This window comes from Streptomyces sp. NPDC028711, from assembly GCF_055565415.1.
The window spans coordinates 166,547-396,215 of sequence record NZ_JBVHUJ010000002.1 but is presented as its reverse complement, the minus strand read 5'-3'; the positions used below and the strand labels follow the sequence as shown (position 1 = coordinate 396,215).

Annotated in this window: 189 protein-coding genes and 2 pseudogenes (2 of these 191 cut by a window edge); 88 read left to right on the top strand and 103 right to left on the bottom strand. The window is 73.3% G+C overall.

The annotated features are described in order from the left end of the window. The 10 genes from ACZ4VK_RS07570 to ACZ4VK_RS07525 form a co-directional block, all read left to right on the top strand. On the top strand, positions 1-2,154 hold the 3' portion of the coding sequence (locus ACZ4VK_RS07570) for a DUF6603 domain-containing protein (protein WP_468349541.1). It extends 513 nt beyond the left edge of the window; 2,154 of the gene's 2,667 nt are visible here — the last part of the coding sequence; the start codon falls outside the window, past its left edge; the stop codon is at positions 2,152-2,154. Further along, positions 2,151-5,684: a serine/threonine-protein kinase gene (locus ACZ4VK_RS07565; protein ID WP_468349538.1), complete on the top strand. Its 3,534-nt coding sequence runs from the start codon at positions 2,151-2,153 to the stop codon at positions 5,682-5,684. The genes ACZ4VK_RS07570 and ACZ4VK_RS07565 overlap by 4 nt, the downstream gene beginning before the upstream one ends. Before the next feature lie 12 nt (positions 5,685-5,696). Then, a complete protein-coding gene (locus ACZ4VK_RS07560; RefSeq protein ID WP_468349536.1) occupies positions 5,697-10,331 on the top strand; it encodes a hypothetical protein in 4,635 nt (1,544 codons plus the stop codon). A gap of 2 nt (positions 10,332-10,333) precedes the next feature. Further along, positions 10,334-12,058 carry a hypothetical protein gene (locus ACZ4VK_RS07555; protein WP_468349534.1) on the top strand — a complete coding sequence of 575 codons (1,725 nt, stop codon included), beginning with the start codon at positions 10,334-10,336 and terminating at the stop codon, positions 12,056-12,058. Further along, entirely contained in the window at positions 12,055-13,179 is a 1,125-nt protein-coding gene (locus ACZ4VK_RS07550) for a WD40 repeat domain-containing protein (RefSeq protein ID WP_468349532.1), read from the top strand. The genes ACZ4VK_RS07555 and ACZ4VK_RS07550 overlap by 4 nt, the downstream gene beginning before the upstream one ends. A gap of 47 nt (positions 13,180-13,226) precedes the next feature. Further along, positions 13,227-14,591 (top strand): Ig-like domain-containing protein, encoded by a 1,365-nt coding sequence (locus tag ACZ4VK_RS07545; protein ID WP_468349530.1) that lies wholly within the window; start codon positions 13,227-13,229, stop codon positions 14,589-14,591. A gap of 160 nt (positions 14,592-14,751) precedes the next feature. Beyond that, positions 14,752-15,570, top strand: a complete 819-nt coding sequence (locus ACZ4VK_RS07540) for an SDR family NAD(P)-dependent oxidoreductase (RefSeq protein ID WP_468349528.1) — start codon at positions 14,752-14,754, stop codon at positions 15,568-15,570. A 345-nt stretch (positions 15,571-15,915) separates the two neighbouring features. After that, positions 15,916-17,604 (top strand): GMC oxidoreductase, encoded by a 1,689-nt coding sequence (locus tag ACZ4VK_RS07535; RefSeq protein ID WP_468349526.1) that lies wholly within the window; start codon positions 15,916-15,918, stop codon positions 17,602-17,604. Next, complete coding sequence (locus ACZ4VK_RS07530; protein ID WP_468349524.1) at positions 17,601-19,148, top strand: patatin-like phospholipase family protein; 1,548 nt, start codon at positions 17,601-17,603, stop codon at positions 19,146-19,148. Before ACZ4VK_RS07535 ends, ACZ4VK_RS07530 begins: the two co-directional genes overlap by 4 nt. Before the next feature lie 16 nt (positions 19,149-19,164). After that, entirely contained in the window at positions 19,165-21,003 is a 1,839-nt protein-coding gene (locus tag ACZ4VK_RS07525; RefSeq protein ID WP_468349522.1) for a hypothetical protein, read from the top strand. 254 nt (positions 21,004-21,257) lie between these two features. Here the strand turns inward: ACZ4VK_RS07525 and ACZ4VK_RS07520 are convergent, their stop codons facing one another. Then, positions 21,258-21,884: a class I SAM-dependent methyltransferase gene (locus tag ACZ4VK_RS07520; RefSeq protein WP_468349520.1), complete on the bottom strand. Its 627-nt coding sequence runs from the start codon at positions 21,882-21,884 to the stop codon at positions 21,258-21,260. A gap of 179 nt (positions 21,885-22,063) precedes the next feature. Beyond that, positions 22,064-22,660 carry a DUF2867 domain-containing protein gene (locus tag ACZ4VK_RS07515; protein WP_468349518.1) on the bottom strand — a complete coding sequence of 199 codons (597 nt, stop codon included), beginning with the start codon at positions 22,658-22,660 and terminating at the stop codon, positions 22,064-22,066. Positions 22,661-22,754: 94 nt separating this feature from the next. Here ACZ4VK_RS07515 and ACZ4VK_RS07510 point away from each other — a divergent pair, with 94 nt between their 5' ends. Next, positions 22,755-23,321 (top strand): TetR family transcriptional regulator, encoded by a 567-nt coding sequence (locus tag ACZ4VK_RS07510; RefSeq protein WP_468349516.1) that lies wholly within the window; start codon positions 22,755-22,757, stop codon positions 23,319-23,321. Positions 23,322-23,479: 158 nt separating this feature from the next. On the opposite strand, the gene ACZ4VK_RS07505 is transcribed toward ACZ4VK_RS07510, so the two are convergent. The 3 genes from ACZ4VK_RS07505 to ACZ4VK_RS07495 form a co-directional block, all read right to left on the bottom strand. Next, on the bottom strand, positions 23,480-24,190 hold the full coding sequence (locus ACZ4VK_RS07505; protein WP_468349514.1) for an SGNH/GDSL hydrolase family protein: 711 nt from the start codon (positions 24,188-24,190) through the stop codon (positions 23,480-23,482). Further along, positions 24,187-24,657: a cupin domain-containing protein gene (locus ACZ4VK_RS07500; protein WP_468349512.1), complete on the bottom strand. Its 471-nt coding sequence runs from the start codon at positions 24,655-24,657 to the stop codon at positions 24,187-24,189. The genes ACZ4VK_RS07505 and ACZ4VK_RS07500 overlap by 4 nt, the downstream gene beginning before the upstream one ends. Before the next feature lie 82 nt (positions 24,658-24,739). Beyond that, positions 24,740-25,576 carry an AraC family transcriptional regulator gene (locus ACZ4VK_RS07495; protein ID WP_468350791.1) on the bottom strand — a complete coding sequence of 279 codons (837 nt, stop codon included), beginning with the start codon at positions 25,574-25,576 and terminating at the stop codon, positions 24,740-24,742. A gap of 291 nt (positions 25,577-25,867) precedes the next feature. On the opposite strand from ACZ4VK_RS07495, the gene ACZ4VK_RS07490 reads away from it, so the two are divergent. Beyond that, on the top strand, positions 25,868-27,235 hold the full coding sequence (locus ACZ4VK_RS07490) for an MFS transporter (RefSeq protein ID WP_468349510.1): 1,368 nt from the start codon (positions 25,868-25,870) through the stop codon (positions 27,233-27,235). A gap of 79 nt (positions 27,236-27,314) precedes the next feature. Here the strand turns inward: ACZ4VK_RS07490 and ACZ4VK_RS07485 are convergent, their stop codons facing one another. The 6 genes from ACZ4VK_RS07485 to ACZ4VK_RS07460 form a co-directional block, all read right to left on the bottom strand. After that, positions 27,315-29,207 carry a helix-turn-helix domain-containing protein gene (locus ACZ4VK_RS07485; RefSeq protein ID WP_468349508.1) on the bottom strand — a complete coding sequence of 631 codons (1,893 nt, stop codon included), beginning with the start codon at positions 29,205-29,207 and terminating at the stop codon, positions 27,315-27,317. Positions 29,208-29,272: 65 nt separating this feature from the next. Beyond that, positions 29,273-30,139, bottom strand: coding sequence for a 3-hydroxybutyrate dehydrogenase (locus ACZ4VK_RS07480; RefSeq protein ID WP_468349506.1), 867 nt, complete (start codon positions 30,137-30,139; stop codon positions 29,273-29,275). 55 nt (positions 30,140-30,194) lie between these two features. Further along, positions 30,195-30,677: an NUDIX hydrolase gene (locus tag ACZ4VK_RS07475; protein ID WP_468349504.1), complete on the bottom strand. Its 483-nt coding sequence runs from the start codon at positions 30,675-30,677 to the stop codon at positions 30,195-30,197. Positions 30,678-30,760: 83 nt separating this feature from the next. Beyond that, positions 30,761-32,359, bottom strand: a complete 1,599-nt coding sequence (lnt, locus tag ACZ4VK_RS07470; RefSeq protein WP_468349502.1) for an apolipoprotein N-acyltransferase — start codon at positions 32,357-32,359, stop codon at positions 30,761-30,763. A 132-nt stretch (positions 32,360-32,491) separates the two neighbouring features. Next, on the bottom strand, positions 32,492-33,058 hold the full coding sequence (locus ACZ4VK_RS07465; RefSeq protein ID WP_468349500.1) for a hypothetical protein: 567 nt from the start codon (positions 33,056-33,058) through the stop codon (positions 32,492-32,494). Between the two features lie 104 nt (positions 33,059-33,162). Beyond that, positions 33,163-33,954 carry a glutamate racemase gene (locus ACZ4VK_RS07460; protein ID WP_468349497.1) on the bottom strand — a complete coding sequence of 264 codons (792 nt, stop codon included), beginning with the start codon at positions 33,952-33,954 and terminating at the stop codon, positions 33,163-33,165. A gap of 58 nt (positions 33,955-34,012) precedes the next feature. Between ACZ4VK_RS07460 and ACZ4VK_RS07455 the strand changes: the two genes are divergently transcribed. The 9 genes from ACZ4VK_RS07455 (at position 34,013) to ACZ4VK_RS07415 (ending at position 47,091) form a co-directional block, all read left to right on the top strand. Then, positions 34,013-35,359, top strand: a complete 1,347-nt coding sequence (locus tag ACZ4VK_RS07455; protein ID WP_468349495.1) for a glycosyltransferase — start codon at positions 34,013-34,015, stop codon at positions 35,357-35,359. A gap of 365 nt (positions 35,360-35,724) precedes the next feature. Continuing rightward, positions 35,725-35,976, top strand: coding sequence for a hypothetical protein (locus tag ACZ4VK_RS07450; protein WP_468349493.1), 252 nt, complete (start codon positions 35,725-35,727; stop codon positions 35,974-35,976). A 132-nt stretch (positions 35,977-36,108) separates the two neighbouring features. Next, complete coding sequence (locus tag ACZ4VK_RS07445) at positions 36,109-36,915, top strand: biotin/lipoyl-containing protein (protein WP_468349491.1); 807 nt, start codon at positions 36,109-36,111, stop codon at positions 36,913-36,915. Beyond that, positions 36,900-39,182 (top strand): NHLP family bacteriocin export ABC transporter peptidase/permease/ATPase subunit, encoded by a 2,283-nt coding sequence (locus ACZ4VK_RS07440; protein WP_468350789.1) that lies wholly within the window; start codon positions 36,900-36,902, stop codon positions 39,180-39,182. Before ACZ4VK_RS07445 ends, ACZ4VK_RS07440 begins: the two co-directional genes overlap by 16 nt. 1 nt (position 39,183) lies before the next feature. Next, entirely contained in the window at positions 39,184-42,114 is a 2,931-nt protein-coding gene (locus ACZ4VK_RS07435; RefSeq protein ID WP_468349488.1) for an NHLP bacteriocin export ABC transporter permease/ATPase subunit, read from the top strand. A 270-nt stretch (positions 42,115-42,384) separates the two neighbouring features. Continuing rightward, positions 42,385-42,879 carry a DUF6643 family protein gene (locus tag ACZ4VK_RS07430; protein ID WP_468349486.1) on the top strand — a complete coding sequence of 165 codons (495 nt, stop codon included), beginning with the start codon at positions 42,385-42,387 and terminating at the stop codon, positions 42,877-42,879. Between the two features lie 53 nt (positions 42,880-42,932). Next, a complete protein-coding gene (locus ACZ4VK_RS07425) occupies positions 42,933-43,757 on the top strand; it encodes an MOSC domain-containing protein (protein ID WP_468349485.1) in 825 nt (274 codons plus the stop codon). Between the two features lie 141 nt (positions 43,758-43,898). Then, positions 43,899-44,495: an Rv1733c family protein gene (locus ACZ4VK_RS07420; protein ID WP_468349483.1), complete on the top strand. Its 597-nt coding sequence runs from the start codon at positions 43,899-43,901 to the stop codon at positions 44,493-44,495. 187 nt (positions 44,496-44,682) lie between these two features. Then, on the top strand, positions 44,683-47,091 hold the full coding sequence (locus ACZ4VK_RS07415) for a right-handed parallel beta-helix repeat-containing protein (RefSeq protein ID WP_468349481.1): 2,409 nt from the start codon (positions 44,683-44,685) through the stop codon (positions 47,089-47,091). Here the strand turns inward: ACZ4VK_RS07415 and ACZ4VK_RS07410 are convergent. Then, on the bottom strand, positions 47,061-49,451 hold the full coding sequence (locus tag ACZ4VK_RS07410; protein WP_468349479.1) for a hypothetical protein: 2,391 nt from the start codon (positions 49,449-49,451) through the stop codon (positions 47,061-47,063). The two genes, ACZ4VK_RS07415 and ACZ4VK_RS07410, sit on opposite strands and share 31 nt — an antisense overlap. A gap of 134 nt (positions 49,452-49,585) precedes the next feature. On the opposite strand from ACZ4VK_RS07410, the gene ACZ4VK_RS07405 reads away from it, so the two are divergent. From ACZ4VK_RS07405 to ACZ4VK_RS07395, 3 genes are all read left to right on the top strand, one after another. Next, complete coding sequence (locus ACZ4VK_RS07405; RefSeq protein WP_468349477.1) at positions 49,586-50,413, top strand: DeoR/GlpR family DNA-binding transcription regulator; 828 nt, start codon at positions 49,586-49,588, stop codon at positions 50,411-50,413. Next, a complete protein-coding gene (locus ACZ4VK_RS07400; RefSeq protein ID WP_468349474.1) occupies positions 50,410-50,862 on the top strand; it encodes an SRPBCC family protein in 453 nt (150 codons plus the stop codon). Before ACZ4VK_RS07405 ends, ACZ4VK_RS07400 begins: the two co-directional genes overlap by 4 nt. Before the next feature lie 129 nt (positions 50,863-50,991). Continuing rightward, a complete protein-coding gene (locus ACZ4VK_RS07395) occupies positions 50,992-51,492 on the top strand; it encodes an SRPBCC family protein (RefSeq protein WP_468349472.1) in 501 nt (166 codons plus the stop codon). Here ACZ4VK_RS07395 and cds1 read toward each other — a convergent pair. Then, positions 51,452-52,594, bottom strand: coding sequence for an L-cysteine desulfhydrase Cds1 (gene cds1, locus ACZ4VK_RS07390; protein ID WP_468349470.1), 1,143 nt, complete (start codon positions 52,592-52,594; stop codon positions 51,452-51,454). The genes ACZ4VK_RS07395 and cds1 overlap by 41 nt on opposite strands. 174 nt (positions 52,595-52,768) lie before the next feature. Between cds1 and ACZ4VK_RS07385 the strand changes: the two genes are divergently transcribed. Both ACZ4VK_RS07385 and ACZ4VK_RS07380 read left to right on the top strand, forming a co-directional pair. Beyond that, on the top strand, positions 52,769-53,092 hold the full coding sequence (locus ACZ4VK_RS07385) for a hypothetical protein (RefSeq protein WP_468349468.1): 324 nt from the start codon (positions 52,769-52,771) through the stop codon (positions 53,090-53,092). A 312-nt stretch (positions 53,093-53,404) separates the two neighbouring features. Then, positions 53,405-54,031, top strand: coding sequence for an ATP-binding protein (locus ACZ4VK_RS07380; RefSeq protein ID WP_468349466.1), 627 nt, complete (start codon positions 53,405-53,407; stop codon positions 54,029-54,031). 28 nt (positions 54,032-54,059) lie between these two features. Here ACZ4VK_RS07380 and ACZ4VK_RS07375 read toward each other — a convergent pair whose 3' ends face one another. Further along, positions 54,060-54,365 (bottom strand): SHOCT domain-containing protein, encoded by a 306-nt coding sequence (locus ACZ4VK_RS07375; RefSeq protein WP_468349464.1) that lies wholly within the window; start codon positions 54,363-54,365, stop codon positions 54,060-54,062. A gap of 153 nt (positions 54,366-54,518) precedes the next feature. On the opposite strand from ACZ4VK_RS07375, the gene ACZ4VK_RS07370 reads away from it, so the two are divergent. Both ACZ4VK_RS07370 and ACZ4VK_RS07365 read left to right on the top strand, forming a co-directional pair. Then, positions 54,519-55,112 (top strand): TetR/AcrR family transcriptional regulator, encoded by a 594-nt coding sequence (locus tag ACZ4VK_RS07370; RefSeq protein ID WP_468349462.1) that lies wholly within the window; start codon positions 54,519-54,521, stop codon positions 55,110-55,112. A 39-nt stretch (positions 55,113-55,151) separates the two neighbouring features. Continuing rightward, entirely contained in the window at positions 55,152-55,736 is a 585-nt protein-coding gene (locus tag ACZ4VK_RS07365; RefSeq protein WP_468349460.1) for a DUF4865 family protein, read from the top strand. 74 nt (positions 55,737-55,810) lie between these two features. Here the strand turns inward: ACZ4VK_RS07365 and ACZ4VK_RS07360 are convergent, their stop codons facing one another. Continuing rightward, positions 55,811-56,581 carry an SAM-dependent methyltransferase gene (locus tag ACZ4VK_RS07360; RefSeq protein ID WP_468349458.1) on the bottom strand — a complete coding sequence of 257 codons (771 nt, stop codon included), beginning with the start codon at positions 56,579-56,581 and terminating at the stop codon, positions 55,811-55,813. Positions 56,582-56,708: 127 nt separating this feature from the next. On the opposite strand from ACZ4VK_RS07360, the gene ACZ4VK_RS07355 reads away from it, so the two are divergent. Continuing rightward, a complete protein-coding gene (locus tag ACZ4VK_RS07355) occupies positions 56,709-57,176 on the top strand; it encodes an SRPBCC family protein (RefSeq protein WP_468349456.1) in 468 nt (155 codons plus the stop codon). Positions 57,177-57,259: 83 nt separating this feature from the next. Here the strand turns inward: ACZ4VK_RS07355 and ACZ4VK_RS07350 are convergent, their stop codons facing one another. Further along, positions 57,260-58,486, bottom strand: coding sequence for an ROK family protein (locus ACZ4VK_RS07350; RefSeq protein ID WP_468349454.1), 1,227 nt, complete (start codon positions 58,484-58,486; stop codon positions 57,260-57,262). Positions 58,487-58,601: 115 nt separating this feature from the next. On the opposite strand from ACZ4VK_RS07350, the gene ACZ4VK_RS07345 reads away from it, so the two are divergent. Both ACZ4VK_RS07345 and ACZ4VK_RS07340 read left to right on the top strand, forming a co-directional pair. After that, positions 58,602-59,831, top strand: a complete 1,230-nt coding sequence (locus ACZ4VK_RS07345) for an MFS transporter (protein ID WP_468349452.1) — start codon at positions 58,602-58,604, stop codon at positions 59,829-59,831. Between the two features lie 85 nt (positions 59,832-59,916). Then, positions 59,917-60,657, top strand: a complete 741-nt coding sequence (locus tag ACZ4VK_RS07340; protein WP_468350787.1) for a maleylpyruvate isomerase family mycothiol-dependent enzyme — start codon at positions 59,917-59,919, stop codon at positions 60,655-60,657. Between the two features lie 51 nt (positions 60,658-60,708). Here ACZ4VK_RS07340 and ACZ4VK_RS07335 read toward each other — a convergent pair whose 3' ends face one another. The 3 genes from ACZ4VK_RS07335 to ACZ4VK_RS07325 all read right to left on the bottom strand — a co-directional run bounded on the left by ACZ4VK_RS07335 (position 60,709) and on the right by ACZ4VK_RS07325 (position 63,563). After that, positions 60,709-61,374: a response regulator transcription factor gene (locus ACZ4VK_RS07335; protein ID WP_468349450.1), complete on the bottom strand. Its 666-nt coding sequence runs from the start codon at positions 61,372-61,374 to the stop codon at positions 60,709-60,711. 68 nt (positions 61,375-61,442) lie between these two features. Beyond that, positions 61,443-62,735: a sensor histidine kinase gene (locus tag ACZ4VK_RS07330; RefSeq protein WP_468349447.1), complete on the bottom strand. Its 1,293-nt coding sequence runs from the start codon at positions 62,733-62,735 to the stop codon at positions 61,443-61,445. A gap of 132 nt (positions 62,736-62,867) precedes the next feature. Next, positions 62,868-63,563 carry a TetR/AcrR family transcriptional regulator gene (locus ACZ4VK_RS07325; protein ID WP_468349445.1) on the bottom strand — a complete coding sequence of 232 codons (696 nt, stop codon included), beginning with the start codon at positions 63,561-63,563 and terminating at the stop codon, positions 62,868-62,870. A 151-nt stretch (positions 63,564-63,714) separates the two neighbouring features. On the opposite strand from ACZ4VK_RS07325, the gene ACZ4VK_RS07320 reads away from it, so the two are divergent. Beyond that, on the top strand, positions 63,715-64,212 hold the full coding sequence (locus ACZ4VK_RS07320) for a nitroreductase family deazaflavin-dependent oxidoreductase (protein ID WP_468349443.1): 498 nt from the start codon (positions 63,715-63,717) through the stop codon (positions 64,210-64,212). 55 nt (positions 64,213-64,267) lie between these two features. Here ACZ4VK_RS07320 and ACZ4VK_RS07315 read toward each other — a convergent pair whose 3' ends face one another. After that, a complete protein-coding gene (locus tag ACZ4VK_RS07315; RefSeq protein WP_468350785.1) occupies positions 64,268-65,701 on the bottom strand; it encodes a geranylgeranyl reductase family protein in 1,434 nt (477 codons plus the stop codon). A gap of 317 nt (positions 65,702-66,018) precedes the next feature. Between ACZ4VK_RS07315 and ACZ4VK_RS07310 the strand changes: the two genes are divergently transcribed. Both ACZ4VK_RS07310 and ACZ4VK_RS07305 read left to right on the top strand, forming a co-directional pair. Continuing rightward, positions 66,019-67,383 carry a M20/M25/M40 family metallo-hydrolase gene (locus ACZ4VK_RS07310; protein ID WP_468349441.1) on the top strand — a complete coding sequence of 455 codons (1,365 nt, stop codon included), beginning with the start codon at positions 66,019-66,021 and terminating at the stop codon, positions 67,381-67,383. An 87-nt stretch (positions 67,384-67,470) separates the two neighbouring features. Next, complete coding sequence (locus ACZ4VK_RS07305; protein WP_468349439.1) at positions 67,471-68,154, top strand: MBL fold metallo-hydrolase; 684 nt, start codon at positions 67,471-67,473, stop codon at positions 68,152-68,154. 32 nt (positions 68,155-68,186) lie between these two features. On the opposite strand, the gene ACZ4VK_RS07300 is transcribed toward ACZ4VK_RS07305, so the two are convergent. Then, the gene (locus ACZ4VK_RS07300) at positions 68,187-69,224 is read right to left on the bottom strand and encodes an NUDIX hydrolase (protein ID WP_468349436.1); all 1,038 of its coding nucleotides are present in this window, start codon (positions 69,222-69,224) and stop codon (positions 68,187-68,189) included. A gap of 137 nt (positions 69,225-69,361) precedes the next feature. Here ACZ4VK_RS07300 and ACZ4VK_RS07295 point away from each other — a divergent pair, with 137 nt between their 5' ends. The 3 genes from ACZ4VK_RS07295 (at position 69,362) to ACZ4VK_RS07285 (ending at position 71,096) form a co-directional block, all read left to right on the top strand. Further along, entirely contained in the window at positions 69,362-69,544 is a 183-nt protein-coding gene (locus tag ACZ4VK_RS07295; RefSeq protein ID WP_468349434.1) for a hypothetical protein, read from the top strand. Between the two features lie 126 nt (positions 69,545-69,670). After that, positions 69,671-70,525 (top strand): DMT family transporter, encoded by an 855-nt coding sequence (locus ACZ4VK_RS07290; protein WP_468349432.1) that lies wholly within the window; start codon positions 69,671-69,673, stop codon positions 70,523-70,525. A 121-nt stretch (positions 70,526-70,646) separates the two neighbouring features. After that, positions 70,647-71,096 carry a DUF6234 family protein gene (locus ACZ4VK_RS07285; RefSeq protein ID WP_468349430.1) on the top strand — a complete coding sequence of 150 codons (450 nt, stop codon included), beginning with the start codon at positions 70,647-70,649 and terminating at the stop codon, positions 71,094-71,096. Between the two features lie 56 nt (positions 71,097-71,152). Here ACZ4VK_RS07285 and ACZ4VK_RS07280 read toward each other — a convergent pair whose 3' ends face one another. The 5 genes from ACZ4VK_RS07280 to ACZ4VK_RS07260 all read right to left on the bottom strand — a co-directional run bounded on the left by ACZ4VK_RS07280 (position 71,153) and on the right by ACZ4VK_RS07260 (position 77,407). Then, positions 71,153-72,025, bottom strand: a complete 873-nt coding sequence (locus tag ACZ4VK_RS07280) for an ABC transporter permease (RefSeq protein ID WP_468349428.1) — start codon at positions 72,023-72,025, stop codon at positions 71,153-71,155. Continuing rightward, entirely contained in the window at positions 72,022-73,134 is a 1,113-nt protein-coding gene (locus ACZ4VK_RS07275) for an ABC transporter ATP-binding protein (RefSeq protein ID WP_468349426.1), read from the bottom strand. The genes ACZ4VK_RS07280 and ACZ4VK_RS07275 overlap by 4 nt, the downstream gene beginning before the upstream one ends. A 137-nt stretch (positions 73,135-73,271) precedes the next feature. Continuing rightward, complete coding sequence (locus ACZ4VK_RS07270) at positions 73,272-73,427, bottom strand: VenA family class IV lanthipeptide (protein ID WP_468349424.1); 156 nt, start codon at positions 73,425-73,427, stop codon at positions 73,272-73,274. A gap of 42 nt (positions 73,428-73,469) precedes the next feature. Continuing rightward, positions 73,470-76,208, bottom strand: coding sequence for a class IV lanthionine synthetase LanL (gene lanL, locus ACZ4VK_RS07265; protein WP_468349422.1), 2,739 nt, complete (start codon positions 76,206-76,208; stop codon positions 73,470-73,472). Positions 76,209-76,423: 215 nt separating this feature from the next. Continuing rightward, positions 76,424-77,407: an ROK family protein gene (locus ACZ4VK_RS07260; RefSeq protein WP_468349420.1), complete on the bottom strand. Its 984-nt coding sequence runs from the start codon at positions 77,405-77,407 to the stop codon at positions 76,424-76,426. A 156-nt stretch (positions 77,408-77,563) separates the two neighbouring features. Between ACZ4VK_RS07260 and ACZ4VK_RS07255 the strand changes: the two genes are divergently transcribed. Beyond that, positions 77,564-78,598, top strand: coding sequence for a LacI family DNA-binding transcriptional regulator (locus ACZ4VK_RS07255; protein ID WP_468349418.1), 1,035 nt, complete (start codon positions 77,564-77,566; stop codon positions 78,596-78,598). A 104-nt stretch (positions 78,599-78,702) separates the two neighbouring features. Here ACZ4VK_RS07255 and ACZ4VK_RS07250 read toward each other — a convergent pair whose 3' ends face one another. The 5 genes from ACZ4VK_RS07250 to ACZ4VK_RS07230 form a co-directional block, all read right to left on the bottom strand. Next, the gene (locus ACZ4VK_RS07250) at positions 78,703-79,992 is read right to left on the bottom strand and encodes a DUF6986 family protein (RefSeq protein ID WP_468349416.1); all 1,290 of its coding nucleotides are present in this window, start codon (positions 79,990-79,992) and stop codon (positions 78,703-78,705) included. A gap of 153 nt (positions 79,993-80,145) precedes the next feature. Further along, positions 80,146-81,108: an electron transfer flavoprotein subunit alpha/FixB family protein gene (locus tag ACZ4VK_RS07245; protein WP_468349414.1), complete on the bottom strand. Its 963-nt coding sequence runs from the start codon at positions 81,106-81,108 to the stop codon at positions 80,146-80,148. A 133-nt stretch (positions 81,109-81,241) separates the two neighbouring features. Beyond that, on the bottom strand, positions 81,242-82,027 hold the full coding sequence (locus ACZ4VK_RS07240) for an electron transfer flavoprotein subunit beta/FixA family protein (RefSeq protein WP_468349412.1): 786 nt from the start codon (positions 82,025-82,027) through the stop codon (positions 81,242-81,244). 199 nt (positions 82,028-82,226) lie between these two features. After that, positions 82,227-82,751, bottom strand: a complete 525-nt coding sequence (locus ACZ4VK_RS07235) for a flavin reductase family protein (protein WP_468349410.1) — start codon at positions 82,749-82,751, stop codon at positions 82,227-82,229. A gap of 197 nt (positions 82,752-82,948) precedes the next feature. Further along, positions 82,949-83,260: a TlpA family protein disulfide reductase gene (locus ACZ4VK_RS07230; RefSeq protein WP_468349408.1), complete on the bottom strand. Its 312-nt coding sequence runs from the start codon at positions 83,258-83,260 to the stop codon at positions 82,949-82,951. Between the two features lie 244 nt (positions 83,261-83,504). On the opposite strand from ACZ4VK_RS07230, the gene ACZ4VK_RS07225 reads away from it, so the two are divergent. Beyond that, the gene (locus ACZ4VK_RS07225) at positions 83,505-84,227 is read left to right on the top strand and encodes a lysophospholipid acyltransferase family protein (RefSeq protein WP_468349406.1); all 723 of its coding nucleotides are present in this window, start codon (positions 83,505-83,507) and stop codon (positions 84,225-84,227) included. Positions 84,228-84,305: 78 nt separating this feature from the next. Here the strand turns inward: ACZ4VK_RS07225 and ACZ4VK_RS07220 are convergent, their stop codons facing one another. From ACZ4VK_RS07220 to ACZ4VK_RS07195, 6 genes are all read right to left on the bottom strand, one after another. Next, entirely contained in the window at positions 84,306-84,998 is a 693-nt protein-coding gene (locus ACZ4VK_RS07220) for a B3/B4 domain-containing protein (protein ID WP_468349404.1), read from the bottom strand. 26 nt (positions 84,999-85,024) lie between these two features. Beyond that, on the bottom strand, positions 85,025-85,630 hold the full coding sequence (locus ACZ4VK_RS07215; RefSeq protein ID WP_468349402.1) for a transglutaminase-like domain-containing protein: 606 nt from the start codon (positions 85,628-85,630) through the stop codon (positions 85,025-85,027). 74 nt (positions 85,631-85,704) lie between these two features. After that, positions 85,705-86,784 (bottom strand): threonine aldolase family protein, encoded by a 1,080-nt coding sequence (locus tag ACZ4VK_RS07210; RefSeq protein WP_468350783.1) that lies wholly within the window; start codon positions 86,782-86,784, stop codon positions 85,705-85,707. Next, complete coding sequence (locus ACZ4VK_RS07205) at positions 86,781-87,542, bottom strand: SDR family NAD(P)-dependent oxidoreductase (protein WP_468349400.1); 762 nt, start codon at positions 87,540-87,542, stop codon at positions 86,781-86,783. The genes ACZ4VK_RS07210 and ACZ4VK_RS07205 overlap by 4 nt, the downstream gene beginning before the upstream one ends. 35 nt (positions 87,543-87,577) lie before the next feature. Continuing rightward, a complete protein-coding gene (locus tag ACZ4VK_RS07200) occupies positions 87,578-88,984 on the bottom strand; it encodes a DUF6421 family protein (protein WP_468349398.1) in 1,407 nt (468 codons plus the stop codon). A 156-nt stretch (positions 88,985-89,140) separates the two neighbouring features. Further along, on the bottom strand, positions 89,141-89,692 hold the full coding sequence (locus ACZ4VK_RS07195) for a GNAT family N-acetyltransferase (RefSeq protein ID WP_468349396.1): 552 nt from the start codon (positions 89,690-89,692) through the stop codon (positions 89,141-89,143). A gap of 182 nt (positions 89,693-89,874) precedes the next feature. On the opposite strand from ACZ4VK_RS07195, the gene ACZ4VK_RS07190 reads away from it, so the two are divergent. From ACZ4VK_RS07190 to ACZ4VK_RS07175, 4 genes are all read left to right on the top strand, one after another. Next, complete coding sequence (locus ACZ4VK_RS07190) at positions 89,875-90,435, top strand: DUF5134 domain-containing protein (protein WP_468349394.1); 561 nt, start codon at positions 89,875-89,877, stop codon at positions 90,433-90,435. Positions 90,436-90,540: 105 nt separating this feature from the next. Further along, positions 90,541-91,476 carry a M56 family metallopeptidase gene (locus ACZ4VK_RS07185; RefSeq protein ID WP_468349392.1) on the top strand — a complete coding sequence of 312 codons (936 nt, stop codon included), beginning with the start codon at positions 90,541-90,543 and terminating at the stop codon, positions 91,474-91,476. Positions 91,477-91,575: 99 nt separating this feature from the next. Continuing rightward, positions 91,576-92,259, top strand: coding sequence for a phosphatase PAP2 family protein (locus ACZ4VK_RS07180; protein ID WP_468349390.1), 684 nt, complete (start codon positions 91,576-91,578; stop codon positions 92,257-92,259). Between the two features lie 129 nt (positions 92,260-92,388). Then, on the top strand, positions 92,389-93,054 hold the full coding sequence (locus tag ACZ4VK_RS07175; protein ID WP_468349389.1) for a TetR/AcrR family transcriptional regulator: 666 nt from the start codon (positions 92,389-92,391) through the stop codon (positions 93,052-93,054). On the opposite strand, the gene ACZ4VK_RS07170 is transcribed toward ACZ4VK_RS07175, so the two are convergent. Next, positions 93,033-94,568: an LVIVD repeat-containing protein gene (locus ACZ4VK_RS07170; RefSeq protein ID WP_468349387.1), complete on the bottom strand. Its 1,536-nt coding sequence runs from the start codon at positions 94,566-94,568 to the stop codon at positions 93,033-93,035. The genes ACZ4VK_RS07175 and ACZ4VK_RS07170 overlap by 22 nt on opposite strands. Before the next feature lie 183 nt (positions 94,569-94,751). Between ACZ4VK_RS07170 and ACZ4VK_RS07165 the strand changes: the two genes are divergently transcribed. Further along, complete coding sequence (locus ACZ4VK_RS07165) at positions 94,752-95,396, top strand: DUF305 domain-containing protein (protein ID WP_468350781.1); 645 nt, start codon at positions 94,752-94,754, stop codon at positions 95,394-95,396. A 22-nt stretch (positions 95,397-95,418) separates the two neighbouring features. Here the strand turns inward: ACZ4VK_RS07165 and ACZ4VK_RS07160 are convergent, their stop codons facing one another. Further along, positions 95,419-95,778, bottom strand: a complete 360-nt coding sequence (locus ACZ4VK_RS07160) for an ArsR/SmtB family transcription factor (RefSeq protein WP_468349385.1) — start codon at positions 95,776-95,778, stop codon at positions 95,419-95,421. 125 nt (positions 95,779-95,903) lie between these two features. Between ACZ4VK_RS07160 and ACZ4VK_RS07155 the strand changes: the two genes are divergently transcribed. Next, complete coding sequence (locus tag ACZ4VK_RS07155) at positions 95,904-96,989, top strand: NADH:flavin oxidoreductase/NADH oxidase (RefSeq protein ID WP_468349383.1); 1,086 nt, start codon at positions 95,904-95,906, stop codon at positions 96,987-96,989. A gap of 104 nt (positions 96,990-97,093) precedes the next feature. Continuing rightward, entirely contained in the window at positions 97,094-98,176 is a 1,083-nt protein-coding gene (locus ACZ4VK_RS07150; RefSeq protein WP_468349381.1) for a WD40/YVTN/BNR-like repeat-containing protein, read from the top strand. A gap of 58 nt (positions 98,177-98,234) precedes the next feature. On the opposite strand, the gene ACZ4VK_RS07145 is transcribed toward ACZ4VK_RS07150, so the two are convergent. Beyond that, positions 98,235-98,912, bottom strand: a complete 678-nt coding sequence (locus tag ACZ4VK_RS07145; protein ID WP_468349379.1) for a uracil-DNA glycosylase — start codon at positions 98,910-98,912, stop codon at positions 98,235-98,237. Positions 98,913-99,064: 152 nt separating this feature from the next. On the opposite strand from ACZ4VK_RS07145, the gene ACZ4VK_RS07140 reads away from it, so the two are divergent. Then, entirely contained in the window at positions 99,065-100,069 is a 1,005-nt protein-coding gene (locus ACZ4VK_RS07140) for an N-acetylglucosamine kinase (protein WP_468349377.1), read from the top strand. A 156-nt stretch (positions 100,070-100,225) separates the two neighbouring features. Continuing rightward, complete coding sequence (locus tag ACZ4VK_RS07135; protein ID WP_468349375.1) at positions 100,226-101,140, top strand: sirohydrochlorin chelatase; 915 nt, start codon at positions 100,226-100,228, stop codon at positions 101,138-101,140. A gap of 95 nt (positions 101,141-101,235) precedes the next feature. On the opposite strand, the gene ACZ4VK_RS07130 is transcribed toward ACZ4VK_RS07135, so the two are convergent. From ACZ4VK_RS07130 to ACZ4VK_RS07075, 12 genes and pseudogenes are all read right to left on the bottom strand, one after another. Continuing rightward, complete coding sequence (locus ACZ4VK_RS07130; RefSeq protein ID WP_468349373.1) at positions 101,236-102,291, bottom strand: lactonase family protein; 1,056 nt, start codon at positions 102,289-102,291, stop codon at positions 101,236-101,238. A 169-nt stretch (positions 102,292-102,460) separates the two neighbouring features. Next, a complete protein-coding gene (locus ACZ4VK_RS07125; RefSeq protein ID WP_468349371.1) occupies positions 102,461-104,020 on the bottom strand; it encodes an FUSC family protein in 1,560 nt (519 codons plus the stop codon). A gap of 320 nt (positions 104,021-104,340) precedes the next feature. Next, positions 104,341-105,111, bottom strand: coding sequence for a hypothetical protein (locus ACZ4VK_RS07120; protein WP_468349369.1), 771 nt, complete (start codon positions 105,109-105,111; stop codon positions 104,341-104,343). Then, positions 105,095-106,348 carry a hypothetical protein gene (locus tag ACZ4VK_RS07115; RefSeq protein WP_468349367.1) on the bottom strand — a complete coding sequence of 418 codons (1,254 nt, stop codon included), beginning with the start codon at positions 106,346-106,348 and terminating at the stop codon, positions 105,095-105,097. Before ACZ4VK_RS07115 ends, ACZ4VK_RS07120 begins: the two co-directional genes overlap by 17 nt. Before the next feature lie 92 nt (positions 106,349-106,440). After that, positions 106,441-107,025 (bottom strand): DinB family protein, encoded by a 585-nt coding sequence (locus ACZ4VK_RS07110; RefSeq protein WP_468349365.1) that lies wholly within the window; start codon positions 107,023-107,025, stop codon positions 106,441-106,443. A 68-nt stretch (positions 107,026-107,093) separates the two neighbouring features. Next, positions 107,094-107,834 (bottom strand): class I SAM-dependent DNA methyltransferase, encoded by a 741-nt coding sequence (locus ACZ4VK_RS07105; RefSeq protein ID WP_468349363.1) that lies wholly within the window; start codon positions 107,832-107,834, stop codon positions 107,094-107,096. 137 nt (positions 107,835-107,971) lie between these two features. Then, the gene (locus ACZ4VK_RS07100; RefSeq protein WP_468349361.1) at positions 107,972-108,238 is read right to left on the bottom strand and encodes a hypothetical protein; all 267 of its coding nucleotides are present in this window, start codon (positions 108,236-108,238) and stop codon (positions 107,972-107,974) included. A gap of 244 nt (positions 108,239-108,482) precedes the next feature. Further along, positions 108,483-110,561 carry a trypsin-like serine protease gene (locus ACZ4VK_RS07095; protein WP_468349359.1) on the bottom strand — a complete coding sequence of 693 codons (2,079 nt, stop codon included), beginning with the start codon at positions 110,559-110,561 and terminating at the stop codon, positions 108,483-108,485. Between the two features lie 218 nt (positions 110,562-110,779). Continuing rightward, complete coding sequence (locus tag ACZ4VK_RS07090; protein WP_468349357.1) at positions 110,780-111,457, bottom strand: hypothetical protein; 678 nt, start codon at positions 111,455-111,457, stop codon at positions 110,780-110,782. 11 nt (positions 111,458-111,468) lie between these two features. Next, positions 111,469-115,509 carry a polymorphic toxin-type HINT domain-containing protein gene (locus tag ACZ4VK_RS07085; protein ID WP_468349355.1) on the bottom strand — a complete coding sequence of 1,347 codons (4,041 nt, stop codon included), beginning with the start codon at positions 115,507-115,509 and terminating at the stop codon, positions 111,469-111,471. Positions 115,510-116,075: 566 nt separating this feature from the next. Then, positions 116,076-116,658, bottom strand: a pseudogene (locus tag ACZ4VK_RS07080) (IS5 family transposase); the annotation flags it as partial. A 37-nt stretch (positions 116,659-116,695) separates the two neighbouring features. Next, a complete protein-coding gene (locus ACZ4VK_RS07075) occupies positions 116,696-121,084 on the bottom strand; it encodes a HEAT repeat domain-containing protein (protein WP_468350779.1) in 4,389 nt (1,462 codons plus the stop codon). A gap of 369 nt (positions 121,085-121,453) precedes the next feature. Between ACZ4VK_RS07075 and ACZ4VK_RS07070 the strand changes: the two genes are divergently transcribed. Together ACZ4VK_RS07070 and ACZ4VK_RS07065 are read left to right on the top strand one after the other, a co-directional pair. Then, the gene (locus tag ACZ4VK_RS07070; protein WP_468349354.1) at positions 121,454-123,001 is read left to right on the top strand and encodes a FadD3 family acyl-CoA ligase; all 1,548 of its coding nucleotides are present in this window, start codon (positions 121,454-121,456) and stop codon (positions 122,999-123,001) included. Between the two features lie 13 nt (positions 123,002-123,014). Beyond that, positions 123,015-124,640 carry a flavin-containing monooxygenase gene (locus tag ACZ4VK_RS07065; RefSeq protein WP_468349352.1) on the top strand — a complete coding sequence of 542 codons (1,626 nt, stop codon included), beginning with the start codon at positions 123,015-123,017 and terminating at the stop codon, positions 124,638-124,640. A gap of 104 nt (positions 124,641-124,744) precedes the next feature. On the opposite strand, the gene ACZ4VK_RS07060 is transcribed toward ACZ4VK_RS07065, so the two are convergent. The 9 genes from ACZ4VK_RS07060 to hsaA (ACZ4VK_RS07020) all read right to left on the bottom strand — a co-directional run bounded on the left by ACZ4VK_RS07060 (position 124,745) and on the right by hsaA (ACZ4VK_RS07020) (position 133,913). Then, positions 124,745-125,704, bottom strand: a complete 960-nt coding sequence (locus ACZ4VK_RS07060; RefSeq protein WP_468349351.1) for an alpha/beta hydrolase — start codon at positions 125,702-125,704, stop codon at positions 124,745-124,747. A gap of 29 nt (positions 125,705-125,733) precedes the next feature. Continuing rightward, positions 125,734-126,498, bottom strand: coding sequence for a glucose 1-dehydrogenase (locus tag ACZ4VK_RS07055; RefSeq protein ID WP_468349349.1), 765 nt, complete (start codon positions 126,496-126,498; stop codon positions 125,734-125,736). Beyond that, positions 126,498-127,280 (bottom strand): glucose 1-dehydrogenase, encoded by a 783-nt coding sequence (locus ACZ4VK_RS07050; protein WP_468349347.1) that lies wholly within the window; start codon positions 127,278-127,280, stop codon positions 126,498-126,500. The genes ACZ4VK_RS07055 and ACZ4VK_RS07050 overlap by 1 nt, the downstream gene beginning before the upstream one ends. Then, entirely contained in the window at positions 127,277-128,956 is a 1,680-nt protein-coding gene (locus tag ACZ4VK_RS07045; protein WP_468349344.1) for an FAD-dependent oxidoreductase, read from the bottom strand. The genes ACZ4VK_RS07050 and ACZ4VK_RS07045 overlap by 4 nt, the downstream gene beginning before the upstream one ends. Before the next feature lie 154 nt (positions 128,957-129,110). Next, complete coding sequence (locus ACZ4VK_RS07040) at positions 129,111-129,599, bottom strand: flavin reductase family protein (RefSeq protein WP_468349341.1); 489 nt, start codon at positions 129,597-129,599, stop codon at positions 129,111-129,113. After that, the gene (locus ACZ4VK_RS07035; protein ID WP_468349339.1) at positions 129,587-130,480 is read right to left on the bottom strand and encodes a VOC family protein; all 894 of its coding nucleotides are present in this window, start codon (positions 130,478-130,480) and stop codon (positions 129,587-129,589) included. Before ACZ4VK_RS07035 ends, ACZ4VK_RS07040 begins: the two co-directional genes overlap by 13 nt. A gap of 40 nt (positions 130,481-130,520) precedes the next feature. Then, positions 130,521-131,390, bottom strand: coding sequence for a 4,5:9,10-diseco-3-hydroxy-5,9,17-trioxoandrosta-1(10),2-diene-4-oate hydrolase (gene hsaD, locus ACZ4VK_RS07030; RefSeq protein WP_468349337.1), 870 nt, complete (start codon positions 131,388-131,390; stop codon positions 130,521-130,523). Between the two features lie 15 nt (positions 131,391-131,405). After that, a complete protein-coding gene (gene hsaA / locus ACZ4VK_RS07025; RefSeq protein WP_468349335.1) occupies positions 131,406-132,572 on the bottom strand; it encodes a 3-hydroxy-9,10-secoandrosta-1,3,5(10)-triene-9,17-dione monooxygenase oxygenase subunit in 1,167 nt (388 codons plus the stop codon). Between the two features lie 132 nt (positions 132,573-132,704). Beyond that, positions 132,705-133,913 carry a 3-hydroxy-9,10-secoandrosta-1,3,5(10)-triene-9,17-dione monooxygenase oxygenase subunit gene (gene hsaA / locus ACZ4VK_RS07020; protein ID WP_468349333.1) on the bottom strand — a complete coding sequence of 403 codons (1,209 nt, stop codon included), beginning with the start codon at positions 133,911-133,913 and terminating at the stop codon, positions 132,705-132,707. Between the two features lie 185 nt (positions 133,914-134,098). On the opposite strand from hsaA (ACZ4VK_RS07020), the gene ACZ4VK_RS07015 reads away from it, so the two are divergent. After that, positions 134,099-134,971: an IclR family transcriptional regulator gene (locus ACZ4VK_RS07015; RefSeq protein WP_468349331.1), complete on the top strand. Its 873-nt coding sequence runs from the start codon at positions 134,099-134,101 to the stop codon at positions 134,969-134,971. On the opposite strand, the gene ACZ4VK_RS07010 is transcribed toward ACZ4VK_RS07015, so the two are convergent. The 9 genes from ACZ4VK_RS07010 to ACZ4VK_RS06970 form a co-directional block, all read right to left on the bottom strand. Continuing rightward, positions 134,955-135,137 carry an SRPBCC family protein gene (locus ACZ4VK_RS07010; protein WP_468349329.1) on the bottom strand — a complete coding sequence of 61 codons (183 nt, stop codon included), beginning with the start codon at positions 135,135-135,137 and terminating at the stop codon, positions 134,955-134,957. The two genes, ACZ4VK_RS07015 and ACZ4VK_RS07010, sit on opposite strands and share 17 nt — an antisense overlap. A gap of 102 nt (positions 135,138-135,239) precedes the next feature. Continuing rightward, the gene (locus tag ACZ4VK_RS07005) at positions 135,240-136,310 is read right to left on the bottom strand and encodes a 2Fe-2S iron-sulfur cluster-binding protein (RefSeq protein ID WP_468349328.1); all 1,071 of its coding nucleotides are present in this window, start codon (positions 136,308-136,310) and stop codon (positions 135,240-135,242) included. Continuing rightward, positions 136,303-136,545 carry a hypothetical protein gene (locus ACZ4VK_RS07000; RefSeq protein ID WP_468349326.1) on the bottom strand — a complete coding sequence of 81 codons (243 nt, stop codon included), beginning with the start codon at positions 136,543-136,545 and terminating at the stop codon, positions 136,303-136,305. The genes ACZ4VK_RS07005 and ACZ4VK_RS07000 overlap by 8 nt, the downstream gene beginning before the upstream one ends. A 1-nt stretch (position 136,546) precedes the next feature. Then, positions 136,547-137,761, bottom strand: a complete 1,215-nt coding sequence (locus ACZ4VK_RS06995) for a Rieske 2Fe-2S domain-containing protein (protein WP_468349324.1) — start codon at positions 137,759-137,761, stop codon at positions 136,547-136,549. 26 nt (positions 137,762-137,787) lie between these two features. Continuing rightward, positions 137,788-138,810, bottom strand: a complete 1,023-nt coding sequence (gene dmpG, locus ACZ4VK_RS06990; protein WP_468349322.1) for a 4-hydroxy-2-oxovalerate aldolase — start codon at positions 138,808-138,810, stop codon at positions 137,788-137,790. Between the two features lie 12 nt (positions 138,811-138,822). Continuing rightward, positions 138,823-139,734, bottom strand: a complete 912-nt coding sequence (locus tag ACZ4VK_RS06985) for an acetaldehyde dehydrogenase (acetylating) (RefSeq protein ID WP_468349320.1) — start codon at positions 139,732-139,734, stop codon at positions 138,823-138,825. A 7-nt stretch (positions 139,735-139,741) separates the two neighbouring features. After that, a complete protein-coding gene (locus ACZ4VK_RS06980; RefSeq protein ID WP_468349318.1) occupies positions 139,742-140,524 on the bottom strand; it encodes a 2-keto-4-pentenoate hydratase in 783 nt (260 codons plus the stop codon). Between the two features lie 614 nt (positions 140,525-141,138). Then, complete coding sequence (locus ACZ4VK_RS06975; protein WP_468349316.1) at positions 141,139-142,050, bottom strand: SDR family oxidoreductase; 912 nt, start codon at positions 142,048-142,050, stop codon at positions 141,139-141,141. Next, positions 142,047-142,847 carry an SDR family oxidoreductase gene (locus ACZ4VK_RS06970; RefSeq protein WP_468349314.1) on the bottom strand — a complete coding sequence of 267 codons (801 nt, stop codon included), beginning with the start codon at positions 142,845-142,847 and terminating at the stop codon, positions 142,047-142,049. Before ACZ4VK_RS06970 ends, ACZ4VK_RS06975 begins: the two co-directional genes overlap by 4 nt. A gap of 78 nt (positions 142,848-142,925) precedes the next feature. Here ACZ4VK_RS06970 and ACZ4VK_RS06965 point away from each other — a divergent pair, with 78 nt between their 5' ends. The 5 genes from ACZ4VK_RS06965 (at position 142,926) to ACZ4VK_RS06945 (ending at position 147,540) form a co-directional block, all read left to right on the top strand. Next, positions 142,926-143,714 carry an enoyl-CoA hydratase family protein gene (locus ACZ4VK_RS06965; RefSeq protein WP_468349312.1) on the top strand — a complete coding sequence of 263 codons (789 nt, stop codon included), beginning with the start codon at positions 142,926-142,928 and terminating at the stop codon, positions 143,712-143,714. 14 nt (positions 143,715-143,728) lie between these two features. Next, positions 143,729-144,577 carry a CoA transferase subunit A gene (locus ACZ4VK_RS06960; protein ID WP_468350777.1) on the top strand — a complete coding sequence of 283 codons (849 nt, stop codon included), beginning with the start codon at positions 143,729-143,731 and terminating at the stop codon, positions 144,575-144,577. Next, entirely contained in the window at positions 144,574-145,344 is a 771-nt protein-coding gene (locus tag ACZ4VK_RS06955) for a CoA-transferase subunit beta (RefSeq protein ID WP_468349310.1), read from the top strand. The genes ACZ4VK_RS06960 and ACZ4VK_RS06955 overlap by 4 nt, the downstream gene beginning before the upstream one ends. Then, positions 145,341-146,459, top strand: coding sequence for an NAD(P)H-dependent flavin oxidoreductase (locus tag ACZ4VK_RS06950; protein ID WP_468349308.1), 1,119 nt, complete (start codon positions 145,341-145,343; stop codon positions 146,457-146,459). The genes ACZ4VK_RS06955 and ACZ4VK_RS06950 overlap by 4 nt, the downstream gene beginning before the upstream one ends. 151 nt (positions 146,460-146,610) lie before the next feature. Then, on the top strand, positions 146,611-147,540 hold the full coding sequence (locus ACZ4VK_RS06945; protein WP_468349306.1) for a tyrosine-protein phosphatase: 930 nt from the start codon (positions 146,611-146,613) through the stop codon (positions 147,538-147,540). Between the two features lie 92 nt (positions 147,541-147,632). Here ACZ4VK_RS06945 and ACZ4VK_RS06940 read toward each other — a convergent pair whose 3' ends face one another. The 4 genes from ACZ4VK_RS06940 to ACZ4VK_RS06925 are packed head-to-tail and all read right to left on the bottom strand — an operon-like array spanning position 147,633 to position 151,369. Continuing rightward, positions 147,633-148,790 carry an acetyl-CoA C-acetyltransferase gene (locus ACZ4VK_RS06940; RefSeq protein WP_468349304.1) on the bottom strand — a complete coding sequence of 386 codons (1,158 nt, stop codon included), beginning with the start codon at positions 148,788-148,790 and terminating at the stop codon, positions 147,633-147,635. A gap of 28 nt (positions 148,791-148,818) precedes the next feature. Next, positions 148,819-149,418 (bottom strand): TetR/AcrR family transcriptional regulator, encoded by a 600-nt coding sequence (locus tag ACZ4VK_RS06935; protein WP_468349302.1) that lies wholly within the window; start codon positions 149,416-149,418, stop codon positions 148,819-148,821. Further along, positions 149,415-150,206 carry an SDR family oxidoreductase gene (locus ACZ4VK_RS06930; RefSeq protein WP_468349300.1) on the bottom strand — a complete coding sequence of 264 codons (792 nt, stop codon included), beginning with the start codon at positions 150,204-150,206 and terminating at the stop codon, positions 149,415-149,417. Before ACZ4VK_RS06930 ends, ACZ4VK_RS06935 begins: the two co-directional genes overlap by 4 nt. After that, positions 150,203-151,369, bottom strand: a complete 1,167-nt coding sequence (locus ACZ4VK_RS06925) for an acyl-CoA dehydrogenase family protein (RefSeq protein WP_468349298.1) — start codon at positions 151,367-151,369, stop codon at positions 150,203-150,205. Before ACZ4VK_RS06925 ends, ACZ4VK_RS06930 begins: the two co-directional genes overlap by 4 nt. A 45-nt stretch (positions 151,370-151,414) precedes the next feature. On the opposite strand from ACZ4VK_RS06925, the gene ACZ4VK_RS06920 reads away from it, so the two are divergent. From ACZ4VK_RS06920 to ACZ4VK_RS06905, 4 genes are read left to right on the top strand one after another with little or no spacing between them, the layout of a single operon-like run. Then, positions 151,415-152,305, top strand: coding sequence for an enoyl-CoA hydratase (locus ACZ4VK_RS06920; protein WP_468349296.1), 891 nt, complete (start codon positions 151,415-151,417; stop codon positions 152,303-152,305). Beyond that, positions 152,305-153,474: an acyl-CoA dehydrogenase family protein gene (locus ACZ4VK_RS06915; RefSeq protein WP_468349294.1), complete on the top strand. Its 1,170-nt coding sequence runs from the start codon at positions 152,305-152,307 to the stop codon at positions 153,472-153,474. The genes ACZ4VK_RS06920 and ACZ4VK_RS06915 overlap by 1 nt, the downstream gene beginning before the upstream one ends. Further along, a complete protein-coding gene (locus tag ACZ4VK_RS06910) occupies positions 153,474-154,463 on the top strand; it encodes an acyl-CoA dehydrogenase family protein (RefSeq protein ID WP_468350776.1) in 990 nt (329 codons plus the stop codon). Before ACZ4VK_RS06915 ends, ACZ4VK_RS06910 begins: the two co-directional genes overlap by 1 nt. Before the next feature lie 52 nt (positions 154,464-154,515). Then, positions 154,516-155,589, top strand: coding sequence for an acyl-CoA dehydrogenase family protein (locus tag ACZ4VK_RS06905; protein ID WP_468349292.1), 1,074 nt, complete (start codon positions 154,516-154,518; stop codon positions 155,587-155,589). 2 nt (positions 155,590-155,591) lie between these two features. Here ACZ4VK_RS06905 and ACZ4VK_RS06900 read toward each other — a convergent pair whose 3' ends face one another. Further along, entirely contained in the window at positions 155,592-156,254 is a 663-nt protein-coding gene (locus ACZ4VK_RS06900; protein WP_468349290.1) for a TetR/AcrR family transcriptional regulator, read from the bottom strand. Between the two features lie 62 nt (positions 156,255-156,316). Here ACZ4VK_RS06900 and ACZ4VK_RS06895 point away from each other — a divergent pair, with 62 nt between their 5' ends. Beyond that, positions 156,317-156,943, top strand: a complete 627-nt coding sequence (locus ACZ4VK_RS06895) for a class I SAM-dependent methyltransferase (protein ID WP_468349288.1) — start codon at positions 156,317-156,319, stop codon at positions 156,941-156,943. Between the two features lie 70 nt (positions 156,944-157,013). Then, the gene (locus ACZ4VK_RS06890) at positions 157,014-158,399 is read left to right on the top strand and encodes a M20/M25/M40 family metallo-hydrolase (RefSeq protein ID WP_468349286.1); all 1,386 of its coding nucleotides are present in this window, start codon (positions 157,014-157,016) and stop codon (positions 158,397-158,399) included. Between the two features lie 9 nt (positions 158,400-158,408). Here ACZ4VK_RS06890 and ACZ4VK_RS06885 read toward each other — a convergent pair whose 3' ends face one another. The 8 genes and pseudogenes from ACZ4VK_RS06885 to ACZ4VK_RS06850 form a co-directional block, all read right to left on the bottom strand. Next, on the bottom strand, positions 158,409-159,731 hold the full coding sequence (locus tag ACZ4VK_RS06885; RefSeq protein ID WP_468349284.1) for a preATP grasp domain-containing protein: 1,323 nt from the start codon (positions 159,729-159,731) through the stop codon (positions 158,409-158,411). 171 nt (positions 159,732-159,902) lie between these two features. Continuing rightward, a complete protein-coding gene (locus tag ACZ4VK_RS06880; RefSeq protein WP_468349282.1) occupies positions 159,903-161,450 on the bottom strand; it encodes a PP2C family protein-serine/threonine phosphatase in 1,548 nt (515 codons plus the stop codon). 53 nt (positions 161,451-161,503) lie between these two features. Further along, positions 161,504-162,985: an aminotransferase class I/II-fold pyridoxal phosphate-dependent enzyme gene (locus ACZ4VK_RS06875; protein WP_468349280.1), complete on the bottom strand. Its 1,482-nt coding sequence runs from the start codon at positions 162,983-162,985 to the stop codon at positions 161,504-161,506. Positions 162,986-163,178: 193 nt separating this feature from the next. Continuing rightward, the gene (locus ACZ4VK_RS06870; RefSeq protein ID WP_468350774.1) at positions 163,179-163,973 is read right to left on the bottom strand and encodes a metallophosphoesterase family protein; all 795 of its coding nucleotides are present in this window, start codon (positions 163,971-163,973) and stop codon (positions 163,179-163,181) included. 71 nt (positions 163,974-164,044) lie between these two features. Then, positions 164,045-164,296 carry a BON domain-containing protein gene (locus ACZ4VK_RS06865; protein ID WP_468349278.1) on the bottom strand — a complete coding sequence of 84 codons (252 nt, stop codon included), beginning with the start codon at positions 164,294-164,296 and terminating at the stop codon, positions 164,045-164,047. A 159-nt stretch (positions 164,297-164,455) separates the two neighbouring features. After that, positions 164,456-165,859 (bottom strand): FAD-dependent oxidoreductase, encoded by a 1,404-nt coding sequence (locus ACZ4VK_RS06860; RefSeq protein ID WP_468349276.1) that lies wholly within the window; start codon positions 165,857-165,859, stop codon positions 164,456-164,458. A gap of 22 nt (positions 165,860-165,881) precedes the next feature. Then, on the bottom strand, positions 165,882-166,565 hold the full coding sequence (locus ACZ4VK_RS06855) for an HAD family hydrolase (protein WP_468349274.1): 684 nt from the start codon (positions 166,563-166,565) through the stop codon (positions 165,882-165,884). 271 nt (positions 166,566-166,836) lie between these two features. Further along, a pseudogene (locus ACZ4VK_RS06850) lies at positions 166,837-167,298 on the bottom strand (SRPBCC family protein); the annotation flags it as partial. 228 nt (positions 167,299-167,526) lie between these two features. On the opposite strand from ACZ4VK_RS06850, the gene ACZ4VK_RS06845 reads away from it, so the two are divergent. The 5 genes from ACZ4VK_RS06845 to ACZ4VK_RS06825 all read left to right on the top strand — a co-directional run bounded on the left by ACZ4VK_RS06845 (position 167,527) and on the right by ACZ4VK_RS06825 (position 171,124). After that, positions 167,527-168,249, top strand: coding sequence for a HemK2/MTQ2 family protein methyltransferase (locus ACZ4VK_RS06845; protein WP_468349272.1), 723 nt, complete (start codon positions 167,527-167,529; stop codon positions 168,247-168,249). A gap of 64 nt (positions 168,250-168,313) precedes the next feature. Beyond that, entirely contained in the window at positions 168,314-168,745 is a 432-nt protein-coding gene (locus ACZ4VK_RS06840; protein ID WP_468349270.1) for a CDGSH iron-sulfur domain-containing protein, read from the top strand. Then, a complete protein-coding gene (locus tag ACZ4VK_RS06835; RefSeq protein ID WP_468349268.1) occupies positions 168,742-169,782 on the top strand; it encodes an iron-containing redox enzyme family protein in 1,041 nt (346 codons plus the stop codon). The genes ACZ4VK_RS06840 and ACZ4VK_RS06835 overlap by 4 nt, the downstream gene beginning before the upstream one ends. A gap of 97 nt (positions 169,783-169,879) precedes the next feature. Next, complete coding sequence (locus ACZ4VK_RS06830; protein WP_468349266.1) at positions 169,880-170,359, top strand: Lrp/AsnC family transcriptional regulator; 480 nt, start codon at positions 169,880-169,882, stop codon at positions 170,357-170,359. 138 nt (positions 170,360-170,497) lie between these two features. Then, on the top strand, positions 170,498-171,124 hold the full coding sequence (locus ACZ4VK_RS06825) for a DinB family protein (RefSeq protein WP_468349264.1): 627 nt from the start codon (positions 170,498-170,500) through the stop codon (positions 171,122-171,124). Position 171,125: 1 nt separating this feature from the next. Here the strand turns inward: ACZ4VK_RS06825 and ACZ4VK_RS06820 are convergent, their stop codons facing one another. After that, complete coding sequence (locus ACZ4VK_RS06820) at positions 171,126-173,186, bottom strand: SpoIIE family protein phosphatase (RefSeq protein ID WP_468349262.1); 2,061 nt, start codon at positions 173,184-173,186, stop codon at positions 171,126-171,128. Between the two features lie 321 nt (positions 173,187-173,507). Between ACZ4VK_RS06820 and ACZ4VK_RS06815 the strand changes: the two genes are divergently transcribed. Both ACZ4VK_RS06815 and ACZ4VK_RS06810 read left to right on the top strand, forming a co-directional pair. Then, entirely contained in the window at positions 173,508-174,971 is a 1,464-nt protein-coding gene (locus ACZ4VK_RS06815; protein ID WP_468349260.1) for a hypothetical protein, read from the top strand. After that, a complete protein-coding gene (locus ACZ4VK_RS06810) occupies positions 174,968-176,839 on the top strand; it encodes a serine/threonine-protein kinase (RefSeq protein WP_468349258.1) in 1,872 nt (623 codons plus the stop codon). The genes ACZ4VK_RS06815 and ACZ4VK_RS06810 overlap by 4 nt, the downstream gene beginning before the upstream one ends. Here the strand turns inward: ACZ4VK_RS06810 and ACZ4VK_RS06805 are convergent. After that, positions 176,821-179,955, bottom strand: coding sequence for a helix-turn-helix transcriptional regulator (locus tag ACZ4VK_RS06805; protein WP_468349256.1), 3,135 nt, complete (start codon positions 179,953-179,955; stop codon positions 176,821-176,823). The genes ACZ4VK_RS06810 and ACZ4VK_RS06805 overlap by 19 nt on opposite strands. 52 nt (positions 179,956-180,007) lie before the next feature. Beyond that, positions 180,008-181,279, bottom strand: a complete 1,272-nt coding sequence (locus tag ACZ4VK_RS06800; protein ID WP_468349255.1) for a Tm-1-like ATP-binding domain-containing protein — start codon at positions 181,277-181,279, stop codon at positions 180,008-180,010. A 625-nt stretch (positions 181,280-181,904) separates the two neighbouring features. Between ACZ4VK_RS06800 and ACZ4VK_RS06795 the strand changes: the two genes are divergently transcribed. The 6 genes from ACZ4VK_RS06795 to ACZ4VK_RS06770 all read left to right on the top strand — a co-directional run bounded on the left by ACZ4VK_RS06795 (position 181,905) and on the right by ACZ4VK_RS06770 (position 192,827). Beyond that, positions 181,905-183,698 (top strand): FAD-dependent monooxygenase, encoded by a 1,794-nt coding sequence (locus tag ACZ4VK_RS06795; RefSeq protein WP_468349253.1) that lies wholly within the window; start codon positions 181,905-181,907, stop codon positions 183,696-183,698. 62 nt (positions 183,699-183,760) lie between these two features. Next, positions 183,761-185,281 (top strand): flavin monoamine oxidase family protein, encoded by a 1,521-nt coding sequence (locus ACZ4VK_RS06790; RefSeq protein ID WP_468349251.1) that lies wholly within the window; start codon positions 183,761-183,763, stop codon positions 185,279-185,281. Then, positions 185,278-188,574 (top strand): ferritin-like domain-containing protein, encoded by a 3,297-nt coding sequence (locus ACZ4VK_RS06785; protein ID WP_468349249.1) that lies wholly within the window; start codon positions 185,278-185,280, stop codon positions 188,572-188,574. Before ACZ4VK_RS06790 ends, ACZ4VK_RS06785 begins: the two co-directional genes overlap by 4 nt. A gap of 3 nt (positions 188,575-188,577) precedes the next feature. Continuing rightward, positions 188,578-190,227, top strand: coding sequence for an FAD-dependent monooxygenase (locus ACZ4VK_RS06780; RefSeq protein ID WP_468349248.1), 1,650 nt, complete (start codon positions 188,578-188,580; stop codon positions 190,225-190,227). Positions 190,228-190,247: 20 nt separating this feature from the next. Continuing rightward, positions 190,248-191,516, top strand: a complete 1,269-nt coding sequence (locus ACZ4VK_RS06775) for a cytochrome P450 (protein WP_468349246.1) — start codon at positions 190,248-190,250, stop codon at positions 191,514-191,516. 177 nt (positions 191,517-191,693) lie between these two features. After that, positions 191,694-192,827, top strand: coding sequence for an ABC transporter substrate-binding protein (locus ACZ4VK_RS06770; RefSeq protein ID WP_468349244.1), 1,134 nt, complete (start codon positions 191,694-191,696; stop codon positions 192,825-192,827). A 10-nt stretch (positions 192,828-192,837) separates the two neighbouring features. Here ACZ4VK_RS06770 and ACZ4VK_RS06765 read toward each other — a convergent pair whose 3' ends face one another. Then, positions 192,838-194,106 (bottom strand): serine hydrolase domain-containing protein, encoded by a 1,269-nt coding sequence (locus ACZ4VK_RS06765; protein ID WP_468349242.1) that lies wholly within the window; start codon positions 194,104-194,106, stop codon positions 192,838-192,840. Between the two features lie 76 nt (positions 194,107-194,182). Then, positions 194,183-195,079, bottom strand: coding sequence for an alpha/beta hydrolase (locus ACZ4VK_RS06760; RefSeq protein WP_468349240.1), 897 nt, complete (start codon positions 195,077-195,079; stop codon positions 194,183-194,185). A gap of 118 nt (positions 195,080-195,197) precedes the next feature. On the opposite strand from ACZ4VK_RS06760, the gene ACZ4VK_RS06755 reads away from it, so the two are divergent. Further along, a complete protein-coding gene (locus tag ACZ4VK_RS06755) occupies positions 195,198-196,232 on the top strand; it encodes a PucR family transcriptional regulator (protein ID WP_468349238.1) in 1,035 nt (344 codons plus the stop codon). Between the two features lie 28 nt (positions 196,233-196,260). Here the strand turns inward: ACZ4VK_RS06755 and ACZ4VK_RS06750 are convergent, their stop codons facing one another. Both ACZ4VK_RS06750 and ACZ4VK_RS06745 read right to left on the bottom strand, forming a co-directional pair. Further along, the gene (locus ACZ4VK_RS06750) at positions 196,261-196,857 is read right to left on the bottom strand and encodes an isochorismatase family protein (protein ID WP_468349236.1); all 597 of its coding nucleotides are present in this window, start codon (positions 196,855-196,857) and stop codon (positions 196,261-196,263) included. A 143-nt stretch (positions 196,858-197,000) separates the two neighbouring features. After that, entirely contained in the window at positions 197,001-197,642 is a 642-nt protein-coding gene (locus tag ACZ4VK_RS06745; protein ID WP_468349234.1) for a TetR/AcrR family transcriptional regulator, read from the bottom strand. An 87-nt stretch (positions 197,643-197,729) separates the two neighbouring features. On the opposite strand from ACZ4VK_RS06745, the gene ACZ4VK_RS06740 reads away from it, so the two are divergent. Then, positions 197,730-198,137, top strand: a complete 408-nt coding sequence (locus ACZ4VK_RS06740; protein WP_468349232.1) for a nuclear transport factor 2 family protein — start codon at positions 197,730-197,732, stop codon at positions 198,135-198,137. After that, a complete protein-coding gene (locus ACZ4VK_RS06735; RefSeq protein WP_468349230.1) occupies positions 198,134-198,607 on the top strand; it encodes an anthrone oxygenase family protein in 474 nt (157 codons plus the stop codon). The genes ACZ4VK_RS06740 and ACZ4VK_RS06735 overlap by 4 nt, the downstream gene beginning before the upstream one ends. Before the next feature lie 38 nt (positions 198,608-198,645). Here the strand turns inward: ACZ4VK_RS06735 and ACZ4VK_RS06730 are convergent, their stop codons facing one another. The 3 genes from ACZ4VK_RS06730 to ACZ4VK_RS06720 form a co-directional block, all read right to left on the bottom strand. Then, positions 198,646-199,161 (bottom strand): PadR family transcriptional regulator, encoded by a 516-nt coding sequence (locus tag ACZ4VK_RS06730; RefSeq protein WP_468349228.1) that lies wholly within the window; start codon positions 199,159-199,161, stop codon positions 198,646-198,648. A gap of 63 nt (positions 199,162-199,224) precedes the next feature. Beyond that, a complete protein-coding gene (locus ACZ4VK_RS06725; RefSeq protein ID WP_468349226.1) occupies positions 199,225-201,699 on the bottom strand; it encodes an ABC transporter permease in 2,475 nt (824 codons plus the stop codon). Continuing rightward, the gene (locus ACZ4VK_RS06720) at positions 201,696-202,391 is read right to left on the bottom strand and encodes an ABC transporter ATP-binding protein (protein WP_468349225.1); all 696 of its coding nucleotides are present in this window, start codon (positions 202,389-202,391) and stop codon (positions 201,696-201,698) included. Before ACZ4VK_RS06720 ends, ACZ4VK_RS06725 begins: the two co-directional genes overlap by 4 nt. Before the next feature lie 225 nt (positions 202,392-202,616). On the opposite strand from ACZ4VK_RS06720, the gene ACZ4VK_RS06715 reads away from it, so the two are divergent. Both ACZ4VK_RS06715 and ACZ4VK_RS06710 read left to right on the top strand, forming a co-directional pair. Continuing rightward, complete coding sequence (locus tag ACZ4VK_RS06715) at positions 202,617-203,942, top strand: sensor histidine kinase (RefSeq protein ID WP_468349223.1); 1,326 nt, start codon at positions 202,617-202,619, stop codon at positions 203,940-203,942. Then, positions 203,939-204,730 carry a response regulator gene (locus tag ACZ4VK_RS06710; RefSeq protein WP_468349221.1) on the top strand — a complete coding sequence of 264 codons (792 nt, stop codon included), beginning with the start codon at positions 203,939-203,941 and terminating at the stop codon, positions 204,728-204,730. The genes ACZ4VK_RS06715 and ACZ4VK_RS06710 overlap by 4 nt, the downstream gene beginning before the upstream one ends. On the opposite strand, the gene ACZ4VK_RS06705 is transcribed toward ACZ4VK_RS06710, so the two are convergent. Together ACZ4VK_RS06705 and ACZ4VK_RS06700 are read right to left on the bottom strand one after the other, a co-directional pair. Further along, positions 204,670-205,131: an STAS domain-containing protein gene (locus tag ACZ4VK_RS06705; RefSeq protein WP_468349219.1), complete on the bottom strand. Its 462-nt coding sequence runs from the start codon at positions 205,129-205,131 to the stop codon at positions 204,670-204,672. The two genes, ACZ4VK_RS06710 and ACZ4VK_RS06705, sit on opposite strands and share 61 nt — an antisense overlap. Positions 205,132-205,255: 124 nt before the next feature. Then, the gene (locus ACZ4VK_RS06700; RefSeq protein WP_468349217.1) at positions 205,256-206,053 is read right to left on the bottom strand and encodes an SGNH/GDSL hydrolase family protein; all 798 of its coding nucleotides are present in this window, start codon (positions 206,051-206,053) and stop codon (positions 205,256-205,258) included. A gap of 128 nt (positions 206,054-206,181) precedes the next feature. Between ACZ4VK_RS06700 and ACZ4VK_RS06695 the strand changes: the two genes are divergently transcribed. Continuing rightward, on the top strand, positions 206,182-206,607 hold the full coding sequence (locus ACZ4VK_RS06695; protein WP_468349215.1) for a nuclear transport factor 2 family protein: 426 nt from the start codon (positions 206,182-206,184) through the stop codon (positions 206,605-206,607). A 66-nt stretch (positions 206,608-206,673) separates the two neighbouring features. On the opposite strand, the gene ACZ4VK_RS06690 is transcribed toward ACZ4VK_RS06695, so the two are convergent. Then, a complete protein-coding gene (locus ACZ4VK_RS06690; protein WP_468349213.1) occupies positions 206,674-208,086 on the bottom strand; it encodes an aminopeptidase P family protein in 1,413 nt (470 codons plus the stop codon). 148 nt (positions 208,087-208,234) lie between these two features. Between ACZ4VK_RS06690 and ACZ4VK_RS06685 the strand changes: the two genes are divergently transcribed. Continuing rightward, positions 208,235-209,218, top strand: a complete 984-nt coding sequence (locus ACZ4VK_RS06685) for a TrmB family transcriptional regulator (RefSeq protein WP_468349211.1) — start codon at positions 208,235-208,237, stop codon at positions 209,216-209,218. Here the strand turns inward: ACZ4VK_RS06685 and ACZ4VK_RS06680 are convergent. From ACZ4VK_RS06680 to ACZ4VK_RS06665, 4 genes are read right to left on the bottom strand one after another with little or no spacing between them, the layout of a single operon-like run. Continuing rightward, positions 209,166-211,319, bottom strand: a complete 2,154-nt coding sequence (locus ACZ4VK_RS06680; RefSeq protein WP_468350773.1) for a prolyl oligopeptidase family serine peptidase — start codon at positions 211,317-211,319, stop codon at positions 209,166-209,168. The two genes, ACZ4VK_RS06685 and ACZ4VK_RS06680, sit on opposite strands and share 53 nt — an antisense overlap. 40 nt (positions 211,320-211,359) lie before the next feature. Continuing rightward, a complete protein-coding gene (locus ACZ4VK_RS06675) occupies positions 211,360-213,426 on the bottom strand; it encodes an iron ABC transporter permease (RefSeq protein WP_468349210.1) in 2,067 nt (688 codons plus the stop codon). Between the two features lie 4 nt (positions 213,427-213,430). Beyond that, positions 213,431-214,408, bottom strand: a complete 978-nt coding sequence (locus tag ACZ4VK_RS06670) for an iron-siderophore ABC transporter substrate-binding protein (protein WP_468349208.1) — start codon at positions 214,406-214,408, stop codon at positions 213,431-213,433. Continuing rightward, positions 214,405-215,265 carry an ABC transporter ATP-binding protein gene (locus ACZ4VK_RS06665; protein WP_468349206.1) on the bottom strand — a complete coding sequence of 287 codons (861 nt, stop codon included), beginning with the start codon at positions 215,263-215,265 and terminating at the stop codon, positions 214,405-214,407. The genes ACZ4VK_RS06670 and ACZ4VK_RS06665 overlap by 4 nt, the downstream gene beginning before the upstream one ends. A 152-nt stretch (positions 215,266-215,417) precedes the next feature. Between ACZ4VK_RS06665 and ACZ4VK_RS06660 the strand changes: the two genes are divergently transcribed. Beyond that, positions 215,418-216,542 (top strand): NAD(P)-binding domain-containing protein, encoded by a 1,125-nt coding sequence (locus ACZ4VK_RS06660; protein ID WP_468350772.1) that lies wholly within the window; start codon positions 215,418-215,420, stop codon positions 216,540-216,542. Between the two features lie 54 nt (positions 216,543-216,596). Here the strand turns inward: ACZ4VK_RS06660 and mltG are convergent, their stop codons facing one another. Further along, positions 216,597-217,520 carry an endolytic transglycosylase MltG gene (gene mltG, locus ACZ4VK_RS06655; protein ID WP_468349204.1) on the bottom strand — a complete coding sequence of 308 codons (924 nt, stop codon included), beginning with the start codon at positions 217,518-217,520 and terminating at the stop codon, positions 216,597-216,599. Positions 217,521-217,829: 309 nt separating this feature from the next. Continuing rightward, positions 217,830-219,698, bottom strand: a complete 1,869-nt coding sequence (locus ACZ4VK_RS06650) for an ABC transporter ATP-binding protein (protein WP_468349202.1) — start codon at positions 219,696-219,698, stop codon at positions 217,830-217,832. A gap of 89 nt (positions 219,699-219,787) precedes the next feature. On the opposite strand from ACZ4VK_RS06650, the gene ACZ4VK_RS06645 reads away from it, so the two are divergent. From ACZ4VK_RS06645 to ACZ4VK_RS06635, 3 genes are all read left to right on the top strand, one after another. After that, on the top strand, positions 219,788-220,249 hold the full coding sequence (locus ACZ4VK_RS06645; RefSeq protein WP_468349200.1) for a MarR family winged helix-turn-helix transcriptional regulator: 462 nt from the start codon (positions 219,788-219,790) through the stop codon (positions 220,247-220,249). 39 nt (positions 220,250-220,288) lie between these two features. Further along, the gene (locus ACZ4VK_RS06640) at positions 220,289-223,213 is read left to right on the top strand and encodes an FAD-binding and (Fe-S)-binding domain-containing protein (RefSeq protein ID WP_468349198.1); all 2,925 of its coding nucleotides are present in this window, start codon (positions 220,289-220,291) and stop codon (positions 223,211-223,213) included. Positions 223,214-223,367: 154 nt separating this feature from the next. Beyond that, positions 223,368-224,804, top strand: a complete 1,437-nt coding sequence (locus tag ACZ4VK_RS06635) for a Gfo/Idh/MocA family protein (protein ID WP_468349196.1) — start codon at positions 223,368-223,370, stop codon at positions 224,802-224,804. A gap of 46 nt (positions 224,805-224,850) precedes the next feature. Here the strand turns inward: ACZ4VK_RS06635 and ACZ4VK_RS06630 are convergent, their stop codons facing one another. Next, the gene (locus tag ACZ4VK_RS06630) at positions 224,851-226,458 is read right to left on the bottom strand and encodes a peptide-N4-asparagine amidase (protein WP_468349194.1); all 1,608 of its coding nucleotides are present in this window, start codon (positions 226,456-226,458) and stop codon (positions 224,851-224,853) included. 203 nt (positions 226,459-226,661) lie between these two features. On the opposite strand from ACZ4VK_RS06630, the gene ACZ4VK_RS06625 reads away from it, so the two are divergent. Both ACZ4VK_RS06625 and ACZ4VK_RS06620 read left to right on the top strand, forming a co-directional pair. After that, entirely contained in the window at positions 226,662-228,509 is a 1,848-nt protein-coding gene (locus ACZ4VK_RS06625; protein ID WP_468349192.1) for an ABC transporter transmembrane domain-containing protein, read from the top strand. Beyond that, a protein-coding gene (locus tag ACZ4VK_RS06620) for an ABC transporter ATP-binding protein (protein WP_468349190.1) crosses the window boundary here: on the top strand, positions 228,506-229,669 show its 5' portion. 618 nt of this gene lie beyond the right edge of the window; only the first 1,164 of its 1,782 coding nucleotides appear in the window; the start codon lies at positions 228,506-228,508; the stop codon falls past the right edge of the window. Before ACZ4VK_RS06625 ends, ACZ4VK_RS06620 begins: the two co-directional genes overlap by 4 nt.

The window sequence follows — 229,669 nt, the reverse complement described above, 5'->3', positions numbered from 1 at the left end:
CCCGGTGGCCTCGCCCTCAGGGGCCGTCTGGGTGCCACGCTCGGCAAGGGCGGACTGCGCCTGGACGGGGGCGGTAGCGGCAGGGGGATCGCGATCCCCCTGAGCGGGACGCCGTCCGGGCTGCGGGCACCCTCCCTGTACGTGTCCGCCCAGGGCGGCGGACTGCGGCTCGACACGTCCTTCCGGGCGTCGCTGCTCGGTTTCGCGGACGCGGCGGTGGACGGAGCGGGCCTTGAGGTCCGCCCGTCCGGGGCGGGGTACACGGCGTCCCCGGTGCCGCCGAAGGGCCTCGGGCTCACCCTCGCCGTCGGCCCGGCCAAGGGCAGCGGGTTCCTCGCCGAACACGACGGCCAGTACCGGGGGGCGCTGTCGCTCAGCCTCGGCGTCATCGAGGTGCGGGCCTTCGGGATCCTGGACACCCGTCCGGTGTCCGTCCTGGTGGCGATGAGCGCCGAGTTCACCCCGGCCATCGAACTGGGCCTCGCCTTCACGCTGAACGCCGTCGGTGGTCTGCTCGGCATCGGCCGTGCCCTCGACCGGGCGGGCCTCGCGGAGGCCGTCCAGTCCGGTCATCTGGACGACCTGCTCTTCCCCGCGGACGCGGCCGCAGCGGCGCCGCGCATCCTGGCCTCGCTGGGAGCGGTCTTCCCCGCCCGCGCGGGAAGCACGGTCGTGGGCCCGATGTTCCGGCTCGGCTGGGGCCGCCCGGTCTCCTTCCTCACCGCGGACGTCGGGGTGGTCCTGGAGCTGCCCAGCGGTGTCGTGGGGATCCTCGGCCGACTGAGGGTCGCTCTGCCCGCCCCGCAGGCTCCGGTCCTCGATCTGCGGGCCTCGGTCGCGGGTGTCGTCGACGCCGCGAACGGGCTGGTCGAGATCAATGCCAGCCTGGCGGGCTCCCGACTGCTGACCTCCTCGATCGACGGCGGTCTCGCGCTGCGCGCCAAGAGCGGGCAGGACGCGACCTTCATCCTGAGCGCCGGTGGCTTCCACCCCCGGTTCACCCCGCCGGCGGGGTTCCCGACGCCGAAGCGCCTCACGATCCCCATCGCGGACAACCCGCTGCTGCGGATCGTCTTCACCGGCTACTTCGCCCTCACCCCCGGCACCGTCCAGGCGGGCGCCGAGCTCTCCGCCGTCATCGGTTCCCGCAGCACCGGTGTGTCCGGGCGGCTCTCCTTCGACGCCCTGGTGCGCTGGGAGCCGAGTTTCGGCGTGATGCTCGACCTCGGCGGCTCCTTCGCGCTGCGCTTCGCCGGGGAGACCCTGTGCTCGGTCGGGCTGCGGGTCCACGTGGAGGGGCCGACGCCCTGCTGGAACGTCGCCGGCCGGGCCAGCGTGTCCTTCCTCTTCTTCGACGTCAGCTTCCCGTTCAACGAACGCTGGAACTGCACCGGCGAGGCCAAGGCCCCGCCGCCCCCGGACGTGTGCCGGCTCCTTGAGCAGGCGGTGAAGGACCCCCGGAGCTGGGAGCCCGTCCTGCCGGAGGGGGCTCGTACGATGGTGTCGCTGCGTTCCGACGACGCCGGGGGAAGGCTGCTGCACCCGCTCGGCCGACTCCGCTTCAGCCAGCGGACGGTTCCGCTGGACACGCCGGTGGTCCGGTTCGGACCGGGCCGGCTCCCGGTGGCGACCACGTTCGGCGTGACGGTCGGCTTCTCCGCCGGGGCGGGCGTCGTGAAGCCCGTCGAGGAGGACTTCGCCCGGGCCGACTTCTTCGATCTCACCGACGACGAGAAGCTCACCCAGCCCGCCTTCGAGCGGCTGCGCTCGGGCAGCGAGTTCATCCCTCCCGCGTCCTCGGCGACCGCCCCCCGCTATTCGGTGCCGGTGGAGTACGAGACCAAGTGGCTCGGCGGCACCGTCCTCACCCCGGGTGCGCGCTGGGTGATCAGCGATGCCGCCTTGACGGCCGCACTGCCCTTGGGGGCGGTCGGCCGCAGCCTCGTACACGAACTGCGCAGCCGGTACGTGGCTCCGCCGATCACGTCGGTCCTGAAGGAACGGGCGTACGCGATCGTGGACACCGGCACTCTCAAGGAAGCCGGCGGGTTCCTCCGGACGACCACCTTCACCGATGCCACCGCCCAGCTGAAGACCGTGTCGGGCCGGTCCGCGCTGCACCAGGTCGTGCCCGCACACGAGGTGAGGCCATGACCACGTACACCTTCGCGTCCTGGGAGCGGGCCGGAGCCTCCGCTTCGCTGGCCGACCCCGACACCCTGGTCAACACGCTCCCGGTACGGGGCTCGCTCGCGGCCGACGCTTCGGTGAACGGCCGTCCCTCGCAGCCGGTTCCGGTCCCGCCACTGCGGCTGTACGGGCCGGGCGACGTGCGGGCGGTCGATCCCAAGGAGATCGTGCGGGTGTTCCCGCTGCCCGGCACACCGGACGCGGAGACCACCAAGTTCCCCATGCTGGAGTTCGAACGGGCCGAACTGCCCTGGCTGTTCACCCCGCTGGCGCCGGGACCGACGGGCGCCCTGCGGCCCTGGCTCTCCCTGGTCTGCGTACCGTTCGCGGCGGGCCGGCCGCAGCGGGAGCCCGGTGTCGCGCTGCCCGTGCTCCGCGTCGACGGGACCGAACTGCCCGATCCGGCCTCCCTGCACCTGTGGGCCCACGCCCAGACCCTCCCGGGCCACGAGACCGACCCCCGCCGGTCGGTCGCCCGGCTGCTCGCTCCTCGCCGGCTGCTGCCGCACACCGGCTACACCGCCTGTCTGGTCCCTTCCTTCGAGGTGGGACGCCTGGCCGGGCTCGGCAAGGACGTCGCCGGCGGGAATCTCGCACCCGCCTGGAATTCCGGGGCCCGCTGCGAACTGCCCGTCTACTTCTCCTGGACGTTCTCCACCGGCGAGGGCGGCGACTTCGAGACGCTGGCCGACCGGCTCCGGGCCCGCCCGCTGCCTCCGAACGCCGGCCGGCGACCGCTCGACGTGAGCCGGCCCGGGCTCTTCGCGACCGGCCCCGGGCCGGTCGTCCAGGAGGTGGAGAGCGCGCTGCGCGATCCGAACGCCCCGGCGCGCGACCCGTGGCCGGTCGGCGCCGCGAGCGCCACGTGGCAGCAGCGGCTCGCGAAGGCGCTGGTACCACTGGGGGACGGCACGGGTGACGAGGACCCCGACGTCCTGCCGCCGCTGTACGGCGGTTTCCACGCACTGCGGAAGGGGGCGGTCCCGGCATCGTCGGGCTGGGTCGACATCCTGAACCTCGACCCGCGTTGGCGGGTGGCCGCCGGACTCGGTGCCCGGGCCGTGCAGGCCGACCAGGAGCGGCTCATGGCCTCGGCGTGGCGCCAGCTCGCCGACGTACGGGCCGCCAACCGGCTGCTTGACCTGGCTCGGTTCGCCCGGCTGGTCGGCGGCCGGCTGCATCTGCGGCACGTACGGCCGCTCTCCGCCGACGAGGTCCTGCGCCTGGCCACTCCCCTGCAGAGCCGTCTCGCGCTGACCGCGGACACCACCCTGTGGTCGTCGATCCGGGCGAGTCTGCTGCCGAACGCCATGACCACCGTGGAGTTCCACCGCGCGGTGCGCCCGATGGGCGTGCTCAGCCGGCGGATTGGCCTCATCGCCGGGCGGGCGGCGAACGATCCGCAGCCGCCGTTCGCCACCGTGCTCGCCTCCGTCGCCGCTTCCCCCACCGGCCTGGCGGTGCCCCGGCGGGATCCGGACGGCGCGGTGGCTTTCACCGTCGCACCTGAGCGCGTCGTGGCCACGGAGCGGCTCGCCGCGGTACGCAAGGCGTTCGCGCCCGAGGACGGGGCACCGGACGCCTGGCGGCAGGTGGCGACCGAGGCGGCCCGGCGCTCCGTGCAGCGCACGGTCACCACCGAGCAGCTCGCCGCGACCCGCCCGCTCGCCGCGGTCTCGCTCAACCGTGCCTTCCGGCTCTCGGCGCTGCCCGAGGTCGCGGTCCCCGAGGACTTCCTGGCGCTGTCGAAGGTCACCCCGCACGGCGACCTGGTCTTCCCCAGCGGCCGGAGCGGTCCGGCCGGACTGGGGTTGTTCTCCGACGCGTCCGCCGCCCTCCCGGCACCGGGCCGGTTCATCGGTGCGTTCGACGGGCTCTGGGACGGGGAGGGGGCCGGCGATCCCGCGGGGCACTGGCGAGGGCAGTGCGTCGGCAGCTGGGACATGGGCGCCGGGCGGTCAGGCGCCTGGAAGGGCGCCTACGAAGGCACCTGGAGCAACAACGCCGGGCAGGACGGCGGCGACCCCACGTGGATCGCCCTGTACACCGGCACCTGGGAGTCCGGCACGGAGCACGGCACCTGGCGCGGCGTGTGCACCGGCACCTGGAGCCCGGAGAACATCAGCTCCGACGGCGTCTTCACCGGCACCTGGCAGTCCGCCGACCACCACGGCACGTTCCGGGGCGGCTGCCCGGGCAGCTGGGACTGGTGCGACGCCGACCCGACCACCGAGCTCTGGTGGGCGGACTGCTCCGGCGAGCTCCGGGTGACCGGCGAGGGACCCGGCCCCGAACAGGAACCGTGGACGGCCGACGGCCTCCAACGCCTCGTCGACACGTGGCACACCACCGGCAGCCTCGGCCTCGGCGTCTTCACGCACCCGGGCCCGCTGGCGAAGCAGAGCGATCTGCTGCCCGCCCCGGCCGTGCTCGACACCCGCCCCGAGGACGTCAAGGACATGGTGGTCCAGGCGCACGACCGGGGGCTCGGGCCCTCGCACGCGCCGCCGGTCCCGCCACGGGATCCGTTCCCGGCCCTGCAGGCCCAGCAGAAGATCGTGGATCTGACGGACCCCGCCGTCACCGTCCCCGCCGTCGTCGACACCCTCGTCGAGCGGCCCGTGGGCACCGATCCGGACGTTCCGGTGCAATGGGCGCCGGCCTTCGGCGACCCCATGTGGCCGCCGCTGTCGGCGCAGTCCAACGAGTGGATGTTCGCCGGTCTCCAGCACATTCCGGCCGACACGGCGGTGCTCGCCCTCACCAACGCCTCCTTCGTCGCCGCGTACATGGTCGGCGCCAACCACGAGTTCGCGCGCGAACTGCGCTGGCGCGAGTACCCGACCGACCAGCGCGGCACGTACTTCGCGTCGTTCTGGGGGTGGGCGACGGATCTGCCGCCGCTGCACACGTGGCAGCGCGACCTGACGCTCGGGGCCCATCTGACCGCTCCGCCCGACCGGGTCGTGCTGGTGCTGCGCAGCGCCCTGCTGCGCCGCTACCCCGGTGCGATCATCTACGCGGCTCCGCTGATCGGCACCGAACCGAACGAGGCCGCGGCCCGCCATCCGCTCTTCCGTGGCGGCCTGGATCCCGACACGGCCATGATCGGCTTCGACCTCACCAAGACCGAACTCCTCGCCTCGCCCTGGTGCTTCGTGATCGCGGAGCAGCCGACAGAGCCCCGGTTCGGGCTCGACGACCCCCCGGACAACGCACTCACCGACCCTCCGTCGCCGGGGGTCTGGGGCCGCCCCTACGCCCCACCGCCCAACACCCCCAGCACGGCGGACGACTGGAACAACCTCGACTGGAGTCATCTGTTCGACTCCAAGGACGCCTTTCTGGCCGCGACCCATGCCCCGGGCCACCTGCGGACCAACGTCGCCCACGACGGTCTCGTCTGGGGCACGAGCGCCGCCGGTACCGCCCGCCAGTGCTTCCAGCAGCCCGTCAGGGTCGTCCTGCCGGCCGCACGACTCCTGTCCCCCTGAGGAGAACGACACATGACCGATCTCGGCGCACTGCGCCGGGCCGTGGCCGAGGCCGAGGAGCACCGTGCGCTCCTCGGCTCCCGGGCCACCGCCACCGACCGGCAGGCCGCCTTCACCCGCCTCGGCACGGCCCGGGGCTCCCTGGACGAGGGCGTGCGCACCTTCGCCGGGAGGGGGTTCGCCCCCCTGCTCGCCGGCCTGGATCCCGAAGTGCCCCTGGTGCTCCTGCCCGTACGGCTGGAGACCCGGGTGCGGAGGGACGGCGCCCAGGACAAGCTTCTCGTGCGGATCTTCCCCGACGACATCCATGTCGAGTCGCACGAGCCGCACCCCACCGCGGGCGAGGTGCAGCAGGGCCGCCGCTACTGGCGGACGGTGTGGCGGGCCGGCCGCAGCGACAACGCGGACGGGGACCGGGCACGGCTGCTCCTCGCCGCCTGGGGACAGCTGGCCGGCGCCGTCGGCGCGCAGCGGGCGCGCTGGCTCGTGCGTCTGCTCACCCCCGTCTCGGACACCCGGCCTCCGTCACCGCTGCCCGACTCCGCTCCGGATCCGGAGCCGTCCTGGCCGGAGGTCCCGGTCCGCGGGCGGGGCTGGAACCGTGCGGCGACCGCCTCGACCCTGCCGGACCTCTTCGTCGTCCGGGCGTACCAGGGCGAGGTGGTGGTCGGCGAGCAGGAGGGCAAGCCGGTCCCGGACGTCGTGCAGGTCGGGCCCGACCCGGACGCGACGCCCGAGGAGGGCGAACCTCACCTCGACCCGGAGCTGCGCTGGCTGACGAAGTTCTGCGAGGCCGAGAAGAAGGGGCTCGCCGTCACCGTGCTGCTGAACCGGGACGGTTACGAGCCGTCCCGGGATCCGTTGCTGACCCGGGTCGTCGCGTTCGGTGTGTCCGGCTCCCTCGACCCCGAGGCCTCAGCGGGGCGGCTCACCCAGTTGCTGGCCGGCCGGGACGGGGACGGCGAGGCGGCGTTCGTGCGGCAGGGCACGGCGACCAACAACACCCGGGACGAGGCCGGTTCCGCGCCGCCGCCCCCGGACGTGGACCGGCTGCTCGGCGCCTCCGGCCCTGCCGCGACGCCCGACGCGTGGGCGAACTGCTCCCGTCTCGCGGCCGCGTTCGGCCTTCCGGTGTCCGCGCTCACGGCCCTGCCCGGGGCCGACGAGCCGGAGCAGGCCGACGCGCGCGCCCTGCAGATGGCCCTGTGGAGCGCCACCGGCGACTTCTACCTCGACGAGCTCCTGGAGAAGGACCGGGGAGGTACGGAGCTCACGGTCGACCGGTCCTGGCTACGCCGCCACTACTACGAGAACGTACGGGCCCGCGGGCCGCTCCCCGTGCTGCGGGTCGGCAGACAGCCGTACGGAGTGCTGCCGGTCACCGCCACCGCGCGCTGGCAGCCGGACGGACACGAGCCGTCGGGCCTGAAGGGGCTGCACCGCGTCCTCGGCGTGCTGCGCCCGTTCTGGGAGGTGGGCGTCGACTCCCTGCCCCGGGTCGGCGGCCCCGACCAGCCCGGGGAGACCCTCACCCTGCCCAAGCCGGAACGTGACGTGCTGCGCGCCCTCGGGATGGCGCCGGTGTCGCGGACGGTGTCGGTGCGTTCCGTCCAGGGCGGGCTCCTGGCCTGCTTCAAGGACGTCTCGCTCAGCCTGAGCGGCATCAGCTTCGGCGGCACCGGGTACTGCGTGGGCGACACCCCGGAGGACCGGCACTCCCAGGCGCTCAACGCCGCGCTGGGCATCGGCTACCGGCCGAGGATCAGCCACCAGATCAACGGCGCGGCCACCCGGCTGTGGCTGCCGTACGTCCGTCCGGCGAAGCTGCCCGAAGGAACCGACCCGGCGGACGACCTGATCGGCTTCCTCAACGCCGTCGTCGAGCGTTTCGAGCTGCTCAAGCTCACGGTCCGCAAGGAGGAGGCGCGCACCCTCCTGGAGGCGCTGCTGCGGCACACCGCGAACCTGGAGTACGGACGGGCCGCCTCCGGAGTCCGCGACCCGGACGCGATCTGGCCGCGGCTTCGGTTCGCCGATGCCCTGCTCAACCCCGCGCGCGAGCTGAACACCCTCACCAGCGCCAAGCTGCTCGCCCGGCCCTTCACCCTGGGCAAGATCATGGCGCTGTCCGCGCCCACGACCGTCGCGGACGGCGGGACCGATCGCGGCTCGACCGTGTATCGGACCATCCTCGACGCTCGTGCCTCCATGGCCGGACAGGTCTTCGAGGCGGCGACCCGGCGCAACGGCGTCCTCGGCCTGCTGGGCACGGAGCGGCCCTGGAGCGTGCGCCTGGCGGAGATCGACGCCGCCCTGCAGTACCTGGCCGGCCGGGTGAAGACCTGGCAGGGCCGACAAGAGGATCCCTTCGCCGCCATGGAGCGGCTGCTCGGCGAGTGCCTCGATCTGGTCTCCCACCGGCTCGACGCCTGGATCGGATCCCTCGCCACCGCCCGCCTGCACGCGCTACGCCTGCCGGGCCGCCGCCCGACCGGGGTGCAGCTGGGCGCGTACGGCTGGGTGGAGGACCTGACTCCCGTCAGCGTGCCGCGCAGCCGGGGCTGGGTGCTCGCGCCCTCGCTGCCGCAGGCCGCCACCGCGGCCGTCCTGCACAGCGGCAATCTGTCGCACCCCGGCGATGCCGGTGCCTTCGCGGTCGACCTGTCCTCCCGACGGATGCGGGTGGCCATGACCGTCCTCGACGGTGTCGCCCAGGGTCAGCCGCTGGGGGCCCTGCTCGGCTACCGGCTCGAACGGCGGCTGCACGACGAACGGGAACTGTCGGACGCGCCATTGGAGTTGGATCGGTTCATCGCTCCGCTGCGGGCCAAGTGGTCTGTGCAGAGCGTCCAGCACCCGGCCGCGGGAGCGCAGGAGTTCATCGGTGCCCACGACGTCACGGACGGCGCACGTCTGGCCGGGGTGTCCGCGAACCAGGTCGTCACGCATCTGCGGGCGAACGCGGGCGGCCCGCCGATGACCGCCGACGAGGAAGGAGCCGTACGGCGCCACCTGGCCGCGCTCAGCGAGGACCTCGACGCCGTCGGGGACCTGCTGCTCGCCGAGAGCGTCCACCAGCTGACCCAGGGCAATCCGGACCGCGCCGGTGCCACGCTGGACTCCCTCGCCGCGGGCGGGCAGGCGCCACCACGGCCCCAGGTGCTCGACACGCCGCGGCGCGGCGTCCCGGTGAACCACCGGGTCCTCGTCGTCGTCCCGGAGGGCTCGCCCCGCGCGGCGGGCTGGGACGGTACCCAGCAGACGACACGGCCGAGGGCCGAGGCCGAACCCCTGCTCGACACCTGGGCCGGCCACCAACTCGGGGCCACCCCCCGGATCAAGCTGCGCGCCGAGTGGCTGCGGCCCGGCCAGGAAGCCGGAACGGGCACAGGCACGGTCACCGAGCACACGTGGCCGCTCATCCGGCACTGCGCCCTCGACGTGGTGGCGCTCGCCGCGGCGGGCCGGCTCCGGACCGTCCTGGAGCGGGCGCTCCAGCCCCAGCAGCCGTCGAGCGTGCCCGACGACGCCGTCCCCGTCCTGCTCCCCGGCCAGGCCTCGGGCTGGACCCGTACCACCGTGGACATCACGCAGGTGGAGGTGCTCGGTGCGGCGGTCGCGGCCGTGCTCGCGGCGGCCCGGCCCGGCACCACGGCTGACCTGGCAGCCGCGGACAATCCGCCGCCGCCGACCACGGACCCGGAGTTCTCGGACCGCGCGCAGAAGGCCCTCACGGGTCTGCGGGCGGCGGTGGACGCGGCGGACCTGGAGAACCTCGCCGCCTACGGGGTGACCGGGCCGCCGGCCGGACCGGCCGACGAGCGGGCCGACCAGCTGGTCGCCGCCCTGCGCGAGGCGAAGGAGCGGATCCGGCTCGCCGAGCAGCGGACCGCGGAGGGCGGACCGGGGGCCGCGGCCGAGGTCCTGGAGACGGTGTTCGGACCCGGGTTCCGGGCCGTGGGCCGGTCGGCCGCGCCCGCCACCGGTGCGCTGGACGCCTCGTTCGGCCCCGGACTCGACCGCGGCGGCGAGGACCGGCTGGTGCCGGGCGACTGGGCGGAACTGATGGGCACGGTGCGACCCGGCACCGGCGCCCTGGCGGATCTGCTGCTGCACACCGGTGCCGCGGCGACGGGTACCGGCTACGCCCTGCGGATCGGACAGGTGCCCTTCACCCCGGGCGACCGGTGGGTGGGTGCCCTGCGCCAACCCACCGACGAGGACGAGCCGGCCACCGGCCTGCTGGTGCACGGCCCGGCGAAGCCGCTCGGAACGGGCAAGGCCGCCGTGCTCGTCGTCGACGCGTGGGCGGAGCTGATCCCCACTCAGCAGCACACGGCGGGCGTCACGTTCCACTACGACGCCCCCGGTGCGCGGGCTCCGCAGGCGGTGCTGGTCGCGGTGCCGCCGGTGGTCGGGGCGCCCTGGACTCCGGACGTGCTGGCCGCCACCGTCCACGAGGCGTTCGACCTGGCGAAGCTGCGGCTCGTGGACCTGGACGCGCTGGGCTGGCTGGGGCGTTACCTGCCGGCCGCGTATCTGCCCGAGGGGGCGATCGCGACACAGCCCTCGGTACACCTGCTCGACATCATGAAACGGCCGGACCTGGCCGACGTGATGAAGCAGCTGATCAAGAAGGAGTCCTGACGATGTTCGACGTCATGGCCTTCAACCAGTACCACCGCCTGGAGCCGGTGGTCCGGCCGAGCGGCACCGGCGGGCAGCTCGACGAGTCGCTGGCCGCCCGGGTGGCCGACCCGCTGTTCATGCTCGCCCGGCAGTGGCAGCTGGCGGAGTTCGCGGGCGAGGACGGCGGCTCGCCGGTGTGGTGCGAGATCACCACCGAGAGCACTCCGCTCGACGCGTTCCGACCGACGGGTACCGGGGCGGACGTCCCCCTGGCGAAGGGCGTACCGCTGGAGTTCCTCGCGGAGGCAGGAGGCGCGCCCGGCGAGGCCGTGAAGGCGCTGCCCCTGCGGGCCTCCGCCCGGGCCGGTCGGCGCTTCCTCGACACGCTGCGCACCCAGAGCCTGTCGGACGGCGTCCTGGAGCAGATCGACGCCGAAGTGCTGGCGAAGGCACCGCTGCCCGGGCCGCCGGCGCAGCCGGAGAAGGATCCGCTCCGACGCGACCCGGGCGGGCGGGCCCTACGCGAGGTGCTCGCGGGCCGCGTACCCGACGGGGTCGCGCTCGCCGGTCACTTGGACGGCGGTTGGCGGCCTCCGGGGCTCTCCGGGACGCAGCAGTCCGCGTTCGACAGGGCGGCGGAGCTCTGGCTGGAATGGTTCGCCGAGCGGTACGGGCCACCGGCGCCGTCGAGTTGGGCCCGGGAGCGGCTCGAGCACCGGTTCGCCGTTACGGCCGAGCCGGGCGGCCGGACGGTGACGCTGACAGCCCCCGAGTTCACCGGGGGCGCCGCCGACGCGTACCACTTCGACCTCGACGCCGGTACGACGCCGCTGCCCGCGCCGACCGGTGGCACGGCCAAGGGTGTACTCCCCACCCGGGTCACGTATCCGGGCATGCCGGCGGACCGCTGGTGGGAGTTCGAGGACGCGCGGGTCAATCTGCCCGCCGTCGGGGCGGGGGCGCCGGACCTGGCCCGGCTCCTCGTCGTCGAGTTCGCCAACATCTACGGCAACGACCACTGGATGATCCCGCTCGAACTGGCCACGAGCGCGCTCCACCGGATCGCCGCGCTCACGGTCGTCGACACCTTCGAGGAGACCACGGTGGTCGGACCGGCGGAGCACGACGCCTGGTCCGTGTTCCGGCTGACGAACGCCCAGGACGGCAAGCCCGGGCCGCCGCTGCTGCCGCTGCTGCCGACCGCCTCGGCTCGGCTGGAGGGCGCGCCTGTCGAGGAAGTGTTGTTCGCCCGCGACGAGATGGCCAACCTGGGGTTCGCGATCGAACGCGTCGTGCAGAGTGCCACCGGCAGACCACGGGTACGCGCCGACGAACCACCGGACGCGGACCCGCAGGTGCCACCGACCGACCCGGCGGCGCTCGCCTACCGGCTCCTCACCCCCGTACCGGCGCACTGGATCCCGCTCGTACCGGTGCCCCTTGAGGCGGGATCGGCCGCCGTCTGCCTGCGCCGCGGGCAGATTCCCCGCTTCACGGCGAACGGCGATCGGCTCCCCCAGGTCAAGGCGGTCGGCCAGATCCTGGAACCGGAGGTGAAGCGGGTGTCGTTCCGCGACGAGGAGATCCCCCGGTCGGGAGTGACCGTCACCCGCGTGCCGGTGGTGGCACGCGGAGAGGACGGCCGGGTCCTCCAGTGGGTGGGCCGCCGTGTGCGCGCCGGGCGGGGCGAGGCCTCCAGCGCCCTCGCGTTCGACGGAGCCGTACCACCGAAGGAGCGGCGGTGAACGCGGGGCGGGGCAGCCCGCTCCCCCGGCTGGGACGGATCCGCGCCGAGGACGCCGGAACCGAAGGACACCTGACCGCGCGCTTCGGGACCGGGGCGTCGGGGATCGACGGGCCCAGGATCGAGGGATCCCGGATCGAAGGGTCCCGGATCGAGGGGTCCGGGTTCGACATCCGCACGGACGTAACAGTGATCGCCCTCACCGCCGACGACGCGGAGATCGTCGGCACGGACGCGTACGGGCAGATGTTCCGCTGGGACCGGTTGACCGGGCGGCAACTGGCCGGTCCGTTCGGCCTGCACGACAAGCGCACCATCTGGGGAATGGTGCTGACGCCCGATGACCAGGAGGTCGTCACCGGGGGCGCCGACGGCGAGCTGGGGCGCTGGAAACGGCCGACCGGCGCGCCTCTCACCGCCCGCTTCACCGCCCACGCGGCACCGATCCTCGGCCTCGCCCGCACTCACGACGGCGACGAACTGGTCACCGCTTCCCGGGACGGCACGGTCCGCCGGTGGGAGCGGACGACCTGGAGCCCGCGCGGCGAACCGCTGCGCGGACACTTCGGCGCGGTGCGTGCGCTGGCCCTCACCCCCGATGACGAGGTGATTGTCACGGCCGGCCAGGACGGCACCGTACGGCGCTGGAACCGTACCGTCGGCACACCGCTCGGCGAGCCGCTGCGAGGCCACGACGGTCCGGTGCAGGCACTTGCCATCCACCCCGACGGGCGGGAGTTCGCCTCCGGCGGCCTGGACGGCAGGGTGCGCCGATGGGACCGCGGTGCGGACCGGCCCGTCGGGGCGCCGCTCACGGCGGGGGCGCCGGTGCGGTGCGTGCTGCTCACGGAGGACGGCGAGATCACGGCGGCCTGCTCGAACGGCACCCTGCACCGCTGGGACCGCACCGGACAGCGCATCGGTGCGGTCCTGCCCGCGCACGCGACCGTCATCTGGTCCATGACGACGACAAGGGACGAGACCGAGCTCCTGACGGGCGGCTGGGACCGGCGGCTGCAGCGGTGGGAAAGGGTCACCGGCGTGCCGCTGCGGCCCGCCCGCGCACTGACCCGGATCGAGACCGTGCCACGCCTGGAGATCCAGGGCACCACACCGTTCTGAGCCGCTTTCCGATGCCCCGCCCCGTCCGCCCCTTCTCGGGAGAGCCGATGCCGTCCATCACCATCGACACCTCACAGCTGACGTTCCCCTTCGTCGCGGTCTTCCGGGACGGGTCCGAAGCCGGAGCCGGAGCCGGAGCCGGAGCCGGAGCCTGGGAGGGCCTCGTCGACGGGGCCGCCGTACCGCCGCCGGAGGTGGCGCTGCCCGCAGGCACGGACTACCGGCTGCGTCTGGGCGACGCCACGACGGCCGCCGTCACCTTCGACGTACGCGAGGACGGCACCCTCGACTTCGCACCCGAGCACGACGCCTTCCTCGCCGGCCGCGGCGGGCACCACCTCACCGTGCGAGGCGTGCCGGTCACCATCGACGCCAGGGCCCTGGACCACCCGCTCACGCCGGAGCTGCCGGGCGCCGTTCCGCTGTCCTCGGACCGCGTCCACGAGTTGCTCCTGCTGCCGTCCGCGACCTACCGGCTGCTGGTCGAGGCCGGCACCTCCGTCGGCGCCCTCGCCTTCTCCGTCACGCCCGAGGGACAGGTCCGGCTCGCCCTGAAGGCCGCAGAAGCCGGTGTCGCCGAGGCCATCGGAAGCACCCTCACGATCCAGGGACGCACCGTCACCATCGACGGCCGGTCCCTCTCCCACGGCCTGCTGCCGGTCGGCGTGCCCGACGCGGGCACGGGCTCCTTCATGTCCCCGGACACCGTGCACCGGCTCACGCTGCTCCCTTCCGCCGGGTACACCTTCCACACCGCACCCGGTCTGGCCGCCGACTTCTCGTACACCGTCCGCGCCGATGGGAACGTCGACTACGACTCGTCCTGCGACACGTTCCTGACGGGGCGCGGCACGCGCACCCTCGTCGTGGGCGGGTTCCCCGTGGCGCTGGGCGCCGCCGACGCGGACAGCGACCTCGTCGGCCTCGCGGACCTCGACGGCCCGCCCCGTCACGCCCGCGAACTGACCGCCGTCCTCGCTCCCGCGAGCGGCTACCAGCCACGGACCGCGCACGGCGTGTGCAGCGGCTTCCGGGTCACCCGCGACGGCACCCTGGTCGTCTCCCCGCCCCACACCCGCTCGTACTCCTCGCCCCCGAAGGACTCCCCCGCGACCGCGACCGACGGATACGCGGTCCTCACGGTCCGCATCGCCCGGGCGGTCCCCGGCGGGCCCGCGCCCGGGGGCAGGGTCACCTTCACCGCGGACGGGGTGTCCCTCGGCATGGTCCTCGTGGACGAGCTGGGCCTGGCGACGCTGCGCACACCGACCCCGCCGACGGGCGATCAGGAGATCGTCGTCGCCTACGAAGGGGACGACGCGCACCGCCCGAGCACGACGACGCTGCACGTCCGTGGCGGCACGCACACCCTGAGGACCGCCGGGGCAGAACGGGGCGACTCCGGCCCGTAGTTCTTGCCGCTGCCGTCGGGCAGCGGACGCTTCGTCAACGTGAGTGCCGGCGACGTCAGCCGCTCGGCGGTGGTTCGCCGGCCGGCCCGGCCCCGGAGGGGCGCGCGCCTAAGATCACCGGGACGGGGACGGCGGACGAGACGTGGGAGAGGCGGCGGACATGGCGGACGAGCGCGTGTACCTGGTGACCGGGGGCGGAACGGGGATCGGGGCCGCGACCGCGCGATCGTTGGCCCGGGCGGGACACAAGGTGGCGGTGTCCGGGCGCCGCCCCGAGCCGCTGCGGCTGATCGCCGAGGAGATCGGCGCCCTGCCCGTACCGTCGGACATCGGGGACCCCGCAGCCGTGGCCTCGCTCGTCGAGACGGTGGTCGGCACGTACGGGCGGCTCGACGGTCTGGTGCTCAACGCCGGCATCGGGCGGGGCGGCGGGGTGGGCGAGGTGACCCTGGAGGACTGGGACGAGGTCATGCGGACCAACCTCACCGGTCCGTTCCTGCTGCTGCGCGCCGCGCTCCCGCATCTGCTCGACGCCCGCGGCGCGGTGGTCGCGGTGGCCTCGGTGTCCGCCCTGCGCAACGGCGTGGGGAACGCCGCCTACGCCACCTCCAAAGCGGCGCTGCTCCAGCTGTGCCGCTCGCTCGCGGTCGACTACGGGGGCGTGGGGCTGCGCGCCAACACCGTGTGCCCGAGCTGGGTGCGCACCGACATGGCTGACCGCCGAATGAACCGGTTCGCCGACGAGGCGGGCCTGGACGGGAACGGTCTGGAAGCGGCGTACGAGGAGGTGACCCGGGTCCTGCCCGCCGGGCGGCCCGGTGAGCCGCACGAGGTCGCGGAGGCCATCGCCTGGCTGCTGTCGCCCGCCGCCTCGTTCGTGAACGGCGCGACGCTCACCGTCGACGGCGGCGCGACCGCACTCGACCCGGGCACCCTCGGCTTCGAGTTCCGGCTGGAGCCACGCGCCCCGCGGGCCTGACCGCCGTCGCCGCGAGCGCGCCGGCACGCTCGGGAGCGAGCCACCGGGCCTCGGCGCAGATCCAGCAGACGCCGCTGACCAGCACTCTTCCCAGACCCATGAAAGGGTCCGCGGTGAGTGACGGCCCTCCCCACCTCCAGGGAATCCCCTCCACCTGGGGTGGGCAGCCGAGGGCTCCGTCCCCACCGCGTCGGCGCACGAACACCCCGACCGGTGATGACCGACGCTTCGACATGCGCTGCACCACACGCGGGTGAACCATGGAGAGAGGTCGCGCGTGCGGCAGCCGCAGACGAGGGAGAAGTCAGGCCGCTGTTCCGGCTCCGATCTCCAGAGGTGGCGAGCGTGGACGTTTTCGATGCCGTCGTCGTCGGTTCGGGTTTCGGCGGGTCCGTCACCGCGTTTCGTCTGGCCGAGGCCGACCTGAGCGTGTGCGTCCTCGAGAGAGGGAAGCCGTTCCCGCCCGGGTCCTTTCCCCGCAGCCCCCACGAGGCGGCCAAGAACTTCTGGGACCCTGATTCCCGGTTGTACGGGATGTACGACATGTGGAGCTTCTCGAAGATGGACGCGCTCGTGTCCAGTGGTCTTGGCGGGGGGTCCTTGATCTACGCGAACGTGCTGATCCGCAAGCCGGAGAGCTGGTTCGTGCACGAGTCGTTCGACGGCGGCTACGAGAACTGGCCCGTCACCTATGAGGACCTCGATCCGCACTACCTCTCCGTCGAGACCACGCTGGGCGCGCGGAAATACCCCTTCGACGTGGAGCCCTACCGGAGCACACCCAAGACCCTCGCCATGCGCCAGGCGGCCGAGCGGCTGGGTCTTCCGTGGGAACTTCCGCTGCTGGCCGTCTCCTTCGGGGACCCCCCGGTGCCCGGCGCCCCTCTCGACGGCGGCGAGGACAATCTGCACCACAGCCCGCGTTATGCGTGCAGGCTCGTCGGCGAATGCGATCTGGGCTGCAACTTCGGCAGCAAGAACAGCATGGACTTCACCTACCTCAGCGCCGCGGACCGGCTCGGGGCTGACATCCGGACCCTCTGCGAGGTCCGCTCGTTCGAACCGGTACGAGAGGGCTTCCAGGTCTCGTACATCGAGCACCGCGCGGCCGGGGACGAGGAGCCGTCGGCTCCTCCCGTACGGCGGACCGTCAGGGCCAGGCGGCTGGTCCTCTCCGCCGGCACGCTCGGCACGACGTATCTGCTGTTGCGGAACCGCAGCGCCTTCCCGGCGCTCAGCCCGGCTCTTGGTACGCATTTCTCCGGGAACGGGGACTTCCTCGGGCTGGTGTTCAAAGCCAGGGACGGGCGTCAGGACCGGCCGGGGGAGACGGAGCCGCGCCTGCTGGAGCCGAGCTTCGGACCGGTCATCACGAGTGCGATGCGGGTGGACCGGAAGGGAAGCGGAGCCAGGGACCGGGGGTTCTACATCGAGGACGCCGGATACCCGGAGTTCCTCAACTGGCTCGTCGAGCACAACGTCCTCACCATGTCCAACCGCGTCGGAAGGTTCCTGCTGCGCCGCGGCTGGTCGCAGCTGACCGGTACCGCACGCAGCCGTGTGGGACGACAGCTCGGTGACGCCATGGGCAAGGGGCTGTTCACCGCGACGTCCCTCCCGCTGCTCGGCATGGGAAGGGACGTCCCCAACGGCCGGATGTTCCTCCGGGACGGGCATCTGGACCTCGACTGGAAACTGGCCGCGTCCGATCAGTACTTCGACCAGATGAACGCGACCATGGAGCGCGTGTCGCGCAGTCTCGGCGGACGCTACGCGGCGAATCCCCTGTGGTTGCTCAACCGCCTCATCACCGTGCACCCCGTGGGCGGCGCTCCGATGGGGCACACCGCCAGGGAAGGCGTGGTGGACTCCTTCGGCCGCGTGTACGGCTACCCGGGACTGTCGATCGCCGACGGCTCGGTGCTGCCCGGCCCCGTCGGCCCGAACCCCTCGCTCACCATCGCGGCGCTGGCCGACCGGTCGGCGATCCGCATCCTCGAGGACCACCGGCAGAACTCTGAGAGCCCCTCATGACGACCGGACAGGGCACCACGCCCCGCGGCGGACCCCCGCGCAGGTCTCTCCTCCTCGCCGGCGGCGGGCTGAAGGTGGCCTACCAGGCCGGCGTCCTCCAGGTCCTGCTCGACGAGGCCGAGTTGACGTTCGACCACGCCGACGGCGCCAGTGGGGGCGTGTTCAACCTCGCGATGTACTGCCAGGGGATGTCCGGGCGCGAGATCGCGGACAACTGGCGCACGCTCTCTCCGCTGAAGGGCGTCACCCCGAACTGGCGCGAGCTGAGGAAGGGGCCCTACGCCCGTTCCCTCTTCACCCTGGACGGCTACCGGCGTCGCGTCTTCCCGGACTGGGGTCTTGACTGGGAGCGGATACGGGCCACCGACCGTGAAGCCACCTTCAACCTCTACAACTTCAGCACCAACGAACTGGAGCCGGTGACCGCCGACCGCATGGACGAGGACCGGTTCTGTGCCGGGGTGGCGCTGCCCATGTGGTTCCCTCCGGTCGTCATCGACGGACAGACGTACATCGACCCGGTCTATCTGACCGACGCGAACGTCGAGGAGGCGATCCGGCGGGGCTGCGACGAACTGTGGATCATCTGGACGGTCAGCCGAAGGCACCGCTGGCGCAACGGCTTCGTGGCCAACTACTTCCACATCATCGAGACGACGGCCAACGGCGGGCTGCACCACTGGCTGCGCCGGATCGAGGCCAGCAACGCCGCCATCCGCAACGGGGAGGAGGGAGAGTTCGGGCGCCCGATCGAGGTCCGGCTGCTGAGCGGCGAAGTCCCCTTGAACTACCTCATCAACTTCAGCAGGGACCGTTTCGCCCAGGCCGTGGAGCTCGGAGTCCAGCATGCGCGCCGCTGGTGCACGGACCAGGGGATCTCCTGGAAGCCCGGAGTACCTTCCGGCCGGCCCGACGACCCGACCCGCATGCGCTTCACCGAACGCATGGTCGGCCGTGTCGTCTTCGGGGAGGACGACGCCCGGCAGGCGGCCTCGTCGGCGGGCGGCGCCGCCGCTGACATCGCCCTGCACCTGACCGTCGACATCAGGGGAATGGACCGCTTCCTCTCCGGTCCCGAGCACGAGGCCGAGTTGCGCGGCGAGATCCTCTGCCAGGAGCTGGGCGGGCGACTTCCGGTCGAGCGCGGAACCTTCCACCTGTTCGTGGAGCACTCCGACCCGCAGCACCTGCGGATGCGCTACCGCCTGTTCTTCAGCGACCGGGCCGGTCACCGGCTCACCCTCAGCGGGTACAAGGATGTCAGCGAGGACTCCCGTCAGGGGATCTGGAAGGACACGTCCGTCCTCCACACGCACATATTCCGTGGTCACGTCGACGCGGACGAGGAGTCCGGAGCCCAGACGGTGGCCGCGGGAAGCGTGCACATCCGCCCCGTCGACTTCTTGCAGCAACTCACCACCTTCCGGGTCGAGGCGCCGACGCTGCACGGCAGGGTGACCACCCTGGGACGGTTCGGGCAGTTCTTCCTCGGCAAGCTGTGGGACGTGTACGCGCAGAACGTCCTGCCCTGGTCCCCGCTGTGACCGAGGAGGAGCCGAAGTGGACTTCCAAGAGCTGCGCAGACACGCGGCTGAGCTCCGATTCACTCCGCAGGAGCCGGTGCGATGGCTCGCGCCGAAGGAGCTGGCGCGTACGGCGGTCAAGGTCTGCCTGGCCGCCGTCTTCGCCGGCTACTCGGACAAGCGAGAGATCCAGGGCGCGCTGGAGGCCGGTCTCCTGCGGGCGCCGTTGGCGGATCCCGGCGCCGAGGAGATCTGGATCGATTTCGTCGCGGACCTCGGCGACGGATTCGAGGCGACGGCCTCGGTGGCGTCCGCCCTGGGGGCGGACCGACTCGCCTTCGACGGGCCCGGCTCGCTCCCCCGTGGCTCGCTGCTCGTCCTCGGCGGGGACCAGGTGTACCCGGTGGCGTCGGCGACCGCCTACGAGGACCGGATGAAAGGGCCCTACCGCGCGGCGCTCCCGTCGGCGCCGGACGAGCCGCTCATGGTCGCGCTGCCGGGCAACCACGACTGGTACGACGGACTCACCGCGTTCCTGCGGATGTTCGCCCAGGAAAGCGTGATCGGCGGCTGGCAGACCCGGCAGACCCGGAGCTACTTCGCCGTGGAACTGCCGCAGCACTGGTGGCTCGTCGGGCTGGACAGCCAGCTCGGCACCTACTTCGACGATCCCCAGCGGCGCTACTTCGAGACCCACCTCTCGCCGCGGCTGCGTCCGGGTGACGGCGTCATCGTCTGCTCGGCCGAGCCCACCTGGGTGAGGAGCGACGAGAGGCCCGACGCCTTCAACCCCCTGCACTGGTTCGACCGCAACATCGTGCGGTCCCGCTTCGACCGGACGACCCGGAAGCACGAGGAGACGGGCGCCTCGATCCGGTTGTGGCTGACCGGCGACAAGCACCACTACGCCCGCTACGCGGAGCGGCTGCCCGGTGACGGGGCCGGGGCCGACGACGCTCTGCCCCCGGACCCCCGGCGGCGCCAGATGGTGACGTGCGGCCTGGGCGGCGCGTACCTCTCGTCCACCCACAGGCTCCCGAAGGCCCTGCCCCTGCCGCCGGTCACCTCACGCATGCAGAAGAAGGATCATCCGCCGACGGCGTTCGCCCTCGCCCAGCACACGTACCCGGACGCGGCGGAGTCCCGCTCGCTCACCCGCGCGATCGCCAAGCCCTGGTCGCGGTACTGGCTCCCGCGGCGCAACCCCGGATTCGCCGTCCTGGCCGGGGCGGTACAGATGGTGCTCGTCCTGCTCGCGAGCGGCGCGTTCGCGCTGGCCGAGGGCCGACACGATCCCGTCGGGGCCCTGCGGAGCGCCGGCGCCGACGACCTGCTCGGCCTGCTCTGCACGAGTGCCGGCCTCTTCGTCCTGCCCTTCGTGATCGGCTGGTGGAGGGGGCTGCTGCGCGAACGGCGCCCCAGGGCGCCGTCCGGTCCGGTCGTGGCCGTGTTGTTCCAGACGGCGGTCGCCGTCGCGGCCCTGACCGTCAGCGCCGCCATCGCCCGGTCGATCCCGTCCTCCTGGAACGGCCTCGCGTTCCTGGCGATCCTGCTGGTCGTCGCCGCCGTGATGGGCGCTTCCCTCGGCTCCCAGCTCTTCGCCCTGTGGGTGCTGTGGACGAACCGGGGCCTGGTCGCCGAATGGCAGATGTCCGGGCAGTCCATCGACGACCACAAGGGCTTCCTCCGGATGCACCTCGCGCGGGACGGCACACTCACCCTCTACCCGCTGGCACTCGACGGGACCTGCCGCAACTGGGAGCTGAAGGAGGTCGCGGACGACGAGGGCGTGTGGAAGCGTCCGGTGCCCAAGCCGACTCCGACCGTGCGGCTCATCGAGGATCCCGTCGTGATCGCGCGGCACGGTCGGGAGTGACGGCGCAATCGGCGTACCCGTGTGTCGGCATCCCCGTCGGTCGGCGTACCCGTCGGTCGGGCTGGTCCGGCGTGCGGGTCGCGGTGGCCGGCGCTTGTCTGGAGGAGTCTCGTGCCACCCCATGAGACGTACGCGACCGGCAGGCGCCACGACATGCAGCCCCAGTTCCGGCGCGGGGGCGCGGTTGCAGACGATCACGTCATGAGATCACTCGGGCACCTGCCCGGGCCGGACTGTCGTACGAAGGCGCGGACTCACGTGGCGGGGCGGCAGTGCACACTGACGGCGTAGCCGCAGCTTTGATCGTAGGGATCGCCGCTCCAGGTGGCGTAGCGGTTCCGCAGGGTCAGTCCGGCCTGGGTGCACCACTGGTCGAACTCTGTCAGGGTCACCGTCGGTTCCGGCAGCGGCAGGTGCGCTGCGTCCAGTCCCATGCCCGTGACCAGCAGACCGCCGGGGCGCAGTGTGGCGGCCAGCTGCCGGACGACCACGGGCTCGGTGCCGGGGGCCAGCAGCGGGATGACGTTTCCGGCGGCGAGCGCCAGGTCGAATCCCTGATCCAGGCCGAGGGTGTCCAGGCGGGCCAGGTCACCGAGGAGCCATTCCTGCGTGGGGGCGTCCCGGCGGGCCACGGCGAGCATCGAGGGGTCGACGTCCACGCCGGTGCAGTGGTGGCCCAGCTCCGCGAGTCGGATGGCGATCCGACCGGTGCCGCAGCCTGCGTCGAGCACCCGGGCGGCGGGCTTCAGCAAGGCGTTGCAGAAGGTGGCCTCGCCGTGGATGTCGTGGCCTGATGCGGCGAGCTGCGCGAAACGCTGAGCGTAGTCCTCTCCGGCTTGTCCGCCGGTCAGTTCTGCCCAACGGTCGCGTTGCCCAGTCATGTTCCCCGTGCCTTTCCGGTCAGCCTCGCCCAGCGAGCAGGAGCGAAGGCGGTGGCATCACCCTACGTGCGGCCGTAGGTGGGCCCCTCGCGGGGTGACCGGGCCGTCACCCTCGAACAGTACGCCGACCCGCTGCCGCCCATGCGCACCTTCCCAGCTGCGGGGCGGCGGGAGGGGCGTCAGCGCGCCGTGTTCTCTCGCCACTCCCGGCCGATCGATCGCATCAAGGCCGGGTAGACCCCCAGGTACCGGAAGGGCTTGATGCCGAGCATGTACAGCGAGCCGAGGCGGCCGTTGGGCTTCACCAGGACGGCCATCTGGCCGCGGTAACCGCCGTTCCCGTCGGAGACCCAGCCGATGTGCATCACCCCGTGCATGGTCTTGTTGGCGTACTCGGCGGCCCACTCGTCGTGTGTCTGGAAGACCGATGTGAAGGGCGCCCCGCTGAGGTCGGGCCCCTGCGGCCCCTTGCGCAGGTCGTCCGGCAGCCGGTCGCGCAGCGTCGCCACCCGGCCGCCGACGCCCGAGTCCGGCTTGTCCCAACCGAGCAGCGCGCCGAGTTTCCAGCGCACCGAGAAAAGGAATCGGCCCACGGGGTTGCCGCCGTCCGGACCGTCCTTGCCATCCGCCATCTGCCGGACCAGGAGGTGCAGGTCGTCCGGGCCGCCCGGCGTCGGCAGTGCCCACAGATCCTCGAGCCGGAAGTCGCCGGCGATCTCGTGGATCCGCCAGGGGCGGGACGTGTGGTCGGTTGCGGGAAGGCGCAGATCGCTCATGGCAAATCCCTGTCTATACGGTGACGTATAGATCGAGCATAGACCCGTCCATACGGCTCCGTATACTTGGCCGGGACATGTGAGGGAGACACGGATGGGCACGATCCGCACACCGCGGGACAAGTGGATCGAGGAAGGCCTGCGTGCGCTTGCCGCCGGCGGCCTTGAAGCTGTCCGGGTCGAGGTCCTCGCCCAGTCGCTCGGCGTCAGCAAGGGCGGTTTCTACGGTTACTTCGGGAACCGTGCCAGCCTGCTGGAGGAAATGCTCGACGCCTGGGAACGCGGGGTCACCGAGGACGTCATCGAGCGGATCGAACGCGACGGGGGCGACGCCCGCGAGCGGCTCGGGCGCCTCTTCGACTTCGTGGGGTCGGGCGAAACGCCCGTGACCAGCGCCGGGGTCGAACTCGCGATCCGCGACTGGGCCCGGCGCGACGAGGCCGTCGCGCGCCGCCTCCGGCGGGTCGACAACCGGCGCATGGACTATCTGCGCGAGCTCTACGGGGCCTTCTGCCCCGACGAGGGCGATGTCGAGGCCCGCTGCCTGATCACCTTCTCACTGCGCATCGGCGACCACCTCATCGCAGCCGACAACGGCCCACGCAGCCGCACGGAAGTCCTCGCCGCGGTGAGGAACCGGCTGTTGGCCGAGAGGCCCTAGGGGGTGTCTTGCCGATCAGGCCGGGCTCGCGACGCCTGGCACCGCACCTCGCCGCGTTGTCGTCGGTCGACAACGCTCCGCGTTGCCTCCCTCCTCCGCCTTGCGAGGCACGGCACCAGACGCCGCTCCCTGATCCGGCCTGACCGACAAGACACCCCCTAGGTCAGCAGACCGGCGTCGATGACCTCGGCGACAAGGGTGGCGCCGCGGCTGTTCTGGTGGATGTGGTCGGTCGTGAGCACGAGACCTCGGCGCCGCGAGATCGCGTCGAGGCTGCGGCGCAGCACCGCGTGCTGGACGAGGACGCCGACGACTGCTGCGGGCGTCACCTCCCGGTAGGGGATCGGCGGCGGGTCCGCTTGCCGCAGTTCCTCGATCTGGCGTTCGTGGAGCGGAAGGTAGGCCACCTCGTTGGTGGCGGCGACCTCGGCGATCATCCGGCTGTACGCCTGCGACGCCTGTGCCGCTACTCCGTCGAGTTGTTGGCCGAGGACCGGGAGCGACAGCAGACCGATCGTCGCGTCGGTCTCCGTTCGCAGCCGTGCGACGACGGCTCCGAGGCACTGTTGGAACCAGCCGGCTGAGGGGCGCTCGGGGAGTTGTTTACGCTTCATGGCCTGCTCGATGGGGTAGCCGGCGAGGCTCGCTCGGGCGTCGTTGGTTCCGATCAACACGGTGATCACATCGGGTGGGTCCGTGACGACGGCATCGAGGCGCTGCAAGAGGTTGTGGGCGAAGTCGCCGTTGGCGCCGAAGCGGGCGAGCCGCACGTCACCGGGAGGGCGGCGGCGTCCGAGAAGATCCAGGTAGTCGACGCTGAACTGCGCGCGGGTGAGGCTGTCGCCGAGGCACGCGATGCGTGTCGTCACGGCGCTTCCTCCGGCCCGGTCGTGCCGACACGTTCGGTCGGGCGGGGGTCGGTCCGAGGACGGTGGTCGGTGCCGAGGCCCGCGGTGATGGACAGGATGGACGTCGGCCCCTCCATGTCGACCACGTGCCATACCCCGGCCGGGTTGATGGTGGCCTCGCCCGGCCCGAGCAGAACGCGGTCGAGAACCCCGTCCACGTCGCGGGTGACCGTCACCGACCCGCTGAGGCAAACGACCAGTTCGTCGCCCGCGGGGTGGCTCTCCCAATGGTCGCCGAGGCCGTCGCCGTCGAAGATCATCACCATCCGGCCCTCGGCGCCATCTGCCGCGACCGCGGCGCTGTAGGCCTGGAGCGCCTCCGGCTCCCAGGCGAAGCCCTCGACGGGTTTCGCTCTCGATCCCAGTCCGAGGTGCACGGGGGTGGTCCGCAGGTCCACGGCGTTGCGTTCGTGGTTGACGAGTCTCATGCCGACGATCGTCCACGACAGCGCTCGGGCGGTCTTGAAGGAAAGGGAAGAGAAGCCGACGCGACGGGCAGACGGTCGGCGGCTACCCGGCTCCGAGGAGGACTTCGCCGCGACGCCAGGCCGTCGGCGATCGGCCCGTGAACTCACGCCAGTCCCGAACGAGATGGGCCTGGTCGGCGTAGCCGGAGACGGTCGCCACATCGGCCCACGGGAGCGGGTCGTGCGCCGTCGCCAGTTCGTGCGCGTGCTCGAAGCGCAGGACTCGGGCGAAGGTCTTCGGCGACAGGCCCACCTCACCGCGAAACCGCTCGGTGAGGTACCGACGGCTCCAGCCGAGTTCCGCGGCGACCGCACCCACCTGGACGCAACCCCGCGCGGCGACGAGGCGGCGCCACGCCTCGGCCACCTCGGGGCGTACCCGGCGCACGTGGTCGCCGCCGGCGCCGCGGCCGACAGCTCGGAGGAGCAATTCGTCCAGCGCGGCGAACCGCGCCGCCCATGTCGTCGCCGATCGGACCCGGTCGACCAGCTCGACGGCAAGCGCTCCGAGAAGCTCGTCGAGTGAGACCAGTCGGTGGGCGAGCTCGGCGGCGGGCGTGCCGTAGATGGCCCGGGCCCCGAGCGGTGTCAGCGATACCTGCACACCTTGCTGGCGCCCGTCGTGGTGGATCGCGACGGACCGGCACATCAGACCGCCGGCCACGGTGCTGAATCGGGCGACCGGTGACCCGTCGTCAACGCCCGCCGCCACCTCCAACGGATCTGACAGGCTGATCACCGCGGTGAGCGCGCGGCTCGGCGGGCCGCAATGCACCCCCGCCGGGAGCCCGCGGAGGTCGAAACCGACATACGAGTCGACGTACTGCCGTAAGGCGAGCGCCGGACGTGCACCGATCCCGGTGGCCGTGTGATGCTCCATTTTCGTCAGTGTACGAGCCGCCCAGCTCAGCAAGATCACCATCCAAGGGCTGATCACCGCCGTTCGCGGCTGGCGACACGGTTCTTACCATCACCCCGAACCAGGGCAGCACAGACAGCCTCTCTCTTCGCCTCTCCGGGCCCTTGGGAAGGCCCACGAGAAGCCCTCATGGCGACTGAGCGCACTTGGTCCTCCCGAACTATGGTGTCCCACCACATACGCCCCTGACCTGCGCCTTCCTACGGTATGGCGACACCGAAACGTCCCCGTACCCGCCTGGAAGTGGTGCACATGGCCGCCGCAACTCCCTCCCCGACGCCACCCAACTCCCTCAAGAGGATCGTCGCCGCCAGTCTCATCGGGACGACCATCGAGTGGTATGACTTCTTCCTGTATGGGTCCGCCGCGGCGCTCGTGTTCAACAAGTTGTTCTTTCCCGAGTCCGATCCGCTGGTCGGGACGCTGCTCTCCTTCCTGACGTACGCGGTCGGCTTCGCGGCGCGGCCCCTCGGGGCGCTCGTGTTCGGGCACTACGGGGACCGGCTCGGGCGGAAGAAGCTGCTGGTGCTCAGCCTGCTGCTGATGGGCGGGGCGACGTTCGCCATCGGGCTGTTGCCGACGCACGCCACCGTCGGGTCCGCCGCCCCGGTGCTGCTGACCGTGCTGCGGCTCGTGCAGGGCTTCGCGCTCGGTGGTGAGTGGGGCGGCGCCGTGCTGCTCGTGTCCGAGCACGGGGACGCCAAGCGGCGTGGTTTCTGGGCCTCGTGGCCGCAGACGGGGGCGCCGGCCGGGCAGTTGCTCGCGACCGGTGTGCTCTCCGCGCTGACCGCTCTGCTCTCGGACGCCGCCTTCGTGTCCTGGGGCTGGCGCATTCCCTTCCTGCTCTCCGGTGTCCTGGTGATCGTCGGTCTCTGGATCCGGCTCTCGGTCGACGAGTCGCCCGTCTTCAAGGCGGCCCTCGCCGCCGCCGAGGAGCGCAAGGCGGTCGCCGGGCAGGTCGAGAAGATGCCGCTGGTCGCCGTGTTGAGGCACCACTGGCGTGACGTGCTGATCGCCATGGGCGCCCGCATGGCGGAGAACATCTCGTACTACGTGATCACCGCGTTCATCCTCGTGTACGCGACCACCGAGGTCGGCCTCTCCAAGCAGACCGCCCTGAACGCCGTCCTCATCGGCTCCGCCGTCCACTTCGCGGTGATCCCCCTCTGGGGCGCGCTCTCCGACCGGCTCGGCCGCCGGCCGGTCTATCTGATCGGCGCGGTCGGTGTCGGGGCCTGGATGTTCCCGTTCTTCTCCCTCATCGACCGGGGTTCCTTCGGCAGCCTGCTGCTCGCGGTGACCGTCGGCCTGGTCCTGCACGGGGCGATGTACGCGCCGCAGGCCGCCTTCTTCTCCGAGATGTTCGCGACCCGGATGCGCTACTCCGGTGCCTCCATCGGCGCCCAGTTCTCCTCGGTGGCCGCCGGCGCCCCCGCCCCGCTCATCGCGACCGCGCTCCTCGCCGACTACGGCACCTCGACCCCGATCGCCCTGTACGTGATCGCGGCCGCGCTGCTCACCGTCGTCGCCCTCGCCTGTGCCCGGGAGACCCGCGACCGCGACCTCGGGGACATCGAGGAGCGGACCCCCTCGGACTCCCGCGTACGCGCCGACGTCTGATCGGCGGGCCCGGCGCCGAACCGCCCTGTGCCCCGCTCCTTCCCGAGCGGGGCACAGGGCTTTCGCGCATCCACCCTGTCTACGTCCCCGTGACCGCGTCCGCGAGCGCGTGCAGGCGCAGCGCCAGCTGGATCTCCAGGGCGCGGGACGGGGACTGCCAGTCGGGGCCGAGGAGCCGGCCGACCCGTTCCAGGCGCTGGGCCACCGTGTTCACATGGACGTGGAGTTCGTCCTTGGTACGGGCCGGGCTCATGCCGCTCGCGAAGTAGGCGTCCAGGGTGCGGACGAGGTCGGTGCCGCGGCGCCGGTCGTAGGCGACGACCTGGCCGATCGTCCGGTCGACGAAGCCGTCGATGTCCCGGCCGTCGGCGAGCAGGAGGCCGAGGAAGCCGAGGTCCTCGGCGGCCGCGCCCTGGCCCGTGCGGTGCAGCAGGACGAGCGCGTCGAGACAGCGGCGGGCCTCCTCGTACGCCACGGCCACCTGGTCCGGCCGGTCGAGCGGCGCCCGTACAGGGGCGGAGGCGCCGACGGTGACCGGTTCGCGGAGCGTGCCGCCGAGGCTCCGCGCGGTCTGCCGGGCGAGGTCGGTGGCGCTCTCGCGAGGGCCGAGCGGCAGCAGCAGCACCGTACCGCCGTCGCGGGCCGAGGCGAGCCCGTGGCGGGTCGCGGCCAGGTGGGTGGCCGCCGACCACAGGCGCTGGCGGTCGGCGCCCTCGCGGCCGCCGGCGTCGGGGTCGGCCGCGCCGCAGGGCCGGTCGATCCGGGCGGCGAGCACGACGTGCGGGGCTTCGCTGTCGGTACGGAGGCGGGCGGCGCGCTCCTTGAGCAGGCGGCGGTCCCGGTCGGGGGCGTCGAGGAGGTCGTCGAGGAGTTCGCCGCGTACCCGCTGCTCGGCCTCGCCCGCGGAGCGGCGGGCGAGCAGCAGCAGGGAGGTGACCAGGGCGGCACGCTCCAGGGTGCGCTGGTCGACCGGGTCGAGCTCGGGCTGCCCGTGGAGCACGAGGGCGCCCAGGGTCTCGCCGCCGGCGGAGACGGCGGCCACCCAGTCGTCGCCCTCACGGACCGCGTGGCCCCCGGCGCGGCGGGCGGTTCCCGCGCCCTCCTCGCTGAACTCGACGGTCCCGCCCAGGACTTCGGAGACGGCGCGGGTCACGTCCTGGACTCCGCCGCCGTGCAGGACCAGTTCGGAGAGCCGGTCGTGGACCTCGGAGGCCCGTTCGATGACGGCGCTGTGCTCGCGGATGATGTCGTTGGCGCGTTCCAGCTCGGCGAGGGCGGAGCGGGTCTCGGCGAGGAGGTTGGCGGTGTCGATGGCCACGGCGGCGTGCGCGGCGAAGGAGCCGAGCAGCGCGACCTGTTCGCGTTCGAAGACCCTGGCCCTGCGGTCGGCGGCGAAGAGGACGCCGATGACCTGGCTGCCGAGGCTGAGCGGGACGCCGAGGATGGCGACGAGGCCCTCGTCCCGTACCGCGGCGTCGATGGTCCGGGTGTGCTGGAAGCGCGGGTCCTCGAAGTAGTCGTCGGTGACGTACGGGCGGGCCGTCTGGGCGACGAGGCCGCCGAGGCCCTCGCCCATGCCCAGTCTGACCTGCTGGAAGCGCGCGGAGACCGAGCCCTCGGTGACCCGCATGTAGGTGTCTCCGGCGGCCGGGTCGTTGAGGCTCAGATAGGCGACCTCGGTGCCGAGGAGGGAGCGGGCGCGCTGGACGATGGCCCGAAGGACCGCGTCGAGGTCGCGGAGTCCCGCGAGGTCGTGGGCGGTGGCGAAGAGCGCGGACAGCTCCGCCTCGCGGCGCCGCCGCCCCTCCAGCTCGGCCCTGACGCGCAGGGCGAGCTGCTTGGCCTCTTCGAGTTCGGCCAGCGCCTCGGGGCCCGCGCCGCTCGCACGGGCGAGCAGCACGGGCCGGTCGTAGGCCTCCGTACCGGCTCCTCGGGCGAGGAGTTCCAGGTAGGAGACGTGTTCGTGGGACATGGACACAGGGATACCTGCCGAACGTGTGGTCGCACCACCCCTGTGGACGGTCTTCGGCGGAACGTTCAGTGCGCCGTCCATCCGCCGTCGAGGGTGAGGGACGTGCCGGTGATGAAGGAGGCGTGCGGGGTGCAGAGATAGAGGACGGCCTCGGCGACCTCGTCCGGTTCGATGAGCCGCTTGAGCGCCGAGTCCTTCAGGAGGACCTCGGAGAGGACCCGTTCCGGGGGGATGCCGTGGGCCGCGGCCTGGTCCGCGATCTGCCGTTCGACGAGCGGGGTGCGCACATAGCCGGGATTGACGCAGTTGGAGGTGACCCCGTGCGGGGCGCCTTCGAGGGCAGCCGTTTTGGAGAGGCCCTCGAGACCGTGCTTGGCGGCCACGTACGCCGACTTGAAGGCGGAGGCGCGCAGCCCGTGGACGGAGGAGAGGTTGACGATGCGTCCCCAGCCCTGGGCGTACATGTGCGGCAGGGCGCCCCGGATGAGCCGGAAGGGCGCTTCCAGCATCACGGTGAGGACCGTGTGGAAGACGTCCGGCGGGAACTCCTCGATGGGGCGGACGAGCTGGAGTCCGGCGTTGTTGACGAGGATGTCGGCGCCCGCGGCGGCGGCCTCGGCGGCGTCCAGGTCGGTGAGGTCGAGCAGCCGGGGTTCGAGGGTTCCGGGGAGCGCGGCGGCCTCCTCGGCCAGGGTCTCCAGGCCCTCGGCGGCCCGGTCGACGGCTCTGACCCGGGCCCCCGACGCGGCGAGCCGCAGCGCGCAGGCGCGTCCGATGCCGCCGGCCGCGCCGGTGACGAGCGCGGTGCGGCCGGTGAGGTCGAGGACGACGGCACGGGGCGTGGGTGCGGTGGCGAGGGAACCGGTACCCGACGTGACGGCGACGGAACCGGTGTCCGACGCGGCACCGTGGGCGGTGATGGGGGCGCTCATGCTCCGCACCCTACGAAGGGGTCCCTCCCCCACCGATGTGTGCCGGGCCCATAGTTCAGCTGGATGCTGTGGTGCGGAACCATGTGGGTTCGTCGGCCAGGGCCTTCTCGATCCGCAGGTACGAGAAACGCTTCATCTCCGGCAGGTCGTCCACGTCGAACCAGCGGACCTCGGTGGACTCGTCGTCGTTGACCCGCGCCTCGCCGCCCACCGCGCGGCAGCGGAAGGACACGTCCATGAACTGGCACTCGTCGCCGTTGGGATAGACGACGGGCTTGCGGAGGGTCTCGACGAGGACCACCCGCTCGACCTCGCAGCGCACCGCGGTCTCCTCGTACACCTCGCGCACGGCGCAGTCGGCGGGCTGCTCGCCGGGTTCGATGATGCCGCCGATGACCGCCCACCGTCCGTTGTCGGCGCGCCGGCCGAGCAGCACCCGGCCCTGGTCGTCGAAGACGACGGCGCTCACTCCGGGGAGGAAGAGGAGCTGGTGGCCGGCCTTCTCGCGCAGGGACCGGATGAAGTCAGGGGTAGCCATGGATCCGACCCTAGATCATCCCCTGAGGGTGGCCGGATCCTGCCCCGTACGGGACCTGACCCGCGCGGGTGGGGCCGGTCGGATCACTCCGCCGGGGTACGGCGGGCCCGTACGGAGCGGAAGGCCGCCCAGCCGAGACCAGCCGCCCCGAGCGCCACGAGCAGGGCCTCCGGCAGGGTGCCCATCCGGGTCGCCGGGGTCAGCGAGGAGCGCAGCGGCACCTTCTCGACCAGGACGTCCGGGGTGAACATCTTCGTCTGCGAGACGATCTCGCCGTCGGGGCGGATGACCGCGCTGACGCCGCTGGTGACGGGCACGACCACCGACCTGCTGTGCTCGACGGCACGCACGCGGGACATCGCGAGCTGCTGGTAGGTCATCTCGCTGCGGCCGAAGGTGGCGTTGTTGCTGGGGACGGAGATGAGCTGGGCGCCCTCGGTGACGGTGTCGCGCACGGCCCAGTCGAAGGCCGCCTCGTAGCAGGTGGCAAGACCCACCTTGGTGCCGGCCAGGTCGAAGACGCCGACCTTCGTACCGGCACCGAAGTCCCGGCTCACCCGGTCGACGTTGCTGTTGAAGAGGCGGACGACGGACCGCATCGGGATGTACTCGCCGAACGGCTGGACGTGCCGCTTGTCGTACGTGGCGACCGGACCGCGCTCCGGGTCCCACTCGATGAGGGTGTTGCGGAGCTTGCCGGTCGGGGGGGTGACGACCGCGCCGATCACGGTCGGTGCGCCGATCGCCCGGACCGCTCCGTCGATGACCTCGGCCGCGTCGGCGTTGGCGTACGGGTCGATGTCCGAGGAGTTCTCCGGCCAGAGGACGAAGTCGGGCTGCGGCGCGCGGCCGGCCCGGACGTCGGCGGCGAGCTCGCGGGTGCGGTCGACGTGGTTGTCGAGCACGGCCCGGCGCTGGGCGTTGAAGTCGAGGCCGAGGCGGGGCACGTTGCCCTGGACGGCGGCGACGGTGGCGGTGCCGTCCTCGGCGGAGTCGTCGACGAGGGGCAGGGCCGCGAGGGCGCCGGTGACCGGGACGAGCAGGGAGAGCACGGCGACGGCGAGCGGGCCGCGGGGGACGGTACCGGTGGCGCGGTAGGTCCTGACCTGGCGGTACGCCTCGTACAGGCCGAAACCGCAGAGAGCGACGGCGAAGCCCAGCACCGGTGTGCCGCCGACGGCGGCGAGCGGCAGGAAGACACCGTCCGCCTGACCGAAGGCGATCTTGCCCCAGGGGAAGCCGCCGAAGGGCACGCGCGCGCGTGCCCCTTCCCCGATGATCCACACCGCGGCGGCGAGGACCGGCCACCAGGGGAGCCGGGAGACGGCCGCGATGCCGAGTCCGGCGGCGGCCACGAAGAGCGCCTCCAGTGCGGCGAGGGCGAGCCAGGGACCGGGGCCGACCTCCTCGCCGGTCCAGATGAGGAGCGGCAGCAGGAAGCCGAGTCCCGCGAGGTATCCGAGGCCGAAGCCGGCCCGGAGGCGGCGGCCCCGAAGGGTCCAGCCGAGCAGGGCGAAGGCGGGCAGCGCGAGCCACCACAGGGGGCGTGGCGGGAAGCTCAGATAGAGCAGGAACCCGGACAGCAGAGCCGTCCCGGGCCGTACGAACCGCCGCAGCCGGGAAGCCGGAGTGGAGGCGGTGTCGGTTCCGGACGGGTCGACGGGGGTGATGGTGGCGCTCACCTTGCGGAGTCTACGGGTCGTACCTGTCGGCCAGGAGGGCGGTGGGGCCGGGCACGTGCCCGGCGCGGGCGCCGGTGACCTGCCGGACGCCACGACGCGGAAGCGGCCCCGTGTTCTTCCCAACCCTCGGGCTCAGGCGCCCGTCGGCGTGGGCGGTCCCGGCGGGGCGGGGTGCCGGAGGTGGTCGCGGATGACGCGGACCGCGGACTCGGCGTCGTCGACGGTGACCGTGAACGTACGGCCGTCGCCGAGGCGCAGGACCAGGCCCTCGCCGCGCCTGACGACCACGGCCGTGCCCTTCTCGGGACGCCAGCGGTAACCCCAGCCGCCCCAGTGGCGGGGGGTGACGCTCGGCGCGAAGTCGGCGCCGACGATGTGGGAGAGGAGGATGCGGCGGCGCGGCACGCCGATGTGGCCGCAGCGGACCTCCATGGCGCGGTCGTCGACCTTGACGGCCACGTGGACGAAGGCGAGCGTGCCGAAGAGGACGAGCAGTCCGGCGGCGACACAGCCGATCACGGCCATCAGGAGGGCGGGGACACCGGAGGTCCAGGGCGATTCGACGGCGAGGGTGATGCCGAGGGCCATGAAGGCGGCGCCGGCGAGCGCCGCCAGCCACTGGAATCGGTTGGTGGCACGGCCGGTCCAGACGGCGGGTGTCCGCTCGTCGGCATGCGTGTTCCGGGCGTGGTCCCTCATACAGGGAAGACTACCCAGGATCGGCCTTGACAGCGCGCCGGAGCGAGGTCGTCCGCACACGCTCGGTGAGCGAACGCCGTTGGACGTAGATCGTCCGCCTCCGCTCAGTGAGCGGGGGCCGCCGCTGCCAGGATCCGGCCGGCGGCGTAGCCGAGGGCGGTGGCGGGGAGCGGCCCCGGGCGTCCGCTGAGGAGGACGGAGAGGCTTCCGGTGGGGGCCGCGCCGGGGGCGGGCTCCGCGCCGACGCGGCGCAGCGCCTGTGCGGCGACGGCGTCCGCGGAGCCGTGGAAGACGAGCGGGGGCAGTCCGGCCCTCCGCGCTTCGAGGGCGGCGAGGATGCGCTCCTCGACGAGCTCGTAGTGGGTGCAGCCGAGGACGACGGCGCGGACGTCCCGGGGGGTGAGCGCGGCGGCCGCGGCGACGGCCCGGTCCACGGCCTCCGGGTCGGCGTGCTCGACGGCGTCCGCGAGGCCGGGGCAGGGCACCTCGGTGACGTCGGCGCCGTCGGCGAAGTCGCGGATGAGACCGCGCTGGTAGGGGCTGCCGGTGGTGGCGGGCGTGGCCCAGATGGCGACCTTGCCGCCGCCCGCGGCGGCGGGCTTGATCGCGGGCACGGTGCCGATGACGGGGATGTCCGGTTCGAGGGCGGCGCGCAGGGTGGGCAGGGCGTGCACGCTGGCGGTGTTGCACGCCACGATCAGGGCCTGAGGGCGGTGCTCGGCGGCGGCGAGCGCGACGGCCAGGGCGCGCTCCGTGAGGTTCTCGGGGGTGCGCGGGCCCCACGGCATGCCGTCGGGGTCGTTGGAGAGGAGCAGATCGGCGTCCGGCCGGAGGCGGCGCACGGCGGCCGCCGCCGGGAGGAGGCCGATTCCTGAGTCCATGAGCGCGATCTTCACCCGGTCACCCTAGCCGATGAGCCTTACGGCCCCCGCGTTCTGGGGCAGACTGCCGCGAATGAGCACCCTCGCCTGGTTCGCGCTCGGTTCCGCTGTCGTCTGGGGTTGGCTGCTGCTCGGCCAGGGGTTCTTCTGGCGCACGGACCAACGGCTGCCATCGGCCGCGCGCGACCAGCTGCCTCCGGTCGCGGACCCCGCGCGCGCGAAGCCCGTCCGGGACCACGCACACGTGGAGCCCGTCCATGACCCCGCGCGCGCGAAGCCCGTCCGTGACCACGCGCGCGCGGAGCCGGTCCGTGACCACGCACACGTGGAGCCCGTCCATGACTCCGCGCGCGTGGAGCCGGATCCGTGGCCGCGGGTGGTCGTCGTCGTGCCGGCGCGGGACGAGGCCGGTGTGCTGCCGCTGAGCCTGCCGTCGCTGCTCGCGCAGGACTATCCGGGCCACGCCGAGGTGATCCTCGTGGACGACGGGAGTACGGACGGCACGGGGACGCTCGCCGCACAGCTGGCCGCCCGGTGCGGAGGGCTGCCGCTGACGGTGGTGTCGCCGGGCGAGCCGGAGCCCGGCTGGACGGGGAAGCTGTGGGCCCTGCGGCACGGCATGGCGCTGGCACGCGCGCGTGGACCCGAGTTCCTGCTCCTGACGGACGCGGACATCGCCCATGAGCCGGACAGTCTGCGTCTGCTCGTCTCGGCGGCGGTGGGGAACGGTCTGGACCTGGTGTCGCAAATGGCCCGGCTCCGGGTCGCGAGCCCCTGGGAGCGCCTGGTCGTGCCGGCGTTCGTCTACTTCTTCGCGCAGCTCTATCCCTTCCGCTGGATCAACCGGGCGCGGCCGCTGGCGACGGCCGCCGCGGGCGGCTGTGTGCTGCTGCGGACGGAGACGGCGGTGGCGGCGGACGTCCCGGACGCGATCCGGCAGGCGGTGATCGACGACGTGTCGCTGGCGCGGGCGGTGCGGCGGGCCGGTGGGCGTATCTGGCTGGGCCTCGCGGAGCGGGTCGACAGCGTGCGCCCGTATCCGGGGCTCGGCGAGCTGTGGCGGATGGTCGCGCGCAGCGCGTACGCGCAGTTGCGGCACAGTCCGTCGCTGCTCGTGGGGACCGTGGCGGGCCTCGTCCTCGTCTACCTGGTGCCGCCGGTGGCCCTGGTGGCGGGTGTGGCGGGCGGTGACGCGGTGGCGGCCTGGGCGGGGGGCGCGGCCTGGGCGGTGATGGCGGGGACGTACGTGCCGATGCTCCGTTACTACCGGCAGCCGCTGTGGCTCGCTCCGCTGCTGCCCTTCACCGCGTTCCTCTATCTCCTGATGACGGTGGACTCGGCGGTACGGCACCACCGGGGCGCCGGTGCGGCCTGGAAGGGCCGGACGTACGCGCGCCCCGAGGCGGCGCGGGACAGATGAGCCCGCGCCGGAGCCGGCGACCGGTCCCTCACCTCCCCTCGCCTACCGGAAACCTGCACAACGTGTGCGTGTGGAGGAGCGGCGTCTTCACCGTTTCCCGACACCCCCGCGCCCCGGGGCGTCCGGACGGCACCCTTCTGTCCGTATAAGTGCCCCGCGCGCGACGGGTGGGCCGAATCTGTTACTCGAATCCGAGGAGAAGATGTCGGCATTCGGTGAAATTGAATGCACGACCGCTTCCAGAGGTGCAGAAACACCCGCGCCGAAGCGTCAACCGAATTGGTCCGGTCAGCCGTTCGCGTGGTTGGATCAAGCCCGCTGCGGCCGCAGAAGACGGATTCCCCCCAGAACGAAGGGTGCGCATCATGCGTCACGACCTTGAGACCGTAGAGATCTCCGACGCCGACCTCGACGCCGTTTCCGGCGGTCTCGTCACCGTCTCCGGCGGCCTCGCCGGCGCGCTGACCGGCGACGTCACCAACCTCCTCGGCACCGTCGGCTCCCTCCAGACGGTCCAGGGCGTCGAGGGCCTCGCGGCCGGCGTCCCCGGCCTGGCCTCCGGCATCACCGGCGTCTCGGTGAACACCGCGGGCATCACCGGCCTCGCCGGTATCTGAGCCCAAAACGGTCTGTGAACCCCGGAACCGACCCGGTTCCGGGGTTTACGGCCGCCCTTGATCCACCCCATGTCCCGCACCCCGGAACCCGGCCGCGGGATATGCGTCAGAATGCAGTCGAAGGAATAGTCCGTGCAGTTCCGCCGCAATGCGCTTTCCAAGCTGCAATCGCCCGAAGAACTCGACGTGCCCGTGCGATTCGCACGCCCCCAGGGGCGTCTCGTGCTCGCCGTCACCCTCGTCGTCATGGCCGCCGCGGGCTTCTGGGCCCTCACCGGCACGGTGACGTCCAAGCTGAACGCCCCCGGTCTCCTGACCCACGCCGACGGCAGCTACCTGCTCCAGAGCCCCGTCGCCGGACAGGTCACCGAGGTCCTCGCCGAGGAGGGCCGGCCCGTCGCCGCCGGAGCGCCTCTGCTGACCGTCCGCACGGACCGGGGCGACCGGCCCGTCCGCGCCGTCGCGGGCGGCCGCGTCACCACGCTGTACGCCAGGCTGGGTTCGGTCGTCACCACCGGCGCCGACGTCGCGACCGTCGAGCGCGTGACCGACCCGGACGCGCCCCTGGTGGCCGTCCTCTATCTGACGGGCGACACCGCCGCCACGGTCCGCGCGGGCTCCCGGGTCGACCTCGCCGTCCAGTCCGTCCCGCGCGACCGGTTCGGCGTGCTCCGGGGCCGGGTCACGGCCGTGGGCCGCACTCCCCAGTCGGAGGCGCAGCTCGGCTCCTTCCTCGGTGACGCGGGACTCGCCGCGCGGTTCTCCCGGCAGGGCGATCCGGTCGCGGTGCTCGTGACCCTCGACCGCTCGGCCGCCACCGCCTCCGGATACGCCTGGTCGTCCACGGACGGGCCCCCGCACGCTCCCGCCTCCGGCACGCCCGTCACCGGCGCCGTGCACCTCGCCGCACAGCGCCCCGTCGACTGGCTGCTCCCGTGAGCGCGTCACGCGCGGCCACCCGGGCGCGCTCCGGCGGCAGGGCGCGGACCTCCGACCGCAGGCTCCCGCCCGCGGGCGGGCCCCGGCGCCGTACGCCCGTCACCAAGGGCCGAAGGCCGCGGACCGTCCGTACCCCCACGGTGCTCCAGATGGAGGCGGTCGAGTGCGGCGCCGCCGCACTCGCCATGGTCCTCGGCCACCACGGCCGCTTCATCCCCCTCGAAGAGCTCCGCATCGCCTGCGGCGTCTCCCGCGACGGGTCGCGGGCCGGCAACCTCCTGAAGGCGGCCCGGAGTTACGGACTGCAGGCCAAGGGCATGCAGATGGACGTGGCCGCCCTCGCCGAGGTCGCCGCACCGGCCGTCCTCTTCTGGGAGTTCAACCACTACGTCGTCTACGAGGGCACGGGCCGCCGCTTCGGCCGCCCCGGTGTGTACGTCAACGACCCGGGCAGCGGCCGCCGGTTCGTCCCCATGGACCAGTTCGACACCAGCTTCACCGGCATCGTGCTCACCTTCGAGCCGGGCCCCGGCTTCCGCCGCGGCGGCAGCCGGCCGGGCGTCCTCTCCGCCCTGCCCGCCCGGCTCCGCGGCACCTCCGGCACCATGGCCGCGGCGGTCGTCGCCAGCCTCCTCCTGGTGGCCGTCGGCGCGTGGGTGCCGGCGCTGAGCCGTACGTACATCGACATGTTCCTCATCGGGAACCAGACGTCGCTGCTCGGCGTGGTCTTCGCGGCGATGGCGACCACCCTCGTCCTCACCGCGACCCTCACCGCACTCCAGCAGGCCAATCTGCTGCGCGGGCGCATCATCGCCTCCACCCTGGGCAGCGCCCGCTTCCTGCGGCACCTGCTCCGGCTGCCGCTCGCCTTCTACGCCCAGCGGAGCCCCGCCGACCTCGTCCAGCGCCTGCAGTCCAACGACGCCGTCGCCGAGACGCTCGCCCGCGACCTGGCGGCGGCGGCCGTCGACGCCGTGGTCGTCCTGCTCTACGCGGTGCTCCTCTGGACGTACGACCCGCAACTCACCGTCGTCGGCGTGCTGATCGCCCTGCTCAACGTCCTCGCCCTGCGCGTCGTCATCCACCTGCGGGCCACCGGCACGCAGAAGCTGCGCGCCGAGAGCGCCCGGCTGACCAACACCTCGTACAGCGGACTCCAGCTCATCGAGACGATGAAGGCCACGGGCGGCGAGGACGGCTTCTTCCGGCGCTGGGCCGGACAGCACGCCACCACCCTCGACGTGCAGCAGCGGCTCGGCGTGCCCAGTGCCTGGCTGGCGGTCGTCGCGCCGACGCTCGCCGCGCTGAACAGCGCGCTGATCCTCACGATCGGCGGGCTGCGGGCCGTGGAGGGGCACCTCACCGTCGGGCTGCTCGTCGCCTTCCAGGCCCTCGTGACCGGCTTCACGGCCCCGATCACCCGGCTCAACGGCGTGGCGGGCCGCATCCAGGACTTCGCCGCCGACGTCGCCCGGCTCAGGGACGTCGAGGACTTCCCCGTCGACCCGGTCCACACCCGGCGCGTCCCGCACGCCCCCACCCGCCGCCTCACGGGACACGTCGAACTCGAGGGCGTCACCTTCGGGTACAGCCCCCTCGACGCCCCGCTGCTCAAGGACTTCTCCCTCACCGTCGGCCCCGGGCAGCAGGTGGCTCTGGTCGGCGGCTCCGGCAGCGGCAAGTCCACCGTCTCGCGGCTGATGTCCGGCCTCTACACACCGTGGGAGGGCGCGATCCGCATCGACGGGATGCGTCTCGAGGACATCCCGCGCAGCGCGCTCGCGGCCTCCGTCTCCTTCGTGGACCAGGACGTCTTCCTCTTCGAGGGCACCGTCCGCGACAACGTGGCGCTCTGGGACCCCTCCGTCCCGGACGAGGCCGTCGTCGCCGCCCTGCGGGACGCCGCCGTGTACGACGTGGTCGCCCGCCGGCCGGGCGGCATCCGCAGCCGCGTCGAGCAGGACGGCCGCAACTTCTCCGGCGGCCAGCGCCAGCGCCTGGAGATCGCCCGCGCACTCGTGCGCCGCCCCAGCGTCCTGATCCTCGACGAGGTGACCAGCGCCCTCGACGCGGCGACCGAGGAGATCGTCATCGACAACCTGCGGCGGCGCGGCTGCGCCTGCGTGGTCATCGCCCACCGGCTGAGCACCATCCGCGACAGCGACGAGATCGTCGTGCTCGACCGGGGGACGGTCGTGGAACGCGGTCGTCACGAGCAGCTCGTCGCGGCGCGGGGCGCGTACGCCGGCCTGGTCGAGGAGCACTGAGGTGACCTTTCCCCATCCGCCCGCCGACCTCTCCGGCGTACGGCACGGCGGCGGCGCGCAGGACCCGGTCGTCGCGGCCCTCGGCGCCCTCGGCACCCCGGTCGACTGCGCGGGCCTGAGCAGCGTCGTCCTCGAAGGTCCGCACGTCCTCTGGCTCGTCGTCGACGGCGCTCTGGACCTCTTCGCGGTCGACGCGGCGCGGCTCGGCCCCTGGCACTTCCTGGGCCGCCTGGAGACGGGCACGCTGCTCCTCGGCCCGGTCGAGGGACCCGCGCACACGCTGATCGGCCGGCCCGCGCAGGGCTGCCTGCTGCGCCGCGTCGAGCTCCGCGAACTGCCGTACCCCGTAGGGCAGTCGTACGCCGAGCAGGGATACGGGGAGCAGGGGTACGGCGGCCGGTGGTACGAGGGCCAGTGGTACGAGGACCGGAGCGCGTACGGCATGGGTACCGAGGCCCCGCCCAGTCCCCTGGAGCACGCCTTCGCGCTCGGCGTCGGGCGCGGGCTGCGCGTCCTGTACCAGGCGGCCTCGGACGGCGGCCCCGGCGACGCTCCGGGCGCGGCCGACGACGACGTCCTCTGGATGCGGATCGCCCCCGGCAGCATCGCGTACGGAGCCGCGTACGAGACGCATCACGGCTCCGGTTCCGGCACGCTGCTCGTCGACCCGGCCACCTGGCAGGGCATGGTCGACCAGCAGTACCGGCTCCTCCACGCCCTTGACGGCTGGATCGAGCAGCTCGAACGCGACCACGAGGACCGGGCGGCTGCCGGGATCGAGGCGGGCAGGGCCGCCAGCACCCGGGCGGACCACACGCTGCTCGCGTCCATCGGCCGTGCGGGCGCAGGCCCGGCGCGGGGCCGGGCCGACGACGACGCGACCTATGCCGTGTGCCGGGCGGTCGCCGACGAGGCGCGCATCACCCTCGCGGAACCGGCCGATATGGCGGGCGCCGACCCCGGGCATTCCGACCCGGTCGAACGCATCGCGCTCGCCTCCCGGATCCGCACCCGCGGCGTCCGGCTCGGTGAGCGGTGGTGGCGTGAGGACAGCGGGCCCCTGGTGGGCCACCGGGCGGACGGGACACCGGTCGCCCTGCTGTGGCGGCGCGGCCGGTACGTGGCGTTCGACCCCGCCACCGGGGAACGGGAGCGCGTCGACCGGGCGGGCGCCGCGGAGTTCGCGCCGCGCGCCGTCATGTTCTACCGCCCGCTGCCCGACCGGCCGCTCGGCCTGCTGCCGCTGCTCCGGTTCAGCGTGCGGGGCACCCGGGCGGAGCTCCGCGCCCTCCTCGGCGGCGGGCTCGTCGCGGTCGTCCTCGGGGCCCTCGTGCCCGTCGCCACCGGCAAGGTGCTCGGCACGTACGTCCCGGCCGCCGAGACCGGACTCATCGTCCAGACCGGTCTCGCGATCATCGCGACCAGCGTCGTCTCGGCCGCGTTCATGCTGCTTCAGAACACCGCGATCCTCCGGATGGAGGGCCGGATCGAGGCCACCCTCCAGCCGGCCGTCTGGGACCGTCTCCTCCGCCTGCCGACGACGTTCTTCGCCGGCCGCTCCACCGGCGAACTGGCCGGTGCCGCCATGGGCATCAGCGCCATCCGCCGCGTCCTGTCCGGCATCGGCCCGGTGGTCGTGCAGGCGGGCACCGTCGGCACGGTCAACCTGGTGCTGCTTCTTGTCTACAGCGTGCCCCTGGCCCTCGTCGCGCTCGCCCTGCTGCTCGGGACGGCCGCGGTCTTCCTGGGCCTCGGGCTCTGGCAACTGCGGTACCAGCGCCGGCTGGTCCGGATCGGCAACAAGCTCGACAACCAGGCCTTCCAGACCCTGCGCGGTCTGCCGAAGCTGCGGGTCGCGGCGGCCGAGAGCTTCGCGTACGCGGCCTGGGCCGGGGAGTTCGCCCGCACCCGCGAGCTGCACCGCCGCGTGGGACGCATCAAGAACGTCCTCACGGTCCTCGGCGCGGTCTGCCTGCCGCTGTGCACGCTCGTCATGTTCGCGCTCCTGGCGGGACCGGCCCGCGGCACCCTGTCCGCGAGCGAGTTCCTCACCTTCAGCACCGCCGTCACCATGATGCTGTCCTCGGTCACGCAGCTGACCGGCGCGCTCCTCTCGGCCGCGGCCGTGCAGCCCATGTTCGAGCAGATCAGGCCGCTGCTCCGGGAGACACCCGAGGTCCGCGGCTCCAGTGTGAGGCCCGGCGAGCTGACCGGGGCCATCGAGGCCGAGAACCTGTCCTACCGCTACACCGAGGACGGCCCGCTGGTCCTCGACGGGGTCGACCTCCGGGTGCGGCCGGGCGAGTTCGTCGCGATCGTCGGGGCCAGCGGCTGCGGCAAGTCCACGCTCCTGCGGCTGCTCATCGGTTTCGACCGGCCGGTCTCGGGCACCGTGCGGTACGACGGGCAGGACCTCGCCGCCCTCGACCAGGCGGCGGTGCGCCGCCAGTGCGGCGTCGTGCTGCAGAACGCCCAGCCGTTCTCCGGCTCCGTCCTCGACTGCATCCGCGGCGCCGGGTCGTATCCGCTGGAGGACGCCTGGGCCGCCGCGGCGATGGCGGGTCTGGCCGAGGACATCAAGGCCATGCCCATGGGCATGCACACGATGCTGTCCGACGGCGGGGGAAGCGTCTCGGGCGGCCAGCGCCAGCGGCTGATGATCGCCCAGGCCCTCATCCGCCGGCCCCGCGTCCTCTTCTTCGACGAGGCGACCAGCGCCCTGGACAACGAGGCGCAGCGGACCGTCATCGAGTCGACCCGCGCCCTGAACGCGACCCGCGTCGTGATCGCCCACCGGCTGTCCACGATCATGGACGCGGACCGGGTGATCGCCCTGGCGGACGGACGCGTCGTCCAGGAGGGCACCCCCGCGGAACTCCTCGCCGACACGAACGGACTCTTCCACGAGCTCGTCCGGCGGCAACTCGGCTGATGCCGAGACCCGTTTCGCCGGGCACACTTCGGCGTATCGGTCCGAGGCTCCGGGGCGACCTTCGATTACTGATGGTAATTCATCGATAATTCTGCGTTTCAGGCGCTCAAGATCCAACGTCGAGGGTGCGTCCCGCCGCCGAAAAGCCCCCGCTGTTAACGCAGACTTTGACGTTGTTTTGGCAGGTCAGGCCGACAAAAACAGCGTAAATCGGATGACCCGAAGATGGGGGCTCCCCAACCAGCACATCGTGGGCTTAACTTATGTTCCATGACCTCCCCCCGCTCCACCTATGGAGGCGGTTACCACACCGCGCCGTCCTTCCCGGACACCCCGATCTACGACTCCCTGGTCGCGGAGCGGGGCACGCCTCAGATCGCCCCGATCCGAGTGCCAGCCGCCTACGACACCGGCAGCAGCTTCCCCGTGAGCGGCTCCTACCTGCCGGCGCTCCCCGCGGCACTGCCCGCCCTCCCGGCGGCGCCCACCCCGCAGCCCTCCTACGGCAACGGCTACGGATACCCGCAGCCCGCGCAGCAGATGGCCCCCGTGCCCCTGCAGCACGCCCCCGCGCCGTACATCCCGCAGCAGCAGGCGGCCCCGCGCGGCTACCAGGGCGGTCCCTACGGGCAGCCGCCCCGTCCCGCGCCCGCGGGGTACGAGGCGATGCGTCCGGCGGCACCCCGGCCGGCCCCCGCGCCGGTCCCCGCCCCCGCGCCGTACGACGACCCGTACAACCGTCCCTACCAGGGTGGGGGTTACTGACCGGCCCTGGCACCGGGGGGCGTCGGGTCCGGAGCGGCTGGCAGGATGACGGCATGCCGACTCCTGTACTCCGCTCCGTCCACGTCCACCCGGTGAAGGCCATGCGCGCGCTGGCTCCCACGGAGGCCGAGGTCCAGCCCTGGGGGCTGGCCGGGGACCGCCGCTGGGCCGTCGTCGACGCGACGCGGAAGGTCGTGACCCAACGCCGTCACCCCCGGATGGCGTTGGCCACGGCGGAGCCGCTGCCGGGCGGCGGGATCACCCTGTCCGCGCCCGGCCACCCGTCGCTGACGGTCGAGGTGCCGCACCCCTCGTCCACCGTCACCGTGGAGATCTTCGACAAGCCCGTGGAGGCCGTGCCGGCCGACGAAGCGGCGGCCGGCTGGCTCTCGGCGTACCTGGAGGGCGATTTCCGGCTCGTCCACATGGACGCGCCCGAACACCGGCGCCCTGTGGACCCCGAGTACGCACTGCCCGGCGAGACGGTGAGCTTCGCGGACGGCTACCCGCTGCTCGTCGCCGCCACGTCCTCCCTCGACGCCCTCAACTCCCTCATCGCCCAGGGCGACCACGCCCACGAGGGCCCCCTCCCGATGAACCGGTTCCGGCCGAACCTGGTCATCTCCGGCACGTCCCCGTGGGCGGAGGACGGCTGGACTCGGCTCGCCGTCGGAGAGGTCACCTTCCGGGTCGCCAGGCCCTGCGGGCGCTGTGTCGTCACCACGACGGACCAGTTCTCCGCCGCGCGGGGCAAGGAGCCGCTGTGGACCCTCGCCCGGCACCGCAAGAACGACGGCCGGGTCATCTTCGGCCAGAACCTCGTCCCCGAGCACACCGGCACGGTCCGGGTCGGGGACGAGGTGAAGATCCTGGACTGAACGGGACCCCCTCCGAAGGCTCCGCGACGGGGCCGGATCCCGGACGACGACCCCCGTCCCACGTCACCGGCCCGACAGGCGGGGAACCCGGCCCCGGGGCACACTCGTTGGAGGAGCGGTCAACGACGAGGGGGTCCCGACGTGCGCGCGGCCATCGGACTCTGGCGCTGGCGGCACAACCCCCTGCGCCGGACCACGGATCTCGCCGAGGCCTGGGTCGCCTTCACGGCGATCGTGCTGCTCTGTGTCGTGGCGCCCCTGACCGGCTGGGCGGCCGGCTCCTCCGCAGACGCCTCGCTCCAGCGGGCCGTCCGAGTCCAGCAGGAACAGCGCGTGCCGGCGACGGCCCGGGTGGTCCGGGCCGCGAGCGGCGCGGAGACCGCCGACGAGGCCGCGGAGGAGCGGCCGCTTCGCCCGGTGGTGGCCCGGTGGACAGCGCCGGACGGCTCGGATCGTACGGGCACGGTGACGACGGCCCTGCGGACCTCCGCCCCCGGCGCGACCTTCGGGCTCTGGACGGACCGGGAGGGGCGCCCGGTGGCACCGCCGCTGCGCGCGGACACGGCCCGCGCGCACGCCGTCGTCGCCGGTCTGACGGCCGCGCTGCTCACGGGCCTCCTGACGGAGACCGTCCGGCGCCTCGCCGTACGCCGGCTCGTGCTGCTGCGGTACGCGCGCCTGGACCGGGCGTGGGCGGCGGCCGGCCCCGACTGGGGCCGCACCGGCACGGGCAGCTGAGCCCGGCCGCGGACCGGGCCCGAGTCCGACCGAGCGCGACCGACCGCGACCGCCCCCGACCACCTGTGACGCGTGCCCGGCGCCGGTACGGGGACGGGCCGGCGACCCGTCAACCGCGCGGCCCCGCGCGCGCTACGGTGGGGCATCGGATCAGCGGCGAGGCATGAGGCGGGGGCAGGACACACCCATGGCACAGGGCACGGTCCAGGTGACGCACACCGGCACATCGCGGTGGCGGCGCCGCACGGGTGAGTACCCCTCCCTTGCCGCCGCCCTGGAGGCCGCGGGTGACGGGGACGTGCTCACGGTCGCGCCCGGCACCTACCGGGAGAACCTCGTGGTGCGGCGGGCCGTCACCCTGCGCGGCCCCGAGGGCGGCGTCGGCTCGGTGCGGATCGCACCGCCGGACGGGGTGCCGCTGACGATCCGCGCCTCCGTGACCCTGCAGGACCTCCACATCGAGGGGCAGGACGTCGCCGCGCCGGCGCTGCTCGTCGAGGACGGCACCCCGGAGCTGCTCGACCTGCGGATCATGACCCGGTCCGCCGCCGGGATCGAGGTGCGGGGCGCGGCCCGGCCGACGGTCCGCCGCTGCACGGTCGACAATCCCGCCGGGATCGGCATCGCCGTACTCGACGGGGCCGGCGGGGTGTTCGAGGAGTGCGAGGTGGTCTCGGCGGGGCAGGCGGGCGTCTCGGTGCGCGGCGGGGCGCATCCGCGCCTGGAGCGCTGCCGGGTGCACCACGCCACCGGCGCCGGGATCGCCGTGACCGGCGAGGGCAGCGGCCTGGAGGGCGTCGGCTGCGAGGTGTACGAGATCAAGGGCGCCGGTCTCCAGATCGCGGCCCGTGCCACCGCCCATCTCACGGACTCCTCCGTGCACCGCACGTCGGGGGACGGCATCACCCTCGACACCGACGCGGTGCTCACGCTCTCGGACTGCGACATCCACGACGTCCCGGAGAACGCCGTCGACCTGCGGTCGCGCTCGGTCCTGACGCTGACCCGGTCGACCGTCCGCCGCTTCGGCCGCAACGGGCTCTCGGTGTGGGACCCGGGGACCCGGGTCGACGCCAACCAGTGCGAGATCCACGACAGTACGGGCGACTACCCGGCGGTGTGGGTGAGCGACGGGGCGACCGCCGTCCTCGACGCCTGCCGGGTGCACGACGTACCGGACGCCCTGTTCGTGCTCGACAGGGGCTCCCGGGTCGACGTCGTCGACAGCGACCTGTCGCAGGTGCGGAACACGGCGGTGTCGGTGAGCGACGGGGCGACGGCGCAGCTCGACGACTGCCGCATCCGGGAGGCCTCCACGGGCGCCTGGTTCCGGGACCACGGCAGCGGCGGCACCCTCGCCGGCTGCACCATCGACTCCGTGCAGACCGGGGTCATCGTCACCAAGGGCGCCGACCCCACGATCGACCGGTGCACGGTCACCTCGCCCGCCGAGGCCGGCTTCTACGTCTCCGCGGAGGGGCGTGGCTCCTTCCACGGCTGCCGGGTCACCGGCAGCGGCGGGTACGGGTTCCACGTCACGGACGGCTGCCGGACGACCCTGCGCAAGTGCCGTACGGAGCGGTGCGCGCGCGGCGGCTACGAGTTCCCGGAGGAGGGGACGAGCGCGGAGGACTGCACCAGCGACGAGAGCGCGGTCCGCTCCTCCGTACCCGACGGGGGGACGGTCCTGACGGCCACGCGGTCGGCGGGACTCCTCGGGACGGTGCCGGCGCCGCGCGTCACGGCCGCCGCGCCGCAGGTCGCTCCGGAGCCCTTGCCCGCCTCCCGTTCCTCCCAGGACGTGCTCGGGGAGCTGGACGCCCTGGTGGGCCTGGAGAGCGTCAAGCTGGAGGTGCGCACCCTCACCAACATGATCGAGGTGGGGCGCCGGCGTCAGGAGGCCGGTCTCAAGGCGGCCTCGGTCCGCCGCCATCTCGTCTTCACGGGCAATCCGGGTACGGGCAAGACGACGGTGGCGCGCCTCTACGGCGAGATCCTGGCCTCGCTCGGGGTCCTCGAACGCGGGCATCTGGTGGAGGTGTCCCGCGTCGACCTGGTCGGTGAGCACATCGGTTCGACGGCGATCCGTACCCAGGAGGCCTTCGACCGGGCGCGGGGCGGGGTGCTGTTCGTCGACGAGGCGTACGCCCTGTCGCCGGAGGACTCGGGCCGGGACTTCGGCCGTGAGGCGATCGACACGCTGGTGAAGCTGATGGAGGACCACCGGGACGCGGTGGTCGTCATCGTCGCGGGCTACACGGCGGAGATGGAGCGCTTCCTCACCGTCAACCCGGGTGTGGCCTCCCGTTTCTCACGGACGATCACCTTCGGCGACTACGAGCCGGACGAGCTGCTGCGGATCGTGGGGCAGCAGGCGGACGAGCACGAGTACCGGCTCGCCCCGGGCACGGACGAGGCGCTGTTCGTGTACTTCACGAAGCTCCCGAAGGGCCCGGCCTTCGGCAACGGCCGCACGGCGCGGCAGACGTTCGAGTCGATGGTGGAGCGGCACGCGGGGCGGGTCGCCGCGCTCGCCGACGCGAGCACGGACGACCTCACGCTGCTCTATCCGGAGGACCTGCCCGAACTCCCCTGATCCGCCGTGTCGTCCGCGTCGCGCTGCCGGGGCAACGCGGGCAGCAGCTGGTCGAGGAGGGCGGAGCGCCGCACGGCGAACTCCGGGTCCGCCTGGTAGTCGGAGTGGCCCAGGATCGGCTCGGGCAGTGGGTGTTCGCGGGTGCGGCCGTAGGCGACCGGGTCCCGCAGCTCCGCCGCGTCCACGGCCGGCCGTTCGTCCTCCGCCGGCACCCGGACGGGTCCCCCGATGGGGTCGGTGGCACGGTACAGGTTGTGCCAGCACCGTACGGTGCGGTTCAGGGCGCGCAGCGCGTCGGGGCCGAAGTACGCGGGGAACCAGCGGCCGTAGAGCCGTTCCAGGGGCGAGCCGTACGTGAGGAGGGCGACCCGGCCCCGGGTGGCGGGCGGCAGCTGCCAGACGGCGGCCGCGGCGAGGACACTGCCCTGGGAGTGCCCGGAGATGACGAGCCGGCCGCCGGTGCTCCGGGTCCAGGAGCTCATGCGCCAGGTCAGGTCGGGGACCGCCCGCTCGGCGTAGCAGGGCGGGGCGAAGGGGTGGGCGGCGCGGGGCCAGAAGGTGCCGACGTCCCACAGGATGCCGATGGTGCGGCGGGCGGAGGCGTCCCGGTAGGCGCGGCGGCCCCAGGTGACGAAGAGCAGGAAGCCGAAGCCGATCATCCACGAGCCGACGGCCTGCGTGGCGGAGGCCAGCGACGCGACGGCGGGGTGAGCGCCGTCGAAGGCCCGTCCGGGAACGTTTCCGCTGGCCCAGGCTCCGGCGACGGAGACGGCCCCGAGGAGCAGGGTGGCGCCGGAGACGACACCGACGAGGACGGGCGCGGAGTCGGTGAGCGCGGCGCGCGCACGGCCGGAGGCGATCCGTCCCGTACGGACGGGGTCCCGTTCGTCGGCGGCCTCGTAGTCGGACTCGACCGTGGCACGAAGCCGTCGCGCGGAGAGCACGGTCCGTACGACGAGGAGGACGGCGGGCACGAGCAGCAGCAGGAGCAGTACGGGGATGACCGAGGCCTGCCAGCTGAGGAGCACGGGCGGGCCGATCCGGGGGCCGCCGTGGGCCGCGCCGGGGCCGTCGAGCCCGTCGGCGACCCATTGGGCGACTCCCCCGGACATGACCCCGGCGAGGGCGCAGGCGAGCATGGCGACGGCGGGGCCGCCGAGTCCGCGCAGCGCCGTACGGGGGTCCCGGCCGGGCCGCTGGAGCAGCAGCGCGACCACGCCGAGGGCGACGACGAGGGCGCCCTGGACGAGGGTGAGACCGCCGAAGACGGCATCGCCGGGGAGCGTCCCGCCGGACGTCCAGCCGGGGCGGGACCAGCCCGCGTACAGCGCGCTGAGGGCGAGGAGCGCGAGGGAGACGCCGGGCAGCCAGGAGACGAGGGCGCGCTCGACGCGCAGGTCGAGCCGGCGCTCGCTGCGGCCCCGGCGGCAGACGACCCACACGATGCACACGGCCAGGGCGACGAGGGCCGCCTGGAGGATCCGGCCGAGGACGGCACCGGGGGCGGCGGCGTCGTGCCGTGCGGTGGCCGTGGTGAGGGCCGCGGCGACGGTGAGGAAGCCTGCGGCGGTGTGGGCGGCCCTGAGCCGGGCGACGAGCCGGCGTCCGTACCAGAAACCGGGGCGGCCGAGGGCGGCCGCCTTCCCCGCGACCGTCGTCTCCGGGCCCGTGGCCTCCTGGTCCGTGGTCCCGGGTTCTGCCGGTGGTTCCGCCGCGGGGGCGTCGTAACCCGTCGGCGGGCGCTGGGCCTCGTAGGCGCTCCAGGTCCTCGTCGACAGGTACCAGAGGAGGCCGACGAGCGCGGCCGGCACCAGGGCGGCGAGGGCGAGGCGGCGGCCGGGCGATGACCACCACCCGCCGCGCCCCTCCGAGAGGAAGCCGAGCCAGGAGTACGCGTCGGAGCACGCGGCGGTCCCGGCGCACTGCCAGGCCGTCAGATCGAGCGCGACCTCGCAGGCCGCGGCGGTCAGGAGCACGGTGAGGGTGAGGGCCACGAGCCGTACGAGGAGCCCGTACAGCCGGACGAGCCCCGGGCGGCCCCGGGAGGGCGGGCGCATCCAGTGCGCCAGGTTGGCGACCATGAAGGGCAGGAGCAGCAGCCACAGGGCGCGGGCTCCGTCGCCGGAGGTGAGGTTGGACCAGCAGTACGCCTCCGGGACCGGGCGGTTGGCGTCCCGCTCGGGCTTGTCCTCGGCGTCGACGTCCTCGGTGCGCCGGTACACGGCGGCTGTCCGGTCGCCGGTGATCCGTACGGTCCTGGGATCGTCGAGCATGTCCTGGGGGGTGGCTCCGCCGACTCCGTGGACAAGGAGTTCGAGCGCCGCGCCCCCGCTCTCCGGAGCGGGTGTGGCAGGGGACACTGAGGGGACTTCCTCTCAGGGTGGGAAGATGCGACGTCGGCAACAGGATCGCGGACGATGGTGCGCCTGCGCACCGTTCCTCACCGAATCCGACAGCCATCCCCTTGTCTCCTGCGGAAGGACCGGCCCCGGCGGTGACTGACAACCAGAACCTGCTAGCGGAGCAGCGGCGTGCCCTGATCGTCGACGAGGTTCGGCGGCGCGGCGGTGTACGGGTCAACGAGCTGACCCGGCGCCTCAGCGTCTCGGACATGACGATCCGTCGCGACCTCGACGCGCTGGCCCGGCAGGGCATGCTGGAGAAGGTGCACGGCGGAGCCGTTCCGGTGGTCGAGGCGAGTACCCACGAGCCGGGCTTCGAGGCCAAGTCGGTGCTCGAACCGAGCGCCAAGGACGAGATCGCGCGGGCGGCCGCCGCCCTGGTCGCGCCGGGCTCGGCGATCGCCCTGTCCGGCGGGACGACGACGTTCGCCCTGGCCCGGCATCTGCTCGACGTGCCGGACCTGACGGTGGTGACGAACTCGGTCCGGGTCGCGGACGTGTTCCACGAGGCCCAGCTCTCCTCCGGCACGGGCGAGACGCGGCGCGGGGCGGCGACGGTCGTCCTGACGGGCGGGATGCGCACGCCCTCCGACGCCCTGGTGGGGCCTGTGGCGGACCGGGCGGTCCGCTCGCTCCACTTCGACCTGCTGTTCCTCGGTGTGCACGGCATCTCGGTGGAGGCAGGTCTGTCGACGCCGAACCTCGCGGAGGCGGAGACCAACGGCTGTCTGATGCGGTCGGCGCGCCGGGTGGTGGTGGTCGCCGACCACACCAAGTGGGGGACGGTGGGCCTGAGTTCCTTCGCGGCGCTCGACGAGGTGGACACCTGGGTGACGGACCGCGGCCTGCCCGAGGGCGTACGGGCCGAGGTGACGGAGCACCTGCCGGGTCTCCTGGTGGCGGGCGAGGAACAGGCGTGAGCCGCTTCCGGGTCGAGCGGACCGTGCCGCGGACGCCAGGAGAGGCGTGGCGGCGGCTCACGGACTGGCCGGCGCACGGCCGGCAGGTGCCGCTGACCCGGACGAGGGTGCTGACGCCGGGCCCGACCCGGCTGGGAACCCGTTTCACCGCGCGCACGGGCGTCGGCCGGCTGTCCTTCGACGATCCGATGGAGGTCGTGCGCTGGGAACCCCCGGCGCCGGGCCGCCCGGGCGTCTGCCGTCTGGAGAAGTACGGGCGGCTGGTGCGGGGTTGGGCGCTCGTCGAGGTGACAGAGATGCCGGGCGGCGGCAGCCGGGTGGTGTGGACGGAGGAGCTGTCCGTGCGGCGGCTCCCACGGGCTTTCGATCCGGTACTCGCCCGGGCGGGACGGCTGGTGTTCGGACGGGCGGTGGACGGGCTGTTGCGGCGGGGGCCGGAGGTCTCCTGATCGCGGACGGGCGAGGAGGCCCGGGGTGGCGCGTCAGTCCGGTCTCGGACAGACGTCGGCCGCACCCTGTGCTGGTGACGTCCCGTCAGCTAGGGTGCTCTTTCGCTTCCGTCCCGGGGAGGTCCGGCCATGGCACGTCGACTGAGGCCGGTGGAGCTCGACTTCACCGCGTCCGCGCCCGTCCGTCTGGTCTTCACCGCGACCCTGGCCGCGCCGCCCCCGGCCGTCTACCGGTCGCTGGCCGTGGAGGTGGGGAGCCTGCCCTCCTGGTTCACGGCGGTCACCTCCGCCGTCCCGACGGGCGACGGGGCGGGCAGGACCGTCCGGCTGCGGGGCGGGATCCTCTTCGAGGAGACGATCCTGGCCTCCGAGCCCGACGTCCGGTACGCCTACCGCGTGGACGCCACCAACGCCCCCGGCGTCTCCGCGCTCGCGGAGGAGTGGTCCCTCTCCCCCATGGGGAAGGGGACCAGGGTGCGGTGGACCATGGCGGCCGACGGCGCGGCGCCGTTCCGCCTAGGGCTGCGCCTCGCCGGGCCCGGCGTCGGCCTGTCCTTCCGGGACGCGGCGCGCCGGCTCGACCGGCGGCTCACTCCGGCCAGGCCCCGGACTCCAGGAACCGTTCGATAGCGGCGCTGTACGGGGCGATGTCCAGGCCCTGGGCGGCCAGCCACTCGTCGGAGTAGTACTTGTCGAGATAGCGCTCGCCGGGGTCGCAGATCAGCGTGACGACACTGCCGGTCCGCTCGTGGGCGACCATCTCGGCGACGATCTTGAAGGCGCTCCACAGGCCGGTGCCGGTGGAGCCGCCCGCCTTGCGGCCGATCACGGTCTCCAGGGCGCGGACGGCGGCGACGCTCGCCGCGTCGGGCACCTTCATCATGCGGTCGACGGCCCCCGGCACGAAGCTGGGCTCCATCCGGGGCCGTCCGATGCCCTCGATGCGGGAACCGCAGTCCGCCGTGGCGCCGGGGTCGTTGTGCGTCCAGCCGTCGAAGAAACAGGAGTTCTCGGGATCGGCGACACAGATCCGGGTGTCGTGCTGCATGTAGTGGACGTAGCGGGCGATGGTCGCCGAGGTGCCGCCGGTGCCCGCGGTGGCCACGATCCAGGCGGGCTCCGGGTACCGCTCCAGCTTCAGCTGCTGGTACATCGATTCGGCGATGTTGTTGTTGCCCCGCCAGTCGGTGGCCCGCTCCGCGTAGGTGAACTGGTCCATGTAGTGACCGCCGGTGCGCTCGGCGAGGGCGGCGGCCTCCTCGTACATCGTGCGCGAGTCGTCCACGAAGTGGCACTGCCCGCCGTGGAACTCGATGAGCCGGCACTTCTCGTGGCTGGTGGTACGGGGCATGACGGCGATGAAGGGCACGCCGACGAGCTTCGCGAAGTACGCCTCGGAGACGGCGGTCGAGCCGCTGGACGCCTCGATGACGGGCTTCCCCGGCCGGATCCAGCCGTTGCAGAGTCCGTACAGGAAGAGCGAGCGGGCGAGGCGGTGCTTGAGGCTGCCGGTGGGGTGGGTGGACTCGTCCTTGAGGTAGAGGTCGATGCCCCACTTCTCGGGGAGCGGGAAGCGCAGCAGATGGGTGTCGGCGGAGCGGTTGGCGTCGGCCTGGACCTTGCGGACGGCCTCCTTGAGCCAGGCCCGGTACGCCGGGTCGCTGCGGTCGACGTCGACGGTCACCGCCGCGGTGGCCGACCGGTTCCCCACGCTGTTCTCCGTGGTGCTCATGCGTGCCTCTCCTCGGTCGGTTCCACTGGGTGCCCACTGCCGACGATACCCCTCTCACCTGGGCAAACGTTTCCTTTGACTCTCCATAGGGATGACTTGAGGGAGGGCCACTGGTGCGAGCCGGGGCGGCCCGGCACACTGGGAGCGATGACCGGGTGAGAGGGGCGGATCGGCATGTCGGAACCGGAGTTCAGCGTGAGGGGCGTACGGATCGACCGCTGGCCGCGTTCGCTGACGCGCGCGGGCGAGGTACGGATCGAGGACGGCAGGCTCGCCCTCCTCACGAGTTACGGCAGCGAGATCGACAGCGCGCCCGTGGAGAAGGTCCGGGCGGGGCGGCCGTGGTTCGCGAAGGCCGACGAGACGGTGGCGACCGTGAACGGCACCCGCTACCGGCTGACCCTGCACCGGGACGGCCACGAGGGCGGCGGCGAGGCCGAGGGTTCCGGCCGCTTCCTCGCGGCCCTGAAGCGGGCCGCCGGGCGGCACCGGCACTGACACGGCGGAGGGCACGACGGAGGATACGGCGGAGGGCACCACGGAGGATACGGCGGCGGGCGGGGCGGAGACCCTCGCCGCCCCTCGGTGGCGCGCCGAGGGCCCCCTGTGCGCTCCGGGGCCTTCTGTGGCGCGCCGAACCGTGGGGCGTGAGTCGCCGTGAGTTGCGGGACGGTCACCGCTGGGCCACGCTGGAACAACCTCACAGAGGGTTCAACGGTGGTGACGTTACGTTCCGGTCATCACTCCGCCGTACCGCATGAGAGACACGAATCTTCGTCTTCTTCCGGACTACTTCGGGGAGTCGCAGCCGTGATCAGCGAGCCGAGCAGATATTACGCGGTGGAGCTTCAGGCCCTGCCGTCGCGGATCGGACAGGTCCGCAGGATCGTTTCCGCGCATCTTCGTCACTGGCGCGTCGACACTCTGGTCGACCACGCCGTGCTCGGAGTCACCGAGCTTCTGACGAACGTCCACCGGCACGCCCAGCCGGACAAGCGGTGCACCGTCGAGATCGAGCTGCTGCTCGACCGTCTCACGGTCTCCGTCCGGGACCACGACCCCCGCATACCGGAGGCCTGCTGCCCGGATCCGCTCGACGCGTACGACGAGCTGGCCACCTCCGGCCGCGGCCTCGCCATCGTCGGTGCGGTCAGCGAGAGTTGGGGCGTCCGCCCGTGCGGGGCCGACGGGAAGGTGGTGTGGTTCACCCTCTCGGCGCCGCCGCGCCCCGTCCCCGTCATGGCGCGTCCGCACGTCGTGTACGGCTCCGAGACCGAGGGTCCCTTCCTCGGGTACGGACGCCACTCCGGCGTTCCGCTCAGCGCCCCGGCCGACCCGGCCCTGGCCCCCGAGCCGGTCCTCGCGCCGGAACCGGTCCTCACGCCCGCCCCGGCGGTGGTCACGGCCCGCCGGGTCCTGGCGGGCAGCGCGGGCTGAACGGCCCGCGCGGCCCGCCGGACGGCGGTCACGCCCGGCGCCCCTTCGCGTCCGCGGCGCGGCCGAACTGCTCCTCCAGGACGGTGAGCCGGCGCCAGTACTCGTCCTCGTCGATCTCGCCCGCGGCGAACCGGTGGCCGAGCAGGGCGATCGGCGAGTTCTCGTCCGGCCCGCCGTCGCGGCCGGAGCGGCTGCCGCCGCCGAAGCCTCCGGCCCGTCCGCGACGCCATCCGGCGCGGCGGGCGACGGTGACGACACCGACGATCACGGCCGCCCAGACGAGGGGGAAGAGGAGGACCCACGGGCCGGGACCCGTATGGGCGAGTGTGTTCATGAGGGTTCAGCTCCTCGCGCTGTGGTGTGTTTCCGTGGTTCGAGCGTCGCCCGTGGAGGGGGCCCGGGTCGTCGTACGGGCAGCTGCTTCGCGCGTACGCCACAGGGAGTACGGAGAACCCCGCCCGAGACCTTCTCCTCTGTACCTACTGGTATGTACAGTGCCGCCATGAACACGGACACCTCTGAGCGGCTGATCGAGGCGACCCGCGAACTGCTCTGGGAGCGGGGGTACGTCGGCACGAGCCCCAAGGCCGTCCTGCAGGCGGCGGGCGCGGGTCAGGGCAGCATGTACCACCACTTCGCCGGCAAGCGGGACCTGGCGCTCGCCGCGATCCGGCGTTCGGCCGAGGAGCTGGGGGCCGCGGCCGAAGCGGTCCTGGGCGGCGAGGGCACGGCGTACGCCCGGATCGAGGCGTATCTGCTGCGCGAGCGGAACGTCCTGCGCGGCTGCCCGGTGGGGCGGCTGACGATGGACCCGGAGGTCATCGCGGACCCGGAGCTCCGCGCACCGGTCGACGAGGTGCTCGGCCGCGTGCGCCGCCGGCTCGCCGAGGTGGTCCAGGAGGGCCTGGACAGCGGCGGGTTGAGCGGGTCCCTCGATCCGGAGGAGCTCGCGGCGACGGTGGTGGCGACCGTACAGGGCGGCTACGTACTGGCTCGCGCGACGGGTTCACCGGCGCCGTTCGACAGTGCGGTGCGCGGTCTGCTTGCCCTGCTCGCCCCGCGCGACTCCGCCCCGGCCTGATTCCCCTCCCCCGTACACCGGAGAAACGGAGTGCCTTCCGTGCACGCGATGCAGTACGAGATCACCCTGCCCGCCGACTACGACATGGGGATCATCCGCGCGCGGGTGGCGACGAGGGGCCATCTCCTGGACGCCTTCCCGGGGCTCGGTCTGAAGGCGTATCTGATACGGGAGCGGGCGGCCGGCTCGCCGGTGAACCAGTACGCCCCGTTCTATCTGTGGGGCACTCCGGAGGGCATGAACTCCTTCCTGTGGGGCCCCGGGTTCCAGGGCATCGTGAACGACTTCGGGCGGCCCGTGGTGCAGCACTGGACGGGTCTGTCGTACGCGGAGGGGCCCGCGGCCGGATCGGTGCCGGGCACGGCGACGCGTCGCAGGTCCCCGCTCGGGGAAACGGCCCCGCCGGGCGAGGCCGTGGCGGCCGCCGTGGACCGGCACGCGGGCGAGGCGAGCAGGAACGGGGTGGTCGCCTCCGCGCTCGCGGTGGACCCGCGCCACTGGGAGCTGCTCGCCTTCACCCTGTGGGCCGACGCGGAAGCGCCCGCCGACGAGGGCGAGCGCTTCCAGGTCCTGCACCTCTCGGAGGCCGGGCGTGCGGGGCTCGGCACGGGGCGGCGGTGGTGAGCCGGCGGGCCGTCGGGCCTTCGTGCGCCTGGTGACGCCGGGGGGCCCGGTGGCGTCGGGCCGTCACGCGCCTTTCAGGCCACGGCGACGAGGGTGAGGTAGGCGATGCCGAGGACCCGCCGGTAGCCGTTCAGCCACGACGAACGCTGCCGGTCCACCCGCTCGCGGGTCTCGGCGGCGAGCGGGTGGTCCGGGTGGGCGGCGAGCCAGACCTCGGTGTCGTGCCGATAACCCGACTCGAACTCCTCCCACTCCTCGACGCCCGCCGTCTCGATCCACGCCGGCCGGAACCCCGCCTCGATCGCGAGGTCGACCAGGGCCCCGAGGGAGACGTGGTCACCGGTGTGCGCGCCCGGCCACATGCCGGCCAGCTCCTCCTCGGTGGGAGTGCGCTCCCAGAAGCCCTCCCCGAGGACGACCCGTCCCCCCGGCCGGACGAGCCGGCGCAGTTCACGGAGGGCGGCGGCGGGGTCGTGCGGCTGCTCGGGGTCGCAGAGCGCCTGGCTCGAACCGAGGCAGAGGATCGCGTCGACCGGGCCGCGGTCGGTGCCGAGGGCCGACTCCTCGACGAACTCGACGCGGTCGGCGAGCCCCCGCGTCTCGGCGAGGGCCCGGCCACGGGCCAGGTCCTCGGCGTTGATGTCGATCCCGACGCCCTTGGCCGCAGGGGCGGCCTCCAGGACACGGAGGAGCAACTCGCCCCAGCCGCAGCCGATGTCGAGCACGTCGGCGGGCTCGGTGGCACCGAGCCGCTCGATCATGCGGGTGGCGCGGGACTCGGAGAGCGGGCCGTGGAAGGTGAGGCTGCCGAGACGCGGAGGAAGGTCGGATTCAGAAGTGATCATGAGGGCGAACAGTACGTCGCCCGCCGCCCGTGGCGCACGGGATTTCCGGCAGAGGGAGCGTCTTCCCGGACAAGCGGGTCACGGGGCCGGGGGGCGATCCCACAGGAAGCGGCCTAGCCTGGTGCAGATGTACACGACACACGTGTCCCGCCATGTCGAGGCCCCGCCCTCGGCCGTCTACCGGGCCCTGCTCGACCCGGAGGCCTTCGCACGCTGGCGGGTGCCGTACGGGATGACCTGCGAGGTGCACGAGTTCGACGCGCGCGAAGGGGGCACGTTCCGGGTCTCGCTGCGCTACGACGCGGAGGACGGCGCCGGGAAGTCGGGGGCGCGCACGGACACGTACCACGGCCGCTTCGTGGAGCTGCTCGCGGACGAACGCGTGGTCGAGGTCATCGAGTTCGAGACCCCGGACCCCCGGCTGCACGGTGCGATGACCCTCACGACGACGCTCATCGCGATGGAGGGCGGCACGGATGTGCTCGTCGTCCACGAGGGCGTCCCCGACGCCGTGCCCGCCGCCGACAACAAGACGGGCACACGGATGGCCCTGGACCGGCTCGCCGGGCTGGTCGAGGGCCGGTCCGAGGGGTAGCACGGAAGCGCGGACGGGATCGGCGCCGTACGGGCCGGGGTCGTTTCACGCGGGGCCGGTCCCGTACGGGCGCGGCGTCGGCGTCAGGCCGCCTCACGGCCGAGCGCCGCCAGCGGGTCGTCGAGCACCGGCTGCCAGGCCAGTTCGGCGGCGCCGACGAGGCTGTTGTGGTCCAGGGTGCAGGGGAGGATCGGCACGCCTCCGCTGCGGCCCCACAGGCTGCGGTCGGCGACGACCGCGCGGAGGCGCTCGGGGTCGGCGTCGAGGAGCTCCCGGTGGAGGCCGCCGAGGATGATCCGGTCCGGGTTGAGGATGTTCACGAGCCCGGCGAGGCCGAGACCGAGACGGTCGATCAGCTCCCCGACGGCGACGCGGACGCCCGGGTCGTCGGGGTGGGTGCGCAGCAGGTCGCGGGACTGCTGGAGGAGGGACACCTCGGGGCCGGGGGCGCGGCCCGCGACCGTGAGGAAGGCGAGCGGGTCGGTCTCGACGTCCAGGCAGCCACGGCTGCCGCAGTGGCAGGGGCGGCCCTCCGGGTTCACGGTGAGGTGGCCGACCTCCAGGGCGAGGCCGGCGCTGCCCGTGTGGAGGCGCCCGTCGAGGACGAGCGCGCCGCCGACGCCCCGGTGGCCGGTGGCGACGCAGAGCAGGTCGCGGGCGCCGCGGCCCGCGCCGTGGCGGTGCTCGGCGAGGGCGGCGAGGTTCACGTCGTTGCCGGTGAAGGCGGGGCCGTCGATGCCGGCGGCCCGTACCCGTTCGGCGAAGATCTCCCGGACCGGTGCCCCGGCGGGCCAGGCGAGGTGGAGCGGGTTGAGCGCGGTGCCCTCGGGCTCGGCCACGGCGGAGGGGGCGGCGAGCCCGGCGCCCACGCACCGGCGGCCGCTCGCCTCGAGCAGGGCGGCTCCGGCGTCGACGACGGCGCCGAGGACCTGGGCGGGGTCGGCGGAGACGGTGACGCAGCCGGGGGCGGTGGCGACGATGGTGCCGCCGAGCCCGACGAGGGCGGCGCGGAAGCCGTCGGCGTGGACCTGGGCGGCGAGGGCGACGGGACCCTTCTCGTCGACGGCGAGGCGGTGCGAGGGCCGCCCCTGGGAGCCGGCGGCGGCGCCGGGGTTGGAGTCGACGCGGATGAGACCGAGGGCCTCGAGCTCTGCGGCCACGGCGCCGGCGGTGGCCCGGGTGACGCCGAGTTCGGCGGTGAGGACGGCCCGGGTCGGCGCCCTGCCGGTGTGCACCAGCTCCAGCGCGGGGCCGAGCGCGTTGCGCCCCCTGTCCAGCCGTGTCCGGATCGTCGTCGCCTTGCCGTTCATGGGTGGGAGTCTCCCATGATCGGACGGTGGGACGCCCCGTACCCCTGGCGCGGTCGGGGCGCGGAGGGGCGCCGCCCGCTTGCCCGCTTCCCCCGTCGCCCCCTATCCTGAGTTTGTGCCGCTACTAAACAAAGTACGGACGGCCGCCTCGGGGGGCTCCGGCGGAGACACCGCCACCCACTCCCTGTCCCGCCTCCGCCTCGCCCTGACCCTCTTCTTCGCACTCGACGGCTTCCTGTTCGCCGGCTGGGTCGTCCGGATCCCCGCCGTCAAGCAGCAGACCGGCGCCTCGGCCGGTGACCTCGGCCTCGCCCTCCTCGGGGTGTCCGCGGGCGCCGTGATCACGATGACGCTGACCGGCCGGCTCTGCCGCCGCTACGGTTCCCACGCGGTCACCGTCGCCACCGCCGTGCTCCTCTCCCTCTCGGTCGCCCTCCCGGCGCTCACCCGCTCCCCCCTCGCCCTCGGCCTCGTCCTGCTGGTCTTCGGCGCCGCGTACGGCGGGATCAACGTCGCCATGAACAGCGCCGCCGTCGATCTCGTCACCGCGCTCAGGCGCCCGGTGATGCCCAGTTTCCACGCCGCGTTCAGCCTCGGCGGGATGATCGGCGCGGGCCTCGGCGGACTGCTCGCCGGGGGCCTCTCCCCCACCGCCCACCTCATCGGCCTCACGGGCGTCGGCCTGGTCCTGACGGCCGTCGCCGGACCCGTACTCCTGCGCCACCCCTCCCCCGCGCCACCGCCCGAGTCCCTCACCCCCGCGCGCACCGCCGACGGCGCGCCGCGGGGCGGGGCCCGCCGTACCGTGCTCGTCTTCGGGGTGATCGCCCTCTGCACGGCGTACGGCGAGGGGGCGCTCGCCGACTGGGGCGCGCTCCACCTCGAACAGGACCTGGGCGCGCACCCCGGCGTCGCCGCGGCCGGGTACTCCGTCTTCGCCCTGACCATGACCGTCGGACGCCTCTCCGGCACCGCCCTGCTCGAACGCCTCGGCCAGACCCGCACCCTGGTCACGGGCGGCGCCACGGCCGCCGCTGGGATGCTGCTCGGCGCGCTCGCACCGACGGTGTGGGCCACGCTCCTCGGCTTCGCGGTGACCGGCCTCGGCCTCGCCAACATCTTCCCCGTCGCCGTGGCCCGCGCGGGCGCCGTCGCCGGCCCCGGCGGCGTGGCGACCGCGTCCACCCTCGGTTACGGCGGCATGCTGCTCGGCCCGCCGTCGATCGGGTTCCTCGCCGACTGGTTCTCGCTGCCGACGGCGCTCACCACCGTCGCCGTACTCGCCGCCGGCGCCGCGGTGATGGGCTACTGGGCACGGAACGCGGGGACGAATCCGGCGAGTTGACCGGATATCGTACGGCCGTTAACCCTGCCGCCGTGGCCACCGGAGCTGCGAGAATCCGGCCATGGACGCTACGACGGGGGGACCCATGAAGATCACGGAGCACATCGAGGCACTGGACAGGGCCGGCCGCGCCCTCGCCGAGGCGGCGGCCGGGGCCGGGCCGGACGCGGAGGTGCCGACCTGCCCGGGATGGCGGATCAGGGACCTCCTCCGGCACACGACGACGGTCCACCGCTGGGCCACCGCCTTCGTGACCGAGCGTCACACCACGTACCAGCCGGACGGCGGCGAACCGGCGCTCGACGGCGACGAACTGCTCGCGCACTACCGCGAGGGACACGCCGGCCTCGTCGCCGCACTGCGCGCGGCGCCGGAGGACCTGGAGTGCTGGACCTTCCTCCCCGCGCCTTCGCCGCTCGCCTTCTGGGCGAGGCGGCAGGCGCACGAGACGACCGTCCACCGCGCGGACGCCGAGTCGGCGCTCCCGGCCGGTCCCGGGCCGGTGGACCCGGCGGTCGCCGCCGACGGCGTCGACGAGCTGCTGCGCGGGTTCCACGGCAGGGACCGCAGCCGGGTGCGGACGCCGGAGCCCCGGACGCTGCGCGTACGGGCCACGGACACCGGTGACATCTGGACCGTACGCCTGTCGGCGGACGAGCCGCCGAGGACGGAACGGGGCGAGGGGGCGGTGGCCGACACGGAACTGAGCGGTCCCGCCGGCCGGTTGTACCTGCACCTGTGGAACAGACTGCCGGACGGGGCCGTGACGCTGACGGGGGACCCGGAACTCGCCCGGGTGTGGCGGGAGACGTCGGCGGTCACCTGATCCTGGGGCGGGGGTGGCCGGTCGCTGAGCTGCTCGGTGGGGGCCCGCCGCTCAGCCCAGCCAGCCCGGTCGTACGAGGCCCGACTCGTAGGCGAGGACGACGAGTTGCGCGCGATCGCGGGCGCCGAGCTTCACCATCGCGCGGCTCACGTGGGTCTTGGCGGTGAGCGGGCTGACGACCAGCCTGCGGGCGATCTCCTCGTTCGAAAGACCCATCCCCACCAGGGCCATCACCTCCCGCTCCCGCTCCGTCAGGGCGCCCAGCGCGGCCGTGGCGCCCGGAGCCCTGGAGCGGGCCGCGAACTCCTCGATCAGCCGGCGGGTGACACCCGGGGAGAGCAGGGCGTCACCGTGGACGACGGCGCGCACGGCCCGCAGCAGCTCCTCCGGCTCGGTGTCCTTGACGAGGAAGCCGGAGGCACCGGCGCGGATCGCCTCGAAGACGTACTCGTCGAGTTCGAAGGTCGTCAGCATGACGACCCTGACACCGCCGAGATCCGGGTCGTCCGTGATGCGCCGGGTGGCCTCGAGGCCGTCGAGCCGTGGCATCCGGATGTCCATGAGGACCACGTCGGGGCGCAGGACCCGCACCTGTTCCACGGCCTCGCCGCCGTCGGCGGCCTCCCCCGCCACCTCGACGTCCGGCTGGGCGTCGAGCAGCGCACGGAACCCCGCCCGGACCAGCGCCTGGTCGTCGGCGAGCAGCACACGGATCACGGCGCCTCCTCCGGCCACGGGATCTCCTGCCGCCACAGCGCTCTCTCCGGTCACGGCGTCTCCTCCGGTCACGGGGCCTCCCCCGGGGGCAGCGGGAGCACCGCGTGGACGCGGAAGCCGCCGTCCGGGCGGGCGCCCGCCTCGATGGTGCCGCCGAGGGCGGCGGCGCGCTCCCGCATTCCGGCGAGCCCGTTGCCGCTGCCGCCGGCCTCCGTGCGGGTCGCGGGCCCGTCGTCGTCCACGGTCAGATCGATGCTCCCGGAGCCGTACCCGATGCGCACGCGGGCCGTACGCGAACCGGAGTGGCGCACCACGTTGGTGAGCGCCTCCTGCACGATCCGGAAGGCGGCGAGGTCCGCGCCGGGCGGCAGGTCGCTCCGCGGGCCCGCTGTCGCGACGGTGACGGTCAGGCCCGCGGCGGCGGCCTGCTCGACGAGTTCGGGGAGCCTGCCGAGCCCGGGGGCGGGGGTCCTGGGCGCGTCACCGGGGGTACGGAGGGTGTCGAGGACCTGGCGCACCTCGCCGAGCGCCTCCTTGCTGGCCGCCTTGATGGTGGTGAGCGCGGTACGGGCCTGCTCGGGATCGGAGTCCAGGAGGGCGAGACCGGCGCCCGCCTGGACGTTGATCACGGAGATCGAGTGGGCGAGCACGTCATGGAGTTCCCGGGCGATGCGGAGCCGTTCCTCGTCGGCGCGGCGCCGTTCCGCTGCGGCTCGCTCGGCGCGCTGCTGCGCCCCCTGCTCGCGCCGCACCCGGACCGTCTCGGAGGCGGCGAGGACGGCGACGGCGAAGGCGGCCGCGGGGAGCTCCTGCCCCCAGGGGGCGGGGCCGTCGCCCGTCGGGGGCAGCCACCGGTAGAGCCAGTGCGCGAGCAGCAGATGCCCCGCCCACAGCAGGCCGAGGGCCCACGCGGCGGCGGCACGGTGTCCGTGGACGACCGCGGCGAAGCAGGCGACGGCGACCAGGAGGAAGACGGGGCCATGGGGGTATCCGGCCGCGAGGTAGCCGAGGGTGACGGCCGCGACGCCGAACACCACGGGCACCGGCCGGCGGTGACGGAACAGCAGGGCAGCCGCTCCGAGCAGCGGCAGCGCGCGCCCGAACGCGTCGAGCGCCTCCCGGTCGGGCTGGTTGCGCATGGCGAAGCCGCTTCCGGCGATGACGAAGAGCGCGATCAGCACCGTGGACCGCCAGGGCAGCCCCCGAACCCCGTCCCCTCGCCGCCACCGCCCCCACGGGGCCCACGGGTCCCACGCGCGCCACCGGTCCGGCTGGTCCCGCTGGTCCCGCTGGTCCCGCGGGCCCGGCTGCTGGTCCTGCGGGTGCCGCTGGTCGTTTCCTTTCCGCCGCTCCTGGTCCATGCCCGCCACGCTAGCCGCGCCGGACCGGCGACGACGTCAGCCCGGCGGGGTGGTCACCCGTACTCCCGCCGGAGTAGGAGGGGCCCGCCCTGGAGCCGTCCTGCCTCTCCGGCGCATCGCCGTCGCGTCGGCTCAGCCGCGCGGCAGCAGGCCGACGTCCTGGCCCAGGCGGCGGGCGGCCGTCGCGAAGAAGGTGTCGCGGTCCTCGACGACGCGGTGGAACTGGCCGAAGACCTCGAAGGAGATCAGGCCGAAGAGTTGCGACCAGGCGGCGACCAGCGCGACGGCGAGGGCCGGGGGGAGGTCCGGTGCGATGTCCGCGGCGATACGGGTGGCCTCGGGGCGCAGGGGCTCCGGGAGCGGGGGGAGGGCCACGCCCTCGCCGGTGTGCGCGCGGCGGGCGATCTCGATGAGGACCAGGCCGACGCGAGCGGCGGGGGCGACGGTGTCCTGGGGCGCGGTGTAGCCGGGCACCGGGGAGCCGTAGATCAGGGCGTACTCGTGCGGGTGCGCGACAGCCCAGGTGCGGACCGCCCGGCAGACGGCGGTCCAGCGGTCAAGCGGGCGCAGCCCCGCCGTCTGGGCGGCGGCCGCCTCCGCCTCGGCGCCGACGGCGTCGTACGCGTCGACGATGAGGGCGGTGAGCAGGTCGTCGCGGCTCGGGAAGTAGCGGTAGAGCGCGGAGGACACCATGCCGAGCTCCCGGGCGACGGCCCGCAGGGACAGTTTCGCGGCGCCTTCGGCGGCGAGCTGGGCGCGGGCCTCGTCCTTGATGGCGGCGGTGATCTCGATACGGGCGCGGGCTCGGGCCCCTCGAACGGTCGTCATGGAGAGCAGTGTGGCACTTTCGGAGCACCGATACGAAGCGAGAGCACTGCTCTTGATTGGGAGCGGTGATTCGTGCACACTGATCTCAAGCGAGAGCAGTGCTCACACTTCGCCTCGTGGCCGTCGCCGATCCGCTCCACCAGGAGGAACCATGACCGCCCAGCCCACCGGCCCCACCGGCTCCCCCCTTCACGTCATGAAGCCCGGCTGGTTCATGGTGAAGGTTCTCAACCCCGCCGTCGCCTGGGTGACCCGGCGCGGCATCAGCGTCCGGGGCTCCCGCGTGCTGGCCGTCCGCGGCCGCAAGAGCGGCGAGTGGCGCCGTACGCCCGTCAACCTCCTCACGGTCGACGGCGTCCGCTACCTCGTGGCCCCCCGAGGCCATGTCCAGTGGACCCACAACATGCGGGCGGCGGGCGGCGGGCAGCTGATCCTCGGCAGGCACGTGCAGGAGTTCACCGCCGTCGAGGTGGCGGACGACGACAAGCCCTCGCTGCTCCGCGCCTATCTCAAGCGCTGGAAGGCCGAGGTCGGTGTCTTCTTCGGCGGCGTCGGCCCCGACTCCTCCGAGGAGGAGCTGCGCGCCGTCGCCCCGAAGCATCCGGTCTTCCTGGTCACGACGACGGGCCCCGCCACCCCGGCCGCGTGAACCGGCCGGCGTGGCGGAGCCCGTCCGCCGCCTCACTCATCCCCGTACCGAAACGTCAGGACGCTTCCGGTGCCTTGGGAGCCTCCTGGGCCCGAGGGGTCTCGGACGGCTCAGGAGTCCCGGAGGCCTCCGGGGCGCTCGCCCCCTGCCCCGCGCCCTCCGAAGCCGACGGCACGCCCTCACGCTCGTGCTCGCCCTCGTCCTCCGAAGCCGACCGCTCGCGCTGCCCCACCCCGCGGCCCGCGGGGCCGACGCCGGTCGCCGTGTCCATCCGCCGGTCCAGGATCTCCAGGGCCCGCCGGGCCATGCCGTTCGAGCGGACCATGCCGCCGAGCGTCGCCGAGCCGCGGGTGATGTCCGCGAACGCGTTCCAGGCGGGCCGCAGCCCCGTGATCGTCGCGTGCAGCAGTCCCGGCCGCCGCTCGAAGAGAGCGAGCATCCGCCGGCCGACCGCCATCTCGACACCGAGCCCGGCCTTGATGGCGAAGGCGTAGTTGAGGGCCTGGCGCCGGGCGTCGACCGCGTCGCCGGCCTCCGCGACCCGTACCGCCCACTCGCCCGCGAGACGGCCGGAGCGGAGCGCGTACGAGATTCCCTCACGCGTCCACGGCTCCAGGAGGCCCGCCGCGTCACCACAGACGAGGACCCGGCCGCGGGAGAGCGGCGAGTCGTCGGTGCGGCAGCGCGTCAGATGGCCGGAGGAGATCGTGGGCTCGAAGCCGGACAGGCCGAGCCGGGCGACGAAGTCCTCCATGTACCGCTTGGTGGCGGCGCCCTCGCCGCGCGCCGAGATGACACCGACGGTCAGCGTGTCTCCCTTGGGGAAGACCCACCCGTAACTTCCGGGCATCGGGCCCCAGTCGATGAGGACGCGTCCCTTCCAGTCCTCGGCGACGGACGGCGGGACCGGGATCTCCGCTTCGAGGCCCAGGTCGACCTGGCCGAGCTTCACCCCTACATGCGCCCCTATGCGGCTCGCGCTGCCGTCGGCACCGATGACCGCGCGCGCCAGCACCGTCTCGCCGTCGGCGAGGACGACGGCGACGGTCCGCCGGTCGGGGACGGCCGGGCCGTGCTGCTCCACCCGGGTCACCGTGGCACCGGTCCGCAGTTCGGCACCGGCCTTCTGCGCGTGCTCGACGAGCTGCGCGTCGAACTCGGGGCGGTTGATGAGCCCGAAGAGCATCCGGCGCGAGCGGCGGGTACGGGCGAAGCGTCCCTGCAGGGAGAAGGTGACGGCGTGCACCCGGTCCTGGAGGGGGAGTTCGAAACCGGGCGGCAGCGCGTCGCGGGACGGGCCGATGATGCCGCCGCCGCACGTCTTGTAGCGGGGCAGCTCGGACTTCTCCAGGAGCAGCACCCGGCGGCCGGCGACGGCCGCCGCGTAGGCCGCGGTCGCGCCTGCGGGACCCGCGCCGACGACCACGACGTCCCAGACCTCCGCCTCCCCGTCCGCCTCCGCCGAGTCCCCCTCGGCGTCCGCCTCCACCGAGCTCGCGCGCCCGTCCGCCTCCACCGAGTCCCCGTCCGCGTCCGCCGTCGCGTCCTGGTCCGCTGCCCCGTCCACACCGATGCCCTCAGGAGCCGCGCCTTCGGGCGCGGTGTTCTCCGGACCGGCGTTCTCTGCGTGCTCGCTGCTCACGATGTGCTTCTGCTCCTGATCCGACCGGTGGTCTGCTCCTGACGCATCCTACGGCGCGGTAGCCAGAGGCCCGCGCCGTAGGATCGGCGGTGCGTTCGTCGTACCACGACATACGCCGATCGCCGTCCTTACGTCGTAACGTCGCACCCATCAGGAGCGTGCCCATGACCTCGAATCCGATCGCCGAGACCGTCCGGTCCCTGATGCCCAGGGCCAAGGCCGAGCTCACCGAGCTGGTGGCCTTCGAGTCGGTGGCGGACGAGGCCGTGGCGCCCCGCAGCGAGTGCGAGGCGGCGGCGAACTGGGTCGCGGACGCCCTGCGCGCCGAGGACTTCCAGGACGTGGTGCTGCTCGACACCCCGGACGGGTCGCAGGCGGTGTACGGCATACTGCCCGGCCCGGCCGGAGCGCCGACCGTCCTCCTCTACGCGCACTACGACGTCCAGCCGAAGCTGGACGAGTCCGCGTGGCTCACCCCGCCGTTCGAGCTGACCGAGCGCGACGGCCGCTGGTACGGGCGCGGCACCGCCGACTGCAAGGGCGGCTTCATCATGCACCTGCTCGCGCTGCGCGCCCTGAAGGCGAACGGCGGGATCCCCGTGACGGTCAAGGTGATCGTCGAGGGCTCGGAGGAGCAGGGCACCGGCGGTCTCGAGCGGTACGCCGAGCAGCACCCCGAGCTGCTCGTCTCCGACGCGATCGTGATCGGCGACGCGGGCAACTTCCGGGTCGGCCTTCCGACGGTCACCGCGACGCTGCGCGGCATGACGATGATCCGGGTCCAGATCGACACCCTGGGGGGCAACCTGCACTCCGGACAGTTCGGCGGCGCCGCGCCGGACGCGCTGGCCGCGCTGATCCGCGTACTGGACTCGCTGCGCGGCCCGGACGGCTCCACCGTCATCGACGGCCTGCCGTGCGACAAGGCGTGGGAGGGCCTGCAGTACCCGGAGGAGGACTTCCGTCAGGACGCCAAGGTCCTCTCGGGCGTCGGCCTGCCGGGCAACGGCACGGTCGCCGACCGGATCTGGGCGCGGCCGGCCGTCACCGTGATCGGCATCGACTGCCACCCGGTCGCCGGGGCGACCCCCTCCATCCCCTCCTCCGCCCGCGCCCAGATCAGCCTGCGGGTGCCGCCGGGCCAGGACGCGGCCGAGGCGACGAAGCTGCTCTTCGCGCACATCGAGAAGCACACGCCGTGGAACGCGCGGGTCTCCCTGGAGCAGGTCGGTCAGGGCCAGCCGTTCCAGGCGGACACGTCGAGCCCGGCGTACGCGTCGATGGCCGAGGCGATGCGGATCGCGTACCCCGGTGAGGAGATGCAGACGGCGGGCATGGGCGGTTCCATCCCGCTGTGCAACACGCTGGCCGAGCTGTACCCGGAGTCGGAGATCCTCCTGATCGGTCTGAGCGAGCCGGAGGCGCAGATCCACGCGCCCAACGAGTCCGTCTCGCCCGAGGAGCTGGAGCGGCTCTCGGTCGCCGAGGCGCACTTCCTGCTCAACTACGCACGCTCCAAGCAGGTCTGACCGGGGATCGGGTTTTCAGCGCTCGGCGAATCTCGCCGAGAGCGGAGAAGCGTACGGCGGACCCGCGGGGTTACGTAGGTTCGCCGTATGGAACTCATCCCGATCACCCCGAGGCTGCACCTCCTCGACTTCTCCATCGGCCAGGCCTACCTCTGGCGGGACGAAGAGGAGTTGACCCTGATCGACGCCGGCTGGACGGGCACGGCGGCCGAGACGGGGGCGGCGATACGGGCGGCCGGTCTGGGCCCCGACCGGCTGCGCCGCATCGTGCTGACCCACTGCCACCGGGACCACGTGGGCTCGGCGCAGGAGCTGGCCGACCGGCACGGTGCCGAGATCCTGGCGCACCGGCTCGACGCTCCGGTGATCCGGGGCGAGGCGCCGGTGCCGGAACCGGACCTCCTGGACTGGGAGGTCCCGCTGTTCCGGCACGGCCTGACCGTGCCGGAGGCGCCGCCGACGCGGGTGGACCGGGAGGTCGAGGACGGCGAGGAGCTCGGTTTCGGCGACGGCGCGGTGGTGGTCCACACGCCGGGGCACACGCCGGGCTCGCTCGCCGTGCACCTTCCGCGCCATGGCGTGCTGTTCACCGGGGACACGGTGGCGTCGGTCCAGGGCGTGACCTTCGGTGTGTTCCATGTCGACCGCGCGCTCGCCCTGGAGTCGATGCGGCGCCTCGCGAAGCTGGCCCCGTCGGTGCTGTGCTGCGGCCACGGCGCGCCGGTGACCGAGGACACGGCGACCCTGTTCGCCGCGGCGGCGGAACAGTGACACCGTCCGTGCCCGCGTGGTGACGGCGACCGTCAGCCCACCGGAACCCCCGCCTCCAGGTTGAGGACCGTCCCGCGTTCCCGGGCGCGCAGGGCCCAGCGGAGGCGGTGGTAGCGGACGGGCGGCAGGAGTTCGGCGGCCTCCTCCTCGGTGACGAAGCGCCAGCCGCGGAGTTCGGCGCCGGGGAGGCGGAGGCGCGCGGTGTCCTCGGCGCCGATCCTGCCGCCGTCGAAGAGGAGCCGCAGTCCGCCGTGGCCGGGGGGCTGGGGGCGTTCCCAGTCGACGAGCAGGAGGCGGGGTACGGCGTCGAGTTCGAGGCCTATCTCCTCGGCCACCTCGCGCATTCCGGCGCGGGCCGGGGGTTCGCCCGGTTCGACGACGCCGCCGGGGAACTCCCAGCCCGGCTTGTAGGTGGGGTCGACGAGGAGGAAGCGGTCCTGCTCGTCGAAGAGCAGGACGCCCGCGGCGAGGGTCTCCCCGGTGGGTTCGGGGGTCTGGACGATGCCGCGGGGGGTGACGAGACCGTTCCGGACGGCGTCGGCGACGGACCGGGCGGCCTCGGCGACGGTGAGCGCCGAGGTGTCGACGGGGTACGCGTCGGCGGCGAGCCAGCCGAGGGCGGCGGCGCGGTACGGAGCGAGGTGCCCGTGGCACCACTCCCGTACACGTGCGTCCACCTCGGGGTCGCCGTACTCCGAACGGCCGTCGATACGCCCCCGCAGGATCGTTTCCTCCGGTGCGAGCAGTACGTGGCACACCTCGATGCGGCGGGCGGCGAGCCCTCCGAAGATCTCGTCGCGGTACTCCTGCCGGAGCAGGGTCATGGGGACCACGAGGACGCCCCCCACCTCGGCGAGCAGGGCGGCGGCGGTGTCGACGACAAGGCGCCGCCAGATCGGCAGGTCCTGGTAGTCCTCGACCTCGGCGAGCCGCTTGGCCGGGAGGAGCCGTCTCATGGCCGTGCCGATGAGCTCGGGGTCGTACAGCGTGCTGTTCGGGATCAGATCGACCAGCTCACGCGCGGTGCTGGACTTTCCCGCGCCGAACGCACCGTTGATCCAGACGATCACGTTTCCCCCTCTTCGGTAGCCCCCAGTGGCTTGCCCGCAACACCCTGCCACGGAAACCCACGAACACACGTCTCGGCATGTGCGTGACACTTCCGCGCGAGCGTCGTTGAGAACGGCGAGCACGAGGGGGTGCGGAGATGAGTCGTACGGTTCTCGAACGTTTTCCGGCCGGTGGTCCGCGGGGCAGCCTGCCCGCGGAGGAGTTCGCCGGCGCGCGGCGCGACGAGGGTGTGCCGGCCCGTGTCGTCATGGACCTGGAGACCGACACGTTCCTGGTGGTCGTGGAACAGCGGACGCCGGAGCGGCTACGGAGAGAGTGACGGTCGGCCTGATGGTCATCGACCGGCCGGTCTCCGGCGACCTGCCCCTGGCCCGACCGGGTCCTCCGCACCGGCACCGGGCGGTGTCGTCCCCCGGACGGCCGCCGCGTCGGTGAGGATCGGTGCATGGGCGTCGTCCTGCCGGTCCTCTTCTCGCTGTTCGCGGCGTTCAGCAACGCGCTGGCCACGGTGCTCCAGCGACGTGCCGCGCTCACCGTCCCGCAGTCGGGCTCGTTCCGGCCCGGACTGATCCTCGACCTCCTTCACCGCCCCCTGTGGCTGGCCGGCATCCTCGCCGTCATCGCCGCCGGCGTCGGGCAGGCGGCGGCACTCGCGACCGGGCCGCTGGCTCTCGTACAGCCCCTGTTCGTACTCGAACTACCCCTCGCCCTGCTCATCGCCTCCCTCCTGGCACACGAACGACTGCCCGCCCGTCTCTGGGCCGCCGTGGCGGCGGTCGTGGCCGGACTCGGAGTGGCGCTCGTGGCCGCGTCGCCCACCGGCAACCGCACCCATGTGGAACTGGACCGCTGGGTGCCGGTCCTCGTGGCCTGCGCCGTCGCCGTGGTGGCTCTGGCCGCCACCGGACTGCGCAGACCGCCCGGACGGGCCAGGGCCGGCTGCCTCGGCGCCGCCACGGCGATCTGTTACGCGCTCACCGCGGCCCTCATGAAGACGTCCATGCACATCCTCGACGAGGGCGGCATCGGCGCCTTCCTGACGGCCTGGCAGACCTACGCCTTCGGCGCGGCGGGCATCGCAGCCCTCCTTCTGCTCGAACACGCCATGCAGGGCGGACCGCTCGTCGCCTCCCAGCCCGCCCTGACCCTCGGCGACGCCACCGTGAGCCTGGCCCTGGGCGTCCTGCTGTACGAGGAGCACGTACGGACGGCCTGGTGGCTGCTGCCCCAGCTTGCGGGCGTCGCGCTGATCGTCCTCGGGGTGTTCGCGCTCGCCCGCGACGGGGCCGCCGCGTCCTGACCTCGCGGCCCCCCGCCACGCGCCGAGGACGACCGCGGGGTCGGTCCCCCCGCCCGTCGGCAGCGGGCCTCTGGGTACGGGTACTCATGTGCCGGCCGCGCCCCCCGGCGAGGATGACGGCATGGACCTGCCGACCGCGCCTCCGGCTTTCGACGATTCGGTACGGACCCGTGCGGGTCGGGGTGCCGACGTGGGGACCGCCGTAGGGCTGCTGCTGCTCGACGTGCTCGCGCTGCTCGTGACCTTCGGCCTCTGGTGGCTGACCGGGGTGAGTCTCGATCCGGCGAGGACGGTGAGCCCCGACCCGCTGTGGGGATACCTGATCGCCGCCGGCGTGGTCGGCGCGTCAGCCGTGGTCGCGTCCGTGATCGCGGTCCGTTCCCGTGCCGTGGTGACGGCGTGGACCCAGGGCTTCATGGCCGTCGTGGTGGTGCTTGGAATCGTCGGCGGGGTGGAGGTCCAGCAGCGTGAGGACAGGAGCGAGCAGCCGGTTCCCGCCCCCGCGTTCACAGGTGAGGCCGGGTGTCGCAGCGGCGGCGACAACAGGGAATGCGCGGGCACCGGCGGCTGACGCGCGCCCGGGCGGTCAGGGGTCCGGGGCGGCGTCCGCTTCGTGCGCGGCCCGGCTCATTCCGGGCGGTTGAAGCGGCGTGCGGCCCACAGCAGGGCGAGGGTGCCGCTGAGGAGGAGAAGGCCCGCTTCGAGGGGGAGGGGCGGCTGCCGGCCGGCCCATTCGATGCCGGTGGCGGCCTGCTGGTCGGGGACGCGGAGGGTGATGCAGCGGCGGAGGAGGTCCACCGCGTACGCGAGGGGGTTGGCGCCGGCGAGGGCGTGGGCCCAGCCGGGGAGGGACTGCAGGGGGAAGAAGCCTCCGGAGAGGAACAGCAGCGGCATCATGACCACGCCAAGGAGGGTGTGGAACGTCTCGGGCCTGCGGAGGGTGACGGCGAGGGCCAGGGACAGGGCGGTGATGGTGAACGAGGCCAGGATCATGCCGCCGAGCAGCAGGAGCAGGAGGAGCGGGTCGTAGGGAAGGCCGACCGTGCCGGCGAGGCTGAGCAGGACGGCGCCTTGGACCGTGGCGGTCAGGGTGCCGCCCGCGCAGTTGCCGAGCAGGAGGGTGGAGCGGCTCACGGGGGCCATGAGGAGCTCGCGGAGATAGCCGCTCTGCCGGTCGGTGATCAGACGGATGCCGACCATGATGGCCGGTGCCTGCACCGTCATCATCAGCATGCCGGGGAAGAGATAGGTCTGGTAGCCGACGCCCAGGGAGGAACGGGGGATGAGGGCGGCCAGTCCGCCTCCGAGGATGAGGAGATACAGCATGGGGTGGAGCAGCATCAGCGCGGTGTGGGCGCGTTGGCCGGCCAGGCGCAGCATGTCGCGGTAGACGAGGGCGTGGATCGCGCGCAGTTCGTGCCGCAGGCGGGAGGGCTGTCCGCCGCCGGACGTCCCCGTGGCGTCCGCGGTGTCAGGGGCCTTCAGGGTCACTGTGGTCATCGGACGCCGCCCGTCTCCGACGTGGTGTCGCACGGTGTGGGGCCGGCCGGCACGTTGCCGCGCGCGGTGGCGTCGATGCTGCGGCCGGTGTGGTGGAAGAAGACGTCGTCGAGCGTGGGCGGGGCCGCGGAGGCGGCGTGGACGGCGATGCCGTGGCGCTCCAGTTCCGCGCAGAGGCGGGGGATCCAGGTGCTGCCGTCCGGAATCCGCAGGGAGATTCCCGTCGGGTCCACGGTGAGGGCGCGGTCCGGGCGAACGAGGGCGCGCACGACCTGCTCCGCCGTCGTGTCGTCGCTGGTGCGCAGGACGACCCGGTCGTCCCCGATCGCCGCCTTCAGGGTGAGCGGAGTGCCCTGGGCCACCACGCGACCGCTGTCGATGATGGCGATGCGATCGCAGTTCTCCGCCTCCTCCAGGTAGTGGGTGGTGACGAAGAGGGTGCTGCCGTGCCGGTCGCGCAGGGCGCGGAGGTGGTCCCACACCTGGACGCGGGCGTGGGGGTCGAGGCCGGTGGTCGGCTCGTCGAGGAACAGCACGTGGGGCGAGTGCAGCAGGGCCCGGGCGATCTCCAGACGACGCCGCATGCCGCCCGACAGGGTGCGTACCGGGGAGCCCCTCCGGTCGGTGAGACCGGCCGTCTCCAGCACCTCGGTGGCGCGCAGGCGGGCGTGCCGGCGGGACAGTCCGTAGAGGCGGGCGTGGATGTGCAGGTTCTGTTCGACCGTCAGGTCCGCGTCCAGAGCGCTGTGCTGGAAGAGCATGCCGACGTGTCGGCGTACCCGGTGGGGCTGGGTCAGCACGTCGGCGCCGGCGACCGTGGCGTGACCGGAGGTGGGGCGGGCCAGGGCGCACAGCATGGCGATGGTGGTCGACTTCCCGGCTCCGTTCGGGCCGAGGAAGGCGAACGTCTCGCCCCGCACCACGTCCAGGTCCAGGCCGCGTACCGCGTGGGTGGTGGTGCCCTGCGGGCCCGGGTAGCTCTTGGCCAGGCCGCGCATGCTGATGGCGTACGCGGGATCGGGTCCGCGCGGTGCGGCGGACGGGCTGATGACAGCGGCTGTCATGAGGGCTGCTGGGGCAAGGTCGTCCTCACCGGTGTGCGGCTGCATGGGTCTCGTCCTCGTCGTGCTGTCCAGGGACGCGGTCCCGGGTGAGCGTGGGGCACGTGGGGGGTCGGTTCGGACCGGACGATGGGTCCGGCCGGCGGCTTCCCGGGGCCGCCGCCGGCCGGATGGTGATGCCTGACCTAGGCGCAGCTGATGCCGATGCAGACCGTGTTCAGGAGTGTGAGCAGGCCGATGCACTCACACGTCGCCGCGAACGGCGCTCCGTCCACGCCGACGGGGTCGGTCTCCGGAAGGGCGTGGAGTCGGGCGAGCAGTTCGAGGTCCTTGTTCTCCATGGGTGTGCTCCTCCTTGCTGTGAGCGGCAGACTTCCTGCCGCTCAGACCGGCCGCTGGACCATCCAGTGCCGGGGGTCTGTGTGGTGGGTCCGCAGGAGGAAGGCCAGGATTCCTGCGGATCCGTCGCTCCAGCTGGTCGAGACCTCCCCGTACTCGTTGGGGAAGACCACCTGGGCGTTGCGCTGGGCCCTCTCGCAGACGATGAGACGGGCCAGGTCGTCGGCCATGGCGCGGTAGGCGGGGTCGCCCGTGGCATCGGCCATGTCGAGGAGGAAGTCGCCGTTGCCCGCGAGGCCGTGGCACTGGGCGAGCGCGGCGCGGGAGGCGCGCTCGGTGACGGCGTGCGCGGCGCGGTGGGCGAGGTCGCCGAACCTGTCGTCCCCGGTCGCCTGCCACAGGCGGACGAGGAAGGTCCCGATGCCGGCCGAGCCGTGACACCAGTACGGGGCCGTGGGCACGTCCGAGGCCTGTGAGGGCCACTGGGCCGTCCGGCCGATGGGTACGGCGGCGGCCAGCAGGTGCTCGCCCACCTCCGCGGCGAGCTCCATGTGCTCCGTGCGCCGCGAGACGGCCGCGGCGGCGAGGAGGAAGCTGCCGATGCCGGCGGATCCATGGGCGAAGCCGAGATAGCGTTTGCCGCCCTCCGGGGAAGCGGCTTCCCCGGGCACCGGCCAGCCCAGCCCGTCCTGGTCACGCTGTGCGGCGGCGGCCAGCCGGTCGGCCGCGTCGACGGCCAGTTCGGCGAAGCGGGGGTCACCGGTGCGGTGCCACAGGTGGAGGGCGGCCATTCCGCTGCCCGCGCTGCCGTGGGTGATGTCGTGGTGGGGTGTGGCCTGTTGCGGGGCGAGGGCCAGGGCGAGGGCGTGGTCCATGAGGCCCCGGTCGTCGACGGCGCGTCCGGCGTCGTACAGCGCCCAGGCGGTGCCACGGCCGCCGAAATGCAGACCCGGACGTGTGGAGCGGAGGTCGGTGCGGTCCACGATCCAGTGGCCCGCGGTGGAGATCAGCTCGGGCAACCGGGTGTCGCCGGTGAGCTCCCAGTACCGCGTCAGTACGGCGAGGACACCGGCCGCGCCCTGCTGCACGGTGCACGGGTCGGCCTCCCCGGCCATGGTGGACACGGGCCAGAGCCGCCGCTCGTCCGCCGGATTCATCGAGTCGACGAGGTGCTCCACGATCCCGGAGACCGCGTCGTCCCGGGCTTCGTCGCGGGATTGGTCCCGGGATTCGTCGCGGTCGCTTGTGCGGTCGCCGCCCCGGCTGTCGTCCCGGCCGCCGTTCCGCGCCGCACGCGGTGCGGCGTGGTTCTCCGCGCGCGTCGCCGGGACCGCCCTCCGGAGGGCCTCACGGGCCCTGGCCGGGTCCCACCGCTCGGCGGGATCGTCCTTCATCAGCCCGAGAATCATCTCCGCCAGGCCGTCCGGCAGCCGAAGCGGTCCGGCACAGGCCGCCAGCCACGCGGCGAGCCGTTGCTCCGTGGGCCGCGTTTCGGGCTCCTCTGGCAACAGGTTCGGCACCTTGCCCGCCAGGACGAAGCACACGGTGGCTCCGAGGCTGTAGTAGTCGCCCGTCGGACTGACGGGTGCGTCGGCCAGGCGCTCGGGGGCGCTGAATCCCGGCGTTCCCACCCGCGTCGGGAGGGCGGTCTCGTCTTCGAGGACCGCGAGTTCGAGGTCGATGAGGCGCAGCTCGCCGTCCGGGCGGACCATCACGTTGCCCGGGGTGAAGTCCCGCAGGACGCAGCCGCGGGCGTGCGCCGCCGCGACCAGGTCCACCAGGCGGCCGACCTGTGCCAGCGCGTCGGCGCGGTAGCTTTCCCCTCCGACATCGCGGAAGTGCTCGGCGACCCAGGTCCGCAGGGCGACGCCCGGCACCTCCTCCTGGGCCAGGAACAGGTGCCCGGCATGCTCGAACAGGGCCAGCGGCTCCGGAGCCAGCCCCGTGCCTCGGAGCTTCTCCAGCGTCCGGGCTTCGGCGCGCAGCCAGTCGCGGACGTCGCAGCCGGAGGCGTCTGCCTCCACGTGCGGCCGGGCTTCCTTGATGACCACGGGGGCGCTCGTACGAGCGTCGGTGCCCCGGTAGACGCCGCCCTTGTTCGTGTGGCGGATCGCCTCCCGTACCGAGAACCGGCCACCGAGCAGCACGGGGCCGCTCGCCTTCTCCGCCGCGCGCGGCACCTCGGGCACCGAGGCGGGGAAGGGGGAGACCGCCCAGGAGGGAGGGCTGTACTGGCCGGTGCGCTTGTCCTCCACGGGGTTGCCGTCGGGGTCCTCGATGAACCACACGAGCAGGCCGTCGTCCGACAGCCGGCGCCGGCCGACGAAGGCGCCGTAACGGTAGTGGACCAGGGAGTTCGCGGCGTAGGCCTGGTCGGAGAGGATCCGGGGGCCGGCGAGCCCCGCCGTGGCCCGGTGCAGCTCCTGGGCGAGCCGGGCCGCCTCGTCGTCGGAACGCGGGTAGACGGTGATGAACTTGCCCGAGCTTCCCCGGGGCGTGGCGCGGGAGTTGAGCGCGCTCACCTGGTCGAGCGACCGGGCGAACTTGAACGCCGACTCCTCCCGCAGCAGCACGTCCAGGGCCTTCTCGAGGACCGTCGGCGCGGAAGCCGCCGTCGCCGAGAGGTGCAGCTTCCACCCCTGCTCACGCCGCGTGGCGGAGTGGGGGGTGACACGGCACCACATCTCGTCGGAGTCGGTCGTCCAACGCGCACCTGTCCCCGTGGCGAGCAGCGCCTGGCGGAGAAGGCCTTCCAGTTCGACTTCGGTTGCCTGGGTCGTCATTCATGTCCCTCTCAACGGTGAGGACCGCTGATCGGAACGTGCCCGGTGACATAACCGGACCAACACATACCCATCCGGATTCACTGGATTCGGCGAGCGCACTGCGCCCCCTGGCCCCCTTCACTGGTGCGCCCGGCGCAGATGAGGGCGCACGAATCCCTGGGCCGGGGCGGGGAGGACGTACCGCCGCGTCCGGTTCCGCCGGGGCGCCGCGCTCAGGAGGCCCCGCCCGCCCACGCTCCCCCGCCGCCCCCGCCCCCGGCCGCCGCCGCGGCGCCCAGGAGGCCGGCGTCCGTGCCCGTGACGGCCGGGACGACGCGCAGGCTCCGGACGAAGGAGAGCGTGGCGTACGAGGCGAGGCTCCGGCGCAGCGGGGCGAAGAGGACCTCGCCGGCGCCCGCGACCCCGCCGCCGACCACGGCGATGTCGATCTCCACGAGGGCCGCCGTCGCGGCGATGCCCGCCGCGAGTGCCTGGGCCGCCCGCTCGTACGAGGCGACGGCGATCCGGTCCCCCGCGCGGGCGGCGGCGGCCACGGCGGCGGCGGAGAGGTCCCCGTCAGGACCCGGACGCCAGCCGTTCTCCAGGGCGCGGCGGGCGATGTGCGGCCCGCTGGCGACGCGTTCCACACAGCCGCGTGCGCCGCAGGCACAGGGCTCGCCGTCCATGTCCACGACGATGTGACCGATGTGGCCGGCGTTGCCGGTGGGACCCGGGTGGAGCCGGCCGCCGAGGACGAGTCCGCCGCCGACGCCCGTGGAGACCACGAGACAGAGGGCGTTGTCGTGCCCCCGGGCGGCTCCGAGCCAGTGTTCGGCGGCCGTCATGGCGACGCCGTCGCCGACCAGGGTGACCGGTCGTCCGCCGGTCGCCCGGTGGACCCGGTCGACGAGCGGGTAGTCGCGCCAGCCCGGCACGTTGACCGGGCTCACGGTCCCCCGGTGCGCGTCGACGGGTCCGGCGCTGCCGATGCCGACGGCTCCGGCGGCGTCCCACAGCGGCGAGGAGGCGAGCTCGGCCAGGACCTCCTCGACGGCCCGCATCACCGTCTCGCCGTCCTCACGCGCGGGCGTGGGCCGCTGGGAGCGGACACGGATACGGCCCTCGCCGTCGACCAGGGCACCGGCGATCTTGGTGCCGCCGATGTCGAGGGCGACGACGAGACCGTCGGCGGGGCCCGTTGCGGGTTCGGTCTGCATGAGCGCGGGGTCTCCAGTCGGCGGCGGAGGGGGCGAGGAGGACGGGACGGGTGGCGGGCTGTGTTCCGTACAGTCTCCCGCCCCGTGACAACGTTGTCCAGGCCCTATGCTTCCCCCAGAGGCACGACACCGATCTTGACGGAGGAACCGCGCACCGTGGCCGACATCGCCCGCCGCCCCGAGCACCGCTACGGCAACCGGCCCACGATGAAGGACGTCGCCGCACGCGCGGGCGTGGGACTCAAGACGGTGTCCCGGGTCGTGAACGGCGAGCCCGGGGTCACCCCGGACACCGAGCGCCGGGTCCAGGAGGCCATCGAGGCCCTCGGGTTCCGCCGCAACGACAGCGCGCGCGTGCTGCGCAAGGGCAGGACCGCGACCGTCGGCCTCGTCCTCGAGGACCTCGCCGACCCCTTCTACGGGCCGCTCAGCCGGGCGGTCGAGGAGGTCGCGCGGGCGCACGGCGCCCTGCTCATCAACGGTTCGAGCGCCGAGGACCCGGACCGCGAGCAGGAACTGGCGCTCGCCCTGTGCGCGCGCCGCGTCGACGGTCTGATCGTGATCCCCGCCGGTGACGACCACCGGTATCTGGAGCCCGAGATGAGGGCGGGCGTCGCCACCGTCTTCGTCGACCGTCCCGCGGGGCTCATCGACGCCGACGCCGTCCTCTCCGACAGCTTCGGCGGGGCCCGCGACGGCGTGGCCCATCTGATCGCCCACGGGCACCGCCGCATCGGGTTCATCGGTGACCGGCCCCGCATCCACACGTCGGCGGAGCGACTGCGGGGCTACCGCGCGGCCATGGAGGACGCGGGCCTGCCGGTCCGCGACGCCTGGGTCTCGCTCGGCTCCACGGATCCCGAGCGGGTGAGCACGGCGGTACGGGAGATGCTGGCCGCGCCGGAGCCGGTGACGGCGCTGTTCGCGGGGAACAACCGGGTGACGGTCACCGTGGTCCGGGCCCTCGCCGGCCTGCCGCGGCCGGTCGCCCTGGTCGGCTTCGACGACATCGAGCTGGCCGATCTGCTCGGGATCTCGGTCATCGCCCAGGACGCCGCCGCGCTCGGCAGGTCGGCGGCGGAGCGCCTGTTCCGGCGCCTCGACGGTGCCGACGAGGCGCCGCAGCGGGTCGTGCTCGGCACGAGGCTCCTCGCCCGCGGGTCGGGCGAGATCGCACCGTCGGCCGACTGAGGCGGACGTGACCCGCGCGGCCGCGCGGCACCCCGGCCGGCCGGCAACGGCTTGCTGCCTGACAACCGGGGCCGGCCGATCAGCCGGCCCCGGCCTTCGCGCTGTTACTCCGCGGAGGCCGTCAGGTCGCCGCGGCGCGGGGCGGCGAAGCGGTCGAGTGCGGTGCGGTCCATGCCGGTGAGCGCGGCGACCTCGGCGGTGTCCAGGGCGCCGCAGTCGATGCCGCGCAGCAGGTAGGAGCTGAGGGCCTTGGCGGTGGCGGGCTCGTCCATGACGTCGCCGCCCGCGTGGTTGGCGTAGGCGGAGAGGCGCTTGGCCGCGGCCTCGAAGCCCTCGCGGTAGAACGCGAAGACGGCGGCGTAGCGGGTGGGGATGTGGCCGGGGTGCATGTCCCAGCCCTGGTAGTAGGCGCGGGCCAGGGCGCGGCGGGTGAGCCCGTAGTGGAGCTTCCAGGCCTCGTGGACGTGCTGGGTGGAGCCGACCGGGAGGACGTTGGTGGAGCCGTCGGAGACCCGTACGCCCGTGCCGGCGGCGGCGACCTGCATGATCGCCTTGGCGTGGTCGGCGGCCGGGTGGTCGCTGGCCTGGTAGGCGGCGGAGACACCGAGGCAGGCACTGTAGTCGAAGGTGCCGTAGTGCAGCCCGGTGGCGCGGCCCTCGGCGGCGCCGATCATGCGGGCGACGGCTGCGGTGCCGTCGGTGGCGAGGATGGACTGGCTGGTCTCGATCTGGATCTCGAAGCCGAGACGTCCGGCGTCGAGGCCGTGGGCCTTCTCGAAGGCCTCGAGGAGGCGGACGAAGGCGGTGACCTGCTCGGGGTAGGTCACCTTGGGGAGGGTGAGGACGAGCCCTTCCGGGAGGCCGCCGTTCTCCAGGAGACCGGTGAGGAAGACGTCGGTGGTGCGGATGCCCCGGTCGCGTACGGCGGACTCCATGCACTTCATCCGGATGCCCATGTACGGAGCGGCCGTGCCGTTCCCGTACGCCTCCGAGATCAGCCGGGCGGCGCGGGCGGCGTCCTGATCCTCGTCCTTTCCGGCGTACCCGTCCTCGAAGTCGACCCGGAGGTCCTCGATCGGCTCGCGCTCCAGCTTGGCCCGCACGCGGCCGTAGACGTCCTCGGCGAGGTCGTCGGAGAGGCCCAGGACGGCGGCGAAGGAGGCGGCGTCGGGGGCGTGCTCGTCGAGGGCGGCGAGGGCCTGGTCGCCCCAGGAGCGGATGGTTCCGGCGTCGAAGACGTTGCCGGGCACGTAGACGGTGTGGACGGGCTGACGGGTTCCGGGGTCCCCCGGGTAGCGGCGGTCGAGCTCGGCGTCCACCGCTGCGAGGGAGGCGCTGATGCCCTCGCTGACCGCGCCGGCGAGGCTCGTCGACACCTTCTCCTGCTGACCCATCCCACATCCTCCTGTTTTCCGCTGCACGGAATCAACAATCCGTATGGCGAAGTTAGTAGTCCGTCGGGACCCACGTCAATGGTTGTCCGAAACGGCCGGGGGCCGCGCGGTGACATAGCACCACGCGGCCCCGGGACCGTACAGAACCGCAGGTCAGCCCTTGCGGGACTTCACCTCTTCGGTCAGCTGCGGGACGACGTCGAAGAGGTCGCCCACCACGCCGTAGTCGACGAGGTCGAAGATCGGCGCCTCGGCGTCCTTGTTGATCGCGACGATCGTCTTCGAGGTCTGCATGCCCGCGCGGTGCTGGATCGCGCCCGAGATGCCGGAGGCGATGTACAGCTGCGGCGAGACCGACTTGCCGGTCTGGCCGACCTGGCTGGCGTGCGGGTACCAGCCGGCGTCGACGGCGGCGCGCGAGGCACCGACGGCCGCGCCGAGCGAGTCGGCGAGGGCCTCGATGATCGCGAAGTTCTCGGCGCCGTTGACGCCGCGGCCGCCGGAGACCACGATCGCGGCCTCGGTCAGCTCGGGGCGGCCGGTGGACTCGCGCGGGGTGCGGGAGACGACCTTGGTGCCGTGCGCCTTCTCCGAGAAGGAGACGGCGAGCGCCTCGACGGCGCCGGCGGCCGGGGCGGCCTCGACGGGGGCCGAGTTCGGCTTGACCGTGATGACCGGGGTGCCCTTGGAGACGCGGGACCTGGTCGTGAAGGAGGCGGCGAACGCGGACTGCGTCGCGACCGGGCCCTCGTCACCGGCCTCCAGGTCGATGGCGTCAGTGATGATGCCGGAGCCGATGCGGACCGCGAGACGCGCCGCGATCTCCTTGCCCTCGGCGGAGGAGGGGACGAGCACGGCGGCCGGGGAGACGGCGTCGTACGCGGCCTGCAGGGCCTCCACCTTCGGGACGACCAGGTAGTCGGCGAACTCGGCGGCGTCGGCGGTGAGGACCTTCACGGCGCCGTGCTCGGCGAGCACGGCGGCGGTGTCGGCGGCGCCGTTGCCGAGGGCGACGGCGACCGGGTCGCCGAGGCGGCGGGCGAGGGTCAGCAGCTCCAGGGTGGGCTTGCGGACGGCTCCGTCGACGTGGTCGACGTAGACGAGAATCTCAGCCATGGGACTTCAATCTCCTGCGAACGAAAGGGGCAGCGGTCGGGGAGGCTCGCGCGAGCCCTAGATGCTGTGTCGACCCGGGGGACGACCCCCGGACCCCAGCGGCTAAATGAACTTCTGGCTCGCGAGGCTGTGTCTAGATGAACTTCTGCTCCGCAAGGAAGGCGGCCAGCTGCTTGCCGCCCTCGCCCTCGTCCTTGACGATCGTGCCCGCGGTGCGCGCCGGGCGCTCGGCGGCGGAGTCGACCGCGGTCCAGGAACCCTCCAGGCCCACTTCCTCGGCGTCGATGTCGAGGTCGTCCAGGTCCAGGGACTCCACCGGCTTCTTCTTGGCGGCCATGATGCCCTTGAAGGACGGGTAGCGCGCCTCGCCCGACTGGTCCGTCACGGAGACGACGGCCGGGAGGGAGGCCTCCAGCTGCTCGGAGGCGGTGTCGCCGTCACGGCGGCCGGTGACGACACCGTCCTCGACCTTGACCTCGGAGAGCAGCGTGACCTGCGGGACGCCGAGACGCTCGGCGAGGATGGCCGGGAGGACACCCATGGTGCCGTCGGTGGAGGCCATGCCGGCGATGACCAGGTCGTAGCCGGTCTTCTCGATCGCCTTGGCGAGCACCAGCGAGGTGGCCATGACGTCGGAGCCGTGCAGGTCGTCGTCCTCGACGTGGACGGCCTTGTCGGCACCCATGGAGAGCGCCTTACGCAGCGCGTCCTTGGCGTCCTCGGGGCCGACCGTGAGCACGGTGACCTCGGCGTCGTCGGCCTCTTCGGCGATCTGCAGGGCCTGCTCGACGGCGTACTCGTCGAGCTCCGACAGCAGGCCGTCGACGTCGTCGCGGTCGACCGTCAGGTCGTCCGCGAACTTGCGGTCTCCGGTCGCGTCGGGCACGTACTTCACACAGACAACGATCCTCAAGCTCACGCCGGCTCTCCTACTGCATCGTCATAACTGGGCTGCCTTGTTGCTCGCAGCATAGGCGCCTGAAGGGCGGGTTTCCGGTCGGGGCACCGGAGGCCACGACCGAGATATTACTCGCCAGTACACCCATTCTGTTACCAGTAAGCAAGCGCTCAGGAATGTGATCTGCCCAACGCCGGGAGAGCGGCGCACCGGGGAACTCTCAGTCGCGCAGCGCGGTGAAGCGGCCGTGGTGGTAGAGGAGCGGCCGGCCCGCCCCGTCCGGGTCTCCCGCGACCGCCTGCGCGATCACGATCCGGTGGTCCCCCGCGGGCACCCGGGCCACCACACGGCAGACCAGCCAGGCCAGCACGCCGTCGAGTACGGGTACGCCCTCGGGCCCGACGCTCCAGCGGGTCCCCTCACCGAAGCGGTCCGCCCCGCTGCGCGCGAAGGTGGCGGCCAGCTGCTGCTGGTGCTCGCCGAGTATGTGCACGCCGATGAACTCGGCCTCGGCGACCACGGGCCAGCTGGAGGAGGAGGTGCCCACCCCGAACGAGATCAGCGGGGGGTCGGCGGCGACGGAGTTGAGGGAGGTCGCGGTGAAACCGACGGGGCGCTCGCCGTGCGCGGTGACGACCGCGACGCCGGCCGCGTGCCGGCGGAAGACGGAACGGAGCAGATCGGGAGAGCCCTGCCGGGGGGCGCCGATCGTGGGAACGGTACGGAGCTCGGGCGAAACCGTCATGGAATTGTCCTTCTGCGAGGGCGGCATGAGAGAGGTCCTGGGGTGCTCAGGCACCCGGACAGCGCGCGCTCGCGTTGCGGGCCAGGTCCACGTGGGCCCGGCCGTGGAGAAGGAGTTCTGGAATCACTCCGCCAGGGTGACGATCGTCGCCGCGCGCAGTCAAGTGCGTACCGGGATGTGGGAGAAGTGTCACGGCGTCAGACCGCGCGCCCCAGGGCGGCGATGACGTCGGCCCTGCGCGGCTGTCCGGCGGCCCGCCGGACGACGCGGCCCGCCCGGTCGAGGACCAGGACGGTGGGGGTCCGCGCGATGCCGAGTTCGCGTACGAGGTCGAGCCGGTCCTCGGCGTCGATCTCCACATGCGCCACGCCCGGCACCATCGCGGCGACCTCGGCGAGGGTGCGGCGGGTGGCCCGGCAGGGCTGGCAGAAGGCGGTGGAGAACTGGACGAGGGTGGCCCGCTCGCCCAGTCCGGCGCCGAGCGCCTCCGCTCCGAGCACCTCGGTCACGCCTCTCCCCTTCCCCTCGTCATGCCACGGATTCCTCTCGTCCTGTCACCCGGTGCAGCGTCGCACGGAAGCGATCGATTCCCGCCACGGCCACCGCGAGTGACGAGAATCTCCCCGTACGAAGCCACGTGGGCTGGTCACGGCGGCCCACATGGGGCACGATCGGCCCAAAGCCGAAAACCTACGGCTGCGTAACTTCGCGGGGAGACCCTCCCCAGGCACACGAAGAAGAGGTTCCTCTCCGATGGCAGAACTCGTCTATCGACCGGTCGTCGGCGCCGCGCGCACCCTGTTCAAGGCACTCGACCTGAAGATCGACACCCAGGGTTCCGAGAACATCCCGCGGACGGGCGGGGCGGTTCTGGTGAGCAACCACATCAGCTACCTCGACTTCATCTTCACGGGCCTCGCCGCGCTGCCCCAGAAGCGCCTGGTGCGCTTCATGGCGAAGGAATCGGTCTTCCGGCACAAGGTCGGCGGGCCCCTCATGCGCGGCATGAAGCACATCCCGGTGGACCGCGAGCAGGGCGAGCACGCCTACAAGCACGCGCTCGAGTCGCTGCGGGCCGGCGAGATCATCGGCGTCTTCCCCGAGGCGACCATCTCCCAGTCGTTCACCCTCAAGGGCTTCAAGACGGGTGCGGCGCGCCTCGCCCAGGAGGCGGGCGTCCCGCTGATCCCGATGGCGCTCTGGGGCACCCAGCGACTGTGGACGAAGGGCCGTCCCCGGAACTTCAAGCGGAGCCACATCCCGGTGACGATCCGCGTCGGCGAGCCCGTGGAGGCCCCCGCCGACCAGTACGCGGGCGCCATCACCCGGCGGCTGCGCGAGCGCGTCCAGGAGCTCCTGGAAGCGGCACAGCGCGCCTACCCCGTGCGCCCCAAGGACGCGAGCGACACCTGGTGGGTGCCGGCGCACCTCGGGGGCACGGCTCCGACGCCGGCCCAGGTCAAGGAAGCCGGCTGACGGCAGGACGCGAGCGGGCCCCTGAGGGCCGACCGCCCATGAGGGTCCGGCCGGCCGTGGGGTTCCGACGAAGAACCGTCACTCCGGGTCCCGGACGGTGATCCGGGCCCCGGGGCTGAGCTTCTCGAGCGACTCGGCGAGCTCGGCGCCCGCCGCGCGGAGCTCGTCCCGGGTCATGGGGGCGAGCGACTCCAGGAGGAAGACCGCGTCGACGGTGTCGTCGTCGATACGGGTACGGGGACCCTGGCGCCAGTTCCAGCGCCGGCAGGTCACGCCCTCCTCGTCGCACCAGACGACCTCCCCCTGCTCGGGGTGCTCGACCGTCTCCGCACCGCCGGCCACGGTGACGAAGGGCTCCTCGCCGGTCGCCCGGACGAGACGCATGGCGCCCCGGATCCGGCCCAGGTCCTCGCCGCCGACCGGGATGAGGTGGGCGACGCTGATCGCGTTGTACGCGTCGACGAGCCGGTTGATGCGGGGCAGCCCGCCGTCGGCGAGCGCCCGGCGGGCCAGCGCCTCGGCGGAGTTGCGCGTACGGGAGGGCTTGGCGCCGAACGCGGTGTACGCGGCGCGCCAGGCGGCGATGTGCGGGTCCTGGTCCGGGGTCCGGCCGTCGAGGCGCTCGGCCAGCCGCCTGGCGGCCTCGTCGAGGAGCGCCGAACTGGCCTCGTCACTGGGTCCGTTGACCAGTCCGTGCGCCTCGACGACGAGTGCGGTGAATCCGGGTACGAGGGTGCGCACCTCGTCGGAGACGGTGAGCGTGAGGGTCATGGTCCGCCGTTCACTGGGGTACGGGGTCAGAGCTCCGTGGGGAGCGTCCGCCAGAGGGCCGGCCGGTCGGGTGCGGCGCGCAGCGCGTCCAGAACGGTCGGATGCGGTTCAGTATAAAGCACCGGGTAATCCACTCCATTGAACTCCGGCCGGGCGGTCCAGGCCAGCCGCTCCTCCCTCAGGGAGAACTGGGCGTCGATTCCGGGCTTGTTGCCCCGTACGTCCTGACGAGCCCAGCTCCGCCCGTCGCCGTCGGGCAGCAGGACGGCGACGAGGCCGTGGACCACGGGGTTCGAGCCGTCGTCGTCGGCGAGCCGCTGGTAGCAGAGCGCGGCCGGGATGCCACGGGCCCGCAGGAGGGCGGCGTAGGCGTGGGACTTGGCGTAGCAGATGCCGGTCCGCCGCTCCAGGACGTCGGAGGCGCGCCAGGTGACGCGGAGGTCGCCCGAATCGGCGGAGTGCGGTACCGCGTCCCGTACATACCGGTAGGCCGCTTCGGCGTATGCGTATGCGTCGACGTGTGCGCCGGAGAGGGTCTGTGCAATGCCCCGGACCGTCGGATGCTCATGGTCGATCGCCTCGCTCGCGGCCAGATAGGCGGTGACGTCGGAGTTCCGCTGAACGAGTTCCATGCGGGGCGAGCGTAGGCAAACGGCCGGACGGAGTCAATGAGTTTCCGTCCGGCCGTATATTCATGCAACGACTGCTAGCGAGTCAGCTCTTCCTTCAGGGCCTGGAGGAAGGCGTCCACGTCGTCCTCCGTGGTGTCGAAGGCGCACATCCAGCGCACGTCGCCGGCCGCCTCGTCCCAGAAGTAGAAGCGGAAGCGCTCCTGGAGCCTTCGGCTCACCTCGTGCGGCAGACGGGCGAAGACCGCGTTGGCCTGCACCGGGTAGAGGATCTCCACCCCGTCGAGCTCGCGCACCCCGGCCGCGAGGCGCCGCGCCATCGCGTTGGCGTGGCGGGCGTTGCGCAGCCAGAGGTCCTTCGCGAGGAGGGCCTCCAGCTGCACCGACACGAAGCGCATCTTCGACGCGAGCTGCATGGACAGCTTGCGCAGGTGCTTCATGTGGCTGACCACGTCGGGGTTGAGGACGACCACGGCCTCACCGAAGAGCATGCCGTTCTTCGTACCGCCGTACGAGAGGACGTCGACGCCCACCGCGTTGGTGAACGCCCGCATCGGCACGTCGAGCGAGGCGGCGGCGTTGGCTATCCGGGCTCCGTCGAGGTGCACCTTCATGCCCTTGGAGTGGGCGTGCTCGACGATCGCGCGGATCTCCTCCACCGTGTAGACGGTGCCCAGCTCCGTGTTCTGGGTGATCGAGACGACCTGGGGCATCGCCCGGTGCTCGTCCTCCCAGCCCCAGGCCTGCCGGTCGATCAGCTCGGGGGTGAGCTTGCCGTCCGGGGTGGGCACGGTGAGCAGCTTGAGGCCGCCCATCCGCTCCGGGGCACCGCCCTCGTCCACGTTGATGTGCGCGGACTCGGCGCAGATCACGGCGCCCCAGCGGTCGGTGAGCGCCTGGAGCGCGGTGACGTTCGCCCCGGTCCCGTTGAAGACCGGGAAGGCCTCGGCGTGGGGCCCGAAGTGGCTGTGCATGATCCGCTGGAGGTGCTCGGTGTACTGGTCCTCGCCGTAGGCGACCTGATGGCCGTCGTTGGCGAGGGCGAGGGCCGCGAGGACCTCGGGGTGGGCGCCGGCGTAGTTGTCGCTGGCGAAGCCCCGGACCGACGGGTCGTGGTGCCGACGCGCGTCGGTCCTGGGGCCGAGGGCCGCTGTCACGGCTTGGGGGTCAGCCACAGACGCTGTCCATTCACTTCCTGGGCGGGCCTGTCCCACAGACCGGCGATCTCGTCGGCGAGGTCCTCGACGTCGGTGAAGCCCGCGAACTTCGCGTTGGGGCGTTCGGCGCGCATGGCGTCGTGCACCAATGCCTTGATCACCAGGATGGCAGCCGCCGCCTGCGGGCCGTCGTCGCCCCCCAGCTTGCGGAACGAGTCCGCCATGGCGAGGGTCCAGGCCTCCGCCGCGGCCTTGCCCGCGTTGTATGCGGCGTTGTTGGCCTGCGGCTTGTGCGCGCCGACCTGGCTGACCAGGGCGTACCGGCCGCGTCCGCCGGCGCGCAGCAGCCCGTCGTGGAAGGCGAGCGAGGTGTGCTGGACGGTGCGGATCAGGAGCTTCTCCAGGAAGTCCCAGTCCTTGAGGTCGGTCTCCATGAAGGAGGCGCTGCCACGCCAGCCGCCGACCAGGTGCACCAGGCCGTCGATCCGGCCGAACTCCTTCTCGGTCTTCGCGGCCCAGTCGCGCGTGGCGGCAAGGTCGAGGAGATCGACCGTGTCGCCGACGACGGTGGCACCGCCGTGCGCGTAACGGGCGGCGTCGACTGCCTCCGCGAGACGCGTCGGGTCGGCGTCGGAACCGACCACCGTCGCGCCCGCCTCGGCGAGGCGCAGCAGGGCGGCGCGCCCCGCGGGGCCTGCCGCGCCGGCGACGGCGATGACGGCGCCTTCGAGCGACCCGCCGTTGACGTTGGCCTTCATGGGCGACGCCTCCTCCGTGTTCTCCGTACGAGCACTCACGCGGCGGCCCGCTCGGTCCGCGAGACGTCGGCGGCGGTGATCCCCTTGCAGTCGGCGATCACGCCCTTCAGCTTCTTGGCGAGGGCCTCGAAGAACATGCTGAGGGGAAACTCGTCCGGAAGCACGTCGTCGACGAGCTTGCGCGGCGGGAGCGACAGGTCGAGGGCGTCGGGGCCCTTGGCCCACTTCGATCCCGGGTGCGGGGCGAGGTAGGTGGAGACGAGCTCGTACGCCTTGAACCAGTGGACGATCTTCGGGCGGTCGATGCCGTCGCGGTAGAGCGTCTCGATCTCGGCGCAGAGCTGGTTCGTGACCTGGGGCGCCCGCTCCCAGTCGATCTTGAGGGTGTTGTCCGTCCAGCGCACCACGTCGTGCTTGTGGAGGTAGGCGAAGAGGAGCTGGCCGCCGAGACCGTCGTAGTTGCGGTTGCGGTCACCGGAGAGCGGGAAGCGGAACATCCGGTCGAAGAGGACCGCGTACTGCACGTCGCGGCCGTGCGCGTTGCCCTCGGCCTCCAGCTTCACGGCCTCCTTGAAGGCGGTGAGGTCGCAGCGCAGCTCTTCGAGTCCGTACATCCAGAAGGGCTGGCGCTGCTTGATCATGAAGGGGTCGAAGGGCAGGTCGCCGTGGCTGTGGGTGCGGTCGTGGACCATGTCCCAGAGCACGAACGCCTTCTCGCAGCGCTCCTGGTCGTCGATCATCGCGGCGATGTCGGCGGGCAGCTGGATGCCCAGGGTGTCGACGGCGGCCTCGGTGACCTTGCGGAAGCGCGCGGCCTCGCGGTCGCAGAAGATGCCGCCCCAGCTGAAGCGCTCGGGGGCCTCGCGGACCGCGATGGTCTCCGGGAAGAGGACGGCCGAGTGGGTGTCGTACCCGGCGGTGAAGTCCTCGAAGGTGATGCCGCAGAAGAGCGGGTTGTCGTAGCGGGTGCGCTCGAGCTCGGAGAGCCACTCCGGCCACACCATGCGGAGGACGACGGCCTCGAAGTTGCGGTCCGGGTTGCCGTTCTGCGTGTACATCGGGAACAGCACGAGGTGCTGGAGCCCGTCCACGCGGTCGGCGGCCGGCTGGAAGGCGAGCAGCGAGTCCAGGAAGTCCGGGACCGTGAAGCCGCTCTCGGCCCACTTGCGCAGGTCCGAGACGAGGGCGCGGTGGTAGGCGCCGTCGTGCGGGACGAGCGGGGAGAGCTGCTCGACCGCGGCGGTGACGCGGTCGAGGGTCAGCTCGACGAGGGAGCGGGCGGGAGCGCCCTCGGCCTCGAAGTCGATGGAGCCGTCCGCGCTCTGCCAGGCGCGGATCTCCTCCACGGCATCCTTGAGCTCGGGCCAGGCGGGGTGGTCTATCACCCGGGTGTCGAGGGATATCCCCCCACCGGTCACGTCCTGCACAAGAATTTCCGTCATTCCTCTTCCTTCACAGGAGAACCTCGCGTCAAGACACCGTATCCATCGAGGCTTCTCCACCACAAGGGGAGCAAGAGAAATTATCCTGTGTGACCCCCCTCTCGACGGAAGTTTTTCCTGCCGAGAGGGTTTGAAGCCACCTTTCCGGTATCTGGGTCAGATCAGCGGCTTCACCAGGAGCTCGAACTCCAGGTCGTCACGCTGGGGCACGCCGAAGCGCTCGTCCTCGTACGGGAACGGGGACATCCGGCCCGTGCGCCGGTAGCCGCGGCGCTCGTACCAGGCGATGAGCTCCTCCCGTACGGAGATCACCGTCATGTGCATCTCGCGCGCGTCCCAGAGCTCCCGCGCCCGGCGCTCGGCCTCCGCGAGGATCTGCTTGCCGAGACCCGCGCCCTGCAGTTCGGGGCGGACCGCGAACATGCCGAAGTACGCCGCCTCGCCGCGGTCCTCCAGCTGGCAGCAGGCGACGATCTCACCGTCGCTCTCGACGATCAGGAGACGGCTGCCGGGCGTGGTGATCACGGCGGCCACGCCTTCGGGGTCGGTGCGCTGCCCCTGGAGGAGGTGGGCCTCGGTGGTCCAGCCGCGCCGGCTCGCGTCGCCCCGGTAGGCCGACTGGACGAGCGGGACGAGTGCCGGGACGTCGTCCAGGACCGCCTCCCGGTAGCTGATCCGGCCGGTCTCCTGCGACGTGACGGTGTCCATGTGAACGGGGCTCCCCTCGGGCGCTGACGATCGCCGTACGCGACCGTCCCGAGCCTAACGCGCGCTCCGTTCACTCCCCTTCGTACACCCGTGCGCGGCCGTGCGCCCGCGTGCCCACGGCCGACGGCGGGAAATCTTGTCGGGAGGGGACTGCGTCGACGGCGGCGAGGGGGAGGTGTGCCGTGCACGGTCCGGCCCTGTCCGGGTGGTTGATGGTCGCGCTGTGCGGGGCGACGGGCGTGTACTGCCTGCTGCGGATGCGCGCGTGCGCCGGGGAGGAACGGCGGGCGGCGGGCGGTGAGGCGGTGATGGGCTTCGGGATGGCGTCCATGGCGCTGCCCGCGGCGGTGCTCACGCCGCCCGGGTGGAGCTGGGCGGTGTACGCGGCGGTGTTCGGCGGCGCGGCCCTGCACGGCCTGCTCACGGTCCGGCGCGGCGGTCACCATCTCCACCACCTGGTGGGCTCGCTCGCCATGGTCTACATGGCCGTGGCGATGGCGGCGCCCGCGGCGGGGGCGCACGCGGGGCACGCGGTGGGCACGGCGGGCGGCATACCCGTCCTCACCGGCGGGCTGCTCCTCTACTACATGGGGTACGTGCTGCACGCGGGCGCGAGACTCGTGCCGGTGGCGGCGGCCACGGCGGGCGGTCCGGTGCGGGGCTGGGCGACCCGGCCGGAGCTGACGCTCGTCTGCCGGCTCTCGATGGCGCTCGCCATGCTGGCCATGCTCGTGGGCTTATGAAGCCGGGGCGCAGGGGCGTGGGCGCGGGCAACGAAACCGTGGCGTACGTCACTTGATCCGCGCGGCCATACCCCCGACCCGTACCGCGCTCATAGGCTGACGCCCATGTGGGTCTCCCTCGCGCTGTTCCTGCTCGGCGTCCTGACCGCCCTCGCGGCCCCCCGGCTGCTGTCACGGGCCGACTGGGTGGAGCGAGAACCCGTGGTGGCCCTCTGGGTGTGGCAGTGCGTGGTCGCCGCCGTGCTGCTCAGCTTCGCGCTCTCGATGACGTTCAGCGCGTCGACCGCCTGGCAGGCCGTACGGGGGCAGGTCTTCGCGCCCGCCCCGCGCGCGGTGATCGACGCGTACGAACTCGGGACGACCGGGCCCTGGTCCGCGGTCCTCGCGGTGGCCCTCGCGGCCGGCGGCGTCTGGTCGGGGGCGATGCTGGGCCGGGAGATCGGCCAGGCCCGCGCCCGGCGCAGGCAGCGCCGCTGCGACCTGCTCGTCCGCTCCCCCCTGCTGCCCGGGGAAGAGCCCGGCAGCGAGCCGCTCGTCGTCCTGGAGGGCGAGCGGGCGAGCGCCTGGTGGCTGGCGGGGCCCACGCCCCAGCTGGTGATCACCACGGCGGCGCTGCGGCGGCTGAAGGGGCGCCAGCTGGACGCGGTCCTCGCCCACGAGCAGGGACACGCGCGCGCCCGGCACGACTGGCTGCTGCACTCCTCGGCGGCGCTGGCCGCCGGATTCCCCGGCATCCCGGTCTTCACCGCCTTCCGTGAGGAGATGCACCGCCTGGTGGAACTGGCCGCCGACGACGTGGCCTCGCGCCGGTTCGGGCGCCTGACGATCGCGCTCGCCCTCGTCGAACTGAACGAGGACCGGGGCGTGTTCGGACCCGGCTCCGCGCCGTACGCGGACCTGCCGCGGCGCGTGAACCGGCTGCTGACGGCGGCGCCCCGGCTCACGGCGGGACGCCGGCTGCGGCTCACCGCCGCCGCGGCCCTGGTGCCCGTGGTCCCGGTGCTCGTGGCCTTCGTCCCGGCGCTCAGCGCGCTGGGGTAGCGGCGGGTGACGGCCCGGGCGCCGGCCGGAACGCCCGCGGCGGGGCGCGCGGGGCACGCGGGAGCTCGTACGGAGCTGATCGTCGGGCAGGATCGACGCATGCGCTCCTCCCTCCTCATCTCCGGCGCCCTCGCCGTGCCGCTGCTCGTCCTCGTGACCGTGGGGTGGGGGCCCCTGGTCTCCCTCGACCGCTCGGTCGCCGAGGCGCTCCACCGCGAGGCCGTCGACCGTCCCGGCCTCACCCATCTCCACCGCGTCCTCAGCGACTGGGTCTGGGACCCGGTGACGATGCGCGCCCTGGCCGCCGCGACCGTCGTCCTCCTGTGGTGGTGGCGGGAGCGGCGGACGGCCCTGTGGGTGGCCGGCACGACGCTGCTCGCCCTGGGACTCCAGCAGGCGGTGAAGGCGCTGGTGGGACGGGAGCGACCGCAGTGGATCGATCCGGTCGACTCGGCGCGGTACGCCGCCTTCCCGTCCGGGCACGCGATGGCCGCCACGGTCACCTGCGGGCTGCTGCTCTGGGTGCTCGCGCTGCGCTGGAGGCCCGAGTGGCGCGGCTGGGGCACTCTCGCGGGCGTCGCGCTCGTCTCGGTGCTCGGCGTGGGCTGGACGCGGGTCTACCTGGGCGTGCACTGGCCCTCGGACGTCGTCGGAGGCTGGCTGCTCGGCTGGTGCTGTGTGGCCGCGGCGGTCCTGATGTACCGCTGGAGCGAGCGACGCCGGGTTCCCGCCGATCATGGGGCGGCCGAGCTCGACGGGAGCAGAATGGGAGGGACACGATGAAGCCGCCTGTTCTGGACGATCCCCCGTGTCGCCCAGAACAGACGGCATCCCCGGCGGTATGCCACACGGGCATGCCGACGGGATGCGCCGAGTATATTGGCCGGCAGCCAGTCAACGCAGGAGTCCAGCATGTCCCCGCGTAGCCCATCGGTCAATGAAGAGCTGCGGCGGCGGTCGCGGGAGCGCATTCTGCGGGCCACGGTGGAGCTGGTCGACGCACACGGCTACGAGGCGACGACGCTCGGCGACATCGCGGAGCGGGCCGGTACGGCGCGCGGGCTCATCTCGTACTACTTCCCGGGCAAGCGGCAGCTCCTGCAGGCGGCGGTGCACCGTCTGATGCACCTCACCCTGGAGGAGGCGCTGGAGCGGGAGCCGCGCACCGAGGACGGCCGCGAGCGGCTGGCCCGGGCGATCGACGCGATCCTGGGGCTCGCCGCCGAGCGGCCCACGCTGATGCGGACGCACATGGCGGGCATCCTGCAGGCCGAGGGGTTCGTGCAGTGCGAGGAGCAGCAGCGCCTGGCGTTCCTGCTGCGGGACACGGTCACCCGGTACGGCTCCGAGGACGTGGACACGGACTATCCGCTGCTGCGCGCCCTGCTGATGGGCGCGGTGGTGGCGGTGCTGCTTCCTGGCGCCAGGATGCCGCTCGCACGGCTGCGGGCGGAGCTGTTCCACCGGTACGGCCTCGACTGGGAGGCCGGTGTGCCGCCGGACGGGGGTCCGCCCGACGGCACTCCGGCGCTCAGGCCGTCAGCCGGCCGTCCCGGTCAGTCGTCGAAGTCGAAGTAGTCCGGCTGCGTCTGGACGTTGAGCTCGCCCATCCGGATCCGCTTCGCGGGGTCGGTACGGCGGTCCGAGAGCTTCAGCACGTCGAAGCCCTTGGCCATGTCGTTCGAGTAGATGTAGCCGTTGTAGTAGTACGCGGACCACGAGCCGCCGCTGGAGATGGTGGTGGCGGACAGCGGGCCGCGCTCGAAGAAGGCGATCTCCTTCGGCTTGGCCGAGTCGGTGAAGTCCCAGACGGAGACACCGCCCTGGTACCAGGCCTGGACCATGAGGTCCTTGCCCTTGACCGGGATCAGCGAGCCGTTGTGGGCGACGCAGTTCTCGGTGTCGGCCTGGTGGCGCGGGATCTTGAAGTAGCTGCGGAAGACGAGGTCGCGCTTCTTGCCCTTGCCGACGATGTCGTAGATGCCGTCGGCACCGCGGTTCGGGCCGATGACGGCGTTGCAGGTGGCCGCGCCGCCGCCGCCGAGCTCGTCGGTGAAGACGACCTTGTTCGCCTTCTGGTTGAAGGTCGCGGAGTGCCAGAACGCGAAGTTGACGTTGTCCTGGACCTGGTCGATCACCCGGGGGTGCTCGGGGTCCTCGATGTCGAAGAGGATGCCGTCACCCATGCAGGCGCCGGCCGCGAGGTCCTTCTCCGGCAGCACGGTGATGTCGTGGCAGCCGGTGGTCTTGGAGACGCCCGGGTTGGTGGGACCGCCCGGGTTGCCGCCGCCGTCCGGGCCCTCGCCCGGGAAGAGGACGGGGAAGCTGACGATCGCGGCCTGCTCGGGTGCCTCGCGGGGCACCTTGATGACCGAGATGCCGTCGTGCGGGGGCTGGCAGTCCGGGAACGCGGCGTTGGGCGAGTACGACGAGACGTAGACGTACACGTCCTTGCGCTTGGGCACCAGCGTGTGGGTGTGCGAACCACAGGCGGTCTCGACGGCGGCGACGTACTTCGGGTTGGCGATGTCGCTGATGTCGAAGATCTTCATGCCCTCCCAGGATTCCTTGACCGAGGCGGGCTGCGAGGTGCTGGCGCAGGAGTTGTCGCTCCGGGAGGAGTCCGTCGAGAGGAACACGAGGTTCCCGGAGACGGAGATGTCGTTCTGGGAGCCCGGGCAGAGGACCTGGGCGACGGTCTTCGGGGCCTTCGGGTCGCTGATGTCGAAGATCCGGAAGCCGTCGTAGTTGCCGGCGAAGGCGTACTTGCCCTGGAACGCCAGGTCCGAGTTGGTGCCCTTGAGGGCGTCCTTCGGGATGTTGGCGAGGTGCTCGATGTTCGAGCTGTGGACGATCTCGTCCACGCCGGGTATCTCACCGCTCTGGATGGCGGAACGCGCTTCCGCCACCTGCTCCGAGGAGACCTTGCCCTGGACGGGGGCGTCTCCGGGGTCGGGCGTGGCGGCCGCGGGGCCCGACGCGAGCAGTGTGGCGAGCAGTCCGGCCGCGGCGGATGCCACGCCCAGGCGTCTGCGCCGTGCACGCGGGTCACGCGTGATGGACGAGGTATGCGGGGTACGCAACGAAGTCACTCCGTCCTCCCTGGTATCCGTTCAGCGTTGAACGGGTGTTGGACCCCGGCAGTATCTTCCTTGCCGTGCACATCTCAACAGATGGCAACACAGACGTAATGAAGGTTTTTGATCGGCAGCCCCGAGAAAAGTGCTAGGAACGGACACGGTCCACGCAAAAATCACCTGGAGGTCGCGTTGTTGATCAGCCGTCAGCGTGCCGTCATCGGCGCGGCCCTGTCCGCCGTCGTCGTACTCGCCCTGTCCGCCTGCGAGTCGGGCCCGGAGAAGAGCGCTCCGAAGGCCGCGGCCTCGACCGGGACCACGGTGGTGGCGCCGGGGAAGCCCGGCGAGCCGGCCCGGCGGATTTCCCCCGAGGAGGCCGCGCGGATGCTCCCGGACGAGAGCCCGAACAGCGCCGACTTCCGCTACGCGCAGATGATGATCGCGCACCACCGGCAGGCCCTCACCATGACGGCACTGGCCCCGCAGCGGGCGGGCTCCTCACCGGTCAAGAAGGTGGCCGAGCGGATCGCGGCGGCCCAGCAGCCGGAGATCAGCGCGATGGAAGGTTGGCTGAAAACCAACGGTGGTCCGCGCGAACAGACCGGCCACGACCATCACTCGATGCCGGGCATGGCGACCGAGGCCCAGCTGGAGGAGCTGAGGAACGCGAGGGGCCAGGCCTTCGACAGGCTGTTCCTGAAACTGATGATCACGCATCACGAGGGGGCGGTGACGATGGCCGCCGAGGTGCTGAGCGAGGGCAACAACGTCCTCGTGGAGGAGATGGCGAACGACGTGATCGCCCAGCAGACCTCGGAGATCAACCGGATGCGGTCGATGTAGGCGGGCGCGCGCGGGTCTCCCCCTACCCCTGGGCCGCACCGTCCTCGCGGGCGGCCTGGGCGGCCGCCGCCGCCAGGACGGTGTCGAGCAGCCCGGGGAAGAGGGCGTCGAGGTCGTCCCCGCGCAGGGCGTTGAGCTTCGCCGTACCGCGGTAGGTCTGCTGGATGACGCCGCTCTCGCGCAGCACCCGGAAGTGGTGGGTCGTCGTGGACTTGGTCACCGGGAGGACGAAGTACGAGCAGCTCAGCTCGGTGCCCTCGCGCGCCATGTCCCGCACGATGCTCAGACGCACCGGGTCGGAGAGCGCGTGCAGCACCGCCTCCAGACGGATCTCCTCACGTGTGGGGTGTTCGAGGGCGCGGGGGGTGGTGAGGGTCGTCACGGCGGCGGCTCCACTTCATCCGGGGTACCGCTCATTGTACGAGAACCCTCGTAGTTTGACAGACGCCGTACTACGAGAGCTATCGTACTAGCGTCCTTCGAGGCCCCCCCGAAACGGAGTCCGTCATGAGCGTCGCCCTGTTCGAGCCCTACACCCTGCGGTCCCTCACCGTGCCCAACCGGGTCTGGATGGCGCCCATGTGCCAGTACTCGGCGGAGATGACCGGCCCGAACGCGGGCGTCGCCACGGACTGGCACTTCGCCCACTACGCCTCCCGGGCCACCGGCGGCACCGGACTGATCCTCGTCGAGGCGACGGCCGTCTCCCCCGAGGGACGGATCAGCCCGGCGGACCTCGGCCTCTGGAACGACACCCAGACCGAGGGGCTGCGCCGGATCGCCGACTTCCTCAAGGAGCACGGCACGGTGCCCGGCATCCAGATCGGGCACGCCGGCCGCAAGGCCTCGACCAAGCGCCCGTGGGAGGGCCGCGGACCCGTCCCCGACGGCGGCCCCGGCTGGCAGCCCGTCGCGCCGAGCCCCGTCGAGTTCGCCGAGGGCTACCCGGTGCCGACCGAGCTGACCGTGGAACGGATCCAGGAGATCACCGGACAGTTCGCCGACGCGGCCCGCCGCGCGCTCGACGCCGGCTTCCAGGTCGTCGAGGTGCACGGCGCCCACGGCTACCTCATCGGCGAGTTCCTCTCCCCGCACAGCAACCACCGCACCGACGCGTACGGCGGCTCCTTCGAGAACCGGACCCGCCTCGCCCTCGAGGTCGTCGACGCCGTCCGGTCCGTGTGGCCCGAGGAACTCCCCGTCTTCTTCCGGATCTCGGCCACCGACTGGCTCGAGGAGCAGGGCTGGACGGCCGACGACACCGTACGGTTCGCCGCTCTCCTGCGCGAGCACGGCGTCGACCTCCTCGACGTCTCCAGCGGAGGCAACGGCGGACCGGCCGAGATCCCGGTGGGCCCCGGCTACCAGGTGCCCTTCGCGGCCCGCGTCAAGGCGGAGACCGGGCTGCCGGTGGCCGCCGTCGGCCTGATCACCGAGAGCGCGCAGGCCGAGAAGATCATCGCCAACGGCGAGGCCGACGCGGTCCTCCTCGGCCGGGAGCTGCTGCGCGACGCCTCCTGGGCCCGTCGCGCCGCCCGCGACCTCGGGGCCCGGACGCACGCGGCCCCGGACCCGTACGCCTGGGCGATCTGACCGGTACGCCTGGGCCGGGGCGCGGGAGTGTCCGGGGGCCGTTGTCAGTGGCCGGGTGCAGACTGGCCCGTATCCGCGACAACGGCGTCCTGGAGGTCACAGCCATGCCCGACGTACTCCTCACCGTAGGCACCCGCAAGGGGCTCTTCATCGGCCGAAGGCACGACGGCCGGTGGGAGTTCGACGATCCGGCCTTCCCCGCGCAGGCGGTCTACTCCGTCGCCGTCGACAAGCGGGGCCCGACCCCCCGCCTGCTCGTGGGCGGGGACAGCGCCCACTGGGGTCCTTCGGTCTTCCACTCCGACGACCTCGGCAGGACCTGGACCGAACCGGCCCGGCCGGCGGTGAAGTTCCCCGAGGACACCGGGGCCTCTCTGGAGCGCGTCTGGCAGCTGCACCCGGCGCCGGACCACTCCCCCGGCGTCGTGTACGCCGGGACGGAGCCGGCGGCGCTCTTCAGGTCGGCGGACGGCGGTGAGTCCTTCGAGCTCGTCCGCCCGCTGTGGGAGCACCCGACCCGTTCCCAGTGGGTGCCCGGCGGGGGCGGCGAGGCCGTGCACACCGTGGTGACCGACCGTCGCGACCCGGACGCCCTGACGGTCGCGGTGTCCACCGCCGGGGTGTTCCGCTCGCGCGACGGCGGGGCCGCCTGGGAGCCCTCCAACAAGGGCGTGTCGGCGGTGTTCCTGCCGGACCCGAACCCGGAGTTCGGGCAGTGCGTCCACAAGATCGCCCAGGACGCGGACGACCTGGACCGGCTCTACCTCCAGAACCACTGGGGTGTTTTCCGCAGCGACGACGCGGGCACCAGCTGGAACGACATCGGTTCCGGACTGCCCTCCGACTTCGGCTTCGCGGTCGCCGCGCATCCGCACCGCCCGGACACCGCCTATGTCTTCCCCATCACCGCGGACTCGGACAGGGTCCCGGCCGGCCGCCGGTGCCGGGTCTACCGCACGACCGACGCCGGGGCCACGTGGGAGCCGCTGGACCGGGGGCTTCCCGAGGGCGACCACTACGGCACGGTGCTCCGGGACGCGCTGTGCACGGACGACGCCGACCCGGCGGGCGTGTACTTCGGCAACCGCAACGGCGAGGTGTACGCGAGCGAGGACGACGGCGACAGCTGGCGGCTCCTCGCCGAACACCTGCCGGACGTGCTGTGCGTCCGGGCGGCGGTGATCTGAGCACGGCCGCCCGGCTGCCATGGGCCTTGGGGCCTGTCCGGGACTTCCCGGACAGGTCTCAGGGCAGGCGCCAGTCCACGGGCTGGGCCCCCTGCTCCAGGAGCAGTTGGTTGGCGCGGCTGAAGGGCCGGGAGCCGAAGAAGCCGCGATCCGCGGACATCGGGGACGGGTGCGCGGACTCGACCGCCGGCAGATCGCCGAGGAGCGGACGGGCGTTGCGGGCGTCGCGGCCCCACAGGATCGACACCAGCGGCTTGCCCCTGGCGGCCAGGGCGCGGATGGCCTGCTCGGTGACCTCTTCCCAGCCCTTCCCCCGGTGGGCGGCCGGCTTGCGCGGGGCGGTGGTCAGCGCCCTGTTGAGCAGCAGGACGCCCTGCCGGGTCCAGGGGGTCAGATCGCCGTTCGAGGGCCTCGGCATGCCGAGGTCGGTGTGCAGCTCCCGGAAGATGTTCTCCAGGCTTCCGGGCAGCGAGCGGACCTCCGGCGCCACCGCGAAGCTCAGCCCGATCGCCATCCCCGGCGTCGGGTAGGGGTCCTGACCCACGATCAGGACCCGGACCTCGTCGAAGGGTTGCTGAAAAGCCCGCAGCACATGCTGTCCGGCCGGCAGATACGTCCTCCCCGCGGCGATCTCGGCGCGCAGGAAGTCGCCCATCTCCGCCACACGGTCCGCCACGGGGCTCAGGGCCTCCGCCCAGCCGGGCTCCACCAGTTCCTTCAACGGTCGCGCTGTCACGGTCCGTCACTCTACCGGCCCACAGTGACACCCGGCCCCGGCTCTCCCGGCCGCCCTCCCCGGCGCTCTCCCTGCCGCACTCCCCGGTCACCGCCTAGACTCCGCCCACTCCCCCGCCCCACCCCCTGCGAGGACGGTGCACCGTGGATTCCGTGAACAAGCCCTCCGGCCCCTCCGGTACCTCCGGCGGGCTGGTCGTCGGTGTCGACTCCGGTGGTTCGGGGCTTCGGATCGCCCTGGCCGACGCGGCGAGCGGCGTCGTCCTCGGCACCCACGTCTCGCGTACGCCGGTACGGACCGGGCCCGGCGGGATCTCCGCCCGGCACTTCCTCGACCAGGTCCTGCCGGCCGTTCGCGCCCTCACGGAAGCCCACGGTGCGCGGCCGGTCGTCGCCGTGGCCGTGGGCGCCGCCGGGATGGCGACGCTCGGGGACGAGCTGCGGGCCGAGCTGCCGGGGGCTTTCGCCGAGGCGTGGGGGGTGCGGCGGCTCGCGCTCGCGGCCGACGCGGTCACCGCGTACGCCGGTGCGCTCGGGCAGCGGCCGGGCGCGGTCGTCGCGGGCGGCACGGGCATGATCGCGCTCGGCACGGATCTGACGTCCTGGCGGCGGGCCGACGGCTGGGGACACCTCCTCGGTGACTGCGGCAGCGGCGCCTGGATCGGCCGGGCCGGCTTGGAGGCGGCGATGCGCGCGTACGACGGGAGGCGCGGCGGCTCCGCCGCGCTCCTGGTCCGCGCCGAGAAGCTGTTCGGCCCGGCGGCCGGGCTCCCCGGCACGCTCTACCCGCGCACGGACCGGCCCGCGGTGCTTGCCTCCTTCGCCCCGGAGGTGGGGCGGTGCGCCGTGGAGGATCCGGTGGCGACGGACGTCCTGGTACGGGCGGCCGGGCACATCGCCGAGGCCGCCGAGGCGGTGTGCCCCGCCGGTCCCGGGGCGCGGGTCGCGCTGACAGGCGGCCTGTTCAAGATCGGCGACCCCCTGCTCGTACCACTGCGGGCCGCGCTGGAGGAGGCGCTTCCGCACGCCAGGGCCGTGGACCCCGCGGGGGATCCGTCGGCCGGGGCGGTCGCGCTCGCGGCGGCGCTCGCCACCGGCACGCTGCGGCTGCCGGAGGATCCCGCGCTGCTCCGTGTGTTCGGCGGGGTGACTCCGTAGCGGGTGCATCCGCCCAGGTGGGAGGCGGTACACGGAGCAAGATCGGCCCGGGATCGGCGCCAGGGGGGGAACACAGGGGGGACATAGGGGGGCAGAAGGCGCGTGACCGCACCTCAGCCGACGCCGAGCCGGGTGAAACCAGTAGCATGCGGCGCCATGAGCTCCCCCACTGGGCCTGCTTCCGGCCTGCCTGTACGAATGCCTCGACCCCGTCAGTCCGGGCGGCACCGTCGCCCCGAACCCGCGGCGGCGCCCGAGGGCGCTCCCGCACTGGTTCTCGCTGTGCCCGGCGTGCCGTCCGCCGCCATACGCTCGCTCGCCGAAGAGGTCGTGAGCATCGCCCGCTCCGAGCTGCCCGGCCTCGAGGCCCTCATCGGCTTCGTCGAGGGTGACGACAACGAGTACCCCTCGCTCACCGCGGTGCTCGTGGCCGCCGCCTCGCTGCGCACCGAGCGGTACGAGTTCGCCGTGGCCGCCGGCCGCGAGGTCAGCGCCCCCACGGGCCCCGCCGCGGTCGTCGTGCCGCTGCTCGCCGGTCCGGACAGCGCCCAGACGCGCCAGGTGCGCCAGGCCGTGATGGACGCGGGGAACACCGCCGAGCTGACCGAGGTCCTCGGTCCGCACCCGCTGCTCGCCGAGGCGCTGCACGTGCGTCTCTCCGAGGCGGGCCTGGCCCGTGCCGACCGCGCCCGGCTGTTCACCGTCGCGACGGCCGCCGACGGCATCATCCTGGCCACGGTCGGCGGCGAGGAGGCCGTGCAGGCAGCGGGGATCACCGGCATGCTGCTCGCCGCGCGCCTCGCCGTCCCGGTGATGGCCGCCGCGCTCGACCAGGAGGGTTCGATCGCCGCCATCGCCGAGCAGCTGCGCGGCTCCGGCTCGGAGCAGCTGGCCCTCGCCCCGTACCTGATCGGCCCCGAGCTCGCCGAGGGTCTGCTCGACGAGGCCTCGAAGGAGGCCGGGTGCGCCGCGGCCGAGCCGCTGGGGGCCTACCCGGCGATCGGCAAGCTGGTGCTCTCGCAGTACACGGCGACGCTGGGCATCCAGCAGCAGAGTGCGCCCTCGCTCTGAGGCCGCGCGAACCCGCCCGTACGCGGAAGGGCCCGCACCGGATGTCCGGTGCGGGCCCTTCGGCGTACCCCCGTTTGCGCTGCCGAGGACCGGTCTCAGCCGAAGACGACGCAGGAGGCCGCGGGGGCCTCGATCGCGCCCGCGGGCGCGGGGATCCCCGTCTCCGGGTCGAGGGTGAACCAGGTGACGTCGCCGGAGCGCTCGTTGGCCGCGTACAGATGCCGTCCGGACGGGCCGAGGGTCAGGTCGCGCGGCCAGGCACCGCCGCAGGGCACGGTGGTGACGAGCGCCGCCCCGGCGCCGTCGGGGTCGAGGGCGAGCACGGCGAGGGTGTCGTCGCCGCGTACGGCGGCCCAGAGGAACCGTCCGTCGGGGGCGGCGACGACCTCGGAGGGGTAGCTGGGGCCGGCGGTGCCCTCGGGGACGACGGGGGTCTCGCCGAGCGGTTCGAGCACGCCCGCCGCCGCGTCCCAGCGGCAGACGGTGAGGGTGGGTTCCAGCTCGTTCAGGACGTACGCGTGCGTGCCGGCCGGGTGGAAGGCGAGGTGGCGGGGACCGGTGCCGGGACGCAGCGCGGTCTCGCGGTGGAGGGTGAGCGTCCCGGTCGCCTGGTCGAGGGCGCAGATCTGTACGGAGTCGGTGCCGAGGTCCACGCTGACGATCCAGCGGCCGCTGGGGTCGGGGAGCACCTGGTGGGCGTGCGGGCCGGCCTGACGGGCGGCGACGGGTCCCCTGCCCTCGTGCCGCAGGACGGTCGTGGCGGGGCGGGCGGTGCCGTCCTGGCCGAGGGGCAGGGCGGTGACGCTGCCGGAGGTGTAGTTGGCGGTGAGGAGGTGGCCGGCGGCGACGGCGAGGTGGGTGGGGCCGGAGCCGTCGACGGGGACGGGCGCGCCGAGGAGCCGGGGCGCGGGGCCGGTGACGTCGAAGGCGGCCACGGCTCCCGGCTCGGTCTCGGAGACGGCGTGGAGCACGGGCCCCGCGAGGGCGAGGAACGAGGGGTCGGGGACGGCGTCGCTGCCGCCGGTGACGGCCAGGGCGCCCGTCTCCTCGTCCACCTCGGCTGCCAGGACACCGCGCCCGCCGGCCGAGGTGAACGAGCCGACGTAGGCCCGTGCCGCGCGCCGCCCCTGAACCGTCCCTGTGCCGCCCACGACGCCTCCCCTGTCCGCGGGGCCGGTCGCGGGTCGACCGGCCTGCCGTCGGGCCGACGGTAGCAGCCGGTCTAGACCAAAGGGGGTGGGGAGTGGCGGCGTGGTGAGGCCGATGAGGGTCTGTTCGTGTGCGAGGCCGTGGGGATGGCCGGCGCCGGACCGTCCCCTCTCAGGAACGGACCACCCAGGCGCCTGGCGGAGTCCTCAGCGGAGCGTCCAGCTCCGTGAGGACGCGAGCGAGTCCCCTCGCGTGGACGAGGGCGGGCGCGCCGACGTGGGTATCGGCCTCGGGCCTGACGTGCGTATCGGCCTCGGGCTTGAGGTGAGCGGGCGCGACCACGTGGGCATCGCCCCCCTCGGGCTTGATGTGGGCGTCCAGGTCGACCGCAGGCCCCTCGCGAGAGGTGAGCGCCTCCACGGCGGCCTCGACTCGCCAGCAGGCCGCGGCGAGGCGCGCGTCATGGCTGGCGTCCGCGTCGGCTGCGACGGCGACGAGTCCCCGTACCTCCGCGGCCGCCTGGTCGAGCAGCACCAGGACCCTGCGTGCTCGCTCCTTCCTGGCCTTGAGGGGGTTCAAGGGGTGCACAAGCGGAGCCAGCGAGAGCCGCACACGCCCGAGGAGCGCCTCGAGCTCGGCGGCGTGCGGCGCCGGGTCGGCCTCCTCGCCGGCGAGACGGCGTACGGCCGCCGAGGTGGCCGACCGGACGCAGAGCAGCGCCCGCTGGATCCACGCGTCGTTCGTCGTGTGGGTCCGGACCGGGAGGACCAGTGTCACGGCGAGCACGGCGCACACGGCCCCGACGCCCGTCTCGGCCACGCGCAGGAGGAGCAGCGCACCGTCGAGCACGCCGAGGAGGCCGTAGAGCAGGCTGGCCATCACGGTGACCGCCAGGATCATCCAGCTGTAGGACACGGCGGCGGTGTAGAAGATCCCGAACACGCAGACGGCGACAAGCAGCGCGGTGAGGACCGGCGCACCGCCCAGCGGGATGGCGACGAGGAATCCGGCGGCGATGCCGGTGGCGGTGCCGAGGACGCGGCGGAAGCCCCGTACGAGCGTCTCGCCGCGCGACGCGGTGTTCACGAAGATCCACCACACCGTGCCGACGGCCCAGTACCAGCGCTCCCCCGAGAGGAACTGACCCACGACGAGGGCCACGCCCGAGGCGACGGCGACCTGGACGGCCTGCCGGGTGGTGGCCCGGGCGAACCCCGTCCCGGGGAGGGCGGCGGGCACGGCCGGCGGCGGGACCCGGCGCTCGATCGGCCACAGCACGAAGCGCACGGCCGCGGCCGCGGCCAGCGCGATGCCGGTGGCCGCGTACAGCTCGGGGAGCTGGGCGGGCAGGGCGTGCAGGAACTGGGTCACGAAGAACTGCATGAAGGCGAAGATGCCGAGGGCGTGGCCGCGCGGCCCCCAGCGGCGGGCGTACACACCGGCGAAGGCGATGAGCAGCCAGGTCGCGTCGCGCAGGAGCGGCGCGTCGTGGAGGAGGGTCGCCAGGGCGAGTACGGGAAAGCCCACGGTCGGCAGCAGGGCGGTGGTGACGGCCTGGCGGCGCACCGTGGGGTCGGTGACCGTGAAGAGCGCGAGCAGCGCGGCGAGACCGGCGGTGATGGACGCGACGAGGGACAGACCGAGCAGCTCGGCGACGGCGACGGCGAGCGCGATGCCGAGGACGGCGCGCAGCGAGATCCTGAGCCGGACGAGCCCCGGATCCGGAGCCATGAAGTACTTCCGCACGGCGGCCAATCCGCCCCCCTTGATCTGTTCCTCATCGCGGACGAGGCTCCCCGGGGGTGGTGGGGGCTCGGACACGACGAAAGCACCGCGGGCCGGTCCGGCCTCGTCGCCGGACGGCGCTGCGCGGCGCCGAAGGTGTGTGATGGCTACAAGGATAGACCGAAGGGGGCACAGCGGCTCAACTGCCGGACGAAACGCTGGGCCATTGGCCCGGCGTCCCGGCGGGCCGGGTGACCGGACGGAGCCATTGGTCCACGCCACGACACCCGGCCGCCGCCGTCGAGGATGGCGAGAAGCGCCCGAGGTCAGACGGGCGGCAGCAGATCGCTCTCGCTGATGGTGTACGTCAGGAGGGGGTAGGTGAAGTCCGTTTCGTTGTTCTCGCGGCGCCGCAGCCGGTAGAACTCACGGCTCTGCTCATCGTCGGCCGGCATGAGGCGCGCGCCCTGCGGGAGGTACGCCTGTCCGTCCCGAAACCGGACGTGGGTCTTCGACGTACGAAAGGTCACGCCCAGCCATTGGTTTTCCGCCGCCCGGTCGGGCGTGTCCAGAACGATTTTGTGTCTGAGTCGCCGATTCGAGTCGACGGAAAAGGCGACGACAGTGTGGTGGGTGAGCGGGATCTCGAACGTCTCGCCGCCGGCCCCCTTCTCTTCGAAGATCAGCTTCCTCGGCGGACTCGCTTCGGGATGCTCATAGCAGGAGAAGACGGCGATGAACGACTCGTCGGCCAGATCGAGCGCTTGGTCGGAATGGCTGCCCATGGTGGTGTAGGCGTTCGTGTAGCTCTCGATGAGAGCGTTGTCGAAGCCGACCGGGAGCGCCGCATGTTCCTGAATCCGTCGCGCCAGCCGTTCGTGCACGTCCCGGAAACGCTGCGCCGGACTGTGGTACCGGGTGGTCGTTCGTACGAGAGGCACACCGCCCGCCTCGTCGATCCTGGTGAGCACGGCGCCTCGCCGGCCTTTTCCCACGTCTTCCCAGCGAACCGACGCGGACAGCTCCGCGAAGAGATTCTCCTCGGCCGGCAGAGCGTACGAGAGGATCTCGTCCGAGGTTCTAGACTCGGGGGGCAAGGTAGTCTCCCGTATTCATACTGAAGAGGAATTCGTCGCCGTAATCGATGAAGGACGAGGTCCTGTTCTCCTCGGCGTACAGCCTGCGCAGCTCGTCCATTCCGGCCGGTGTGGGCGGCCCGAGCTTCACCAGTTCTCCGCCCGCTTCGAGGAACGTGTGGCCGTCCTTGTGAACGGCTTCGGCGCTCGAACAGCGCACCACGTATCCCAGGCGGGTCGGAAGCAGCTCGGCGTCCAACGCCGAGGGCCGGATCTCGTGCGTATACAGGCGGTTGGTGGACAACGGCATGAAGAAGACGGAGCCGGGATAAAGAGTCACGGTGAACTGCGGGGGAAGCGCGATCCCGGCATGCCCTTCGGTCGGAACCCTCGGATCCTTGAGGCGAAAGCGGAGTCTGGTCAGCCCGCTGACGCCCTTCACCCCGTGGTCGAAGGCGTCCCCGGCCAGCGGCTGCAGCTTGTCGAGCCCGTCATAGAAGGTGCAGAAGGCCATGATGCCGTTGACGGGCATGTCCTTGGTCTTGTCGGCATGGGCCGAGATCTTGGCCTTGGACTGCTTGCGCTCGGACGTGGCAAGGGTGTTGTGGTAGATCTGCGCGAGCACGTGATTCAGCGGCGCCTGATCCCGGAAGACGGCGGCTGCCTCGCGGTTCAGAGCGTCGACGATGTGCGTGTCGGTCGGGCGAAAGCCCTCCGTCGGCCCGGAGAGATTCGTGGAGCACCGGAGCAGGCGGAAATGCAGGTCGTCACCGTTCCGCGTGACGGGCGTCAGATAGATTCCGCTGCGATGAGCCGTTCCGGGCTTGGTGGACTCCGTCAGGGACTGGAACGCGTGCTCCGTACGGATGCGTTCGAAGTGATCCGCGTCGAGTCCGAAGAAGCGGCGGTAGTACACGCCGACGCCGTGCACACGGAGGGGAACTCGGCCGACGTCGATGACGGTCCAGGGTTCGTCGACGTCCTCACGCTCGACGCCCTCGCCGTATCCGTGCGACAGCTCCCGGACGACGAAAACCCGGGCAGCCGCCCGCAGGTGGCGGGCGCTGATCCCGGATATGTCTCCACACAGGTAGACGGTCTTCCGGGCGAGGTCGGGCGAACCGGAGGCGAGGTACTCCGGGGTGATGGTGGACCCGAAGAATTCTCTGACCGATTCATTGTCGTGCATGGTCGAAGGCGCGACCAGAACATTGCTCGCATCATCGATGCAGGCTTCGGTCAACCCTGGTGCGTACATCAAACGGTACCTGTCCATTCGCAGAGCTCGGTGGTTCTATCGAAACCGTTGAGTCTTGGTGCCCGGGCCGAGCCCGGTCGATGAGACGACCTCTACGCCTTGACCGGTGCGGCCGACCTGGCGGCCTGCTCGATCTTCGCCCAGTGGGCCGCACGGGCTTCCTCGTCGATCCGCTGCTCGTGTTCGGCGCGCAGCCCGGTCCGGCCGTCGAGGCCCTCGCGCAGGATGTCGGCGTGCCCGGCATGCCGGATGGACTCGCCGAGGACATGGACCATGATGGCGAACAGGTTCGTGTCGGCATGAGGCTCCGGCCACCACGGCACGTGGCCGGGGGCGTCGAGGGGAAGCTCGTTGATCGTCGCGTCCGAGTGTTCCCACGTGCGCCGGTAGAACCCGATGATCTGATCGCGGGTCTCGTCCTCGGTCGCCCACAGATCGCTGCCGTTGGAGTCCTGCCACCGGGGCAGCGGTTCCGGGGAAGGGCGGTCGAAGACCTCGCCGAAGTACCTGGCCTCGACACTGGCCACGTGCTTGACCAGGCCGAGGAGGTTGGTCCCGGTCGCTGTCAACGGTCGGCGGGCGTCGTATTCGGACAAGCCGTCGAGTTTCCAGAGCAGCGCCTCGCGGTCCCGCCGCAGTCTCCCGTGCAGGTTGCCCTTCGCGAATTCATCGATCATGCGGCATGAGCCTGCCATGGGCTGCTCGCGGTCTCAAGATCCGTACGCGGTCCGCACCGACGGGCGGCTCAGGCCGGCTTGCGCCACACGGAGACGTGCTTCGCGGAGTCCTGGGTGAACGGAGACGCGTCCCAGTCCGCGACGCGACGTTCCAGCTCGAGCCCGGCGATCCGCGCCATCAGGTCGAGCTCCGCCGGCCAGGCGTACCGGTGCCGGGAGTTCTCGCGACGGTAGTGGCCGTCGCCGCCGTCGCGGGTGAAGTGGTGCGAGACGAGCATCTGCTCGACCAGGTCGAAGGTGTCGAAGCCGAGATGCCGCTCAGAGACGTCGAACGGCACCGCGACCTGACCGGGCGGCAGGAGCCGCAGCGGCGGCACGCCCAGCTCGATGACGAACCGGCCGCCGGGCTCCAGATGCCGTGCGGCGTTGCGGAAGCACTCGACCTGCTCGTCCTGCGTGAGCAGGTTCGTGATGGTGTTGTAGACGAGGTAGACCAGGGTGAACCCGCCGGGAACGACCGTGGTGGCCATGTCCCCGATGACTACCGGGAGGGTGGCCTCGTCGACCTTGCGCCGCAGCACCGCCGCCATGTGCTCGGACAGTTCGATGCCCACGACCGGCACGCCGCGTTCCCGGAGCGGGACGCCCACGCGTCCGGTTCCGATGGCGAACTCCAGCGCCCGGCCGTCTCCGGCGAGCTCGGCGAGGAAGGCGAGGGTCGGTCCGAGAACGGCAGCCGAGGACGCTTCGGCTTCCTCGGCGTCGTAGCGGTCGGCGGTCGCGCGGGTCCACAGTTCACTGCTCGTCACGGGTGCCCACTGTGCCGGGTGCCGAGGGCGCTGTCGACGCATTTACGTTCTCGAGACGCTTACTCGTGAGGGCTGCAGAAGGGATGGTCCTCCTGGACAGGCCATCCGTTGGCCATCGCCGAGATGGAGACCCCGTATCAGCCCCAGCCGGGCCATCCGTACGGGTCGCCGTGCCGACGAACGTACCGGCGCAGGCTCAGCCGCTTAACCGGCCCGAGGCTCCGTCGGCGGCCATCATCCGGATGCAGCGCTTCACGGCACGCGGCGGCGAAGCTCTGCACCTTCTCCTTCGCGTGGTCCCAGAGCTCAACGATGTTCTTGCGCTGATGGTGAGGCCGCCCCAGTTCGAGCCACCAGGCCAGTTCGTCCAGCTGCCACGCATTGAGGCACTCGGCGGCACTCATCGCGGCGTCGGCCCCGCCTCAGGACTCTCAACGACGACCGCGCCCACCGTCGCCCCAATGTCGTCGTGAAGTGCCTGAGCCTGCGCTACCCGCTCCTTCGCCCTGTCCACGTCCAACTCCGGGTCGGGGACGTTTTACAGTCCCCCGTTGATTGGTGAACGGGTCGAGCCCGGAGCGTGGTGCTCCGGGCTCGATGGTGTTCTGTTCCCTCCGCTGGGCTGGTGCACGGCGGAGGGAGGGCGGGCTAGAGGGTGCCGGTGATGGCGGTGGTGCCGAGGGTTCCGGTCACGCCCTGGAGGGTGACCGTGGTGGTCGGGGTCCAGGTGCGGTCGGCGTGGCGGATGATGTGGATGAGCTTGTTGTCGCTGGTGGTGGCGGTGAGCTGCAGCTCGCCGTCGACGTGCGCGGCGCCGAGCGACTTGACGGTGACCGTGCCGAGGTAGCCCTTCAGGTCACCGAAGGGGGCCCAGGTCCGGTCCGCGTTGCGGACGGTGTGGTACTGGCGGGTGCCGTTGTCGGTGGCGATGACGATCTGCGCGTCGCCGCCGGTGCCGGCCATGCTCACCGAGGTGATGGGGCCGGTTACGCCTGCGGCGCTGGCGACGTTGCCCCAGCTGCTCCACTGCCCGGCGGTGTTGCGGATGGTGTGGAAGGCCTTGCCTCCGCTGACCGCTATGAGCTGCAGCTCGCCGCCGACGCTGGCGGTCGCGGCGGTGGTCACGGTGCCGATCGGGCCGACGGCGCCGGCGACGTCACCGAAGGAGGTCCACTGCCCGGTGGCGTTGCGCAGGGTGTGGAAGACCTTGCCGTTGGCGACGGCCACGACGTGGAGGCCGTTGCCGATGGAGACGGCCGAGACCTGGGTGACGTTGCTGAGGACGCCGGCTACGGCGTTGACGTCACCGAAGTTCCCCCAGGTGCCGTCGGCCTTGCGGATGGTGTGGTAGATCTTCCCGTCGCCGCCGAGGGCCACGACGTGGGTGTCGGCGTTGATGCCGGCCGCGGCGGCCGTGCGGACGCCGCCGATGCTCGTCGCCTTGGTCTGGACGTCGGTGAACCCGGTCCAGGAGCCGTCGGCCAGACGGATGCCCTGGTAGAGGCTGGTGCCGGCCTGCACGAGGGTCTCGGTCTTCCAGCCGGGAGCGAGCGCGCGGGCCTGCACCATCCACTCGCCGAGGTCGTCGACCCGGCTCGCGAACGCTCCGGTGCGGGTTTCGCCGCTGCCCAGGCAGCCGCCCTGCCAGGACCGGCCGACGACGCCGACGAGGGAGTACGTGTTGACTCCGGTGTGGCGAAGCGCCGGACCGCCGCCGTCGCCCGCGCACACGGTCGCATCGGCCGGCGTGGCGGCCGTGAGGTCGAAGCCGGTCGCCTCGACTGTCCCGGCGGTGAACGTCGCGTCATGGCGGGAGGAGGGAACCCACTCGGTCTTGGTACGCCCGAAGCCGACGACCGTCAGCTGCTGACCCGCAGCGGGCCCGCCGGAGACGAGAGGGACCGGACTGATGCTGGTCGTCGGCGTCGCGAGGCGGGCCATGACCAGGTCCCGGTCAGGGTGCGGTACCAGCTGCGCGATGTCGCTGGTGTGACCACCCGCCAGGAAGAGGTGCGGCTTGCCGAGCACAACGGTGGTCTTGTCCTTGGGCGCCCCAGCCGTGACGGTGTTGCTCTCGGCGGGGTTGTCGGCGAAGCAGCTCTTGGCCGAGATGACCCACTGCGGGTCGACCAGCGCGGCGGAGCAGGTGCGCTTGGCGTCCCCGATGGTCAGCTTGCCGTTGAAGGCGAGCCCGGAGATGTCGGCGGACGCGCCGGGCGGCGTGGTGGCAGTGGTGCCGGTGACGCGCATTTCGAGCAGGACTGCCTCGGCCTGCTCGGCGCCGGCTTCGCCGAAGCCCTTGCCGGTGTTGGCGGGGAAGTCGAGGGTCTTCTGCTCGTCCTTGACGGAGATGCTGGCCTTCACCGACCGCTCGTAGGTCTGGATCCGGTAGGCGCCGGGGATGTTCACCGTCAGGAAGCCGGTGCCGCGCGGGGCGGCGAAGCACATGCGCTCCTCGTCCAGCTTGATGCCGCGGGCCCAGATCTTGATCTGGTACGGGCCGGAGCAGGAGGTGTAGGTGATGCCGCCGTCACCGCGGATCAGCCTTGCACCGGTCTCGGCGAAGACCTGGTCGCTGTTGGGGTAGGAGCCGTCCTCGTAGACGAACGGGGCGCCGGCGTTGGCCGTCGGCTCGCCTTCGGCGAAGGCGAGAGGAGTTGCGGTCCCCAGCAGGACAGCAGCGGTCGCGGTGGCGGCGGGCAGCCACCAGCGTGTACGCAAAGCCATGAGTTCGCTTTCTAAAAGCGCACCCCGGAGACGATCCGGGAATGCCGTTGAAGCGTTGCCGGGCATGCCGGCAACGCAAGAGGGACCCTGCCGCTTCATCGCGGTTCGGGAAGATCGCCTGGGGGGCCGCCGAGGAGCATAACCACGAACAGCCCGACCGTGAAACGCGGGGCCCTGGACGGATCGTCAAACCCGCCCAGGGCCTCACAGGGCCGATGTCACCCCAGGAGATAGCGGTGTGCACTGACGACGAAGGGCCCGTGTCCGAAAGCCGAGCTGAGATTCTTCAGCCGGGTGTAATCGGGCAGGTTCAGGTTGCAGCCGAAGCGGCCCAGAGCGTGAAGCAGGAAGCGGAACCCCAGCTCAGGGCAGACCAGAGTGACGCACCGCTCGACGGCCAATCGGGTAGCCAAAGCCAGCCCGCTGTCATCAGCGCGGGCCCGGTCCAGGAGCCCGGTCACGCCGAGCACCTCCGGAACCAGCCGCTGATGCTCAGCCGCCACCGTGCCCGTCGGCTCAGGTGAGCACCCTGGGAGTTCCGCCCACTGCGCTTCCCTGGCGCCGCGCGCGACGGCGAGTCGGGTCACGGCTTCCAGAAGGCGGTGGAGCCAGGCCCGCTCAGCCCCGTCGAACGTGGGTGAGGCGCCGAGCGGATCCCCCAGCGCTCCCCACAGCCGACCCAGTTCCTCACCGGAGAGCGGCGAGGAGACAAGTCGCTGCAGGTCCTCGATCAGCAGGATCGGAAAGGCAGGGTCACCTGTCGGCCCCAGGTAACTGAGGGCGTGGTCAATCGGGTCACTGGCGTACCGGCTCCAGTCATTGTGGTATGACGAGCCGAGCGCGGTCACCCCGAAATCGTCATCCACCCAATCGCGGTGCAAGACTGGCGAGTGCATTCCGCCGCTCCTTACAGGGGGTATGTGGTCAAGACGTAATAGCCGCCGGGCTTGTAGCCCTTCTTGGGGGCGATGATGACGATGAACTCGTTACTGGTTGTCGGATAGTAGTTCCCGAGATGGTCGACACTGTCACCCAGGGATCCTGATCCGTACTTCCCCTTGAGTGACAGTTTCTGGGGCCCACCTTTACCCGCCTTGATGACGAATTGACGGATCCTTTCCGCCACTTCTGGATTTGCTACGAGATCGTCTACCGCCTTCTGGGCGGTTGCAAGGTCCGTCCAGCGGGAATTACGGGCAGGCGCGCCGTTTTGATCGTCCGACTTCTTCTTGGCGAGGCGCTTCATCTCTGCAAGGTCCGGGGTGACGTGCTCCTTGATGGTGTGCGCTTCGGGCACTGCCTTCTCGGCGCGGGCGAGGTCAGTGCAGTTGTGGACCAGGACCGGGGTGGCCTTGGCGAGGACGTAGTAGCTGTGGACGTCGTTGACCGTGAGATCGAAGGCCGGCTGGAACTTCTTCCAGTGGGAGACCTTCGCGATCCGTGCGGTGGCACCGGAGGGCGTGCGGAGGGTGTCTCCGGCCTCCAGGTCGGCGGCGGCGGTCCAGTCTCCGCGGTTCTGGGCCCAGAACGGGTGGTGTCCGGTGGCGGTGAGTGTTCCGCCGCCGTTCTTGGCGTCCAGGGTGACGGTGGTGAAGTCGCGGTCGTCGGGCGTGTGGATGGTGGTCTCGACCCGGCGTGGGCCGGAAACGCCCGTCGTCGGGTCGGTGGCCTGGACCATGTCGCCGACCCGGACCTGCTCGATGGGGCGGGTGGTCCCGTCGCCCATCAGGACGGGTGTGCCGGCGGGGAAGCTGTGCTTGGGCTTGAGGCAGTTGGGAAGGTCGATGTCCCGCTTTCGCAGGTTGTTGAGGGTCTCGAAGAGCTGCTCGGCCTTCTTGGACCATTTGATGGTCTTGGGGACGGCGGCGGCGTATCCGGCGACCGGAATCATCGAGGCGCAGGACAGTCCGGCGTCAATGTATTTGCTGTTGTCGTCGGTGGCATAGCCTTCGATCCCGTAAGCGGCGCAGTTGATGCCATCGGCGATCTCGCCGTATCCGGGAATGAGACCGATGATGTCGAGAGCGAGGTGCCCGAATTCGAGGTAGAACTTCGCCTTCTGATCAGGGGTCGCCGTCATCCACCACAGCACGGCGGCCTGTCCCATTTCCAGGCCGACATCGACGGCTTCCCCGAAGGCGTCCCGGAGCTGGGTGTACTTGCCGTAGGCCTTTTCCCACCATGCCTGCTCGGCAGCCCGCGCCTGTTCAGCGAGGTAGGTGTCGAGGTGCTGCTGGTAGATGGCGGCTGCTTGGGTTGAGTTCTTGCCGGCGTTGATGGCGGACTGGCGTGCGGCTTCGGCCGCAGCGACGGCGGTCGCGGCGTACTCCCGGGCCAGGCCGGCGCTCGCCTCGGCCCAGAGAGCCGATGCGTTGGCGTTGCTCGCGCTGATCTGCGCCTGGCGTTGTGCGTTGCGCGCGGTGGCAGCGTGGCCTGCGGCCTTCTGTGCGGAGGCCTCGGCCTGCGTGGCGGAGGCGTCAGCCTGCTGGGCGTACCCTGCGGCGTTCGCGGCGTAGGTCTGTGCCTGCTCGGCGTAGACCTCAGCCTCGTTCGACGCGTTCAACGCCAGGGCAGCGGTCTTGAGGGCCTCTGCGGCGCGCTGCTGGGCAAGGGCCGCGACCTGCGCGGATCCGGCGATGACGTGCTGGATCTGGGCGACGTGCGAGGCGTTGGCCTGGTCGCGCTGAGCGGCTTTGAACTGGCCCCGCTCGATGAAGGCCTGCCGGGAGGGCGCGGGGCTCTCCAGCGCGATCTCCGCATACGCCTTGACCTCCGGCCCGCCGTTCTCGGCCAGGTAGGCCACGGTGACCTGGTTGTCGCTGTGGCGGGCGGAGTACTGGATGGTGGTGAGGAAGTCGAGCAGAGGCTGGTAGCCGATGTCGTTGATCGCCTTCTCAGCGGCGCTCTTGACGGCCGGGCCGCCGGCCTCGCCGATCCGCGCGACCTCGACGCGCAGGTCGGAGGCAGCGGCCGAGTACTGGCCGACTTCCAGGAAGGCGTGGATCTGTGCTGCGTCACCGGCCAGGGCCGCTTCGGCACCGGTGATCACGGCCTCGTGCTCGGAGTTCTGCGCCAGGGAACGCACCTGGTCCCGCTCGTCCTGCTGGAAGGCGGAGCGCCATCCATTCCGGGCGTACTCGACCACCACGGCGTTGTCCGCGGAGGCCAGTGCCCCTTCGGCGGCGGCCTTGCTCCAGGTGCCCTGGGTCTCAAGCGCCGCCAGCGCCAGCTTCCGCCCGGTCGCCGCGATCACGGCGTCGTCCGCGGCCGGCTGTGCGGCATCCTGCGACAGGCGGGCGAAGTCGGCCTGCAGGTTGTCGGACTCGGCTGCGGCCTTCTTGCTCTCGGCGATGGTGGCGTCGTAAGCGGCCTTCGCGTCCTTTGCCTGGTTGATGCCGGTCGCCTTGCGAGCAGCCAGTTCCTCGGCCTCGGCCTTCCGGGCCAGGTCGTGGATTTCCTTGGCCTTCGCCACCGCTGCCACGGCCTCGTTGGCGCGCAGTAGGGCGGCGTCGGCGTGAGCCTTCGACTCGTTCGCGGCCTCCTTGGAACCGGCCGCGTACTGACCGGCCTTCATCGCGGCATCGGCGGCATTACGGGCATGCTGGGCCGCAGAGCGCGCGAAGTCCCGGGCCACACGGGCCTGACGGGCGGCGTCGGCCGCATGGCCAGCCGCCGCGTTCGCGGCACGGGTGGCCTCGGCGGCATGCCGACGGGCGGCCGCGGCAGCAGCGCGCGCCTCGTCCGACGAGGCGCCTGCTTCCTCCGCGTAGCCACTGGCCTCATCCGCTGCAACAGCGGTGGCGTCGGCGTTGGCAGCCGAGGAAGCGGCAGCGCGAGCAGCAACAGCCGAGGCGTCACCGGCGATCGCCGCCCGGTCCGCTGCGTTCGCCGCGGACTCCGCCGCCTCCGCCGCCTTCAGAGCCTGCGCGGACAGCGCTTCGTCGCGCTTGCCGTTGGCGGCGCTGTTCAAGGCGTTGGTGGCAGCACGAGCGGCACCCGCAGCCGCGTTCGCCGCGGCGTTGGCCGCGGCAGCGGCCACCTGGGCCGCCGCGTTCGCGGAACGCGAAGCCGAGATGGCGGCCTGCGCGGCCTGTGCGGCCTTGCGAGTGGACTCCGCCGCCCGCCGAGCTGCTTCGGCCGCCCGATCGGCATCGCTCTTGGCAGCCGAGGCTTCCTGAGCGGCCCGCTGGGTCTCCTCCTTGGCCAGGCGGGCGAGCGTGATCGCCTTGTCCGCGGCCTCCTTCGCGGCCTTGCTCTCCCGCTCCGCCGCATCAGCGGCCCCGTTGGCCTGCTGGGCGAGCTCCGTAACCGAGGCGTACTCCTGGTCCTGCGCCCGGGCCACGTACTGACCGAAGCTCAGGAAGTCGCGGACATCCTGGATAGAGCCGTTGAGAGCCGCGCTCGCACCGGCTCGTACCTTCGGCCCGCCCGCGGTCTCGAGCTGGGCCACTCGTACGCGGGCGTCGGAGTCCCGCTTCTTGTACTGCCCCTCGCTCAGGAACTCCCGCACCGCCTCGATGTCCGAGTTCAGTGCGGCTTCCGCGGCGGCATGCAGGGCTCGGCCGCCGGTCTCGCCGATGGCGGCTGCCTGGACCCGCTGGTCCTGGGCCAGGGGCGCCTTCCACCCCTCCTTCAGGAACGCGTCCAGCTGCTCGGGCGTACCCGCGAGGGCTGCTTCGGCTGCCTTGCGGACGGCCGGCCCGGCGTCGGCGACGACCTGGAGTGCGGCCTCGCGGTCATCGAGGTTCTCCGCGATCGCCCGGCCCTTCTCCAGGAACGCGCGGATGTCGGAGTCCGAGCCCGTCATGGCCGCCCCGGCGGCTGCCTTCGTCGCGGGCCCGCCGCTCTTCCAGGTGGCCAGGACCTGACCCCGCTCGCTCACCTCAGGCTCCGCAGCCGCCGCCGGCGCTGCCGACACCAGTCCGGACAGCAGGCCAAGAGTCAGCACGCCGCCTGTTGCCTGTCGAAGCGGGCGCCACCCCCGATCCCTCAGCCCCCAGAGACTTCTTGCTCGACGCACGAAAAGTTTCCCCTCAAATACGTGGATCGCCGAACGTGCGCATGACGAAGTCGGCCAGGTGGTCACCTGGCCGGCACGGCGCGGTTCGCCGGGCATGCCGCACAGCCGCACAGCCGGCCGCCGCCCCAGACGCTCCCCAGGCCAGGCGACGGCGGCCTATCCCCTCCAGGCTTCCTTGCCCAAGGTGCAGCTCGACGTTCAGTAAGAAGGGACTAAGCAAGCCCCCGCATGGTTGTACCGAGATCGAAATTTTTCAGCACATCAGTCCACCCGCCGGAAACCATCCAGGCTCACCACGGGCTTCGACTGAGCGCGGGACTCCCATGGGGTGGCAGTAGGTCCCCCATCTCCCCGGGCATGGCGCTCGACGCCCCACCCGACTCGGCCAGCGCTGAGGCCGACAAGGACGGGTGAACCCCCGGTGCCAGCGCGCATTACGGACACCTACGCGACGCATCCGCACAGTTCAGAGGCCATCCAGCCAAATCGACGACCTTGCGTTCGTAGCGTCGGCGGCAGCCGGCGAGCCAGGCCATGGTGCGTTCGATGGTCCAGCGATGACGGCCCAGCCGCGGGAGAATGCCCTTCACCAGCGGGATCAGAGCCTGGCTGTCGTGCAGGTTCGCCGCCGAGATCCCGACAGAGATGGGCCCGTCCGCTCGGTGATCAAGTGAATCTTCGAGCCGTACTTGCCCCGGTCCTCAGGGGTCGGACCTGTCAGGTCCCCCTTTTCATCGTCCGCATGTTCACCGAGTCGATCGCACAGCGGGACCAGTCCAGCTCGCCTCGGGCCCCGAGCTCGTCGAGGACCAGACGGTAGAGCTTGGCCCACACCCTGGCCTTCGTCCACTCGGCGAAACGCCGGTGGGCCGTCGCTCCCGATGGCCCGAACGACGCGGATGGCAGCTGCTACCACGTGCAGCCCGACGTGGCCACGAACACGATCGCGGCCAGCACTTCCCGGTCGTTGTGCCGACGCTGGCCACCGCCCTGGGGGCGCGAAGGAGCCTCCGGCACCACCCGTTGGAACAGTTCCCACAACTCGTCCGGCACCAGCCGTTCAACGATCCCCACCACAGCCCGCAGCCTATCGACCGACCAAATGAGATGACCTCTAAGGCCGTTCCTGTTCCCGTTCCTGATCCTGTTCCTGTTGTCGGACTCTGGCGAGCAGCGCTTCGTACGCGGGGCGGCGGTCCGGACGGGCGTGGGAGGCTGCGCGGCGCAGCGAGGGGACCGACGCCGGGCCGGCGTGCAGCAGGGCCTCCTCCGCCGATCGTCGCACCGTGGGGTGCCCGTGGTCGAGGAGTGCGACGAGCGCGGGGACCGCCGGTCGCCAGCGCGCCCGGGACAGCACCCGGATCGCGCCGCGCACCACGTCGGGCCGCGCGTCGCCGAGCAGGATCTCGGTCAGCCGGAGGTGAGTGTCCCGGTCGAGCAGCGCGCGCGATGTGCGGTGCGCGTGGAGCCGTACGCCGGTGTCGCGATGCGACAGCAGCTCGCGCAGGGCTGCTTCGAGGTCCGTCCCTTCGGTGCCGGCGGGGTGCTCGGTCAGATGGGACAGCGCGCGGCGGATGCGCCGGGGCTCGGCCGACCGCAGCAGGGCCGTCAGCGCGGCGGCCGTCGGCGCGGGGGTGACCGAGGTGCGCGGGTCCGGGAGCGGGGCGCGCTCGCGGAGGGCGTGGAGCGCGGCCGTCTGCCGGTCGGCCTCTTCCGGGCCGCGCAGTGGTCCGTCGACGAGGACGAGCCCGGCCCCGGGGTGGCGCTCGTCGAGCCGGGTGAGCGCCGGGGTGCGCAGCAGCGGACGGTCGGCGAGCAGGTCGAGCAGGCCCGTCGCACCGGTGGCGATACGGCTCTCCAGGTGGAGGGCCAGGGCGTCGGCGGGTACGCGCCGCAGGGCGGCGGAGGCGTCGGCCCGTACGGTCTCCGGTCCGTGCTCCCACAGGCGCAGGAGGACGGGTGTCAGCGGCTCGAGCCGCCGGGCGTCGAGGCCCGCCGCGATCCGGGCGACGCGGTCGGCGTGCCTCCCGTCGCCGAGCAGGGCTTCCGGGCCGGCTTCCGACAGCGCGAGTCCCAGCGTGCTCCGGAGCCCGTCGGGGACGTCCACCCGGCCGCGCAGGTACGCGTCGAGCACGGCGGCGCGCGTGTCCGGCTCCGGCCAGGCCAGAAGCGTCCGCGCCGCCGTGGTCCGCCGATCCGGGACGTCGGAGCCCAGCATGGCGAGCAACCGCTCCCGCTGCGCCCCGGAGCGGGGCTGGTCCAGGTCGGTGACGTGGACGCGGCGCGGCGCGGGCCCTGAGGCGGCGGTCCGTGCGGTCTCCGCCAGGGTCCATGGCGGGGCGCCAAGGGGCTGAAGGTCCGTCATCCAGTCGACGAGCGCGGCTCGTACGTCCGGGGGCGCGTCGGCCTGGACCTCGGTCAGCGCGGCGAGCAGCTCACGCGAGTCCGCTGCGGCGGGCCGCTTGCGGTAGGCGTCGAGCGTTTCCCTCTCCCGTACCGCTGAGGCGAGTTCGACGTACCACGGTGGGCGGCCCTGTGGCGCATCGACGCCGAACGTCTCCCGGAGCAGCCGTACGCGGGCGGCCTCCGGGTCGGGGGCCAGGGCGGTGGCCGCCAGTTCGCGGTCGAGGTCGGCGCGGACGACGACCGCGCCGGCGAGCCGGAGGAGGGGCAGGGTGGAGCGGCGGCCGGGCCGTCGGGGCGGCAGTGCGCGCACGGCGGCGGTGACCTGGGTGGCGACGGGTGGACGCAGGTGCGGTACGACCGTTTCCAGGACCTCGATCAGTGCGTCCCTGTGCTCCGCCTCGGCCTCGGTCAGGCCGTCGAGGAGCACCGTGACGTGCCGCGTGAACGCCGCGCGCTCGTGCGGCTCCCACGGGCCGGGGCAGATCCCGGTGACCAGCACCGCCAGGACCGCCCGGCGCGCGGGCGGCGAGCCGACGGCGAGTGCGAGCCAGTCGGCGAGGTACGCCCGCAGGGCACGCAGCCGTACGACCCACCCGTCCGCGCTCGGGCCTGCGGCGGCATCCGCGTGCCGGGCGAGGAGACGGAGGGCGGTGTCCGGGTCCCAGCCGTGTTCTGTCAGGCGGCGGAGGTCCGCCTCGTCCTGGTCCGGGCCGGGCCCTTCGGAGAGGGCGGCCAGGAGCCGGGCGCGGATCTCGTGGTCGGTCTCGCGGGCCGCCGTGTCGGTGATCGTGGCGTACAGGGTGTCGCCGAGCAGGGCCCTGAGGGCGTCGAGGAGCAGGGCGCGCAGGCCCGGGTTGTCGTCGCGCCCGAGGCGGTGGAGCAGATGCGGTACGGCCCGGGCCGTACCGGCGGTGGCGAGGGCGCGGGCCGCCGTCTTGCGGACGTTCATGACGGGGTGGCCGAGGCAGCGGGCGATCGTGTCCGACGCCCATCGGGCCCCGGCGTCACCGAGGGCGGCCAGGGTCTGGCGTACGGTCTGGGGGTCCCGGTCCGGACCGGTCAGCGCGATCAGCGTCGCGGACACGGCTTCGACACCGTCGCCCGTGGTGTCCCGGGCGAGCAGGGCGACGACGTGCTTGCGTACGTGACGGTCGGGGTGGCGCAGGAACCGGTGCAGCCGGGAGCGGATCCGCCGGTGCGGGGCGTGCGGCAGGTCGAGCACCATGCGGAGCAGGACCCGCTGTTCGCCCGCGGTGAGGTCGGGACGGTCCAGCAGGTCGAGGGCCAGGTCCGCGGCGAGGGCCTGCCCTGCGGCCTCGGCGTCGGGGGCGTCCAGGAGGCAGACCGGCCGGATACGGCCGCGCGCGTGCAGCCGCCGCCCGAGGCCGGTCAGCGCGTCCAGGGCCTCCTGCGGCACGGCCGGTTCCGCGTCGGGCACGGTCCCCGCGCCGCCGGGTTCCCAGGCCGCCGCGAGGTCATGGGAGATCCGCAGGAGCAGGTCGGCGAGGACGGACAGGGTGCCAGGACTCCCGAACGCGGCGAGGCGGCACAGGGCGGCGACGGGCTGCGCCGGGTCCAATCGGGCGGTGAGCAGGGCCAGTTCACGCTCGTCCGGACCACCGAGGTCGGCGACCACCCGGGCGGGCAACGCACCGGCATCGACGCTGACGAGCAGCCGCCGCCGTGTCTCTGGATCACGGGCAAGCAGCCAGACCAGCTCCAGGGCCCGGTGCTGCAGGCCCCGCAGGGCACCCTCGACGCGGGCCGGCGGGGGCACGGCGGGAGCGGGGGCGGGTTGGGGGTGCGTCACCGCTGGTGCGACGGGTTCCTCGGATAGAGGGGCGACAGGCTCCCCGGCTCGCGAGGCCGCGCGCTCGGCGGGGCCGACTGGTTTCCCTGCTCGCAAGGGGATCGGCTCGGTGGGTGCCACGGCGTCGAGGCCCAGGGCTTCCGCCAGGACGCGGACCGTGCGGTCGCCGCCGATCGCCTCCAGCGCGCCGAGCGCGTCGGCGGGTGCGTGTGGGAGGGCGGCGAGGACGGCGTCCTCCGTCTCCGGGGCGGACAGGGCGCGCAGGGCGCGCAGGAACGGGCCCGGCGCGGACGCGTACGACAGGGCGCGGGCGATCTCCGCGGCCACCGGCAGACCCCCGACGCCCTGGCCGTCCAGGGCGACGAGCAGGTCGAGCCTGCGGGGCCAGCCGGGGTCGTCGGGCGTTGTGTCGACAAGCAGACGCAGTACCTCGCGCCGACCGGTGAAGAGGACCGTCGCCACGGTGCCGGCCGGGACCGTGTGGTCGGCGAGGGCGAGCGCCAGCACGGCCGGGACGTCCGCGTCGGTGACGAAGTGACCGCGCCGGTGCATCGCGCGCAGGCAGTCCACCGCCGGCCCGCCGAGCAGCAGCGGGTCCCGCCGGGCGAGCGCGAGGATTCCGGGCACGTCGTCGCGCGGCGCGGTCCCGCCGTACAGGGCGAGGGCGCGCCGCCGTACCCGTGGCGGCTGGTCCGGGTCCGCGGCCGCGGCCCGCAGCAGTTCGCCGTGCCCGTGGGCGGCGGCCGTGGTGAGCGCGGCGTCGCCGGTGGCGCGCCCGAGGAGCCCGGTCAGCCGGGCGGAAGGCAGTGGTTCCACCGCGGCCCAGGGCTCGGCGAGTTCGGCGAGCGCGCCGGTCACCACGGTGTCGGCGGCCGAATCGAGGAGCCCGGTCAGCACCTCACGCACGAAGGCGGACCCGAGGACCCCCGCGCGCAGGCCGTCCCGGGCCAGCCGCAGCGCCTCGCCCTCAAGGACCGCGTCGCCGGTGCCGGTCAACGCTTCGACGAGCGCCGCCGGGTGCGCGGCAGCGCCGGCATCCGTGCCCCGGACGGCCTGGTAGAGCGGCTCCCCGCGGTCCTCGCGGAGCAACGCGGAGGGATCCCGTACGAGTTCCGCCCGCAGCAGCGCGACCCGCACCGGCGGCACCAGCACGTCGGCCGGCCAGGCACGCCACGAGGGCAACGGCCCGCCCCCGAGGGCGGCACCGGCGAGCGCGAGCGCCTCCTCGGGGCTCGCGGGCACGTGGGGGCCCGGGGAGCCGGGGCGGGTCGGCGTCGCGGGCGGCATCGTGGTCACCACCGGATCGTACGGTCCGCAGCTGAGCGTCCGACGGGTGCGGGCGCCCCACATCAGTGTCCACGGTGTCCTCGGAGTGACGGCGGGTCGCACGCCGGCCACTCGACCGAGCCTGCCCGTACCGGTCGTTGCTCGTCGCGCACGGGGCCGCACCCCGGAGCCAACGCGGTGACGAAGCCCGGCTGATCGCCCGGGCGTCATCGCCCCCGACCGTCGTCGGGCGGAACCCGTGGGCACCTTCCCGGTGAGCGGGAACCGCCCGCTGCGCCGCGGGCCCCTCCCTGGCAGGCTCCGGTCCGCCGGGGTCGCCGCCCGCGCCCCGGCCGAGGGGCGGGGGCCGCAGGGAGGACGTGACGGATCATGAGGGGCGCGCATACGGTCGCTCGGCTCGCGGACTGGGCCGCGGAGCGGTACGGGGACGAGGAGGCCCTCGTCTTCGGCGGGGAGCGGTGGACGTTCGCCGGGCTGCGGGACCGGGTGGACCGGGTGGCGCGCGCGGTGATGGCGCGGGGGGTGCGCCCGGGTGACGCGGTCGCCGTGTGGGCGCCCAACAGCGCCCGGTGGGTGGCGGCCGCTCTCGGCGCGGTGGCGGCGGGCGGGGTGCTGGTCCCGGTGAACACCCGCTACAAGGCGTCCGAGGCCGCCGACATCCTGCGCCGCTCCCGTACCCGGCTCCTGTTCACCGAGCACGACTTCCTGGGCACGGACTACCGGGCGCTGCTCGCCGCGTCGGGGGAGAGCCTCCCGCTGCTCGACTCGACGGTGACGCTGCACTCCGGTGACTGGTCGCGGTTTCTCGCGGGCGGGGACGCGGTGACCGGGGAGGAGCGGAGCTCCCGTACCGCCGCCGTCCGTCCCTCCGACACCGCCGACATCCTCTTCACCTCCGGCACCACCGGTCGCCCCAAGGGCGTCCCCGCCACCCACGCGCAGAACCTGGGCGTCTACGACGCCTGGGCCCGTACGGTCACCCTCCGGCGCGGCGACCGCCACCTCCTGGCCAACCCGTTCTTCCACACCTTCGGCTACAAGGCCGGGGTCCTCGCCTGTCTGCTGCACGGGGCCACGATCGTCCCCGAGCGGGTCTTCGACGCGGAGACCGTCCTGGAGAGGATGCAGGACGAGCGGATCTCCGTCCTGACCGGTGCGCCGACCGTCTTCACCTCGCTGATCCACCACCCCGGGCGCGAGGCGTACGACCTGACGTCGATGCGGATGGCGGTCACGGGCGCGGCGAACATTCCCACCGCGCTGATCGAGCAGATCAGGACGCACCTCGGCGCGCGGAGCGTCAACACCGCGTACGGACTGACCGAGTCGACGGGGGTGGTGGCCATCTGCCCGCCGCACGAGTCGTCCGAGACCCTGGCCCGTACGTCCGGGACCGCCCTGAAGGGCACGGAGCTGCGCGTCGACGCGCCGCCCGGGGAGCCGGGCGAGATCCTCACCCGCGGCTACCACGTGATGCACGGCTATCTCGACGATCCCGAGGCCACCGCCCAGGCCGTCGACGCGGACGGCTGGCTGCACACCGGGGACGTCGGCGTCCTCGACGAGCGCGGCTTCCTGCGGATCACCGACCGGCTCAAGGACATGTTCGTGGTGGGCGGGTTCAACGTGTACCCGGCCGAGGTGGAGCAGGTCCTGCGCGGTCACCCCGCCGTCCTGGACGCGGCGGTCGTGGGCGCGCCCGACGCGCGGCTCGGAGAGGTCGGCGTCGCCTACTGCGTACCGGCGGCCGGGGCCCGGATCGACGCGGCGGAACTGACCGCGTACACCCGCGAGCGGCTGGCCAACTTCAAGGCCCCGCGTGCCTTCCGTTCCCTCCCGGCGCTCCCCCACAACGCGGCGGGCAAGGTCGACAAGGGCGCTCTGCGACGGTTCGCGGAGAACACGATCACCGGATGAGGAGAGCAGACACGTGAACGACAGCATCACCGAGCCCGCCGGCAGCGACGTCGACGTCGTCGTCGTCGGCGCGGGCGTCACCGGCCTGTACGCCGTGCACAGGCTGCGCGGTCTCGGCTACCGCGTGCGGGGCGTCGAACGTGGGGACGACGTGGGCGGCGTCTGGTACTGGAACCGCTACCCGGGCGCCCGCTGCGACGTGGAGTCCGTGGACTACTCGTACTCCTTCGACGAGGAGCTCCAGCAGGAGTGGGACTGGAGCGAGAAGTACGCCGCGCAGCCGGAGATCATGCGGTATCTGGCCCATGTCGCCGACCGCTTCGACCTGCGCCGCGGCTACACCTTCGCCACCTCGGTCACCTCGGCGGAGCTGGACGAGGAGACCCTGCGCTGGACGGTCCGCACGGACCGCGGTGAGGTGATCTCGGCGCGGTTCTGCGTGTTCGCGGTCGGATGCCTCTCCAGTACGCACATACCGCACGTTCCGGGGGCCGGGGAGTTCACGGGAGCGACGTACCACACGGGCGCGTGGCCGCACGAGGGCGTCGACTTCACCGGGCTGCGCGTCGGCGTGATCGGGACGGGCTCCTCGGGCATCCAGGCCGTCCCGCTGATCGCCGAGCGGGCCGCGCACCTGACCGTCTTCCAGCGGAGCGCCAACTACAGCATCCCCGCCGGGAACGCGCCCCTCGACGAGGAGACGCGCCGCCGGCAGAAGGCCGGGTACGCGGAGCGGCGGCGGCTGTCCCGGATCAGCGGCGGCGGTTCACCGCACGCGGCGCACCCGTCCCGTACGTTCGAGGTGTCCGAGGAGGAGCGGCGAGCGGCGTTCGAGGAGCGCTGGCAGCTCGGCGGCGTCCTGTACTCGAAGACCTTCCCCGACCAGCTCACCGACCTCGCGGCCAACGACGCGGCGCGCGCCTTCTGGGAGGAGAAGGTCCGCGCCCTCGTCGAGGACCCCGCCGCCGCCGATCTGCTCGTCCCCACCGACCACCCGATCGGCACCAAGCGGATCGTCACCGACTCCCACTACTACGAGACGTTCAACCGTGACGACGTGCGCCTCGTGAGCCTGCGGGAGAACGCGATCGAGCGGATCGATCCCACGGGGATCGTGCTCGCGGACGGCAGCCGGGTGGAGCTGGACGCGATCGTGTTCGCGACCGGCTTCGACGCGATGACCGGGGCGATCGACCGGGTGGACGTCCGGGGGCGTGGCGGGCGGAGGCTGAAGGACGTGTGGAGCGAGGGGCCCCGCACCTATCTCGGCCTGGGCGTCGACGGCTTCCCGAACCTGTTCAACCTCACGGGGCCCGGCAGCCCGTCCGTCATGGCCAACGTCGTGCTCTGCGCCGAGCAGCACGGTGACTGGCTCGGCGACTGTCTCAGGTACCTGGACGCGCACGGCTACCGTGCGATCGAGGCGGGCGAGGAGGCCGTCGAGCAGTGGGTGGCCCAGTGCCGCGACCGGGCGGCGGCCACGCTGTTCCCGGCGGCGAACTCCTGGTACCTGGGCGCCAACATCCCCGGGAAGCCGCGGGTGTTCATGCCGTTCATCGGCGGCTTCGGGGTGTACGGGCAGATCATCGCGGACGTCGCGGACTCGGGGTACGAGGGGTTCGAGCTGATCCCGGACTGAGCCGGGTCCCGCGCGGCGCCCCTGCGTAGGAATGCGCCCGGCCCCCACCGGAATCGGTGGGGGCCGGGCGTACGCGTACGTCGTTCCCCGTGCAGTGCCGTACGTCATTTCCCGCGCAGTGCCGTACGCAGCACGGCGAACGCGGTGTCACGGGCCGCGGCCGCCTCGGGCAGGGAGGGGGCCATGGAGAGGAAGCCGTGGAACATCCCGGCGTAGTGGTGGGCCGTCACGGTCACGCCCGCCGTGACGAGGGCCTCCGCGTACGCGAGGCCCTCGTCGCGCAGGGGGTCGAAGCCGGCGGTGACGACGTGGGCCGGCGGGAGCCCGGTGAGGTCCGCGCCGGCCAGGGGGGCCGCATGGGGATGGGTCCTGTCGGCGGGCTCCGGCAGGTACCCGTCCCAGTACCAGCGCAGGTGGTCGGAGGTGAGGAAGCGGCCCTGGCCGTGCTCGCGGTGGGAGGGCCGGGAGCGCGTGGGGTCGAGCATCGGATAGTAGAGGGACTGGCAGGTGACGGCGGGGCCGCCTCGGTCGCGGGCGAGCAGGGTGAGGACGGTGGCGAGGTTGGCGCCCGCGCTGTCCCCGGCGACGGCGATCCTGCGGCCCGGGTATGTCGCCGCCGTCCACCGCAGGGCCGTGTAGGCGTCCTCGGGGGCGGCGGGGAAGGGGTGCTCGGGGGCGCGGCGGTAGTCGACGGAGACGACGACCGCTTCCGTGGCGCGGGCGAGGGCCCGGCAGAAGCCGTCGTGGCTGTCGAGGTCGCAGAGGGCGAAGCCGCCGCCGTGGCAGAACACGATCACGGGGGCGGCCTCATCGGCGCCCGGGTCGTAGACGCGTACGGGCACGCCGTCGGCGTCCTGGCCGGTGACGCGCGCGACGGGCAGCGGGGGCTCGGCGGTCCGGGGACGGGCGGCGAAGAAGGCCCGGACCTCGGCGATGTCCGTCATCTCCGTGCCCAGGCGGGGGAAGTGGGCGGTGGCCAGGTCGATGACGGCCTGGATCTCGGGGCGGGGGCGGGTGAGGTGTCCGCTCGCTTCGGGGCGGGGTTCACCGCCGGGTCCGGTCACGCGTCCGCTCCCCTCACGGCCGGGGCGGGTCATCCGTCCGCTCCCTTCTGCGCGAAGACCGGCATGCGGCCTGCCGACGCGCCTCCGTCGACGGCCAGTTCGGCGCCCGACAGATAGGACGCCTCGTCCGAGGCGAGGAACGCCACCAGGTGGGCGACCTCCTCCGGCTCGCCCACCCGCCCGAGCGGCGCCCCCGGGTGCTCCTTCGTTCCCAGGTGGGCGGTCATGGCCGTGGCGATGGCCCCCGGGTGGACGGAGTTGACCCGGATGCCGTCCGCGCCGAGCTCCAGGGCGGCCGTCCTGGTCAGACCGCGCAGCCCCCACTTCGCGGCGCCGTACGCGCCGTGCCCCCACATGCCCTGGAGGCCGGCCTGCGAGGAGATGTTGACGACGGACCCGCCGCCACCCGCCCTCATCGCCCCGGCCACGGCGCGGATGCCGAGGAACGGGCCGATCAGGTTGACGCGCAGGAGTGCCTCGAGGCGGGCCGGGTCCTCCTCGGTGATGGGCGCGGTGGAGTAGATCGCGGCGTTGTTGACGAGGACGTCGAGCCGGCCGAAGGCGTCGAGGGCGGTGGCCACGGCAGTCGCCCAGGACCGCTCGTCGGTCACGTCGTGGCGTACGAAACGGGCGTCGGGACCGAGGGACGCCGCAGTCGCCGCTCCCTCGGTCTCGCGTACGTCGGTGAGGACCACCTTCGCGCCGAGGGCGGCGAACAGACGGGCCTCCGCCTCGCCCATCCCGCGCGCCGCGCCGGTGACCAGCGCGACCTTTCCCGTCAGATCGACGGCCATCAGAGGCTCTCCTTGAGCTGTCGGAGGGTGGGACCGGCCGTCCAGCCGCCGTCGACGGCGAGTTCCGCGCCGGTGACGTACGAGGCGGCGTCGGAGAGCAGGAAGGCGACCGCGTGCGCGATCTCCTCGGGTTCGCCGAGCCGGCCCATGGGGGCGCGGGAGTAGTTGCCCTCGCCGCGCTCGATGCCGAGGTGGGCGGTCATCGGGGTGTGGATCATGCCGGGGTGCACGGAGTTGACGCGGATCCCGGCGGCCGCGAGCTCCACCGCGCCGACGCGGGTGAGCCCGCGCACGCCCCACTTGGCCGCCCCGTAGCCCGCGGTCAGGGCCAGGCCCATCAGGCCGGCCGCGGAGGAGACGTTGACGACGGAGCCGCCGCCGTTGCGCCGCATCACCGGGATCACGGCCCGCATGCCGAGGAAGACGCCGGTGAGGTCGATGTCGACGACCCGGCGGAAGTCCTCGGCCGTCTGCTCCTCCAGGAGGTGGGAACCGCCGGAGATCCCGGCGTTGTTGACCAGGCCGTCCACGCGGCCGAACACGGTGACCGCGTGGTCCACCACCTCGCGCCAGTCGTCCTCCGATGTGACGTCGTGGCGGACGAACCGGACGTCGCCGCCGAGCCGGGCGGCGGTGGCCCGCCCCTCCTCCTCCCGTACGTCGGTGAGCACCACCCGGGCGCCGGCCCCGGCGGCCACCCGGCCGGCCTCGGCGCCGATGCCGCGCGCTCCACCGGTGATGATCACCGTCTTTCCCCGCAGGTCCGCCCCCTGGCTCCTCACCGCGCCTCGGTGGAGCGCGTACGGGCGATGTGGTCGGCCGCGAGCCAGCTGAAGGTCATGGCGGGGCCGATGGTCGCGCCGGGGCCCGGGTAGGTCTCGCCCATCACGGCGGCGGAGACGTTGCCGGAGGCGTACAGCCCCTCGATCACCGTGCCGTCCTCCCGCAGGACGCGGGCCGTGGCGTCGGTGACCAGGCCGCCCTTGGTGCCGATGTCGCCGGGGTGCACGGGGATCGCGTGGTACGGGCCCTTCTCCAGGGGCGCCAGGTTGGGGTTGGGGAGCGTCGGGTCGCCGTAGTAGCGGTCGTAGACGCTGTCGCCGCGGTGGAAGTCCTCGTCACGGCCCGCGCGGGCGAATCCGTTGAAGCGGTCGACGGTGGCGCGCAGCCGCTCCGGGGCGACGCCGATGCGTGCGGCCAGCTCCTCGACGGTCCCGGCCTGCCTGACGAAGCCGCTCTCCCGCCACGCCTTGGGGAACGGCTGACCGGGGAACAGGCCCATGAAGACGTAGCGGGCCTTGGAGGTGGCGTCGAGGATCAGCCAGGAGGGCACGGTGGACGCCCCGGGCCGGTCGTGGGCGTACATGGCGTCGACGAACTCGTGGTACGGCGCGGCCTCGTTGGCGTACCGCTCCCCCGCCCCGTCGACGATCACCATGCCCGGGATGCCGCGGTCGGCGACCAGGAAGAACGGTCGGCCCTCGGGAGGGACCACCGACGGCGCTCCCCACACCCGGTCCATGAGGTCCGTCGCCGCGCCGAGGGCCGTGCCGAGTTCCAGGGCGTCGCCCGTCTGTCCTTCGGCGGCGGAGCTCCACTCGGTGGAGGTGGGCGCCGGCAGGTGCTTCTCGCGGAGCCGCTGGTCGTGGGAGAAGCCTCCGGAGGCGAGGACGACGCCGCCGGTCGCCCGGATCGTCAGCTCCCGGCCGTCACGGGTGACCTTGACGCCGGTGATCCGGCCGTTCTCCTCCACGAGTCCGGTCAGCGGGGCGGAGAGCCACAGCTCTCCGCCGAGGGTGTCGAACGAGTGCCGCATGCGGGCGATCAACGCCTCGCCGAGGGAGAGCAGTTGCCTGCCGGAGAGCCTGGCCCCGAGGGCCCGGGCGCCGACGCGGGCCGCGGTGAGCCGCCCGGCCCAGGTGCGTCCGACCATGTTCAGCTTCCGGAAGTCCCGGGAGGTGATGGTGAGGCCGTAGGTGGGCAGCCCGGCGCGGCGCATGGTGGCGCGCTGCCGTGGGCCGAGCTTCCCGAAGTCGAAGATCCGGGGTTCGACGGAGCGGCCCTGGGGGTAGCCGCCGAGCCGCTCGGGGTAGTAGTCGGAGTAGCCGGGGGTGTAGTCGAACCGTACGGCGGTGCGGTCGTGGAACTCCCGTACCATCCGGGGTCCATGGGTGAGGTAGGCGTCCTTGCGTGCGGCGGGGACCCGGTCGCCGACGGTGGCGTCCAGGTAGGCACGGGCCTTCTCGGGGGTGTCGCCGAGTCCGGCGGCGTCCAGGTGGAGGTTGCCGGGGACCCAGATCGCCCCGCCGGAGAGGGCGGTCGAGCCGCCGTAGGCCTCGGTCTTCTCCACCACCAGGACGGTCAGTCCGCGCAGCCGGGCGGTGATCGCCGCGGCCAGGCCGGCGGCGCCGGAGCCGGCCACCACCACGTCGTACGTGTGGTCCCACGTGTCGTTCATCGTGTACTCCCTCGTCGGGTCGGAGCGCGTCGCCCGCGCGCCCGGTCAGTGGGCGGTGAGCCGGGCGTCGGTGAGCACCGGACGTCGCGCTCGTCCCAGGTGACGGGGGTGCGCAGCGGCGGCGCGGAGGTCGCCTTCTCGGCGTCGAGGGGCATCAGAACGCCCCCACGGCGTAGCGGCTGCGGAAGAACAGCAGCGGCCGGCCGTCCTCTCCGGCGTCGAGCGCGACGACCCGGGCGGTGACGAGGTGGTGGTCGCCGGCCTCGTACACGGCTGACAGCTCGCACTCCACGTGCGCCAGGGCTCCGTCGACGCGTACGGTGCCGTGCTCGCTGACGCTCCAGGGCACGTCCGTGAACTTGTCGGGGCCGCTGCGGCCGAGCGCGGCGCAGGTGGTCCGCTGGTCCTCGGCGAGGATGGTGACGCAGAAGCGGCCTGTGCGCTCGATCCGCGGCCAGCTGGTGGAGTTCCTGCCGACGGCGAACATGACCAGCGGGGGGTCGAGGGAGAGCGAGGCGAAGGACTGGCAGGCGAAGCCGACGGGGCCGGCGCCGTCGGCGTCGAGGGTCGCCACCACCGTGATGCCGCTGGCGAAGCGGCCGAGGACGTCCCTGAAGACGGAGGGGGCGATCAGCCGTTCCACCGGTGGCCCCAGAAGCTGTCGGCGGTCATCTCCTTGGCGACCCAGGTGGCGGGGTCGACGACGAGGCCGTCCCAGCCGTACTCCACCTGGAAGCCGCCGGGGGCCTGGGCGTAGAACGACACCATGCGGTCGTTGGTGTGGCGGCCGAGGCTGGAGGCGACGGGGATGCCGGCGGCGTTCGTGCGGTCGAGGCCGCGGCCCACGTCGTCGAGGGTCTCCAGCTCCACCATGAAGTGCACGATGCCGGGGGGCAGCGCGCCGGGGTAGAGACCCAGGCTGTGGTGGCGGCGGTTGGGGCTCAGGAAGTGCATCCAGTGGAACTCCCGCTGTTCGGTGGCGGTGGGGACGGCCTGCGGGGGCAGTTTCATCGAGTCCCGCAGCTGGAAGCCGAGCAGGTTCTCGTAGAAGTCGAGGGCGGCCTCGACGTCCGGCACGGGGAGCACGACGTGGCCGAGGCCGAGGTCGCCGGTGACGAAGCGGTTGCCGTACGGGGTGGCGAGCGGGGTGTGGTCCTGCGCCTGGCCCCAGTAGATCTCCAGCGGGTTGCCGCAGGGGTCCGCGACGTGGATCAGGCCCCGGACGCGGCGCTCGGCGAGTTCGGCGGCGTCGGCGGTCTTGACGGCGTGGCCCGCGGCCTCCAGTTCGTCGGCGGCCCGGGTGAGGGCGGCGGCGTCCGCCACCTCCCAGCCGGCCGCGAGGAGCCGGTCGCTCGCGCCCGCCTGGATGACGATCCGGTACGCGCGGTCGTCCAGGCGCAGACAGAGGGTGGACTCGGTGGTGCCGGTCGCCTCCACCATGCCGAGGACGTCGAGCGCGTAGCGGCGCCACTCGTCGAGCGTGGTGGTCTCCAGGCGCAGGTAGCCGAGAGCACGGATGTCCATGGGTGCACCTCTTGTGTCGTGACGGAAGGTCAGGGGCGGGTCAGTGGGAGAAGAAGTCGATCGCCAGGCGGTTGAACTCGTCCGCCCGCTCGGTCTGCGCCCAGTGACCGCAGTGCGGGAAGACGTGCAGGCGGGCGTCGGGGATGGTCCTCAGGGCGACGAGCGCACCGTCGAGGGGGTTGACGCGGTCCTCGCGGCCCCAGGTCAGCAGCACCGGCTGGGTGATCCGGTGGGCCTCGCGCCAGAGCATCACGTCCTCGGCCCAGGCGGGTTCGGCGAAGGAGGCGGCCATCCGCGCGTTGCCGAGCCGGGTGTCGGGGTCGGTGGCCGACGCCCAGCGTTCCTCGACGAGTTCGTCGGTGACGATGGACGGGTCGTACGCCATGACGCCGAGGAAGGCGCGCAGTTGTTCCTTGGTCGGCTCGGGGGCCGCGCTGAACTCGAAGAGGCGCTTGATGCCCTCGGTCGGGTCGGGGGCGAAGAGGTTGACGGAGATCCCGCCGGGGCCCATCAGGAGGAGCTTGGCGACCTTGTCCGGGTGGTTCAGGGCCATCCGGACGGCCGTGCCGCCGCCCAGCGAGTTGCCGACGAAGTGCGCCTGTCGGATGCCGAGTTCGTCCATCAGGGCGGCGACGGCGTCCGCGCTGTAGCTGAAGTAGTCCTTGTCGAGTTCCGGCTTGTCGGAGCGGCCGTAGCACGGCTGGTCGACGAGCAGGGTGCGGAAACGCTCGGCGAAGACGGGGAGGTTGCGGCCGAAGTTGCTCCAGCCGGAGGCGCCGGGGCCGCCGCCGTGCAGCATGATCACGACGGGTGCGTCCGCGGGACCAGCCTCGTGGAGGTGGAGCGTGAGTCCCGCCGCCTTGACGGTGCGGGAGGTCGACGCGTACGTGAGCTCTGCCAGCTCTGCCATCTGCGGGTACGCCTCTCAGGCCATGGTGTCGTGGATGTCGATGCCGAGCGCGCACTGCCCGTACATCACGAGGGCCCGCTCGGGGTCGTTGGCGGCATGACCGCGACCGGTGTGGGCGTCGCGCCAGGCGCGCTGGACGGGCCCTGGCCCTGTGCGCATGGCGTTGCCGCCGGCGTTCTCCATCAGCAGGTCGATCGCCGCGACCGCGCGTTCGGTGGCGAGCACCTGGTCCCGGCGGGTGCGGGTGCGCAGCTCCATGGGGATCTCCTCGCCGCGCTCGGCCAGGTCGTACATCTCGCCGATGTTGCGGGTCAGCTGGAGCCAGCTCGCGTCGATGTCTCCGGCCGCGCGGGCGATGCGGACCTGCGCGAAGGGGTCCTCGGCGACCTTCTGCCCGTAGGAGACGCGGAACCGCTGCCGGGTGGCCTCGGTGTAGGCGTCGAAGGCGCCTTCGGCGATGCCCACGATGGGGGTGGAGATGGTGGTGGTGAACACGCCGGCGTACGGCAGCCGGTACAGCGGCTCGTCGTTGATCTCGTGCCCGGGCACCTTCAGGGCGGTGACCGGGCCGAAGCTCAGCGCGCGGTGCTCCGGCACGAACACGTCCTCGACGACGATGTCGTTGCTGCCGGTGCCGCGCAGGCCGACGGTGTCCCAGACGTCGTCGACGCGGTAGTCGGACCGGGGGATCAGGAAGGTCCGCATGTCGACGGGGTTGCCCTCGCCGTCGGTGACGAGGCAGCCGAGCAGCGCCCAGCGGACGTGGTCGCAGCCGGAGGAGAAGTGCCAGCGGCCGGAGAGCCGGAAGCCGCCGGCTGCCCGGGTCGCCTTGCCGCTCGGCGCGTACGAGGAGGCGATACGGGTCCTGGGGTCCTGGCCCCACACCTCCTGCTGCGCCCGGGGGTCGAACAGGGCGACGTGCCAGGGGTGGACGCCGACCACCGAGGCGACCCAGCCGGTCGAGCCGCAGGCCTTGGCGATCTCCTTGACCGCCGTGTAGAAGAGCCGCGGATCGGCCGCCCGGCCGCCGAAGGCCTTCGGCTGGAGCAGCTGGAAGAAGCCGGTGTCCTCCAGTTCCTCGACGGAGGCCTCGGGCACGCGGCGCAGCGCCTCCGTCTCGGCCGCGCGCTCGCGCAGGGCGGGGGCGAGGTCGCGGATCGCTGCCAGGACGTCATCGGCCATGGGGCGTCCCCTTTCGGGTCGTGGCGGGGGGAGTGCCAGGACCGTACGGCGTGCCGTTCGGCGGCGAAATGCGCTGCTCCCACTGAGCGGGAACCCCGCCCCGGCGGGCTCGTGGCGTGGGGCCGGGCCGGCTCAGAGCATGGGGTCGTGGACGTCCATGCCGAGGGCGTCCTGGGCGTAGAGGACCAGCGCCCGCTCCACGTCGTTGGCCGCCTGGCCGCGGCCGGTGTGCAGGTCGCGCCAGGCGCGTTCCAGGACGTTCCCGGCGCCGCGCAGAGGTCCGGGGCCGGCGTTCTCCATGAGGAGGTCCACGGCGCCGATCGCGCGTTCGGTGGCGAGCACCTGGTCGCGCCGGGCGCGGGCCCGCAGCTCCCTCGGGATCGGGGCGCCGTCGCGGGCGACCGCGTACAGGTCGGCGATGTCGCGGGCGAGCTGCAGCCGGGCGGCGTCGATGTCACCGGCGGCGCGGGCGATACGGACCTGGGCGAAGGGATCCTCGGCGGCGCGGGCGGTGCGGGCCTGGCCGAGGGGGTCACCGGCGGCCCGCCCGCCGTAGGGGGCGCGGAGGCTCTCGCGGGCCGCCGCGACGTAGTGGGCGTAGGCGCCTTCGGCGATGCCGACCATCGCGGTCGAGATGGCGGTGGTGAAGACGGCGGCGTACGGCAGCCGGTACAGCGGTTCGGTGTTGACCTCGTGTCCCGGGCAGCGCAGCGAGGTCACCGGGCCGTAGCCGAGCGTCCGGTGCGCGGGGACGAACGCGCCCTCGACCACGAGGTCGTTGCTGCCGCTGCCGCGCAGGCCGACCGCGTCCCACACGTCGTCCACGCGGTAGTCGGCGGCCGGCACCAGGAAGGTCCGCATGTCCACCGGCCGGCCCTCGCCGTCGGCGACGAGGCCGCCGAGCAGGGCCCACCGGGCGTGGTCGCAGCCGGCGGAGAGGTGCCACCGGCCGGACAGCAGGAAGCCGCCGTCGGCGGCGGTGACCTCTCCGGTGGGTGCGTGGGAGGAGCAGATCCGGCCGGTTCCGTCCGTGCCCCAGACCTCGTCCTGGGCGCGGGGGTCGAGCAGGGCCACGTACCAGGGATGGACGCCGAGGACGGCGGCGGCCCATCCGGTGGAGCCGCACGCCGCGGCGATCTCGTGCACTGCGGCGTAGAACACGGCCGGGTCGGCGGCGAGTCCGCCGTACGCGCGGGGCCGGAGCAGCCGGAAGAAGCCGGTGTCCTCCAGTTCCTCGACGGAGGCCTCGGGCACGCGGCGCAGCGCCTCGGTCTCGGCCGCGCGCTCGCGCAGGGCGGGGGCGAGGGCGCGGACCGCCGCGAGCACGTCGTCCTCGCGCATGCGCGTCCCTCCCGGATTCCGGTCCCGTCCTGCCGTGACGGTAGGGAACCTACGCGTTACTGTTCCGAGACGGAACTCCCTCTTCCCCGCACCTGGCACCTTCTGGCAACCTCCACGCAATACCGGAGATTACGGACCCGGCCGGGAGCGACCGGCCGGCTGTGCCGTCCGTGTGGGAGGTGCCGATGACGACCCGTGCTGTCGAGGCCGGAGTGCCGCCTCTGTCCCTGCTGGAGAAGGCGGCGAAGGTGCTGAGCGCCTTCGAGAGCGGAGGGCCGCGGCTCACCCTGACCGAGGTCGTGCAGCGCTCCGGCATCAGCCGGTCCTCCGCGCACCGCATCCTCGATCAGCTGGTGCAGCTGCGCTGGCTGGAGCGCGAGGGGCGCGACTACCGGCTGGGCATGGGCATGTTGGAGCTCGGTGCCACGGCCTCGCACCACAACCGGCTGCGGCGGGCGGCGCTGCCGCATCTGCACGCGCTGCACGAGTCCACAGGACACCTGGTGCACCTCACCGTCCTCGACGGCACCGAGGTCGTCTATCTGGAGCGGATCGGCGGGTCGGACGACTCGGGCGTGCCGTCACGGACGGGCGGCCGGCAGCCGGCGTACTGCACGGCCTCGGGCAAGGCGATCCTGGCCTTCAGCGACGCCGCGCTCGTGGACGAGGTGATACGGCACGGCCTGCGGCCGCGTACACCGCGCACCCTCACCCGCCCCGAGTCCTTCCGCGGCGAGCTGGCCCTGACGCGGGAGCGCGGGGTGGCCTTCGACCACGAGGAGGGGTACCGGGGAGTCCACTGCGTGGCCGCTCCCCTCCGGGGCGCGGGCCGGGCGATCGCCGCGATCTCGGTGTGCGGTCACGGCGTCCACCGGGAGATGGAACGGATCGCACCCGTCGTGCGCGGCTGCGCGCGGTCGGTGTGGCAGTCGCTGTTCGGGCCCGGCCGTCACACGGAGAAGCGGGCTCGGACGGCCGGGGCGGCACCGGGACCCGAGGTGCCGCAGCCCTCGATGGACCACATGATGGCGTGGCTGCGGTTCAGCGACTGGATGTGAGGAAGCGGGCGCGCAGGGCGGCAAGGCCGGCGCCGCCCTCCAGGGTGGACGGCGGGACGTGCGGGTGCCAGTCGGCGAGAGCACCGAAGTCACCGATGACGGCCCATACGCCATCGGGTCCGGCCGCGAGCACGGTGGAGCGTCGGAGCGTGCGGGGGTCGTTCACGACGCGGTGGCCTCGCCGATGCCGGAGGCGGCTCCGGTGACCAGGCAGGTACGGGACATGGTGTGCTCCTCGTCGGACGTGCGGGAGTGTCGGGCGGGGCGTTCACGAGTAGGTGATCTCGACCCGTTCGGTGAGGGGCAGGGTCTGGCAGGCCAGGACGTACCCCTCGGCGATGTCCTGCTCGTCCAGGACGTCGTTGCGGCGCATCTTCACCTCGCCCGCGAGGACCCGGCAGGTGCAGGCGCTGCAGGCGCCCTCCCGGCAGGAGTACGGGGCGTCCACTCCCCCGGCGAGGAGCGCGTCGAGCAGCGGTGTGCCCGGCGGCCAGGCGATCGTGCGGGTCTCGCCGTCGAGCTCGACCCGCACCGTTCCGCCGTTCGCCGCCGGGGCGTGGGGTGGCACGGACGGCGTCCCGAAGACGTCCCCGGCGAGGGAGAAGAAACGCTCCCGGTGGACTCGGCCGGCCGGTGCGCCGAGCGTCCGCAGGGCCTGTTCGGCGGCGTCCATGAGCGGTTCCGGGCCGCAGACGAAGGTCTCCCGTTCGGCGTACGGCGTGAGCGCGGCGGTCAGCCGATCCACGGTGGGGAGGCCCTGGAGGGACTCCAGCCAGTGGATGACGAGCAGCCGCTCGGGGTGCTCCTCGGTCAGCGCCCGCAGTTCGTCGCGGAAGATGACCGAGCACTCGTCGCGGTTGGCGTAGAGCAGCACCACCCGGCCCGCGCCGCCGGCCAGGGCCGATTTGGCGATCGACAGGACCGGGGTGATCCCGCTGCCTCCGGCGACGAGCAGCAGGTCGCGGTCGAGCGAGGCCGGGGTGAAGGTGCCGGCCGGGGGCAGCACCTCGAGCTCGTCTCCCGCCGCGAGCCGGTCGCAGACCCAGTGGGAGCCGTACCCGCCGGTCACCCGCTTGACGGTGATCTTCATGGGCTCGCCGGTGTGGGGCGAGCTGGCGAGGGAGTAGCAGCGGGCGGCCGGTGTCCCGTCCGCGCCGGGCAGCTTCAGGGTGAGGAACTGCCCGGGGCGGTACGTGAAGCGGTGGGCGCTCTCCGGTGGCGCCTGGAGCACCAGGGAGCGCGCGTCGGCCGTCTCGGCGATGACCTCGACGACGCGGAGCCGGTGGGTGCGGGGCCCTTGCGTGGGCTCGGGCTCCGGCACAGCCTCGGGCTCAGGCATCGGCGGCCTCCGAGGTGCCGACCGGCAGGGTTCCGGCCTCCACCGCGCGGTCGATGCTCGCCCGCAGGGCCCGGCAGGTCGGTATCCGGGCGCTGCTCCCGCCCCGGCCGACCCGGTCGCGGAACTCCGCGCAGACGACGGCCGCTTCGGCGGTCCACTGCACGGAGGTGTGGGCGGGGGTGAACTTCTCGCAGAGGACCTGGTTGCCGCAGGTCCCGCACTCCACCGGCCGCACGTCAGGCTCCGGTCCCCGTCTGCGCCGAGCGGCGGGTCGGGGCGTCCTCGGCGGCCGCGCGGCGGACGAGGTCGTCTTCGGCCTCGGCGCGGCGGACGAGGTTCTCCGCGACCTCCGCGCGCCAGGCCTCGTTGGCGCGCCGGGTGTCGACCTCGAACTCGAAGCGGCGGGTCATCTCGTCCTTGACGTCGGCGGCGTCGACGTAGAACTGCTCGTACCAGCGGCGCAGTTGGTAGACCGGGCCGTCCTCCTCGGTCAGCAGCGGGTTGTCGATGCGGGTCTTGTTCCGCCAGATCTCGACGTCCTGCTCGAATCCGACGGTGGCTCCCTCGGCGGTGAGGCGCGCGGCCTCGGCGGCCTGTTCGTCGGTCATCCCGGGGAGCCGTCTGACGATCGCCCCGTACTGGAGGAGGAAGCTGTCGGCGTCGATCGGGTAGTGGCAGTTGATCAGGACGATCTCCATCTCCGTGCCGCCGCCGACGTCGCTGTAGAGGTGGTCGATCATGTACGAAGGGCCGTGGTAGGAGGCGTCGGAGCGCAGGCGGCCGGAGCTGAGGGTGCCGAGTTCCATGTCGCCGCGGGGGCTGCTCTCCATGTACTGGGTGGCGACATGGCCTTCGAAGACGTTCTTGAAGTACTCCGGGAAGGCGTAGTGGACGTAGTAGAAGTGCGCCATGTCCACGACGTTGTCCACGATCTCGCGGCAGTTCGAGCCCTCGACCCGCAGCGTCTTCCAGGTCCAGTCGCTCCACTGGTCGGCGTCCGGGCCGTGGACGCCCGCGATCTCGGGGACGGTGACCTCGGGCGGCGGCGGGTTGCCCTCGGGGTCGTGCCAGACGAAGAGCTGCTTGTTCCGCTCGAGGGAGAGCCAGGCGCGGGTCCTGGCGCGGGGCGGGACCCGGCGGGCGTACGGGATGCCGGCGCAGCGGCCGTCGCCGGACCAGCGCCAGTCGTGGAAGGGGCAGGCGACGGCGTCGCCCTTGACGGTGCCGTGGGCGAGGTTGCCGCCCATGTGGGGGCAGTAGGCGTTGAGGACGCGCAGCTGTCCGTCGTCCTGGCCCTGGAAGACCACCAGCTTGGTGCCGAACGCCTGGATCTCGTGCGGCTTCCCGTCCTTGAAGCCGTCGGCGAGGCCGAGGCAGTGCCAGCCGCGGGCGAAGCGCGCCGGCGCCCTGCCCGTCTCGATGACCCGGACCTCGTCGTGGGGAGCAGTCATCTCGTTGTCCCTTCTCGTGCGGGGGTTCAGTTCTGTGCGGCGAGTTCCACGGCGATGTCGATGAGCTGGTCCTCCTGGCCGCCGACCAGGCGGCGTTCGCCCGCGCGCAGGAGGATCTCGGCGCCGGAGACGCCGTAGCGCTCGGCCTGCCGGTAGGCGTGCTTGAGGAAGCTGGAGTAGACGCCGGCGTGGCCCATCAGGAGGGCGAGCCGGTCGAGCCGGCACTCCTCGTCCATGACCGGGCGGACCACGTCCTCGGCCGCGTCGATGATCTTCAGTACGTCGATGCCGGTGCGGATGTTCATCTTGGCGCAGACGGCGACGAGCGCCTCGACGGCGGTGTTGCCGGCGCCGGCGCCGAGCCGGCGGGTGGAGCCGTCGATCTGCAGGGCTCCGGCCCTGATCGCGGCGATGGAGTTGCCGGTGCCGAGGGCCAGGTTCTCGTGTCCGTGGAAGCCGACCTGGGCGTCGTCGCCGAGTTCGGCGACGAGGGCCTCGACCCGGGCGGTGACGTCGTCCATGACCATGGCGCCGGCCGAGTCGACCACGTACACGCACTGACAGCCCGCGTCGGCCATGAGGCGGCCCTGCCGCGCCAGCTTCCCGGGGGTCGTGGAGTGGGCCATCATCAGGAAGCCGACGGTCTCCAGGCCCCGTTCGCGTGCGAGCCCGAAGTGCTGCTCCGCGATGTCGGCCTCGGTGCAGTGGGTGGCGATCCGGCAGACGCTCGCGCCGTTGTCGTGCGCGGCGCGGATGTCGTCCTTGACGCCGAGTCCGGGGAGCATCAGGAAGGCGATCCGCGCTCGCCGGGCGGTGTCCGCCGCGACCTTGATGAGTTCCTGTTCGGGGGTCTTCGAGAAGCCGTAGGTGAACGAGGATCCGCCGAGCCCGTCGCCGTGCGTCACCTCGATCACCGGGACGCCGGCGTCGTCGAGGGCCGCGACGACGGAGCGTACGTCCTCCGCGGTGAACTGGTGGCGCTTGGCGTGCGAGCCGTCGCGCAGTGAGGAGTCGGTGACGCGGATGTCGAGGGTGTCCGAGTAGGGCATGGGAGGTGCTCCTTACGTGCCCGGGGCGAGGAGCGCCTTGGCGAACTCCTCGCCGACCTTGGTGGCGGCGGCGGTCATGATGTCGAGGTTTCCGGCGTAGGGCGGCAGGTAGTCGCCCGCGCCCTCGACCTCCAGGAAGATCGCGACGCGGGCCGTCCCGCCGTTCTCCGGGCGGGGGTCGTCGAACTGCGGTTCCGCGCGCAGCCGGTAGCCGGGCACATAGGCGGCGACCTGCTCGGCGATCTCCTTGACGGAGAGGGTGATGGCGGCGCGGTCGGCGTCCTCGGGGATGGCGCAGAAGACGGTGTCGCGCATGATGACCGGCGGGTCGGCGGGGTTGAGGATGATGATCGCCTTGCCGCGGCCCGCGCCGCCGATGGTCTCGATGCCCCGGGAGGTGGTACGGGTGAACTCGTCGATGTTCGCGCGGGTTCCGGGGCCTGCCGAGACGGAGGCCACGGAGGCCACGATCTCCGCGTACGGCACGGGGACGACGCGGGAGACCGCGTACACCATGGGGATGGTGGCCTGGCCGCCGCAGGTGATCATGTTGACGTTGGGCCGGTCCAGGTGGGCGCGCAGGTTCGCGGGCGGGACGACGGCCGGGCCGACGGCTGCCGGGGTGAGGTCGACGGCCTTGATGCCGAGCTCGGCGTAGCGGGGGGCGTTGGCGCGGTGGACGTGGGCGCTGGTGGCCTCGAAGACGATGTCGGGCTTCTCGTCCTGGGCGAGGAGCCGGTCGACGCCCTCGTGGCTGGTCTCGAGTCCGAGGCGCCGGGCGCGGGCGAGGCCCTCGCTGTCGGGGTCGACGCCGATCATCCAGCGGGGTTCGACGTGCGCGGAGCGCAGGAGCTTGTACAGCAGGTCGGTGCCGATGTTGCCGGAGCCGACGATCGCGGCACTCGCCTTGGTCGTGGTGGTCATGATCACCTCAGATGAAGGACAGGGAGACCGGGCCGAGCCCGGTGAACTCGGCGGTGTACGTCGCTCCGGCCGCCACGTCGACGGCCCGGGTGCAGGAACCGGGCAGCACGACGTGCCCCTTCCTCAGGGGCACGCCGAAGCGGGCCACGGTGCGGGCGAGCCAGGCGACGGAGACGGCGGGGTCGCCGAGCACGGCGTCGCCGCGGCCCTCGGCGAGCAGTTCGCCGCCGCTCGTCAGCCGTGCCTCGATCGCCTTCAGGTCCAGCTCGCGGGGGTCTCGGCCCTCGCCGATGACGAATCCGGCGGAGGAGGCGTTGTCCGCGATGGTGTCGGCGATGCCGATCCGCCAGTCGGCGATCCTGCTGTCGATCAACTCCAGGGCGGGTACGACCCGTTCGGTGGCGGCGAGAACGTCGGCGGGGGTGCAGGACTCGCCCGGCAGGTCGTCGCCGAGGACGAAGCCGACCTCGACCTCGACGCGGGGGTGGCAGTAGCGGGAGACGGGGACGGCGCGGTCGGAGCGCAGCTCCATGTCGTGGAGGAGGTGGCCGTAGTCGGGCTCGTCGACGCCCATCATGCGCTGCATGACGGGGGACGACAGGCCGACCTTGTGGCCCCGTATCTCCGCCCCTGCCGCGAGGCGGTGGTGGACGTTGACGAGCTGGATCCCGTAGGCGTCCTCGGTGTCGATGCCGGGGAACGCCTCGGTCAGCGGGGCGATCGGCCTGACGCCGTGTTCGGCGGAGCGCAGCAGCGCGGCCGCCTCGTGTCTCTGGCGGTCCGTGAGCATGAGGGGGTCCCTCCTGGGGCGGCGGCTGGGGCTGTGCGGCGAGGCTAGGGGGGTGCCGGGGGCGGCGGGGAGGGCCCGTTCCCGGTGAGCGGGAAAGCGGCCCGTACCCGGGCCCGCCGTGCGACCGGGACCTGCCGGGCCGGTGCCCGCCGCCGCGGAGGTCCCGGGCCCGCACGAGGCCGTGCCCGCCGCCGCCCTGGGGGTCCCGGGCCCGCCGGGGCGGTGCCCCCCATCTGTGCGGGCAGTGCCCCGGGCCTGCCGTCCCGTGTGCCCACCGCGCCCGGGGCGGCGCCCCCGCCCACCTCCGTGTGGGCAATCGTCCCGCTGGGCGGGACGGGTGGGCCCACGGGACGGCGCCCCTTGGCGGCGCCTCCGCCCCTTGTGCCTGGACCCGCACCGACTGTGCGCCGCACATCGGGTGCGGGTTCGGGCGCGGAAGCCTAGGCCCGGCAAGGGGCGCCGTCCGTTGTGCCCACCCGTTCCGCCCCAGCGGAACGAATGCCCACAACGGGGTGAGCACCGCCCCAGCGGAAGAGAAGCCCACAACGGGGTGGGCACCGCCCCGGCGGAGCAGGTGCCCGCACCCAGGGTGGGCGGGGGCGCGGCGGAGGTGGTCAGTGGGTGCCGTAGACCGGGTGGGGGGGTTCCGCCGTCGCCAGGAGGTTCCTGGTCGTCTCGCCCGCCTCCACCGGGGTCCATCGGGCCCCCTTGTCGGCCGTCGGGCCCGGTCGCCAGCCCTCCATGACGGTGATCCGGCCCGCCTCCGCCTCGAAGACCCGCCCCGTGACGCCCGCCGAGGCCGCGGAGCCCAGCCAGACGACGAGGGGGGAGACGTTCTCCGGGGCCATGGCGTCGAAGCCGGCGCCGCCCGGCGCGGCCATCGTCTCGGCGAAGGTCCGCTCGGTCATGCGGGTGCGGGCCGCGGGGGCGATGGCGTTGACCTGGACGCCGTACCGGGCGGTCTCTGCGGCCGCGACGAGGGTGAGGCCGACGATCCCGGCCTTGGCGGCGGCGTAGTTGCCCTGCCCGACACTGCCGAGCAGACCGGCCCCCGAGCTGGTGTTGACGACGCGTGCCTCGGGCGTGCGGCCGGCCTTCGCCTCGGCGCGCCAGTGCGCGACGGCGTGCTTGAGCGGCAGGAAGTGGCCCTTGAGGTGGACGCGCATGACGGCGTCCCAGTCGTCCTCGTCGAGGTTGACCAGCATGCGGTCGCGCAGGAAGCCGGCGTTGTTGACGAGGGTGTCAAGGCGGCCGAAGGTGTCGAGGGCGACGGCGATCAGCGAGGCCGCGCCGTCGGAGGTGGCGATGTCGCCGCCGTGGGCGACCGCCGTTCCGCCGGACGCCGTGATCTCGTCGACGACCTCCTTGGCGGGTCCCGCGCCCGCTCCGGTACCGTCCAGGCCGACGCCGAGGTCGTTGACGACGACCAGGGCGCCCTCGGCGGCGAAGGCGAGCGCGTGGGCGCGGCCGAGGCCGCGGCCCGCGCCGGTGACGACGACGACGCGTCCGCTGCACAGTCCTGTCATGGTGTGTTCCCTTCGCTGGATGTGTGGTTGACGGTCGCGGCGTCGAGGAAGGCGGGGCGTTCCCCGCCGCCGTGCACGGGCAGGCTGGCGCCGCTGATGTACGCGGCGCGGTCGGAGGCGAGGAAGACGCAGGCGTCGCCGACGTCGGCGGGCTCGGCGAGCCGGCCGAGCGGCACGGTGCGGCCGACGGCGGCGATGCCGTCCTCGTCGCCGTAGTGCAGCGGGGACAGTTCGGTGCGCACCATGCCGAGGACGAGGGTGTTGACCCGCACCTTCGGCGCCCATTCCACGGCCATGGACCGGGCGAGGTTGTCCAGGCCCGCCTTGGCGGCTCCGTAGGCCGCGCTGCCCGGCGAGGGGCGGGTGCCACTGACGCTGCCGATCATGATGATCGCCCCTCCCCCGCTCTGGTGGCGCATCACCTCGTACGCGGCGAGGGAGGCGGTCAGAGGGGCGAGGAGGTTCAGCTCGACGACGCGGACCTGCTGCCGGGCGCCGCCCTCGTGGAGCATCCGGAAGGGGGTTCCGCCGGCGTTGTTGACCAGGAGGTCCAGCCTTCCGTGCTCGGCGCGCACCCGGTCGAAGAAGTCCGTGACCGCCGCCGGGTCGCGCAGGTCGACGGGGAGGAACCTGGCCGTGCGCCCCGCCGCCTCGACGGGCTTCTCCGGGGCGCGTCGCGCGCAGGTCACGACCTCCGCGCCGGCTTCGAGCAGGGACCGGGTGATTCCGGCGCCGACGCCCCGCGTGCCGCCGGTGACGACGGCGACGGATCCCGAGAGATCGGTGATGACTGCCAAGGGACACCTCCCGCAGCGTGCGAACCGCTGCTATCTTCCGCCTAACAAACGTTTGGTGGAAAGGTAGCTGATCTGCTCATGGGTGTCTCCACCTCCGCCCCCGACAAGGGCGTCGCCGTCGTCACCGTCGACTTCCCCCCGGTCAACGCCCTCCCCGTGCGGGGCTGGTACGACCTCGCCGCCGCGGTCCGCACCGCCGGCGCCGACCCCGAGGTGCGCTGCGTCGTCCTCACCGCCGAGGGCCGCGGCTTCAACGCCGGCGTCGACATCAAGGAGATCCAGCGCACGGCCGGGCACGAAGCCCTCCTGGGCGCCAACCGCGGCTGTTACGAGGCGTTCGCCGCGGTCTACGACTGCGAGGTGCCGGTCGTCGCCGCCGTGCACGGCTTCTGTCTCGGCGGCGGCATCGGCCTGGCCGGCAACGCCGACGCGATCGTCGCCTCCGACGACGCGACCTTCGGCCTGCCCGAACTGGACCGCGGCGCGCTCGGCGCGGCCACGCACCTCGCCCGGCTGGTCCCCCAGCAGCTGATGCGGACCCTCTACTACACCTCGCGCACCGTCACCGCCCAGGAGCTGCACCGGCACGGCTCGGTGTGGCGGGTCGTTCCGCGCGGCGAACTGGCGGCCGCGGCCCTCGAACTGGCCCGGGAGATCGCCGCCAAGGACGGACAGCTGATCCGGCTCGCCAAGGCCGCGATCAACGGCATCGACCCGGTGGACGTCCACCGGAGCTACCGCTTCGAGCAGGGCTTCACCTTCGAGGCCAATCTCAGCGGCGTCGCCGACCGGGTCCGCGACACCTTCGGCAAGGACGACGCCCCCGGCGGGAACTCCGGCTTCGACACCGACAAGGAGCAGTCGTGAGCAAGGACAAGACGATGACCGCCGAGGAGGTCGTGGGCCGCCTCAGGAGCGGGATGACCCTCGGCATCGGCGGCTGGGGCTCCCGGCGCAAGCCGATGGCCCTGGTCCGGGCGCTGCTGCGGTCGGACCTCACCGATCTGACCGTGGTCTCGTACGGCGGCCCGGACGTCGGGCTGCTCGCCGCCGCCGGGAAGATCCGCAAGCTGGTCGCGGCCTTCGCCACCCTCGACTCGATCCCCCTGGAACCCCACTTCGGCGCGGCCCGGCAGCGCGGCGCCCTCGAACTGGTGGAGCTCGACGAGGCGATGGTCATGTGGGGCCTGACGGCCGCCGTGCACCGGCTGCCCTTCATGCCCATCAGGGCCGGGCTCGCCTCGGACGTCATGACCGTCAACCCGTCCCTTCGGACCGTGACGTCCCCGTACGACGACCGTGAGGAGCTCGTCGCCGTCCCCGCCCTCCGGCTTGACGCCGCGCTCGTCCACGTCAACCGCGCCGACACCCACGGCAACGGCCAGTACCTCGGCCCCGACCCGTACTTCGACGACCTGTTCTGCGAGGCCGCCGACACCGCGTACGTCTCCTGCGAGCGGATCGTGGAGACCTCGGAGCTGCTCAAGGACGCGGGACCGCCGTCCCTGCTGCTCAAGCGCGCGTTCGTCGACGGTGTCGTCGAGACCCCGAACGGCGCGCACTTCACCTCCTGCGCCCCCGACTACGACCGCGACGAGGCGTTCCAGCGCGCCTACGTCCGGGCGGCCCGCGACCCGGACGCCTGGCGGGCCTTCACGACACGGTTCCTCTCCGGCGACGAGGACGCGTACCAGGCCGCGGTGACGGCCTTCCACGAGGAGGAAGCATGAGCGGCACCCGTACGAGCGGGGCGACGCGCGCCGAGTACTGCGTGGTGGCCTGCGCCGAGGCGTGGCGGGACGCGGGCGAGGTCCTGGCCAGCCCGATGGGCACCGTCCCCGTGATCGGCGCCCGGCTCGCCCGCCTCACCTTCTCCCCCGACCTGCTGCTCACCGACGGAGAGGCGCTGCTCATCGACGACGTCCCGGCGGTCGGCGCCGCGCCCCGGGTGGTGGAGGGCTGGCTGCCGTACCGACAGCACCTGGCCCTGGTCGCCACCGGGCGGCGGCACGTCATGATGGGCGCGAGCCAGCTCGACCGGTACGGCAACCAGAACATCAGCTGCGTCGGAGACTGGGCGCGGCCCCGGCGCCAGCTCCTCGGTGTGCGCGGCGCACCCGTCAACACGCTCAACAACCCGACCAGTTACTGGGTACCGAAGCACTCGACGAGGGTCTTCGTCGAGCGGGTCGACATGGTCTGCGGGGTGGGATACGACCGGGCCGCCGCGGCCGGCCCCTCCGCCACCCGCTACCACCGGCTGCCGGACGTCATCAGCGACCTGGGCGTCTTCGACTTCGAGACCCCCGACCGCCGCATGCGGCTGCGCTCGCTGCACCCCGGCGTCACGGTCGAGCAGGTCACGGAGGCCACCGGCTTCGCGCTCGCCGTCCCCGACGAGGTGCCGTTCACCCGTGAGCCCACCGCCGAGGAACTGCGGCTGATCCGCGAGGAGATCGACCCGAAGGGGCTGCGCGACCGCGAGGTCCCGTCATGAACGCCCTCACGATCGCCACCCCGCTCACCGAACTCGTCGGGGTGCGGCACCCCGTCGTACAGACCGGCATGGGGTGGGTGGCCGGCCCCCGCCTGGTCTCGGCGACCGCGAACGCGGGCGCGCTCGGCATCCTCGCCTCGGCGACGATGACCGTCGAGCAGCTCCGCTCCGCCGTCCGCGAGGTCAAGGCCCGTACCGACGCGCCGTTCGGCGTGAACCTGCGCGCGGACGCCGGGGACGCGGCCGAACGCGTACGGATCATCATCGACGAGGGCGTCAGGGTCGCCTCCTTCGCGCTCGCCCCGTCCCGCGAGCTGATCGCCCGGCTCAAGGACGCCGGTGTCGTCGTCATCCCCTCGATCGGGGCAAGACGGCACGCCGAGAAGGTCGCCGCGTGGGGCGCCGACGCGGTCATCGTCCAGGGCGGCGAGGGCGGCGGCCACACCGGGAGCGTCGCCACCAGCGTCCTGCTCCCGCAGGTCGTGGACGCCGTCGACATCCCCGTCGTCGCCGCCGGCGGCTTCCACGACGGGCGCGGCCTGGTCGCGGCCCTGGCGTACGGCGCGGCCGGGGTCGCCATGGGCACCCGCTTCCTGCTCACCTCCGACAGCACGGTCCCCGACGCGGTGAAGGCCCGCTACCTGGCCGCGGCGGTCGGCGACGTCACCGTCACCACGAAGGTGGACGGACTGCCGCACCGGATGCTCCGCACCGAGCTCGTCGACGCGCTGGAACGCTCGGGCCGGGCCGCCTCACTGGTACGGGCCGTCCGGCACGCCGCCGCCTTCCGGCGCGAGTCCGGCATGAGCTGGGCGCGGATGGTCCGCGACGGCCTGGCGATGAAGCACGGCAAGGAACTGACCTGGAGTCAGGTCCTGCTTGCCGCCAACACCCCCATGCTGCTCAAGGCGTCCATGGTCGAGGGCCGCACCGACCTCGGCGTGATGGCGGCCGGGCAGGTCGCGGGCCTCATCGACGACCTGCCGTCCTGCGCCGAACTGGTCGACCGCGTGATGTCCGAGGCGCGGGCCACGCTCGACGCTCTCCCCACACCCGCCGGCGCGCCCGCCCCCGCCCCCCTGCCCGCTCCCGCCCACCTGCCCACCACGGGCTGACCGGCCAGCCCCCGGCACCTCCATGCTCGGTCCCGCCCGCCACGGGCTGACCGGCCGTATGACGCCCGGCCCCGACCGTCCGCCCCGGTCCGGCCGGCCCGCACCGCGCACCTCTCCAGGCAATCCCCCTCATCCCCCTTGGAGTCGAACCATGCGTGCCCTCCCCGTCCGGCGTGCCACCGCCGTGGTCACCGCCACCGTCCTCCTGGGCGCTCTGCCCACCCTCGCCGCGGCCGACGCCCCGGCGAGATCCGTCACCGCGCGCTCGTACAGCGCCGACCCCGGCGTCGACGTCCGCCTCGTCCCGCTCCAGGGCGCGGTCAACACCCGTGACCTGGGCGGCCTCCGTACGTACACGGGCCGGCAGGTCCGCCATGGGCAGGTGTTCCGGGCCGACGCCCTGAACAGGCTGACCGACGCGGACCTCGCCACCGTGTCCGGGCTGCGGCTGCGCACCGTCCTGGACTTCCGCACCCCGGAGGAGGTCGCGCGGGACGGCGCCGACCGCCTCCCCGACGGCCTCGTCCCGACCGCCCGGCCCGTGACCGATCTCGGCCTGTACGCCAGGACGACCGCGGTCATCGGTTCCCGGGACCCCGTCAAGCAGCAGGAGGTGCTCGGCGACGGCAGGGCCGCGCAGCTGATGCGGGACATCTACCGCACCTTCGTCACCGACGCGGACAGTCGCCGCCAGTTCGCCGCGACCGTGCGGGACATCGCCCACCACACGGGGGCGCCCCTGCTCTTCCACTGCACGTCCGGCAAGGACCGCACCGGCTGGATGAGCTATGTGGTGCTGCGCGCCGTGGGCGTCCCGGCCGAGGCGGCCGAGCGGGACTTCCTGCTGTCCAACACCTTCCGCGCGGCGGCGGACCGCCGGGTCCGTGAGGGGCTGAAGCAGGGCGGCTACATGGAGAACCCGGATCTGCTCATCCCCCTCCAGGAGGTCCGCTCCGACTACCTGGGATCCGCCGTGGACCAGATCGAGAGGGACTACGGCGGCTTCCACCGGTACCTCACCGAGGGCCTCGGCCTGGACACCGCGACCCTGGCGAAGCTCCGCGCCCGGCTCGTGCGGTAGGAATCCCGAAAGCGGAAGGCCGCCGGGGTGAGGTCACCCCGGCGGCCTTCCGTCGTACCGCCTCCGTCACGGGCCTCCGTCATGGGCCTCCGTCACAGCCGCTCGATGATCGTCACGTTCGCCTGGCCACCGCCCTCGCACATCGTCTGCAGGCCGTAGCGGCCTCCCCTGCGCTCGAGTTCGTGGAGCAGGGTGGTCGCGAGCTTGGTGCCGGTCGCGCCGAGCGGGTGGCCCAGGGCGATGGCGCCGCCGTTGACGTTGACCTTCTCCGGGTCGGCGCCGGTCTCCTTGAGCCAGGCCAGGACGACCGGGGCGAACGCCTCGTTGATCTCCACCAGGTCGATGTCGTCGATCGTCATCCCGGCCTTCTTCAGCGCGTACGCCGTCGCCGGGATCGGGGCGGACAGCATGCGGATCGGGTCCTCGCCCCGTACGGAAAGGTGGTGGACCCGGGCGCGCGGGGTCAGGCCGTGCTCACGTACGGCACGCTCCGAGGCGATCAGCATCGCCGAGGCGCCGTCGGAGACCTGCGAGGAGACCGCGGCGGTCAGCCGGCCGCCCTCCACCAGGGGGCGCAGGGCGGCCATCTTCTCCAGGGTGGTGTCGCGGCGCGGGCCCTCGTCGGTGGTCACCCCGCCGTACGGCACGATCTCGCGGTCGAAGCGGCCCTCGTCGATGGCCCGGAGTGCCCGCTGGTGCGAGCGCAGGGCGAACTCCTCCATGTCGCGGCGGGAGACGTCCCACGTGCTCGCGATGAGTTCGGCACCGTGGAACTGGTTGACCGGCTGGTCGCCGTAGCGGGCCCGCCAGCCCTCGGAGCCGGCGTACGGGCCCTCGGTGAGGCCGAGGGGCTCGGCGGCCTGGCGGCCGGCGAAGGCGATGGGGACCTGGGACATGTTCTGGACGCCGCCCGCGACGACCAGGTCCTGGGTGCCGGAGAGGACTCCCTGGGCGGCGAAGTGCAGGGCCTGCTGGGAGGAGCCGCACTGCCGGTCCACGGTGACGCCGGGAACCTCCTCGGGCAGTCCTGCGGCCAGCCAGCAGGTGCGGGCTATGTCGCCGGCCTGCGGGCCGACGGTGTCGAGGCAGCCGAGGACGACGTCCTCGACGGCGGCCGGGTCGACGCCCGATCGTTCCATCAGCGCCTTCAGGACGTGCGCTCCGAGGTCGGCCGGATGGACGGCGGCAAGGCCGCCGTTCCGCCTGCCGACCGGGGTGCGTACCGCGTCCACGATGTATGCCTCGGCCATGGCCACTCCTTCTTCGATGTCCACGATGTCATGTCTTGTACGAATGTCGAACGGCGATGCCCTCCAGGACCATGGACAGGTACTGGCGGGCGATCTCCTTGGGGCTGTGCCGGCCGCCGGGCCGGTACCAGGACGCGGCGACCCAGACGGTGTCGCGCACGAAGCGGTAGGTGAGCCGCACGTCGAGGTCGGCGCGGAAGACCCCGGCGGCCACGCCGCGCTCCAGGGTCCTGAGCCAGGCCGTCTCGAACCTCCGCTGGGAGTCGGCGAGGTAGCCGAAGCGCGGCTGGTGCCGCAGGTGCGGGGATTCCTTCTGGTAGATGGCGACGGCGGCGCGGTGCCGGTCGATCTCGCGGAAGGACTCGGTGACGAGGGCCTCGATGGTCTCGCGGGGCCCGAGGCCGGCGGCGAGGACGGCGTCGTATCCCTGTCCCAACTCGTCGAGGAAGGAGGAGAGGATCTCGTCGAGCATCGACTCCTTGGAGTCGAAGTGGTGGTAGAGGCTGCCCGCGAGCAGCCCGGCGGCGTCCGCGATCTTGCGGACGGTGGTGGCGTCGTACCCCTCGGCGGCGAAGACCTCGGCCGCCGTGCCGAGGAGCTCCCGGCGCCGCTCGGGCGCGGCTCTCACGGGTGCTGGCTGCTGACGGAGAGGACCTCCCCCGTCAGGTACGAGGAGTAGCCGCTGGCGAGGAACACGATCACGTTGGCGATCTCCCAGGGCTCGGCGTGGCGCCCGAACGCCTCGCGGGAGGTCAGCTCCTCCAGGAGTTCGGCGCTTGTGACCTTCGCGAGGTGCGGGTGCATGGCCAGGCTGGGGGACACGGCGTTGACCCGTACCCCGTACGCGGCGGCCTCCAGTGCGGCGCAGCGGGTGAGGGCCATGACGCCGGCCTTGGCGGCGGCGTAGTGGGCCTGGCCCTTCTGGGCCCGCCAGCCGATCACGGAGGCGTTGTTGACGACGACGCCCCCGGCGCCCTCGGCCTTCATCCGGCGCAGGGCGGCGCGGGTGCAGCGGAAGGTGCCGTTGAGGGTGACGTCGAGGACCTTGTCCCACTGTTCGTCGGTCATGTCGACCAGCTCCGCGGTGCCGCCGAGGCCCGCGTTGTTGACGATGATGTCGAGGCGGCCGTGGCGCTCCACGGCGAGGTCGAGGAGCGCGGCGACCTGCGCCTCGTCGGTGACGTCGCAGGGCAGGGCGGCGACGCGGTCGGCGCCGAACTCGGCGGCGAGCTCCGCCTCCGACTCCTTGAGCCTGCGGGCGTGCGCGTCGGAGACGACGACGCGGGCGCCTTCCTCCAGGAGGCGTCGGGCGGTGGCGCCGCCGATGCCGGCGCCCGCGGCGGCGGTGACGACGGCGCTCCGGCCGGCGAGCAGCCGGTGGCCCGGTACGTAGGGGGGCGGGGGTGTGCCGGTCACGGGCGGGCCTCCTTGGGCAGGCCGAGGACACGCTCGGCGATGATGTTCCGCTGGATCTCGTCGGAGCCGGCGTAGATGGTGTCGGAGCGGGAGAAGAGGAAGAGCCGCTGCCAGTCGGTGAGGTCGTACGGTGCGCCGGCGGCCAGCATGCCGTCGGCGCCGCAGACGTCCATGGCGAGCTCGCCGAGCTCCCGGTGCCAGGTGGCCCAGAAGATCTTCCCGATGGAGGCCTCGGGGCCCGGTGCGCCGGACGCGACGCCGTCGAGCATGCGCAGGGCGTTGAACCGGATGGTCTCCAGGCCGATCCAGGCACGGGCGACGCGGTCGCGGATGAGCGGGTCCGCGGCGGCGCCGTTGCGCTTGGCGAGCTCGATGACGGCTTCCAGTTCGCGGCGGAAGCCGACCTGCTGGCCGAGGGTGGACACGCCGCGCTCGAAGCCGAGGGTGGCCATGGCCACCCGCCAGCCGTCGCCGGGTGCGCCGACGAGGTGGGAGGCGTGGGTGCGGGCCCCGTCGAAGAACACCTCGTTGAACTCGGAGGTGCCGGTCAGCTGGACGATCGGCCGTATCTCCACACCGGGCTGGTCCAGGGGGACGAGGAGGTAGGACAGGCCCCGGTGGCGGGTCGATCCGGGCTCGGTGCGGGCGACGACGAAGCACCAGTCGGCCTCGTGGGCGAGTGACGTCCACACCTTCTGGCCCGTGACCGCCCAGGTGTCGCCTTCGCGCTCGGCGCGGGTCCTCACGTTGGCCAGGTCGGAGCCCGCGTCCGGCTCCGAGTAGCCCTGGCACCAGAGTTCCTCGACGGCGACGATCGGTGGGAGGAAGCGCGCGCGCTGCTCCGGGGTGCCGAAGGCGATGAGGGTGGGGCCGAGGAGCTGTTCGCCGATGTGGTTGACGCGGGCGGGGGCGTCGGCGAGGGCGTACTCCTCGTGGAAGGCGACCTGCTGTTCGAGGGTCGCGCCCCGTCCGCCGTACTCCTTCGGCCAGCCGACGCAGGTCCATCCGGCGGCGGCCATGTGCCGTTCCCAGGCGAGGCGTTCGGGGTGCGCCTCGTGTTCCCTGCCGGGTCCGCCGCGGCCGCGCAGGGCGGCGAACTCGCCGGTGAGGTGGGACCTCAGCCAGCCGCGGACCTCTCTGCGGAACACCTCGACGTCGCTCATGGCCGTACGTTAACCTACCAAACACTTGTTAGGGAAGGAGGGCGGATGTCCGCTGCCCACACCGCATCCACAGGGCCCGTCCGCTACGAACGCCGCGGCCCGGTGGCCGTGGTCACCATGGACCGGCCCGACTACCGCAACGCCCAGAACTCCGCGATGACCTACGCCCTCGACCGTGCCTTCTACCGCGCGGCCGACGACGACGAGGTCAAGGTCGTCGTCCTCGCCGGAGCGGGAAGGCACTTCTCCGCCGGCCATGACATCGGCACCCCCGAGCGGGACGCCCACCTGCCGTTCGACCGCAGGGCCGGACTCTGGTGGGACCACTCGGACAAGGCGGGAGCGGAGAGCCGCTTCGCCCGCGAGTCCGAGGTCTACCTCGGCATGTGCCGGAGGTGGCGCGAGCTGCCCAAGCCGATGATCGCCTCGGTCCAGGGCGCCTGCGTCGCCGGCGGTCTGATGCTCGCCTGGGTGTGCGACCTCATCGTCGCCGCCGAGGACGCGTTCTTCGCCGACCCGGTGGTCCGCATGGGCATCCCCGGCGTCGAGTACTTCGCCCACCCGTGGGTGATGCCCCCGCGGATCGCCAAGGAGTTCCTGTACACCGGCGACCGGATGACCGCCCGGCGCGCCTACGAGGTCGGCATGGTCAACCGGGTCGTCCCCGGCGAGGAACTCACCGAGAGGACACTGGAGTTGGCGGAGAGGATCGCCGAGATGCCCCGCATGGGCCTCGCCCTGACCAAACGCGCCGTCAACCAGGCCGAGGACCTGCAGGGCCTGCACACCGGCATGGACTCGGTCTTCGGGCTTCACCACCTCGCGCACGCCCACAACGCCGAGACCTCCCCCGACCCGCTCGGCGGCATGGACATCCGCGCGATGCGGCGCCGTTCCGGAGAGCGTCCCGCCACCCCCCGGGAGGCGGGCGCCTGATGGACCTCGACTTCTCCGCGGCGGACGACGCCTTCCGGGCCGAGGCCCGCGCCTGGCTCACCGCCCACGTACCCGCGAACCCCCTTCCCTCCCTGGAGACGGAGGAGGGCTTCGCCGCCCACCGGGAGTGGGAGCGGACCCTGTCCGGGGACCGCTGGTCGGTGGTCTCCTGGCCCGGGGAGTACGGCGGCCGCGACAGCTCGATCCTCCAGTGGCTGATCTTCGAGGAGGAGTACTACGCGGCCGGCGCCCCCGGCCGGGTCAGCCAGAACGGCATCAACCTGCTCGCCCCCACCCTCTTCGAGCACGGCACCGACGAGCAGCGCGCCCGGATCCTCCCCTCCATGGCGAGCGGCGAGGTCATCTGGGCCCAGGCGTGGTCCGAGCCGGAGTCCGGCTCGGACCTCGCCTCACTGCGCTCCACGGCCGTACGGGCCGACGGCGGCTGGCGCCTCGGCGGACAGAAGACCTGGTCGTCCCGGGCGGCCTTCGCCGACCGCGCCTTCGGCCTCTTCCGCAGCGACCCCGACGCCGGAAGGCCGCACCAGGGCCTGACGTACCTGATGTTCCCGCTGGACGCCGACGGGGTGACCGTACGGCCCATCGGGCGGCTCGACGGCAAGCCCGCCTTCGCCGAGATCTTCCTCGACGACGTCTTCGTGCCCGACGAGGACGTGATCGGCGCACCCGGGCAGGGCTGGCGGGTCGCGATGAGCACGGCGGGCAACGAGCGGGGGCTCACCCTGCGGAGCCCCGGCCGGTTCACGGCGGCCGCGGGACGGCTGACGGCGCTGTGGCGGGAGAGCGCCGACCCCACCGACACCGCCCTGCGCGACCGGGTCGCCGACGCGGTCATCGGCGCCCGCGCCTACCGCCTCTTCGCCTACGCGGGCGCCTCACGCATCGCCGCCGGAGGCTCCGTCGGCGCCGAGTCCAGCCTCAACAAGGTCTTCTGGTCCGAACTCGACATCGCCCTCCACGAGACGGCCCTGGACCTGCTCGGACCGTACGGCGAGCTGTCCGACGAGGCCGCCGACGCTCCCGCGCACGGCAGTTGGGCCGAGGGTCACACCTTCTCCCTCGCCGGACCCGTCTACGCCGGCACCAACGAGATCCAGCGCGACATCATCGCCGAGCGGCTGCTCGGCCTCCCGAAGGGACGCCGGTGATGCGGTTCCTCCTCGACGACGAACAGCGGGAGTTCGCCCGCTCCCTCGACGCCCTGCTCACGGCGGCCGACACCCCGGCGGCCGCACGGGCCTGGGCGGCCGGGGACACCGCGCCCGGCCGTGCGCTCTGGTCACGGCTCGCGGAGACGGGCGTCTTCGCCCTCGCCGTACCGGAGCGGCACGACGGCCTCGGCCCGCTGCCGGTCGAACTCGCCGTCGCCTTCATCGAGTTGGGCCGCCACACCGTCCCCGGCCCGCTGGTGGAGACCGTCGCCGCCGCTGCCCTCCTCGACCGTCTGGGCGAGGAGACGGCCGCCGCCGCATGGCTGCCGGGGATCGCCTCGGGCAAGGCGGTCCTCTCCCTCTGCGTACCGGCCGCCGGCGGCCCCTACGCCCTGGACGCGGCCGCCGCCGACGCCGTACTCGTCGTCGAGGGCGACACCGTACGCCTGACGGACACGACCGGCCCCGTCCAGCCGTCGGCCGATCCCGCGCGCCGCCTGGCCCGCCCCCTCGGCGGCACCGTCCTGGCGCGCGGCCCCGCCGTGGCGGCCGCCGCCGCGTACGCCACCGAGGTCGCGGCCCTGGCCACCGCCGCCCAGTCCCTCGGCCTCGGCCGCGCCCTCCTCGGCCGGACCGTCGCCCACGTCGGGCAGCGCACCCAGTTCGGCGTCGCCATCGGCTCGTTCCAGGCGGTGAAGCACCGCCTGGCCGACACGCTCATCGCCCTGGAGTTCGCCCAGCCCCTGCTCCACGCGGCCGCCCTGGCCCTCGCGGAGGGGAAGGGCCACGGCTCCGCCGACGTCGCGGCGGCGAAGGTCGCGGCGGGCGAGGCCGCGTACGCCGCCGCCCGCACGGCCCTGCAGCTGCACGGCGCCGTCGGCTACACGGAGGAACTCGACCTGGCCCTGTGGATCCGCAAGGCCCGTCCGCTCCGCGACGCCTGGGGCACCCCCGCCGCCTGCCGCGCCCGCGTCCTCGCGGAGTGACACGGGCCAGGGGGAGGACCCGTACCCACCAGAGACCGAAGGGAGCAGAGGCATGAGGCTGACGGACGAACAGGAGGAACTGCGTTCCGCCGTACGGGCGTTGCTCGGACGCCACACGGGCGAGGCGGCCTGGCGGCCGCTGACCGCGCAGATCGGCGTCGCGGGACTCGCGGTCCCGGAGGAGTACGGCGGCGCGGGCTGCGGGGCCGCCGAGGTCCATGTGGTGATGGAGGAACTGGGACGCGAGCTGAGCCCCGTCCCCTATCTCGGCTCCGCGGTGCTCGTGGTGCGGGCACTGCTCGCCTCGGGCGACGGGACGGCGTGCGCGCGGCTGCTGCCTGACCTGGCCGCGGGGACCCTGGTCGGGGCCCTGGCCTGGGCCGAGCGCGGTTCGTGGGACCCGTCGGACGTACGGGCCGAGGCCGCCCCCGGGCCCGGCGGGCGGTGGCGGATCACCGGCGTCAAGGAGCACGTCCTGGACGGCGCCGGGGCCGGGGTCCTGCTCGTGGCCGCCCGCACGGGAGCGGGGGTCTCGCTCTTCGAGGTACCCGGGGACGGCGCGGGCGTGGACCTCGGGGCGACGGTCACGATGGACGCCACGCGCGCGCAGGCCCGCGTGACGCTCAGAGCGGCGGAGGGCCGGCTCGTCGGAGCCGAGGGGGACGGCGGCCGCGTCCTGGGACACGTCCTGGATCTGGCCTGCGCGGCGCTCGCCGCCGAACAGGTCGGCGCCGCCGCGCACTGCCTCGAACGCACGGTCGCCTACGCCGGGGAACGCGTCCAGTTCGGCCGCCCCATCGGCTCCTTCCAGGCCGTCAAGCACCGGCTCGCGGACGCGTACGTGCGGGTGGAGTCGGCACGCTCGGCCGCGCTCGGCGCCTCCCTCGCGGCCGCCGCGGACTCACCGGAACTGCCCCGGCTCGCGGCCGCCGCCAAGTCGGCCTGCTCCGAGGCGTTCTCGGCGGTGGCGGGCGAGATGATCCAGCTGCACGGCGGCATCGGCATCACCTGGGAACACGACGCCCACCGCTACTTCAAACGCGCCCACGGCTCGTCCCAGCTCTTCGGCCCCCCGTCCTGGCACCGCACCCGTCTGGCGGCAGGTCTCGGCCTGACCCAGGCCTGAACCTACGCGCGGTCTGCGCAGAGGTGGGCAGTCAGGGCCGCACATGCCCACTCCTCCCAGGCGTCGGGGGACCAGCCCCGGTCGCGGACGAAGACCAGGTACAGCTCCGGACTGAGCAGCCCGTACAGCAGGTCGGCGGCGCGGGCGGTATCGACGTCGGGGCGGGCGTCGGGCTTGGATGTCAGGGCCTTCGCCGCGGCGTGCTGGACGGTATGGCGCGGGTCGGGGCCGGCGGGCCACTCCGCGGCGATCTCCGGGTCCGTGGCCGCCGCGGCCGCGATCAGCGGAACGATCGGGGCGACACGTCCGAGGATCTCGCGTACGCCCCGCACGTGGGCGCGCAGTTGCCCGGCGGCAGTGGGCTCGGCGCACGCGGCCCGGAACCAGTCGCGGTCCATCGTGGCGACCGGTTCGGCGTCCCCCGCGATGGACGTGTCGACCACGTCCTTGAACAGCGCGCGCTTGTTCCGGAACACGAAGTACACGGTCTGGACGGCCACGCCCGCGCGATCCGCGACCTCCTGAAGGCTTGTCGCACCGTACCCCTGCGCGACGAACAGGTCCCGCGCCGCCGCGACGATCTTCTCGCGGGTGCGCCGAGAGCGCTCGGCCCGCTTGTCGGGGCGCTTGATGTTCCGTCCGTCGGATCCCTTGACCGCATCCATGCCGGGAGTCTATCTCTAGAGTCAGTCACTAGAGACGGACTCTAGTTACTTGAGGGGGAGCGATGAGTGAGACTCGGACGGCTGCGGAGCTGGACCAAGAGGCGTCTGTGCGCCGCGTGTTGGAGGACTTCTACCGGGACGGCAAGCCGCCGTGGGACAGCGGCGTCACGCCGCCCGAGCTGGTGGCCCTGATAGAGGGGCCCGGCGCGCTGAGGACGGGCAGGGCCCTCGAACTCGGCTGCGGCACCGGAACCAACGCGGTGTACCTGGCCCGGCACGGCTGGCGGGTGACGGGCGTCGACCTGGTCGACCGCGCGGTCCGGCAGGCGAGGGAGAAGGCCGTCGCCGCCGGAGCGGACATCACGGTGCTGTGCGGGGACGCCACCCGGCTCGACGAGGCGGGCGTGCCCGGCCCGTACGACCTGTTCTTCGACCTGAGCTGCTACTGCGGGATCCCGCCGCACCGCCGCGACGCCTACGCCGCCGGCCTCACGAAGCGTGCGGCCCCCGGTGCACGCTTGCTGATGTTCGGGTACGGGCCCGGGGCGTTCGACGACTCGTGGTCCGGCGTCACCGCGGACGAACTCGGCGCCAGGTTCACCGGGTGGCAGCTGGCCGACGTGACGCCCGGCACGAACCCGGTCCCGACGTTCTGGTTCACGCTGCACCGTTCCGCCGCCGTGGCATGAGCCGGCGCCGTATGCGCGGCGCGCTCGCGGGGAGCGGTTCGAAGCGGGGGAAGCCGGGCAGCCGCCGACCATGAGTGCCTTCGGGCCCGCCACCGCGCGGGACACGCTGTCCGAGCCCCACGCCGTGGAGTCCCTGGCGGAGTGGGTGGGTGTGCCGTCCGTCTCGTCCGACCCGGACCGGGCCGACGACGTACGGCGGTCCGCGCGGTGGCTCGCGGACGCCATGCTCCGCGCGGGGCTCCCCCGTGCGGAGGTCTGGGAGACGGACGGCCTGCCCGCCGTTTTCGGGTGCCTGCCGGCCGGCCGCGCCGACGCCCCCGTCCTGCTCGTCTACAGCCACCACGACGTCCACGCCGCCGACCCCTCCGAGTGGCGGGCCACCGCGCCCTTCTCCCCGCTCCTGCGGGACGGGCGCCTGTACGGGCGGGGCGCGTCCGACGCCAAGGGGCAGGTCATGGCCCATCTGTGGGCCCTGCGCGCGCACCTCGCGGGCCGCTCCGCCCCGGCCGTGACGGTGAAGTACCTGATCGAGGGCGAGGAGGAGATCGGCTCCGTGCACCTGGCCGACCTGCTCGCGGAGCACGCCGACGACCTCGCCGCCGACGTGGTCATGGTGTCCGACACCATGCTGTGGTCCCTGGAGAAGCCGACCGTCTGCGCCACCGTCCGCGGCTCCGTCACCGCGACCCTCACCGTCCGTGGCGCGGAGCGGGACGTGCACAGCGGCGCCTTCTCCGGCGCCGCAGCCAACGCGGCGCAGGAGCTCTGCCGGCTGGTCGACCTGCTGACCGACGGCTCCGGCCGGGTCGCGCTGCCCGGTTTCTACGAGGCGGTGGCCGAGCCGGATCCCGCGCTCCGTACCGCGCTGGACGCCCTGCCCTTCGACCTGTCCGCCTGGCCGGCCGACACCGGCACGTTCCGGGCCGACGGCGAGGCGGGCCGTTCGGTGCCGGAGCGTCTCTGGACCCGTCCGTCGGTGGAGGTCGCCCGGCTCACGGCCGGCCGCACCGACTCCCCCTCGCTCGGGCTCATCCCCGCCGAAGCGAGCGCGGACCTGCTCCTGAGACTCGTACCCGACCAGCGGGCCGACCGGGTCGCCGACCAGCTGCGGGCCTGGCTGGACGGCCACCGCCGCCCCGGCTTCACCTACGGACTCGACGTCTCCTCGACCATCTCCGACCCGTACCGGACGCCTCCCGACGACCCGGCGCTCGCCGCCCTCGCCGGCGCGGTCGGCCACGCGTACGGCTCGCCCGCCCTGCCCATCGGCAACGGCGGCGCCGCCCCCGCAGCGCAGCTGGCCCGCGCCTGTGACGCGCCCGTGCTCTTCTTCGGTACGGGGCTGCCCGGCGACCACTGGCACGGCCCGGACGAACGCGTCGAGCTCCAGGCCCTCCGCCTCGGGATCCGGGCGCTCGCCGCCTTCCTCGGCGACCTGCCGTCCGCCCTCCGGTGACGACCGCTCTCATCCGGGGCGTGGCGCCCAGACGGACCGCAGCAGCTCCTCGTACCGCGCCACGCCGTCCCGTCCGTCCGCGATCACCGCGTACCGCCAGGTCAGTCCGTCCGGCGGCGCCCCCGCGTACAGGACGACGCCTTCTCCGCGCGCGGGGTCGAACGCGATCCGGCCGGCGCGCAGCCGCTCCACGGCCTCGTCGAAGGAGCACACCTCGGGCGCCCGCAGCCTGCCCGTCGCCCAGCTCGGCCCACCCGGGCGGGCCCCGGTCCCCGCCCCGGCGGTGAGGCGGGCCACCATCGCCTGCGGGGTGGTCGTGGCCGTACGCCGCACATTGCTCTCGCCCGCGAACACCTCGCCCTCCGCCGACACCATCGCGTCGATGCTGAACGGCCCCGCGTATCCGTGCTCCGCGAGGAAGCGCCCCAGCGCACATCCCCATCCCGCGAGCGTCGCGCCGACATCCGCCGCCGGGCTGTCCGCCGGAGAGGCGGGCAGGGGCGACAGGTAGCCCGTGAAGCAGCCCTCCACGGTTCTCATCTCGCCGCTGAACAGCGGCCTCGGCCCTGCGGGCCCCGTCTCCATCTGGATGCTCACCGAGCGCGCCACCTCGATCCGCTCCTCGACCACCCAGAGGCCGTCCGCCCCTCCCACCGAGGGGAGTTCGTCCCTGTCCCAGGGGCCGGACTCCGGCGGGAGGAAGAGCAGACCGTGGCCCCCCGCCGACCGGTCGGGCTTGACCACGACCTGTCCGTGCGAGCCGAGCAACTCCCTGACGGCGGGCGCCACCCCGGCGCGCCGGCGGACGCGGCCGTCCGGCAGCCGCATGCCGAGGGCCGCCGCCACCCGCCGGAAACCCGCCTTCGTGTTGAGCAGCCGGGTCACCTCGAGAGCGGCCCCGGCCGCCTCCGCCGAGGCGAACGGCGCCACGGGGACACCCAGGCCGCGCGCCAGACCCACCGCCGCGCTGTCCAGGGCGGTCGGGAGGACCGCGGCCACAGCGCGGCCCCCGGCCGCCCCGCGCACCGCCTCGACGGCCGCCCGGTGCGGGGACGGCACGCCCGCCGACACGAAGGCCCCGGGCAGATGGACCACCGTCACCGATCCCCGGGGAACGCCGGTCAGGGCACAGGCGTACTCCAGGAACGCCTCGCCGACCGGCACCGGAGTCACCAGGACGTCCCCCGGCCGCAGCAGCCACACCTCCCGGGGAGCCTGCTCCGCCCAGGCCCCGAGCACCTCGCGCTCGTCCAGGTCCACCGCGAGGTCGGAGACGAGGTTCGCGTAGAGCACCTGAACCCCGGACGGGCCGGACGGGTCCGCGTGTGTCACTCGCCGCTCCTCGCGTGTCGCCGACAGCCGCGCCTAGGGATGCCCTGACCGTGGTCGTCCATACGGAGGACCGGTGTTCTGGATACCAGTTCTCGGCCGACGGGGACCGGATGTGCTCCGGGCGAGTCGACCGGCCGGACGGGGGAGGCAGGCGGGGTCCAGGTGTGCGTGTCAGACGCTGATGTGCATCACACAGATGTCGTCGCGCCGGGTGTCCGGGGCGACGAGGGCCTCCAGGACGCCGTCGAGGAAGCGGCCGCCGCCGCTGTGCCCGGTCGCCGTACGGGCCAGCCGGGCCAGGCCGTCGTCGAGGAGCTGCCCGGGTGCCTCGACCAGGCCGTCGGTGAAGAACAGCAGCTGGTCGCCGGGGAGCAGACGCACGGTCGACGAGGCGTAGCGCGCCGAGGGCGTGGCGCCGAGGAGGACGCCCTTGGGCGAGGACAGATAGCGGGCCTCCCCGTCGCGCAGCAGCAGCGGTGGCAGATGGCCGGCCTGCACCCAGGTGAGGAGTTCCGCGGCGGGCTCGTACCGGGCCATGATCACCGTGGCGGTGTTGAAGGCCCGCTCCGCGCTGTGCCACAGGAGCGTGTTGAGGCGGGCGAGGATCGACGCGAGCGGTGTCCCGGTGATCGCCATGCCCTTGGCGGTGAAGCGCAGCTGGGCCATCGTGGCCACGGCGTCGAGGCCGTGACCGGCGACGTCGCCGACGACGAGCAGCGCGCTGCCGTCGGGGAGTTCGATGGCGCTGTACCAGTCGCCTCCGACGTTGATGCCCTCCTGGTGGGGCTGGTACGCGACGTCGACGGTGAGACCGGCCAGGCGCAGCGACTGCTGGGGAAGCGGAAGGAGGGCGTGCTGGAGCCGGGCGGCGAGGGCGCGCTCGGCCGCCAGTCTGCCCTGCTGCGCCATGGCGGTCCGCTCGTGGCCGATGAGACGCTCCTCGGCGAGCGCCCAGGCGGTGACGTCCTGGAAGAAGCCGTGGACCTCGACCGGGGTGCCGTGGACGTCCGCCTCGGCCTCGGCGACGAACCGGACGTGCCGGACCTCGCCGCCGCCGGTGGTGGTGCGGAAGGTGTGGTCGAGGGGCTGCCCGTCGTCGAGGAGGCGCCGGACGCCGCCGGCCAGGGCGTCGGCGTACTCGGGCGCGACGTGGCCGGGCAGTTCGTCCAGGGTCAGCGGTCCGAGGGACGGGTCCCGGCCGACGACGCCGTAGACCTGCTCCGACCAGGTGACGTCGCTTCGGACGAGGTCCCAGTTCGCCCAGCCCATGTTTCCCAGGCGCTCCATCATCGCGAGCCGGCGCTGCTCGCGCTCCCCGCTGTCGAGGCGTACCCAGGAGACGATCAGACCTCCGGCGGAGGCCGCCGCGCGGACGGCGAACCGGGAAAGGCGCGGGACCCCGGCGAGCGTCTCCTCGCACTCGAAGGGCTCGCCGTCGTACCGGGACCGGCTCTCCAGCGCGTCGAGGTACCCCTGCCACAGCTGCGTGCCCCGCACGGCGGGATACGTCTCCAGGACGCCGAGTCCCACGAGTTCCCTGCCCCTGCGGCCCCCGATGTCGAGCGCGTCGGGCGAGGCCGCCGCGATCCGGAGCTCCTCGACCTGGCCGCCCGCGCCGCGGACCGGCACGAGGAAGACGGCCGCGCCGGGGAGGCCGTCGAGGATCTCCTGGACGGTGGACGCCGCGGGGGCGGGGGCTCGCGCTCCTTCGGCCGTCATGGGGCGAGCATGCCATGGAGGGGCGATGGCCTCGCGGACGGTTCTCCGCGCGTTCACCCGGTCGCCCCCGCTCCCGTGCGTGCCACCACGCGGAACGTATGGACGGAGGAGTCGGCCGCGTCCGGGATGAGCATCCCGTGGTCGGCGCCGCTGCGCAGGTAGTCCACGATCTCCCCGGTGATGACCTCGCCCGGTGCGATCACGGGCACGCCGGGCGGGTACGGGGTGATCAGCTCGGCCGCGACGCGGCCTGCGGCGTGCTCCGCCGGTACGTGCTCCGCCTCCGCGAAGAACGCGTCGCGCGGCAGCATCGCCTGCTCCAGTTCGAGCGCCGGCGGGTCGGGCAGGCGTACGGGCGATTGCCGCTCCATGGAGCCGGTGCCCTCGACGAGGGCCCGCAGGGCGGCGAGCAGGGTCTCCTCGGTCTCGTCGTCGTCGGCGTGGGTGAGGGACGCGCTGATGCGGCAGGTGTCCGAGCTGCCGACGTCGACGTGCCGGTGCGCCCGCAGCCATTCGGCCGCCTGCATGCCGCTGACGCCGAGCTCCCGCACGTCGATGACGATCTTCAGCGGGTCGAGGTCGGCGGCGAGCCCCGCCGTGACGACCTCGCGGTCCATCAGCCGCAGCCCGGGGAGTTCCCGGACGGCGGCGCGGACCCGCCGGGCGCGGTGCAGTGCCGCGTCGAGGAGTTCGTGGCCGTGCTCGGCCATCTGGCGGCGCCAGCCGTCGAGCGTGGCGTAGACGAGGCTGGAGGCGCTGGTGGTGGCGAGGAGGTCCTCGCGCTGCTTGAGCACCTCGGGCGACACCCGGTCGTACTGCAGATGGAAGACGGAGCTCTGCTCGATCGCCCCGCCCATCTTGTGGACGCTGGTGACGACCAGGTCCGCCTCATGGGTCATGCCCCAGGACGGCAGGGCCGTGTGGAAGGGCAGGTGGGCGCCCCAGGCCTCGTCGACGATGAGGGGCACGTCGGCGTCGTGGCAGACCCGCGCCACGCCCTGGATGTCGGCGCAGGTGCCCCAGTCCGTGGGGGTGATGAGCAGCATGCCCTTGGCGTCGGGGTGTTCCTTGAGCCTACGGCGTACGTCGTCCGGCTCCGGGGGGTGGGCGAGGTGACGTTCCGCGTCGAACTTGGGGTGCACCCAGATGGGCTCGACGCCGTTGATGACGACGGCCGAGATCACGGACTTGTGCGCGTTGCGGGAGAGCAGCAGTTTCTCGCCGGGGCCCGCGACGGCGAGCATGGCCGTCTTGACGGAGAGGGAGCTGCCGCAGGTGGAGAAGAAGGCCTGGTCGGCGCCGACCGCGTCGGCCATGAGGTCCTGGGCCTGGCTGAGCACCCCCTGGGACTCCCGCCGGTCGTCGAGGCCGTTGAGCAGGAGGACGTCCGACCGGAACACGTCGAGGCCGACGACCTCCGCCACCCGGGGATCGGTCCCGCGCCCCTGCTTGTGACCCGGTGGCCCGTACACCACGTCGTTCCGTCGGCGGAACTCCTGCAGGGCCTCCAGTACCGGGGCGCGTGACTGGTCCATCGTTCCTCCCATGGGCGTACGGCGCGGGTTCGGGGCCGTCCACGGGGTGGAAGCGGCCGCTCGGGTTCTCCCCGCGTCTTGCCCGTCGCGGCCACCGGAAACGTGTGCGGCTTCCGGCCGGCCGGTCGGCGCTACGACCTCTGGCCGGCCGGCGCCGGTCTGCGGTCTGCGGTCTGCGGCTGCGGGCGCCGCGTCAGCCGGGCGTATGCGTCGCCCCTGCCGTCTCGGACGGGGGGCCGGTACGCCCGGGGCCGGGTGTGGTCCGGGTGAGCGGCAGGTGATAGAGGGCGAACGCCCTGCGGATGACGGGCTGGGCGACGTTCCTGACGCGTACCCCCGCGGCCGTCATGCCGTGCTCCGTTCCCAGGTGGGCGTGGCCGTGCACGGCGAGGTCGGCGCCGGACTCGTCGATGGCCTCCGCGAGGAGGTAGCTGCCGAGGAAGGGGTAGATCTCCACGGGTTCGCCGGCGAGCGTGTCGGGCACGGGCGCGAAGTGGGTGAGGGCGATCCGCGCCCCGCAGCCGTCGGTGGACAGCTCGGTGAGGGCCCTGCGCAGGCCGTCGGCGCCCCGCCGGGTGGCGAGGACGAAGTCCTTCATCTCGCGTTCGCCGAACTCACCGGCGCTGCGGCCCGCGAAGCCGCCGCAGAAGCCCTTCGTCCCCGCGATGCCCACGTGTCCGCCGGCCACCGGCAGGACCACGCTCTCGCCCTCCAGGACGGTGACGCCGGCGTCGGTGAGGACGCGCGCGACGTCCGTCTCCTGCTCGGAGTGGTAGTCGTGGTTGCCGAGCACGGCGACCACGGGGACGCCCAGGTCATGCACCTCCCCGGCGACGACCTCCGCCTCCTCGACCGTGCCGTGGCGGGTGAGGTCGCCGGCGAGGAGGAGGACGTCGGCGCTCTCGTGCAGGGTCTCGAAGGAGGGACGCAGCAGGCCCCGGCAGTCCGGGCCCAGATGGATGTCGCCGACCGCGGCCACCCGGACCACGGCGCCGTCGTGCCGGCCGGGGGAATCGACGGCGTGGGACGTCATGGCGTGGGACGTCGCGGCGGGTGTGCTCACAGCAGCTCCTCGGGTCGGTCCGGGGGATCCGCGCAGGCGAGCTGGAGGTCCGCGCGGACGGGGATGTCGGCGAGCTCCGACTCGGCGATCCGGAGGATCTCGTCACGGCGGTCGGCCGTGGGAACGGTGCCGGTCAGGAGGACGACCGCCCCGCGCACCTCGATCCGCACCCCGAGCTCAGCCACTTCCTCGCGCGCGAGCCGGTCTCTCAGCCGGGCGATCCGGTACTCGCTCTCTCCGGTGCTCATGGTGTCGCTCCGTCCTTGTCCCGGGTGCTCATCCCTGTCGCTCCATCCTCGCCCCGGGTGCTCCTCGTGTCCCTCCGGCCGTGTCCCGGCTGCTCATCGCGTGCCTCGGGCGGTGTTCCGGCTGCTCATCGTGTCCCTCCGAGCGTGTCCGTGCGGCGATCACATCGTGAGGGGGCGGGTGGCCGGGCCCTGGAGCACCGTGCCGTCGTGGGCGAAGCGGGAGCCGTGGCAGGGGCACTCCCACGTCTGCTCGGCCTCGTTGAATCCCACCTCGCATCCCATGTGCGTACAGCGCCGGCCGGTCCGCAGTCCCGACATGAAGTGGCGGGCCACGGTGGACTGGTGCCGTGCGACCCCCGGGAGTTCGCGGGCGGGCAGCCTGCGCCGGGGGTCGACGAGTTCCGTCCAGGCGGGGCGCGGCGCCCCGGTCAGGTGGGCGGTGAGCAGCCGGCCTGCGGCGACGCCGTTGCTGAGTCCCCACCCGCCGAAGCCGGTGGCGACGAAGACGTGTTCGGTGTCGGGGTGTTCGTGGCCGATGCAGGGCAGCCCGTCGGCGGTGTGGACGTCCTGGGCCGCCCACCGGTGGACGGTCGACGCCTCGGCGAAGCCAGGGAGCCGGGCGCGTGCCCAGTCCTCGAGGCGGGCGTACCGCGCGCGTACGCCCCCGCTGCCCGGCTCGAAGCTCTCACCCGCGACGATCAGCAGCCGTCTGCCCTCTCCGAGCGGCGCGGTGCGGACCGACCGGGTGCCGTGCTCGGAGGTGAGGTACATCCCGTCGGGGGCGTGGCGCTCCTCGACGTCGGCGGCGACGACGAGTTCACGGCGGAGCGAGAGCCGCATCAGGAGGGTGAGGTGGCAGCGGAGCGGGAAGTGGGTGGCGAGGACGACATCGCGCGCGTGGACCGTGATGCCGCCCTTCACGGTGAGACGGCAGTCGGTTCCTTCGTGGAGGCCGGTGACGCGGGTGTTCTCGTGGATGCGGCCGCCGTGCGCGAGGAGGTCGTCGGCGAGGCCGAGGAGGAACCGGCGGGGGTGGAACTGCAGTTGGTCCTCGACGCGGACGGCGGCCGCCACGGCGTACGGAAGTCCCGTGTCGGTCACCGTGGTGGCCCGCAGTCCCGCTGCCGAGGCGGCCGCCGTCTCGGCCCTGACGTCGCCCACCTTTCCCTCGTCGAGGGTGTACGTGTACGCGGGGCGGCGTTCGATCTCCGCGTCGACGCCCAGTTCCTCGCAGAGCCGGACGACGTCGCTCAGTGCGTTCTCCTGGGCGTCGGCGTAGAGGGCCGCCGCCTCCGCGCCCTGGCGGCGGCGCAGGCGTTCGTAACACATCCCGTGCAGGGAGGTCAGTTTGCCCGTGGTGTGTCCGGTGACCCCGGCGGCGATCCGCCCGGCTTCGAGGACCACCACCTCGCGTCCGGCGCGGGCCAGTTCGCGGGCGGTGCAGAGTCCGGCGATGCCGGCGCCGACCACGACCACGTCGGCGCGGAGGTCGCGGTCCAGCGGTGGGTGGATGCCGCCGGGCGGTGCCGACTCCATCCAGTACGAGTTCCGGTCTCCGCGCATGATCGCTCCTCTCGGCGGCGGCCTATTCCCGCTCCGTCGCGTCCTGCCCCGTCGCGAACGGGCCGCTGCCGAGGTGGGCGAGGAGGTCGGCCGCGTCGTCGTACACGGCGGCGGCGCCCGCCTCCGTCAGGTCCTGCCGCGGGACCCCGCCGCACAGCAGGGCCACGCAGCGGACGCCGGCGCGGCGCGCCGCCTTCATGTCCCAGACGCTGTCGCCGACGAACACGGCCCCCTCGGCGGCCCCACCCACCAGGGAGAGCGCGTGCTCGATCGGGTCCGGGGCGGGTTTGCCCTCCTCGACGTCCTCGGACGTGGCGGTGGCCGTGATGGCGTCGTCCGCGTCGAGGGCCCCGCGCAGCGCGGCGAGCTCCCGGTCCTTGGCGGAGGTCACGAGAACGACCTTCCAGCCGCTCCCCGCGAGCTTCCGCAGCAGGTCCGCGGCGCCGTCGAAGGCGAGAAGCCGTTCGAAGTACGTCCCGTACAGGGCGTCGTGGGCTCCGCTGAGACGGCCGTCCCGCGACCGGTCACGGTCGGCGCCGAGCAGGTGTTCCAGGAGGTCCTCCCCCGGCAGGCCGATCGCGCGGTGGATGGCGTGCGTGGGGACGTGGTGTCCGTCCTGCCGCAGGGCCTCCCACCAGGCGACGACGTGCAGGTGGTTGGAGTCGACGAGGGTGCCGTCGACGTCGAAGAGCGCGACACGGTCCATGTCCGGGGCTCCCTTCGGGGACCGGGGCCGTCGGGTCGGTCAGGAGTACCCTCAGCGGGCTCGGTCAGAGGCGGTCGATGGAGCCGGGCTCGTCCGGTCCCGGCGGGAGGGGCCAGGACTCCCGAACGCCCCCGGTGGTTCCGGTCGGTCCGGCGGCTCCGGTCGTTCCCGTGCCGGTCGTCGTCCCCGGTTCCTGCCGTACCGGTCCCGGGCCCTCACGCATGGGGCTCTGTCCGGTGTCGGTGCCCGTGCCGCTTCCGCTTCCGGTGTCGGCGTCGGAGGGGCGGACGCGGCCGCGCCAGCCGCCCGTCTCACGCCCGTGCTCCTCGATGAAGCCCTTGAACCGCTTCAGGTCGCCCTTCACCCGCCGGTCGAGGACGCCCGTCATGTCGCCGGCCTTCTCGACCATGCCCTCCGGCTCCACGTCCATCGCGAGGCGCACGCGCGTGTGCTCCGCGTCCAGCGGCTGGAAACTCACCACGCCCTTCTGGCTGGTCTCCCCGGCCACCGTGCGCCACGAGATCCGCTCGTCGGGAAGCTGGTCCACGATCTCGGTGTCGAACTCCCGCCGCACGCCGGCCACCTTGGTCCGCCAGTGGCAGTGCCGGTCGTCGACCTGACGCACGTCCTCCACACCCTCCATGAACCGCGGGAACTCCTCGAACTGCGTCCACTGGTTGTACGCCGTCCGCAGCGGCACATCCACGTCGATGGTCTGTTCGACCCTGCTCATCGCCCTGCCTCCTGAAGTAGTCGTCATGGCACTGCGTGGTCGATGCGCGCGTACCCGACGACGGACACCTCATGCGTGCCCGTTCCGTGGCCCGCCCCGTGGGTGGCCCTCGCGGCCGGCTGCCGAGACCGGCGCCGGGGACTGACCGGCACGGCGGAGCACCGGCATGGGCCCGCAGGCGAGGGGTACTCGCGGTCCGAACCGACCTGAGGAGTGAGGAGACTGGTGATGAGGACAGTGACGACGGATCGCCGGGAGGGACTCGCGCCGGTGGACGGCGTGGCACCGGGGGCGGACGTCCCGCGGATGTGCCGCCTCCCCGGCGTGTACGCCCCCCAGGCGGACACCGGCCTGCTCGCGGCGCACGTACGCCGTGAGCCGCTCCGGCCGGGAGCACGTTCGCTCGATCTGTGTACGGGGACCGGCGCCGTCGCCGTCGTCGCCGCCCGGCACGGCGCGCGGGCCACCGCCGTCGACATCTCACGGTCCGCGATCACCTCCGCCCGCCTCAACGCCGTGCTGCACGGCTGCCGGATCCGGGTGCTGCGCGGCGACCTGGACGCACCGATCCCCCACGAGCGCTTCGACCTGGTCACCGTGAACCCGCCGTACGTGCCCTGCGAGGCCGCGGAGGTGCCCGCCCGTGGCGCGCGGAGGAGCTGGGACGCCGGGACGGACGGGCGGCTGCTCCTCGACCGGGTCTGTTCGCGCGCGCCGCGACTCCTGACGCCCTCGGGCGTGCTGCTGCTCGTCCAGTCGTCACTTTCCGGCGTCGACGCCACCCTGGAGGCGCTCGGGCGCCGCGGCCTCACGGCACGGGTCGTGGAGCGACGTACGGAGACGTTCGGGCCGGTGATGTCGGCCCGTTCGGACTGGTTCGCGGCGCGGGGGCTGATCGCCCCGGGCGCGCGCACCGAGGAGCTGGTGGTGATCCGCGCGTGCCGGCCGTGATTGGGAAGCGGTGCTCCGGGCACTCGCGCGATGTCAGCGAAGTCCATCCGATGGGTGGTGTGTGATGTCTGCTTCCCCTGACGGGAACACCCCGCGGCCGAGGACCCGGGACGACGTGGAGGCCGCCGAGCCGCGGCAGGACGGACGGGACGCGGGCACGGGCCCCGGAACCGCCAGGACCCGCACGGCGCCCCCTCGCGTCCAGCCCCTCACCGAAGGGCCGCTGCTCCTCGAAGGGCCGGCGGACATCGTCATGCCGGACGGATCGGTGGTCCACTGCGACCGCCCCGTCCTGGCGCTCTGCACCTGCCGGCGGAGTCTGCGGGCTCCGTTCTGCGACACCAGCCACCGCCCGCGCCTCAGGCGCGGCCCCCGCAGGACCACGGCGCGCGCCCCGCGCCCACCGGCCGCCGACGCGGACGGAGCGGCGACGGACGGCCCGGCGGCGGGGGCGGAGGAGGCGGACGGCCCGGCCGAGGAGGCCAGGACACCATGACCGTCGTTCACCCGCTCACACGGACCGCGCCCGCCCCGCCCGAGGCGCGCGGCGCGGTGTCGTACGCCGTACGCAGACGGCTGCTCGGGGGCGGCGCCGGGGAGCTGCCCAGCGAGTCGGAGATCGCGCGCTGCACCCCGTACGGGGAGGATCTGCAGCTGGCCCTCCACCTCTGTTACGAACAGCACTACCAGGGCTACGAAGGGGTGCCGGACACGCTCGAATGGGACGCCGGCCTGCTCGGCGTACGGGCTCTCCTGGAGCACCGCTTCGAGAACGCTCTGCGGCACGACTGCCGTGACCGTCCCGACCTGGACGAAGCCCTCGCCGCCCTCCTGATGGAGCCCGCCGAGGCCACCGGCGCCTCGCACTTCCTGCTGTCCGAGGGAGAACCGTGGCAGCTGCGCGAGCACGCGGCGCTGCGGTCCGTGTCCCAGCTCCGGGAGGCCGACCCGCACCTCTGGGTCGTGCCACGGCTGCGGGGGCGCGCCAAGGCGGCCATGGTGGCGATCGCGTACGACGAGTACGGCTGCGGGCGGGCGGAACGGATGCACGCCGGGCTCTACGCGGACCTGATGGCCGATCTGGGGCTCGATCCCTCGTACGGGCACTATGTGGACAGGGCCGGGGCGGAGACCCTCGCGGCCGCGAACCTGATGTCGATGTTCGGCCTGCACCGGAGGCTGCGCGGAGCGCTCGTCGGGCACTTCGCCGTCCTGGAGATCACCTCGTCGCCGGCCGCCTCGCGGCTCGCCGCGGCCATGCGCAGGATGGGAGCGGGACCGGCGGCGGAGCGGTACTACGACGAGCACGTGGAGGCGGACGCCGTCCACGAGCAGGTGGTGCGCCGGGACGTGATCAGCGGTCTCCTCGACGAGGAACCGGGGCTCGCGCCCGAGATCTCCTTCGGCATCGCCGCGACCTGTCTGCTCGACGACCGCTTCGGCGCTCATCTGGTGGACGCCTGGTCGCGGGGCGACAGCGCGCTGCGTACGCCCTCCCACGGGGACGTGGAGCGGGTTCTGTACCAGAATTGACCGTCCCCGGCCACGGGCCCGCGGCCGGGGACGTACCGGAATCGCCCGCGGATCCCGCGGTCGGGGACGGGTCCGAGCCCCAGGAGGACGGCGCGGCATGGCGGTGGACGAGCTCGACACGCGGATCCTGCGGCTGCTCATCGAGCAGCCGCGGACGAGCGTCCGGGAGTACGCGCGCATCCTGGCGGTGGCGCGGGGCACTGTGCAGGCCAGGATCGACCGCCTGGAACGGGACGGGGTCATCACCGCGACCGGGCCCGTCCTCTCCCCCGCCGCCCTTGGTCACCCGGTGCTCGCCTTCGTGCACATCGAGGTCACCCAGGGGCATCTGGACGAGGTGGGGGACGCGCTCGCGACCGTGCCCGAGATCGTGGAGGCCTTCTCGATCACCGGCGGCGGCGATCTGCTGACCCGGGTGGTGGCCAGGGACGCCGGACACCTGGAGGACGTCATCCAGCGCCTGATCCGGTTGCCGGGGGTGGTCCGCACCCGCACCGAGATCGCACTGCGGGAGCGGGTGGCGCACCGGCTGCTGCCGCTGGTCGAGGCGGTGGGGCGCCGGGCCGGCTCGGTCTGAAGGCGGAGGAAGCCTGAGCGGGATCCGCGCGCGAGCCGGGCGCGAAGGCGGGCGATATTCGCGGGCGCCCGGAACGGCCCTGTGGCAGGGTGCGAACGCCCTGTTTCCCTCCCCCCTCCCAGTGATCCGGAGTCTCCCGTGGCGACACCCGCACGGCTCGTCCCCCTGCTCGACCAGTTCGACTTCGCCCGGCAGCGGCTGACCGACCGCATGGCGGGACCGGTGATGGACAGCGGGAACGGTACGGACGTCGAGGTCGGTCCGATGACCGACACGGAGTACCTCTGGGAGCCGGGGCCCGGCTGCTGGTCCGTCCGGCGCCGCGCCGACGGCCCGGGCCCGCGCGCCACGCTGCTGACGGGCGTCGGCGACTGGGGCCGGGACACGGCACCGCCGCCGCACCCCACGCCGCCGCCGTTCACGACGATCGCCTGGCGGCTGAGCCACCTCAGCGAGATGCTCGCGCTGCGCGCCGACCACACCGCCGGCGGCCACAGTCTGACCCGCGACGACTACACCGTCAGCGGAGACGTCGCGACCGCCCTGACGGCCTTCGACACCGCGGCCGACGCCTGGCGGGCGGCCCTGCTGTCGGCCGACGACACGGCGCTCGACACCGTCGGGTACAGCACCTACCCGCACGGCAGCGATCCGGAGGATCCCTTCGTGGAGATCGTCTGGTGGGTGAACCAGGAACTCCTGCACCACGGGGCGGAGATCGCCCTGCTCCGGGACCTCTACCGGCTGCGGCACCCGGCGGGGTGAGTCAGCGGGTGGTACGGGCGAGCAGCATCGCCACGTCGTCCGGCGCGGGTCCCGAGAGGAGCTGCCCCAGGATCTCGTCGCACAAGGTGTCCAGGGGCCGGTCGATGTGCCGGAGCGCCCTGCCGAGCTGACGCATCCCCTCGTCGAGGTCGCGGTCGCGGGCCTCGATGAGACCGTCCGTGTAGAGCACGAGCAGCCCGCCGGGGGGCAGGAAGACCTCCTCCGTGCCGAAGTCGTGGGCGCCTGTGCCCAGCGGTGTTCCCGGCGGTCCGTCGAGGAAGGTGATGGTGCCGCCGGGGGTCGCCACGGCCGGCGGCGGATGGCCGGCGCGGGCGATGACCCAGCCGCCGGTGGCCGGGTCGTGGACGGCGTAGACGCAGGTCGCCATCGTGTCCTCGCCGAGGTCGGCGACGGCGGCGTCGAGGGAGCTGAGCATCAGCGTCGGCGGGATGTCGTGGCGGGCCAGGGTCCGTACCGCCGTGCGCAGCTGGCCCATCACGGCCGCGGCGTGGATGCCGTGGCCCATGACGTCGCCGATGACGAGGCCCGTCCTGCCGCCGGGCAGGGCGATGGCGTCGAACCAGTCGCCGCCGACGTCGTGCGCGCTCGCGGGCAGGTAGCGGCCGGTGAGTTCGAGGCCGGTGACGGTGGGCAGCGCGCTGTTGGTGAGGCTCCGCTGGAGGGTGAGGGCGGCCTCCCGCTGGTTGGTGTAGAGACGGGCGTTGTCGATGTTGAGGGCGGCTCGGGCCACGACCTCGTCGATGAGGACGCAGTCCTGGGCGTCGAAGGGCTCGCGGGTCCGCAGCCGGGTCACCGTCACCGCGCCGAGCACCTTGCCTCGGGCCACCATCGGAACGAGCCGGGCCGATCCTATGCGGGTGGCGAGATACGTGCGGAGCGCCTCGGTCCGCGGATCGGTGAAGAGCTCCGGGATGTCGGACGTGTAGAGGTTGGTGGGCCGCCCCCGGGCGACGGCCTGCTCGTACGCGGAGTCGAGCGGGATCTGGAAGGTCTGCCCGGGGGCGAGCACGGACGTCGGGGCCGTGGGGTCGGGGAAACGGGCCGCGAGCCGCCGCAGCACCCCGCGCGTGGAGGAGGCCGGATCGTCCGGTTCGAGGACGGACTCCAGCATCTGTACGTCGGCCGAGTCCGCGAGCTGGGGGACGAGGAACCGTACCGCCTCCTCCGCCGTCTGGTTCAGGTCCAGGGTCGTACCGATCCGGGCACCGGCCTCGGCGAGCAGGGCGAAGCGGTGCCGGGCCAGCTCGACCTCGCTGTGCGCCTCCTGGCTCTCGGTGATGTCGACGAGCGAGGCGATGAGCCCCAGGGACCGCCGGTCCGTGCGGTCGATCAGGGGGGCGTACGAACAGGACCAGATGTGGTCGCGGTCGGGGTCGGCGGGCGTACGGCCGACCCGGCGGGCGTCGACGACGGCGTTCCCGCTCTCCAGGACCTGCCGCATCAGGGCTTCCAGGGAGTCGGCGTTGACCCCGGGCACGACCTCGGTGAGACGGCGGCCCACGTGCCCGGCGGCCGTCACCCCGTTCATCCGGGCCAGGGCGTCGTTGACGCGCAGGAACCGCAGGTCGGTGCCGAGCAGGGCGAGACCGATCGGCGACTGGGTGAAGAGGCTCTCCATCGCGGCGAGGTTCTCCCGCATGCGCAGGACCTCGGAGGTCTCCACCGCGATGAGCATCGCCCCCGGCCGGCCGTCCGGGTCGGTGGCCGGCACGATCCACATCTCCATGGCGATCGTGTGGCCGTCCCGATGGCGCACGGGGAGCGTGCCGACCATGGTCTCCCCGGCCTGCACCCGGTGGGTGAGCCGGTCGGCGAGCTCCCGGTTGGCGTCCGGGACGAGCAGCGGGGTGGCGAGCCGTCCGAGGACGTGCTCGGGGCGGTGACCGAGGAGGTCCTGCGCGGCGAGCGACCACTCGACGATGTGACCGCCGGCGTCCTCCCGCCACAAGGCGATCGGCAGCAGCTCCCGGAGCACGCCCGCGTCCCCGACGGCCGCCCGGGGCGGCTGCGGAACCCTGCTCGACGACTGGTGAGTCTCCAACGCATCGACCTACGCATCGGCCCGGCCCCGGGGGGGCGCATTCCCTATCGGATCACCCTAGCCGAGGACCGCACACCGGGCGCTGCGCAGTGCGGCCGATCGATGCGGGGCCGTGGGGGCACGGCGGGGGGGGCTACGGGGTGGGGTGGGCGACGGTGAGTGCGGCCTGCGGGCGGTGGCGGGCGCGGGTTCCGTAGTTCTACGGATGTGCGGGTGGGGGGTGGGGTGCGAGAGTCGGTTCGATCTCTGGGTCCGGGTGGCGTCCCTACGCCGGGCCGCTTCCTTCTCCCCCCTCTCTCCCCCACTCCCCGGAGCACCCGCATGAGCAGCCGCTCGCCCGACGAGTTCCGCCTCGGCGTGCTTCCGTACGGCCCGGGGGCCAACGGTGAGGATCCCTCCGCGCTGCTCCGGCGGGCCCGGCGCCTCACCGCCCACGGCCACCCGTCGGCCGGGCACATCTGGGAGCGGGCCGCGACCGTCCTGCGGCGTGCGGGCGGTGCTCTCACGGCCGGGGACCACGCCGACGCCCTGGACGCGACCGCTCTCGACTGCCGTGGCGCCGCACGGCCCGCCGCCGGACCGCTCTTCTTCCGGGCCGCCGACCTCCACGAACGGGCCGGCCGACGCGGCAAGGCGCTGGTGTCGCGGGCGCGTGCGGTCCTCGCGGGACCCGGCCCCGGCGCGACGGCCGTCGCCCGGCTCACGGAACTGTCCGAGCGGGCCGCCGCCCTCCACGCGAGGGGGCAGGCCGGCGTGGCGGAGGCGGCCACTGTGCGACTGCTGCTCGCCCGGGCCCGCGCCGACCTGCTGGACACCGGTCCCGATCCCGCCGTCGAGGCCGGGGCCCTCCGCGAGGAACTCGACCTGCTGATCGCCTTCACCGCCCCGCACCGGACGGACCACGCCGCCCTCGGCGTCCTCGCCGACGCCCGCGCGCTGCTCGGCCGGATCACCGCACCCGACGACCCGGCCGCCGCGCTCGCCCACCTGAGGGCCGCGATCGAGGACCACCGCGCCGGGGGACGCCCCTGGCCGGCCCCCGAGCACGCACTCCTGCTCGCCGCCGTACTGAGGACGGCCGGAGCTCATGAGGAGGCGGCCTCGCCTCTCCGGGCCGCCCTCGCTTCCGACGCGCCTGACACACCGCTCCGCGCCGCCGACCGGCGCCGTCTCTGTCTCGCCCTGGCGCGGACGGTCGCCGAGGCCGGCGGGCGGGAGCGGGCGGACGAGGAGCTGTCGCTGCTCGCCGAGGCCGTCGGCCATGCCGAAGGGCCCGCCCAGGACGTCCACGTGGGGTCCCTCGCGCGGCTTCGGCTCGGTGTCCTGTACGCGGAGCGCGGCCGCCTCGGCGAGGCCACGGCGCTGCTCGGCCAGGCTCTTGCCGGGTTCACTGAGGACGGCGACGCGGCGGCTCGGGTACGGGCGAGGGCCTGGCTCGCGGACTGCGCACTGCGCGGGGGCGAACCCGGGCGGGCGGCGCGGGAGTACGCGCTCGCGGCGGCGGAGGCCCGATCGTGGGACGACCTTCGCCACAGTGCGGCCCTGGACCACCGGGCGACCCTGGCGCAGGCGCAGGCGGGGGCGGGGCCCCTGCGGGAGGCCGAGGGCGGGCTGCCGACAGCGGGCGGGACCCCGGAGACGCGTCGCCCCTGGCCGGGGCTGCCCGAACTCCCCGAGCCGGTCGGCCCGTCGGGCCATTACCAGGTGAACGTGTACGGCGAAGTGGGCGGAGCCGGGCCGTGGGCCACCACCGCCCCGGGAACCCGAGTACAGGGGTGCGTGTGAGCAGAGTGATCGACGGCCGTTTCGAGCTCGTGGAGCGGCTGGGCGGGGGCGGGATGGGCACGGTCTGGCACGCCCGCGACCTGGCCCTCCACCGCGACGTCGCCGTCAAGGAGGTGCGCCCGCCGGACCCCGCGCTCGCCGAACACGACGTCGAAGGGGCCAGGATCCTCCGCGCCCGAGTGTTGCGCGAGGCGCGCGCCCTCGCCCGGATCGACCACCCCAACGTGGTGACGATCCATCACATCGTCGACGCGGGCGAGGGGACGTACCCCTGGCTCGTGATGGAGCTCGTCACCGGCGGATCCCTCCAGGACCGGCTTGACGGGGGCACGATGACGCCCGCCGAGGCCGCCGGACTCGGCCGCGGGCTGCTCTCGGCCCTCCGGGCAGCCCACGCGCGGGACATCGAGCACCGTGACGTGAAGCCCGCCAACGTCCTGCTGCGCCCCGACGGGCGGCCGGTGCTCACGGACTTCGGCATCGCCGCGATCCGTGAGTCCACCGTCCTGACGGCCTCGGGCTCGATCATCGGCTCGCCCGACTACATGGCGCCCGAGCGGATCCGCGGCGGCGCCGGGAGCGGCCCTGCCGCCGACCTGTGGTCCCTCGGCATGCTCCTGTACGTGGCGGTCGAGGGCCACCACCCGCTGCGCCGGGAGAACACCCTCGCGACGCTCTCGGCCGTCCTCTCCGACGACGTACCGCCCCCGCGACGGGCCGGCGAGCTGACGGACCTCCTGATCCGGCTGCTCGTACGGGACCCGGCGATCCGCCCGGACGCGGAGGAACTCGACCGGGCGCTGGGCGCCGTCACGGCCGCGGCGGACCCGGCCGCGCGACCGGCCGCCGGCGGTGCTGTCGTAGACGCGGGCGCGGTACGGGACGTGGTGCCGGGACGTGCGGGTGGCCCGGCGCGTGGCCTGGCAGTCGCCCCGCCAGACGGCCCCGCGGGCGGCCCCGAGGCCGTACCGGAGCGGGCCCCGAACGGGGCGACGGGTGGGGCGGCGGATCGGGCGGCGGATCGGGACGAGCCGACCTCGTTCCGGCTGGCGCCTCCGTCGACGCCGGTGGGGGCTCCGTCGACGCCGGTCACGGCTCCCGATGCGGCCCCCGCTCAAGCTCAAGCTCAAGCTCCGGGTCCGGGTCCGGGTCCGGCCCCCGCTCAAGCTCCGGATCCGGATCCAGGTCCCGCCCCCGTAGCCTCTCCAGGGCCCGTCCGCGAAGGGCGGCGGCGGGGGCGTACCGGCAGGTTCCTGGGTTCCGTCGCCGTGGTGGTGCTCGCCGTCGGCATTCCCATCGCCGCCATGAACGGGGACTGGCGGCCCACCGACCCGGGCAGCGGGCCGAGCAGCACGCCTCCGTCTCAGCAGGGTTCTGTCGCCCAGCGGCCCACACCATCGAAGGCGGAGCCGGAGGTGCGGAATCTGCTGACGCCCGCCGGGGTCCGGTCCGCCATCTCGGCGATCCAGCTGGCCTCCGGTGGCACCAAGGTCACCGGCTTCGTCGTGTACCCGGAGTACGCGGTCGCCGAGTCGCTCGTGAAGGGCAGTTCGAAGCGGTACGACCGGTACGTCTACCGCGGAGGGGACGTGGCCGAGCGCCAGGGATCGGGCACCTCGTTCCCCGGAGCGGTCCCGGCCGACCTGGACGCCTTCGACTGGGACGCCCTGCCGGGCCTCTTGAAGCGCGCCGACAAGGAACTGGGCGTCGACCGGCCGACCAGTCGCTACCTCGTACTCGTACCGGGCTCGACGATGCTCGGGAGCAAGGCGGGGCTGAGCGTCTATCTGACCGACTCGTACGGCACCGGCTATCTGTACGCCGACGCGAAGGGCCGGGTGACGGCCACCTACCCCCGCAAGGACTGACCCTCGCCGACCCCGTACCTGACCACGAGCGAGGCGAGTCCGGCCCGGGTCTCCACGCCCGTCTTGCGGTAGACGCGGGCGACGTGGCTCTCGACCGTGCGGGGGCTCAGACAGAGCCGGTCCGCCACCGCCTGGTTGGTGAGTCCTTCGGCGACCAGGACCGAGATCTCGCGCTCGCGCGGGGTGAGCACGGCGAGCCGTCCCCCGGCGGCACCCTCCGAAGGGGCCGGTCCGGTGCGGTCGGCCAGGTCCACCAGCATGCGGGCGCCTCCGTCGGCGGCAAGCCGGCGGCCTCTGCGCCACTGTGCGGCGGCCCGGGACCCGTCGCCCGCCGCCCGGGTCCAGGGCGCGGCGAGCAACAGGCTGTGGGCCTCCCGAAGAACGGCTCCGGAGCGTGCGCTCTGCCGTGCCGCTTCGGTGAACGCCTCCGCCGCCGCGGCCGCTTCGCCCCTCCGGGCGAGAACCTGCCCCCAGGCGCGCCGCGCGGCGCCGATCTGGACGGGCAGCCCCAGCGTCTCCGCCTCCGTGAGCGCCAGGCGGACGACCCGCTCGGCCTCCGTGAGGTCTCCCGTGGCGAGGGCCGCGCCCGCGAGGAGTTCGAGGTAGCCGGGGCGCAGTGAGGGCTGGATCCGGGAGAGGTTCCGGTCGCCGCCGGCGCGCACGAGCACCTCCCGCACGCGGTGGGGGTCCCGGTCGAGCGGTACGGAGTGCCCGAGGAGGCAGCGGGCCTGGGTGGCCCACCAGCTGTCCGCGGTCCCCACGGTGGCGGCGGCCTCCTCGGCGGCGGCCGGCGCCTCCGGGTCGCCGAGGGGCCGGGCGTGGAGGAGGACGGCGGCCCGGAGCGCCCCGCTGAAGCCGACCAGCTCGGCACCGCCCAGGGCACGGGCGACGGCGAGGGACTCCTCGGCCTGGTCGAGCGCGGTGCCGACCCTGCCGGTGAGGAGGTGCGCGTACGCCGAGCAGAGGAGGAGCTGGGACAGCGCGAAGGGCCGGCCGGTGCGGCGGGCCAACGCGATGCCCCGGGCGGTGTGCCGCTCGGCGGTTCCGTACTCCTCGAGGAAGGCCTCGGTCCAGGCGAGGCGCACCAGCGATTCGGCCTGGTCGGCCAGCCGGCCGTCGGTGAAGGCGTCGGTGAGGACCGCCGCCCGCGCCGCGTGGACGCGGGCGGCGGAGGTGTCGCCGGTGTAGGCCTCGCCGAGCGCGGCCAGGGTCAGGACCTCGGCCGTGCCCGCGTCGTCGCACCGCCGCCGGGCCTCGTCGAGGGTCGGCGCGAGGACGGGGCGGACCTCCGGGTACCGGGCCGCGAACAGGGCCCGGCAGCCCCACTCGACGACGAGCCGGGTCCGCAGGTCGGGTCGGGGGCCGGGGATGCGCTCCAGTTCCCGGCGGAGCAGGGCGTCGGCCTCGGGGTAGCGGCCGAGGTGGCGCTCCATGAACGCGCAGAGCAGGACGGCAGAGGTGCGCAGCTCGGCCGTGCCCGCGGCGCCGCTGACGCTGCCGTCGTCGCCGCCGTTCTCGCTGCCGTCGCCGCTGTCCCGCTGCCTGTCACCGGCGTCGACGCCGACGCCCGGCCGGCCGCCGGGGCGCGCGTCGGGGGCGCAGGCGTCGATGAGGCGGTGGAGGAGGTCACGGCTCTCCGCCACCCGGCCCGCCGACCCGAGCGCGTCGGCCCGCCGGAGCATCAGTTCCCGCCGGGTGGAGAGGTGGTCGGGGGTGTCGGGAAGGAGCGCGAGGACGGCTCCCAGCCAGCGGGCGGCGCACGCGGGGTCGGCCGCTCCGGTCCGCGCGGCCGCCTCCACGAGTTCGGCGGCGACCACCGGGTCCCAGGCGGTCGTGGCGCGTACGAGGTGCGGAGCGCGCTCGGTGACGGGCGCCCCGGCGCGGGCGAGGGCCTCTGCCGCCCGCCGGTGCAGTTCCCTTCGACGCCACGGGTCGAGGGCGCCCCGGACGAGCTCCGCGAGGGCCGGGTGCCGCAGGACCAGGACGCGTCCGTCGTCCTCGGCACGGACGAGGTCACGGTGGGTCAGCTCTCTCAGGGACGCGGCGGCCGCCGCCTCGTCCGCCGGGTGCGCGGTGGGGTGGGCGACCGCCGTGAGCAGCTCGGCCGTCGCGCGTCCTTCGAGCACGGCGAGCGCCTCGACGACCGCCCTCTCCGTCCCGCCGAGCGGGGCGAGTTCGTCGAGGAACACCGCCAGCGGTCCGGCGCCGGGTGCCTCTCCCCCGCGCGTACGGGCGTGGGCGAGGGCCCGGTGGTAGAGCGGGTTGCCGAGACCGGTGGCGTGGATCTCCCGCGCGAGGCCGGACGGCAGTCCGGGAACGAGCCCCTCGACGCAGTCGTCCGCCGCGAGCGGCCCGACGGCGAGCCGGGCGAGGTCGCCCGAGTCGGCGGCCCGGGCGAGGACGGAGGCGAGCGCGGGCGTGGTCTGACGCTCGCGGCGGACGAGGACGAGCAGGACGGGTGTCCGGAGCGGATGCCGGAGGAGATGGTCGACGAGCGCGACGGAGGAGGGGTCGGCGTGGTGGAAGTCGTCGAGAACGAGCACAAGTCCGGGCGCCGGAACCCGCCCCAGAGCCACCGCGAACCGCCGCACCTGAGCGGCGGAGACGGCGCCACCACGACCGTCGCCCGGCCGGCCCCGACGGCCGGCCTCGCCTTGAGCGGCGGGGTGGCGGCCGACCACACCACCCACGAGCCCTACACCCTCTGTGAGTTCGCCGAGGTCGGCGAACTCGGCGAACTCGGCGAACTCGGCGAGTTCCGCAAGCTCGGTCAGGGCCGGGGACCCCGTACGCCCTCGGTGGTCCAGGTCGGCGAAGGCGTCGGCGAAGACGTGGAAGGGCATGCCGTGGCCGGCCACCTCGCCCCAGCTCCCCCGGCCCCCGGCCCCCGGGTCCGCGCGGCCCCGTAGGACCGTCACTCCCCGGCTTCGTGCGCGGGCCGCGAACTCCGTGAGGAGTCGGGTCTTGCCGATGCCCGGCTCGCCCGTGACGTCGACCGCCATCGGGCCCGTTCCCCCGGCCCTGCCGTGCAACAGCAGGTCGAGCCGGTCGAGTTCCCGGGCTCGTCCGACGAGGGGCGCGCGGTCGGCGCATCCCGGGTCCGTGGAGTCGTCCACCTGCAGTCCCCCTCATGCGGTCGTCCGGTCGGTCCTGTTCCTTTTCCCTCTCTCAGTTGTACGGCACGCCACCGACAGCGGTGCCCAGCGGCCGTCGGTCGATCAGCTGGTGGAGGCGGTCGGCCATGGCGACCGCGAAGTCGGGGTCGTTGATGTGGGCGTCGAGTTCGTGGACCCGGACCTCGCTGCCCCGGACGGCGGCGCGCAGGGCGTCGAGCCCGGCCCGGTCCGCCTCCGGGTCCGCGAACGGTCCGTCCTCCGCGTCCACTGCCGAGAGGCCTCGCAGCGGCCAGAAGACCTCGGCGGGGCCGCGTGCGGTGCGGAGCTTGCGGCCCATGTCGGTGCCGAGTTCGGCCATCTCGCGCGCGGTGGTCCGCATCAGGGTCACCGTCGCGTTGTGGACGAGCAGCCGCCGCCCGGCGAACCGCTCGGGAAGGGTCGCGGCCGGGCCGAAGTTGACCGTGTCGAGGGCGCCGGGGGCGACGACCTGCGGAATGCCGAGGGCGCCGGCGGCGGTGAGCCGGGACGGGCCCGCGCTGAGGACCCCGCCGACGAGTTCGTCGGCGAGTTCGGTGGTGGTGAGGTCGAGGACGCCGTCGAGCATGCCGTCCCTGGCGAGTTTCTCGACGGCCCGGCCGCCCGCGCCGGTGGCGTGGAAGACGAGGACCTCGTAGCCGAGTTCGGCGAGCCGGGCGCGGGCCGTGTCGACGGCCGGGGTCGTCACGCCGAACATGGTGGCCGCCACGACCGGTCGTCCCCGGCCCGCGGGCTCGTCGTGGTTGCGCTCGTGGCGGCGGGCCATTCCGGCGGCCGCCGCGGCCGCGTTGCCGAGGACCTGGCAGGAGACGGAGTTGAGCCCGGAGATGTCGACGACGCTGTACATCAGGGTGAGGTCGCTGGTGTCGACGTACGGGGAGACGTCGCCGCCCGCCATGGTGCTGACGAGGAGCTTCGGTACGCCGATGGGCAGGGCGCGCATGGCCTGCGCGGCGGTGAGGGTGGAGCCGCCGGTGCCGGCGGCGGCGAGCACGGCGTCCAGCCTTCCCTCGCGGTAGAGGTCGACGACGATCCGGGTGAGGCCGTGCGCCATCGTGGCGAGGGCCGCGCCCCGGTCCCCGGCGGCCCGCAGTCCCGCCAGGTCGTGGCCGGCGGCCCGCGCGACGACGTCGGCGGTGACGTCGGCCGCCGGCGCGTGGGCGGACGGAGGCATGATCCCTGTGTCGACGAGGAGGACGTCGCTGCCGTACTCCCGGAGCCGCTCCCGCAGCCAGGCGTACTCCTCCCCCTTGGTGTCCAGTGTGCCGATCAGCACGACGGTCGCCATGCCCTCACCCCTCTCCCGTTCCCGCCTCCGGTCCCGCCACTGTCGATCCTCTGCCGGGTGACCTGCGGCGACAACGACCTGTCAGGCCGGATCGGCGTGCTTCGTGGCGGAGATGAGTGCCATGCCCGGACCGCCTCGACCCGCGCGTGCCCGGCACCGGAGAGCGGTCACCCGGCGCGCGTGGACGGGAGCCTGTCGTGAACTGGCCACGGACAGCGGGGCGGTGGGGCCGCAATGGGCTTCGTACCTGGCAGGTCGACGCCAGGCGGGCACGTGCAGGGGGGCCCGTGTCGTGTGCGGGTGGTGAAGATCCGGCCAAGGGCGGCGGCCCGGTCGTGGGGCGGCCCGAGCCTCCTCGTACGGGACGGGACTCGGGACCGCCGTACCCGGTCCCCTGGTGCCAGGGGTGCGGCACCGCCCGGACCAGGGGAAACCCACGATGCCGGCCGTTGATCGTCGATCACCGCGGACGGCCGAATCCCATCACCGTCACGCAAACGGAACAGATGATGCACAGGTAGTCATCTTCCCTGGTCGGCGTGATCCCCGCGCCCCGCCGCACGCCCTGTCGAAGGTGATCTTCCGCCCCGCACGCTGAACACCGGGAACGTCGAGCGGAGAGCGGGTGACCCGAGTGGGAACAGGCAAGGGCACGGACGGGAGCAGGGCCGACGGTGGGCCGGCGGGCGCGGCCGGGCACGGACATGCCCAGGGACACGGCGCCGGCGACGTGGACGTCTGCGTCGTCGGGGCCGGCCCCGTCGGGCTCACCCTCGCGATCGCGCTGAGCCGGCTCTCGCTCCGGGTCAGGGTCGTCGACCGGGCGCCCGCCACCAAGCACGAGGCCCGCGCCCTGGTGCTCTGGGCCCGGGCCCGGGAGGCGCTCGACGCCCTGGGGGTCGGCGAGACGCTCCGGCGCAACGGCGTGGAGCTCGACGCGGTGACCGTCCACGCCCGCGACCGCGCCCTCGGCGAACTCACCACCGGCTGGGCCCGTTCGGCGCACGCCCGTCCCCTGAACATCGAGCAGCACGACATCGAGCGCCTCCTCTGCGAGGAACTGGCCCGGCTCGGCACCCGGGTCGAGTGGAACACCGAACTGACGGACGTGAAGATCCACGAGGACCGGGCGGAGTTCACCCTGCGGCACGAGGACGGCGCCGTCGAGTCCGCCGCCGCCCCGTGGATCGTCGGCTGCGAGGGCACCGCCAGCGTGGTCAGGGACCGCCTTGCCATCCCCTTCGAAGGGCACCGCCGCACCGGACTCCAGGTCGTCCAGGGCAACGCGCGCCCCACCTGGACGCTCGGCGAGGAGCCCGGCCGCGGTCACATCTTCCTGGCACCGCACCGCGCGCTGCTCGTGTTCCCGCTGCCCGGCGGGGACTACCGGTTCTTCTGCTTCCGGGACGACCCCGACCCCACCCTGACCGCCGCCCCCACCCTCGGCGAACTGCGGGACCTCGTCGCGGAGACCGCCCGGATGCCCGGCCTCCGGCTCGACGCCGCCGGGACGCCCTGGCTCAACCGCGCCCGCTTCAGCGACCGGGTCGCCGCCCGGCTGCGCTGCGGACGCGGGCTGCTCGCCGGGGACGCGGCGCACGCCTGGGCCCCGGTCGGCGGTCACGGCATGAACGTCGGCATCCTCGGCGCCCACAACCTCGCCTGGAAGCTCGCCGCCGTGCACCACGGGGAGGCCGGCGAGGGACTTCTCGACACGTACAGCGACGAACAACGGCTGCTCGCCGTGCGGTACATCCGCGAGATGCGGTGGAACTTCATGGAGCTGCCGCTGCCCCCGCTGGGCTACCGGGCCTTCACGGCCACGGTTCCCGTCGCCCTCGCCCGGCGCGGGATCCAGCGACGGCTCGACCTGCGTCTGAGCGACCTGGCCCGCACCCACTCGGGCGGTGCGCTGGCCCGGCACCGGCCCGGCCGCCGCTTCCGCCGGGGGCCGCGCGCGGGAGACCGCATGCCGGACGTCCTGGTCACCACCAGCCCCACGGACCCCATCGACTCCACAGCCCCGGCCTGCCCCAATGAGCTCAACTCCCCCGGAGACCCCGCCTCCCGCCCGGCCCTTGCCCACCCCCTGGACCCGGGCTCCCCCACAGACCCCACCGTTCCGGCCGCCACCCGGCTGCACACCCTCCTCGGATACGAGCGGTGGACCCTCGTCCTGCACGCCGCCCGCGCCCGCCCCGAGGTGCTCGACGAGCTGCGCGAGGCGTGTGCCCGGTTCCCCTCCCCGATCCGGATCCTGCCGGTGACGCCCTGGGACGGCGCCGAGGCCGCCCTCCTCGGGCACCCCGACGACCTGCGCCTCGTACGGCCCGACGGATACGTGGGTCTGGTCGCCCCGCTCTCCCCTACGGGCCCGCTCCGCGACTACGTGGCGGCACTCGCCCACAGCGGCCCGTGAACCGTCCGAGTTCCGGCCCACCCACCCAGACGCGCACCGAACCGAACGGGAGTCGGACCGCCATGCACACCACCACCGTCACGCAGTCCCGTCACGCGCCGCGCGCCCGGCGGCGCACCCGCGCCAACAGCACGGTGAGCGTCGTGGGCGCCGGCATGGCCGGCCTGGTCGCCGCCTACGAACTGGAGCGGCTCGGCTTCCGTGTCGAGGTCCTCGAAGGCAGCCGCAGGCTCGGGGGCCGGGTCCGCACGCACCGCTTCGGCGCCGCCGAGGGGGCGCCGTTCGTGGAGCTCGGCGCCATGCGCATCCCCACCGCGCACCACCGCACGATGCGTTACGTGGAGCATCTGGGCCTGGCCGACCAGGTGCGGCCGTTCACCACCCTGCTGTCCGAGGAGAACGCCTTCCTGGCGACCAGCGCGGGTCACGTACGGCTCCGGGACGCGCCGCGGGCGCTCGTCGCCGATGTCCGCGCCTCGCTGCCCGGCCTTCCGTACCGCGAGGAGACCCTCGTGTTCGGCGCGTGGCTGGCGGCCGTCGTCGACGCCGTCGCTCCGCCGGCGCTCCGGGCCGGCCTCCGTGCCGACCTGGCGAGGAACCTCCTGGATCTCGTCGAGGAGGTCGACCTGTCGCCGCATCTGCTCGGCCACGCCAAGGACCGGATCGACGTGCACGGCCTGTTCGCCGCGCATCCGGGGATCCGGGCGGGGTGCGGCACCCGGCTGAACAGCTTCCTCGACGACATCCTCACCGAGACCAGTCCCGAACTGGTCGGCCTGGCCTGCGGCATGGACCAGCTCGCGCAGCGCCTTGCCGCCCGCATCCGGGGACCCATCTGGCTGGGCCAGCGGGTGTCCGGCTTCGAGGTGGCGCCCGACCACGTCCTCGTACGGCTCGGGGGCGGCCCGTCCGCTGCCGTCCGGCGCTGCGACTACGTCCTGTGCACCGTGCCGTTCTCGGTCCTGCGGAGTCTGACGCTCACCGGATTCGACGAGGACAAGCTCGCCGTCGTCCGGGAGGTGGACTACTGCCCGGCGACGAAGGTCGCGGTCCACTGCCGCGAGCCTTTCTGGGAACGGGAGGGCATCCGGGGCGGCGCCTCGTTCAGCGGGGGCCGTATCCGGCAGACGTACTATCCGCCGTCCCAGGACGAGGGGACCACGGATCGCACGCAGGGCGCCGCGCTGCTCGCCAGCTACACGATCGGGGAGGACGCGGCGCATCTCGGCGCCATGCCGCCCGCGCTGCGGCACCGGACGGTGGTGGAGGAACTGGGCCGGATGCACCCGCAGTTGCTGCGGAGGGGCATGGTCCGTGGGGTCGCCAGTATCGCCTGGGGCGAGCATCCGTGGACGGCGGGCGGGTGCACGATCCGGTGGGGGCAGGACGCCGCCGCGTGCGAGGAGCAGCGGCGGCGGGCGGTGCGGCCGCAGCACCGGATGTTCTTCGCCGGGGAGCACTGCGCGACGGAGCCCGCGTGGATCGAGGGCGCGGTGGAGTCGGCCCTGGAGGCCGTGACCCTGATCGCCCGGCACGCGCCGGGCCGGGGTCTCGTGGAGCCGGCCGGGCTGGAGGCGGCATGAGCGTGTTCGACCTGCCCCGGCTGTACTTCGGGGGTACAGCGGTGACGCGGCTGCCCACGGGCCCGCGCTGCGGCCTGGTGGACCTGGCGCGCAACACCGCTCTGCGGGCGGCGGGCGCGGGACATCCGCGCGGGGCCGTCCCGTTCGGCGTCGACGGGCCGGCCGAGGCGTACCACGAGCACCTGGCGGGACGCCGGGCGCGCGGGGGCCACTTCTCCGGGAACGGCCACCTCGTCCTCGACGCCCGGATCACCGGCGTGCAGCGGGAGGACGGCGGCGCCGTCGACACGGCGGACCCGGTGGTCGGGCGGGCCGTCGACCTGTGGGGGCACTACAACCCGTATCTGGGGACGACGGTGAACCGGGCCCGGGTCTTCGACGTCGATCCCGCGTCCGCGTGGACGACGACGCTGATGGGCGGCCAGTTCGCCTTCGGGCGCGACGGGCGCTCGCACGACACGGGCTATCTGTGCGTCGGGGACCTGACGGGCTTCATGCCGCCCCGGTGGCACGGCTTCACGCCGGTGCGCCGTACGCTCCACCAGTTCGCGATCGGGTCCGGTGAGGGACTCGACTGGCCGGCCGCGTCGGTGGACTCCCCGGCCGTACGGGCCCTGCGGGCCGCCTCGGAGGCGCGGGACGGCGGCGGCGTCCTCGTGCAGTTCACCCTGGAGCAGCCGCCCCCGGACGTCGGGCCGCACGGCGGTGACGAGCCGGAGGACGCGCCCGGGGTGTGGCGGCTCCGGGGCACCGTCGCGCCCTGGCACCCGGACGAGCCGCGCACCCATCCGGCGGGCCGGCTGCTCGTCCCGGACGGGAACGCCCGGGGGGACGCCGGGGCGCCGGGACCGTGCACCGTACGGGTCTCCCCCACGGAGGTCGCGTTCAACTGGCCGTACGCGCACGCGTACCGCGCCTCCGGCGGTGACGGAGCCGTACGGGACGGGGGCCGTGCCCTGGAGCTGCGGACCGGCCGCTCGGACCTGCCGGTCGCCGTCCTGCCCGACGGCGCTCCCCACGGCGGCACGGTGGTGACCGTACCGGCGGTCTCGGCCGATGCGGTGCGCCGCACGGAGACGGAGGGGCTCGTCCTGGTACGCCCGGCGGGCGGCGGGGCCTCGCGCGCGGTGCTGCTGCGGGAGCGCGAGACGGTGGTCCTCACCGACGCGGCCTGTCTGATCCTGGAGCACCCGGACGCCGAGCGGGGCGACGAGCACGCGGTCGAGGTCCCGGTCCACACGTTCCTGCGGGGCCGCCCGGCCTCCGTCAACCCGGTCGTCGTCCGCCAGTACCCCAACACGCGTGCCCTGCCGCTGGATCCGGCGGCCTCGTCGCCGTACGCCCGCTGCGGGGACGTTGAAATCGTACGGCTCAGGGCGGGCCGGACCACTGAGGAGAAGCCCGTACCTGAGACACCCGGAGCGCGGAAACCCGTCACGGAGACACCCGGAGCGCGGACAACCGTCGCGGAGACCCCCGTAACGGACTCGCCCGGACCCGTGGAGGGGACGTCGTGCCGGCTGGTCACGGACGCGCGTGGGAGGGGCTGGTTCACGGTCTCCGGGGTGCGTGCCGGCACGGCGCGGCTGCTCCTGGCGGCCGGTCCCGAGGACCTCCCGCCCGCCGATCCGGCGGCCCCCGGCTCGGCCGAGGCCTGCTACGACCACGAGGACGCCCTGGGGTTCTGGCCGTGGGCCGGATCGGCTGCGGTCCGGGTGCTGCCCGACGACTGGGCGCTGGACGCCGTCCTCCAGCAGGACGTCACCTTCGACCTGCTGTACCGGGAGGTCTTCGCCTACTACGAGCAGCTGTTCCCGTTCATGCGCGACGAGGTGTTCAGCCTCGAGGACCGCTGCAAGGTCGAGACGTACGCGAAGCTCATCTGGCAGATGTGCGATCCGGCGAACAAGGACAGGACGTACTACATGCCGCCGACGCGCGACCTGTCGCTGCCGAAGGCGCGGATGCTCCTGAAGTACCTGCGTGCGCGGAGCGCCGAGGCGGCCGTGCCGCCGGCCGCCGCCCCCTCGCCGGCCCGCGCGCGTCCGCGGATCACCACGCGGGCCCAGCTGCGGGCAGCGCTCTGGCAGGCGGTGACCGTGGAGCTCGCCACCTCGCTCCAGTACCTCTACGCCGGCTATTCGATCCCCACCCACGGCACGGGCTTCGCGTACGTGCGCAGTGGCGTGTGGACACCGCGGCAGCTCCGGCTCGCCTGCGGGGACGGCGGAGAGACCCTGGCCAAGGGCGTGCGGGACAGCCTCTTCGACGTCGCCCGTGAGGAGATGACGCACTTCCTGGTCGTCAACAACATCCTGATGGCGATGGGCGAGCCCTTCCACGTCCCGGAGATCGACTTCGGTACGCCGGGCCGGCTGCCGCTGCCGCTCGACTTCGCCCTCGAACCGCTGCACCTGGGAAGTCTCCAGCGGTTCATCGCCATCGAGCGGCCGGAGCGGCTCGCGGGCGGTTCCGGGGCCATGGACGGGCCGAGCCCGTTCGGCTCGCCGAGCGAGCTGTACGCGGGCATCAGGGAGGGGCTGACGCGCGTCCCCGACCTGTTCATGGTGGAGCGGGGGCGCGGCGGCGGCGAGCACCATCTCTTCGTCGGCGCGTCCGTCAACTCCGGTCATCCTGACTACCAGTTGGAGGTGGACGACCTGTCGAGCGCGCTCTTCGCCGTCGACTTCGTGACGGAGCAGGGCGAGGGCGGCGTCCTCGACACCGGGAAGGCCGGCACGGAGTCCCACCACGACACCTTCGTGCGGCTCGCGGAGCTCCTGATGACGGAGCGCGCCGACGGCCCGCACGGAGAGGGGACGCCCTGGCAGCCCGCGTACCCCTCGCTGCGCAATCCGACGCTCGACCCGGCCCATCCCGGACGGGCGGCGGTGAGCGATGCGCACGCGCGTCAGGTGATGCGTCTGTTCAACCGCTGCTACTTCATGATGCTCCAGCTGATCGTCCAGCACTTCGGCGAGAGCCCGGACGCGAGTCTGCGGCGCTCGAAGCTGATGAACGCCGCCATCGACGTGATGACGGGCATGATGCGCCCGCTCGCCGAGCAGCTGATGCCGATGGAGTCCGGATGGCGGGGACGGACGGCGGGGCCCTCCTTCGAGCTGGAGGAGCCGCCCGCGTACATCGCGCGCCCGGATGTGGCCCGGCGCGGGTTCGCGATGCGTTTCCGGCATCTCGCGGCGATGGCTCGGGAGTGCGAGGGCGTGCCGGACCGGGTGCCGGAGCTGATGGCCTGGTACGCGGAGCGCTTCGAGCACGAGGGGAGGAGCTGAGCCATGACGGACAGTCGACTGACGGGTGCGGCGGCCGGGCGGTGCGACCGGACCGAGGAGACCGACGTCCTGATCGTGGGCGGCGGGCCCGTCGGGCTCGCGCTCGCACTCGACCTCGGCGGGAGGGGTGTGGACCTCGTCCTCGCGGAGGCCGGGGACGGGCGGACGGCCCACCCCAAGGTCTCGACCGTCGGGCCCCGGGCGATGGAGGCGTTCCGGCGCTGGGGCGTCGCGGACGCGATCAGGGGCGCGGGCTGGCCGCCCGACCACACCCTGGACATCGCGTGGGTGACCGCCGTCGGCGGCCACGAGCTGCACCGGCTGCGGTTCGGCACGGCCGGTGAGCGGCCCCTGCCCGCGTACACGCCGGAACCCGAGGCGATCTGTCCGCAGCACTGGCTCGCGCCGCTGCTCACCGCGCGGGTCGGTGTCCACCCGGCGGGGCCGCTGCGGCTCGGCACACGGCTGCTCGGCCTTTCGCGGCTCACCGACCGGGTAAGGGCCGTGCTCGTGGACGCGGCGGGGGTACGGACCGCGGTACACGCCCGGTACCTGGTGGGCTGCGACGGGGCCTCGTCGCCGGTGCGCAAGGCGTGCGGGATCGACTCGCCCGAGCGGCACCGGACCCGCGTCCTGCGCAACATCCTGTTCCGGGCTCCGGGGCTCGGTGCGGTCCTCGGCCCGCGCGCCGCCCTCGTCCACTTCGTGACCGAACCGGGCGGCCTGCGCTACCCCTTGCGGGCGATCGACGGCCGGGACCTGTACCGGCTGACGTGTCCCGCAGGACCCGCCGACGCGGTGAAGGCCGTACGGCGGGCCCTCGCCGTGGACGTACCGGTGGAGGTGGTGTCGGACGCCACCTGGCACCTGACCCACCGCGTCGCCTCCCGGTACCGCGCCGGGCGGGTCCTGCTCGCCGGGGACGCGGCGCACACGCTGTCGCCCTCGGGCGGTTTCGGCCTCGCGACGGGCGTCGGCGACGCCGCCGACCTGGGATGGAAACTGGCGGCCGAGCTCGCGGGTTGGGCCGGGCCCGGCCTGCTCGACAGCTACGAGAGCGAACGGCGGCCGGTGGCCCTCGGCAGCCTGGAGGAGAGCCACCGCAATCTGCGGCGGACCCTCGACCGGCGCCTCTCCGCCGCGCTGCGCGACGAGACGGCCGAGGGGGAACGGGCGCGGGCCGCCCTCGCCCGGGAGATCGCGGCCTCCGACCCACGGCGCGAATTCGACCTGCCCGAGGCGCACTTCGCCCATCGTTACGTGTCACCGGTCGTCGCGGACGAGAAGACGGAGGCCCCACGCCCGGAGCCGGGACCGCCGGGTGGCCGCGAGCCCTGGTGGAACCGAACGGCCCTGCCCGGCGCCCGGGCGCCCCACGTCTGGCTGGGGCCCGGCCGGTCGACGCTCGACCTGTTCGGCCCGGAGTTCGTCCTGCTCCACCGAGGACCCGACACCCCGGACGGTCTCGTCCGCGCCTTCCGCGACCGCGGGGTCCCGCTGCGGGCGGTGCGCCTCGACGAGAAGGAGGTGGCCCTGCGGTACGAGCGGCCGTTCGTCCTGGTCCGCCCGGACGGCCATGTGGCCTGGCGCGGCACGACCCCGCCGTCGGACCCGGGCCAGGTGGCGGATCTGGTGCGGGGGGCGGGGACGTGAGCGGAGGGATGGGCGGGGGGATGGGCGGGGGGATGGGCGGGGGCGGGGCGCCGGCGGGCGTGCCCGAGGCCTTCGACCCGGCGCGGCTCGATCTGGCCGACCCGTACCCCGTGTACCGGCGCTACCGCGAGACCGACCCGGTGCACGCGGTGCGCCCGCCGACCGCCGGGGGCCGCACGGCGCCCACGACCTGGTATCTCTTCGGCCACGCGGAGGTGAGCCGGGTTCTCACCGACCGGGGCTTCGGGCGGGCGTCCCCCTCGGCGGCGGGTGCGACACCCGTCCCCGTGGGGTACGCGGCGCTCCGTCGGACCGTCGAGAACTGGCTCGTCTTCCTCGACCCGCCCCGGCACACCCGGCTTCGCGCGCGCGTGGCCCCGCCCCTGGGCGCACCCGCCGTACGGGCGCTGCGTCCGCGCGTACGGGAGATCGCCGAGGAACTCGTACGACCGCTCGCGCGGCGGCCCGTGGTGGAGCTGGTCGAGGGTTTCGCCGCGCCGTTCCCGCTGCTCGTCGTCGCGGGGCTGCTCGGGGTGGACGCCGGGCATTGGCCCTGGTTCCGGGCGGAGGCGCTCGCCCTCCAGCAGGCGGGAGGGGCACGGCTCGACCGGTCACCGGCCGCGCTCGAACGGGCCGACCGGGCGGCGGCGGAGCTCGAGGCCTACTTCGGCCGGGAGCTGGCGGCACGGCGTACGGAGGACCGGGGCGACCTGCTCTCCGCGCTCGCCACGGCCGGAGCCGAGGACCCGTCCCTGGGGACGACCGCCCTGACGGCGACGTGCGTCCATCTGCTGACCGCAGGACACGAGACCACGACGGGGCTGCTCGGCAAGGCGGTGCTCGCGCTGCTCGCCCGTCCGGAGGTGGCGGCGGAACTGCGGGCGGACCCGGGTCTGTTGCCTGGCGCTGTGGACGAGTTCCTCCGGTACGACCCTCCGGTCCAGATGGTCACGCGGTGGGCGCACCGGGATGCCGAGCTCGGCGGCAGGACCGTACGCAGGGGCGACCGCGTCCAGTTGGTCCTCGGATCGGCCCACCGGGACCCGGCGCGCTTCCCCGACCCCGACACGCTCGACATCCACCGGGACAGCGGCCGGCACTGCGCCTTCGGTCTGGGCATCCACTACTGCGTGGGCGCGGCACTGGCGCGCGCGGAGGCCGAGATCGGGCTCGGGCTCCTCCTCGACGAACTCCCGGCACTCCGCGCGGGCGCGCGCCCGATGGTCGAGGTGGAGTACGCCCCGGACTGGGTGTTCCACGGGCCGTCGCGGCTGACGGTGTCGTGCTGAGTGACGCCGTGACGAAAATCGGTTGCGCCCGCCCAGGGCGGTGGCTCCAATGACGGGCACGGCCACCACCCGCGCGCGCCCGTCGGGCCTGCCGTGACGCACACGAACCGCCGGCCCCGGCCGGTGCGCGATCCGGCCGGGCCGCGACCGCATCGACCCAGGGGGAGACACCACCCGATGAGCACGTCACCATCGCCGTCCGGAGCGCGGCACACGGACAGTTCACCCGTCCTCCTGGGCGCTCTCGTCCCGCTGACGCGGCCCGGCTGGGTCGAGGCGGGCCGGCATCTGCTCGCCGGACTCGACCTGGCCGTGAGCGAGGTCAACGGCGCGGGTGGGATCGACGGCAGGCCCCTGGAGCTCCTTGTCAGGGACACCGCGGCCGACCCCGAGCGGGCCGGGGCGGCCGTGGAGGAACTCGCCGGCCTGGGCGTGGCCGCGGTGGCCGGTGAGTACCACAGCGTCGTCGCCCGGGCCGCCGCCGCCCGGGCGGACGCCCTCGGCGTGCCGTTCCTCTGCTCGTCCGCGGTCCTCGACGCGCTCACCGACAAGCCGGCGGAGTGGGTCGCGCGCATCGCCCCGGCGCAGTCCCACGGCTGGCGGATCTACGGGGACTTCCTCCTCGGCGCCGGCCGGCACCGGGTCGCCGTGGTGACCCAGCCGAGCGTCTACTGGGCGTCCGGGACCCGTGTCCTGCGGGACCATCTCGCCGCCCGCGGCGGCACCGTCGTCGAGCTCGACGCGAGCGCGCTCACCCCCGAGGCCCTGTGCGACGCGCTCGTCGGCCACGGCGTGACGGCGCTCCTCCTCCTGGTCGGCCATCCGGAGCCGGCGGTCCCCCTCGTCAGGGCCGTCCGGGGCGATCGGCGGCTGGCGGGGATCCTCATCGGCGCTCCTGCGGGACAGCCGGAGTTCCCCGGGTGGGCGGCGGAGCTCGGCGAGGACGGCGCGGGGATCCCGTTCCTGCGCTATCTGCCCGAGCGCCTCGGTCCGCTCGGCGAGCGCGTCGGGAAGGAGCTTCGCGAGCGGCTGGGCGAAGAGCCGTCCTTCGTCGCCTTCGAGGGCTGGGACACCGTCACCGTCCTCGCCGAGGTGCTGCGTTCCCACGGCACGGACCGGGCGGCCGTCGCCGCGGCATGGCCGAGCGTGGCGGTCGAGGGCACCCGCGGCCCGATCCGGTTCTCCCGTCCGCCGGGCACCGGCGTGTGGCAGTGGGCCTGGGCCCCGGTCCAGGTCGTCGACCGGGACCCGGCGGAACCCGGTCGCTTCCGGATCCTCCACCACTCGCCTGATCGGCGAGACACCCCCTAGGGTCCCCCGGCTAGGGGACGACGGGCCCCGCGGCCCGCGAGGCGTTCCCGGCCCGGGCGTCTCCGTCGCCGCACATCGCCTGCCCGTACAGGGTGTCCAGCGCGTCGTCGATGGGGTGGGGCTGTGGCTGCCCCGATGCGTCCCGCTCGTTCCACCTCTGGAGATTGACCGCGACGGACATCTGACGTCCGCCGTCGGCCCTGGTCAGAGAGATCGTTCCCGCACCCCAGACCGTGCCGTCGTGGCCCCAGAAGGTGCCGCAGTCCGGGACGGTGACCTTGTGCAGGCCGAGGCCGTACTCGATCATCGATCCGTCCAGGGCGCGGACCGGGACGGTGCGCTGCATCTGAGCGAGCGACGACCGGCTGACGATCTCGCCGCCGAGCAGTTTGCCGTAGAAGCGGTTGAGGTCCTCCATGGTCGACACGAGAGCGGCCCCCGTCCCCGTCCAGGACATGTCGTAGACGCTGTAGTCGCGCGGCGGGTCGATCAGGCCGTACAGGGACTCGTACATGCGGGAGTGCGGCCCGTTGATCCGTGGGCCGGCCGGGAACTCGGTGTGCCGTAGGCCGGCGCGCCGGATGACGTCGCTGGTGATGGACTGCTCGGCGGTGGTGCCGGTCACCCGCTCCAGAAGCCGGCCGAGAAGCAGCCAGTTGGTGTTGGAGTACACGCCGACGGGCGCTCCGGGCTCGCTCGCGGGAGGCGCCGCGAGCCCCATCCCGATCAGCTCGTCCGGGCTGAACCGCCTGAACCGGTTGGCGTCGAGGCTCTCGGGCGAGTCGTGCCGCAGGGAAGGGAACGCGTAGGGGATGTAGTCGGGAAGGCCACTGGTGTTGTTGAGCAGCATCCGGACCGTGATCCTCCTGCCGCGCTCCCCCGGCACCAGCTCGGGAAGGTAGCCGCCGATGGGCGCGTCGAGCCGGATCCGGCCCCGCTCGACCTGCCGCATGACCGCGACGGCGGTGAAGGTCTTGGTGACGCTTCCGACGCGCTGCCTCATGTCGGGCGTGACGGGACGGCCGGTCCCGACGTCGGCGACCCCGGAGGCGCCGCGCCATGTCCGGCCGGCGTCCCGCACCTCGGCGAACACCCCCGGTATCCCGGCGCGGTGCACCCCGTCGACAGCGCGGTGCAGCCCCGCGGTGCCGAAGCCGTTGGAGGGGCTCGTGCTGCCGGCCGGCACGGTCCTGGTCCCTTCGGGCACGGGAGCGGCCGCCGCGCCCGCAGCCACACTCAGCGCGGCCACGCTCGCGCACACTGCCAGTCGGATCTTCATGATGTCCGTCCTTTCACGGTCGATGAGGGCGACGGGGACTCTCCCGGCGCCGTGCGGTGTCCACGGGTTCCGTGGCTCATGCGGCGAGAGCGCGGCGCAGGGCGGCGCCGAGCTCGGCGTTCTGCCGCTGCGACACGTCGGCGGAGAGGATGGCCTGCGAGCCGTGGAAGGTGCCGGGCCACTGGTGGAGTTCGACGGAGACGCCCGACCGCATCAGGCGCAGCGCGTACTCGATGCCCTCGTCGCGGTTCGGGCAGAACTCCGCGGTGGCGATGTGCGCCGGCGGCAGGCCGGACAGGTCGGCGGCCCGGGCGGGGGCGGTGTACGGGGTGGCGGCCCGTGAGCCCAGACAGTGCCGCCACGCCGCGGTGAGCTTGTCGCGGTCGAACCAGGGCGTGTCGGTGAAGTTCCGCGCCGACCACGTGTCCTGCCGGTCGTCGAGACCCGGTTGGTTGAGCAGCTGGAAGCAGATCGCCGGCCCCTGCTCGTCCCGCGCCCGCAGTGTCACGGCGGCGGCGATCCCGGCGCCCGCGCTGTGCCCTCCGATCGCGATCCGCGCCGGGTCGACGCCGAGTTCGTCCGCGTGGGCGGCGGTCCAGGAGAGTGCGGCGTAGGCGTCGTCCTGGGCGGCCGGGAACGGGTGCTCGGGTGCCAGGCGGTAGGCCACCGAGACCACCACGGCCCCGGACATGTCCGCGATCCGGGCGGCCCACGGATGCTCGGTGTCGAGGTCGCCGAAGACCCCGCCGCCGCCGTGCAGCCAGACGACGGCGCCTCGTGCCCGCAGGGGGCGGTAGACCCGGACCGCCACGTCCGGCTCGCCGGGCACCGTGCGGTCCTCGACCTCCATGGCCGAGGTGTCCGGCGCCGGCGCCGCCGCGGCACGTGCGGCGAACTCCTCGCGGCCGGCGACCGGGTCGTTCATGTCGATGTGCGGGAAGAACGGGATGAAGGCTTCGAGTTCGGGATCCATGACGACCATCCTCACGGCCGTCCGCCGAGGGGTCATCCGCCATCCGTCGCGCGGCCCGCCCCGATCACGCGCCGATCGGCGCGCCCTGTCCGACCGCCCGTCCTTCTATCCTTCTGCCATGGAGGCACTGGCCGTACGGCTGTCGGGACTGGATCCGTACGTCGACGGTGCGATGCGCATCATCGCGTTCTACGACACGCTGATGCGCCGGCGAGTGGACCTTCCGGCGCTCGCCCGCGCCTCGGCGGCGCTCGCCGAATGCGTCACCGGGATACGGCTCCACAACAATGGGCGCGCGACCCGCTTCTCGCCCGAAGGCACGGAGGCGTCCGTCCCGGAGTCACCCGCGTCCACCACGGCGCCGATCGTCCTCGACGAGGAGGAGATCGGCATGGTGTGGCTCGAACGCTCCGGCCCACCGGGCCCCCTCGACGACGTCCTCCTCGACCGGCTGGCCATCGCCGCGGCGGCGGCCGTCGAGCGGTACGGTCCGGCCCGCACGACCATGGCCGACCCCGCTCTCGTCGAACTGGCCATCAGCTCCGGCAGCGACGAGGCAGCCAGAGCGCGGGCCCTACGCCTCCTGGGTTTCGCCGCCGACCTGCCGATCCATGTCGTCGCCGTGCGTTCGCGGCTCCCGCTCGACCGTATCGGCGCACTGGTCTGCCCGGGCCGTCCGGTGAAGGCGGCGCCGCTCGCCGACGTGGGCGTCATCCTGGCCGCCGCCCTGGCCCCGGCCCGGTTTCCGGCCGGCGTCCGCGCGGGCATCGGCGCCGCCGAGAGCCCTGACGTGTCCTGGCGACAGGCCCGTACCGCGCTCCGCTTCACCACCCGGCGCGAGCCCGTCATCCGCTCCACCGACCTGGGCGCGCTCGCGCTCCTGGCCGAGATACCCCAGGACGCCGTACGCGCCAACGCCGACGTGGCCGCCATCGCCCGGATCGCGGGCAACCCGGAGGACATGGAGACGCTGGACACCTACTGCGCCACCGGCTCGCTCCGCCGGGCCGCCGACCTCCTCCATCTGCACCACAGCAGCGTCGCCCGCCGGCTCGAACAGATCGCGAAGGCCCTGGACGTCGACCTCACCGGGCCCACCGGGCTGACACGGGTCAGGCTCGCCCTCACCGCGTGGCGACTGCTCGACGGCTGAGGAGGATCCACGCGGGCACGCGGAGGCGTCAGCGCCCGGACGGGGCCGTGAACGTGACGTCGGCGGCCGGCACGGTGGTCTCCGCGTCGCTGCCGAGGGCGTACGCCGCGACGCGGGAGACCGTCGCCGCGGGTATCGCCTCGCTGATCCCGGGCACGGCCGGGACGTCCTGGGTCGCGTGGGCGTCGTGCGGCACGACGACGCGGTAGCCGCGGTCCAGCGCCGTACGGGCCGTCGCCTGGACGCACATCTCCGACATCACGCCGCAGACGGCGACCGCCCGCACCCCCGCGCCAGTGAGCACGTCGCCGAGCGGGGTGTCCCGGAAGCCGTCGTCGCGGGGCTTGCGGATGACGACTTCCGCGGGTCCCGGCTCGACGGGGTGGTGAAGTTCCCAGCCGGGCGTGTGGGGTTCGTCCTCGGCGCCGGGCGGTCCGTCGTTCTGGAGGTGGACGACGAGCGCCCCGTCCCGCCGGGCCCGGGCGATCAGGTCGGTCGTACGGTCGACGAGCCGGGCGGCCCCGGGCACGGCGCCGGCACCGGTGACGAAGGCCGACTGCACGTCCACGACGATGAGGGCGTCCACGGGCTGCGGGCGCGGGGCGGCCCCGGCATGCTGGTCCATCCCGTCATCATCACGCCCACGCGCCCCTGCCGCCACGGGATTTCACCGGAGGGGTGCGGGTGCGGGCCGGCGGGCGACCCGCCGGCCCGGGCACGCTCAGTGCGCGGGCCAGGCGCGGGGCCTCCCGGTCTGCCCGGGCACGCTCAGTGCGCCGTGTCGCGGCTTCCGACGCCCAGGAGGGCGAGCGTGGCCGCCCGTAGCCATGTCGCCGCCTCCCGTACCGACAGGCGGCCCGCCCCGACCTCCTCGCCCGCCGCGTGGCCGAGGGCGATGACTGCGGCCACCAGCCAGTGGGCGGGGGGCGCGGGGTCGAACTCGCCCGTCGCCTGGCCCTGTTCGATCAGCCGGGTGAGCCGGGCCGCGACGGGCTCGTGCCGGACCTGGTCGGCGGAGGGGCCGGAGCCGGGGCGGGCCCCGGGGCGGGCGCTCCCTCCCTGGAGGAGCACGGGGTTGCGCGCGAAGAGGCGCCAGCCGATGTCCTGGAGCCGCAGCAGGGAGTCAAGCGCGGTGCCGCCGTCCTCCTCGGCCTCGTCCATCGCGGCCATGGCCTGGTCCGTGATCCGGTCGGCGACGGCGTCGAGGAGCGCGTCGCGGCTGCCGAAGTGCGCGTAGACGGTCTGGCGGGTCACGCCGGCCGCGGTGGCGATCGCGGCCATTCCCGCGTCGGGCGTCCCGGCGAGCAGCCGTACCGCCGCGTCGAGCACCGCGGCCCTGCTGCGCTCGGCGTCGGCGCGACGGCGGGGCCGCGCGGGGGACGGCTCGCCCGGGGTCTCGAAAGCAGTCAACTCTTACACCCTTGTCAGAAATAGCCCCCTCGCTATACCTTACAGGCCTGTAAGAGATATACGGTCTCCCCTCTTGGCAGGAGCACGGTGAACCCCCTTCACACGAAACCCCCCGGGCAGTTCGTCTCCGACTTCTTCACCACCTTCACCGAAGCCGTGGTGCACGGCTCGGAAGACCCCTCCGACGTGATGTCCCGGTACTTCACCCCCGATGTCGTACAGGTCGCCGACGGTGTGGTCATCGACCGGGACCGCCTCCTCGCCCACCTCCGGCCCGTACGGAAGAACGTGCGGACGTTCCGGTGCGAGATGCACGAGGCGTACGCGGACGGCGACCGGATCGCGGCCCGCTTCACGATCCACGCCGGGATGCGCAAGGGCGGGCGGCTCTCCACCCGGGTGCACATGTTCGCCGAGTTCACCCCCGACGGCCGGATGCGGCGGGCAGAGCAGCTCACCCGGCCCGTCACCGCCGAAGCGGAGGACGAGCGGTGAACCGCGGGCGCGTACGACTCCTCCTGGGCCTGGCCCTGTTGTCCACCGGCGCCCTCGCCGGCGCCTTCGGCTACGGGGCGGCCAACCTCGTCCCCACCTTCGACGCCGTACCGCTCGAGATGAGGCTGTCCTTCCACAGCCGGCTGATGCGGATGAACGGCATCACCATGCAGGGCGCCATGGCCGCGTCGGCGCTCAGCGCCCTCGCCCTCGCCGCCGTGACCCGCGGGACCTCCCGGTGGCTGGCCGGCGGCGCGGGGCTCCTCGCCGTCGCCTCCTTCCTGATCACCCGCCTCGGCAACGTCCCCATCAACGGCCGCATCAAGGAGTGGGCGGTCACCTCGGCCCCCGCCGACCACGCCGAGATCCTGGCCCGCTGGGAGGCGTTCAACCAGGCCCGCACGGCGACCGCGTTCGCCGCCTTCGCCCTGCTGATCCTCCTCGCCCTGCGCCGGGACGACCCCGCCTGAACCAGGAGGGGGCGCCCGTCGACCGGCCGCCGGCACGTTCAGGACGCGCGGCTCTCGACCCACTTCCAGAAGTCGACCATCATCCGCTCGTAGCGGATGCCGAACTCCAGCGCCTCGCGCTGACCGCGCGTCAGCGACTCGCCCACCTCCTCGGCGAGTTCCTCGTACTCCCCCAGGGTCCGCAGGTGCTCCTCGACCTGAACCGGGGAGTGGACGCGCGGGCTCGCCCCGAACCACAGTTTCAGGATGCCCCGTTCGCGGGCCTCGACCGGTACGAACGCGGGGTCGGCGAGCCAGTCCCGCAGCGCGGCCGCGCCCTCCCCCGTGAGCCTCATCAGACGCCGGTTCCGGCCGCCGGCCTGTCTGACCACCGAGAGCAGCCCCGCCTCCAGGAGCCGGTCGCACTGGGCGTACACCTGCGCGTGCGGCATGGACCAGAACGGCGCCACGGTCCGCGCGGCCTCCACCTTCACGTCGTACGGGCTGGCCTCGCCCAGCTTGTCGATGAGGCCGAGCACGAGGAAGGAGGGTGTGGTCAACCGGACTTCAGCCATGCGGGCGACGGTACCGCGACGGGTCGGACCGGCGGCCCGGGCAGGACGCCCGGCCCCGCGACGCTACTCCGCCCGGAGCGCCCGTGCCGTGGCGGTGCGGGCCGCCCAGCCCGCCGGGAGCAGCGCGCCCGCCGTCGCGATCACCACGCCGGCGGTCGCGAGGAGCACGAGGAGGGGCGTGCCGTACACGTCGATGTCGGCAGGCGGGATCGTGGTGCCGGCCGCGCGGCCCATCGCCGGCATCACCGCGCGGTGGAGGGCCACGCCGAGCGGCACGCCGAGCGCGCCCGCCACCAGGCCCACGGCCCCGACCGAGGTGAGGACCTGGGCGACCGTCTGACGCGGGGTCATCCCCAGGGCCTTGTACACGCCCAGGTCACGGACCCGGTCGCGGGTGTCGAGGACCACCGTGTTGAGGACACCCAGACAGGCGACGACGACCAGCATCAGCGTGAGCATGGCGATCAGGGCCTGCATCGCCCGGATGACGCTCGACCTGCCGGTCTCGGTGACCCCGGCCTCGGCCCCGAGCGGGGACACCGCGGTGTCGAGCCGCTGGGCGTAACGCGCCGGGTCCGTGCCGGGCGTCACCGTGACGGCGAAATCCGCCGGCAGGTAACGGGCTCGCAGCGAGGCGACGGACGCCGTTCCCGTGCGCAGGGCCATGCCGTCGTCCCCCAGGTCGAAGATCTCGCCGACGATCCGCACCCGGACCGTGCGCCCCGCTTCGGAGAGCGTGACCGTGTCCCCCACGCGGACGCCCGTGGTGCGGAGGAACCGGGACGCCGCGACGGCCTCCCCGGTGGCCCGGAACCAGCGCCCCGAGACCATCGTGTGGGGACTGCCGGTGGTGTCCCCCTCGTACGCGACCAGTGGCGCGCCGCCCTTGAGTCCGGCGACCTCCAGCTGGGTACGGGCGGTCCGGTACACGGAGGCGGTCTCCGGGAGCGCGGCGATCGCCGCCGCCACGGCGGCCGGATCGGCCGGTTTCCCGGGCAGGGGCGGCGTCCCCTGTCCGCCCGGCGAACCGTCGGGCCTGGCCACGGTGTGGACCGTGACGTCACCGCCCCGGTCCGGCTCCCCGTCCGTCCTGACGGCGACGAGCGTGCTGCCGAGCCCCACCGCGAAGGTCACGGCGAGCGCCCCGAAGGTCACCGCGGCGGCCGTGCTCGCCGCGCGCGCCGGGCGGGCGAAGGGCGCGGCAAGACCCAGGGTGACCGGCCGGGGCAGCGGCAGCCGCCCGAGCAGGCCGAGGATCCGGCGCCCCCGGCCGCCGCCGGCCGCCGGGCCGAGGCGCAGGACCGTGGCGGTCGGCAGCCGGGCCGCGCGGAGGGCGGGTCCGAAGGCGGTGACGGCGACCAGGGCGAGGGCGCCGGCGGGGACGGCGATGTCCACCCAGAGGGGGATCAGGAGCGCCGACGTCCCGTACACCTCGGCCACCTCCACCATGAGGGGCACGGCGAGCACGTTGCCGACGGCGACGCCGAGGGCCGCTCCCACGACGCCCGGGATCAACGCCTGGGCCACGTACGCGCGTCCGACCTGGAAAGGCGTGAAGCCCAGGGACTTGAGGATGCCGATGCGGCGGGTCGCCGCGCCCACGGCGCCGCTCACCACGATGCCGATGACCAGGACGGACATGGCGAGTCCGAGGAGGGCGAAGGCGGTGACGAAGGGCACGAAGGCCGCCGTGGTCTCGCGCGCGGTCTCCCGTACGTCGAGGTACGAGCGGGCGCCGGTGACGGTCCCGGCGGGAGCGGCGGCGGTGATCGCCCGCCGGGCCGCCGTCATCTCGGCGCGCGTGTCGGCGGGGTCGAGCCGGTAGAGCATCTGGAACTCGGGGGTCCGCCCGGTCGCGAGCGTCGTGAGCTGCGCGGGGACGACCCAGGCGTCGGCACTCTCACCGGCCGACTCCGCGACGCCGACCACGGTGAGGGAGACGCCCGCGGCGGTCAGCCGGACCCCGGGGCCCGCGCTCGGCGGCTCCGATCCCCGCTCCAGGACGATCTCGCCGGGGGCGGTGGCCCAGCGTCCCTCCACCAGCGTCACCGCGTCCACGGGCCCGGCGGCCGAAGCCCGGCCGACGATCGTCAGGGGCGGCGCCTCGAAGCCGGGCGGGGCCGCCGTGTCCGCGCGCAGGCGCAGGGAGGTGACGGCGAACGGGCCGGAGGCCGCGGACACTCCGGGCAGCTCCGCGGTGGCGGCGAGCCGCTCGGGGGTGAGCCCCGCACCGCCGAACCGCACGGTCAGATGAGCGCCGTGCTGCCGGGCGAAGGCCCGGTCGAAGGGGGCGCCCGAGGCGACGAGGAGCCCGACGGCCAGGACGGCGGAGGCGACGGAGAGCAGTGTCGTCAGGACCAGCACGGCGGTCTGCGTACGGCGCCGGCCGACACCGGCCCGCACGACCCGGCCGAACGGCCCGCCACGCGAGGCGAACCGTCTGCCGCCCGGCCCTTCGGCGGGCCCGCCACGCGACGCCGACCGCCCGCCACCGTTCCCGCCGGCCATGACGGCCTCGCCGCCCCCGGACTCCCTCATCGGGTCACCGCCGCGACGTCACGGACGACACGGCCGTCGACGAGTTCGATCGTCCGCGTCGCGCAGGCCTCGGCGAGGGACAGGTCATGGGTGACGAGGACGATCGTCTGCCCGTCGGTGTTGAGTTCGCGGAGCAGATCACGGACGTCCGCGCCGGACGCCGTGTCCAGCGCTCCCGTCGGCTCGTCGGCGAGGAGCAGCGGCGGACGGTTCATCAGGGCGCGGGCGACGGCGACGCGCTGCCGCTCGCCCCCGGAGAGACGGCCGGGGTACGCGCGCGCGTGGCGGGCGACGCCGAGCCGGTCGAGGAGTTCGGCGGCCCGTGCCGCCGCCCGGCCGCGCGGCATCCCGGCGAGCTGGGCGGGGAGCAGGACGTTGTCGGTGACGGTGAGGTCGTCGAGGAGGTTGAAGAACTGGAAGACCATGCCGATCCGGCTGCGCCGGTAGGTCGCGGACGCGGTCTCGCTCAGCCGGTCGACGCGTTGCCCGTCCACGGTCACCCGGCCTGTGCTGGGGCGGTCGAGGCCGGCGAGGAGGTTGAGGAGGGTCGACTTGCCGCTGCCGGAGGGGCCGAGCACGGCCAGTGCCTCTCCGGGCGCGACCCGCAGGTTCATGTCCACGAGCGCGGCCGGCCCGTCATCGTACGTCCTGCCGACCCCGGTGAGGTCGATCAGTGGCTCGGGTGCGGTCATGGGCCCTCCAGGGCTGTGGCGTCGTGCGGGCCGGGGCCGGCTGGTCCGGGCCGTCGCCGACGCTAGGAGCGGACCGGCCGGGGGCGCGTCGGCCGGGGTGGCGAGGATCCGTACCGTGTGCGGCGGAGGCGCGGGCGGGTCATCCGTGCGATGTACGCCCGGGGGACGGGCCCCTGGTCCTCGGGGGCGATCCGCCGGGACCGCCCGCTTTGACACACTGCGCCGGTGAGCGGGTACGAGGAGTTCAGGAACTGGGTGCGCGGGTCGCGGGCGATCGGCGCGCCGCCTCCGCTGTCGCGCTGGGCGTGGGCGGCCGACGGGCTGCTCGCCGTGTCGCTCGCGGTCGCCACGGTGGTCGGGAACCAGAACCGCTCGTACGTCGAACTGCGGCCGGACCTGATCGGGAGCAAGACGCCGGTGTCCGGGCAGCTCCCCACGCCTCCTCCCCCTCCGGATCTGCCGGGACATCCGGGCGGTCCGCAATCCGTGCCCGCGGTGGAGCACCTGCTGCCGCCGGTGGACGCCCCGGAGATGGCGGCCGCCCTGCTGACGGCGCTGCCGCTGGCGCTGCGGCGCCGCTTCCCGCTGGCCGTCTACTGGGTGGTGACGGTCGCGGCGGTGCTGCTTCATCTGGGGGACGTCGCCGCCGACGCCACGACGGTCACCTTCGCGTCGGGGCTCGTCGCGGCGTACAGCGCGGCGATGTACAGCCCGCACCGGGTCGCCGTGGCCCTCTCGCTGGTCGCCGGGGTCGTGCTGTACGCCGTCTTCCCGCTGGTCCCGGACGTGGACAGCGGCCTGGTGCCGCTGCTCGTGCTGCTGCCGATCGCCCTCGCCTCGCACGGTGTCCATCTGTGGCGCCAGCGGGAGCGGGACCTGCGGGCGGACCGGGAGGCCGAGCTGCGCAGGGCGGTCGACGCGGAGCGGGCCCGGATCGCCCGCGAACTGCACGACGTGGTCACCCACAACGTGAGCATGATGACGATCCAGGCGGGGGCGGCGCGCACGGTCCTCGCCACCTCCCCCGACCTGGCCCGGGAGGCGATGCTCGCCGTGGAGGCGGCGGGTCGGACGGCGCTGTCGGAGCTGCGGCACGTGATGGGGCTGCTCACGATGGCGGCGGACGGTCCCGATCCGGCGACCGACGTGGATCTCGCCCCGCAGCCGGGCCTTGACCGGCTGACCGAGCTGACGGACCGGGTGCGTTCCTCGGGGGTGCCGGTGGACGTGGCGGTTCGGGGCGTTCCGGTCGCGCTGCCTGCCGGGATGGACCTCGCCGCGTACCGGGTGGTGCAGGAGGCCCTGACGAACGTGGTGAAGCACGCGGCGGGCGCGCGGGTGTCGGTCACCGTGGAGTACGGGCCGGAGCGGCTGTCGGTGGAGGTGTCCGACACGGGCGGTCCCGAGCGGCGTCCGGCCGAAGCCGGCGGCGGCCACGGCCTGCTCGGCCTGCGGGAACGGCTCGCGGTCTACGGCGGTACGCTGCGGGCGGGCAGGCGCCCGGACGGCGGATTCCGGGTCCTGGCGGTGATTCCGTGGGAGGCTCCATGACCGACGCGGGCGAGGCGACCGACGCGGGCGACGTGAGCAACGTGCCCGGCACACCCGGCCCTTCCGGCACGCCCGGCACACCCGGCACCTCCGGCACGTCCGGCGCGCCGCGTGTCGTGATCGTCGACGACCAGGCCCTGGTGCGTACCGGTTTCCGGATGATCCTGGCCGCCGACGGCATCGAGGTGGTCGCGGAGGCCGCCGACGGCGAGGCGGCGGTGGCCGCCGTGCGGCGGACCCGGCCGGACGTCGTCCTGATGGACATCCGGATGCCGGGCACCGACGGCCTCGAGGCCACGCGCCGCATCCTCGCGGACGGCCCGGCGCCGCCCAGGATCGTCGTCCTCACCACCTACGACCTCGACCGGTACGTGTACGCGGCGCTCGACGCGGGCGCGAGCGGCTTCCTGCTCAAGGACGTGACCCCGGAGCATCTGACGGCCGCGGTCCGGCTCGTGCGCTCCGGAGACGCGCTGCTCGCCCCGGCGATCACCCGCCGCCTGGTGGAGCGCTTCGCCGCGGCCGACGGGCGCCCGGCGGCTCCGCACCGGGAGCTGGCCACCCTGACGCCGCGCGAGCTGGAGGTCCTCGAAGCCCTGGCACGCGGCCACAGCAACGCCGAGCTGGCCGCGCGTTTCCGGTTGAGCGAGGCGACGGTGAAGACGCATGTCGCCCGCATCCTGTCGAAGCTCCGGCTGCGCGACCGGGCCCAGGCCGTGATCGCCGCCTATGAGACGGGTCTGATCACGCCGGGATCGGAGCGGCGGGGGTCCGCCGGCCCGGCCTGACGCAGGAACACGTCCGCCGAACCGAGCCGCGGCTCGCCCGCCCCGTCCGGCCGGGGCACGAGCCCGTCCGCCGGGCCGGGCTCCGGTCTCAGGAGGTCTCCGAGGGCGGTCAGGCGGATGAGACGGAGGATCCAGGTCTGGTCGCAGAGGAGCCTCCAGCGCGCACCGCGCTGTTGTGCGCGCCCGGCGCAGTGCGCGAGGAGTCCGAGCCCGGTGGCGTCGCAGAAGGTGAGGCGCCGGATGTCGACGGTCAGGTCGTCGGACTCCCGGACGAGGGCGTCGAGCTCGGGCCGCAGGTGCCGTACGAGGACGAGGTCGAGCTCGCCCCGGAGGGCCGCGACGGTGAGACCACCGGCCGAGTCGACGACGAGATACGGGTCATGACGGGGGATCAGCTGCATCGGACGCTCCACAGGGCGGCTCCATGTGTCGCTTCGAGCGTGGCCGTCCCGCTGCCGGGAGGGACGTTTCGCCTCGGTCGCTGTCACCTGAATCGGTGAATGTGCGGACCGCCCGATCCCGCTCCTACGCCCGAACGTCGTCCAGGGGTGCGAGGTGGGGGCGCTTGGCGGTGCGCCCGTCGCCCGAGGAGTGGCCGCGCAGACGGCGGGCGATCCAGGGCCCCAGGAAGTCGGCGGCCCACCGCAGTTCGGCGGCGCCGGTGCGCCATCCGGCGGGCGGCGGGGTGGCGGGGGCGGGCAGGGGGCGGGTCCAGGAGTCGTCGCTGCCGGGCAGCGCGAGGGCCTGGGCGACGGCGGCGGCGATGCGCTGGTGGCCGAGGGGGCCGGCGTGCAGGCGGTCCGTGCTCCACAGCCGGGGGTCCGTGACGACGGCGTGGTGGCCGGTCTCGGCGACGACGACCCCGTGCCGGTGCGCGGCCTCGCGGATGCGGTGGTTGAGGGCGGTGACCCGGTGGCGCACGGGCCGGGCGAGCGGGGTGACGCGGGCGACGTCGGGGAAGGTGAGGGTGGCGACCCGGCTCCCCCGGGCGGTGAGCGCGGCGAACATCGCCTCCAGGTGACCGGCGACCTCGTCGGCGTCGAAGCGGGGCCGCAGCAGGTCGTTGACGCCGGCCACCACCGTCGCCAGGTCGGGCCGGAGGGCGAGCGCGGGGCCGAGCTGTCCGGCGTGGACCTCGCCGGCGAGGCGGCCCCGGACGGCGAGGTTGGCGTACAGCAGACCGGGGTCGTGGCGGGCGAGCTCCTGGGCGAGGCGGTCGGCCCAGCCGCGCAGGCCCGTGACGTCGTCACCGTCGCCGACGCCTTCGGTCTGACTGTCGCCGAGTGCCACATACCGCGAGAAGGGGACTTGTGCGCCGGTCATGGCGGGACCTCGGTTCAGTGCGTCGACGGGGCGGGCGCGGCGGCGGAGGGGCCGAGGGGTGGACAACCCTTACGGCCTCACCCTAACCTCCGAATCACCTATTCAACGAATTGACTAGAGGTGATGTCGTGCACCCGTTCCGCGAGGCCGTCGAGAACCGGGACGAGACCGCCATCGAGGCGCTCCTCGCCGAGGACGTCGTCTTCACCAGCCCCGTCGCCTTCAAGCCGCACGTGGGCAAGGCGATCACCGCGGCGATCCTGCGCGGGGTGATGCGGGTCTTCGAGGACTTCACCTATGTCCGTGAGATCGCGAACGCCGACGGCCGCGACCACGCCTTCGTCTTCACCGCGACCGTCGACGGCCGGAAGATCCAGGGCTGCGACTTCCTCCACTTCGACGAGGAGGGGAGGATCGACGACTTCACCGTCATGGTCCGCCCGCTCTCGGCCGCCCAGGCCCTCGCCGCGGCCATGGGGGCCCAGTTCGACCGGATCGCCCGCGAGGCCGCGGAGGCGGAGGCGGCGGAGGCCGGAGAGACAGCCGCAGCCTGATCGACGCCGAACCCGAAGACCCGGGCTCGGTCGCGAGCCCGGGTCCCACCGGAGCGGTGGAAACGGTCAGCCCGCGAAGCGCGCCATCCAAGCCTCGACCTCGGAGGAGGAGCGCGGCAGGCCCGCCGAGAGGTTCTCGTGGCCGTCGTCGGTGACGACCAGGTCGTCCTCGATGCGGACGCCGATGCCGCGCCACTCCTCGGGCACGGTCAGGTCGTCGGGCTGGAAGTACAGCCCCGGCTCGACGGTGAGCACCATGCCCGGTTCGAGGACGCCGTCGACGTGCTCCTCGGTGCGCGAGTGGGCGCAGTCGTGGACGTCGAGGCCGAGCATGTGGCCGGTGCCGGCCATGGTGAAGCGGCGCTGGAGACCGAGGGCGTACGCGCGGTCGACGGGGCCCTCGATGAAGCCCCACTCGACGAGCCGCGCCGTCAGATGACGCTGGGACGCCTCGTGGAAGTCGCGGAACGGGGCGCCCGGCTTCACCGCGGCCATGCCGGCCTCCTGGGCCTCGTACACCGCGTCGTACACCTGGCGCTGGACGGGTGTGAAGGTGCCGCTGACGGGGAGGGTGCGGGTGACGTCGGCGGTGTAGAGAGTGCGGGACTCCACGCCGGCGTCGAGCAGGAGCAGCTCTCCGGGCCTGACCGGGCCGTCGTTGTCCGTCCAGTGCATGATCGTGGCGTGGTCGCCGGCGGCGCAGATGGTGCCGTAGCCGACGTCGTTGCCCTCCAGGCGTGCCCGGCGGAAGAAGGTGCCCTCGATCCACCGCTCGGACGAGGCGATGGCCCGGGAGAGTTCGCCGACGCAGTCGGTGAAGCCGCGCACGGTGGAGTCGACGGCCTTGCGCATCTCGCCGAGTTCCCACTCGTCCTTGACGAGGCGGAGTCCGCTGAGCACCTCCTCCAGCTCGTCGTCGCGCTCCTCGTCGGTGGTGACGGCGGCTTCGAGGGCCGGGTCGTGGCCGCGGACGATCCGGGTCGGGACGCCGGAGCCGGCGGCCAGGTCCTCGGCGGCGGTGCGGACGTCACGGCAGGGCAGACCGAGGACGCGGGCCGCCTCGGCGAGGGAGCGGCGGCGGCCCATCCACAGCTCGGCCGTGTTGCCCGTCCAGAACTCGTCGTCGTCCCGGCTGTCGCGGGGCAGCTGGTAGCAGTAGGCGTCGTGGCCGCCGTCGGGGCGCGGTTCGAGGACGAGGGCGCCGTCGCGCGCCTGGTCTCCGGTCATGTGGACGTAGCCCGAGTACGGCCGGAAGGGGTAGGTGTCGTCGTTGGAGCGGGTCTTGAGGTTGCCCGAGGGGACCACGAGGCGCTCGCCGGGGAAGCGGGCGGAGAGCGCGGCGCGGCGGCGGGCCGCGTACGGGGCCTGCTCGTCGGGTTCGAGTCCGTGCCGCTCGGTGTCCGCCCACCCCGTCCTCATCAGCGCGGAGAGTTCCTCGGAGACTCCTCCGTAGAGGCCGTTCTTGCGACCCTTCGCCACGTCCTGCTCCTTCTTCCGGGTCGGTCACTCGGCCGCCGGTGGTCCGGCGCCTCCCGGAACGTACTCCTCGGGGGCCGCCCCGGGTGCCCGGATCGGCCACTGGCACTGATCGGCCACTCCGGCGGCGACGGGGTCGATAATGCGGTGCATGGAGAACGACAAGCTCAGCGCGGCCCTGCGGGTTCTGGGGATCGGCGAGGAGGCCGTACGGGTCTATCTGAAGCTCCTTGAACGGGCTCCCGCGCCGCTGAGCGTGATCGCCTCGGCGGCCGGTCTCGAGGGCGCGGCGTTCTCGGCGGCGTACGGCGAGCTGATCGACTCGGGTCTGGCGAGCGCCGCCGAGGAGGTCGGGGACGTGGTGGCGCCGGTCCCGCCGGCGGCGGGCCTGGAGATCCTCGGCCGGCACCGGGCCGCCGAGATCGACGCATCCCGCATCGCCGTCGGGGGTGCGTTCGAGTCGTTCCGGCGGCAGCGGCTCGCCGCGTACGACGACCGTCTCGTGGAGGTGGTCACGGGGGACGCGATCGGTCTCCGGATGCGGCAGGCCTGGGCCAGTGCCCGTGAGCAGATCCGGCAGTTCGACTCGCCGCCGTACTTCCCCCTCGACGGCGCGACCGACGACGCGCTCGCCACCCTGGCGCGCGGGGTGACCCAGCGCGTCGTGTACTCGCGGGAGTCCCTTGAGCATCCGGGGCAGCTCGAGAACTCCATCGAGCCCTGTATCGAGGCGGGCGAGCAGGCGAGGGTCCTGCCGTCGGTGCCGGTCAAGCTGGTGATCATCGACGACGCGTACGCGCTCGTCTCCCTGTCGATCCAGGAGACGGACGTGTACAACACGATGCTGGTCGTGCAGCCGTGCGGGCTGCTCTCCGCGCTTGTGGCGCTGTTCGAGCAGGCGTGGCAGAACGCGCTGCCGTTCCACGGCCGTTCGCCGCGGCCCGCGGGACTGCGGCCGGCGGACCGGCGGCTGCTCCGGCTCCTGGCGGCGGGCGCCGCCGACGAGGTCATCGCCCGGGAGCTCGGCGTCAGCCGCCGTACCTTCTTCCGCCGGGTGCAGGTCCTGATGGCCCGGCTCGGTGCTACGAGCCGGTTCCAGATGGCGCTGCAGGCGCAGCGCTCGGGCTGGCTGTGACGGTCGCGCCGACGGGGCCGGCCGGGGCCGGGACGTCCGCGACGTCCGGGACGGGGGCCTTGCCGGCGGGCTGCGCGGTGCGGGTCAGCCGCTGCCAGAGATAGGTGTGGACGAGCGCGCTGTTGTGGGCGGCCTGTTCGTTGTCGCCCGCGCCCGCGTGGCCGCCGCCGGTGTTCTCGTGGAACAGGACCCGGTGGCCGAGCTCCCGCAGCCGTGCCGCGGTCTTCCGGGCGTGGCCGGGGTGGACGCGGTCGTCGCGGGTCGAGGTCATCAGGAGGACCGGCGGGTAGTCCCGGTCCGCCGCGAGCCGGTGGTACGGGGAGATCGCGTCCAGGTGGGGGCGGTCGGCCTCGTCGTCCGGGTCGCCGTACTCGGCGATCCAGGACGCGCCCGCGAGCAGCTTGTGGAAGCGGGTCATGTCGAGGAGCGGCACCTGGGCGACGATCGCGCCGAACAGCTCGGGGTGGCGGGTGAGCATCGCGCCCATGAGCAGCCCGCCGTTGCTGCCTCCCTTGGCGCCGAGCTGGGCGGGCGTGGTGATGCCGCGTGCGACGAGGTCCTCGGCGACGGCGGCGAAGTCCTCGAAGGCCCGGGGCCGTCGGGCGCCGAGCGCGGCCTGGTGCCAGTCCGGGCCGTACTCGCCGCCGCCCCGGATGTTCGCGATGACGTACGTGCCGCCGCGCTCCAGCCACGCCCGGCCCGTCACCGCCGTGTAGTACGGGGTGAGGGAGACCTCGAAGCCGCCGTAGCCGTAGAGCAGGGTGGGGCCGGGGCCGCCGGCCGTACGGTCGGGGCCGATGACGAAGTACGGGACGCGGGTGCCGTCCCGTGAGGTCGCGAAGTGCTGGTCGACGGTCAGCCCGGCGGAGTCGAAGCGGTGCGGGGCCTGCTTGAGCACCTCAGAACCGGCGCCGATCCGCCCGAGATGGAGGGTGGAGGGCTGCAGGAACCCCGACACGTCGAGGACGTACTCGTCGGAGACGTCGGGGTCGGTGTCGACGACGCTGACGGCGGACAGCTCGGGGACCCCCACGAGCGGCTCGCGTGCCCAACCGCCGCCGTCCTCGGCGGGGGTGAGGACCTCGATCCTGCTGCTGACGTCCCGCATCGTCTCCAGGATCAGATGGTTGCGGGTCCAGCTGTGCCCGGCCAGGGCGGTCCGCGGATCGGGGGTGAAGAGCACCTCGTGGGTGCGGTCGCCGGCGAGGAAGGCGTCGAAGCCGAACGCGAGGAGCGAGCCCGTCGGCCGGCCGAGCCACTCGGACTTCAGGGTGACGATCAGGTACTGCCGGTGGGCGTAGGCGAGGGCGTCGTCGGGGACGTCGATCCGCGCGCGCGTGCCGTCGGGCCGCAGGAGGTACGTCTCGCTCCGGAAGAAGTCGAGCGACCGGCCGACGAACTCCCGCTCGAAGCCGGGCGTGGTGTCCCGGTACCCCCAGGCGGCCACGTCCTCCGGCTCGGCCTCGTAGACGAGTGCGGCGTCCTCCACGGGTGTCCCGCGCCGCCATCGGAGGACGGTGCGGGGATAGCCGGAGTCGGTCAGCGAGCCGGGACCGAGGTCCGTACCGACGAGGACGGTGTCGGCGCCGGCCCAGCCGATCCGTGTCTTCGCCTCGGGCAGCCGGAAGCCGTCGTCGACGAACTCCCGTGTCTCCAGGTCGAATTCGCGGACCACGACGGCGTCCCCGCCGTCCCGCGAGAGCCGTACGAGAGCCCGGTCGTACTCCGGGCGCCGTACGCGTGCCCCGTCCCAGACCCACTTCTCGCCCTCGGCGGCCGCCAGCGCGTCGACGTCGAGCAGGACCTCCCACTCGGGCTCGTCCTGCCGGTAGAGCTCCGGGGTCGTACGCCGCCACACGCCGCGGACGTGCTCGGCGTCCCGCCAGAAGTTGTAGAGGTACGGGCCGCGCCGCACGGTGTACGGGATCCGGTCGGAGGCGTCGAGGACCTCCCGCAGTCGCGCCTTCAGCGCCCCGAACCCGGCGTCACCGGCCACCGCTCGCGCCGTCTCGGCGTTCCGCTCGCCCACCCAGGCGAGGGCGTCCTCGCCCGAGATCTCTTCCAGCCACAGGTACGGATCTTCATCGGTCACGCCTCGTATTGTGCAGGCCGGGACGTGACCGTACGAACGGTTCACGGCCCTATCCCCTGCTGCGGACGAGCAGATACAGGAAGTACGGGGTGCCGATCACCGCGGTCATCAGGCCCGCGCCGAGCTGGGCCGGTGCGATCACCGTCCGGCCCACCAGGTCGGCGGTGCAGACGAGGACCGCGCCGAGGAGCACCGCGACGGGAAGCACGCGGGCGTGCCGCCGGCCGACGAGGGCGCGGGCCGCGTGCGGTGCGACGAGTCCGACGAAGCCGATCGTGCCGGCGGCGGCGACGGCCGCCGCGCTGAGCAGGACGGCGAGGACGAGGAAGCCGAGGCGGCCGGGGGCCATCCGCAGTCCGAGCAGCCGTGGGGTGTCCTCGTCGAGCGACACCAGGTCGAGTGCGGTGCGCCGGGCGGACGCGGCCACAACGCCGACGGCGAGGACCACGGCGAGGGGCAGCACGTCGGGCAGGGTCCGCCCGTAGGTGGAACCCGACAGCCAGGTCAGTGCCTTCGTCGCGTTGAACGGGTCGGTGAGGATGATGAGGAGGCTGATGAGGGCCGCCGCCGCGGTGGCGACACCGAACCCGACGAGGACGAGCCGGTTCTGCTGGAACCCGCCCCGCGCGGCGAGGCCGAAGACGAGGACGGAGCTGACGGCGGCGCCGGCGAAGGCCGCGCCCGCGACGCCCCAGGATCCGGCCATGGGGACCGTCGTCACGAGGAGGACGGCGCCGAGGGCGGCGCCGCCGGAGACGCCCAGGATGCTCGGTTCGGCGAGGGGGTTGCGGGTCACGGCCTGGACGAGCGTTCCGGCCAGGGCGAGGGCGGCGCCCGCGAGGAGGGCGGCGAGGACGCGGGGCACCCGGGTGTCGAGGACGAAGGCGGTGGTCCGGCCGGCGCGTCCCTGGAGCCAGTTGAGCACGTCGCCGAGCAACAGCTTGGTGTCGCCGAGGAGTACGGCGGCGACGGTCACGCCGACGAGGAGGACGAGGAGGACGCCGGTGGTGCCGAGGAAGACGGCCCGGCTCCTGATGCGCAGCCGGTCGGGCGGGGCGGCTCCCGCCGTGTCGCGGGTCCGGGTGGCCATGACGATCAGGAAGCCGGCGCCGACGAGGCTGGTGACGACGCCCGTCGGCACGCCGACCGCCACGTCGGACGGGACGAGCGCGCGGAGCAGTACGTCGGAGCCGAGGACCAGGGCGGCGCCGGTGAGCCCCGCGACGGGCAGGGCGCCCCGGGTGCGGGCGAAGGCGCGGAACCTGCGGGCGAGCGGCCGGACGAGCGCGGGGGCGCACAGGCCGACGAAGCCGATGGGTCCCGCGAGGGTGACCGCGGTCGTGGAGAGCAGGGCGGCGAGCACGACGGCCGTGACCCGGGTGGCGCGGACGGGGACGCCGAGGCCGCGGGCGGCCTCGTCGCCGAGGGCGAGGGCGTCGACGCGGCGGGCGAGGAGGAGCAGGCCGAGGACTCCGGCGGCGGCGATCGGTGCCGTCCGGAGGACGCCGTCGAAGCCGTTCTGGGCGATGCTGCCCTGGTTCCACTCGTAGATGCCCTCGGTCTGCTGGGGGAACAGCAGGAACAGGCCTTCGGTGACGGCGGTGAGGCCGAGGGTGAGGGCACTGCCCGCGAGCACGAGCCGGACGGTGCCGGTGCCGAGACCGGAGAGGCCGAGGACGACGGCCGCCGCCGCGAGGCCGCCGACGAACGCGACGCCGGAGGAGGCGAGCAGGGGCAGCGAGACGCCGGTGGCGGCGGCCAGGCCGAGGGCGAAGTAGGAGCCGGCGTTGACGGCGAGGGTGTCGGGCGAGGCGAGGACGTTGCGGCTGACGGCCTGCAGGGCGGCGCCCGCGATGCCGAGCACGGCACCGACGAGCAGCCCGGCGGTCATCCGGGGCAGCCGGGAGGCGATGACGACGGAGGCGTCGGCGGGGTCGGCCCGGCCGGTGAGCGCCTTCCACACCTCCGGGGCACCGACGGCGGCCGTGCCCTGCGTGACGTCGACGACCGCGAGGGCGACGACGAGAAGGAGGAGCGCGGCCGTCACCCGGGCCGCGCCCGTCCGGGACGTGGCCGCCGGCGGACGGGTGGCGGGTTTCGTCGCGGTGACGGCCATGGTGTTACTTCGTCAGGGCGGCGACGACGGAGTCGATGTACGCGTTCATCGACCCGGTGCCGCCGAACATCCAGACGCCGTCGGGCAGTCGGTGGACGTTGCCCTTCTTGACGAACGGCAGGGACGTCCAGACCTTGTCCTTGGCGAGGACGCCCGTGAACGGGGTGCTGGCCGTGTCGCCGTCGTTTCCGACGTAGGCGAAGTGGACGTCACCCAGCTTGGTGAGGCCCTCGACGTCGGTGGCGCCGAGGCCGTAGGCCGGGTCGCCCTTGACCGTCCAGGCGTTCTTCAGGCCGAGCTTCTCGTTGACGGCGCCGATGAGCGAACCGCTGGTGAAGGGCCGGATGGAGACCTGGTTGGAGACGAGGTACCCGTCGGCGAAGGCGTACTTCGCGCCGGCGAGGCCGGCGTCCGCGAGGGCTTTCCGCCCCGCGTCGAGCTTGGCCTGGAACTCCTTCTTGAGCTGCGTGGACTTCTCGGTGGTGCCGGTGGCCTTGGCGATCAGGTCGAGGTTCTCGGTCATCTGCCCGATCGGGTCGGAGGCGTCGGCGGGGCGCACCTCCAGGACCGGGGCGATCTTGCGCAGCTGCTTCACGGCGGCCGGCGGCAGATCGGTGGTGGCGACGATGAGGTCGGGGTTCAGGGCGGCGATGGTGTCCGTGCTCGGCTCGCCGCGGGTGCCGATGTCCTTGGGCTCGTTCTTCAGCGGGACGGCCGTGTCCCAGGTCTTGTAGCCCTTGACGTCGGCGACGCCCACCGGGTCGACGCCCAGCGAGATCAGGCTCTCGACGACGTTCCACTCGGTGCCGACGACCTTCTCGGCGGGGCCGTCGAGCTTCACCTCGGTGCCCGAGGCGTCGGTGAGGGTGACGGGCTCGGTGGTCTTCTTCGCGTCGTCCGCGGCGGGCTCGGTGGTGCCGCAGGCGGTCAGGGTGAGGGCCGCGGTGGTGGCGACCGCCGCGGTGAGGAGGAGGCGTCTCATGAGGTGGTGCTGAGCCTTTCGCTTCGCGAGTGGTGCCGGCCCACCGCACGGGTGCGGAGCCGGCCGGTGAGGGGATCGGTGTCGACCTCGATGCGGATGCCGTACGTGCCGGTCAGCCGCTCCGGTGTCAGGACGTCCTCGGGGCTGCCGTCGGCGACGACCCGTCCCGCTTCGAGCAGGACGATCCGGTCGGCGACGGCCGCGGCCTGGTCGAGGTCGTGGAGGACGGCGCCGACGGCGATGCCGTGGTCGTCCGCCAGGTCGCGCATGAGGTCGAGGAGTTCGACCTGGTAGCGGAGGTCGAGGTAGGTGGTCGGTTCGTCGAGCAGCAGGACGCCCGTCTCCTGGGCGAGGCAGCCGGCGAGCCAGACGCGCTGGAGCTGACCCCCGGAGAGGTGCTCGGCGCCGCGTGCGGCGAGTTCGGTGACGCCCGTCAGTGCGAGGGCGCGGTCGACGGCGGCCGGGCCGTCCGGGTCGGCCTTGCCCCAGCGTCCGCGATAGGGGTAGCGGCCGAATTCGACCAGGTCGCGTACGGTCAGTCCGCTGGGGGTCGGCCGTCCCTGGGTGAGCAGGGCGACGTGCCGGGAGAACTCACGGGGGCTCAGCGCGAGGCAGTCGGTGGCGCCGTCGAGGACGAGCGTGGCGGTCCGGGGGCGCTGGAGCCGTGCGAGCGTGCGGAGCAGGGTCGACTTGCCGCTGCCGTTCGGCCCGACGAGGACGGTCACTTCGCCGGGGCGCAGCGTCATGGCGGCGTCGTGGACGACGTCGACGCCTTCGTACGCCACGGTGACGCCGGTGGCGATGAGTTCGTGACCGTGGGAACGCGGGGCCGCGGCGGTCTGTTCGGCTGCTTGCACGTCGCAGAGGTTAGCCTAACCTTACCGATCACCGAAAGGGGCTCCGGACGTCGGCCGCAAGGCGACTTCCAGCCAAGATCCCTCCCCCGCCGCGCCGAGGCCACGGGAAGATCCTCACCCCTCCATGAGTTGGTAGAACCGTGAACGATTTCATGGTGGAAGAGGCCGCGGCGGACGGGCAGCCCGTCACGCCGGTGGACGTCGTCGTCATCGGCGCCGGGCAGGCGGGGCTCTCGGCCGCCTTCCATCTGCGCCGCGCCGGTCTGGAGCCGGACCGGGACTTCGTCGTCCTCGACCACGCGCCCCGGCCGGGCGGCGCCTGGCAGTTCCGGTGGCCCTCGCTCACGTACGGCAAGGTGCACGGCATGTACGCGCTGCCCGGCATGGAGCTGACCGGCGCCGACCCGGCGCGCCCCTCGTCCGAGGTGATCGGCGCCTACTTCGACACGTACGAGCGCACCTTCGACCTGCGGATCCACCGCCCCGTCGACGTCACCGCCGTCCGGGAGGGCGACGGCGGACGACTCCTGGTCGAGACCTCCGAGGGCCGGTACGCCACCCGCGCCCTGATCAACGCCACCGGCACCTGGGACCGGCCCTTCTGGCCGCGCTACCCCGGCCAGGAGACGTTCCGGGGCCGTCAGCTGCACACCGCCGGATACCCCGGCCCGGCGGAGTTCGCCGGCAAGCGGGTCCTCGTCGTCGGTGGCGGCGCCTCCGGCACCCAGCATCTCATGGAGATCGCGGAGGTCGCCGCCGAGACCTTCTGGGTGACCCGGCGCGAGCCCGTCTTCCGCGAGGGCCCCTTCGGGGAGGCGGAGGGCCGGGCGGCCGTCGCACTGGTGGAGGAGCGGGTGCGGCGCGGGCTCCCGCCGCAGAGCGTCGTCTCGGTCACCGGCCTCCCCCTCACCGACGCGATCCGCTCGGCACGCGCGCGCGGGATCCTGGACCGCCTGCCGATGTTCGACCGGATCACCCCGACCGGGGTGGCCTGGGACGACGGCCGGAGCGTCGACGTGGACGTGATCCTCTGGGCGACGGGCTTCCGCGCGGCGATCGACCACCTGACCCCGCTGCGGCTGCGCGAGCCCGGCGGCGGCATCCGGGTCGAGGGGACGCGCGCGGTACGGGACGAGCGCGTCCACCTCGTCGGCTACGGGCCCTCGGCCTCGACGATCGGCGCCAACCGGGCCGGCCGTGCGGCCGTCTCCGCCATCCGTCGCCTCCTGTCCGGCGCCCCCGCCGACACCCCGGCCCTCGCCGCTCAATCCGTGTGAACCGACGCCACACCCCGGCCCTCGCCGCCGAGGCCGTGTGAACCGACCTCCGGCTCAGCCGGGTGAACCGACGCCGGGCTCAGCCTTCGCGGCGCCCCGGTGGGCGTTGAACTCGGCCACGTTCGCCTGGTGGACCGCGTAGTCGGCCGTGAAGCGGGTGTCTCCCGGGGCCACCGTGACGAAGTAGAGCCAGTCGCCGTCCGCCGGCCGGATCACCGCGTCCAGGGCCTGGTCCCCCGGGTTGCCGATGGGCGTCGGCGGCAGGCCCTTGCGCGCGTAGGTGTTGTACGGGCTCTCCGTCCGGGTGTCCTCGTACGTGGTGTCCACGGTGCTGCGGCCGAGCGCGTAGTTGAGCGTCGAGTCCATCTGGAGCGCCATGCCCCGGTCGAGCCGGTTGTGGACGACCCGGGCCACCCTCGCCATGTCCTCCGGGTTGTCGGCCTCGGCCTGCACGATGCTGGCCGCGATCACCGTCTCGTACACGCTGAGTCCGCGCGCCTTCGCCCCCTCGGCGATCCGCGCGGTGCCGAAGCGCTTGGCCGCCGTGTCCACCATGAAGCGCAGCAACCCTTCCGGGGTCGTGGCCGAGAGCACCGGATAGGTGGCGGGGAAGAGATAGCCCTCGGGGTTGCCGCCGGCGGCGGCGGGCAGCGGAAGGGCGGTCCCGGGCGCGGTCGCGGTCCGTCGCGCGGTGCCCTCGGGGAGGCCGAGCGCCCGGTCGACGGCGGTGTAGACCTGGCCGGCCCGCCAGCCTTCGGGGACGAGCAGCGCCCGGGGCTGTTCGACGGCGGGTTCGTCACGGGTCAGGAGCAGCGGGACGGTGATCCCGGCGGCCACGACGAGGACCGCTCCGAGGACGAGTGCCATCCTGCCGCGCCGGGTCAGCCGGGGGCGGTGGGAGGGCCCGGGCGGCCGGGGAAGGGACAGGCGCCGGCGGCGGCGCGGGGGTGCGTACGGGGACGGCGGCCGGTACGTCATGGCCGCACGCTAACCCGGCCCGTACGGGAATCCGGGGAACCCGCGCACGCGGCGGCGCCGCCGGTCCCCTGGGACGGGGAACCGACGGCGCCGGGCACTGCGATCGTCAGACGAGCCATCCCAGGAAGTGGAAGACGCCGGCGAGCAGATCGGTGATGACGTTCATGGTGGTGCTTCTCCTCGTACAGGTACATCGTGGGACTGATGTGGGATTGCTGTCGGAACGCACGGTCACGGTCTGCAGCCCGTCGAGCGCGCTCCGCAATCTTCCGACGCCGCACGGGAGTTGGGCAACGATTTCCGGCACGATCACACGTTCTGGGGAACAACCGCTCCCACGTTCGCCTGTTCGGCCTGGCCGCTGGTGCTCACGGCGCCGCGCGCGTCCCGGCGGACGAGCTCCGCGTACCGCCCGTTCCGCGCGAGCAGTTCCTCGTGCGTGCCGCGCTCCGCGATCCGCCCCGCGTCCAGGACGACGATCTGGTCGGCCTCGCGGACGGTGGAGAGCCGGTGGGCGATGGTGATCGTGGTGCGGCCGGCGGAGAGCTCGTCGATGGCCTGCTGCACCGCCTGCTCGGTACGGGTGTCCAGGGCGCTGGTCGCCTCGTCGAGAATCAGTACGGGCGGGTCGCGGAGGATGGTGCGGGCGATGGCCAGGCGCTGCTTCTCGCCGCCCGAGAAGCGGTAGCCGCGCTCGCCGACCAGGGTGTCGTACCCCTCGGGGAGCGAGGCGATGTGCTCGTGGATCTGGGCGGCACGGGCGGCGGCCTCGATCTCCTCGTCGGTGGCGTCCGGCTTGGCGAAGCGGAGGTTGTCGGCGACGGAGGCGTGGAAGAGGTACGTCTCCTGGGAGACCACGCCGACCGCGCGGGCGAGGGTGTCGAAATCCAGGTCGCGCACGTCGACGCCGTCGAGGGTGACACGGCCGCCGGTGACGTCGTAGAGGCGCGGCACGAGGTAGCTGAGGGTCGACTTGCCGGAGCCGGTGGGGCCGACGACGGCCAGGCTGCCGCCGGCGGGGACGGTCAGGTCGATGGAGTCCAGGGTCGGGCGGCCGGTGGCCCCCGCGTCGTAGCGGAACTCGACCGCCTCGAAGGCGACCTCGCCCCTGACCTCGGGGAGCCGGACCGGCTCCGCGGGCTCGGTGATGTCCACGGGCAGGTCGAGGTACTCGAAGATGCGCTGGAAGAGCGCGAGGGACGTCTGCATCTGCACACCGGTGGAGAGCAGGCTGACGGCGGGCCGGAAGAGGCCCTGCTGGAGCGAGACGAAGGCGACGAGCGTGCCGAGCGAGATCTCGGTCCCGCCCGAGCCCACCGCGATGCCGGCGGCCCAGTAGATCAGGGCGGGCATGGCGGCCATGACGATGCCGATGGTGGACATCCGCCAGCGTCCGGCCATGGAGGAGCGCACTTCGAGGTCGACGAGGCGCTCGGACTCCTCGGCGAAGGACCTGGTCAGCGAGTCGGCGCGGCCCATGGTGCGGCCGAGCAGGATGCCGCTGACGGAGAGGGACTCGGTGACGGTCGCGGCCATGGCGGCCATCTGCTTCTGGCGCTGGGTGGTGATCCGCTTGCGCTCGCGTCCGACGCGCCGGCTGATCCAGACGAAGACCGGCAGCAGGAGCAGCGAGACGACGGTGAGGCGCCAGTCGAGGGCGAGCATGGCGACGATGGTCGCGACGACGGCGGTGAGGTTGGAGACGAGGGAGGTGGCCGTCGAGGTCACGGTGGCCTGCATGCCGCCGATGTCGTTGGCGATCCGGGACTGGACCTCGCCGGTACGGGTGCGGGTGAAGAAGGCCAGCGGCATCCGCTGGAGCTGCTCGTAGACCCCGGTGCGCAGGTCGTGCATGACGCGCTGGCCGACGGTGGTCGAGATGAGGGTCTGGAGCACGCCGAACACGCTGGTCAGCACGGCGGTGGCGATCATGCCGAGGGCGAGCAGGCTGAGCAGCCCGGTGCGGCCCTGCGGGATCGCGGTGTCCAGGATCTCCTTGAGCAGGAAGGGTGAGGCGACCGAGACGAGCGAGGCGGCGCCGACCAGGAGGCCGACGACGACAAGGCGCGCGCGGTAGGGGCGGAAGAGTCGCAGGATGCGCCGCACCTGCGCGGGCTCCTTCGGCTGGTCGGAGTCGCGGGGAGGGGGCGTCCAGTCGGACTGGTCGTGGGGGCGCATGGGCTCCTTCGAGGGTCGACGATGTCGATCAGAGCATAGCTCACTGTTACCTACGCTCACAATGAACATGGTCCTGATATTGTTCCCGCATGACCTCCTCCGACGCGCTGGCCAGGCCCGACGCCGACGGGCTCCTCGCAGAACAGCTCCTGCGGCTCACCCGGCGGCTGCACCGCATCCAGAAGCGCCACCTGGAGCCGGTCGGCATCACCCCCGCCCAGTCCAGGCTGCTGCGCACGGTCGCGCACTTCGGGGAACCGCCCAGGATGGCCGACCTCGCGGCCCGCCTCGAAGTCGTCCCGCGCGCCGTGACCAGTCTCGTCGACGGGCTCGAGGCCGTCGACCGGGTCCGCAGGGTGCACGACCCGACCAACCGCCGGGTCGTGCGGATCGAGCTCACCGACGCGGGCCGCGCCACGCTGCGCGAGCTGCGCAGCGCGCGCCGGGCGGCCGCAGAGGACATCCTTGCTCCATTGACCGCCGCACAGCGCGAGGTGCTCGGAGGTCTGCTGACCGCCCTGGTCGACCCCGGTCCCGAAGGCGGCTGCTGACCCCACGGGCGCGGGGACGCGCCGAAGGGGAGCCGTGACATGCCGCTGTTCGAGCCGAACCCGCAGACCCTTCGCCCCGGTACGAAGCGGAGTCCGGCCCCGGACCGCGTCCCGGAGCTCCTGTCGCGGGGCACGCCACGGCGGCTGCGCGAGGAGCTCACCGAGTTCCTCGGCCCGGAGAAGGTCCTGTCGGGGATCTCCGACCTCGTCCGATACGCGTCGGACGCCAGCCCCTACCGGTTCGTGCCGCAGGTCGTCGTGGTCGCCGAGGACATCGACGACATCTCCACGGTCCTCTCGTACGCGCACGGCAAGGGCCGCGAGGTGGTCTTCCGGGCCGCCGGGACCAGCCTCAACGGGCAGGCGCAGGGCGAGGACATCCTGGTCGACGTGCGCCGCCACTGGGTGGGCGTCGAGGTCCTCGACGGCGGCGCCCGCGCCCGGATCCGCCCCGGCACCACCGTCGTACGCGCCAATGCCGCGCTCGCCCCGTACGGACGGGTCCTTGGCCCCGATCCGGCCAGCGCCGTCGCCTGCACGATCGGCGGGGTCGTCGCCAACAACGCCTCCGGCATGACCGCCGGGACGACCCGGAACGCGTACCGGACGCTCTCCTCCCTCACCTTCGTGCTGCCGAGCGGCACCGTCGTCGACACGGCGGACCCGGACGCCGACGAGCAGCTGGCGCGCGCCGAGCCGAGGCTCTGCGCGGAGCTGCTCGCGATCAAGGCGGAGATCGAGGCGGACGCCGCGCTGACCGCCCGGATCCGGGCCAAGTACGCCATCAAGAACACCAACGGCTACCGGCTCGACGCCTTCCTCGACGGCGACACCCCGGTGCGGATCCTGCGGGGCCTCATGGTCGGCTCCGAGGGCACCTTCGGTTTCATCGCGGAGGTCGTCCTCGACACGCTGCCGCTGGACCGCGAGGTGTCCACGGCCCTGCTCTTCTTCCCCTCGCTCCCGGCGGCTGCCGCCGCCGTGCCCCTCTTCAACGAGGCCGGGGCCCTGGCCGTCGAGCTGATGGACGGCAACACGCTGCGGGCCTCGGTGACCGTGGCGGGCGTGCCGGCGGACTGGGCGGAGCTGCCCCGGGAGACGACGGCGCTCCTGGTCGAGTTCCGGGCGCCGGACGCGACGGCGCTCGCCGCGTACGAGCGGGCGGCGCAGGAGGTCCTCGCCGGGCTCGGCCTGGTCGCCCCGGTGGCCTCCGTGGAGAACGCGTTCACCCGCGACCCGAAGAGGATCTCCGGCTACTGGAAGGCCCGCAAGGCCTTCGTGACGGCCGTCGGCGGCTCGCGTCCCGCGGGGACGACCCTGATCACCGAGGACTTCGCCGTACCGCCGTCCCGGCTCGCGGAGGCGTGCGCCGCACTGCTCGACCTCCAGTCCCGGCACGGCTTCGACGCTGCCGTGGCCGGTCACGCCGCGCACGGCAACCTCCACTTCCTCCTCGCCTTCGACGCCGCCGACCCCTCCGACGTCGAGCGGTACGCGCGGTTCATGGACGAGTTCTGCAAGCTGACCGTGGAACGCTTCGACGGCTCCCTGAAGGCCGAGCACGCCACCGGCCGCAACATCGCGCCCTTCCTCGAACTGGAATGGGGCACGAAGGCCACCGACCTGATGTGGCGGACCAAGGAGGCCATCGACCCCGACGGTGTGCTCGCCCCGAGGATCGTCCTCGACCGCGACCCGCAGGCCCATCTGCGCGGCCTGAAGACGATCCCCTCCGTGGAACGGATCGCCGATCCCTGCATCGAGTGCGGATTCTGCGAGCCGACCTGTCCCAGCCAGGACCTGACGACCACTCCGCGCCAACGGATCGTGCTGCGCAGGGAGATGATGCGGCAGAGCGCGGGCTCCCCGGTCGAGACACGGCTTCTGGAGGCGTACGGCTACGACGCCGTAGACACCTGCGCCGGGGACTCCACCTGCGCGCTCGCCTGCCCGGTGGGGATCGACACGGGCGCGCTCATGAGGGAGTTCCGGCACGAGCGCCACTCGCCGCGCGAGGAGCGGATCGCCGCCCTGGCCGCGCGGAACTTCCGGGCGGTGGAGGCCTCCGCACGGCTCGCGGTCGCCGCGGCGGACCGGATCGGCGACCGGGTCCTCGGTTCGGTGACGGGCCTGGCCAGGAGGGCGTTCAGCAGCGACCTGGTGCCGGAGTGGCTGCCGGAGATCCCGGGCGCGGCGGCCCGCCGGCTGCCCCGCACCCACCGCCCGGCGGCGGCCGCCGTCTACTACCCGGCCTGTGTGAACCGGATCTTCGGAGGCCCGGAGGGCGACCCCGGGCCCTCGCTCCCCGAGGCGGTGGTCGCGGTGTCGGCGCGGGCGGGGAGGCCGGTGTGGATCCCGGACGACGTCGCCGGTACGTGCTGCGCGACGATCTGGCACTCCAAGGGGTACGCGCGGGGCAACGAGGTGATGGCGAACCGGATCGTCGAGGCGGCCTGGGGGTGGACGGCGGGCGGGACGCTGCCGCTGGTGGTGGACGCCTCCTCGTGCACGCTCGGCATCGCGCACGAGGTGGTGCCGTATCTGACGGCGGACAACCGGGCGCTGCACGCGGAGATGACGGTCCTCGACTCGCTGGTGTGGGCGGCGGACGAACTCCTTCCACGGCTCGACGTGCGCCGCCGGGTCGGCTCCGCCGTGGTGCATCCGACGTGCTCGATGCGGCATCTCGGCGACGAGGACAGGCTGACGGCGCTCGCCGGGGCCTGCGCGGAGGAGGTCGTCGTCCCCGCCGACGCGGGCTGCTGCGCCTTCGCGGGCGACCGGGGCATGCTGCACCCGGAGCTGACGGCCTCGGCCACCGCCCGTGAGGCGGCCGAGGTGACGGCGCGGACCTTCGACGCGCATCTCTCGGCCAACCGGATGTGCGAGATCGGGATGGAACGGGCGACGGGCCGCGGCTACGGATCGGTGCTCCTCGCCCTGGAGCGGGCCACGCGCCCCTGACCGTGCGTCAGGCCGGGTGCCCCTCACGCCGAACGGTGAGGGGCCTTCGCACGTTCGGGTGACGGAGCGTGTCCCGTGCCGCTCGGCGCGAGCGACGGAACAGTACAGTCCGATCATCCGTCGGGACGGCCGTGCACTCGGTCCGGGAGGTTCCATGAACGAGCAGACGCCGCACACGCCGAGCCGCCGTCAGGTCCTCGGCACAGCAGCGGCGGCCGGGGCCGGTCTCGGTGTCGGCGCCCTCGGCACCCCGTACGCGCAGGCCGCCGTCCCGTCCGCTCAAGCCGCCGCCACGTCCGCCCGAGCCGCCCCGTCCGCCGGGACCGCGGCCGCGCCGAAGCGCCGCGGCGCCACCATGGCCGGTGTCCCCTTCGAGCGCCGCTCCACGGTCCGCGTCGGCATCGTCGGGTACGGCAACCGGGGCGCCGCCATGATCGGGCACTTCCTCTCGCTCCCGGGGGTCCGGGTGACCGCCGTCTGCGACCCCGTACGGGAGAAGGCCGAACGGGCGGCCGCGAAGACGGTCGCGGCCGGACAGCCGACCCCCGCCCTGTACACGAACGGCGAGGACGACTACGAGAAGCTCTGCACCCGTTCGGACGTCGACCTCGTGTACGTGGCCACCCCCTGGGAGACCCACTTCGCGATCGCCCGGGCGGCGATGCTGAACGGCAAGCACGCGGGCGTGGAGTGCCCGGCCGCGATGCGGCTCGACGAGCTGTGGGAGCTGGTCGACCTGTCGGAGCAGACCCGCCGCCACTGCATGCAGCTGGAGAACTGCTGCTACGGCCGGAACGAGCTGCGGGTCCTTCGGATGGCTCACGCCGGCAAGTTCGGCCGGCTGCTGCACGGCGCGGGGGCGTACAACCACGACCTGCGGGGGCTGATGTTCTCCCCGACGTACTACGAGGGTCCCTGGCGCCGGCTCTGGCACACCCGCCTGAAGGGCGACCTCTACCCGAACCACGGCTTCGGGCCCGTCGCCTCCTACATGGACGTCAACCGGGGCGACCGGGCCGTGAGCATCAGCAGTCTGGGCACGCCCGCGCTGGGTCTCGCCGAGTACCGCGAGGAGAACATGCCGCCCGGCGACCCCAGCTGGAAGGAGTCGTACACCGGGAGCGACCGGACGATCAGCCTGGTCATGACGGCCAAGGGCCGGGTGATCCGCCTGGAGCACGACGTCTCCACCCCGCACCCGTACAGCCGGATCAACAGCCTGGGCGGTACGCGGGGCGTCTTCGAGGACTTCCCCGCCCGGATCTATCTGGAGCCGGACCACAAGGACGACGAGTGGGGCGACTTCTCGGCGTACGCGGCCGAGTTCGACCACTGGCTCTGGAAGGAGCACGCCAACCCGCCGGGCGCCCACGGCGGGATGGACTACCTGATGATCTACCGGCTGACGCAGTGCATGCGGCTCGGTCTCGTCCCGGACTTCGACGTGTACGACGCCGCCACCTGGACGGCGCCGCTGCCGCTGAGCGACGCCTCGATCAGGGCCGGGGGCGCCCCGCAGGAGATCCCCGACTTCACGCGCGGCGAGTGGGCCAAGGCACGCGCGGGACTGGACTCGGTGAAGCCGGCCTGAGGCGTGGTGCCCGGCCCCGCTGTCCGGGGGCCGGGCACCGTGGTGGTCAGCAGCGTCGCAGGTCCTCGGTGACGCTGCCCTGGACGGTCGTCACGCTCCGGTCGTGGCAGCCGTCGGAGCCGTACAGGCGGTAGCGCTCGTTCGTGGTGCCGACCGCGTGCCGCTGGTCGCGCGGAACGCCGGTGGTGTACGTGGCGTCCCCGGTGTACGTGTCGTCGAGCCGCGACCAGGAGAGGCGCCGTCCGTCGCGCACGACGCTCGTGTCGGCGCGGTCCCCGAGGGTGAGGACCGTCCGCAGCCGGTCGCCCGCGCCGATCGTCGTCTCCCCGTCCATCGTGTACGTCCGGTCGGCGCGCGTGACGGTCCGGCCGGTGGTGACGGTCTCCCGGTCGGTCCAGCGCGCGGTGAACGCGTCCGGGTTCTCCCCCTCGCCCCAGCGGTGGACGGAGGTGTGCGCCACGGAACGGGTGACGGTGGTGTCGACGCGGCCGTGCGAGGTGTTCAGATGGCCGGCGACGGTGAGCCGGTGGTCCGCGTCCGTGTCCAGGCGGTGCGGCGAACCCGCCGTGTACCGCGAGGAGTTGCGCGGCGCGGTCTCCTCGTGGCGGTCGAGGCCGCCGGTGACGACCCGGCTGCCCTCGTCCTGCCAGAGCAGCACGTTGGTGGGCGTGGACCAGCCCGACTGCCCGGCCGGGACACCGGCGACCGTGACCTCGACGCGGTGGGCGCGGCCGTCGTTGAGGACGGCGGCGAAGGGCGTCAGGTCGTAGACGATCGGCTGGACGTCGAAGGCGCGCGGCCCGGGGGTGACGTACCAGAGGAAGGGGTTGGACCAGCCACCGGTCCAGACCGTGGGGAAGGGCGCGGCGATGCCGGCGAGGCGGCCGTCGACGGAGACGCGGACCTCGCGGTGCGGGCCCTCGGCGGCCCGGCAGGAGTAGGGGGCGGCGTCGGGGACGGAGAGGTACCAGTACTCCTCGCAGCCGCCGCCGGAGCCGGTGGCGTACACCTCGGCGAGGACGCGTTCGGTGTTGCGCGGGGTGGTGAGGGCGGCGCCGGTGAGGGGGATCACCCGGTCGGGGGTGCCGGCGGCGGGTTTCACGCGGCCCTGGGCGGTGTGGAAGGTGAGGGTGACGCGGACGTCGATGACGCCGGTGTACGTCTCGTTCACGACATTGCCGATGAGCATCTCGACCGGCTGCGGGCGGCTGAGGGTGTCCCGGTAGCGGGTGACGTCCTTCTCGACGGACCAGGCGATGCCGTCGGGCGAGGGCTGGGGCGTGGAGGTGCGGAAGATCTCCACGCCACCGACGGTGAGGTGGCCGAGGCGGTCGTACTGGCGGCCCTTCACCTTGCCTTCGAGGCGGAGGACGACCTTGTTCCAGCGGGTGCCGCACTCCTTCGGCGGAGCGTAACTCCCCTGGTAGGGGGTGAAGTCGCGGAACTGGGCGGCGGCGAGGGTCACCTCGCAGGCGCGGGTGCCGGGGGTCTCGACGGGCGGGGCGACGGAGACCGGGTCGTGCCAGTCGCTGGTGAACTCGGCGGGAGGCGTCGGACCGTTCGGACCGTCGGCGGCGGCCGGCTGGGCGGTGAGCAGGGCGCCGGCGGCCAGCACCAGACCGCTGAGCATGCTCATGATCTTGAGTGATCTCATGGGGCGGAAGTGAAGCGTGGTCAGCGCCGCGCGGTCCAGAGGACGATGAGCGGACATGGCGCGATCTGTTCCGTCATGGGGAAAATCGATTGCCGCCCGGCGGGGAAAAAGCGAACCTTGCACGGTTTCCCCCGCCGCCGGACTCCACAGGCGCACATCCCGGCGCGCGTACCCCCAGACGAGACCCGGAGACCCTGGGACCCATGCAGATTCGAGATCTTCCCCACGCCGACCCAGGGGTCCCCGATGTCCGCTCGGGCACCCGGTTCCTCGTCTGGCTCGGCCGACAACAGCTCGGCGGGCAGGTGAGGGCCACGCTCTGGGGACTCCTCCACCACCTGGGGATCGCCGGCCTTCCGTTCGGCGTCGGCATCGCCGTGCAGGCGGTCGTGGACCGCGACAGCGGGCGGCTCGCGTTCGCCGGTGCGCTGCTCCTGCTCTTCGGAGCCGCGATCACCGTGGGTGACGTGATGCTGCACCGCACCGCCGTCACCAACTGGATCACGGCCTCCGCCCGGGTCCAGCAGCTCCTCTCCCGCAAGACCGCCGAGCTCGGCTCCGTCCTGACCCGGCGGGTCGCCGCGGGCGAGGTCGTCGCCGTCTCCACCGGCGACGTCGAGAAGATCGGCTGGTTCGTCGAGGCCCTGTCACGGTTCGCCGCCGGCGCCGTCGTCCTGGTCCTCGTCTGCGCGGGCCTCATCGTCTACGAACCCTCCCTCGGCGTCGTGGTGGCCGTCGGCGTCCCCCTCCTCGCCCTGTCCGTGCTGCCGCTCCTCCCCCGCGCGACGCGCCGGGCGGACATCCAGCGCGAGAAGGCGGGCAAGGCCACCGAACTGGCCTCCGACACCGTCGCCGGACTCCGGGTGCTGCGCGGCATCGGCGGCGAGGAGCTGTTCCTCGGCCGCTACCGCGCCGCCTCCCAGGAGGTCCGCGAGGCGGCCGTCCGCAGCGCCCGCATGTGGGCGCTGATCTCCGCGACCCAGGTCGTGCTGCCCGGCATCCTGCTCATCGTCGTGGTGGCGTACGGGGCGCGGCTCGCGCTCGACGGACGGATCACGGTCGGTGCGCTGGTCACCGTGTACAGCGCCGTCGCCCTCACCTACCACCCGCTGCGGAACTTCGAGGAGATCGCCATGGCCTTCTCCTTCTCCCGTCCGTCGGCGAAGCGGGCCGCGCGGGTGCTCGCCCTGAGCCGTACGGTCACCACCACCGGCGACGGGGAGCGCAAGGCGACCGGGGACCTGTACGACCCGCTGACCGGCCTGCTCGCACCGGCCGGCCTCCTCACGGCCGTCGTCTGCGGCGACCCGGACGTCGCCGGGCGGCTCGCCGACCGGCTCGGCGGCCACCCGGCCGAACCGGGCGAGGACCACACCTCGGTGCTGCTCGGCGGGGTGCCGCTCGACGAACTCCCCCTCGGGGCCGCCCGTACGGCCGTCCTCGTCCAGGACAAGGACCCGGTCCTGCTCTCGGGCACGCTCCAGGAGCTGCTCGACGTGCCCCGCTCCGGCGAGGTGCTCCCCGGCCAGGCCCTGGCCGCCGCCCGGTGCGAGGACGTCCTCGACGCCCTGGCGCAGGCCTCCGTGGACGCCGACGGCGACCCGATGCGCACCAGGATCACCGAGCGGGGCCGGTCGCTCTCCGGCGGCCAGCGGCAGCGGCTCGCGCTCGCCCGGTCCCTGGTGACCGACCCGGAGGTGCTCGTCCTCGACGAGCCCACCTCGGCGGTCGACGCCCACACCGAGGCGCGGGTCGCGGCCGGTGTCAGCGAGCTGCGCGCGGCCAGGACCACCGTGGTCCTCGCCTCGTCGCCGCTGCTCCTGGACCGCGCCGACCGGGTCGTCCTGGTCCACGAGGGCCAGGCGGTCGCCGTCGGCACCCACCGTGAGCTGCTCGCCCGGGAGCCCCGCTACCGGGCGGTCGTCACCCGGGAGACCGACGAGGAACTCAGCCCGCCGGGCCCCCGCCTCGGCGAGACCGAAGCGGACGAACTCGAAGCGGATGAACTCGAAGCGGACGAGATCGAAGCACTGGAAGGGGAGACGGCATGATCGGCCTGGCGCCTCCGGCGTACGACCCGGCGGCCCCGACGACGGCGACCACGCTGCCCGTCGCCGGCACCGCGACCGTCCGCGCCTACGCGCGTGCGCTGCTGCGCCGCCACCGGCGGGCGTTCGCGCTGCTCATCGGGGTGAACGCGGTCGCCGTGGTCGCCTCGATGGCCGGCCCGTACCTGCTGGGTTCGGTGGTGGACGAACTGGCCTCGGGGGCACGCGAGCTCCATCTGGAGCGGACGGTCGCCCTTTTCGCGGCCGCCCTGCTCGTCCAGACCTTCTTCGTACGGCTCGTCCGGCTGCGCGGGGCGATGCTCGGCGAGGAGATGCTGGCCGACCTGCGGGAGGACTTCCTCGTCCGCGCGGTCGGCCTGCCGCCCGGCGTACTCGAACGGGCCGGTACGGGCGATCTGCTCTCCCGGATCACCACGGACGTCGACCGGCTCTCCAACGCGATGCGCGAGGCCGTGCCCCAGCTGGCCATCGGCGTCGTGTGGGCGGGGCTGCTGCTGGGCGGCCTCGCGGTGACGGCGCCGCCGCTCGCGCTCGCCGCGCTGCTCGCGGCGCCGCTGCTGATCGTCGGCGGCCGCTGGTACTTCAAGCGGGCGCCCTCGGCGTACCGCTCGGAGTCCGCGGGGTACGCGGCGGTGGCCGCCGCCCTCGCCGAGACGGTCGACGCGGGCCGTACGGTCGAGGCGCACCGCCTGGGCGAGCGCCGGATCGCCCTGTCGAACCGGCGCATCTCGGAGTGGGTCGCCTGGGAGAGGTACACGCTCTTCCTGCGCTCGGTGCTCTTCCCCGTCGTCAACCTCACCCATGTGACGGTGCTCTGTTCCGTGCTCCTGCTCGGCGGGGTGTTCGTGCTGCGGGGCTGGATCGACGTAGGCCAGCTGACGACGGGCGCGCTGCTCGCGCAGATGCTGGTGGACCCGATCGGGATCGTGCTCCGCTGGTACGACGAGCTCCAGGTCGCCCAGGTGTCGCTCGCCCGGCTCGTCGGCGTCCGGGACATCGAGCCGGACTCGGGTGACGCGGAGGTGCGGCCTGAGGGCCGGGCCGTCCGGGCGGACGAGGTGCGGTTCGGTTACCGCGAGGGCGTCGACGTGCTGCACGAGGTCTCCCTCAGGGTGGCGCCCGGCACCCGGCTCGCCCTGGTC

Coding starts and splice junctions, on each gene's coding strand:
- ACZ4VK_RS06900 (WP_468349290.1), bottom strand. CDS start 156,254: ATGGATGCGGTCAAGGGATCCGACGGACGGAACATCAAGCGCCCCGAC.
- ACZ4VK_RS07295 (WP_468349434.1), top strand. CDS start 69,362: ATGAGTCGTACGGTTCTCGAACGTTTTCCGGCCGGTGGTCCGCGGGGC.
- ACZ4VK_RS06785 (WP_468349249.1), top strand. CDS start 185,278: ATGAGCGTGTTCGACCTGCCCCGGCTGTACTTCGGGGGTACAGCGGTG.
- cds1 (WP_468349470.1), bottom strand. CDS start 52,594: ATGAGCACCACGGAGAACAGCGTGGGGAACCGGTCGGCCACCGCGGCG.
- ACZ4VK_RS07355 (WP_468349456.1), top strand. CDS start 56,709: ATGTACACGACACACGTGTCCCGCCATGTCGAGGCCCCGCCCTCGGCC.
- ACZ4VK_RS07340 (WP_468350787.1), top strand. CDS start 59,917: ATGAAGATCACGGAGCACATCGAGGCACTGGACAGGGCCGGCCGCGCC.
- ACZ4VK_RS06980 (WP_468349318.1), bottom strand. CDS start 140,524: ATGCTCACGGACCGCCAGAGACACGAGGCGGCCGCGCTGCTGCGCTCC.
- ACZ4VK_RS06720 (WP_468349225.1), bottom strand. CDS start 202,391: ATGACCGCACCCGAGCCACTGATCGACCTCACCGGGGTCGGCAGGACG.
- ACZ4VK_RS06685 (WP_468349211.1), top strand. CDS start 208,235: ATGGAGAACGACAAGCTCAGCGCGGCCCTGCGGGTTCTGGGGATCGGC.
- ACZ4VK_RS07055 (WP_468349349.1), bottom strand. CDS start 126,498: ATGGCCGTCGATCTGACGGGAAAGGTCGCGCTGGTCACCGGCGCGGCG.
- ACZ4VK_RS07310 (WP_468349441.1), top strand. CDS start 66,019: ATGACCTCGAATCCGATCGCCGAGACCGTCCGGTCCCTGATGCCCAGG.
- ACZ4VK_RS06650 (WP_468349202.1), bottom strand. CDS start 219,698: ATGCGCCCCCACGACCAGTCCGACTGGACGCCCCCTCCCCGCGACTCC.
- ACZ4VK_RS06895 (WP_468349288.1), top strand. CDS start 156,317: ATGAGTGAGACTCGGACGGCTGCGGAGCTGGACCAAGAGGCGTCTGTG.
- ACZ4VK_RS07115 (WP_468349367.1), bottom strand. CDS start 106,348: ATGTACGCACCAGGGTTGACCGAAGCCTGCATCGATGATGCGAGCAAT.
- ACZ4VK_RS06920 (WP_468349296.1), top strand. CDS start 151,415: ATGTCCGCTGCCCACACCGCATCCACAGGGCCCGTCCGCTACGAACGC.
- ACZ4VK_RS07485 (WP_468349508.1), bottom strand. CDS start 29,207: ATGTCCCACGAACACGTCTCCTACCTGGAACTCCTCGCCCGAGGAGCC.
- ACZ4VK_RS06955 (WP_468349310.1), top strand. CDS start 144,574: ATGAGCGGCACCCGTACGAGCGGGGCGACGCGCGCCGAGTACTGCGTG.
- ACZ4VK_RS07125 (WP_468349371.1), bottom strand. CDS start 104,020: ATGGCTCCGGATCCGGGGCTCGTCCGGCTCAGGATCTCGCTGCGCGCC.
- ACZ4VK_RS06765 (WP_468349242.1), bottom strand. CDS start 194,106: ATGAAGATCCGACTGGCAGTGTGCGCGAGCGTGGCCGCGCTGAGTGTG.
- ACZ4VK_RS06660 (WP_468350772.1), top strand. CDS start 215,418: ATGGTGGAAGAGGCCGCGGCGGACGGGCAGCCCGTCACGCCGGTGGAC.
- ACZ4VK_RS06670 (WP_468349208.1), bottom strand. CDS start 214,408: ATGAGACGCCTCCTCCTCACCGCGGCGGTCGCCACCACCGCGGCCCTC.
- ACZ4VK_RS06975 (WP_468349316.1), bottom strand. CDS start 142,050: ATGACAGGACTGTGCAGCGGACGCGTCGTCGTCGTCACCGGCGCGGGC.
- ACZ4VK_RS07150 (WP_468349381.1), top strand. CDS start 97,094: ATGCCCGACGTACTCCTCACCGTAGGCACCCGCAAGGGGCTCTTCATC.
- mltG (WP_468349204.1), bottom strand. CDS start 217,520: ATGACGTACCGGCCGCCGTCCCCGTACGCACCCCCGCGCCGCCGCCGG.
- ACZ4VK_RS06630 (WP_468349194.1), bottom strand. CDS start 226,458: ATGAGATCACTCAAGATCATGAGCATGCTCAGCGGTCTGGTGCTGGCC.
- ACZ4VK_RS07330 (WP_468349447.1), bottom strand. CDS start 62,735: ATGGACCAGGAGCGGCGGAAAGGAAACGACCAGCGGCACCCGCAGGAC.
- ACZ4VK_RS06815 (WP_468349260.1), top strand. CDS start 173,508: ATGAGCAGCCGCTCGCCCGACGAGTTCCGCCTCGGCGTGCTTCCGTAC.
- ACZ4VK_RS07350 (WP_468349454.1), bottom strand. CDS start 58,486: ATGAACGGCAAGGCGACGACGATCCGGACACGGCTGGACAGGGGGCGC.
- ACZ4VK_RS07530 (WP_468349524.1), top strand. CDS start 17,601: ATGACGACCGGACAGGGCACCACGCCCCGCGGCGGACCCCCGCGCAGG.
- ACZ4VK_RS07045 (WP_468349344.1), bottom strand. CDS start 128,956: ATGAACGACACGTGGGACCACACGTACGACGTGGTGGTGGCCGGCTCC.
- ACZ4VK_RS07565 (WP_468349538.1), top strand. CDS start 2,151: ATGACCACGTACACCTTCGCGTCCTGGGAGCGGGCCGGAGCCTCCGCT.
- ACZ4VK_RS06755 (WP_468349238.1), top strand. CDS start 195,198: ATGGAGGCACTGGCCGTACGGCTGTCGGGACTGGATCCGTACGTCGAC.
- ACZ4VK_RS07515 (WP_468349518.1), bottom strand. CDS start 22,660: ATGAGCGATCTGCGCCTTCCCGCAACCGACCACACGTCCCGCCCCTGG.
- ACZ4VK_RS06915 (WP_468349294.1), top strand. CDS start 152,305: ATGGACCTCGACTTCTCCGCGGCGGACGACGCCTTCCGGGCCGAGGCC.
- ACZ4VK_RS06905 (WP_468349292.1), top strand. CDS start 154,516: ATGAGGCTGACGGACGAACAGGAGGAACTGCGTTCCGCCGTACGGGCG.
- ACZ4VK_RS07180 (WP_468349390.1), top strand. CDS start 91,576: ATGCGCTCCTCCCTCCTCATCTCCGGCGCCCTCGCCGTGCCGCTGCTC.
- ACZ4VK_RS07285 (WP_468349430.1), top strand. CDS start 70,647: ATGGACCTGCCGACCGCGCCTCCGGCTTTCGACGATTCGGTACGGACC.
- ACZ4VK_RS07135 (WP_468349375.1), top strand. CDS start 100,226: ATGAGCTCCCCCACTGGGCCTGCTTCCGGCCTGCCTGTACGAATGCCT.
- ACZ4VK_RS07220 (WP_468349404.1), bottom strand. CDS start 84,998: ATGACCCTCACGCTCACCGTCTCCGACGAGGTGCGCACCCTCGTACCC.
- ACZ4VK_RS06960 (WP_468350777.1), top strand. CDS start 143,729: ATGACCGCCGAGGAGGTCGTGGGCCGCCTCAGGAGCGGGATGACCCTC.
- ACZ4VK_RS06880 (WP_468349282.1), bottom strand. CDS start 161,450: ATGACGGCCGAAGGAGCGCGAGCCCCCGCCCCCGCGGCGTCCACCGTC.
- ACZ4VK_RS07360 (WP_468349458.1), bottom strand. CDS start 56,581: ATGATCACTTCTGAATCCGACCTTCCTCCGCGTCTCGGCAGCCTCACC.
- ACZ4VK_RS06800 (WP_468349255.1), bottom strand. CDS start 181,279: ATGGCGACCGTCGTGCTGATCGGCACACTGGACACCAAGGGGGAGGAG.
- ACZ4VK_RS07075 (WP_468350779.1), bottom strand. CDS start 121,084: ATGCCGCCCGCGACGCCGACCCGCCCCGGCTCCCCGGGCCCCCACGTG.
- ACZ4VK_RS06635 (WP_468349196.1), top strand. CDS start 223,368: ATGAACGAGCAGACGCCGCACACGCCGAGCCGCCGTCAGGTCCTCGGC.
- ACZ4VK_RS07195 (WP_468349396.1), bottom strand. CDS start 89,692: ATGGACACCGTCACGTCGCAGGAGACCGGCCGGATCAGCTACCGGGAG.
- hsaA (WP_468349333.1), bottom strand. CDS start 133,913: ATGCGCGAGGACGACGTGCTCGCGGCGGTCCGCGCCCTCGCCCCCGCC.
- ACZ4VK_RS07495 (WP_468350791.1), bottom strand. CDS start 25,576: ATGGAGCATCACACGGCCACCGGGATCGGTGCACGTCCGGCGCTCGCC.
- ACZ4VK_RS07275 (WP_468349426.1), bottom strand. CDS start 73,134: ATGCAGCCGCACACCGGTGAGGACGACCTTGCCCCAGCAGCCCTCATG.
- ACZ4VK_RS06675 (WP_468349210.1), bottom strand. CDS start 213,426: ATGGCCGTCACCGCGACGAAACCCGCCACCCGTCCGCCGGCGGCCACG.
- ACZ4VK_RS07110 (WP_468349365.1), bottom strand. CDS start 107,025: ATGATCGATGAATTCGCGAAGGGCAACCTGCACGGGAGACTGCGGCGG.
- ACZ4VK_RS06855 (WP_468349274.1), bottom strand. CDS start 166,565: ATGGACCGTGTCGCGCTCTTCGACGTCGACGGCACCCTCGTCGACTCC.
- ACZ4VK_RS07245 (WP_468349414.1), bottom strand. CDS start 81,108: ATGGCTGAGATTCTCGTCTACGTCGACCACGTCGACGGAGCCGTCCGC.
- ACZ4VK_RS06760 (WP_468349240.1), bottom strand. CDS start 195,079: ATGGATCCCGAACTCGAAGCCTTCATCCCGTTCTTCCCGCACATCGAC.
- ACZ4VK_RS06710 (WP_468349221.1), top strand. CDS start 203,939: ATGACCGACGCGGGCGAGGCGACCGACGCGGGCGACGTGAGCAACGTG.
- ACZ4VK_RS07465 (WP_468349500.1), bottom strand. CDS start 33,058: ATGAGGGACCACGCCCGGAACACGCATGCCGACGAGCGGACACCCGCC.
- ACZ4VK_RS06645 (WP_468349200.1), top strand. CDS start 219,788: ATGACCTCCTCCGACGCGCTGGCCAGGCCCGACGCCGACGGGCTCCTC.
- ACZ4VK_RS07035 (WP_468349339.1), bottom strand. CDS start 130,480: ATGGACATCCGTGCTCTCGGCTACCTGCGCCTGGAGACCACCACGCTC.
- lanL (WP_468349422.1), bottom strand. CDS start 76,208: ATGACGACCCAGGCAACCGAAGTCGAACTGGAAGGCCTTCTCCGCCAG.
- ACZ4VK_RS06965 (WP_468349312.1), top strand. CDS start 142,926: ATGGGTGTCTCCACCTCCGCCCCCGACAAGGGCGTCGCCGTCGTCACC.
- ACZ4VK_RS07290 (WP_468349432.1), top strand. CDS start 69,671: ATGGGCGTCGTCCTGCCGGTCCTCTTCTCGCTGTTCGCGGCGTTCAGC.
- ACZ4VK_RS06985 (WP_468349320.1), bottom strand. CDS start 139,734: ATGACCACCACGACCAAGGCGAGTGCCGCGATCGTCGGCTCCGGCAAC.
- ACZ4VK_RS06865 (WP_468349278.1), bottom strand. CDS start 164,296: ATGAGCACCGGAGAGAGCGAGTACCGGATCGCCCGGCTGAGAGACCGG.
- ACZ4VK_RS06730 (WP_468349228.1), bottom strand. CDS start 199,161: ATGGCTGAAGTCCGGTTGACCACACCCTCCTTCCTCGTGCTCGGCCTC.
- ACZ4VK_RS06875 (WP_468349280.1), bottom strand. CDS start 162,985: ATGGACCAGTCACGCGCCCCGGTACTGGAGGCCCTGCAGGAGTTCCGC.
- ACZ4VK_RS06625 (WP_468349192.1), top strand. CDS start 226,662: ATGCAGATTCGAGATCTTCCCCACGCCGACCCAGGGGTCCCCGATGTC.
- ACZ4VK_RS07155 (WP_468349383.1), top strand. CDS start 95,904: ATGAGCGTCGCCCTGTTCGAGCCCTACACCCTGCGGTCCCTCACCGTG.
- ACZ4VK_RS07095 (WP_468349359.1), bottom strand. CDS start 110,561: ATGGCTTTGCGTACACGCTGGTGGCTGCCCGCCGCCACCGCGACCGCT.
- ACZ4VK_RS06940 (WP_468349304.1), bottom strand. CDS start 148,790: ATGGCCGAGGCATACATCGTGGACGCGGTACGCACCCCGGTCGGCAGG.
- ACZ4VK_RS06835 (WP_468349268.1), top strand. CDS start 168,742: ATGACCGTCGTTCACCCGCTCACACGGACCGCGCCCGCCCCGCCCGAG.
- ACZ4VK_RS07480 (WP_468349506.1), bottom strand. CDS start 30,139: ATGAGCGCCCCCATCACCGCCCACGGTGCCGCGTCGGACACCGGTTCC.
- ACZ4VK_RS07560 (WP_468349536.1), top strand. CDS start 5,697: ATGACCGATCTCGGCGCACTGCGCCGGGCCGTGGCCGAGGCCGAGGAG.
- ACZ4VK_RS07370 (WP_468349462.1), top strand. CDS start 54,519: ATGTACAGTGCCGCCATGAACACGGACACCTCTGAGCGGCTGATCGAG.
- ACZ4VK_RS07490 (WP_468349510.1), top strand. CDS start 25,868: ATGGCCGCCGCAACTCCCTCCCCGACGCCACCCAACTCCCTCAAGAGG.
- ACZ4VK_RS06860 (WP_468349276.1), bottom strand. CDS start 165,859: ATGCGCGGAGACCGGAACTCGTACTGGATGGAGTCGGCACCGCCCGGC.
- ACZ4VK_RS07005 (WP_468349328.1), bottom strand. CDS start 136,310: ATGCCTGAGCCCGAGGCTGTGCCGGAGCCCGAGCCCACGCAAGGGCCC.
- ACZ4VK_RS07280 (WP_468349428.1), bottom strand. CDS start 72,025: ATGACCACAGTGACCCTGAAGGCCCCTGACACCGCGGACGCCACGGGG.
- ACZ4VK_RS07070 (WP_468349354.1), top strand. CDS start 121,454: ATGAGGGGCGCGCATACGGTCGCTCGGCTCGCGGACTGGGCCGCGGAG.
- ACZ4VK_RS07235 (WP_468349410.1), bottom strand. CDS start 82,751: ATGACGGTTTCGCCCGAGCTCCGTACCGTTCCCACGATCGGCGCCCCC.
- ACZ4VK_RS06750 (WP_468349236.1), bottom strand. CDS start 196,857: ATGGACCAGCATGCCGGGGCCGCCCCGCGCCCGCAGCCCGTGGACGCC.
- ACZ4VK_RS06790 (WP_468349251.1), top strand. CDS start 183,761: ATGCACACCACCACCGTCACGCAGTCCCGTCACGCGCCGCGCGCCCGG.
- ACZ4VK_RS07215 (WP_468349402.1), bottom strand. CDS start 85,630: ATGGAACTCGTTCAGCGGAACTCCGACGTCACCGCCTATCTGGCCGCG.
- ACZ4VK_RS07185 (WP_468349392.1), top strand. CDS start 90,541: ATGTGGGTCTCCCTCGCGCTGTTCCTGCTCGGCGTCCTGACCGCCCTC.
- ACZ4VK_RS07395 (WP_468349472.1), top strand. CDS start 50,992: ATGGCACGTCGACTGAGGCCGGTGGAGCTCGACTTCACCGCGTCCGCG.
- ACZ4VK_RS07175 (WP_468349389.1), top strand. CDS start 92,389: ATGTCCCCGCGTAGCCCATCGGTCAATGAAGAGCTGCGGCGGCGGTCG.
- ACZ4VK_RS07415 (WP_468349481.1), top strand. CDS start 44,683: ATGGCACAGGGCACGGTCCAGGTGACGCACACCGGCACATCGCGGTGG.
- ACZ4VK_RS07270 (WP_468349424.1), bottom strand. CDS start 73,427: ATGGAGAACAAGGACCTCGAACTGCTCGCCCGACTCCACGCCCTTCCG.
- ACZ4VK_RS07100 (WP_468349361.1), bottom strand. CDS start 108,238: ATGAGTGCCGCCGAGTGCCTCAATGCGTGGCAGCTGGACGAACTGGCC.
- ACZ4VK_RS07425 (WP_468349485.1), top strand. CDS start 42,933: ATGCCGACTCCTGTACTCCGCTCCGTCCACGTCCACCCGGTGAAGGCC.
- ACZ4VK_RS06775 (WP_468349246.1), top strand. CDS start 190,248: ATGGGCGGGGGGATGGGCGGGGGCGGGGCGCCGGCGGGCGTGCCCGAG.
- ACZ4VK_RS07475 (WP_468349504.1), bottom strand. CDS start 30,677: ATGGCTACCCCTGACTTCATCCGGTCCCTGCGCGAGAAGGCCGGCCAC.
- ACZ4VK_RS06770 (WP_468349244.1), top strand. CDS start 191,694: ATGAGCACGTCACCATCGCCGTCCGGAGCGCGGCACACGGACAGTTCA.
- ACZ4VK_RS07555 (WP_468349534.1), top strand. CDS start 10,334: ATGTTCGACGTCATGGCCTTCAACCAGTACCACCGCCTGGAGCCGGTG.
- ACZ4VK_RS06780 (WP_468349248.1), top strand. CDS start 188,578: ATGACGGACAGTCGACTGACGGGTGCGGCGGCCGGGCGGTGCGACCGG.
- ACZ4VK_RS07015 (WP_468349331.1), top strand. CDS start 134,099: ATGACGACCCGTGCTGTCGAGGCCGGAGTGCCGCCTCTGTCCCTGCTG.
- ACZ4VK_RS07325 (WP_468349445.1), bottom strand. CDS start 63,563: ATGACGACCGTTCGAGGGGCCCGAGCCCGCGCCCGTATCGAGATCACC.
- ACZ4VK_RS07500 (WP_468349512.1), bottom strand. CDS start 24,657: ATGAGACTCGTCAACCACGAACGCAACGCCGTGGACCTGCGGACCACC.
- ACZ4VK_RS07520 (WP_468349520.1), bottom strand. CDS start 21,884: ATGACTGGGCAACGCGACCGTTGGGCAGAACTGACCGGCGGACAAGCC.
- ACZ4VK_RS07205 (WP_468349400.1), bottom strand. CDS start 87,542: ATGAAGGCCAACGTCAACGGCGGGTCGCTCGAAGGCGCCGTCATCGCC.
- ACZ4VK_RS06725 (WP_468349226.1), bottom strand. CDS start 201,699: ATGAGGGAGTCCGGGGGCGGCGAGGCCGTCATGGCCGGCGGGAACGGT.
- ACZ4VK_RS07090 (WP_468349357.1), bottom strand. CDS start 111,457: ATGCACTCGCCAGTCTTGCACCGCGATTGGGTGGATGACGATTTCGGG.
- ACZ4VK_RS07320 (WP_468349443.1), top strand. CDS start 63,715: ATGACCGCCCAGCCCACCGGCCCCACCGGCTCCCCCCTTCACGTCATG.
- ACZ4VK_RS07225 (WP_468349406.1), top strand. CDS start 83,505: ATGGCAGAACTCGTCTATCGACCGGTCGTCGGCGCCGCGCGCACCCTG.
- ACZ4VK_RS07305 (WP_468349439.1), top strand. CDS start 67,471: ATGGAACTCATCCCGATCACCCCGAGGCTGCACCTCCTCGACTTCTCC.
- ACZ4VK_RS06840 (WP_468349270.1), top strand. CDS start 168,314: ATGTCTGCTTCCCCTGACGGGAACACCCCGCGGCCGAGGACCCGGGAC.
- ACZ4VK_RS06950 (WP_468349308.1), top strand. CDS start 145,341: ATGAACGCCCTCACGATCGCCACCCCGCTCACCGAACTCGTCGGGGTG.
- ACZ4VK_RS06705 (WP_468349219.1), bottom strand. CDS start 205,131: ATGCAGCTGATCCCCCGTCATGACCCGTATCTCGTCGTCGACTCGGCC.
- ACZ4VK_RS07260 (WP_468349420.1), bottom strand. CDS start 77,407: ATGCAGACCGAACCCGCAACGGGCCCCGCCGACGGTCTCGTCGTCGCC.
- ACZ4VK_RS06640 (WP_468349198.1), top strand. CDS start 220,289: ATGCCGCTGTTCGAGCCGAACCCGCAGACCCTTCGCCCCGGTACGAAG.
- ACZ4VK_RS07250 (WP_468349416.1), bottom strand. CDS start 79,992: ATGGGTCAGCAGGAGAAGGTGTCGACGAGCCTCGCCGGCGCGGTCAGC.
- ACZ4VK_RS07430 (WP_468349486.1), top strand. CDS start 42,385: ATGACCTCCCCCCGCTCCACCTATGGAGGCGGTTACCACACCGCGCCG.
- ACZ4VK_RS06910 (WP_468350776.1), top strand. CDS start 153,474: ATGCGGTTCCTCCTCGACGACGAACAGCGGGAGTTCGCCCGCTCCCTC.
- ACZ4VK_RS07540 (WP_468349528.1), top strand. CDS start 14,752: ATGGCGGACGAGCGCGTGTACCTGGTGACCGGGGGCGGAACGGGGATC.
- ACZ4VK_RS06995 (WP_468349324.1), bottom strand. CDS start 137,761: ATGACTGCTCCCCACGACGAGGTCCGGGTCATCGAGACGGGCAGGGCG.
- ACZ4VK_RS06700 (WP_468349217.1), bottom strand. CDS start 206,053: ATGACCGGCGCACAAGTCCCCTTCTCGCGGTATGTGGCACTCGGCGAC.
- ACZ4VK_RS07200 (WP_468349398.1), bottom strand. CDS start 88,984: ATGACGGAAATTCTTGTGCAGGACGTGACCGGTGGGGGGATATCCCTC.
- ACZ4VK_RS06845 (WP_468349272.1), top strand. CDS start 167,527: ATGAGGACAGTGACGACGGATCGCCGGGAGGGACTCGCGCCGGTGGAC.
- ACZ4VK_RS07545 (WP_468349530.1), top strand. CDS start 13,227: ATGCCGTCCATCACCATCGACACCTCACAGCTGACGTTCCCCTTCGTC.
- ACZ4VK_RS07375 (WP_468349464.1), bottom strand. CDS start 54,365: ATGAACACACTCGCCCATACGGGTCCCGGCCCGTGGGTCCTCCTCTTC.
- ACZ4VK_RS07450 (WP_468349493.1), top strand. CDS start 35,725: ATGCGTCACGACCTTGAGACCGTAGAGATCTCCGACGCCGACCTCGAC.
- ACZ4VK_RS07510 (WP_468349516.1), top strand. CDS start 22,755: ATGGGCACGATCCGCACACCGCGGGACAAGTGGATCGAGGAAGGCCTG.
- ACZ4VK_RS06830 (WP_468349266.1), top strand. CDS start 169,880: ATGGCGGTGGACGAGCTCGACACGCGGATCCTGCGGCTGCTCATCGAG.
- ACZ4VK_RS06925 (WP_468349298.1), bottom strand. CDS start 151,369: ATGAGCGACGTCGAGGTGTTCCGCAGAGAGGTCCGCGGCTGGCTGAGG.
- ACZ4VK_RS06945 (WP_468349306.1), top strand. CDS start 146,611: ATGCGTGCCCTCCCCGTCCGGCGTGCCACCGCCGTGGTCACCGCCACC.
- ACZ4VK_RS07385 (WP_468349468.1), top strand. CDS start 52,769: ATGTCGGAACCGGAGTTCAGCGTGAGGGGCGTACGGATCGACCGCTGG.
- ACZ4VK_RS06890 (WP_468349286.1), top strand. CDS start 157,014: ATGAGTGCCTTCGGGCCCGCCACCGCGCGGGACACGCTGTCCGAGCCC.
- dmpG (WP_468349322.1), bottom strand. CDS start 138,810: ATGCCCTACTCGGACACCCTCGACATCCGCGTCACCGACTCCTCACTG.
- hsaA (WP_468349335.1), bottom strand. CDS start 132,572: ATGGCCGATGACGTCCTGGCAGCGATCCGCGACCTCGCCCCCGCCCTG.
- ACZ4VK_RS07455 (WP_468349495.1), top strand. CDS start 34,013: ATGAGCACCCTCGCCTGGTTCGCGCTCGGTTCCGCTGTCGTCTGGGGT.
- hsaD (WP_468349337.1), bottom strand. CDS start 131,390: ATGGCAGAGCTGGCAGAGCTCACGTACGCGTCGACCTCCCGCACCGTC.